Annotated in this window: 220 protein-coding genes, 4 tRNA genes, 5 pseudogenes and 1 riboswitch (2 of these 230 only partly in view); of the genes and pseudogenes, 86 read left to right on the top strand and 143 right to left on the bottom strand. The window is 61.1% G+C overall.

Annotation, left to right across the window (positions count from 1 at the left end):
- A protein-coding gene (locus RWK44_RS11650) for a putative quinol monooxygenase (RefSeq protein ID WP_316028815.1) crosses the window boundary here: on the top strand, positions 1 to 171 show its 3' portion. It extends 144 nt beyond the left edge of the window; the window shows 171 of its 315 coding nt (coding positions 145-315); the start codon falls outside the window, past its left edge; it ends in the stop codon at positions 169 to 171.
- The gene (locus RWK44_RS11645; protein ID WP_131664769.1) at positions 168 to 1049 is read left to right on the top strand and encodes a LysR family transcriptional regulator; all 882 of its coding nucleotides are present in this window, start codon (positions 168 to 170) and stop codon (positions 1047 to 1049) included. The genes RWK44_RS11650 and RWK44_RS11645 overlap by 4 nt, the downstream gene beginning before the upstream one ends.
- On the opposite strand, the gene RWK44_RS11640 is transcribed toward RWK44_RS11645, so the two are convergent.
- The 4 genes from RWK44_RS11640 to RWK44_RS11625 form a co-directional block, all read right to left on the bottom strand.
- Positions 1046 to 1213, bottom strand: a complete 168-nt coding sequence (locus tag RWK44_RS11640; protein WP_165504437.1) for a hypothetical protein — start codon at positions 1211 to 1213, stop codon at positions 1046 to 1048. The two genes, RWK44_RS11645 and RWK44_RS11640, sit on opposite strands and share 4 nt — an antisense overlap.
- A 43-nt stretch (positions 1214 to 1256) precedes the next feature.
- The gene (locus RWK44_RS11635; RefSeq protein WP_131664768.1) at positions 1257 to 1694 is read right to left on the bottom strand and encodes a DUF4174 domain-containing protein; all 438 of its coding nucleotides are present in this window, start codon (positions 1692 to 1694) and stop codon (positions 1257 to 1259) included.
- A 95-nt stretch (positions 1695 to 1789) separates the two neighbouring features.
- Positions 1790 to 1866, bottom strand: a tRNA-His gene (locus RWK44_RS11630).
- A 130-nt stretch (positions 1867 to 1996) separates the two neighbouring features.
- A complete protein-coding gene (locus tag RWK44_RS11625; protein WP_168283553.1) occupies positions 1997 to 2446 on the bottom strand; it encodes a phasin in 450 nt (149 codons plus the stop codon).
- A gap of 212 nt (positions 2447 to 2658) precedes the next feature.
- Here RWK44_RS11625 and RWK44_RS11620 point away from each other — a divergent pair, with 212 nt between their 5' ends.
- Positions 2659 to 6528, top strand: a complete 3870-nt coding sequence (locus RWK44_RS11620; protein WP_316028814.1) for an ATP-binding protein — start codon at positions 2659 to 2661, stop codon at positions 6526 to 6528.
- A 215-nt stretch (positions 6529 to 6743) separates the two neighbouring features.
- Here RWK44_RS11620 and RWK44_RS11615 read toward each other — a convergent pair whose 3' ends face one another.
- Entirely contained in the window at positions 6744 to 8696 is a 1953-nt protein-coding gene (locus tag RWK44_RS11615) for an acetoacetate--CoA ligase (RefSeq protein WP_131664766.1), read from the bottom strand.
- A 275-nt stretch (positions 8697 to 8971) separates the two neighbouring features.
- Here RWK44_RS11615 and RWK44_RS11610 point away from each other — a divergent pair, with 275 nt between their 5' ends.
- The gene (locus tag RWK44_RS11610; protein WP_316028813.1) at positions 8972 to 10861 is read left to right on the top strand and encodes an AsmA family protein; all 1890 of its coding nucleotides are present in this window, start codon (positions 8972 to 8974) and stop codon (positions 10859 to 10861) included.
- A gap of 30 nt (positions 10862 to 10891) precedes the next feature.
- Here the strand turns inward: RWK44_RS11610 and RWK44_RS11605 are convergent, their stop codons facing one another.
- The 5 genes from RWK44_RS11605 to RWK44_RS11585 form a co-directional block, all read right to left on the bottom strand.
- The gene (locus tag RWK44_RS11605) at positions 10892 to 11710 is read right to left on the bottom strand and encodes an ABC transporter permease (protein WP_131664764.1); all 819 of its coding nucleotides are present in this window, start codon (positions 11708 to 11710) and stop codon (positions 10892 to 10894) included.
- A 2-nt stretch (positions 11711 to 11712) separates the two neighbouring features.
- Positions 11713 to 12624: an ABC transporter permease subunit gene (locus RWK44_RS11600; protein ID WP_020665224.1), complete on the bottom strand. Its 912-nt coding sequence runs from the start codon at positions 12622 to 12624 to the stop codon at positions 11713 to 11715.
- 4 nt (positions 12625 to 12628) lie between these two features.
- A complete protein-coding gene (locus RWK44_RS11595; RefSeq protein WP_168283550.1) occupies positions 12629 to 13771 on the bottom strand; it encodes an ABC transporter ATP-binding protein in 1143 nt (380 codons plus the stop codon).
- 89 nt (positions 13772 to 13860) lie between these two features.
- Positions 13861 to 14958 (bottom strand): polyamine ABC transporter substrate-binding protein, encoded by a 1098-nt coding sequence (locus RWK44_RS11590; protein ID WP_168259380.1) that lies wholly within the window; start codon positions 14956 to 14958, stop codon positions 13861 to 13863.
- A gap of 126 nt (positions 14959 to 15084) precedes the next feature.
- Positions 15085 to 16494 carry a helix-turn-helix domain-containing protein gene (locus RWK44_RS11585; protein WP_168283549.1) on the bottom strand — a complete coding sequence of 470 codons (1410 nt, stop codon included), beginning with the start codon at positions 16492 to 16494 and terminating at the stop codon, positions 15085 to 15087.
- 190 nt (positions 16495 to 16684) lie between these two features.
- On the opposite strand from RWK44_RS11585, the gene aceA reads away from it, so the two are divergent.
- Positions 16685 to 17974 (top strand): isocitrate lyase, encoded by a 1290-nt coding sequence (gene aceA, locus RWK44_RS11580; RefSeq protein WP_168283548.1) that lies wholly within the window; start codon positions 16685 to 16687, stop codon positions 17972 to 17974.
- Positions 17975 to 17995: 21 nt separating this feature from the next.
- Positions 17996 to 18232, top strand: a complete 237-nt coding sequence (locus tag RWK44_RS11575; RefSeq protein ID WP_316028812.1) for an SMc00767 family acetate metabolism repressor — start codon at positions 17996 to 17998, stop codon at positions 18230 to 18232.
- A gap of 141 nt (positions 18233 to 18373) precedes the next feature.
- Here RWK44_RS11575 and RWK44_RS11570 read toward each other — a convergent pair whose 3' ends face one another.
- Entirely contained in the window at positions 18374 to 19243 is an 870-nt protein-coding gene (locus tag RWK44_RS11570) for a LysR family transcriptional regulator (RefSeq protein WP_020048519.1), read from the bottom strand.
- Between the two features lie 90 nt (positions 19244 to 19333).
- Between RWK44_RS11570 and RWK44_RS11565 the strand changes: the two genes are divergently transcribed.
- The gene (locus RWK44_RS11565) at positions 19334 to 19570 is read left to right on the top strand and encodes a hypothetical protein (RefSeq protein ID WP_168283547.1); all 237 of its coding nucleotides are present in this window, start codon (positions 19334 to 19336) and stop codon (positions 19568 to 19570) included.
- On the opposite strand, the gene RWK44_RS11560 is transcribed toward RWK44_RS11565, so the two are convergent.
- The 4 genes and pseudogenes from RWK44_RS11560 to RWK44_RS11545 form a co-directional block, all read right to left on the bottom strand.
- The gene (locus RWK44_RS11560; protein ID WP_316028811.1) at positions 19543 to 21390 is read right to left on the bottom strand and encodes a methyl-accepting chemotaxis protein; all 1848 of its coding nucleotides are present in this window, start codon (positions 21388 to 21390) and stop codon (positions 19543 to 19545) included. The two genes, RWK44_RS11565 and RWK44_RS11560, sit on opposite strands and share 28 nt — an antisense overlap.
- 173 nt (positions 21391 to 21563) lie before the next feature.
- The gene (locus tag RWK44_RS11555; RefSeq protein WP_168283545.1) at positions 21564 to 24095 is read right to left on the bottom strand and encodes a methyl-accepting chemotaxis protein; all 2532 of its coding nucleotides are present in this window, start codon (positions 24093 to 24095) and stop codon (positions 21564 to 21566) included.
- A gap of 312 nt (positions 24096 to 24407) precedes the next feature.
- Positions 24408 to 24551, bottom strand: coding sequence for a hypothetical protein (locus RWK44_RS11550; protein ID WP_165503813.1), 144 nt, complete (start codon positions 24549 to 24551; stop codon positions 24408 to 24410).
- A 157-nt stretch (positions 24552 to 24708) separates the two neighbouring features.
- Positions 24709 to 25930, bottom strand: a pseudogene (locus RWK44_RS11545) (NAD(P)/FAD-dependent oxidoreductase).
- 88 nt (positions 25931 to 26018) lie between these two features.
- Between RWK44_RS11545 and RWK44_RS11540 the strand changes: the two are divergent.
- From RWK44_RS11540 to edd, 5 genes are all read left to right on the top strand, one after another.
- Complete coding sequence (locus tag RWK44_RS11540) at positions 26019 to 27455, top strand: glutamine synthetase family protein (RefSeq protein ID WP_017967073.1); 1437 nt, start codon at positions 26019 to 26021, stop codon at positions 27453 to 27455.
- A 9-nt stretch (positions 27456 to 27464) separates the two neighbouring features.
- Positions 27465 to 28763 carry an NAD(P)/FAD-dependent oxidoreductase gene (locus tag RWK44_RS11535; protein ID WP_222062372.1) on the top strand — a complete coding sequence of 433 codons (1299 nt, stop codon included), beginning with the start codon at positions 27465 to 27467 and terminating at the stop codon, positions 28761 to 28763.
- Positions 28764 to 28898: 135 nt separating this feature from the next.
- Entirely contained in the window at positions 28899 to 30374 is a 1476-nt protein-coding gene (gene zwf / locus RWK44_RS11530; RefSeq protein WP_077977655.1) for a glucose-6-phosphate dehydrogenase, read from the top strand.
- Positions 30375 to 30384: 10 nt separating this feature from the next.
- Positions 30385 to 31083, top strand: a complete 699-nt coding sequence (pgl, locus tag RWK44_RS11525) for a 6-phosphogluconolactonase (protein ID WP_168340713.1) — start codon at positions 30385 to 30387, stop codon at positions 31081 to 31083.
- A gap of 79 nt (positions 31084 to 31162) precedes the next feature.
- The gene (edd, locus tag RWK44_RS11520) at positions 31163 to 32986 is read left to right on the top strand and encodes a phosphogluconate dehydratase (RefSeq protein WP_077977653.1); all 1824 of its coding nucleotides are present in this window, start codon (positions 31163 to 31165) and stop codon (positions 32984 to 32986) included.
- 80 nt (positions 32987 to 33066) lie between these two features.
- Here edd and RWK44_RS11515 read toward each other — a convergent pair whose 3' ends face one another.
- The 6 genes from RWK44_RS11515 to RWK44_RS11490 form a co-directional block, all read right to left on the bottom strand.
- Positions 33067 to 33420 (bottom strand): hypothetical protein, encoded by a 354-nt coding sequence (locus tag RWK44_RS11515; protein ID WP_077977652.1) that lies wholly within the window; start codon positions 33418 to 33420, stop codon positions 33067 to 33069.
- Between the two features lie 176 nt (positions 33421 to 33596).
- Positions 33597 to 34685: an ABC transporter ATP-binding protein gene (locus RWK44_RS11510; protein ID WP_131664741.1), complete on the bottom strand. Its 1089-nt coding sequence runs from the start codon at positions 34683 to 34685 to the stop codon at positions 33597 to 33599.
- Positions 34686 to 34705: 20 nt separating this feature from the next.
- Positions 34706 to 36358: a beta-galactosidase BglA gene (gene bglA, locus RWK44_RS11505; RefSeq protein ID WP_131664740.1), complete on the bottom strand. Its 1653-nt coding sequence runs from the start codon at positions 36356 to 36358 to the stop codon at positions 34706 to 34708.
- A gap of 34 nt (positions 36359 to 36392) precedes the next feature.
- Positions 36393 to 37556, bottom strand: a complete 1164-nt coding sequence (locus RWK44_RS11500; RefSeq protein ID WP_020048507.1) for a carbohydrate ABC transporter permease — start codon at positions 37554 to 37556, stop codon at positions 36393 to 36395.
- Between the two features lies 1 nt (position 37557).
- The gene (locus RWK44_RS11495) at positions 37558 to 38571 is read right to left on the bottom strand and encodes a carbohydrate ABC transporter permease (protein WP_020048506.1); all 1014 of its coding nucleotides are present in this window, start codon (positions 38569 to 38571) and stop codon (positions 37558 to 37560) included.
- Between the two features lie 186 nt (positions 38572 to 38757).
- Entirely contained in the window at positions 38758 to 40119 is a 1362-nt protein-coding gene (locus tag RWK44_RS11490) for an ABC transporter substrate-binding protein (protein ID WP_017959020.1), read from the bottom strand.
- Positions 40120 to 40428: 309 nt separating this feature from the next.
- Here RWK44_RS11490 and RWK44_RS11485 point away from each other — a divergent pair, with 309 nt between their 5' ends.
- Positions 40429 to 41454 carry a LacI family DNA-binding transcriptional regulator gene (locus RWK44_RS11485; RefSeq protein WP_168283539.1) on the top strand — a complete coding sequence of 342 codons (1026 nt, stop codon included), beginning with the start codon at positions 40429 to 40431 and terminating at the stop codon, positions 41452 to 41454.
- Here the strand turns inward: RWK44_RS11485 and RWK44_RS35125 are convergent.
- Positions 41451 to 41967: pseudogene (locus RWK44_RS35125) on the bottom strand (IS5 family transposase); the annotation flags it as partial. The gene RWK44_RS11485 and the pseudogene RWK44_RS35125 overlap by 4 nt on opposite strands.
- A 310-nt stretch (positions 41968 to 42277) precedes the next feature.
- Between RWK44_RS35125 and RWK44_RS11475 the strand changes: the two are divergent.
- From RWK44_RS11475 to RWK44_RS11455, 5 genes are all read left to right on the top strand, one after another.
- Entirely contained in the window at positions 42278 to 43096 is an 819-nt protein-coding gene (locus RWK44_RS11475; protein WP_168283538.1) for an oxidoreductase, read from the top strand.
- A 41-nt stretch (positions 43097 to 43137) separates the two neighbouring features.
- The gene (locus RWK44_RS11470) at positions 43138 to 43926 is read left to right on the top strand and encodes an SDR family NAD(P)-dependent oxidoreductase (protein WP_131664737.1); all 789 of its coding nucleotides are present in this window, start codon (positions 43138 to 43140) and stop codon (positions 43924 to 43926) included.
- A gap of 39 nt (positions 43927 to 43965) precedes the next feature.
- The gene (gene acuI, locus RWK44_RS11465) at positions 43966 to 44952 is read left to right on the top strand and encodes an acrylyl-CoA reductase (NADPH) (protein WP_131664736.1); all 987 of its coding nucleotides are present in this window, start codon (positions 43966 to 43968) and stop codon (positions 44950 to 44952) included.
- Between the two features lie 220 nt (positions 44953 to 45172).
- Entirely contained in the window at positions 45173 to 45754 is a 582-nt protein-coding gene (locus tag RWK44_RS11460) for a TetR/AcrR family transcriptional regulator (protein ID WP_131664735.1), read from the top strand.
- Positions 45755 to 45901: 147 nt separating this feature from the next.
- Positions 45902 to 46903: an NADP-dependent oxidoreductase gene (locus RWK44_RS11455; RefSeq protein WP_131664734.1), complete on the top strand. Its 1002-nt coding sequence runs from the start codon at positions 45902 to 45904 to the stop codon at positions 46901 to 46903.
- Between the two features lie 166 nt (positions 46904 to 47069).
- On the opposite strand, the gene RWK44_RS11450 is transcribed toward RWK44_RS11455, so the two are convergent.
- From RWK44_RS11450 to RWK44_RS11320, 27 genes are all read right to left on the bottom strand, one after another.
- Complete coding sequence (locus RWK44_RS11450; protein WP_316028810.1) at positions 47070 to 47222, bottom strand: hypothetical protein; 153 nt, start codon at positions 47220 to 47222, stop codon at positions 47070 to 47072.
- 527 nt (positions 47223 to 47749) lie between these two features.
- Positions 47750 to 48649 (bottom strand): bifunctional methylenetetrahydrofolate dehydrogenase/methenyltetrahydrofolate cyclohydrolase FolD, encoded by a 900-nt coding sequence (folD, locus tag RWK44_RS11445; protein ID WP_131664733.1) that lies wholly within the window; start codon positions 48647 to 48649, stop codon positions 47750 to 47752.
- A 119-nt stretch (positions 48650 to 48768) separates the two neighbouring features.
- A complete protein-coding gene (locus RWK44_RS11440) occupies positions 48769 to 50535 on the bottom strand; it encodes a succinoglycan biosynthesis protein exop (RefSeq protein ID WP_316028809.1) in 1767 nt (588 codons plus the stop codon).
- Positions 50536 to 50691: 156 nt separating this feature from the next.
- On the bottom strand, positions 50692 to 51531 hold the full coding sequence (locus RWK44_RS11435) for a WecB/TagA/CpsF family glycosyltransferase (RefSeq protein ID WP_077977644.1): 840 nt from the start codon (positions 51529 to 51531) through the stop codon (positions 50692 to 50694).
- A gap of 290 nt (positions 51532 to 51821) precedes the next feature.
- A complete protein-coding gene (locus RWK44_RS11430) occupies positions 51822 to 52361 on the bottom strand; it encodes a hypothetical protein (RefSeq protein ID WP_131642117.1) in 540 nt (179 codons plus the stop codon).
- The gene (locus RWK44_RS11425; RefSeq protein WP_017959015.1) at positions 52361 to 52726 is read right to left on the bottom strand and encodes a hypothetical protein; all 366 of its coding nucleotides are present in this window, start codon (positions 52724 to 52726) and stop codon (positions 52361 to 52363) included. Before RWK44_RS11425 ends, RWK44_RS11430 begins: the two co-directional genes overlap by 1 nt.
- Positions 52727 to 52847: 121 nt before the next feature.
- Entirely contained in the window at positions 52848 to 53411 is a 564-nt protein-coding gene (locus RWK44_RS11420) for a rod-binding protein (RefSeq protein ID WP_077977640.1), read from the bottom strand.
- A gap of 32 nt (positions 53412 to 53443) precedes the next feature.
- Complete coding sequence (locus RWK44_RS11415; protein ID WP_077977638.1) at positions 53444 to 53857, bottom strand: hypothetical protein; 414 nt, start codon at positions 53855 to 53857, stop codon at positions 53444 to 53446.
- Between the two features lie 7 nt (positions 53858 to 53864).
- On the bottom strand, positions 53865 to 54617 hold the full coding sequence (locus RWK44_RS11410; RefSeq protein WP_077977636.1) for a flagellar biosynthetic protein FliR: 753 nt from the start codon (positions 54615 to 54617) through the stop codon (positions 53865 to 53867).
- Positions 54614 to 56701, bottom strand: coding sequence for a flagellar biosynthesis protein FlhA (gene flhA / locus RWK44_RS11405; RefSeq protein WP_077977635.1), 2088 nt, complete (start codon positions 56699 to 56701; stop codon positions 54614 to 54616). The genes RWK44_RS11410 and flhA overlap by 4 nt, the downstream gene beginning before the upstream one ends.
- 215 nt (positions 56702 to 56916) lie before the next feature.
- Positions 56917 to 57183: a flagellar biosynthesis protein FliQ gene (gene fliQ / locus RWK44_RS11400; RefSeq protein WP_009992823.1), complete on the bottom strand. Its 267-nt coding sequence runs from the start codon at positions 57181 to 57183 to the stop codon at positions 56917 to 56919.
- 99 nt (positions 57184 to 57282) lie between these two features.
- Complete coding sequence (gene flgD, locus RWK44_RS11395) at positions 57283 to 57726, bottom strand: flagellar hook assembly protein FlgD (protein WP_017959010.1); 444 nt, start codon at positions 57724 to 57726, stop codon at positions 57283 to 57285.
- The gene (gene flbT / locus RWK44_RS11390) at positions 57717 to 58166 is read right to left on the bottom strand and encodes a flagellar biosynthesis repressor FlbT (RefSeq protein ID WP_017959009.1); all 450 of its coding nucleotides are present in this window, start codon (positions 58164 to 58166) and stop codon (positions 57717 to 57719) included. The genes flgD and flbT overlap by 10 nt, the downstream gene beginning before the upstream one ends.
- Positions 58163 to 58510, bottom strand: coding sequence for a flagellar biosynthesis regulator FlaF (gene flaF / locus RWK44_RS11385; protein WP_003556569.1), 348 nt, complete (start codon positions 58508 to 58510; stop codon positions 58163 to 58165). Before flaF ends, flbT begins: the two co-directional genes overlap by 4 nt.
- 34 nt (positions 58511 to 58544) lie before the next feature.
- Positions 58545 to 59597: a flagellar hook-associated family protein gene (locus RWK44_RS11380; RefSeq protein ID WP_017959008.1), complete on the bottom strand. Its 1053-nt coding sequence runs from the start codon at positions 59595 to 59597 to the stop codon at positions 58545 to 58547.
- Between the two features lie 3 nt (positions 59598 to 59600).
- Entirely contained in the window at positions 59601 to 61088 is a 1488-nt protein-coding gene (gene flgK / locus RWK44_RS11375; RefSeq protein ID WP_131642119.1) for a flagellar hook-associated protein FlgK, read from the bottom strand.
- A 19-nt stretch (positions 61089 to 61107) separates the two neighbouring features.
- Entirely contained in the window at positions 61108 to 62415 is a 1308-nt protein-coding gene (locus tag RWK44_RS11370) for a flagellar hook protein FlgE (RefSeq protein WP_025393171.1), read from the bottom strand.
- Between the two features lie 125 nt (positions 62416 to 62540).
- Entirely contained in the window at positions 62541 to 63212 is a 672-nt protein-coding gene (rem, locus tag RWK44_RS11365) for a transcriptional activator Rem (RefSeq protein WP_003545558.1), read from the bottom strand.
- 280 nt (positions 63213 to 63492) lie between these two features.
- Positions 63493 to 64050 carry a lytic transglycosylase domain-containing protein gene (locus RWK44_RS11360; RefSeq protein WP_316028808.1) on the bottom strand — a complete coding sequence of 186 codons (558 nt, stop codon included), beginning with the start codon at positions 64048 to 64050 and terminating at the stop codon, positions 63493 to 63495.
- Entirely contained in the window at positions 63998 to 65431 is a 1434-nt protein-coding gene (fliK, locus tag RWK44_RS11355) for a flagellar hook-length control protein FliK (RefSeq protein WP_316028807.1), read from the bottom strand. The genes RWK44_RS11360 and fliK overlap by 53 nt, the downstream gene beginning before the upstream one ends.
- Positions 65428 to 66720 carry a chemotaxis protein MotC gene (gene motC / locus RWK44_RS11350; RefSeq protein WP_316028806.1) on the bottom strand — a complete coding sequence of 431 codons (1293 nt, stop codon included), beginning with the start codon at positions 66718 to 66720 and terminating at the stop codon, positions 65428 to 65430. Before motC ends, fliK begins: the two co-directional genes overlap by 4 nt.
- 4 nt (positions 66721 to 66724) lie before the next feature.
- Positions 66725 to 68056: a MotB family protein gene (locus tag RWK44_RS11345; protein ID WP_316028805.1), complete on the bottom strand. Its 1332-nt coding sequence runs from the start codon at positions 68054 to 68056 to the stop codon at positions 66725 to 66727.
- The gene (locus RWK44_RS11340; protein WP_222010031.1) at positions 68053 to 68682 is read right to left on the bottom strand and encodes a hypothetical protein; all 630 of its coding nucleotides are present in this window, start codon (positions 68680 to 68682) and stop codon (positions 68053 to 68055) included. Before RWK44_RS11340 ends, RWK44_RS11345 begins: the two co-directional genes overlap by 4 nt.
- Positions 68683 to 68885: 203 nt before the next feature.
- Positions 68886 to 69848, bottom strand: coding sequence for a flagellin N-terminal helical domain-containing protein (locus tag RWK44_RS11335; protein WP_026264919.1), 963 nt, complete (start codon positions 69846 to 69848; stop codon positions 68886 to 68888).
- A 299-nt stretch (positions 69849 to 70147) separates the two neighbouring features.
- On the bottom strand, positions 70148 to 71059 hold the full coding sequence (locus tag RWK44_RS11330; RefSeq protein WP_020048484.1) for a flagellin N-terminal helical domain-containing protein: 912 nt from the start codon (positions 71057 to 71059) through the stop codon (positions 70148 to 70150).
- A 246-nt stretch (positions 71060 to 71305) separates the two neighbouring features.
- Positions 71306 to 72217, bottom strand: coding sequence for a flagellin N-terminal helical domain-containing protein (locus RWK44_RS11325; protein ID WP_131664722.1), 912 nt, complete (start codon positions 72215 to 72217; stop codon positions 71306 to 71308).
- Positions 72218 to 72496: 279 nt separating this feature from the next.
- A complete protein-coding gene (locus RWK44_RS11320) occupies positions 72497 to 73402 on the bottom strand; it encodes a flagellin N-terminal helical domain-containing protein (protein WP_131664721.1) in 906 nt (301 codons plus the stop codon).
- A gap of 457 nt (positions 73403 to 73859) precedes the next feature.
- Here RWK44_RS11320 and RWK44_RS11315 point away from each other — a divergent pair, with 457 nt between their 5' ends.
- Positions 73860 to 75776 (top strand): O-linked N-acetylglucosamine transferase, SPINDLY family protein, encoded by a 1917-nt coding sequence (locus RWK44_RS11315; protein ID WP_316028804.1) that lies wholly within the window; start codon positions 73860 to 73862, stop codon positions 75774 to 75776.
- Positions 75777 to 75918: 142 nt separating this feature from the next.
- Here RWK44_RS11315 and fliP read toward each other — a convergent pair whose 3' ends face one another.
- From fliP to flgF, 13 genes are all read right to left on the bottom strand, one after another.
- Positions 75919 to 76656, bottom strand: coding sequence for a flagellar type III secretion system pore protein FliP (gene fliP, locus RWK44_RS11310; protein ID WP_168283531.1), 738 nt, complete (start codon positions 76654 to 76656; stop codon positions 75919 to 75921).
- A complete protein-coding gene (locus RWK44_RS11305) occupies positions 76653 to 77159 on the bottom strand; it encodes a flagellar basal body-associated FliL family protein (RefSeq protein WP_168283530.1) in 507 nt (168 codons plus the stop codon). Before RWK44_RS11305 ends, fliP begins: the two co-directional genes overlap by 4 nt.
- Positions 77160 to 77171: 12 nt before the next feature.
- Positions 77172 to 77888, bottom strand: coding sequence for a flagellar basal body L-ring protein FlgH (flgH, locus tag RWK44_RS11300; RefSeq protein WP_011650477.1), 717 nt, complete (start codon positions 77886 to 77888; stop codon positions 77172 to 77174).
- The gene (locus tag RWK44_RS11295) at positions 77885 to 78427 is read right to left on the bottom strand and encodes a MotE family protein (protein ID WP_012756064.1); all 543 of its coding nucleotides are present in this window, start codon (positions 78425 to 78427) and stop codon (positions 77885 to 77887) included. The genes flgH and RWK44_RS11295 overlap by 4 nt, the downstream gene beginning before the upstream one ends.
- Complete coding sequence (locus tag RWK44_RS11290) at positions 78424 to 79545, bottom strand: flagellar basal body P-ring protein FlgI (protein WP_003545536.1); 1122 nt, start codon at positions 79543 to 79545, stop codon at positions 78424 to 78426. The genes RWK44_RS11295 and RWK44_RS11290 overlap by 4 nt, the downstream gene beginning before the upstream one ends.
- Positions 79542 to 80024 (bottom strand): flagellar basal body P-ring formation chaperone FlgA, encoded by a 483-nt coding sequence (flgA, locus tag RWK44_RS11285; RefSeq protein WP_131664717.1) that lies wholly within the window; start codon positions 80022 to 80024, stop codon positions 79542 to 79544. The genes RWK44_RS11290 and flgA overlap by 4 nt, the downstream gene beginning before the upstream one ends.
- A gap of 16 nt (positions 80025 to 80040) precedes the next feature.
- A complete protein-coding gene (flgG, locus tag RWK44_RS11280) occupies positions 80041 to 80829 on the bottom strand; it encodes a flagellar basal-body rod protein FlgG (RefSeq protein WP_003545534.1) in 789 nt (262 codons plus the stop codon).
- A gap of 19 nt (positions 80830 to 80848) precedes the next feature.
- A complete protein-coding gene (locus RWK44_RS11275; protein WP_020048480.1) occupies positions 80849 to 81190 on the bottom strand; it encodes a flagellar hook-basal body complex protein FliE in 342 nt (113 codons plus the stop codon).
- 2 nt (positions 81191 to 81192) lie between these two features.
- A complete protein-coding gene (flgC, locus tag RWK44_RS11270; protein ID WP_003545531.1) occupies positions 81193 to 81609 on the bottom strand; it encodes a flagellar basal body rod protein FlgC in 417 nt (138 codons plus the stop codon).
- Between the two features lie 4 nt (positions 81610 to 81613).
- Positions 81614 to 82006, bottom strand: a complete 393-nt coding sequence (gene flgB / locus RWK44_RS11265) for a flagellar basal body rod protein FlgB (protein WP_017958990.1) — start codon at positions 82004 to 82006, stop codon at positions 81614 to 81616.
- Positions 82007 to 82240: 234 nt separating this feature from the next.
- Positions 82241 to 82783, bottom strand: coding sequence for a hypothetical protein (locus tag RWK44_RS11260; RefSeq protein ID WP_020048479.1), 543 nt, complete (start codon positions 82781 to 82783; stop codon positions 82241 to 82243).
- Between the two features lie 2 nt (positions 82784 to 82785).
- Positions 82786 to 84186, bottom strand: coding sequence for a flagellar protein export ATPase FliI (fliI, locus tag RWK44_RS11255; protein WP_316028803.1), 1401 nt, complete (start codon positions 84184 to 84186; stop codon positions 82786 to 82788).
- A 14-nt stretch (positions 84187 to 84200) separates the two neighbouring features.
- A complete protein-coding gene (gene flgF / locus RWK44_RS11250) occupies positions 84201 to 84935 on the bottom strand; it encodes a flagellar basal-body rod protein FlgF (protein WP_131664716.1) in 735 nt (244 codons plus the stop codon).
- Between the two features lie 254 nt (positions 84936 to 85189).
- Between flgF and motA the strand changes: the two genes are divergently transcribed.
- The 6 genes from motA (at position 85190) to RWK44_RS11220 (ending at position 90599) form a co-directional block, all read left to right on the top strand.
- On the top strand, positions 85190 to 86062 hold the full coding sequence (motA, locus tag RWK44_RS11245; protein WP_011650470.1) for a flagellar motor stator protein MotA: 873 nt from the start codon (positions 85190 to 85192) through the stop codon (positions 86060 to 86062).
- Positions 86063 to 87013 carry a FliM/FliN family flagellar motor switch protein gene (locus RWK44_RS11240; protein WP_316028802.1) on the top strand — a complete coding sequence of 317 codons (951 nt, stop codon included), beginning with the start codon at positions 86063 to 86065 and terminating at the stop codon, positions 87011 to 87013. It begins immediately after the preceding gene.
- Between the two features lie 65 nt (positions 87014 to 87078).
- Positions 87079 to 87666: a flagellar motor switch protein FliN gene (gene fliN / locus RWK44_RS11235; RefSeq protein ID WP_020048476.1), complete on the top strand. Its 588-nt coding sequence runs from the start codon at positions 87079 to 87081 to the stop codon at positions 87664 to 87666.
- 28 nt (positions 87667 to 87694) lie between these two features.
- Positions 87695 to 88735, top strand: coding sequence for a flagellar motor switch protein FliG (fliG, locus tag RWK44_RS11230; protein WP_168263269.1), 1041 nt, complete (start codon positions 87695 to 87697; stop codon positions 88733 to 88735).
- Positions 88736 to 89070: 335 nt separating this feature from the next.
- Positions 89071 to 90150 carry a flagellar biosynthesis protein FlhB gene (gene flhB / locus RWK44_RS11225; RefSeq protein ID WP_131664712.1) on the top strand — a complete coding sequence of 360 codons (1080 nt, stop codon included), beginning with the start codon at positions 89071 to 89073 and terminating at the stop codon, positions 90148 to 90150.
- A 5-nt stretch (positions 90151 to 90155) separates the two neighbouring features.
- Positions 90156 to 90599: a hypothetical protein gene (locus RWK44_RS11220; protein ID WP_018072559.1), complete on the top strand. Its 444-nt coding sequence runs from the start codon at positions 90156 to 90158 to the stop codon at positions 90597 to 90599.
- Between the two features lie 202 nt (positions 90600 to 90801).
- On the opposite strand, the gene visR is transcribed toward RWK44_RS11220, so the two are convergent.
- The 13 genes from visR to RWK44_RS11155 form a co-directional block, all read right to left on the bottom strand.
- On the bottom strand, positions 90802 to 91548 hold the full coding sequence (gene visR, locus RWK44_RS11215) for a transcriptional regulator VisR (protein ID WP_131664711.1): 747 nt from the start codon (positions 91546 to 91548) through the stop codon (positions 90802 to 90804).
- An 8-nt stretch (positions 91549 to 91556) separates the two neighbouring features.
- On the bottom strand, positions 91557 to 92303 hold the full coding sequence (visN, locus tag RWK44_RS11210; protein WP_024320948.1) for a transcriptional regulator VisN: 747 nt from the start codon (positions 92301 to 92303) through the stop codon (positions 91557 to 91559).
- Positions 92304 to 92750: 447 nt separating this feature from the next.
- Positions 92751 to 94442, bottom strand: a complete 1692-nt coding sequence (gene fliF, locus RWK44_RS11205; RefSeq protein ID WP_316028801.1) for a flagellar basal-body MS-ring/collar protein FliF — start codon at positions 94440 to 94442, stop codon at positions 92751 to 92753.
- 208 nt (positions 94443 to 94650) lie between these two features.
- Positions 94651 to 95040, bottom strand: a complete 390-nt coding sequence (gene cheT, locus RWK44_RS11200) for a chemotaxis protein CheT (protein WP_017958978.1) — start codon at positions 95038 to 95040, stop codon at positions 94651 to 94653.
- A 16-nt stretch (positions 95041 to 95056) separates the two neighbouring features.
- Positions 95057 to 95611 (bottom strand): chemoreceptor glutamine deamidase CheD, encoded by a 555-nt coding sequence (cheD, locus tag RWK44_RS11195; protein WP_003545509.1) that lies wholly within the window; start codon positions 95609 to 95611, stop codon positions 95057 to 95059.
- Complete coding sequence (locus RWK44_RS11190; protein WP_003545503.1) at positions 95608 to 95997, bottom strand: response regulator; 390 nt, start codon at positions 95995 to 95997, stop codon at positions 95608 to 95610. The genes cheD and RWK44_RS11190 overlap by 4 nt, the downstream gene beginning before the upstream one ends.
- Positions 95998 to 97038: a protein-glutamate O-methylesterase CheB gene (gene cheB / locus RWK44_RS11185; RefSeq protein ID WP_064248882.1), complete on the bottom strand. Its 1041-nt coding sequence runs from the start codon at positions 97036 to 97038 to the stop codon at positions 95998 to 96000. It lies immediately after the preceding gene.
- Positions 97035 to 97943, bottom strand: a complete 909-nt coding sequence (gene cheR / locus RWK44_RS11180) for a protein-glutamate O-methyltransferase CheR (protein WP_168304739.1) — start codon at positions 97941 to 97943, stop codon at positions 97035 to 97037. The genes cheB and cheR overlap by 4 nt, the downstream gene beginning before the upstream one ends.
- Positions 97940 to 98407: a chemotaxis protein CheW gene (locus RWK44_RS11175; protein ID WP_003545496.1), complete on the bottom strand. Its 468-nt coding sequence runs from the start codon at positions 98405 to 98407 to the stop codon at positions 97940 to 97942. The genes cheR and RWK44_RS11175 overlap by 4 nt, the downstream gene beginning before the upstream one ends.
- Before the next feature lie 4 nt (positions 98408 to 98411).
- Complete coding sequence (locus tag RWK44_RS11170; protein WP_131664708.1) at positions 98412 to 100697, bottom strand: chemotaxis protein CheA; 2286 nt, start codon at positions 100695 to 100697, stop codon at positions 98412 to 98414.
- Positions 100698 to 100714: 17 nt separating this feature from the next.
- Positions 100715 to 101080: a chemotaxis response regulator CheY1 gene (gene cheY1 / locus RWK44_RS11165; protein ID WP_017958972.1), complete on the bottom strand. Its 366-nt coding sequence runs from the start codon at positions 101078 to 101080 to the stop codon at positions 100715 to 100717.
- A complete protein-coding gene (locus tag RWK44_RS11160; RefSeq protein WP_003545491.1) occupies positions 101077 to 101373 on the bottom strand; it encodes an STAS domain-containing protein in 297 nt (98 codons plus the stop codon). Before RWK44_RS11160 ends, cheY1 begins: the two co-directional genes overlap by 4 nt.
- Before the next feature lie 63 nt (positions 101374 to 101436).
- A complete protein-coding gene (locus RWK44_RS11155) occupies positions 101437 to 103071 on the bottom strand; it encodes a globin-coupled sensor protein (RefSeq protein WP_316028800.1) in 1635 nt (544 codons plus the stop codon).
- Positions 103072 to 103796: 725 nt separating this feature from the next.
- Between RWK44_RS11155 and RWK44_RS11150 the strand changes: the two genes are divergently transcribed.
- Complete coding sequence (locus tag RWK44_RS11150) at positions 103797 to 105218, top strand: ArnT family glycosyltransferase (protein WP_168283526.1); 1422 nt, start codon at positions 103797 to 103799, stop codon at positions 105216 to 105218.
- 81 nt (positions 105219 to 105299) lie between these two features.
- Here RWK44_RS11150 and RWK44_RS11145 read toward each other — a convergent pair whose 3' ends face one another.
- Positions 105300 to 105599 (bottom strand): helix-turn-helix transcriptional regulator, encoded by a 300-nt coding sequence (locus RWK44_RS11145; protein ID WP_017990271.1) that lies wholly within the window; start codon positions 105597 to 105599, stop codon positions 105300 to 105302.
- Between the two features lie 72 nt (positions 105600 to 105671).
- Here RWK44_RS11145 and RWK44_RS11140 point away from each other — a divergent pair.
- From RWK44_RS11140 to RWK44_RS11125, 4 genes and pseudogenes are all read left to right on the top strand, one after another.
- A pseudogene (locus RWK44_RS11140) lies at positions 105672 to 105917 on the top strand (NAD-binding protein); the annotation flags it as partial.
- Between the two features lie 54 nt (positions 105918 to 105971).
- Entirely contained in the window at positions 105972 to 106352 is a 381-nt protein-coding gene (locus RWK44_RS11135) for a hypothetical protein (RefSeq protein ID WP_168283525.1), read from the top strand.
- An 83-nt stretch (positions 106353 to 106435) separates the two neighbouring features.
- Positions 106436 to 108985 (top strand): protein translocase subunit SecD, encoded by a 2550-nt coding sequence (gene secD / locus RWK44_RS11130; protein WP_020048463.1) that lies wholly within the window; start codon positions 106436 to 106438, stop codon positions 108983 to 108985.
- Positions 108986 to 109144: 159 nt separating this feature from the next.
- The gene (locus tag RWK44_RS11125; RefSeq protein ID WP_316028799.1) at positions 109145 to 109861 is read left to right on the top strand and encodes a sensor histidine kinase; all 717 of its coding nucleotides are present in this window, start codon (positions 109145 to 109147) and stop codon (positions 109859 to 109861) included.
- Positions 109862 to 109863: 2 nt separating this feature from the next.
- Here RWK44_RS11125 and RWK44_RS11120 read toward each other — a convergent pair whose 3' ends face one another.
- The 3 genes from RWK44_RS11120 to RWK44_RS11110 form a co-directional block, all read right to left on the bottom strand.
- Positions 109864 to 110301 carry a response regulator gene (locus RWK44_RS11120; protein WP_003545475.1) on the bottom strand — a complete coding sequence of 146 codons (438 nt, stop codon included), beginning with the start codon at positions 110299 to 110301 and terminating at the stop codon, positions 109864 to 109866.
- 29 nt (positions 110302 to 110330) lie between these two features.
- On the bottom strand, positions 110331 to 111035 hold the full coding sequence (locus tag RWK44_RS11115; protein ID WP_168329795.1) for a response regulator transcription factor: 705 nt from the start codon (positions 111033 to 111035) through the stop codon (positions 110331 to 110333).
- A gap of 481 nt (positions 111036 to 111516) precedes the next feature.
- Complete coding sequence (locus RWK44_RS11110; RefSeq protein ID WP_025393133.1) at positions 111517 to 111894, bottom strand: response regulator; 378 nt, start codon at positions 111892 to 111894, stop codon at positions 111517 to 111519.
- Positions 111895 to 111922: 28 nt separating this feature from the next.
- Here RWK44_RS11110 and RWK44_RS11105 point away from each other — a divergent pair, with 28 nt between their 5' ends.
- From RWK44_RS11105 to RWK44_RS11090, 4 genes are read left to right on the top strand one after another with little or no spacing between them, the layout of a single operon-like run.
- A complete protein-coding gene (locus RWK44_RS11105; protein ID WP_206105899.1) occupies positions 111923 to 114226 on the top strand; it encodes a sensor histidine kinase in 2304 nt (767 codons plus the stop codon).
- Positions 114213 to 114638: a response regulator gene (locus tag RWK44_RS11100; protein WP_017958959.1), complete on the top strand. Its 426-nt coding sequence runs from the start codon at positions 114213 to 114215 to the stop codon at positions 114636 to 114638. Before RWK44_RS11105 ends, RWK44_RS11100 begins: the two co-directional genes overlap by 14 nt.
- 4 nt (positions 114639 to 114642) lie before the next feature.
- Positions 114643 to 116238, top strand: a complete 1596-nt coding sequence (locus tag RWK44_RS11095) for a response regulator (protein WP_316028798.1) — start codon at positions 114643 to 114645, stop codon at positions 116236 to 116238.
- Between the two features lie 21 nt (positions 116239 to 116259).
- On the top strand, positions 116260 to 117942 hold the full coding sequence (locus tag RWK44_RS11090; RefSeq protein WP_316028797.1) for a VOC family protein: 1683 nt from the start codon (positions 116260 to 116262) through the stop codon (positions 117940 to 117942).
- On the opposite strand, the gene RWK44_RS11085 is transcribed toward RWK44_RS11090, so the two are convergent.
- The 3 genes from RWK44_RS11085 to RWK44_RS11075 all read right to left on the bottom strand — a co-directional run bounded on the left by RWK44_RS11085 (position 117908) and on the right by RWK44_RS11075 (position 120989).
- Entirely contained in the window at positions 117908 to 118813 is a 906-nt protein-coding gene (locus RWK44_RS11085; protein WP_316028796.1) for a DMT family transporter, read from the bottom strand. The genes RWK44_RS11090 and RWK44_RS11085 overlap by 35 nt on opposite strands.
- A gap of 212 nt (positions 118814 to 119025) precedes the next feature.
- Positions 119026 to 120477, bottom strand: coding sequence for an FAD/NAD(P)-binding protein (locus RWK44_RS11080; protein ID WP_316028795.1), 1452 nt, complete (start codon positions 120475 to 120477; stop codon positions 119026 to 119028).
- Positions 120478 to 120560: 83 nt separating this feature from the next.
- Positions 120561 to 120989: an OsmC family protein gene (locus RWK44_RS11075; RefSeq protein WP_020048453.1), complete on the bottom strand. Its 429-nt coding sequence runs from the start codon at positions 120987 to 120989 to the stop codon at positions 120561 to 120563.
- Positions 120990 to 121132: 143 nt separating this feature from the next.
- On the opposite strand from RWK44_RS11075, the gene RWK44_RS11070 reads away from it, so the two are divergent.
- The 3 genes from RWK44_RS11070 to ku (RWK44_RS11060) are packed head-to-tail and all read left to right on the top strand — an operon-like array spanning position 121133 to position 122543.
- Positions 121133 to 121393, top strand: a complete 261-nt coding sequence (locus RWK44_RS11070; protein WP_025393127.1) for a hypothetical protein — start codon at positions 121133 to 121135, stop codon at positions 121391 to 121393.
- A gap of 46 nt (positions 121394 to 121439) precedes the next feature.
- A complete protein-coding gene (locus tag RWK44_RS11065) occupies positions 121440 to 121670 on the top strand; it encodes a DUF2188 domain-containing protein (RefSeq protein WP_077977567.1) in 231 nt (76 codons plus the stop codon).
- 18 nt (positions 121671 to 121688) lie between these two features.
- The gene (gene ku / locus RWK44_RS11060; protein ID WP_316028794.1) at positions 121689 to 122543 is read left to right on the top strand and encodes a non-homologous end joining protein Ku; all 855 of its coding nucleotides are present in this window, start codon (positions 121689 to 121691) and stop codon (positions 122541 to 122543) included.
- Between the two features lie 179 nt (positions 122544 to 122722).
- Here ku (RWK44_RS11060) and ku (RWK44_RS11055) read toward each other — a convergent pair whose 3' ends face one another.
- Positions 122723 to 123529 (bottom strand): non-homologous end joining protein Ku, encoded by an 807-nt coding sequence (ku, locus tag RWK44_RS11055; RefSeq protein WP_168259431.1) that lies wholly within the window; start codon positions 123527 to 123529, stop codon positions 122723 to 122725.
- A gap of 205 nt (positions 123530 to 123734) precedes the next feature.
- Here ku (RWK44_RS11055) and RWK44_RS11050 point away from each other — a divergent pair, with 205 nt between their 5' ends.
- From RWK44_RS11050 to RWK44_RS11040, 3 genes are read left to right on the top strand one after another with little or no spacing between them, the layout of a single operon-like run.
- The gene (locus RWK44_RS11050) at positions 123735 to 124469 is read left to right on the top strand and encodes a GDSL-type esterase/lipase family protein (protein WP_077977564.1); all 735 of its coding nucleotides are present in this window, start codon (positions 123735 to 123737) and stop codon (positions 124467 to 124469) included.
- A 43-nt stretch (positions 124470 to 124512) separates the two neighbouring features.
- Positions 124513 to 125868: an O-antigen ligase family protein gene (locus tag RWK44_RS11045; protein ID WP_025393123.1), complete on the top strand. Its 1356-nt coding sequence runs from the start codon at positions 124513 to 124515 to the stop codon at positions 125866 to 125868.
- Positions 125855 to 126961 carry an acyltransferase family protein gene (locus tag RWK44_RS11040; RefSeq protein WP_222010019.1) on the top strand — a complete coding sequence of 369 codons (1107 nt, stop codon included), beginning with the start codon at positions 125855 to 125857 and terminating at the stop codon, positions 126959 to 126961. Before RWK44_RS11045 ends, RWK44_RS11040 begins: the two co-directional genes overlap by 14 nt.
- 33 nt (positions 126962 to 126994) lie before the next feature.
- Here the strand turns inward: RWK44_RS11040 and RWK44_RS11035 are convergent, their stop codons facing one another.
- Both RWK44_RS11035 and RWK44_RS11030 read right to left on the bottom strand, forming a co-directional pair.
- Positions 126995 to 128140, bottom strand: coding sequence for a right-handed parallel beta-helix repeat-containing protein (locus tag RWK44_RS11035; protein ID WP_168329803.1), 1146 nt, complete (start codon positions 128138 to 128140; stop codon positions 126995 to 126997).
- A 74-nt stretch (positions 128141 to 128214) separates the two neighbouring features.
- Entirely contained in the window at positions 128215 to 128865 is a 651-nt protein-coding gene (locus RWK44_RS11030) for an esterase/lipase family protein (protein ID WP_168269056.1), read from the bottom strand.
- Here RWK44_RS11030 and RWK44_RS11025 point away from each other — a divergent pair.
- The 11 genes from RWK44_RS11025 (at position 128855) to RWK44_RS10975 (ending at position 138530) form a co-directional block, all read left to right on the top strand.
- Positions 128855 to 129154: a hypothetical protein gene (locus RWK44_RS11025; protein WP_316028793.1), complete on the top strand. Its 300-nt coding sequence runs from the start codon at positions 128855 to 128857 to the stop codon at positions 129152 to 129154. The two genes, RWK44_RS11030 and RWK44_RS11025, sit on opposite strands and share 11 nt — an antisense overlap.
- Positions 129155 to 129565: 411 nt before the next feature.
- Positions 129566 to 130048 carry an MSMEG_0572/Sll0783 family nitrogen starvation response protein gene (locus tag RWK44_RS11020; protein ID WP_222062355.1) on the top strand — a complete coding sequence of 161 codons (483 nt, stop codon included), beginning with the start codon at positions 129566 to 129568 and terminating at the stop codon, positions 130046 to 130048.
- Positions 130049 to 130123: 75 nt separating this feature from the next.
- Positions 130124 to 131170, top strand: a complete 1047-nt coding sequence (locus RWK44_RS11015; protein ID WP_316028792.1) for a Nit6803 family nitrilase — start codon at positions 130124 to 130126, stop codon at positions 131168 to 131170.
- Positions 131097 to 132215 carry an MSMEG_0568 family radical SAM protein gene (locus RWK44_RS11010; RefSeq protein WP_131664690.1) on the top strand — a complete coding sequence of 373 codons (1119 nt, stop codon included), beginning with the start codon at positions 131097 to 131099 and terminating at the stop codon, positions 132213 to 132215. The genes RWK44_RS11015 and RWK44_RS11010 overlap by 74 nt, the downstream gene beginning before the upstream one ends.
- Positions 132212 to 132754 (top strand): MSMEG_0567/Sll0786 family nitrogen starvation N-acetyltransferase, encoded by a 543-nt coding sequence (locus RWK44_RS11005; protein ID WP_168283513.1) that lies wholly within the window; start codon positions 132212 to 132214, stop codon positions 132752 to 132754. The genes RWK44_RS11010 and RWK44_RS11005 overlap by 4 nt, the downstream gene beginning before the upstream one ends.
- Positions 132755 to 132756: 2 nt before the next feature.
- Positions 132757 to 133737: a sll0787 family AIR synthase-like protein gene (locus RWK44_RS11000; RefSeq protein ID WP_131664688.1), complete on the top strand. Its 981-nt coding sequence runs from the start codon at positions 132757 to 132759 to the stop codon at positions 133735 to 133737.
- Positions 133734 to 134903, top strand: a complete 1170-nt coding sequence (locus tag RWK44_RS10995; protein WP_168256751.1) for an MSMEG_0565 family glycosyltransferase — start codon at positions 133734 to 133736, stop codon at positions 134901 to 134903. The genes RWK44_RS11000 and RWK44_RS10995 overlap by 4 nt, the downstream gene beginning before the upstream one ends.
- Positions 134896 to 135183 carry an MSMEG_0570 family nitrogen starvation response protein gene (locus tag RWK44_RS10990; protein ID WP_168256623.1) on the top strand — a complete coding sequence of 96 codons (288 nt, stop codon included), beginning with the start codon at positions 134896 to 134898 and terminating at the stop codon, positions 135181 to 135183. The genes RWK44_RS10995 and RWK44_RS10990 overlap by 8 nt, the downstream gene beginning before the upstream one ends.
- Positions 135184 to 135194: 11 nt before the next feature.
- Positions 135195 to 136469 carry an MSMEG_0569 family flavin-dependent oxidoreductase gene (locus RWK44_RS10985; RefSeq protein WP_131664686.1) on the top strand — a complete coding sequence of 425 codons (1275 nt, stop codon included), beginning with the start codon at positions 135195 to 135197 and terminating at the stop codon, positions 136467 to 136469.
- 2 nt (positions 136470 to 136471) lie between these two features.
- A complete protein-coding gene (locus RWK44_RS10980; RefSeq protein ID WP_131664685.1) occupies positions 136472 to 137332 on the top strand; it encodes a Pnap_2097 family protein in 861 nt (286 codons plus the stop codon).
- Positions 137333 to 137510: 178 nt separating this feature from the next.
- Positions 137511 to 138530 (top strand): LacI family DNA-binding transcriptional regulator, encoded by a 1020-nt coding sequence (locus RWK44_RS10975; RefSeq protein WP_168283512.1) that lies wholly within the window; start codon positions 137511 to 137513, stop codon positions 138528 to 138530.
- A 15-nt stretch (positions 138531 to 138545) separates the two neighbouring features.
- On the opposite strand, the gene RWK44_RS10970 is transcribed toward RWK44_RS10975, so the two are convergent.
- The 12 genes from RWK44_RS10970 to RWK44_RS10915 all read right to left on the bottom strand — a co-directional run bounded on the left by RWK44_RS10970 (position 138546) and on the right by RWK44_RS10915 (position 150392).
- On the bottom strand, positions 138546 to 139556 hold the full coding sequence (locus RWK44_RS10970; protein ID WP_316028791.1) for a zinc-dependent alcohol dehydrogenase family protein: 1011 nt from the start codon (positions 139554 to 139556) through the stop codon (positions 138546 to 138548).
- 56 nt (positions 139557 to 139612) lie between these two features.
- Positions 139613 to 140401 (bottom strand): L-iditol 2-dehydrogenase, encoded by a 789-nt coding sequence (locus RWK44_RS10965; protein WP_131642142.1) that lies wholly within the window; start codon positions 140399 to 140401, stop codon positions 139613 to 139615.
- 135 nt (positions 140402 to 140536) lie between these two features.
- The gene (locus RWK44_RS10960) at positions 140537 to 141595 is read right to left on the bottom strand and encodes a carbohydrate kinase family protein (RefSeq protein WP_316028790.1); all 1059 of its coding nucleotides are present in this window, start codon (positions 141593 to 141595) and stop codon (positions 140537 to 140539) included.
- Complete coding sequence (locus RWK44_RS10955; protein WP_316028789.1) at positions 141595 to 142266, bottom strand: D-lyxose/D-mannose family sugar isomerase; 672 nt, start codon at positions 142264 to 142266, stop codon at positions 141595 to 141597. Before RWK44_RS10955 ends, RWK44_RS10960 begins: the two co-directional genes overlap by 1 nt.
- Entirely contained in the window at positions 142266 to 143420 is a 1155-nt protein-coding gene (locus RWK44_RS10950; RefSeq protein ID WP_316028788.1) for a Gfo/Idh/MocA family protein, read from the bottom strand. Before RWK44_RS10950 ends, RWK44_RS10955 begins: the two co-directional genes overlap by 1 nt.
- 22 nt (positions 143421 to 143442) lie before the next feature.
- Positions 143443 to 144267 carry a class I fructose-bisphosphate aldolase gene (locus RWK44_RS10945; RefSeq protein ID WP_316028787.1) on the bottom strand — a complete coding sequence of 275 codons (825 nt, stop codon included), beginning with the start codon at positions 144265 to 144267 and terminating at the stop codon, positions 143443 to 143445.
- Positions 144268 to 144404: 137 nt separating this feature from the next.
- On the bottom strand, positions 144405 to 145178 hold the full coding sequence (locus RWK44_RS10940; protein ID WP_029873998.1) for an SDR family NAD(P)-dependent oxidoreductase: 774 nt from the start codon (positions 145176 to 145178) through the stop codon (positions 144405 to 144407).
- 11 nt (positions 145179 to 145189) lie between these two features.
- Positions 145190 to 145915, bottom strand: coding sequence for an SDR family oxidoreductase (locus RWK44_RS10935; protein ID WP_027689578.1), 726 nt, complete (start codon positions 145913 to 145915; stop codon positions 145190 to 145192).
- A 30-nt stretch (positions 145916 to 145945) separates the two neighbouring features.
- A complete protein-coding gene (locus RWK44_RS10930; RefSeq protein WP_164054153.1) occupies positions 145946 to 147223 on the bottom strand; it encodes a D-tagatose-bisphosphate aldolase, class II, non-catalytic subunit in 1278 nt (425 codons plus the stop codon).
- The gene (locus RWK44_RS10925; protein WP_164054024.1) at positions 147223 to 148200 is read right to left on the bottom strand and encodes a tagatose kinase; all 978 of its coding nucleotides are present in this window, start codon (positions 148198 to 148200) and stop codon (positions 147223 to 147225) included. The genes RWK44_RS10930 and RWK44_RS10925 overlap by 1 nt, the downstream gene beginning before the upstream one ends.
- 30 nt (positions 148201 to 148230) lie before the next feature.
- A complete protein-coding gene (locus tag RWK44_RS10920; protein ID WP_316028786.1) occupies positions 148231 to 149445 on the bottom strand; it encodes an ROK family transcriptional regulator in 1215 nt (404 codons plus the stop codon).
- Positions 149446 to 149507: 62 nt separating this feature from the next.
- Positions 149508 to 150392 carry a sugar phosphate isomerase/epimerase family protein gene (locus tag RWK44_RS10915; protein WP_017958932.1) on the bottom strand — a complete coding sequence of 295 codons (885 nt, stop codon included), beginning with the start codon at positions 150390 to 150392 and terminating at the stop codon, positions 149508 to 149510.
- 297 nt (positions 150393 to 150689) lie between these two features.
- Between RWK44_RS10915 and RWK44_RS10910 the strand changes: the two genes are divergently transcribed.
- The 6 genes from RWK44_RS10910 (at position 150690) to RWK44_RS10885 (ending at position 156005) form a co-directional block, all read left to right on the top strand.
- A complete protein-coding gene (locus RWK44_RS10910) occupies positions 150690 to 152123 on the top strand; it encodes an extracellular solute-binding protein (protein WP_043294391.1) in 1434 nt (477 codons plus the stop codon).
- A 95-nt stretch (positions 152124 to 152218) separates the two neighbouring features.
- Entirely contained in the window at positions 152219 to 153094 is an 876-nt protein-coding gene (locus RWK44_RS10905; protein WP_017958930.1) for a carbohydrate ABC transporter permease, read from the top strand.
- A gap of 4 nt (positions 153095 to 153098) precedes the next feature.
- Entirely contained in the window at positions 153099 to 153935 is an 837-nt protein-coding gene (locus tag RWK44_RS10900; RefSeq protein ID WP_017958929.1) for a carbohydrate ABC transporter permease, read from the top strand.
- 4 nt (positions 153936 to 153939) lie between these two features.
- Positions 153940 to 154146, top strand: a complete 207-nt coding sequence (locus RWK44_RS10895; RefSeq protein WP_003545406.1) for a DUF2160 family membrane protein — start codon at positions 153940 to 153942, stop codon at positions 154144 to 154146.
- Between the two features lie 60 nt (positions 154147 to 154206).
- Positions 154207 to 155268 carry an ABC transporter ATP-binding protein gene (locus tag RWK44_RS10890; protein WP_131642148.1) on the top strand — a complete coding sequence of 354 codons (1062 nt, stop codon included), beginning with the start codon at positions 154207 to 154209 and terminating at the stop codon, positions 155266 to 155268.
- Positions 155269 to 155279: 11 nt separating this feature from the next.
- The gene (locus RWK44_RS10885; RefSeq protein WP_132613080.1) at positions 155280 to 156005 is read left to right on the top strand and encodes an SDR family oxidoreductase; all 726 of its coding nucleotides are present in this window, start codon (positions 155280 to 155282) and stop codon (positions 156003 to 156005) included.
- Between the two features lie 9 nt (positions 156006 to 156014).
- On the opposite strand, the gene RWK44_RS10880 is transcribed toward RWK44_RS10885, so the two are convergent.
- From RWK44_RS10880 to RWK44_RS10860, 5 genes are all read right to left on the bottom strand, one after another.
- A complete protein-coding gene (locus tag RWK44_RS10880) occupies positions 156015 to 156284 on the bottom strand; it encodes a hypothetical protein (protein WP_025393102.1) in 270 nt (89 codons plus the stop codon).
- A gap of 373 nt (positions 156285 to 156657) precedes the next feature.
- On the bottom strand, positions 156658 to 158085 hold the full coding sequence (locus RWK44_RS10875; protein ID WP_168340685.1) for an L-arabinose isomerase family protein: 1428 nt from the start codon (positions 158083 to 158085) through the stop codon (positions 156658 to 156660).
- A 28-nt stretch (positions 158086 to 158113) separates the two neighbouring features.
- Complete coding sequence (locus RWK44_RS10870) at positions 158114 to 159118, bottom strand: ABC transporter permease (protein WP_025393100.1); 1005 nt, start codon at positions 159116 to 159118, stop codon at positions 158114 to 158116.
- Positions 159115 to 160674, bottom strand: coding sequence for a sugar ABC transporter ATP-binding protein (locus RWK44_RS10865; protein ID WP_168283505.1), 1560 nt, complete (start codon positions 160672 to 160674; stop codon positions 159115 to 159117). Before RWK44_RS10865 ends, RWK44_RS10870 begins: the two co-directional genes overlap by 4 nt.
- A 22-nt stretch (positions 160675 to 160696) precedes the next feature.
- Positions 160697 to 161866 carry a sugar ABC transporter substrate-binding protein gene (locus RWK44_RS10860; protein ID WP_025393098.1) on the bottom strand — a complete coding sequence of 390 codons (1170 nt, stop codon included), beginning with the start codon at positions 161864 to 161866 and terminating at the stop codon, positions 160697 to 160699.
- A gap of 189 nt (positions 161867 to 162055) precedes the next feature.
- On the opposite strand from RWK44_RS10860, the gene RWK44_RS10855 reads away from it, so the two are divergent.
- A complete protein-coding gene (locus tag RWK44_RS10855) occupies positions 162056 to 162925 on the top strand; it encodes a helix-turn-helix domain-containing protein (RefSeq protein WP_316028785.1) in 870 nt (289 codons plus the stop codon).
- 457 nt (positions 162926 to 163382) lie between these two features.
- Here RWK44_RS10855 and RWK44_RS35045 read toward each other — a convergent pair.
- The 11 genes and pseudogenes from RWK44_RS35045 to RWK44_RS10800 all read right to left on the bottom strand — a co-directional run.
- Positions 163383 to 163466: pseudogene (locus tag RWK44_RS35045) on the bottom strand (LysR family substrate-binding domain-containing protein); the annotation flags it as partial.
- A gap of 180 nt (positions 163467 to 163646) precedes the next feature.
- Positions 163647 to 163722, bottom strand: a tRNA-Phe gene (locus tag RWK44_RS10845).
- 179 nt (positions 163723 to 163901) lie between these two features.
- The gene (yacG, locus tag RWK44_RS10840) at positions 163902 to 164114 is read right to left on the bottom strand and encodes a DNA gyrase inhibitor YacG (protein WP_012755993.1); all 213 of its coding nucleotides are present in this window, start codon (positions 164112 to 164114) and stop codon (positions 163902 to 163904) included.
- A gap of 32 nt (positions 164115 to 164146) precedes the next feature.
- Entirely contained in the window at positions 164147 to 164767 is a 621-nt protein-coding gene (locus RWK44_RS10835; protein ID WP_020048403.1) for a Maf-like protein, read from the bottom strand.
- Between the two features lie 58 nt (positions 164768 to 164825).
- Positions 164826 to 165044 (bottom strand): translation initiation factor IF-1, encoded by a 219-nt coding sequence (infA, locus tag RWK44_RS10830; protein ID WP_003545338.1) that lies wholly within the window; start codon positions 165042 to 165044, stop codon positions 164826 to 164828.
- 123 nt (positions 165045 to 165167) lie between these two features.
- Complete coding sequence (locus RWK44_RS10825; protein WP_025393094.1) at positions 165168 to 165653, bottom strand: arsenate-mycothiol transferase ArsC; 486 nt, start codon at positions 165651 to 165653, stop codon at positions 165168 to 165170.
- Positions 165650 to 166123, bottom strand: coding sequence for a UPF0262 family protein (locus tag RWK44_RS10820; RefSeq protein WP_018493697.1), 474 nt, complete (start codon positions 166121 to 166123; stop codon positions 165650 to 165652). Before RWK44_RS10820 ends, RWK44_RS10825 begins: the two co-directional genes overlap by 4 nt.
- 4 nt (positions 166124 to 166127) lie before the next feature.
- On the bottom strand, positions 166128 to 167426 hold the full coding sequence (hisD, locus tag RWK44_RS10815; RefSeq protein ID WP_131663093.1) for a histidinol dehydrogenase: 1299 nt from the start codon (positions 167424 to 167426) through the stop codon (positions 166128 to 166130).
- A gap of 116 nt (positions 167427 to 167542) precedes the next feature.
- The gene (locus RWK44_RS10810) at positions 167543 to 167974 is read right to left on the bottom strand and encodes a DUF2948 family protein (RefSeq protein ID WP_020048400.1); all 432 of its coding nucleotides are present in this window, start codon (positions 167972 to 167974) and stop codon (positions 167543 to 167545) included.
- Positions 167975 to 168082: 108 nt separating this feature from the next.
- A complete protein-coding gene (gene murA, locus RWK44_RS10805) occupies positions 168083 to 169375 on the bottom strand; it encodes a UDP-N-acetylglucosamine 1-carboxyvinyltransferase (RefSeq protein ID WP_077977521.1) in 1293 nt (430 codons plus the stop codon).
- A gap of 107 nt (positions 169376 to 169482) precedes the next feature.
- Positions 169483 to 169677: a hypothetical protein gene (locus RWK44_RS10800; RefSeq protein ID WP_003545311.1), complete on the bottom strand. Its 195-nt coding sequence runs from the start codon at positions 169675 to 169677 to the stop codon at positions 169483 to 169485.
- 154 nt (positions 169678 to 169831) lie between these two features.
- Here RWK44_RS10800 and RWK44_RS10795 point away from each other — a divergent pair.
- Positions 169832 to 169906, top strand: a tRNA-Thr gene (locus tag RWK44_RS10795).
- A 1065-nt stretch (positions 169907 to 170971) separates the two neighbouring features.
- Here the strand turns inward: RWK44_RS10795 and RWK44_RS10790 are convergent.
- Positions 170972 to 171721, bottom strand: a pseudogene (locus RWK44_RS10790) (response regulator); the annotation flags it as partial.
- A gap of 369 nt (positions 171722 to 172090) precedes the next feature.
- Here RWK44_RS10790 and RWK44_RS10785 point away from each other — a divergent pair.
- Positions 172091 to 172333: a DUF982 domain-containing protein gene (locus RWK44_RS10785; RefSeq protein ID WP_011650393.1), complete on the top strand. Its 243-nt coding sequence runs from the start codon at positions 172091 to 172093 to the stop codon at positions 172331 to 172333.
- A gap of 237 nt (positions 172334 to 172570) precedes the next feature.
- On the opposite strand, the gene RWK44_RS10780 is transcribed toward RWK44_RS10785, so the two are convergent.
- Positions 172571 to 172834, bottom strand: coding sequence for a hypothetical protein (locus RWK44_RS10780; protein ID WP_316028784.1), 264 nt, complete (start codon positions 172832 to 172834; stop codon positions 172571 to 172573).
- 91 nt (positions 172835 to 172925) lie between these two features.
- Entirely contained in the window at positions 172926 to 173186 is a 261-nt protein-coding gene (locus tag RWK44_RS10775) for a BON domain-containing protein (protein ID WP_316028783.1), read from the bottom strand.
- A gap of 178 nt (positions 173187 to 173364) precedes the next feature.
- Between RWK44_RS10775 and RWK44_RS10770 the strand changes: the two genes are divergently transcribed.
- A complete protein-coding gene (locus tag RWK44_RS10770) occupies positions 173365 to 173646 on the top strand; it encodes a hypothetical protein (protein ID WP_316028782.1) in 282 nt (93 codons plus the stop codon).
- Positions 173647 to 173753: 107 nt separating this feature from the next.
- Entirely contained in the window at positions 173754 to 175814 is a 2061-nt protein-coding gene (locus RWK44_RS10765; protein WP_316028781.1) for an ATP-dependent helicase, read from the top strand.
- An 11-nt stretch (positions 175815 to 175825) separates the two neighbouring features.
- Here the strand turns inward: RWK44_RS10765 and RWK44_RS10760 are convergent, their stop codons facing one another.
- The 5 genes from RWK44_RS10760 to mscL form a co-directional block, all read right to left on the bottom strand.
- Positions 175826 to 176890 carry an enoyl-CoA hydratase/isomerase family protein gene (locus RWK44_RS10760; protein ID WP_316028780.1) on the bottom strand — a complete coding sequence of 355 codons (1065 nt, stop codon included), beginning with the start codon at positions 176888 to 176890 and terminating at the stop codon, positions 175826 to 175828.
- A gap of 82 nt (positions 176891 to 176972) precedes the next feature.
- Positions 176973 to 177371, bottom strand: coding sequence for an EAL domain-containing protein (locus RWK44_RS10755; RefSeq protein ID WP_206116851.1), 399 nt, complete (start codon positions 177369 to 177371; stop codon positions 176973 to 176975).
- A 94-nt stretch (positions 177372 to 177465) separates the two neighbouring features.
- Complete coding sequence (gene galE / locus RWK44_RS10750; RefSeq protein ID WP_316028779.1) at positions 177466 to 178500, bottom strand: UDP-glucose 4-epimerase GalE; 1035 nt, start codon at positions 178498 to 178500, stop codon at positions 177466 to 177468.
- A 197-nt stretch (positions 178501 to 178697) separates the two neighbouring features.
- Entirely contained in the window at positions 178698 to 179864 is a 1167-nt protein-coding gene (locus tag RWK44_RS10745) for a pyridoxal phosphate-dependent aminotransferase (RefSeq protein ID WP_221998391.1), read from the bottom strand.
- A 111-nt stretch (positions 179865 to 179975) separates the two neighbouring features.
- Complete coding sequence (gene mscL / locus RWK44_RS10740) at positions 179976 to 180413, bottom strand: large conductance mechanosensitive channel protein MscL (protein ID WP_168283833.1); 438 nt, start codon at positions 180411 to 180413, stop codon at positions 179976 to 179978.
- A gap of 205 nt (positions 180414 to 180618) precedes the next feature.
- On the opposite strand from mscL, the gene RWK44_RS10735 reads away from it, so the two are divergent.
- Positions 180619 to 184137, top strand: a complete 3519-nt coding sequence (locus tag RWK44_RS10735; RefSeq protein WP_168283832.1) for a PAS domain-containing hybrid sensor histidine kinase/response regulator — start codon at positions 180619 to 180621, stop codon at positions 184135 to 184137.
- Positions 184138 to 184145: 8 nt separating this feature from the next.
- Here the strand turns inward: RWK44_RS10735 and RWK44_RS10730 are convergent, their stop codons facing one another.
- A complete protein-coding gene (locus RWK44_RS10730; RefSeq protein WP_168283831.1) occupies positions 184146 to 184703 on the bottom strand; it encodes a TetR/AcrR family transcriptional regulator in 558 nt (185 codons plus the stop codon).
- 137 nt (positions 184704 to 184840) lie between these two features.
- Here RWK44_RS10730 and RWK44_RS10725 point away from each other — a divergent pair, with 137 nt between their 5' ends.
- Positions 184841 to 186043, top strand: coding sequence for an MFS transporter (locus RWK44_RS10725; protein ID WP_131663084.1), 1203 nt, complete (start codon positions 184841 to 184843; stop codon positions 186041 to 186043).
- Between the two features lie 6 nt (positions 186044 to 186049).
- Here RWK44_RS10725 and RWK44_RS10720 read toward each other — a convergent pair whose 3' ends face one another.
- Together RWK44_RS10720 and RWK44_RS10715 are read right to left on the bottom strand one after the other, a co-directional pair.
- A complete protein-coding gene (locus RWK44_RS10720) occupies positions 186050 to 186493 on the bottom strand; it encodes a YybH family protein (protein ID WP_316028778.1) in 444 nt (147 codons plus the stop codon).
- A 117-nt stretch (positions 186494 to 186610) separates the two neighbouring features.
- Positions 186611 to 187015 carry a GFA family protein gene (locus RWK44_RS10715; protein WP_131663082.1) on the bottom strand — a complete coding sequence of 135 codons (405 nt, stop codon included), beginning with the start codon at positions 187013 to 187015 and terminating at the stop codon, positions 186611 to 186613.
- 115 nt (positions 187016 to 187130) lie between these two features.
- Here RWK44_RS10715 and RWK44_RS10710 point away from each other — a divergent pair, with 115 nt between their 5' ends.
- Positions 187131 to 187574 (top strand): MarR family winged helix-turn-helix transcriptional regulator, encoded by a 444-nt coding sequence (locus RWK44_RS10710; RefSeq protein ID WP_316028777.1) that lies wholly within the window; start codon positions 187131 to 187133, stop codon positions 187572 to 187574.
- A 468-nt stretch (positions 187575 to 188042) separates the two neighbouring features.
- Here RWK44_RS10710 and RWK44_RS10705 read toward each other — a convergent pair whose 3' ends face one another.
- From RWK44_RS10705 to RWK44_RS10685, 5 genes are all read right to left on the bottom strand, one after another.
- Positions 188043 to 188252: a cold-shock protein gene (locus RWK44_RS10705; RefSeq protein ID WP_003545273.1), complete on the bottom strand. Its 210-nt coding sequence runs from the start codon at positions 188250 to 188252 to the stop codon at positions 188043 to 188045.
- A 443-nt stretch (positions 188253 to 188695) separates the two neighbouring features.
- Positions 188696 to 190909 carry a 3-hydroxyacyl-CoA dehydrogenase NAD-binding domain-containing protein gene (locus RWK44_RS10700; RefSeq protein WP_168283829.1) on the bottom strand — a complete coding sequence of 738 codons (2214 nt, stop codon included), beginning with the start codon at positions 190907 to 190909 and terminating at the stop codon, positions 188696 to 188698.
- A 16-nt stretch (positions 190910 to 190925) separates the two neighbouring features.
- The gene (locus RWK44_RS10695) at positions 190926 to 191309 is read right to left on the bottom strand and encodes a cupin domain-containing protein (protein WP_168283828.1); all 384 of its coding nucleotides are present in this window, start codon (positions 191307 to 191309) and stop codon (positions 190926 to 190928) included.
- A 2-nt stretch (positions 191310 to 191311) separates the two neighbouring features.
- A complete protein-coding gene (locus tag RWK44_RS10690) occupies positions 191312 to 192520 on the bottom strand; it encodes an acetyl-CoA C-acetyltransferase (RefSeq protein WP_131663079.1) in 1209 nt (402 codons plus the stop codon).
- Positions 192521 to 192620: 100 nt separating this feature from the next.
- Positions 192621 to 194417 (bottom strand): acyl-CoA dehydrogenase C-terminal domain-containing protein, encoded by a 1797-nt coding sequence (locus RWK44_RS10685; RefSeq protein WP_316028776.1) that lies wholly within the window; start codon positions 194415 to 194417, stop codon positions 192621 to 192623.
- Positions 194418 to 194687: 270 nt separating this feature from the next.
- On the opposite strand from RWK44_RS10685, the gene RWK44_RS10680 reads away from it, so the two are divergent.
- From RWK44_RS10680 to RWK44_RS10650, 7 genes are all read left to right on the top strand, one after another.
- Positions 194688 to 195389, top strand: a complete 702-nt coding sequence (locus tag RWK44_RS10680; protein ID WP_221944333.1) for an SDR family NAD(P)-dependent oxidoreductase — start codon at positions 194688 to 194690, stop codon at positions 195387 to 195389.
- A gap of 448 nt (positions 195390 to 195837) precedes the next feature.
- A complete protein-coding gene (locus RWK44_RS10675; RefSeq protein ID WP_316028775.1) occupies positions 195838 to 199641 on the top strand; it encodes a peptidoglycan-binding protein in 3804 nt (1267 codons plus the stop codon).
- A 51-nt stretch (positions 199642 to 199692) separates the two neighbouring features.
- Entirely contained in the window at positions 199693 to 199911 is a 219-nt protein-coding gene (locus tag RWK44_RS10670; RefSeq protein WP_316028774.1) for a hypothetical protein, read from the top strand.
- A gap of 43 nt (positions 199912 to 199954) precedes the next feature.
- Positions 199955 to 200878 carry a sulfite exporter TauE/SafE family protein gene (locus RWK44_RS10665; protein WP_316028773.1) on the top strand — a complete coding sequence of 308 codons (924 nt, stop codon included), beginning with the start codon at positions 199955 to 199957 and terminating at the stop codon, positions 200876 to 200878.
- Positions 200878 to 201678, top strand: coding sequence for a TIGR02186 family protein (locus RWK44_RS10660; RefSeq protein ID WP_168258735.1), 801 nt, complete (start codon positions 200878 to 200880; stop codon positions 201676 to 201678). The genes RWK44_RS10665 and RWK44_RS10660 overlap by 1 nt, the downstream gene beginning before the upstream one ends.
- Positions 201679 to 201880: 202 nt before the next feature.
- On the top strand, positions 201881 to 202438 hold the full coding sequence (locus RWK44_RS10655; RefSeq protein WP_221981581.1) for a dihydrofolate reductase family protein: 558 nt from the start codon (positions 201881 to 201883) through the stop codon (positions 202436 to 202438).
- A 126-nt stretch (positions 202439 to 202564) separates the two neighbouring features.
- Complete coding sequence (locus tag RWK44_RS10650) at positions 202565 to 203146, top strand: transglycosylase SLT domain-containing protein (protein WP_131663073.1); 582 nt, start codon at positions 202565 to 202567, stop codon at positions 203144 to 203146.
- Positions 203147 to 203379: 233 nt separating this feature from the next.
- On the opposite strand, the gene pdeM is transcribed toward RWK44_RS10650, so the two are convergent.
- The 3 genes from pdeM to RWK44_RS10635 are packed head-to-tail and all read right to left on the bottom strand — an operon-like array spanning position 203380 to position 207368.
- The gene (gene pdeM / locus RWK44_RS10645) at positions 203380 to 204117 is read right to left on the bottom strand and encodes a ligase-associated DNA damage response endonuclease PdeM (RefSeq protein WP_316028772.1); all 738 of its coding nucleotides are present in this window, start codon (positions 204115 to 204117) and stop codon (positions 203380 to 203382) included.
- A 60-nt stretch (positions 204118 to 204177) separates the two neighbouring features.
- Positions 204178 to 206688 (bottom strand): ligase-associated DNA damage response DEXH box helicase, encoded by a 2511-nt coding sequence (locus tag RWK44_RS10640; protein ID WP_316028771.1) that lies wholly within the window; start codon positions 206686 to 206688, stop codon positions 204178 to 204180.
- Between the two features lie 47 nt (positions 206689 to 206735).
- Positions 206736 to 207368 carry a YitT family protein gene (locus RWK44_RS10635; RefSeq protein WP_168258738.1) on the bottom strand — a complete coding sequence of 211 codons (633 nt, stop codon included), beginning with the start codon at positions 207366 to 207368 and terminating at the stop codon, positions 206736 to 206738.
- A 133-nt stretch (positions 207369 to 207501) separates the two neighbouring features.
- Between RWK44_RS10635 and RWK44_RS10630 the strand changes: the two genes are divergently transcribed.
- Both RWK44_RS10630 and RWK44_RS10625 read left to right on the top strand, forming a co-directional pair.
- Positions 207502 to 208002, top strand: a complete 501-nt coding sequence (locus tag RWK44_RS10630; RefSeq protein ID WP_017958879.1) for an RrF2 family transcriptional regulator — start codon at positions 207502 to 207504, stop codon at positions 208000 to 208002.
- A 22-nt stretch (positions 208003 to 208024) separates the two neighbouring features.
- The gene (locus RWK44_RS10625) at positions 208025 to 208486 is read left to right on the top strand and encodes a carboxymuconolactone decarboxylase family protein (RefSeq protein WP_020048363.1); all 462 of its coding nucleotides are present in this window, start codon (positions 208025 to 208027) and stop codon (positions 208484 to 208486) included.
- A 221-nt stretch (positions 208487 to 208707) separates the two neighbouring features.
- On the opposite strand, the gene RWK44_RS10620 is transcribed toward RWK44_RS10625, so the two are convergent.
- From RWK44_RS10620 to RWK44_RS10610, 3 genes are all read right to left on the bottom strand, one after another.
- Positions 208708 to 208854 carry a hypothetical protein gene (locus tag RWK44_RS10620; protein WP_168256934.1) on the bottom strand — a complete coding sequence of 49 codons (147 nt, stop codon included), beginning with the start codon at positions 208852 to 208854 and terminating at the stop codon, positions 208708 to 208710.
- Between the two features lie 118 nt (positions 208855 to 208972).
- A complete protein-coding gene (locus RWK44_RS10615; protein WP_065282120.1) occupies positions 208973 to 209608 on the bottom strand; it encodes a YitT family protein in 636 nt (211 codons plus the stop codon).
- A 211-nt stretch (positions 209609 to 209819) separates the two neighbouring features.
- On the bottom strand, positions 209820 to 210752 hold the full coding sequence (locus RWK44_RS10610; RefSeq protein ID WP_222062673.1) for a class I SAM-dependent DNA methyltransferase: 933 nt from the start codon (positions 210750 to 210752) through the stop codon (positions 209820 to 209822).
- Positions 210753 to 210896: 144 nt separating this feature from the next.
- On the opposite strand from RWK44_RS10610, the gene RWK44_RS10605 reads away from it, so the two are divergent.
- The 3 genes from RWK44_RS10605 (at position 210897) to RWK44_RS10595 (ending at position 213094) form a co-directional block, all read left to right on the top strand.
- On the top strand, positions 210897 to 211163 hold the full coding sequence (locus RWK44_RS10605) for a DUF6460 domain-containing protein (RefSeq protein ID WP_027666284.1): 267 nt from the start codon (positions 210897 to 210899) through the stop codon (positions 211161 to 211163).
- A gap of 1 nt (position 211164) precedes the next feature.
- Positions 211165 to 211662 carry a CAP domain-containing protein gene (locus RWK44_RS10600; protein ID WP_168258741.1) on the top strand — a complete coding sequence of 166 codons (498 nt, stop codon included), beginning with the start codon at positions 211165 to 211167 and terminating at the stop codon, positions 211660 to 211662.
- 85 nt (positions 211663 to 211747) lie between these two features.
- Positions 211748 to 213094, top strand: coding sequence for an MATE family efflux transporter (locus tag RWK44_RS10595; protein WP_168283820.1), 1347 nt, complete (start codon positions 211748 to 211750; stop codon positions 213092 to 213094).
- Here the strand turns inward: RWK44_RS10595 and RWK44_RS10590 are convergent.
- Together RWK44_RS10590 and RWK44_RS10585 are read right to left on the bottom strand one after the other, a co-directional pair.
- Positions 213070 to 214158: a quinone-dependent dihydroorotate dehydrogenase gene (locus RWK44_RS10590; protein WP_316028770.1), complete on the bottom strand. Its 1089-nt coding sequence runs from the start codon at positions 214156 to 214158 to the stop codon at positions 213070 to 213072. The two genes, RWK44_RS10595 and RWK44_RS10590, sit on opposite strands and share 25 nt — an antisense overlap.
- Positions 214155 to 214508 carry a DUF952 domain-containing protein gene (locus RWK44_RS10585; protein WP_168283818.1) on the bottom strand — a complete coding sequence of 118 codons (354 nt, stop codon included), beginning with the start codon at positions 214506 to 214508 and terminating at the stop codon, positions 214155 to 214157. Before RWK44_RS10585 ends, RWK44_RS10590 begins: the two co-directional genes overlap by 4 nt.
- 118 nt (positions 214509 to 214626) lie before the next feature.
- Here RWK44_RS10585 and RWK44_RS10580 point away from each other — a divergent pair, with 118 nt between their 5' ends.
- The 5 genes from RWK44_RS10580 (at position 214627) to RWK44_RS10560 (ending at position 217793) form a co-directional block, all read left to right on the top strand.
- The gene (locus tag RWK44_RS10580) at positions 214627 to 215025 is read left to right on the top strand and encodes a hypothetical protein (RefSeq protein ID WP_168283817.1); all 399 of its coding nucleotides are present in this window, start codon (positions 214627 to 214629) and stop codon (positions 215023 to 215025) included.
- Between the two features lie 91 nt (positions 215026 to 215116).
- Entirely contained in the window at positions 215117 to 215764 is a 648-nt protein-coding gene (locus RWK44_RS10575) for a response regulator (RefSeq protein WP_168283816.1), read from the top strand.
- A 125-nt stretch (positions 215765 to 215889) separates the two neighbouring features.
- The gene (locus RWK44_RS10570; protein ID WP_221945034.1) at positions 215890 to 216555 is read left to right on the top strand and encodes a S24 family peptidase; all 666 of its coding nucleotides are present in this window, start codon (positions 215890 to 215892) and stop codon (positions 216553 to 216555) included.
- A gap of 11 nt (positions 216556 to 216566) precedes the next feature.
- Positions 216567 to 217277, top strand: a complete 711-nt coding sequence (locus tag RWK44_RS10565; RefSeq protein WP_168283815.1) for a thermonuclease family protein — start codon at positions 216567 to 216569, stop codon at positions 217275 to 217277.
- A gap of 102 nt (positions 217278 to 217379) precedes the next feature.
- The gene (locus RWK44_RS10560) at positions 217380 to 217793 is read left to right on the top strand and encodes a tellurite resistance TerB family protein (RefSeq protein WP_168283814.1); all 414 of its coding nucleotides are present in this window, start codon (positions 217380 to 217382) and stop codon (positions 217791 to 217793) included.
- Between the two features lie 50 nt (positions 217794 to 217843).
- Here RWK44_RS10560 and RWK44_RS10555 read toward each other — a convergent pair whose 3' ends face one another.
- Positions 217844 to 218719, bottom strand: a complete 876-nt coding sequence (locus RWK44_RS10555) for a transporter substrate-binding domain-containing protein (RefSeq protein ID WP_222009998.1) — start codon at positions 218717 to 218719, stop codon at positions 217844 to 217846.
- A gap of 359 nt (positions 218720 to 219078) precedes the next feature.
- On the opposite strand from RWK44_RS10555, the gene RWK44_RS10550 reads away from it, so the two are divergent.
- The gene (locus RWK44_RS10550) at positions 219079 to 221073 is read left to right on the top strand and encodes a methyl-accepting chemotaxis protein (protein ID WP_316028769.1); all 1995 of its coding nucleotides are present in this window, start codon (positions 219079 to 219081) and stop codon (positions 221071 to 221073) included.
- A gap of 164 nt (positions 221074 to 221237) precedes the next feature.
- Here the strand turns inward: RWK44_RS10550 and RWK44_RS10545 are convergent, their stop codons facing one another.
- Positions 221238 to 221618, bottom strand: a complete 381-nt coding sequence (locus RWK44_RS10545) for a VOC family protein (protein ID WP_168283811.1) — start codon at positions 221616 to 221618, stop codon at positions 221238 to 221240.
- A 429-nt stretch (positions 221619 to 222047) separates the two neighbouring features.
- On the opposite strand from RWK44_RS10545, the gene RWK44_RS10540 reads away from it, so the two are divergent.
- The gene (locus RWK44_RS10540; protein ID WP_316028768.1) at positions 222048 to 222326 is read left to right on the top strand and encodes a hypothetical protein; all 279 of its coding nucleotides are present in this window, start codon (positions 222048 to 222050) and stop codon (positions 222324 to 222326) included.
- A 27-nt stretch (positions 222327 to 222353) separates the two neighbouring features.
- Here RWK44_RS10540 and RWK44_RS10535 read toward each other — a convergent pair.
- Both RWK44_RS10535 and RWK44_RS10530 read right to left on the bottom strand, forming a co-directional pair.
- A tRNA-Gly gene (locus tag RWK44_RS10535) sits at positions 222354 to 222427 on the bottom strand.
- A gap of 59 nt (positions 222428 to 222486) precedes the next feature.
- On the bottom strand, positions 222487 to 223581 hold the full coding sequence (locus RWK44_RS10530) for a 2'-deoxycytidine 5'-triphosphate deaminase (protein ID WP_165504401.1): 1095 nt from the start codon (positions 223579 to 223581) through the stop codon (positions 222487 to 222489).
- A 73-nt stretch (positions 223582 to 223654) separates the two neighbouring features.
- Positions 223655 to 223733: riboswitch (SAM riboswitch) on the top strand.
- Positions 223734 to 223775: 42 nt separating this feature from the next.
- Here RWK44_RS10530 and RWK44_RS10525 point away from each other — a divergent pair.
- Positions 223776 to 224960, top strand: coding sequence for an O-succinylhomoserine sulfhydrylase (locus RWK44_RS10525; RefSeq protein ID WP_316028767.1), 1185 nt, complete (start codon positions 223776 to 223778; stop codon positions 224958 to 224960).
- 241 nt (positions 224961 to 225201) lie between these two features.
- Positions 225202 to 225594, top strand: coding sequence for a Co2+/Mg2+ efflux protein ApaG (gene apaG, locus RWK44_RS10520; protein ID WP_168273194.1), 393 nt, complete (start codon positions 225202 to 225204; stop codon positions 225592 to 225594).
- Positions 225595 to 225674: 80 nt separating this feature from the next.
- Here the strand turns inward: apaG and RWK44_RS10515 are convergent, their stop codons facing one another.
- Positions 225675 to 226262: a hypothetical protein gene (locus RWK44_RS10515; protein WP_168283843.1), complete on the bottom strand. Its 588-nt coding sequence runs from the start codon at positions 226260 to 226262 to the stop codon at positions 225675 to 225677.
- A gap of 132 nt (positions 226263 to 226394) precedes the next feature.
- Positions 226395 to 226811 carry the final stretch of an Hsp33 family molecular chaperone gene (locus RWK44_RS10510; RefSeq protein WP_168283807.1) on the bottom strand. It continues 576 nt past the right edge of the window, so 417 of the gene's 993 nt are visible here — the last part of the coding sequence; its start codon lies off the right edge, out of view — the gene reads right to left on this strand; the stop codon is at positions 226395 to 226397.

Raw genomic sequence — 226811 nt, 5'->3', positions numbered from 1 at the left:
AGGGACAACCCAAACCGGATCCATATTCTTGAAGTCTACGCCGACCAGGAAGCATACGAGGCCCATCTGCGAACACCGCATTTCCTTAAGTACAAGAACCAGACGGCGCACATGGTGACATCGCTGACGCTTATCGAGGTCGATCCGATCGCAATGCGTGCCAAGCCATGAACTGGGACGATGTTCGTATTTTCCTCGCCGTCGCCCGCACCGGGCAGATCCTTGCCGCCTCGAAGCGGCTGGGGCTCAATCACGCCACGCTCTCGCGCCGACTGACTTCGCTGGAAGAGGCGTTGAAGACGCGGCTTTTCATCCGTCGCACGAATGGCTGCGAGCTGACGGCCGAAGGCGAAGTGTTCCTGGCATCCGCAGAGCGGATGGAAACGGAAATGCTGGCCGTGCAGGCCAGCCTCGGCCACACAGATACGGCAATTGCCGGGACTGTGCGCGTCGGCGCGCCCGACGGCTTCGGTGTTTCCTTTCTTGCGCCGCGCATGGGCAGGTTGATCGAGCGCCATCCGGAACTGAAGATCCAACTCGTGCCGGTTCCACGCTCTTTCTCGCTCTCGCTGCGCGAGGCCGATATCGCCATCACGCTCGAGCGACCCGACCAAGGGCGGCTCGTTTCCTCGAAGCTGACGGATTACACGCTCGGCCTTTATGCCTCGCGAAATTATCTGGCGTCCCAGGGAACACCTGCCGATATCGACGCGCTTAAGGCGCATCGCCGCATCGGCTATGTCGAAGACCTGATCTTCACCGCGTCCCTGAATTTTTCCGGCGCAGTCATGCGGAGCTGGGATGCAGGCTTTGAGATTTCGACGGCGATCGGACAGACGGAGGCGGTGCGAACAGGCGCCGGCATCGGCATCCTGCATGATTATATCGCCAGGCAATATCCGGAACTCCAGCGCATTCTGCCGGAAGTTTCGATCCGGCGCGCCTACTGGACGACCTATCACGAAACCGCGCGCGACCTGCTACGCGTCAGGAGTGTCGCCGATTTTCTTCAGGAACTCGTCAGCGCCGAACGGCACATCTTTCTTTAAGCCTTGAAAGTGTGTTTTGCCGGTTCGTCGTTCTCGTCGGGATTGGGAACCGGCGCTTCGTCGGGCAGCCGGTCAGGCTCCGGTTCCTTGATCGGAGGCTCCGGCTTCCAGCCGGGCCCGGGCATCGGCGGCTGGTCTGGAATGGGTTCGTTGGGCACGGACATGACCGCCTCCCTTTGATGATTTCAGTTTACGCGACGTTCGGGGTTATTTGTCCGGCTTCAGCGATTCCGCAGCACGCATCGGCATGCTGTCGATGATGGCGAAGAGCTCGCCATCGGTAATCGGCTCGCTGGCCTTAAGCTTCACGGTGCCGTCCTTGCCGAGAAGGAAAGCGGCGAATTCGCCGACCTCCGGCGCATCGAGATCGCGGCGGATCGCTTCGCCGTCGAGGCCGTCAGCCGCACCGAAGATCGGTCGAACGCCGGCACCGGAAATCTTCAGCACCACCAGGTCACGCTCATCGAGGGCCGAGCGGTTGGCCAGCAGCTGATTTTCTTGCCGAGCGGCGCGGGAATTATCCCTGTCGGCGAATAGGATAAAGACGCGGTTCTTCCACTGGAACTGGGCGAGGCTTTCGATCGGCGCATAAGCGCTGTTGGTCTCGTCGATCTTCGTCGCACCGTAGAGCAGGGTCTTCGACATGCATATTCTCCCGTTAACATGGAGAACGACCCGGTGCGACATGGGTTCCATCGAAACGACAGGAACCAAGTTTTCATTCTGGTGGTGGGGGGAAATGGTACGGTTGGGGGGTCTCGAACCTCCGACCTCAGGTGCCACAAACCTGCGCTCTAACCAACTGAGCTACAACCGCATAAATCGCGCTTGGCGCGACGGGGGTCACATACGAGGACTTGGCGAGGAATTCAAGTCCCATTCCTCGTCAATATACAAAAAGGCTGGACGCGAGGTCCAGCCTTTTATCTCCGATCGGTAAAGACCGATCAGGCAACCTTGAAGGAAGCCATGGCCTTTTCGGCGGCGTCCTTGGAGGGCTTTGCGAGCTTTTCGGCCACCTGCTTGGTGGTTTCCTGGATCGACTTCGCCTGTTCGACGGTGAGTTCGGCCTGCTTGCGGATGAACGAGGTCTGCAGCTCGAAGAATTCGGCCGGGGACTTGACGCCGAGCAGCGCTTCGAAGTGCGACAGCGAGTTCTCGGAATTGATGCGCAGGATGTCGATCGCCTTCAGGCCGATCTCGACCGAGCCGGCCTGAGCCGTCTGGACGGTGGCTTCGAGCGTCTTGCCGGCTTCCTCGCCAGCGGTCTTCAGCTTGGCATAGGCGTCCTTCGACTGCTGAGCGCCCTTTTCGGCGAATTCACGGAAGGATTCCGAGAACTTGGACGGGTCGAAAGAAGCGATTGAAAAAACGTCGTCGGTCTTTATGGTAGCCATGGGTCGCATCCTTTGGGCTGAGGCAGTCGCTGCCTGGTAGTTGGGATGATGCTTATATAAGACATTCCATTGTGCATTGCAACATTTATTGTGCAGTGCACAAGACGTTAACCTTTCCGGCCGAAAACACCCTCCTCTTCTGGACCGGCATGCGCCCCGCAGTTATTAATAAGCCGTTAATTTAATAAGGCCGACAGCGACAAGGTTCGATCATGCCCGCAGTCCAATATCCGTTCATCGATATCGCCGTGCATGCACGGGTGCGGGAACGCTTTTCACGCGGCGAGGCCATGGTGCTGTTTTCGGCCGATCTTGCTCGTCTGCTCTGGGCGAACGGTGCGGGTGCCGAGCTTTTCGGCCATTCGGCAGTCTATGACCTGCTCGATCAGGGGGTCGACCGCGCCGACATCACCTTCCGCCAGCTGGAAACGGCGGCGCGCCAGCTCACAGATATCGGAGACAGCCGCAGCCTGATGATCCGCGTTGCCAAGGGCTTCCAGCGTGCGCAGGTGCAGGCGGCAGCCGAACTAATCCGGCTTTCCCAGGGCGAAAAGGCCATCCTGTTTTCGGTGCCGGTCTCGGCAAAGCCACTCGCGGCCGGTGCATCGGCGGCCCAAATGCTGCAGGGACTTGATGATCCCGACACGCATATGGCGGTGATCGGCGCCAATGGCGAGGTCATCGCGGCTTCGCCGGGCTTTGCCTCGCTCGGAATCTCCGAGCAGACGGCAAAGACCTTGATCAACCTTGCCGGCGCGCATCCCGACCGATTGGTGAAGCGACCTGTCGCGACCGGCAGAGGCAATCTTCCGGCCGCGGTCGGCAAGCTCAGCGACGATCCGGCGCTCAATCTGCTCTTTGCGGTGGAGGACGCGATCGGTCATCTCGACCCGCTCGACGCGCCCACGCATCCAGCCGATGCGCCCGCGCTCGACCCGGTCGATGCGTCCACGCAGGAGGAAAATCCGCCGCCGGCCGAAGCGCTTCAGGACGAACCTGTCGCCGCCGCAGGCTTCATCGAAATCATCGACGCGGTCTCGGGGATCGAAGAGGTCGAGGAGACGCTCGAAGAGATCGCCGGCGAAAACGAACAGCTAGCCGAGACAGCCGCGGCATCCGCAGACGAGGCGATTGAAGAGACCCACCCTGCCGCGGATGCGGAGCCGGAGAGCGACGGGGCCATGATCGATCGCGGCGCGGATGAGGCCTACGAGCCCGCTGCAGTCATCGACGACGATGTGCCCCCCGCTGCGGAGACGGTGGAACCGGCGGCGACGGCGGAACCGCCTGCTGAAGCCAGCGAAACGCCTATCGAAGACGCGCCGGAAGTGGCCCGTGAAGAGCCAGCCATCGAAACGCCTGCTGTCCCCGATGCCACCCCTGCCCCTCAGCTTGCGGCTGAGCCCGGCTTCGTCTTCAGGCCAAACAGCCGCGCCACACGCTTCGTCTGGAAGATCGACGCCGAAGGCCGGTTCAACGAGGTCAGCCACGAATTTGCCGAGGCCGTCGGTCCGCATGCGTCCGACATCATCGGCTCTGCTTTCGGCGACGTCGCCGCCCTCTTCAATCTCGATCCTGACGGCAAGCTTGCCGAGGCGCTCGCCCGCCGCGACACATGGTCGGGCAAGACGATCCTCTGGCCGGTCGAAGGCACCAGCCTCGTCGTTCCGGTCGATCTGGCGGCGCTGCCGACCTATACCCGCAACCGCGACTTCGATGGTTTCCGCGGCTTCGGCGTCGTGCGGCTTTCCGATGCACAGGAAGATCCGCTGGCGCTCGGCCTGACACTCGGCCCTGATGGTATCGGCCATGATGCAGCGAGCCTCGGCCCGCCCGCCGAGACCAATGCCGAGGTGATACACGAAGCGGAGATAGTGCTTGAAGAGCCCCTGATCGATCCCGCCCCGGCGCAGGAGGTCGAGGATCAGGCGGCTACGACAAGCGAAACACAGACGGAGCCAACGCCGGATGAGATTGCCACCGAGCAGGCGGCCATCGAGACGCCTGCCCAGGAAAGTGCAGCCGAAAAAGCGGAAGGCAGCGCCGATGCCGGCGACGTTTCCGCCGCCGAACCGGTAGCGGAACTTTCGCAAGAGCCGCGGGCGCTTCGGATTTCGGAAACGCCCAATCGCCGTTTCTCCGACAAGATCGTTCAGCTCCACAACATCGGCGCTGGACTGACGGCTGCCGAACAGGCCAATTTCCGCGAGATCGCCAAGCGGCTCGAAGCCTTCGGCACCCGCAAGGAAGAGCCTGCCGCCCCGGCGCCGATGGAACCCAGCGCCGCGGAAACGGCCGGCTTCGAAGAGGCCTCCGGATCCGAAGCGTTCGAGGCCGAAACACCCGCCACTGAGCAGGCGGACATACCGTCGGTCGAGGAGATCGCGCCGCAGGAAGCAATCTTCGAGAATGCCGTCGAGGCTGAGCGCGAAGACGATGGCGCCACCGAAGAACCTTCGATCATCTCCGACGACGAGGCGACGGAAGGGCTGGAGGAGACCGCCAGCCAGATCGAGGTTCTCACCAGCTTCATCCCGCCGCGCATCAAGATGACGGACGGGCTTTCGGTGGGAACCGTCGATCAACTGCCTGTAGCCGTACTCATTCATATCGGCGATGCGCTGATCCATGCCAATCCGGAATTCATGCGGTTGACGGGCTACGGTTCGCTCGAGGCATTGCGCGAAGTGGGCGGTATCGAAGCGCTGCTGCAGCGCCGCGAACTCGAGGAGAAGGCCGCAGGCTCCGGCACCATGATGCTCGTCAAGGCCGACGATACGCTGGCGCCGGTGACCGCGCGGCTGCAATCGGTGCGCTGGGAAGACGCCAACGCCCTGATGCTGGCGCTGATGCCGGTGGAAGGCAAGGAAGATGGCCGCGGCGACGCAAGCCGGTCCGATGGCCGGTCCGAGGGCCGTTCCGAAGGCCGCCCCGAACGGATGCTCGAGAAGGTCGCTAAACTCCAGGTCGAAGTGGAAGAATTGCGCTCGATCCTGGAAACGGCGACCGACGGCGTCGTCGTCATCGGCACGGAGGGCGACATTCGCTCGATGAACCGGTCGGCCAGCGCACTTTTCAATTACGACGAACAGGAGACGCGCGGCAAACCCTTCGTCATGCTGTTTGCCCATGAGAGCCAGAAGGCAGTCATCGACTATTTGAACGGCCTCTCCGACCATGGCGTGGCAAGCGTATTGAACGACGGGCGCGAAGTGATCGGCCGCGAGGCCGCCGGCGGCTTCGTGCCGCTGTTCATGACGATGGGCCAGCTCACCTCCTCCAACGGTTATTGCGCGGTCATCCGCGATATCACCCAGTGGAAGCGCACCGAGGACGAGCTGCGCAACGCCAAGGGTGCAGCCGAAACCGCCAACGCCCACAAGACCGATTTCCTCGCCCGCGTCAGTCACGAGATCCGCACGCCGCTCAACGCCATCATCGGCTTTTCCGACATGATGGCCGGCGAACGCTTCGGGCCGATCGGCCATCCGCGTTATATCGAATATGCCAACGACATCGGCCGCTCCGGCCGGCATGTCCTCGATATCGTCAACGACCTGCTCGACATTTCGAAGATCGAGGCCGGCGAGATGGATCTCGATTTTGCCGCCGTCGGCCTCAATGAGGCGGTCTCCGAGGCCGTGGCTCTGGTACAGCCGCAGGCGAACGGCCAGCGCGTCATCATCCGCACGGCGCTGTCGCATGCGGTACCCGAGGTCGTGGCGGATCTGCGCTCGATCAAGCAGATCGCGCTCAACATCCTGTCGAACGCCATCCGCTTCACCCCGTCAGGCGGGCAGATCGTCGTTTCCACCTCCTATGAGGCGAATGGCAGCGTCGTCCTCAGGGTCCGCGATACCGGCATCGGCATGACGCGCAGCGAGCTCGACCAGGCGATGAAGCCGTTCCGGCAGGTCTCCTCGACCCAATCGCGTCATCGCGGCGACGGCACCGGGCTCGGCCTGCCGCTGACCAAGGCGATGGTGGATGCCAACCGGGCGACCTTCTCGATCAATTCGGCGCCGAACGAGGGCACGCTCGTCGAGATCACCTTCCCGTCGCAGCGGGTGCTGGCCGGTTGATAAAGAAAAGGCAGCCAAGAGGCCGCCTTTGAATTTGGTGCTGTTCAACAAGAGCTCAGTCGATCAACGTCATGTTTCGGAGGCCGGAAGGCCCCAGGCCGCCTCGTTCATGTGCGGCCCCCAAGTTAGCTTCACCTTTGACAAACCTTTCTTAACGAAAGGTTTCCATGACAGGAAATTGATAAAGGGTGAAAGCTTGTAATCTACGATCGCTGTCAATCCTTCAGCTCTCTTAGCCCGGCGAAGAGCCCCAGCGCCTCTGGATTGGCAAGCGCTTCCTGGTTCTTCACCGGCCGGCCGTGAACGACCTCGCGCACGGCAAGCTCGACGATCTTGCCGGACTTGGTGCGGGGAATATCGGCAACCGCGATGATCTTCGCCGGCACGTGCCGCGGCGAGGCGCCGGTGCGGATGCGGGTCTTGATCGCCTTGACGAGATCCTCGGTCAGCGTCACATCCGGGGCAAGGCGGACGAAGAGGATGACGCGCACGTCGTCGTCCCACTCCTGGCCGATGCAGAGCGCCTCGGCCACCTCCTCCATCTGCTCGACCTGATTGTAAATCTCGGCCGTGCCGATGCGCACGCCGCCGGGATTGAGCGTCGCATCCGAACGGCCGTGGATGACAAGGCCGCCATGCTCCGTCCATTCGGCGAAATCGCCGTGGCACCAGATATTGTCGAACCTGTCGAAATAGGCGGCGCGATATTTGGCGCCGTCGGGGTCGTTCCAGAACATCACCGGCATCGACGGAAAAGCCTTGGTGCAGACGAGCTCACCTTTCTCCCCACGCACCGGCTTGCCGTCATCGTTCCAGACGTCGACCGCAAGGCCGAGGCCGGCCCCCTGGATTTCGCCGCGCCAGACCGGCTGCAGCGGATTGCCGAGCACGAAGCAGGAGACGATATCGGTACCGCCTGAGATCGAGGCGAGCTGTACGTCTTCCTTGATGCCCTCGTAGACGAAGGTGAACCCTTCCGGCGATAGCGGCGAACCGGTGGAGGTCATCAGCCGCAGGCTGGAGAGATCGTGGCTGACGCGCGGCGTCAGCCCGCCCTTGCGCACCGCGTCGATATATTTCGCCGAGGTGCCGAAGATGGCGAATTTTTCGGCCTCGGCATAGTTAAACAGCACGTTGCCATCGGGGGCGAAGGGCGAACCGTCGAACAGGCAGAGCGTCGCACCGCTGGCAAGACCGCTGACCAGCCAGTTCCACATCATCCAGCCGCAGGTGGTGAAATAGAACAGCTTCTCACCCGCCTGCAGGCCGCAATGCAGCCGATGCTCCTTGAGGTGCTGCAGCAGCGTGCCACCGGCCGAATGCACGATGCATTTCGGCACGCCTGTCGTGCCCGACGAAAAGAGGATGTAGAGCGGGTGCGAAAAGCCAAGCCGCGTGAACTCGACCTCCCTTGCCTCATAGGGCGCGACAAAAGCGTCAAGCGTTAAAGCCCCCGGCGTCTTACGCGCCACGGCCTCCGCATCGCCGGCGTAATGGACGATGACGGTCGGGACACCCAGATTTTTTGCGACCGTGGCGACCTTGGCGCCGACATCCTGCAGCTTGCCGGAATACCAATAGGCATCGCAGGCGATGAACAGCCTTGGCTCAATCTGGCCGAAGCGGTCGAGCACACCCTGCTCGCCGAAATCAGGAGAACAGGACGACCAGATGGCGCCGATCGAGGCGGCGGCGAGCATGGCGGCGACGGTCTCCGGCATGTTCGGCATCATCGCGGCGATGCGGTCGCCCTTGCCGATGCCGAGTGCTGTAAAGGCCTGCTGCAGTTTCGAGACCAGCACACGCAGCCGGTCCCACGACCAGCGATCCTCGGCCTTGTCCTCGCCGCGGAAGATGATCGCATCGCCCTCGCCGCGGCCCGACAGCAGGTTTTCGGCGAAGTTCAGCGTCGCATCGGGAAAGAAGCGGGCTTCCAGCATGCGGTCGCCATTGGCAAGCACCTCTGCGCCACGCTCTCCCTTGACGCCGCAGAAATCCCAGACGGTCGACCAGAAATTCTCCCGCTCGGCCACCGACCATGCATGCAGATCCTCAAAGCCCGAAAGAGAAAGCCCGAAATCGGCATTGCAGCGCTCCATGAAGGCATGGATCGGGCTTTTTGCAACGGCATCCGCCGAGGGCACCCAGAGTGGTCTGTTATCCTGCATTCAATCCTCCTCCCCAATACCGTCCTTATATCATGCTGCATTGCATTATAAAGCGTGGAACCGACGCGATCCGACGCCTGGAGTATGATGCCGAAAAGTGTGAGCGGTTTTCGGACGATACCATGCTCCAACCATTTAATTGAAAGTGCTACAGCGTCCTTTGCGCGTCTGAAAAGACGCGCGGCGCTGTAGGGATTTGCATATGCCTGATATTTCCTATATCCGGCGAAATCAGCGCATAACGGGATGACCGGCTGAATTTGCCGGCGGAGATCATGAGCACGTCAAGACATCGCAGGTGGCGCAGGAAGATCGGACCCGTTTCGCGCTGGCTTCCGGCCTTCGCCCGTCTGTCGACGGTGTTCCTGCTGATCGCGCTGGCGCTTTTCGTGGCGCTCAGGGTAGCCGCACCCTATCTCATCTCGACCGGCTTCGTGCGCTCCGGCATCGAGGACGCGCTGTCGAAATGGACTGGCTACCATGCCGAGATCAAGGGTAGTCCGGTTCTCGAATTCTGGCCGACGCCGCGCATCACGTTGAACCAGATCACCATCCGCCAGCCGCGCGAAAGCGGCGACAAGCTGCTCGGCAGCATTGAAAGCCTGTCGGCCGATTTCAGCCTCATCGATGCGTTGAGAGGCCGGACGAGCTTCCACGAATTCCATCTGGTGCGCCCTAACCTGGCGCTGACGCGCGACGAGAAAGGGCTGATCGACTGGAGTTATGCCGGCCTGCTCGCACGCGCGATCGGCGGCGTGCGTTACGAAAACGGAGCTGAGGTGCTCGATCCCGATCTCGATGCCGAGATCGGCGCAGTGACCGTCGAGGACGGCACGCTTGTGGTCACCGACATCAAGTCCGCCAAGGCCCATCATTTCGACAGCGTCACCGCAGATATCGCCTGGCCGAGACTCTCCGGCGCGATCTCGGCGGTCATCATCGCCCGTATCAACGGCGAGGACCTGAAGGTCGATTTCGCCTCGCGCCAGCCGCTGCTCGCCTTTGCCGGCAGGAATGCCGAGACACGGACGTCGCTCACATCAAACCTTTTGACCGCGCACTTCCAGGGCATTGCCAGCATCGCCAGCCTTTCGGCCCTTTCCGGCAATATCACCGCCAGCATTCCCGATGTGCCCGCACTGCTGGCATGGTCGGGCAGATCGATCCCCGGCATCGCAACGCTGAAGAGCGCCTCGCTGGAATCCGATATCATGTCGTCGGGCAACGGTCTGCGTTTCAACAATCTCAGCCTCTCGCTGAACGAAGCGAGCGCCACCGGGGTGATGGACCTTTTCACCCAACCAGGCAAACGACCGAAGATCGGCGGCACGCTCGCCTTCGACCAGATGAACCTCAAGCCCTTCCTCGACGCCTTCGCGCTCAGGCTCGCGGCCGGCGAGGCGGAGGAAGTCTCCGGCATAAGCGGGCCGCTGCGGGTGCTCGATGTCGACGTCAGGGTTTCGGCGCGGCGCGCGCAGATGGGTCTCTTCGAGCTCTCCGATGTCGGCGCCAGCATGATCGTTGCCGGCGGCGAGGCGAAATTCGATATTGGCGACAGCCAGTTCGAAGGCGGTGAAATGACCGCGCATCTGGAAGCGACACAGCGCGACTTCGACGGCGGCGGCAAGCTGCAGCTGTCGATCCGCAATGCCGACTTCGCAGCCCTTGCCGAGCGCCTGCAGCTGAAGGGTCCGCTGCCGCTTGCAACCGGATCGCTCGATCTCGACCTGCAGTCGCCGAAGGCGATCTGGACGACCGGCCTTGCCGACGTCAGCGGCAGGCTGCACTTCTGGACGGGGGAAGGCACGATTCCCGGCATCGATGCCGCAGCCCTCCGGACGCAGGCGGCCGAAAAACCGTTCTTTCCGCTGAGCGCGGCGGCAGGCGGCGCCTTCGCCTTCAACCAGCTCAACCTTCAGGCCGACTTCGCCAACGGCTCCGCCGAAATGCACGACGCCCGCATCGCCGGCGCCACGCAGACGCTGACGCTTTCCGGCGTCATCACCTATCAGTCGAACGGGCTGGCGCTTTCCGGATCGCTTGATGCAACCGATCCGGCCAAGGCGGCGGAGCTGCCGCTTCTGCCGTTCTTCATCGGCGGCTCATGGCCGAACCCGGTGATCTCGCCGGTTCCACTTTTCGGCAATACGCCTCAGGCGCAATAAAGCGCGAGGAGCTCGCGCTTTAGTTAGACCTCACGTGCCGGCGGCTGCCGCACGCTCGTCCCGCTGGCGCTGGATTTCACGGCGCTTGGTGACGACCGAGGCGCAGATGACACCAACGGTCACGATCGCGATCAGGATCGTGCACACCGCATTGATCTCAGGCGTCACGCCGAGGCGCACCTGGCTGTAGATCCTCATCGGCAGCGTGGTGGCGCCCGGCCCCGACGTGAAACTGGCGATCACCAGGTCGTCGAGCGACAGGGTGAAGGCAAGGATCCAGCCGGAGAGCACAGCCGGCGCGATGATCGGCAGGGTGATCTCGAAGAAAGTACGCACCGGCGGCGCGCCGAGATCTTGTGCCGCTTCCTCGATCGATTGATCGAAGCTCAACAGGCGCGACTGCACGACGACGGCGACGAAGCACATGGTCAGCGTCGTATGCGCGAGCGTGATCGTCCAGAAGCCGCGGTCGAAACCGATCGCGACGAAGAGCAGCAACAGCGACAGGCCAGTGATGACGTCGGGCATGACGAGCGGCGCGTAGATCATGCCCGAAAACAGCATGCGGCCACGAAAGCGGGTGTAGCGCACCAGCGTCAGCGCCGCCATCGTGCCGAGGATGGTTGCGACCGTCGCCGACAGCAGGCCGACACGGATCGTCACCCAGGCGGCGTCGAGCAGGCCCTGGTTCGAGAGCAGCGAGACATACCACTTGGTGGAGAAGCCGCCCCAGACGGTGACGAGCTTCGATTCGTTGAAGGAGAAGATCACCAGGAGCACGATCGGCAGGTAGAGAAAGGCAAAGCCGAGCGTGACGGAGATGATGTTGAAACGGGTCCATTTCAGCATGACTATTTCCCCCGCTCTTCGGCCTTGGCTTGGGCGTTCTGGAAGAAGACGATCGGGATCACCAGGATCATCAGCAGGATCGTTGCGACCGCCGAGGAGACCGGCCAATCGCGGTTGGCGTTGAATTCGTTCCAGAGCGTCTTGCCGATCATCAGCGTCTGCGATCCGCCGAGCAGGTCGGGAATGACGAATTCACCGACGGCGGGAATGAAGACCAGCATGCAGCCGGCCACCACACCGGGGATCGATAGCGGAAAGGTGACGCGCCAGAAGGCCTTGATCGGCGTGCAACCAAGATCCTGCGCCGCCTCGATCAGCGTACCGTCCATCTTCTCCAGAGCCGAATAGAGCGGCAGCACCATGAAGGGCAGATAGGAATAGACGATGCCGATATAGACGGCGGTATTGGTGTTGAGGATGATCAGCGGGCTGTCGATGACATGCAGCGACAGGAGAAGCTGGTTGAGAAGCCCCTCCGGCTTCAGGATCGCGATCCAGGAATAAACGCGAATCAGGAAGCTCGTCCAGAACGGCAGGATGACCAGCATCACCAGCGTCGGACGGATGCTGCGCGGCGCCTGTGCCATGCCATAGGCAATCGGATAGGCGATCAGCAATGTGAGGAAAGTGGAGATCCCGGCAATCACCACGCTTGAGACATAGGCATTGAAATAGAGCGAGTCCTCGGTGAGGTAGCTGTAATTGTCGAAGGAGAGCTCTCCGATCTTGCTCCAGAGCCCGGCCCAACCGTCGGCAAGTGAGAAGACGGGCTCGTAAGGCGGCATGGCAATCGCCGTCGTCGACAGCGAAATGCGAAAGACAATGAAGAAGGGCGCCAGGAAGAAGAGCAGCAGCCAAGTATAGGGGATGGCGATGACGAGGCGATTGTAGAGGCCGGACGTGAGCTTGCCCATGATGTCAATCCTTCAGCAGAATGCCGGCGTTCTCATCGAAGGAGACCCAGACTTCCTGATCGTAGGTGAAGGGGTCGTCGACGGAGCGCTGCGCATTGAGGGACGAGGCCTTGACGATATTGCCGCTCTGCAATTTCACATGGAAGACGGTCATGTCGCCGAGATAGGCGATATCCCAGAGTTCGCCCCTGGCGGCGTTGACCGAAGCGTTGGCGGGAGGCGTGCGCCCGACCCGCATCTTTTCCGGCCGGATGGCGAAGCCGACCGCGCTGCCGGCCGATGGCGTCTCGGAGGCGGCGACGCGCACGCTGAAGCCGCCGTCGATGGCCATCTCGACGGTGCCATTGCCCGATGAGGCGACCTTGCCGTCGAAGATGTTCACGTCGCCGATGAAATCCGCGACGAAGCGGGAATTCGGCGCCTCATAGATCTCCGCAGGCGTCGCCACCTGCACGACTTTGCCATGGCTCATGACGGCGATGCGGTCGGCCATGGTCATTGCCTCTTCCTGGTCGTGGGTGACGACGACGAAGGTGAGGCCGAGGTTTTGCTGCAGGTCCATCAGCTCGAATTGGGTTTCCTCGCGCAGCTTCTTGTCGAGCGCGCCGAGCGGTTCGTCGAGCAGCAGCACCTTCGGGCGCTTGGCAAGCGAGCGGGCCAGCGCCACGCGCTGGCGCTGGCCGCCGGAAAGCTGGTTCGGCTTGCGGGAGGCGAACTGCTCCAGCTTGACCAGCTTCAGCATCTGCGAGACGCGGTCAGTCATCTCGTCCTTCGACATGCCGTCCTGCCTCAGACCGAAGGCGATATTTTTCTCGACCGTCATGTGCGGGAAAAGCGCATAGGACTGGAACATCATGTTGACCGGCCGCCTGTAGGGCGGCGTGCCGGCCATGTCGGTGCCGTCGAGCACGATTTCGCCCGAGGTCGGCTGCTCGAAACCGGCGAGCATGCGCAGGAGCGTCGACTTGCCGCAACCCGAAGCGCCGAGCAGCGCGAAGAACTCGCGGTGATAGATATCAAGCGACAGATCGTCGACGGCGGTAAAATCGCCAAAGCGCTTGGTGACATTCTTGAAAGCAATGAAGGGTTTTGCAGATGGATCGGTCCAAGGCGCAAAAGCGCGGCGGATATTGCCGAGAGACTTCATATTATTCCCCGAAACACAAGGTTCTGCCGGCCTCCACCCCGGCCGGTAATTGAAAGGCCCGGACGTTTCCGTCCGGGCCCAAGGCTGAATTACTGGCCGGTGACGACCTTCGTCCAGAGGCGCGTCCCCAGGCGCTGCGTTTTTGGATCCCACGGCTTGACCGTGAAGAGGTTCTTCATCACCTCCTCGGTCGGATAGATCGCCGGATCCTCCAGAATCTCCTTGCTGACGAACTGCTGCGAAGCCTTGTTGCCATTGGCATAGAAGGTGTGGTCGCTCGCCTTGGCGATGACCTCAGGTCTCATCATGTAGTTCAGGAACTCGTGGGCTTCCGCGACATGGGGCGCATCGGCGGGGATCGCCATCATGTCGAACCACATCTGGGCGCCCTGCGAGGGGATCGAATAATTGACTTCGACCCCGTTCTTGGCTTCGGCCGCACGGTCGCGAGCCTGCAGCATGTCGCCGGAATAGCCAAAGGCGATGCAGATGTCGCCGTTGGCAAGCGCATTGATGTATTCGGACGAGTGGAACTTGCGGATATTGGGGCGGACGGCCGTCAGCAGCTCTTCGGCCTTCTTGAAATCCTCAGCCTTGGTGGAGTTCGGGTCGAGGCCGAGATAACGGAACGCTGTGGAGATGACGTCCTTCGGTGTGTCGAGAACGTAGATACCGCAATCCTTGAACTTTTCGGCGACCTTCGGATCGAAAATCACTTCGAGGCCGGGCTTGACATCGGGACCGAGGATTTCGGCGACCTTCTTGACGTTGTAGCCGATGCCGTCCGTACCCCACATGTAATCGACCGCGTGTTCGTTACCCGCGTCATATTCGGCTGTGCGCTTCTGGATCACATCCCACATGTTGGAAAGGTTCGGCAGTTTCGACTTGTCGAGCTTCTGGAAGACGCCGGCCTGGATCTGACGCTGCAGGAAGTCGGCTGTGGGAACGACGACGTCATAACCCGTGCCGCCGGCAAGCAGCTTGGTTTCCACGGTCTCGTTGGAATCGAAGGTGTCGTAGACGACCTTGATGCCGGTTTCCTTGGTGAAGTCGGTCAGGATGGAGTCGTCGATATAATCCGACCAGTTGTAGACGTTGACCACGCGCTCCTGCGCATAGGCCGGCGCGGCAGCAAGGAGTGCGGTAACGGCGGCGGCCGTCACGCATAGAATGGTTGACCTCATGACTTCTCCTGTTTTGTTCAAAGATTCCGCACCCGGGGCATCTTTTCCCTCTGGTTTTCGACGCAGACTAAGAAGGAATTTCTAAGCCCACAAGCGCAAAATCCTGCGCGCTCAACGATTTCACAATCACTGGAAGTCGAAGGCGCTGAGGCCTGCCACCATCTCGTCGAGCCCGAGCGGTCTCGTCACCGGCGGCTCGGCGCGGGAAAGGCAGCCGCGCCGCTCGCAAAGGCGACAGGCGGGACCGATCGCGACCGGCTCGAGCGCCGTCGCCTGCCCGTAGACCACGCCTTCGCCAAGGGCAGCGTCGCAGCCGATCAGGATCGCGGTGCGCCTGACCCTTTCGCCGAATTCGACGCTTGGTCCCTCCAGGGTGCGGGCGACCGTCAGAAAGGATGCGCCGTCAGGCATGACGACCGTTTCGGCGAGGATCTGGCCCGGCTGCAGGAAGGCGGCATGGATATTGAGCTTCGGACAGCCGCCGCCGAAACGGGCCTGCGGGAAGCCCTGCGCGCCGGCCCTGCGCAGCCGGTGGCCGGCGGCATCGATCTCGATCAGAAAGAAGGGAATGGCTGCCGCCCCAGGCCGCTGCAGCATGGCAAGCCTCGCAGCCGCCTGGCCGAAAGAGACGCCGAAGCGCGCGCGCAGAATATCGATATCGTAGCGCGTCGCCTTCGCCGCCGATAGAAATGCCTCGTAGGGCATTGCGAGCGCTAAGGCCGCGATGCGGGCAAGCTCGAAGCGGGCGATGCGGCGCGCCTCGGCGGAGGAGAGCGAGAGATCGTCGAGCTCGGCATCGATTGCCGGCAGCAAAGCGAGAGTCGCAGCCTCGACGGCGATCTCGTGTGCACGGTCGGCCGGCGACAGACGCTCCGAGATGAAAAGCCGCATCGAATGGCGATCGAAGCGGCGGCGCAGATCCGGCATGACGTGGACGGGCAAGACACGCACCGCGATACCGCGCTCGGAACGCAACCAGTCCTTCAGCCCGGCAGCAAGATCGAGGCCGCCGGGGAGCGTTGCAGCAAAGGCTTCCGCCGCCGTCTCGATCTGTCCGAAATAGCCGGACCTACGCTCCAGCGTCTCGCGCACCTCGTCCAGCGGCAAGCGGCCGGCGGCGACCGGCGCATGCCCTTCGGCGGCCATCAGCGCCGTCAGATCGGACAGTCTTGCCGCCTGCTCGCGATAGGCGCGGTAGAGCTTGATCATGCCGCTTGCCGCATTGGGTGCGGCCTCGGCTACCTCGACCAATTCCTGATCACCCGGCAGTTCGCCCGACAGCAGCGGATCGGCAAAGACCTCCTTGAGCTGGTCGAGACTGCCGCCGGTCTGCCCCCGCAACTCCTCAAGATCGACCTTGTAGACGCTTGCAAGCTTGAGAAGGAGCTGCACCGTCAGCGGCCGCTGGTTGCGCTCGATCAGGTTCAGGTAGGACGGCGATATTTCAAGCGCCTCGGACATGGCGGTCTGCGTCAGCGCCAGCGCATTGCGGATGCGCCTGACTTTCGGGCCTGCGAAGATCTTTCGTTCCGCCATGTCATACCCTTTGACAGGGAAGGAGCGCTGTTTTTACAAAATTTTACAAATTCACAGCACCACTCTGTCAATCCTCGTCATCTTAACCTCTTTCCGAGCAGGAAATCAAAGGTTTTTCTGGTCATGTCGGCTCATATTGTCAATCTTGTCACGCAGCACCTTTGTCGGGCTTTTTAGTGAGGAGAGCAGCATGACTGATTTTTACAACCTTGTTCCAAATGCATCAGCAGGCCGCTTCGAGGGCATCGAGAGACCGTACTCGGCCGAGGACGTGCAGCGGCTCAGAGGCTCAGTGGCGCTTCGCCATACGCTGGCCGAAATGGGGGCAGACCGGCTGTGGCGGCTCATTCATCAGGAGGATTTCGTCAATGCGCTCGGCGCACTTTCCGGCAATCAGGCCATGCAGATGGTGCGCGCCGGGCTGAAGGCGATCTATCTCTCCGGCTGGCAGGTGGCGGCCGACGCCAATACGGCATCGGCGATGTATCCCGACCAGTCCCTCTATCCGGCCAATGCCGGTCCGGAACTGGCCAAACGCATCAACCGCACGCTGCAGCGGGCCGATCAGATCGAGATCGCGGAAGCGCAGGGGCTTTCCGTCGAGACCTGGTTCGCGCCGATCGTTGCCGATGCGGAAGCAGGCTTCGGCGGACCGCTCAACGCCTTCGAAATCATGAAGGCCTATATCGAGGCGGGTGCCGCGGGCGTTCACTTCGAGGACCAGCTCGCTTCGGAGAAGAAATGCGGCCATCTCGGCGGCAAAGTGCTGATCCCGACGGCCGCCCATATCCGCAATCTCGATGCCGCGCGGCTTGCCGCCGACGTCATGGGCGTTGCGACGCTCGTCATCGCCCGCACCGACGCGGAAGCGGCAAAACTCTTGACGTCAGACATCGACGAGCGCGACCAGCCCTTCGTCGACTATGATGCCGGCCGCACGGTAGAAGGTTTCTATCAGGTGCGAAACGGCATCGAGCCCTGCATCGCGCGTGCCGTCGCCTATGCACGGCACTGCGATCTCATCTGGTGCGAAACCTCGAAGCCGGACCTCGATCAGGCGCGGCGTTTTGCCGAAGGCGTGCACAAGGTCCATCCCGGCAAGCTGCTCGCCTATAATTGCTCGCCTTCCTTCAACTGGAAGAAGAACCTCGACGAGGCGACGATCGCAAGGTTCCAGCGCGAACTCGGGGCGATGGGCTACAAGTTCCAGTTCATCACGCTCGCCGGCTTCCACCAGCTGAACTACGGCATGTACGAACTGGCGCGCGGCTACCGGCAGCGGCAGATGTCGGCCTATTCCGAGCTGCAGCAGGCGGAATTCGCCGCTGAGGTCAATGGCTATACCGCCACCAAACATCAACGCGAGGTCGGCACCGGCTATTTCGACGCCGTGTCGCTCGCCATCACCGGTGGCCGGTCGTCGACCACGGCGATGCACGGCTCGACCGAACATGCGCAGTTCAAGCCGGCTGCGGAATAAATCGAAGAGGAGGAGAAGATCATGGCATCCATTACACGCGTCAGAGAACGGGCCGAAGAGCAGGCAAGCAGCATGAACGAGGATCAGCAGACGACGATCCGCATGCTCGCCAACGACCTGCACCGGCTGAACCAATCGGTCATGAAAGCCGTCGAGGCCGGCGTCTCGGTCGAACTGGTGCGCTCGGCCCGTCATCACGGCGGCGACGGCCACTGGGGCGACCTGCTGATCCCCGTCGTCGTCACCAAGCGGCATTGACGAAAAGCCGACCGTTGGCGGGCCGGTGACGTCGGCCCGCTTCTTCAATCGCCGCGCGACCTATCGGGCGTGCGGCGCTCGACGTCCCTCTTGGATGCAGCCGCGGTCCCAAAACTGCTGCACAGTTTTGGGCGACATGCATTAGCCGCGGCTCGGTCGTTTTCCGGCGAAGAGATCGGCATAACTTTTGATCAGCTTGGTCATGCGGTCGGCGACTGTTCGGATCTCCGGGCGGTGGCGGTCCTCGGCATTCATGACGATCCATTGCCGGTGGCGCAACTCCGGCAACTCGCCGCCCTGGCGCTGCAATTCGGGATGGAGATCGCCGACGAAACAGGGAAGTACGGTCTTGCCGGCGCCGGCGCGCACCAGATCCGGCAGCGAGCGCGGCCGATTGACGGTGGCAACGATCCCCGCTGCCGAATGGGCGTGCGGCCAGCGCAGATAGCCCGATATGGCCTCCTCCTCAGCGACTGCAATCCAACGCTCGTCGGTCTCGGCGGCATTGCGCCTGACATAGACGGCATAGGCCACCTCCCCGAGCTGACGTGCGGCGAGATTGGCCTCCTCAGGCTCGAAGGCGCGAATACCGATATCGCTTTCGCGGTAGGCAAGGCTCGCCCGCGCCTCGCCAATCGTGAGCGAAATGGCGAAGGCATCGCCCGGCATGCGGATTGCGGCGAAATTCTCGGTCAGCAGCCAGGCGAGCCAGGTGCCGGCGGTGACTCTGACGGTGGTGCCGCCCTCGCCGGATTGCCGCCACGCCGCCACCTTGCGGGCGGCGGCCTCCATTTCCTGCAGGTGATCGAGCAGCGCCTGGCCATCCTGGGTCAGACGGTATCCGGTCTGGCTGCGCGAAAACAATGCGCGGCCGATTTCCTGCTCGAGATCGAGCATGCGCCGGCCGACGGTCGCTGGACTGAGCCCGCTTGCAGTGCTTGCCCCCGTCAGCCCGCCGAGCCGGGCCACCTGCAGGAAAAGCTGATAGGAATCCCAACTCGCATTTTTCATGGATGAAAAACATAGCGGGATTTTTCCCGTTTATAAAGAGAAATTCGACGCCTAAATCAGGTGATGTCTTACACAGGAAAGGACATTGTCATGATCGACATGCTCACCATCGCAGGCACCATCGGCCGTCGGCATTATCCCCAGCGAAGCGGCGGCAAGGCGGAAGAGGACAGGTTCTATGCCGAGTTCGGAAACAATAGCCTTATTGGCTTTGCCGCCTGGCTGACGTCGCTCGACCTCAACCTCGGAAGGCGGCGCAAGGGCGCGGCGCAATCCCGCAGCGGCAGCGGCTGCGCAGTTCAGGCGACTCTTCTTGCTCCGAGATGAGCCGGTGCCGATTCTGCGACTATGCGGAACCGCTCGATCAGCGCCATCAGCGTATCGGCTTCGCCGGCAAGCAGGCGGCTTGCCTGCGTCGTCTCGGCAACCATCGCCGCGTTCTTCTGGGTCATCTGGTCCATGGCGTTGACGGAACCGTTGACTTCCTGCAGCGCGGCCGACTGATCGCGGCTGGCGGTGGCGATGGTCTCGACATGGCCGCTGATCGCGATGATCTCCTGGCTGATCGAGGCAAGGACGCTGCCGGTCTTCTGGACCAGTTCGGACCCTGCCGTCACTTCGCGGCTCGATGTCTCGATCAGCGACTTGATCTCGCGCGCCGCATCGGCCGAACGCTGGGCGAGTTCGCGGACTTCCTGGGCGACGACGGCAAAACCCTTGCCCGCCTCGCCGGCCCGCGCCGCCTCGATGCCGGCATTCAGCGCCAGAAGATTGGTCTGGAAGGCGATGTCGTCGATCACCTCGATGATCTGCTCGATACGCTGCGAGGCCTCTTCGATGCGATCCATGGCGGCGACGGCATCGCCGACGACGGCGCCCGAATTGTCGGCCGTCTTCTTGGTCGCAGCCACGACATTGTTGGCTTCACGGGCACGCTCGGCGGAAGAGCGAACCGTCACAGTGATCTCTTCCACCGCGGCCGCAGTCTCCTCGAGGTTCGCCGCCTGCGCCTCGGTGCGTTTGGAAAGCTCGCCGGCAGAGGCGGAGACGGCGCCGCTGTTGCGCTGGATCGTCGCGGCGCTGTCACGGATACCGGACAGCGTATCCTGGAGCCGCAAGAGGGAAGCGTTGAAATCGACGCGCAGCTGCTCCAGCCGGCCGACGAAGGGCGTGCCGATCGTCTGCGAGACATCGCCCTGCGACAGGCGCCCGAGGCCGGCGGCAAGCTGGTTGACGGCAAAGTCGATCTGGCCGTCGAGCGAGCGCTTGTCGGCATCGTTCCTGGCGCGTTCGGCATCGCTCAATTCGCGCTGTTCGCCAGCCTGGGTTTCCAGGTCGCGCCTTGCGCGGGCACTGTCGCGGAAAAGCGCCAAGGCCCGGCCGATGTCGCCGAACTCGTTCCTCTTTTCGACACAGGGGATCGTCTCTTCGAGATCGCCCGCAGAAATCGAGTGAACGCTCGCGGTCAGCGCCTGCAAAGGCTTCACCGACAGGCGGATCGCATAAAAAGCGAGAACGCCGACGATGAGCATGACGATGGCACCGACACCGAGAACCAGTATCTGCAGCTCATACATGCGCTGGTAATAGACTTCCATCGGAATGCCGATGAAGAGAATGCCGACATTGGCGTTCGCGGCATTCTTGATCGGGAAATAACCGGTCATGAACTTGCGGCCGAAAAGCTCCGCCGGACCGTAATAAGCCTCGCCCCTGGCGAGAACCGGCTGGGCGGGGTGCTCGGCGACCAGCTTGGTGCCGACGGCCCGGTCGCCGTTTTCCTTCTTGACGTTGGTGGATATGCGGACGTAGTCGCTGCCCTGCTTTTGAAAGATGGTTGCAACGCCGGCGATCGATTGCGCCGTGCGGTCGACGAGCGAATGGTCGGCAAGGGCGGGAATGGCGTCTTCCGTGACAGCGGAGAGCTGATTGTCCTTCAGCTCGATCTTTGCAGCCTGATCGGCCGCGCCGTAGAGGACGGCCATGGCGCGGGTGGCATCCCTGGCGTCGGAGACGGCGCCGTCCATGACATGATGGCTCAGATTGTAATAGGTCACACCGACGATGGCGGCCGTGCTGATGGCCAGCAGAAACAGTGTGATCGCAACGATCTGGCGTACGATCGATGTAGAGAAAAGGCGCAGCATCAAAACCCCCGACAGAACAATGAGGGCTAAATTAGACGAAAAGCGTTAAGGAAAATGTTCTGTAAATCTGGGCCGCTCGCGATATTCGTCGCCCCGTTTCCGGTCGCTCTCTATGCAATACACAAACGGCCCCGGAAAACCGAGGCCGTTTGAAAATTGCAATCGAGCCCTGATCAGGCGGCGCGGTAGACCGGCGCAACGGTGGCTTCGCCGTCGATCTTGAACTGCTGGATGAGCCTGCGCAGCGAATCGGCCTCGTCAGCCAGTTCGCGGCTGGCAGCAGTCGTCTCCTCCACCATGGCCGCGTTCTGCTGGGTCATCTGGTCCATCTGGTTGACCGTCGCGTTGACGCTCTGCAGCGCATTGGACTGGTCGTGGCTGGCGCGGGCGATCATCTCGACATGCTGGCTGATCGTGACGATCTGGGCGCTGATCTTGGCGAGCACCGTGCCGGTCTCCTGCACGAATTGCGAGCCGGAATTGACCTCGTTGGTCGACTTGTTGATCAGTCCCTTGATCTCCTGCGCCGCGGCTGCGGAGCGCTGGGCCAGTTCGCGGACTTCCATCGCGACCACCGCGAAGCCCTTGCCGGCTTCACCGGCGCGCGCTGCCTCGATGCCGGCGTTGAGCGCCAGGAGGTTGGTCTGGAAGGCGATCTCGTCGATGACGCCGATGATCTGCTCGATCTGGCGCGAGGCACCTTCGATGCGGCTCATCGCGTCGATCGCATTGCTGACGACGACGGCGGAATCGTCGGCGCTGCGCTTGGCCTGGCGGACGATCTGGTCGGCATCCTTGGCGCGTTCGGCCGACGAGCGGACCGTGACGGTGATCTCATCGACGGCGGCCGCGGTCTCTTCGAGCGAGGCAGCCTGCTGTTCAGTACGCTTGGACAGGTCCTCGGCCGACTGGGCCATCTGGTTGCCATTGCCCTGGATCAGTTCGACATTGTCGCGGATCTGGCTCATCGTCGCCTGCAGGCGCATCATCGAACCGTTGAAATCCTGGCGCAGCTGTTCGAGACGGCCGATGAAGGGCGTTTCGATCGTCGTCGAGATATCGCCCTGCGACATGCGTTCGAGGCCGGCGGCAAGCGCATTGACCGCAAATTCGATCTGACGATCCATCTCGCGCTTTTCGGCGTCGTTGCGCTGGCGCTCGTGTTCGGCGGCGGCGCGTTCCTCGTCGCTCTGCTCCTCGATGCGGATCTTCGAGATGGCGTTTTCCTTGAAGATGCCGAGCGCGCGGGCCATGTCGCCGATTTCATCGTGGCGCTGCTCGCCGGAGATGCTGGTATCCAGCGCCCCTTCGGCGATGCGGCGCATGGCGCCGGTGATATGGCTGATCGGGCGCTGCAGCGTCAGCACCAGGGCAATGCCGCCGAGGATCGACAGGAGGATGCCGAGACCGGTGGTCAGGACGGAGATGCTGTTTGCCTGGGTGCGCTCGGTGCCGGCCGTCTGCTTCTGCAGCTCGGCGAAATCGGTCAGCTTTTTCCAGATCTGATCGAGTTCCTGGCGGGCCGCGGCATAGGCCGTGACACGCTCGCCGATCGTATCGACGATCTTCGAGCCGCCGCCGGAGATGACGTCGAGCGCCGGCTGGATCGCGCCGGATATGCCTTCGGCAAAGCCCATGCCCTTGGCGCTGGTGACCAGCACCTGCATGTCCTTGCCGAGCGTGCCGGCCTGCTGCTGCAGGCGCACGAGATTTTCCTTGCTGGAGTCGGCTAGAAAGTCGGAAAGAACGATCTGAAGCGAATAGACCGAATTTTCGAGACGCCTCGTATCCTGCAGGACCGAGTTGGCCTGGGCAATCCGGCCGTCGAGCGCGGCGAATTCCTGGGTCGCGTCACGCATCTTCTGCGTTGCGGTCAGCTGCGTATAGGTCGAGGTCTGGCGGAAGCGCGAAATGAGACGGCCGAGTTCGGTGGCGGTCTCGTCGGTCGGATTGGGCGTCTGGACGATCGCCTTGATGCCGTCGATGGTCGCAGCCAGCGCGTCGATGACATTCTTCTGATTGCTCGGAACAGAGATGGCGATCAGACGCTGCGATTTGATGATCTCCGGCATCTGTTGGTTGATGAAGGCGATCTTGTCCTGCGGTGTCTGCGGCTTACTGAAGCCGCTGGCGACGGTGCCGAGGAAATCGCCGCCCTTCAGCAGGCGGTCGGCGGTGCGAAGGGTGCTGGTGGCGGCGCTCTCGTCGCTCTGGACGGTGCTCTGCAACTGCTCGGCTTGGTAGGACACGGTGAAACGGGTGCTGATTACGCTCTTCTGGGCAGCGTCGATCTGCTCATGCAATGCCTGTTCCTGCTCGTGCAGGGCCCACAGCTTGTCGACGACGCCCGAAATTTCCTTGGTGCGACGCGACGCTTCCGCAAGGCTGTCGCGACCGGCGGCCTCGTCACCAACCTGGCTCAGCGTCTGATCGAGCACGCCTTGCTGGGTCTTCAGATCCGCGATCAGTTTGTCGCGCGCCTCAGGGCTGGTGACGCGCAGGAAATCGTCCATCGAGCCATAGAGATCTTTGAAGCCGCTCAGCGACTGCAGCACGCTGTTGGATATTTCCATGCGGCCCTGCAGAAGTCCCGAAGCATAGAGGCCGGTCAGGCCTACCGCCGAAATGGTGACGACGAAAGGCAGAACGAAGATCAAAACCTTCGTCTTGATCCTGAAGCGGGAAAGAATCTTGTCAATCAACATGGCGTTCCGGGCCTTTCATACACCACTCCTCCCGCAGGCGGCCACATGGCGCCAGCCGGGTGCACATCGAGCTGTTCTTATTTTACATTGGGGAACCCGGAGGCCAGGCGGCAGTCATTGCCAGTTCATGTCCAAACAACTTGGAGATGCCCAAATATTCGCGAGCAATTGTGTCAGATTAGATATTAATTTTCGGATAAGCGGTTATGGCGGGTTAAGCCAAGGCAGTGAAATAGTTACAAATTATGGACCGCGATGCCGCGGTGCGACAACTAGCATGTCGCAACGTTGATTCCAGGTCTGCGGACAGGATCAGATGAAGTGCGAGAGCAGCAGCGCGAGGCAGGCGGCGGTGGCGCCGGCTGCAAGCATCAGATAGCGCAGAGCGACCATTCGAGCGTTTGGCTTTGCCTCGGCAATTGCGATGGCGCGGGCGCGTCGTGCGTTTCTGTTCATGGGCGAAACCTCACTTCTCTCTAACACAACAACAATCCAACAAATCGGCTTGCCGGTAAAGCTTAATTTAGGGACGACCTTACAAACCGCCAATTGAGACAGGATGGCGCACCTCTATTAAGAAGTCTTGAATCGGCTTTTCTAGGCGCATGCAGTTCTAGACGCATTCGCCGGCGGCAAAACCGGAAGCCCAGGCCCACTGAAAATTATAGCCGCCGAGCCAGCCGGTGACGTCGACGCATTCGCCGATGAAATAAAGGCCGGGCACGGCTTTGGCTTCCATGCTGCGGGAATCGAGCGCTGCCGTGTCGATGCCGCCGAGCGTCACTTCGGCGGTGCGGTAACCTTCCGAGCCGGACGGTTTCACCGCCCAGTTCTGGACGCCGGCGGCAAGACGCCGCAGCACCTTGTCGGGCAGGTCGGCCATGTTGCCGGAGATCTTTTCGCGCTCGACGAGAAATTGTGCCAGCCGCTTCGGCAGGATATCGCCGAGTGCCGTCTGCGGCGACTGACGGCCATTGATCTGTTTTGCCGTCGTCAGATGGGCCGCAATGTCGATATCCGGTTCGATCGAGACCACAACCTCGTCGCCTTCGCGCCAAAAGGAAGAGATCTGCAGGACAGCGGGGCCGCTCAGCCCGCGATGGGTGAAAAGCAGCGCTTCGCGGAAGGCGGTCCTGCCGTGGCGGATTTCGGCCAGGGCGGCAATGCCGGCAAGCGGCGCAATGGTCTCGAGCAGGCCGGGATCGAGCGTCAGCGGCACGAGGCCGGGTCGGGTTTCGAGCACGGCCAAGCCGAACTGCTCGGCGAGACGATAGGCAAAGCCGGTGGCGCCCATCTTCGGGATCGACTTGCCGCCGGTGGCGACGATCAGCGACGATGCTTCACAGTGACCTTCGCTCGTCGATACACGGAAGCCGGCTTCGGTCTTTTCGACGCCTGATATTTCTGTGCCGAGATGCAGCACTGCACCGGCCGTGCGCATCTCCGCCAGCAGCATGCGGATGATGTCTTTGGCGCTATCGTCGCAGAAAAGCTGGCCAAGCGTCTTTTCGTGCCAGGCAATACCGTGGCGATCGACCATGGCGATGAAATCGGCGGGCGTGAAACGGGCAAGCGCCGACTTGCAGAAATGCGGATTGGCGGAGAGGAAATTCTTCGGTCCGGCATGGATATTGGTGAAATTGCAACGGCCGCCGCCTGATATGCGGATCTTCTCGCCAGGCGCCCTGGCATGGTCGAGGATGACGACCGAGCGGCCGCGTTTTCCGGCACGGATGGCGGCCATCATGCCAGCCGCTCCGGCGCCGATGACGATAACGTCGCTTTTGCGCTGCAAACCCGTTTCCCCGATCAAAACCCGCGTCTTCTTTTTCCATCAAAGGGCGAAAGTCAACGTTCTCAACCCCTCGCCAATTGGCAAAGTCTGGTTATGATGGCGCCACGATCAACGCAAACCGGTGTGTCATGTCCCCAAAAAAGACGACGCTGAAGCCTGCCAGAAACGTACCCGCCTCGAAGAAAACTCCCCCGGAGCCCGGATCCCTGCGTGGCGTTGCGAACTGGAAGGAAGCAGCGCGGTGGCTGAGGGACAGGGGCATCGAAGACATCGAATGCATCACGCCGGACCTTGCCGGCGTTGCGCGCGGCAAGATGATGCCGAGTTCGAAATTCACCTCCAACACCTCGCTGGCGCTGCCTTCGGCAATCTACCGGCACACGATTTCGGGCGAATATCCCGACGAGACGGAGAGCTTCCGCTATGAGCCGCGCGACAGCGACCTGAAGCTGATGCCCGACCTTTCGACGCTTTCCGTCGTGCCCTGGGAGACCGACCCGACGGCGCAGGTGATCTGCGACATCGTCGATTCGGACGGTGGGGAAGTCCCCTATACGCCGCGCAACGTGCTGAAGCGGATCATGAGCCTCTATCATGAGCGCGGCTGGAAGCCGATCGTGGCGCCCGAGATCGAATTCTACCTGGTCGCCAAGAACGACGATCCCGACTATCCGCTCCACCCGCCGAAAGGCCGGTCCGGCCGCTCGATCCTCGGCGGCCAGGGTTATTCGATCGCCGGCATCAACGAGTTCGACGAGCTGATCGACGACGTCTATCATTTCTCGGAGAAGCAGGGGCTGGAGATCGATACGCTGATCCATGAAGAGGGACCGGCGCAGATGGAGATCAACCTGCGCCACGGCAATCCGATCGAACTTGCCGACCAGGTGTTCCTGTTCAAGCGAACGATCCGCGAGGCGGCGCTGAAACACGACATCTACGCGACCTTCATGGCCAAGCCGATGCAGGGCCAGCCGGGTTCGGCGATGCATATCCATCAGTCGGTGGTCGATATCGAGACGGGCAAGAACATCTTCTCCAATCCCGACGGATCGGCTTCGAAGGAATTTTTCCATTTCATCGGCGGCATGCAGAAATTCGTGCCGAGCGCGATGGCGATGCTTGCACCCTACGTCAATTCCTACCGGCGCCTGCAGCCCGATATGTCCTGCCCGGTCAACAATGCCTGGGGTTACGACAACCGGACGACCGCCTTCCGTGTCCCGGTCTCCGATCCGCAGGCGCGGCGCGTGGAAAACCGGCTGCCGAGCTCGGACGCCAACCCCTATCTCGCACTCGCCGCCTCGCTCGCCTCCGGCCTGCTCGGAATCATGAACGAGATCGAGCCGACGGCGCCGACGGAGGATTCGGCCAATGAGGGCTCGATCGACCTGCCGCGCGGCCTGCTGGAGGCCGTGGCGCTGCTCGAGGACGAACCCGCCTTCGAGGAGATGTTCGGCAAGCAGTTCATCGGCCTTTATGCCGGCGTCAAGCGCGGCGAGTTCGAAACCTTCATGCAGGTGATCAGCCCTTGGGAGCGGGAATTCCTTCTGCTCAACGTGTGAGGGACCATCATGGCATCGCAGGAGACATGGCAGAGCCCGATCGCGCCCGGGCTGTCCTGGTATCAGGCAACCGTCGGGGAGCGGCCCACCTACCCCGCTCTCGACGGATCGAGAACATGTGACGTCGCGATTGTCGGCGGCGGTTATACCGGCCTGCAGGCCGCCTATAATCTTGCCAAATCAGGTGTTTCGGTGGTCCTGATCGAGGCCTGCCGCTTCGGCGACGGGGCGTCCGGGCGCAATGGCGGCCAACTGGGCACCGGTCAGCGATGGTGGCCGGAAGAACTCGAGGAGAAGATCGGCTACGAACGCTCGAAGGCGCTGTTCGATCTTGCCGAAGCGGCCAAGCGCCATCTCATCGATTTCGCCCGCGAGCACCAGATCGAGATCGACTATGTGCCCGGCCAGCTCAACGTCGCCCACAAGGCGAGCTACAAACGCGACTACTACGAAAATGCCGAAATCGCCGCCTTACGCTACGGTTATCCGTATCTCAGCTTCATGGACGAGGAGGAAACGCAGGAAAGGCTCGGCTCGAAGCGTTTCCATTGCGGCGTGCGCGATGTCGGCACCGGCCATATCCATCCGCTGAAGCTGCTGGTCGGGCTGGCGCGGGTCGCTGCCAATGCCGGTGCTGAAATCTTCGAGATGACCAAGGCAACGGCGATCCGCCAAAGCGGCGGCAAGGTGACGATCGAAACCGAAAGGGGAACGATCACCGCTGAGCGCGCGCTGATCGCCTGCAACGGCCACATCGACGGCCTCGAACCGGTGACGGCGAGCCATGTCATGCCGATCCGCTCCTTCATCGGTGCCACGGCACCGCTCGACGGGCATCCCGAGGTGCTGCCCGGGGGCGAGGCCGTGGCCGATTCGCGCTTCGTCGTGCGCTACTTCCGCAAATTCGGCGACGGCCGTCTGCTGTTCGGCGGACGCGAGGCCTATACCTCGGACAATCCGCGGGACATTTCGCTGCACATCCGCCGGCAGATTACCGAGATCTACCCGGACCTCAAGGACATCGAGATCACCCATGCCTGGGGCGGCAACGTCGGTATCACCATGCCGCGCCAGCTCTTCGTGCGCGAGGTCATGCCCGGTGTCATCTCGATCGGCGGTTATTCCGGCCATGGCGTCATGCTGTCAAACTACTGTGGCAAGCTCTACGCGGAAACGGTGCTTGGAAAATCTCGCGATCTCGACCTCTTCACATCGCTTGATATTCCAGCCTTTCCCGGTGGTGCGCGCATGCGGGCGCCGTTGCTTTTCCTCGCCTTGTCGTGGTTTGCGCTTCGCGACAAGTTTTAGTCCGATTGCGGATTTCATCTTCCGGAAATTCGCTCTAAAACCGGTGCCTGAGAGATTCATTGCACTGCACACTGGCTTTTTTAAATCGATTAGATTAAAAGAGCCGTCAACCAAGCCTGATTGAGAGACAAGCTCATGAGCAGCCAAATCATTCCCGTTGAGCCTTTTGATTACGTCGTTTTCGGCGGCAGCGGCGACCTTGCCGAACGCAAATTGCTGCCCGCGCTTTATCATCGCCAGATCGAAGGCCAGTTCAGCGAACCGACCCGCGTGATCGGCGCCTCGCGCAGCCCGTTGACCCACGAGGAATACCGCAATTTTGCCCGCGATGCGCTGAAGGAACACCTGAAGAAGGGCGAATACGACGAGGCTGAGGTGGAGAAGTTCTGTGCCCGCCTCTACTACGTCTCGGTCGATGCACGCACGGATACCGGCTGGGATCAGCTGAAGAAGCTGCTCGACGAGGGCAAGGACCGTGTGCGCGCCTTCTATCTCGCGGTCGCGCCCGGCATCTTCGGCGATATTTCGCAGAAAATCGCAGACCATAAGCTGATCACCAAGTCGACCCGCATCGTCGTCGAAAAGCCGATCGGCCGCGATCTCGCTTCTGCGCTGCAGCTCAACGACACGATCGGCCGCGCCTTCAAGGAAGAGCAGATCTTCCGCATCGACCACTATCTCGGCAAGGAGACGGTGCAGAACCTGATGGCGCTGCGCTTCGCCAACGCGCTCTATGAGCCGCTCTGGAACGCCAACTATATCGACCACGTGCAGATCACCGTGGCTGAATCGGTCGGCCTCGAAGGCCGCGCCGGCTATTACGACACGGCGGGCGCACTGCGCGATATGGTGCAGAACCACATCCTGCAGCTGCTCTGCCTGACGGCGATGGAAGTGCCCTCGTCGATGGATTCGGAAGCCGTACGTGACGAGAAGTTGAAGGTGCTGCGCGCGCTGAAGCCGCTCAATGCCTCCAACGTGGAGCAGGCGACGGTCCGCGGCCAGTATCGCGCCGGCGCATCGGGTACCGGCCCGGTCAAGGGCTACCTCGAAGAGCTCGAAGGCGGTGTCTCGAACACCGAGACCTTCGTCGCCATCAAGGCCGAGATCAACAACTGGCGCTGGGCCGGCGTTCCCTTCTATATAAGAACCGGCAAACGCCTGACCGGGCGCATGTCCGAGATCGTCATCACCTTCAAGCCGATCCCGCACGCGATCTTCGACCAGGCGGCAGGGCGCATCGTCGCCAACCAGCTGATCATCCGCCTGCAGCCGGATGAGGGCGTCAAGCAGTCGCTGATGATCAAGGATCCGGGTCCGGGTGGCATGCGCCTGCGCAACGTCTCGCTCGACATGAGCTTCGCCCAGGCCTTCAACGTCCGCAATCCGGACGCCTACGAGCGCCTGCTGATGGACGTGATCCGTTCCAACCAGACATTGTTCATGCGCCGCGACGAAGTCGAAGCCGCGTGGAAATGGGTGGATCCGATCCTAAAGGGTTGGGAAACGACCGGCCAGCAGGTGCAGGGCTATACGGCCGGCACATGGGGACCGAGCCAGGCCATCGCGCTGATCGAGCGTGACGGCCGCACCTGGCATGACGAAATCTAGGACGAAATCGATGGCATCGACCCTGCATTCCTTCGCCAGCGCCGCAGACCTCGCCGGCAGCCTCGCCGAAAAGGTCGCGGATACGCTTTCGGCAGCGATCGCCGCCCGCGGAACGGCGTCCATCGCCGTTTCCGGCGGCTCCACACCGAAGGCCTTCTTCCAGGCGCTTTCGACACGCGACATCGCCTGGGAAAAAGTGACGATCACGCTTGTTGACGAACGCTTCGTGCCGGCCGACAATCCGCGCTCGAACCATCTGCTGGTCGACGCCAATCTGCTTCGAAACAAGGCAAAGGCGGCGCGCTTCGTGCCGCTTTACCAGCCGGCACCTTCCGTCGAGGAAGCTGCAAGACTTGCGACGGCAAAAAGCGCCGAGATCGGCATCCCCTTCGACATCGTCATCCTCGGCATGGGTGGCGACGGCCACACCGCCTCGTTCTTTCCCGGTGGCAGCAATCTTGCCAAGGCGCTCGACGCATCGACGCCGCGCGGCATCATCACCATGGAAGCGGAAGGGGCCGGCGAGCCGCGCCTGACCTTCACCTTCTCCAGTCTTGAGGATGCCGCACTCCTGGTTCTCCATATCGAGGGCGAAGGCAAAAAAGACGTTCTCGCCAAGGCGGAAGGCAGCGGTGAAGAGGCAGAAATGCCGATCCGCGCCATTCTGCGCCGGGCCACTTCCCCGGTCGAGATCTACTGGGCTCCCTGATCCGCCGCAGATTTGAAATTCAGATCTAGGCCGGAGCCGCCGAAACAGATAGAGACAACGAACAAGGCAGGGATTTTCCATGTCCGCTCATGCACGCATCTCTGCGATCACCGATCGCATCGTCGAACGCTCGAAGCCCACCCGCGAACGCTATCTCGAACGCCTGCGCGCGGCCGCCTCGCAGGGCGTGCAGCGCTCGGTACTTGGCTGCGCCAACCTTGCCCACGGCTTCGCGGTCTGTTCCCCCGCCGACAAGGATGCGCTTGCCGGCGACCGCATCGCCAATCTCGGCATCATCACCGCCTATAACGACATGCTCTCGGCCCACCAGCCGTTCGAGACCTATCCGGCGATCATCCGTGAGGCAGCCGCCGAAGCAGGCGGCGTGGCGCAGGTGGCCGGCGGCGTGCCGGCGATGTGCGACGGCGTCACCCAGGGACAGCCGGGCATGGAGCTCTCGCTCTTCTCGCGCGATCTGATCGCCATGTCTGCGGGCGTCGGCCTGTCGCACAATATGTTCGATGCCGCCCTCTTCCTCGGCGTCTGCGACAAGATCGTGCCAGGCCTGGTGATCGCAGCCCTGTCCTTCGGGCACCTGCCGTCGATCTTCGTTCCGGCCGGCCCGATGACCACAGGCCTGCCGAACGACGAGAAGTCGCGCGTGCGCCAGCTCTTCGCCGAGGGCAAAGTCGGACGCGCCGAACTGCTGGAAGCGGAATCGAAATCCTATCACGGCCCCGGCACCTGCACCTTCTACGGCACCGCCAATTCCAACCAGATGCTGATGGAGATCATGGGCTTCCACATGCCAGGCTCCTCCTTCATCAATCCCGGCACGCCGCTGCGCGAAGCGCTGACGCGCGAAGCTGCCAAGCGGGCGCTGGCGATCACCGCGCTCGGCAACGAATTCACGCCGGCGGGCGAGATGATCGACGAACGCTCGGTCGTCAACGGCGTCGTCGGCCTGCATGCGACCGGCGGCTCGACCAATCATACGCTGCACCTCGTCGCCATGGCGCGGGCAGCCGGCATCCAGCTCACCTGGCAGGACATTGCCGAGCTTTCGGAAATCGTCCCGCTGCTTGCCCGCGTCTATCCGAACGGACTGGCCGACGTGAACCATTTCCAGGCGGCCGGCGGCATGGGATTCCTCATCAAGGAACTGTTGAAACACGGCCTGGTGCATGACGACGTTCGCACCGTCTTCGGTCAAGGTCTCCAAGCCTATACGGTCGACGCCCGTCTCGGCGAAAAGGGCGCCGTCCTGCGCGAGCCGTCGCCGGAAAAAAGCGTCGATCCCAAAGTTCTCTCCAGCATCGAGACGCCGTTCCAGGCGAATGGCGGGTTGAAGATGCTGCGCGGCAATCTCGGCAAGGCGGTCATCAAGATATCGGCCGTCAAGCCGGAGCGTCACATCATCGAAGCGCCAGCGGTCATCTTCCACAGCCAGCAGGAGCTGCAGGATGCCTTCAAGGAAGGCAAGCTCAACCGCGATTTCATCGCCGTCGTGCGCTTCCAGGGCCCAAAGGCGAACGGCATGCCGGAACTGCACAAGCTGACGCCACCGCTCGGCGTGCTGCAGGACCGCGGCTTCCGCGTAGCGCTGCTCACCGACGGGCGCATGTCCGGCGCATCCGGCAAGGTGCCGGCCGCGATCCACGTCACGCCGGAAGCGGTCGACGGCGGTCCGATCGCCCGCATCCGCGAGGGCGACATCATTCGCCTCGACGCGATCAAGGGCACGCTCGAGCTGCTCGTCGATGCGGCCGACATGGCCGAGCGTGAACCTGTCGTCGTCGATCTTTCCGACAATGAATTCGGGATGGGCCGCGAGCTCTTCGCACCGTTCCGCCGCGCCGTCGGACCTTCGGACCAGGGTGCGAGCGTGCTCTTCCACCACTGAGCGTGGTCACTGGAGACAGACAAAAACCCACGGGGCGCGCGCAGCACCCCGTGGGTTTTTGATTTCAGTCGAATGGTCCCTCAGGCCCGGACGTCGAGAACGTAGTCGCGGTGTGCCGGATGGGTGCTGTAGACGAAGATCTTGTTCAGCTCCTTCTGCGTCAGCAGGCGCAGGAAGCGCACGTCGATCGTATTGTTGGCGTTGACCTTCATCAGCAGGCAGCCGACCTTGGTGATGCGGGCATCCGGAATATCCAGATAGAACTGCTTCGGTAGGCTGAACTGGGTCAGGATCGCGAGTGTCGCGCTGCTCATCGAGATCCGGACAATGTCGCAGCGGCGCGAAGCCGCGTGCATGACGCCCTTTTCCGTATATTCGATGCGCGCGGCATTCATCGTGTCCTCCATTTTGAACCGCGCCTCGCGGTCATACATGAAGGATTCTTCCTTGCTCAGGAAATGAGATTTTGGCTGTGACGGATTGGAAGCGGCCACGTGCTTATCCCCCTCATAAATTGACGAGGAAAAGGTAGCAGCCGATCTTTAACAGAAAGTGAGAATTCGGCCCGTCCTGCACAATTCCTGGGGTAATCACCCCAAAAATGGCCGCCTCATTTCCGGTAGGTATGACCGGTTGCGTCAAAGAGATGCAACTTCTGCCTGTCGGCGGCAAACCGCATCCTCTGGCCCTTCTTCACATCATAGATGCCGGGCAACTTGACGACGATCGGCTCGCCGGGAACCAGGCCCTCGATATAAAGCAGCGTCACTTCGCCGAGCGCTTCGACGATCGACACCTCACCTTCGAAAAGGTAGTCGGCGCCATCGGCAACCCGGAGATCTTCCGGACGAACGCCGAAGCTCGCCTGCTTGCCCATTTCGGACGCATCGGTCGTCACATCGAGCGTCACCGACATGCCGCCGGTCAGCGTCACCGTCGTCTGGCTTCCGGTTCCGGCGACCGTTGCCGGAATGATGTTCATCGCCGGCGAGCCGATGAATTTCGCGACGAAGAGGTTTGCCGGGCGCTCGTAGAGGTCCAGCGGCGCACCGACCTGCTCGATATTGCCGGCGGAGAGAACGACGATGCGGTCGGCGAGCGTCATCGCCTCGACCTGGTCATGGGTGACGTAGATCATCGTCGTATCAGCCATCTGTTCGTTCAGACGGGCGATCTCGATGCGGGTCGCGACGCGCAGCGCGGCATCGAGGTTGGACAGCGGCTCGTCGAACAGGAAGACCTTCGGATCGCGGCAGATGGCGCGGCCGATCGCCACGCGCTGGCGTTGGCCGCCGGAAAGCGCCTTCGGCAGGCGACCGAGATATTGGCTCAGCTGCAGGCTCTCGGCCGCCGCTTTGACGCGGCGATCGATTTCCTGCTTGCTTTCGCCGGCGATCTTCATGCCGAACGCCATGTTATCGAACACGGTCATGTGCGGATAGAGCGCATAGGACTGGAAGACCATGGCGATGCCGCGCTTGGAAGGTGGCACGTCATTGACGAGATGGCCGTCGATATACATCTCACCGCCGGTGATCGCCTCCAGACCGGCGATCATGCGCAGAAGCGTGGATTTGCCACAGCCGGACGGACCGACGAAGACGATGAATTCGCCCTGCTTGATATCGAGGTCGATACCGTGGAGAACGTCCACGGAACCGTAGGATTTGCGGATATCCTTCAGCGTCAGTCCAGTCATTTCTCTCTCCCCTGCGTTCTTTAGGCGAGACGGGCGAAATACGCCCCCCAGGCCGGAATATCGATCTTGTCGCCATAGTTGTTGCTGGTAAAGCCGTGGCCCGTCAATGCCTGCCATTCTCCCGCCGGCAGAATGACGCCTGCCTCGGCCGGGCTCATGTTGAAGATGCAGAGCAGCTTCTCATTGCCGTATTCACGGGTGAAGACCAGCGTATCGCCCTGTGTTTCCTCGAATTCGATCTCCCCCTTGGCAAAAGCCGGGTGCAGCTTTCGGAAGGCGATGAAGCGGCGATAGTGCTCCAGCACGGAGGTCTCATCGCCCAGCTGGACGCTGACGGCACGCAGGATATGCTCGACCGGCACCGGCAACCAGGGCTTGACCGTCGAGAAGCCGCCCTGGGCGACCTGGCTGTCCCAGACCATCGGCGTGCGGCAGCCGTCGCGGCCCTTGAATTCCGGCCAGAACTGGATGCCATAGGGGTCCTGGAGATCCTGATAGGCAAGATCGGCCTCCGTCAGCGCCAGTTCCTCACCCTGATAGAGGCAGACGGAGCCGCGCAGCGTCAACAGCAAAGAGGCATAGAGCTTGGCAAAGGCGTCGTGATCGGCGACCAGCCCGCCCCAGCGGCTGACATGGCGCATGACGTCATGATTGGAGAAGGCCCAGCAGGCCCAGCCATCGGGTGCGGCAGCTTCGAAATCCTGCATCACCTCCTCGACCCGCTCCGGCGTCAGCGGATCGGGCGCCAGGAACTCGAAGGCATAACACATATGCATCTTGTCGTTGCCGGAGGTGTATTCACCCACGATTTCGAGGCCGCGCTGGCTGTCGCCGACTTCGCCGACGGCGGCGATCGCCGGGAATTCCTCGAGAACGGCCCGGAAGCGCTTCAAGAACGCAAGATTCTCGGGCCGGTTCTTGTCGTAGAGATGTTCCTGGAAATTATAGGGATTGACCGCCGGCGCCGTCGAGGCGTTGCGGCGTTCGGGGGCAAGCGCCGGATTGTCGCGCAGCTGCGTGTCATGAAAATAAAAATTGATGGTGTCCAGGCGGAAGCCGTCGACGCCGCGATTGAGCCAGAAGCGCACGACATCGAGCAGACGGTCCTGCACCTCAGGGTTATGCAGGTTCATGTCCGGCTGCGAGGTCAGGAAATTGTGCATGTAATATTGCATGCGCGTCGGATCCCACGCCCATGCCGAGCCGCCGAAGATCGACAGCCAGTTGTTCGGCGGCGTGCCGTCCGGCTTGGCGTCCGCCCAGACATACCAGTCGGCCTTGGCGTTGGTCTTGCTGGAGCGGCTTTGCACGAACCAGGGGTGCTGATCCGAGCTGTGGGAGATGACGAGGTCGATCATCACGCGGATGCCGAGGCGATGGGCCTCTGATATCATCGTGTCGAAATCCACCAGCGTGCCGAAGATCGAATCGACATTCTCGTAGTCGGAAACGTCATAACCGAAATCACGCATCGGCGAGGTGAAGAAGGGCGAGATCCAGATCGCATCGACCCCAAGGCTTGCCACATGCGGCAGGCGGGCGGTGATGCCCTTCAGGTCGCCGATGCCGTCGCCGTTCGAATCCTGGTAGGAGCGCGGGTAGATCTGGTAGATCACCGCGCCGCGCCACCAGTCCTTGTCAGGGGTCGAGATCGATTGGGAAGCCACGTTCATGGAATATCCTGTTTGAAGTCACGTTCGGGAATGATCAGCCTCCCTTGACCGAACCCGCCAGCAGACCGCGCACCAGGTAACGCTGCAGCCCGAAGAAGACGAGCAGCGGCACGATGATGGTGACGAAGGCTGACGCCGTCAAAATCTCCCAATTGCCGCCGCGCGAGCCGAGCAGCGCGTTCAGGCTGCCGGTTAGCACGATGTGGTCCTTGTCGGTGCCGAGGAAGACCATGGCGACGAGCAGGTCGTTCCATACCCACAGGAACTGGAAAATGGCGAAGGAGGCGAGTGCCGGGAAGGATAGAGGCAAAACGATGCGGACGAAGATCTCGAAATCACTCGCGCCATCGACGCGGGCGGATTCGATGATCTCTTTCGGCAGGCCGGCGATATAGGCCCGCAAGAGATAGATGGCGAGCGGCATGCCGAAAGCGGTATGAGCCAGCCAGATGCCGGGATAGGTCTTCGACGGCTGGCCGAGCATGTTGCCGATCTCGTTGTAGAGACGCAGAAGCGGGATCAGGGACATCTGCAGCGGCACGACGATGAGGCCGACGACGAGTGCGATCAGCAGCGCGCGGCCAGGAAACTCCATCCAGCTCAGGGCATAAGCGGCGAAAGCGGCAATCAGGATCGGGATGATCGTCGCCGGGATCGTCACGGTCAGCGAGTTGATGAAGGATTGGCCGATGCCCTCGCCTCTTAGAACCGTGTTGTAGTTCTGCATGGTGAATTCCGGCGGCGCCGAGACGGATGCATAGATGCGCCGCGGGCGCTGGTCGGGCGAAAAGGCGGCGTTCTTCACATAGCGATAACTGCCGTCGCTGTTGATCTGCAGGGTTTCACCGTCGCCGAGATCGGCGGTCTCGCCGGCCTTGAAGGCGGCCGGCTGCTGCACGCGATTGCCGAAGGCCTTTACCGCGCGGCCGGTCTGGCCTTCCAGCACATTGCCCGCAATGACGTAGGCGGCACCTTCCTGCTGCTGCTGGTCCGGCGTGCCCAAGCGAACGGCAACGGTCTGCGTCGAGCCGACGAAGGCCGTCCACCAGCCGGAGACGACGATCTGGTCCTTGTCGCGCAGCGCGCTGACGAAGATGCCGAGCGTCGGGATGAGCCAGATGATGACAATCAGTAGAACGGCTGCGTGAACGAAGAGACGGGCGGGGCCGATCTTGAAGTAGCTTCCGATAGCGGTCATCTCAGTGCCCCTTCAATTCGCGATTGGCGCGGCGCACGTTCCAGACCATGATCGGCGTGACGGCGAGCATGATGATGATGGCGATGACGGCACTTCGGCCGGAATCGCCGCCACCGCGGAACATCCAGTCGAACATCAGGTTCGCCAGCACCATCGTCTGCCACTGGCCGTTGGTCATGGTCAGCACGATGTCGAAGACCTTGAGGACGAGGATGGTGATCGTCGTCCAGACGACGGCGATGGAGCCCCAGACCTGCGGCACCATGATGCGCCAGAAGATCTGCCAGCCATTGGCGCCGTCGATGACGGCAGCTTCGATCGTCTCTTCCGGAATGCCGCGAAGAGCCGCCGACAGGATGACCATGGCGAAACCGGTCTGGATCCAGATCAGAATGATCATCAGGAAGAGGTTGTTCCAGAAGGGAATGGAGATCCACACCTCCGGCGTGCCGCCGAAGGTCTGGACGATGGCGTTCAGCAGGCCGATCTGGACGTCGTTGCCGCCGCGATATTCATAGATGAATTTCCAAATGACCGAGGCGCCGACGAAGGAGATCGCCATCGGCATGAAGACGATGCTCTTGGCGATATTGCCCCACCAGATGCGATCGGTCATCACGGCGATGACGAGGCCGAAGAAGGTGCAGGCAGCCGGCACCACGGCGAGCCAGAGGATGTTGTTGAAGATCGACTGGCGGAATTCGCGGTCGCCGAGCGCCCATTTGTAGTTGGCGAGGCCGACGAACTGCAGACCGGCACGGTCGTAGAAGGAGAGGATGAAAGTCGCAACGACGGGATAGACGAGATAGACGATGAGCAGGAACAGCGCCGGGCCGATGAACAACCACGGCCGGATCAATGCGCGGCGGTTGAGGTTCCGCGATGCGGCGCGGATGTCGCCGTCCTTCACCGGCAGAGCCATATCCAGGATCTTGTTCGAAAAATAGAAATAGGCCGAGCACGCGATCACGGCGGCGACCACGACACCCAAAGCGGACACTATCTGCGACAGCATTTCGTCCCTCCCCTGCTTCCCCTGATCTTATTCCGACCGGTTTTTATTCTGACGGGTCAACGCCGGTCACCGTCAATCTCTTTGATTGCCTGATCACAGTATATCCTGCGATGGCCGGGCTCTTTGCGAGCCCGGCCAGTCATGCAAGCCATGCCGCCGGCAAGCCGGCGGCATAATTTTGAAAGATTACTTGATGCCGTCCCAGGCGCTCTGGATTTCGCCAGCGGCCTCTTCAGCGGACTTGCCGCCGACGAAATCGACCATGCCCGTCCAGAAAGCGCCGGCGCCGATCTTGCCCGGCATCAGGTCGGACCCGTCGAAGCGGAAGGTGGTGGCCGAGGTCAGGATATCGCCTTCCTTCTTCATTTGCGGGTTGGCATAGGCCTCGGTGCTGACGCCCTTATACGGCGTCAGGAAGCTCGACTGCGCCATCCAGACCTCATGGGCGATCGGGGTCTTCAGGAAGTCGATGAAAGCGCGAGCAGCCTTCGAGTCCTTGGCGATCGAGACGAGCGTGCCGGCGCCCAAAACCGGCTTGCCGAGTTCGGGATGCGAAGCAAAGGTCGGCATGTAGAAGAAGTCGGCATCCTGGCCGAGCTTCGTGCCCTCAGGGAAGAAGGACGGGATGAACGAAGCCTGATGGTGCATGTAGCACTTCGGCGGAACCGCGAAGAGGCCCTTCGGGCTGTCGCGGAAATCGGTCGAGGCCACGGCTGCGACGCCGCCATCGACGTATTTGGCGTTCTTGGCGAACTTGCCGAACTCGTCGATCGCGGCAACGACGGCCGGATCGGTGAACTTCAGCTCGTTGGTCGTCCACTTGTCATAGGCTTCCGGCGGCTGCATGCGCAGCATGATGTCCTCGACCCAGTCGGTCGCCGGCCAGCCGGTGGCGCCGCCGGAACCGAGACCGATGCACCAGGGAACGCCGCCGTCCTTGACGATCTGGTCGGTCAGGGCATGCAGCTCTTCCATGGTCGTGGGGATCTTGTAACCGGCTTCCTCGAAATTCTCCGGCACGTACCAGACCAGCGATTTTACGTCGGCCTTGTAGGGGAAGGCGTAGAAGGCTTCCTTGCCGTCCTTGCCCTTGTAGGTGCCGTAACCGACCCAGCTGTCGCCGGCGCCGTAATTGTCCTTGATCCACTTGGAGTTGTCATCGCCGAGCGGCGTCAGGAAGCCCTTGCTGGCAAGATCGGCCAGGAGGCCGGGCTGCGGCAGAACGGCAATGTTCGGCGGCGAACCCGCCTGCGTGTCAATGACAATCTGCTGTTCGTAGTTTTCGGAAGAGGAGTATTTGGCATCGATGCCGGTGGCTTCGGTGAAATAGGCAAGCACGCTCATGAAGAACGCCTCGTCCTCGCCGCGCCAGGGCCCGAAGATCGTCAGCGGCTGACCCTTCAGATCGGCATGAGCAGCCTTGAACTCGTCATAGCTCTTCCAGTTGAACTTGGAGTCCTGTCCCGGGGCAAATTTCAAATCGGCCGCGGACGCAGCACCGGCAAAAAGCGCTGCCACGGCAACGCCCATCAAAAATGACTTTTTCATGTGATCAACCTCCCATCACAATCCCAACCGCGCCGAATTCCCGCAAATAAAGAAATTTCAAAGCGCTTTGACAGCCGACTCATTCCACTTTCGGTGGAATGGAGTCAAGTTAATTCGCGAGCAGCCGCGGCAAACACGCCAGATATCGCGGCATATCGCGGCGCAACAGCGCCTATCGGGAAATATGGAGCGATTTTTCTTGAGTCAAGCGCGGCAGATGATACATAATTGAAAGCGCTTTGGATGCCGCTGGGAGGCAGCAGGCCTTTTCAAGACGGCTGACGGGCGGGCTGGGAGGAAGCATAGCAGGTGAATCTCAAACAGCTATCGGAATTGCTGGGGCTGTCTCAGACGACGGTGAGCCGGGCGCTCAACGGCTATCCCGAGGTCAATGAGGCGACCCGGGAGCGCGTGCTTCAGGCCGTCAAGGAAACCGGATACAGGCCGAACAAGGCGGCGCAGCGGCTTGCGACCGGCAAGGCAGGCTCCATCGGTCTCGTCATGCCGACGGCGCCCGGCCACCAGTCCGACGTGCATTTCGGTGAATTCCTGGCCGGGCTCGGCGAAGAGGCCGTGCGCCACGATTTCCACTTCGTCATCATGCCGGCCGACCCGAATGACGAGGTGGCGGCGCTGCGCCGCCTTGCGATCAGCGGCAATGTCGATGCCCTGTTCGTCGCCTATATGCGCGGCCACGATCCGCGGCTCGCCATGTTGAAATCGCTCTCTATGCCTTATGTCGTGCACGGCCGTTCCTTCGGTTCGGAGCCGGACTATCCCTATCTCGACATCGACAATGAAGGCGCCTTCTACGATGCGACGCGGCTCTTGCTTCAACTCGGCCATACGCGCTTTGCGCTGATGAACGGACCGATGCATCTCGATTTCGCCATCCGCAGGAAGAACGGCGTCATATCAGCCCTTGCCGAGCGCGGGCTCGCGCTCGAGGAGGGTTGCATGAGCCACGCGCTGATGACGGACGAGCAAGGCCTGCTGGCGATGGAACACTTCCTGCAATTGCCGGAGCGGCCGACGGCGATCCTCTGCTCCAGCACGGTGCTGGCGCTTGGCGCGATCCGCGCGGTCAACCAGGCCGGATTGCGGCTCGGTGAGGATATCTCGCTGATCGCCCATGACGACGTGCTGCCGCTGCTGAAACCGGAAAGCTTTTCCGTGCCGCTGACGACGACGCGCTCTTCACTGCGGGCGGCGGGCGTTCGCATCGCGCAGCGGTTGATCGGCACCGTGAAGCAGGCCGGCCCCTTCCCCGACCAGGAGCTCTGGAAGACCGAGCTGATCGTCAGGGCCTCGACCGGTCCTGCACCGCAGGCCTAGGTCCTGTTGACAAAGTGTGGCAGCCAAATCCTTGCCGCGGCTAAAGCTAGGAAGGCTTCGAAGGATTTTCGGGTCTTGTCGTAACGTGTAGCAATGCGTCGGAATTGTTTAAGTCTATTGAACATCCGCTCGATAAGATTGCGATCCTTGTAGGCTTTGAAATCGCACGATGGCGGGTTTTTGCGGTTCGCTTTGGGTGGAATGACTGGCTTTATGCCGTGAATTAAAAGCTCTTCGCGAATGGCGTCACCATTATAGCCTTTGGTTTGCCGACTGGCATTGCCAGCAAGTCAGGCACAGCGGCGTAATCTGAGGTTTCGCCGCCCGTCGGGACGAAGCCAAGAGGGCGTCCTTGACCGTCTGTGCGGGCATGGATTTTTGTCGTAAAGCCGCCGCGTGATCGACCAAAAACCTCCTTATAAGTCCCCCTTTAGCGCCCGCTGCCTGTGAATGGCCTCGAACCGTCGTGCTGTCGATCATATGCTGCCAGTCATCGGTCAGCCCCAATTCCAGGTTCGCGATCGTGTCGGCAGCTTCTGTTGAAGATCAGGGCCGCCTTCGACTTGAAGCGGAGATAGAAGCCCCATTATTCGGCCCCGCTTCGCTCACGATGCCGGCGAGCTCCGTGGCGGCAATGCCGTCGGCTCGGAACTTCTGCGCTCTAATCCCCACCATGCCGCATCTGAAGCTGTCGTTTCGGCCCTTTTCGTAACGCATCCCCACTCTTTGCAATTTTCATCATTGCATTACGACCGTAATATGGATAAGTGATCGCACTGCAATAGTACGCCAATGGTAAAAACTCAGCGGTTTGGAGACAGTAATGACCTTAAATTCCAAAAAGACCGCCCTTGTAACGGGAGCCTCATCCGGTATCGGTCGCGCGAGTGCCGAGGCCTTGGCACGAGCCGGCTTCACAGTCTTCGGCACGAGCCGCAAGCCTAGTAGCGGGAGCTCGGGCCAGATCTCGATGCTGGCTTGTGACGTGACCGATGAAGACTCTGTGGCGTCGCTCGTTTCGACGGTGCTCTCAAGCACCGGACGTATCGACGTTCTCGTCAACAACGCCGGCCTGGGGATGTTTGGCGGGGCCGAAGAGTCCTCCATTGCTCAGGTTCAGAGCCTGTTCGACGTCAACCTGTTCGGTGTCATGCGGATGACCAACGCCGTGCTGCCTTCAATGCGGCGTCGCGGAGAGGGGCGCATCGTCAACCTCAGTTCGGCGCTGGGGTTCGTACCGGCACCGTACTCGGCGCATTACGCCGCGAGCAAGTATGCGCTCGAAGGCTATTCGGAGTCGCTCGATCACGAAATCCGCGGTTTCAACGTCCGCGTCTCGCTGATTGAGCCGGGCACCGTCCAAGGCAGTTTCGACCACAGCTCGCTGGAGCCGGATGCCAAGATGGCGGAGTATGACGCAGGGCGTGCCTGGGTGCATGATTTTTACGAGAAGTCGAAGCTCACGGCTGATACGCCCGAGGACGTAGCGGGGGCAGTCCTTTTGGCGGCCACGGCCAAGCGCCATCGGCAGCGTTACACCGTCGGCAAGGTCGCATGGCAGGTCAGCCTGCTGCGGCGTCTCTTGCCTGCGACGTTGTTCGACAAGGCCTTGCGCCAGCAGTTCCGCATGCCGGGAAGATAATCATTATGTTTACAACCTTTGATCAAAGCGAGGTACTTATTGTGTCCGACCGTCCATCTGTTCTCATCACCGGCGCATCGACCGGCATTGGCGAAGTCTATGCGGAGCGGTTTGCTCGTCGCGGGCATGATCTCGTTCTCGTGGCCCGCAACAAGACCCGCCTCGATGCCGTTGCGGCGCGTCTGCACGAAGAAACCGGCGTCGCGATCGACATCATTCAGGCCGACCTCACCGAGATCGCCGACCTCGAGACGGTGGAGACCCGCCTGCGCGAGGATCACACTATTGGCGTTCTCATCAACAACGCCGGCGGCAATCTACGCGGCGGCTTCCTCGATCAGAAAACCGAAGACGTAGCCCGTCTCGTGGCGCTGAATACCACCGCTGTCGTTCGCCTCGCAAATGCGGTCGCACCGCGGTTTGCGGACGCAGGGACCGGCTCCATCGTCAACATCTCGTCGGTCGTCGGTATCGCGCCCGAGTTCGCCATGTCCGTTTATGGCGCGACCAAGGCCTTCGTCACCTTCCTGTCGCAGGGCCTCAGCCTCGAACTCGGTCCAAAGGGCGTCTACGTCCAGGCCGTTCTTCCCGCCGCGACGCGGACAGAAATCTGGGAGCACTCCGGCATCGACGTTAACACGATGACCGGCGTCATGGAGGTCGGCGATCTCGTGGATGCGGCCCTCGTCGGCTATGATCGCCGCGAGGCGGTGACGATCCCGCCGCTTCCCGACCCAACGCAGTGGGATGCGTATCAGGCGGCCCGGCAGGCCATGCTTCCCAACACCCGTCAGCAGCATGCCGCCGAACGCTATCGCGTCGCCGGATAATCTGCATCGCCACACCCTCAATTCGACAGGAAGAAGACAATGACGTTCAAAGCTTTGCTCGCCTCCAAGGATGGCGATACGCTCTCCGCGACGATCGTAGACCTGACCGAGGCCGATCTGATGGACGGCGACGTGACAGTCGCTGTGGATTACTCGACCGTGAACTACAAGGACGGGATGGCCGTAACCGGACGACTGCCGGTGATCCAGACGTTTCCGCTCGTTCCCGGCATAGACCTCGCCGGAACGGTGGAAGCGTCCTCCCATCCTGATTTCAAGGTTGGTGACCGGGTGGTTGCCAACGGCTGGGGGCTGAGTCAGACCCATCACGGCGGATATGCGCAGAAGGCCCGGTTGAGCGGCGACTGGCTCGTCAAGCTCCCCGAATCGCTCTCCACGGAGGATGCGATGGCCATCGGCACTGCTGGCTACACGGCCATGCTGTCCGTGCTGGCACTTGAGCATGGCGGGATCACGCCTGATAAAGGCGACATCCTCGTGACGGGAGCCAATGGCGGCGTCGGATCGATCGCCATTGCACTGCTCTCGGGGCTCGGATACCGCGTCATCGCCTCCACGGGCCGACTTGAGGAAACAGCCTATCTGCGGGAACTCGGAGCGGCTGAGATCATTGATCGGAACACATTGTCGGAATCAGGAGCCCCCGTTGCGGCCGAACGCTGGGCCGGTGCGATCGACAGCGTCGGCAGTCATACGCTGGCAAACGTCCTGGCACAGACGAAGTATCGTGGCGTCGTGACCAGTTGTGGGCTTGCCCAGGGTCGCGACCTTCCCGCCACGGTGCTCCCGTTCATTCTCCGCAACATCACCCTTGCCGGCATCGACTCGGTCAATGCCCCGCAGGCAGTGCGTCTGGAAGCATGGGCGCGTCTCGCCCGCGATCTCGATCTCGCGAAACTCGCGCGCACGACGACAGTCATCGGTCTGGCGCAGGTCCCCGGCGTCGCCGAGAGCATTCTGGGCGGGCACGTTCAGGGCCGCACGGTCGTCGACGTCAATCTTTAGGGTTGTCAGGAGAAGCGGAACTTGGTTTTCCCGTAATGACACGCGATCACTGAAGAAGCAGGAGTCAGCCCGGTCTAGCCCGAACTAGGCGGACTCCAAGCGGTTTTGCAGCCGCTCCGCGCACGACGTGTGCGGCCGCAGCGGTGCCAATTGGGCAGTTGTATTGCGCTCACCTCGTGATATTATGATCGTAATGTAATGGAGATTTGAAGGGCGCCTCATGCGATACGAAAAAGGCCGAAAAGACACGTCACGCCGAAGGATCATCGATGTCGCTATCGAGCGGTTTCGCACGGATGGAATTGCGGGCTCGGGTCTTGCGACGATCATGAAGGATGCCGGTCTGACCAATGGCGCCTTCTATCCCCACTTTCCCTCGAAAGCCGATCTCGTCCGGGAAACCTTGTCGGATGCCCTGAGCAAGCAAGCAGTATGGCTGCGCGAGGTGTTGGACGAAGGGGGCCTCGACGGCGTGATCGACTTCTACCTCTCGCCAGAACATCGGGACAATCCAGGACTGGGCTGCGCCTCCGCAGCTCTGCTGCCGGAGCTTGCGCGGCAGCCGGAGGAGACGCGCGGCATGTATGCCGAACAGTCCCGCATCCTTGTGCTCCTGCTTGCCGAAGCGCTTCCAGCAGATGTCGAAGCGAGGGAGGACGTGGCATACGCATTTTTTGCGACACTGATCGGGACACTCCAACTGGCACGGGCGGTCAATAATGAAGTGTCGGGCCGCATTCTGCAGGCTGGAAAGAACGCCTTACGCGCCTTGGCGGGTCTTACGCACTCACCGGCCTTTTGAGCCTGAAATCCATACAAGAGCACGCGCTCTATAAGTGTTCGGACGGGGTCACACTTGGCGTCATTGCCTCCGACAACACCTGAACTTTGCCGCTACGCGGCGAATCAAAACCTTGCCAGCAACGAACCAACAGACCGGAGATTTCCAGTGAAAGCCTATGTCGTCGACAAGTACAAGAAGAAGGGCGCGCTGCGCCTTGCCCAACTGCCGGATCCGCAGGTTCAAAACGGCGACGTCCTCGTTCGCGTCCATGCCACATCCGTCAACCCGCTCGATTCGAAGGTCAGGGACGGCGCTTTCAAGATCTTCCTGCCTTACCGTCCGCCCTTCGTGCTTGGCCATGATGTCGCCGGGACTGTCGTCAAGGTCGGCTCTGGTGTCAACCGCTTCAAGGTCGGCGACGAGATCTATGCACGGCCGAGGGATCACCACGTCGGCACGTTCGCGGAATTCATCGCCATCCACGAAGACGATGTCGCGCTGAAACCCCGAACGCTGACGATGGAAGATGCATCGTCCATCCCGCTGGTCGCGCTGACGGCATGGCAGGCGCTTGTCGATGTCGCCAAGGTGAAGCCGGGCCAGAAAGTCTTCATTCAGGCTGGTTCGGGCGGCGTCGGTACGATCGCGATCCAGCTTGCCAAGCATCTGGGCGCGACGGTCGCGACGACGACGAGTGCCAAGAACGCCGCTCTTGTCAAAAGCCTCGGCGCGGATGTGGTGATCGACTACAAGAGCCAGGACTTCGAAAAGATTCTCTCCGGCTATGATGTCGTGCTGAACAGCCAGGATCCGAAGACGCTTGCGAAATCCCTGAACGTCCTGAAGCGGGGCGGCCACCTCGTGTCGATTTCAGGCCCGCCGGACCCGGCGTTCGCCAAAGATCTTGGTCTGAACGCGCTCTTGAAGCTTGTCGTCCGGCTGTTGAGCCGCAGCGTGCGCAAGAAGGCGAAGAGCCGTAGTGTTCAGTATTCTTTCCTGTTCATGCGGGCCAATGGTCGGCAACTCGAACAGATCGCCGAGTTGATCGACAGTGGGGCCTTGCGCCCCGTCGTGGACAAGATTTTCCCCTTCAAGCAAACGCCCGAGGCTTTGGCCTATGTCGAGACGGGTCGTGTGAAGGGCAAGGTTGTGATCAAGGTCCTGTAGTGTCGCTTTGACGGTAGTGCAGAGGCAGCAATCCTGCCGCGGGTAGGCGGGTCGGGATTTCCTTCCACGCTCCGCAGGTAACAGCGTCTCAATTATGCGCCACTCTGAATCGGTCAGGTCTCCACGAGCCAAAGCATCCTCCTAAAAGGAAGTCTTGAATCATGCTTCAGGCGATTTTGAAATCGGGGCTGGTGACGACTGGTGCCATTTCCATCTCGAAGTCTTCGCAAACCTTGCCATCACGAACTGCGATGCAACCGGAATTAGGCTCGTCGGAACCACCAAATATGGTCCAAGCTGGCTGGCCCTCGGCGGTCATGAACGAAGCTACATAAAGCCCACCTGTCAACGCAATCGAGAACTCCGGGAGCCGCCCATAGATTAAAGCATCTTAAACCTTACGCCCAATCAGCGACTTGAAGACACGGTCCCAACCTGCTTCGTCGCTCCAGCTCCCGCACAGAATGGCGTCTTCACTTTCAATTCGCCAACTCCACTCGATCATGACTGTGCAGTCGCCCCGTGAATTTCCGACAGACCCGTCGCGCTTCACTCGGGGAGACAAGTGGCCAAACTCCAAGAAGATCGCCGAGCCGTGACCTCGCCAGACCGCTGACAACGGTTGCGATATGAGCGCGGATCGGTATTTCTCGAAAATTGCTGAAAACGGTGGCAACGCATCCCCCAAATGCTTGGTGGCTCAAAACTGGAAAACTTTGTCAACAGAGCCTAGAACAGGATGATTTTAGGCCGGGTCGGCCTAAGGTCTGAATCCTGTTCTGCATCATATAGTTAGAGCATGATTTCGTCCGAAAACCGCTCACACTTTTCGGCATCATGCTCTAATCAAAACTGCGGCGGTGTCTGCCCTGCCGTGCGATGGGCGGCAATGACCGTGTTGGCCATCAGCATGGCGATGGTCATCGGCCCGACGCCGCCGGGAACCGGAGTGATGGTGCTGGCGACCGCCGAAACCTCCTCGAAGGCGACGTCGCCGACGAGCCGGGTCTTGCCCTCGCCTCTTTCGGGGGCTGCCACCCGATTGATGCCGACGTCGATGACTGTCGCACCGGGCTTCACCCAATCGGCCCTGACCATCTCCGGCCGGCCGACGGCGGCCACCAGGATATCGGCGTTGCGGCAGACCTCGGCGAGATTCCTGGTCCTGGAATGAGCAATCGTCACCGTCGCATTGGCGTTGAGCAGCAATTGCGCCATCGGCTTGCCGAACAGGTTGGAGCGACCGATGACGACGGCGTTGAGGCCGGAGAGATCCTCGCCATGGGTGCGGCGGACGAAGACCATGGCGCCGGCCGGCGTGCAGGAGACAAGTCCGGTCTTCAGGTCGCCGGTGGCGAGCTTGCCGGCATTGACGACGCTCAGGCCGTCGACATCCTTTTCCGGCAGGATCGACTGGATGATCGCCTCGCTGTCGAGCGGCTTCGGCAAGGGCAGCTGCACCAAAATACCGTGGATCGACGGATCGGCGTTGAGGGTGGCGACGAGAGCTGCCAGCTCCTCCTGTTTCGTCTCGGCCGGCAGCGTGTGCTGAACGGACTTGAAGCCGCACTCCTTGGCCATGCGGCCCTTGGAGCCGACATAGGCGTGGCTTGCCGGGTCGTCGCCGACGATGACGACCGCAAGGCCGGTGGTGACGCCGCTGCTCTTTTCCAGCGCCGCCGTCGCACTCTTGACCGTCTGAATGACCGATGCAGCTACGTTCTTTCCGTCGATTACTGTCGTCACGCGTCTCTCCGCCCTGTTCGCGTCAATCTATGGATACTCGGCGAGCGTCAATTGCCCGCTAACGCCCTATCCTGTCGGAAAGCGGCAAGGCAATAGCAAGCTTGCAAGGAAATGTTCGTTCAGCGCAGCGGCTGCCGCGCTTCGAGCGCATGAACACGAAGCCGGTCGCGCAGGCCGGAGATTTCGGAGCGCAGCAGCTCCATTTCGTCGAGCGGCGCGGGGGCCGGCACAGGCATCGAGGGCAGCGGGGCCTGCGGCCGGGATACGGGCATTTTCTCGTGTGGGGAATCGGCGACGGGCCTACGCAGCCGGAGCAGGAAAGCCGCAGCAAGGCCTATCGCAAGGGCCGCCGCGGCACCGGTCAGCGCGCGGAGACCATCGCTTCCCGATACTGCGGTTGCCAACGCCGGCTTCAGGAGAACGATACGACCGTCGGCGGCCGTTTCCACCGCTGCGGACGTCGCCTCTTCGAGGCGCGAGCGGGCGGCATTCGCCTTTTCTCTGAGTTCGGTCAGGCGTGACAAATCGACGCCGGTGTCCCGGCTCTGGGCGATCAGCGTGTTGCGGCGATCGTTCAGGCCCTTGCGCGCATCGACGGCGGCCTTAGCAGTGAGGTTGGCAGTCTGGGCAAGACGGGTAAGCTCCTTGCCCATATTCTCCTTCAGACCGTCCGTTTCGGCCTGCTGCTGCAAGAGGCGCGGATGGCGCGGACCAAGCTCGGCCGAAAGCTGCGCAAGCGTCGTTTTGGCGACGGAATATTTGTCGCGCCAGTCCTGTAGCGCCGGCGAAAGCATATCAGAGGGGAGCGAGCCGTCGAGCACTTCGGCAAGTTTTGCGGCCTTGAGCCGGTCGGCCTGCGCCTTGGCGGCAAGGATATTCTGGTCTGCCTCTTTCAGATCGGCATCGAGCCGGTCGATCTGGCGGCGAAGATCGATCGCTACCTTGACATTGCCCTCGCCGCTCTTCGCGGTGAAGGCGGCAAGCTCCGCTTTCACTTCGTCATAGGTTTTACGCAAGGCGGCATCGGTCTCGACGTTGCCGCCGGCTCCGTCTGCTGCGGACACCGCTTCGGCAAGCCTTGCGGCGATGCGCATGGATTTGCCGCTGTCGCCGGTCGTCACCCTGACGAGGATGGTGCCGGCGGCGGCATCGGGCAGTATCTCGACCGCATGTTTCAGCGTCGCCTCGGCGCGCGAGGCCGGATCGGCAGCAGCACCGGTCGCCGAGAGCAGATCGAGCGCGACGCCGAGCGCATTGGCGCTGGCGCCGGCAAATTCGGGATCATGATCGAGTTTCAGGGCGGCCACCGTCGAAGCAACCACCCGCGCCGACAGCAGCCCTTTCGCCGCGGCCTGGGTGAAGGCAGCGCGGCTTGCTACATCGCTCTTCACCGCAAGTGTCGCCTCGGCACGATAGAGGGCGGGCGAAGCTGGCATCAGCGCCGGCAAGCCCGCGCCGATGATCGTCGCGGCGGCCACCATCATCGCAAGGCCGATCCCGCTCGCCCGACGCAGCGGCGCTACCGACCGGGGGTCGGCGGGCTCTTCACGGACAGCGGCCAGGGGTGCGGGTGAGATCATCGGCTGGTCGGCCGGAACGCCCAGCTCTTCATCGCCCGCCGGCTCCTGAGGAAGCGGATGGCCGACGTCGTTGGCGGCCCGGAGGCGGTTGCCGAGGATGGTTTCGATGCGGTCGACCAGCGGTGCGGTGCGCGCCGCACTGGCGCGCTGTTCTTCCAGCGCGCGGCCGATGGCGCGCAGTAATTCGGCCTCGGGCGGCGCGATATCAGGCCGGCTCGACTGGGGCGGAGCATAGGAATCGCCATGGGGGCGCGGCCCTGCGGCTGCGCGATCCTGGAAGCTGTTTCTGGCCCTGATATCGTACATTTGCGCCACATCTCATGCACATGATGGCCGAGTTCGCTCATCCGCACGAATGCAGATGATTAAACGACTCTAAATATTCATGGCAAAGAAATGGTTAACCGCAGCGGGCAAGAATTGCTAAGCCACGCATCCTGTTAGACACGCGGCGCTATAAGCTCAGCTCGCCTTCTTATGGTCCGACCGCGGCTGCAGCGCGCTGCCATGCTCTTCCGGATAGCTGAGGATCCTTTCGCGCCGGCGGAAGCGGTAGCGCAGAACATGGAAGAGGAAGACCGGGATGCCGACGATGTAACGGCGCCAGAGGCGCGTCGGCTCCTGCAGCAGGCGATAGGCCCATTCCAGACGCATCATCCGCACTGTTTTCGGCGCGCGGGGCACGGCGCCGGAGACGAAGTCGAAGAGAGCGCCCACCGTCAACACCAGCCGCGCATGATCGGCGCGGATATTGTTGTGAACCCATTTCTCCTGCAGCGGCGTTCCCATGCCGACAATCAGGATATCGACCTTCTGGCGCTCGAGCTCCTCGATGACATCAGTTGGATCGACCTTGTCGAAATAGCCGTCGGAGACGACGACGAATTCATGCCAAGGCGTGTGCCTGCGGAAATTTTCTGCCGCCGCCTCGACGACCGTGCGCGTGCCGCCGATGAGGCCGATGCGGCGCGGGGCCTCCATGAAGGTCAGGAAGGCCGGCACAAAATCGGTGCCGTTCAGATTGGCGGGAAACGGCGCACCATGGGCGATTTGCGATGCGATGTTGAGGCCGATACCGTCAGGCAGCACCAGATTGTGCGACATAATCCGGTAATATTCGTCGTCGCGTAGCGTCGTCAGCATGTTGTGGGCGTTGACGAAGCAAACCACGGTCTGGCCGACGGGAATGGAGGCCAGCTCGTTGATGAAAACGAGGGCGTCGTCCCAGCCGAGATCGCAGACCGGCAGATCGAAGATCGTCCGCCGCGATGCGAGCACCGCGAAGTTTGCAATCAGATTCATTCCTACCTCCTGCCGAGGGTGCTGCATGCGCCCGACATCCCGGAAAACAAGCCCATATTTCCGCACCGGAGGTCTCGAAAGGACCGGTCGCGTCCCGCCGGTGCGCGTCCCTCCGATCCCGGATAAGCGGCGCATGCCAAGCTGTGACACCTGATATAACAGGACGGTTTCAAACAACCCTTAGGAAAATTCCTTGAATTTCCATGCTCGCATAAGTGGTTTATTAACCACGCGCGCCAACGGCAAACGGCGCCCGAGGGCGCCGTTTGCCGTCAATGATATGATAGTCGTTAATGGGCCGCTGGCGCCGGTGCTTCGGCGGCCGGTGCGGTCTCGACGATCTTGACCGGTGCACCCACCTTCTTCAGCTGACCGGCGGAGCTTTCCTTGACCTCTTCCTTGGAAAGATAGTCGAGCTGCTCCAGCATCACGTCGGCGACGTATTCGCCACCGAGGCGTTCGTTCATGCCCTTCTTGATCTCTTCGCGAAAAGCGTTCGGATCGAAGGATTTGATGTGGGCGATATCGACCATCTTGTTGCCGACCAGCAGGCTGAAAAGCTCGTCCGTCGTCATCTCGCTCAGTGGCAGCGTCACGCCTTTCAGCATGTCCTTGTTCATCATGAACGAAACGCGGCCGAGGAAATAGCCGGTGATCGCACCGTTGCCGATGATCGGCACCGTGATCGTTTCGCCCTTCACCAGTTCAAGCGCGCTCTGCTTGGAATCCGTTGCTGCGGGCGCCGGCGCGGTCGCCAAGTACACCGAGAAATAGACCGAGGCCAAGGTGATGGCGCAAACCCAGACACCGGTGAGGACGAGCTTGACCATCAGTTTCCACGCGCGGCAAATTGTTCCTGGGAATAGGTGCCGTCGGCGTCGGCGTCCTGAACTGCATTCTTCAGCAGGTCGGCGACAGCGCGAACCGCTTCGAGATGCGCCTCAACGCGACGGGCATTGAGAACCAGCTTCTTCTTTAGGCCGTGCAGCTGATCGAGATGGGCAGCGGCAAGCTCGGCCGGATCGGTGTCGCGAAAAAGCGTCGACAGCTCGTAGAGGCAGCGGCTCTTATGGGCATTGGAGACCTTGAGATCGAACTGCGGGTCGTTGCCGATCCGGGTGTTCTCATTGTCGATGATCATTTCGAGGCGTCCGAGAACGGATTTGATCCTGTATTCGTTCGAAATTATTTCCATGATACCCTCGGTTATGCTTCGCTTAGAGCATGATGCGAAAAACGTACGGAGTTTTCGGACAACAGCATGCTCTAACTGTTAACTGGAACGGGATTCGGATTTTTGGCCAACCGGCCTAAGATCATCCTGTTCTATCGGTCTTGGCTTCGGCGGTCGGCGTGCCAAAGGTCTTACGCTGGAAGTCGTCGATCATGCTGAGCGCGGTGTTGCGGTCATCGTCGTCTGTGGAGGCATTGACGATCTTGCCTTCCTGCCGGCGCAGAAGTTCGCTGTACATCTGCTTGGCAATGCCGATGCCGTCACCCTTGGCCATGGTGTTGCCGAGCTGCTCGGCCATCATGCCTTTCCAGATATCGCCGGTCGCGCCCTTGCCGTAGACCTCTTCGCTTTCGCTCGGCAGCATGGACTTGACGAAATTTTGCAGGACCATGGCTTCGAACTTCCGGTAGCTTTCCGGAACTTCCTCGGTCTTGGTGCGGTTCTGGACGTTGGCGAGGCCGCTCTTCTGGCCGACATGATCGAGAACGTCGACCGTATTGGAGAAGCCTTTGCCATTTTCGGCGAGACTCGTTGCGGCAAAGGCCGCACGATTTGCCTTCAACTTTTCCTGGGCCGCCTGAACCTCCATGGGGTCGGCAGCTTTGACAACGTCCAGGACCAGATCACTGGGAGGCGAAATAGCCACGTTACAATCCTCTGAATTTAAGATCGTAACGACTATGGTTTTTGAAGCTTGCTGGAGGCTGGCGTTGCGAATTGCTGATCGATGACATCGTAGACGGCGTTGTCATCGGCCTCGCGGCGCTCGGCCTCGAGTGCTTCCTTCATGCCCTCTTCAAAGCGGTCACCCTTGGCGCGCTCGCGCGCCAGCCGCATCTCGTGGATCTGCTGCATGCCGGTCAGCTGCTGGTCCTTGATGCTGAGCCTGCCGAATCGGTCGGCGTAATTCTGCGAGAAGGCATGGTGGACGGGGTCCATCGAGCCGAGCGCGAGGATGACGTCGTCCATCGCCACATTCACCTCGACACGCTGGCGGCTGGTTTCGGCCAGATCGTTCTCGGCCATTCTTTCGATATGCCGCTGCACCGAGAGCAGCCGCTTGAGCTTCTGGGAGCGCTTCTTTTCAATCATATCGGCCTCATCGCCCGATATAGATCGAGGCGAAGGACTGGCCGAACTGGCTGACCATCGCCGCAATCGAGAAATAGATCAGGAAGAGCCCGCCCATCAGCAGATAGGGCGTGGAGATGAAGTAGACCGGGATCTGCGGCGCCAGCTTGTTGATGAAACCGATCGAGACGTTGAAGATCAAGCCGTAGATCAAGAAGGGGCTCGACAGCCGCAGCATGATGTAGGTGGTCTGCTCCAGCGTGTCGGTAAAGGATATCAGCGTCGCGCGCATCTGCATCATACCGCCGAATGGCATGGTCGTGTAGGAATCGATCAGCGCGCGGAAGACGATGTGATGGAAATCCATGATGAAGAGGATCATCATGCCGGCAAAGGTGATAAAGGCCGACAGGCTGGTCTCCGGCGTATCTTCGATGACGTCGGCGGAGCCCGGCTGGGTGTAACCGACCATCATGGCGGTGATCGAGGCGGCGAACTGCATGCCGAGCGTGTAGATCCTCGCCAGCATGCCATACATCACGCCGATCAGCGATTCGCTGAAGATCAGGCCGATATAGGTTCCGGCACCGGTGTGAACGGCCGGATAGACAGTATCCCAGAGCAACGGCATGACGGCGATCGAAAGCGCGCTGGCGATGAAGACGCGCAGCTGTGCGGGAACGCGCGCCGAGGAAAAACCCGGAAGAGCCAGCACACAGCCACCGATCCGGCAGAAAACCAGAAACAGCGCGAGAACGGTCCCTTGCGGGTCTGTTATCATGAAATAGAGCCCAAAATCTTTATCTCGATGCCCTTGGCCAGTTCGACATGCGACAGGACCGGGAGCGTAGCGAACAGCCTCTCGATGATCATGCGTACATAGGAGCGTGTTTCCGGCGACGTGACAAGTGCGAATGGCAGGCCGCGATCCATGAACTCACGGATAACTTTGGTGGCCTGCTCGCTGAACTCCTCCAGGCTGCGCGGATCGATGTCGAATTCGATCACCTCGCCCTTGGCGTCGCGCTTCAGCGCCTGGTGGAAAGCCAGATCCCATTTGCTGCCCAGCCGCAGCACGCGAAGCACGCCGTTGTCGGCGAGGTCGCCGCAGAGCTGCTGGGCCATGCGGATGCGGACATGCTCGACGATCTGCTCGGTCTTCCTGACATGCGGGGCGAGCTCGGCCACCGCCTCGAGGATAAGGTGCAGGTTGCGGATCGAGACACGTTCGGCAAGCAGCAGCTTGAGCACCGCCTGCAGGCCCGAATAGGACATGTGCGACGAGCAGATCTCGTCGGCAAGCTTCTTGTATTCGGGATCGAGCCGATCGATCAGCACCTTGACGTCCTTATAGGACAGAAGCTGCGGCAGGTTGTTGCGGATGACCTCGCTCATATGGGTCAGCACGACGGAGACATTGTCGATCGGCTGAAAGCCCTCGCGTTTCAGATCGTCGGCGAAGTTTTCGAGGATGGAGACGGCAGGCATACCGAAAGCAGGTTCGCGGATTTCGTCGCCGGGAATGCTCGGCCGGCGGCCAGCACCGGTAACGACGAGGACTTCGCCGACGCGCAGCAGGTTGGAAGCGACCGTCGTGCCGTGGATGCGGATCTGATAGGACTTTTCAGCGATGGCGATATCGTCGGTCACCTTGATCTCGGGCACGACGAAGCCGTATTGCGTGGCGAACTTCTTGCGCATCTTGCCAACGCGGAAGGCGAGCTCCTGGTGGGCGCCGAGCAGGCGCGTCGAGACCATCTTGCCGAGTGCGAGCTCGATTTCGGAGGTGCGCAGCACCGCCTTGACCGAATCCTTTTCCAGCTCCTTATTCTGGACGACCTTCTTTTCTTCCTGCTCGCGGCGAAGCATGTTCTCTGCCTCGACCTGACGCGGGATGAACCAGGCGCCGAAGGCGAGAAGACCGCCGAGGACCACGAAGGGGATAAACGGCAGACCCGGCATCAGAGCCAGGATGAACATCAGCACCGCCGAGACGGAAAGCGCACGGGGATAACCGCTCAACTGGTTGACGACCGCCTGGTCGGTGGAGCCGGTGGTGCCGCCGCGGGAGACGAGAAGGCCGGCGGCGAGCGAAACGATGAGGGCCGGCATCTGCGAGACGAGGCCGTCGCCGACGGAGAGCTTGACGAAGACGTCGGCCGCTTCGCCGATCGGCATACCGTGGCGGAAGTAGCCGATGATGATGCCACCGAAGATGTTGATGCAGGTGATGATGAGGCCGGCGACGGCATCGCCGCGCACGAATTTCGACGCACCGTCCATCGCACCGAAGAACGAGCTTTCCTCCTCGAGTTCCCGGCGCCGGCGCTGGGCTTCCCTCTCGTCGATGATGCCGGCCGAAAGATCGGCGTCGATCGACATCTGCTTACCGGGAATGGCGTCCAGGGTGAAACGCGCGCCGACTTCGGCGATACGCGTGGCGCCCTTGGTGATGACGATGAAGTTGATGGTGATGAGGATCAGGAAGACGATCAGACCGATGACGAAGTCGCCGGACATCACCAGGCTCGCGAAACCGGCGATGACGCCGCCCGCTGCGTCATGGCCTTCATTTCCGTGGGATAGGATGACGCGTGTTGTCGCGATGTTCAGCGCCAGCCGGGTCATCGTTGCGATCAGCAGAATGGTCGGGAAAGACGAGAAATCGAGCGGCTTCTGGATCCACAGCGCGACCATCAGGATCAGCACCGAGAAGGCGATCGAGAAGGCCAGTCCCATATCGATCAGGAACGGCGGGATCGGCAGGAAGAGAATGCAGATGATGCCGATGATGCCGAGGGCAAATCCAACATCGCGCAGGTTGGGGGCGACTTTTGGAAGGGGGAGTGCAGGTGGTTGCGCCATGACGATTCCGTCTCTTCATGAGAGGAGGCGGGCATGCGGCCCGCCCAATTCGGATCGAGAATTAAATGGCGAAGCTTGCGCGAAGGTGGCTCAGAGCGGTTCAGCTTCTCATGGAAGCGTAGACCCGCTCTAACCTTTGTTTTTACGCAATCCCCCGGCAAAAGCGCTTCGCGCTTTGCCTGCCAAAACCGCAGCGCAATTTTGCTGGAATTGCTCTAGAAACCTGACTGGATGCGCGAGAAGACCAGATTGGTAAAAATCGAAATCTGCGAGCCGACGAAGGGTGCTGTGACCCCGACGGTGATCAGCACCGCGACGATCTTCGGCACGAAGGTCAGTGTCGCTTCCTGCACCTGGGTCAGCGCCTGGATCAAGGCAATGACGAGACCCACCACCATCGCCGCGATGACGGCGGGACCGGCGGCAATCAGGACGGTCCAGATCGCCGCCTGAAACAGATCCAATGCATCAGCTTCATTCATCCGAAGGCAACCTCATATCGCCTTGAAGCGGCCCCGCCGTGGCCGGACCGCCATTGATTGGTATCACCCGACTTATGCGGCGCGCCGGCGCCGTGGGTATCAGGTATCGCTGGTGTCGGTCGACGTGGTCGGCGCCTTGTCGGCAATAGTGATTCCCGCCTGCACGAGTATATTCCCGCCAGCCGTGGTTGTCGCAATGATTCCGTCGGAATAAACCTTGACGGATTCGATGGTGCCCTTGACCTTACCGTCGGCGCTTTCCATGTATTTGCCGACGTAGCTGCTGGCCTGAGTAAGGCTCGAGCTTGCCAGAAGCGTGTCCAGCTTGGTGTTGGTCTGGATCGTCTGTTCGACCTGCGAGAAGCTCGCCAGCTGCGACATCTGCTCGCTGGCATCCATCGGATCGGTCGGATCCTGGTTCTTCATCTGCGCGATGAGCAGTTGAAGAAAATTGTCGTAGTTCAGCGTCGCCTTCGTCTGGGCCGTGTTCGTTGTGGTCGTCGAACTCGTTTTGGCCACGTTCGATGTTGCATCTACCGCCATGGTGCAATCTCCCTGCGAATCTGCTCGACCATCGTCGGCGGCATTTCGTGGTTGTTGAGGATATTGTCTTCGATGGCGTAAAGGCCGCGGATCGCCTTGAGTGCGTCGAAGGCACGGCCTGTCGAGACGAGCGCATCGATGCGCTTCAGTTCGGCGAGGATTTCCTCGTTCTTGAAGCAGGAGAGCAGCATGGTGATCGACTTGCGGAACAACGCCGTCGACTGGTCCTTGCCCTCAGGGTTGATGAGGATCATCTGCGCGATGAAATAGAGCTGACGCAGCGGCGTCGTGGCGCCCTCCGGCTGGAGGACGTGGTTTTCGAGAAGGAACGTCACATCATTCAGGAATTCCAGCGCGACCTTGCGGTCGACGCGCAGGACGGCGCCGTTGATGAAGATTCTTTCTCCGGCTTTCAGAGAGATGCGAAGTGTGCTTTTCATTTAAGTCCATCCCTGATGATGGTGGTAACGTCGATGATGCCCTGGTAGTTATTAGACTGACGTTTTCTGATCCTGTCGCATTCCTTCAATATCCAGATCGCGATCGAGATGAGGTTGGCCCTGAGCCCGATCTCCAGCTGGTTGTCGGGATGTTTGAGATCCTCGATGAAGCTGATCCAGACCCGGCGGGTATAAAACAGGGCTTCAATGGCTTCCCGGCCGTATTTTTCCTTTTCGCGCGCCGCCGCCAGCAGGTCTATGGACCGGTCAAGAACCTGCCATTCCCGCTCTTTCGCGTCGGCCACCGAGTCCTGCATGACTTCGGCATATGAGAACTGATACATTCATGCATCCTTCTTTATTGCGCGCCTTTGATCATCAAAGGTAGTTTACTAGACTCAACTGCTGGATCTTCGAGACGATCGTGTAAGCCGTTTCAAGCTGCGTTTCCAAAGTCTTGACGAGGGTGGACGCCTCGTAAGGGTCGACGCCCTGGAGATCGACGAGCTTGTTCTTGATGATGTTCGATTGAGCGTCGAGAGCGTCGTTCGACTTCTTGACGCGCTCTTGGGAAAGACCGAGCTGGCTTGCCTGGGTAACCAGGCCACTGGTCGCCTTCGCCGTGTAGCTGATCGCCTGCTTGGACACCGTGCTCATCGCATCGCTGCTGAGGCCTTGTCCCAACAGTGCCGAGGCCATCACCGAGGCGAGCGCGAAGTAACGCATGCCCTCGGAATTGGCATTGGTCGAGGATTCGATCACTTCGGAGTTGCTGATGCGGCTCGTCATGTTCTGGTTCGACGCCTGCGACCAACCGGTCGTCGGGTCGGTCCAGGCTGCCTGACTGAACATCGGCTCTACCGTCGTGGTGATGAAGGTGCTCATTTCGGCGCCGGTCAGATCCTTGACTGCCTTCGGGGGGACAAGAGCGGCGGCGTATGCATTCAACTGCGTGACGATGGCAGCACTTGTCGCGGCCGTCTTATCTGTCAGCGGCTGCACATCGGTGTTGATGCCCGAGAACAGATATTCGCCGTTTACCATGGTATTGGCCGTATCCATCATCGTAGACAGGGCGCTGGTCGCCGATTGGATGGCGACGGTGATGCTGCCTGGGTCGTGGCTGCCCTGGAGCGCCGTCAGCTTCGAAACGAGGCCGTCGCCGACATCCTTCATCTTGGAAAGGCCAAGCTGCGAGGATTCCATGCGCGCAGTGACAAGCGAGTTGCTTGATTTGATCGAGGCTATCCTGTCGACCTCGCGGCTGAAGTCGACGCTCCTGGCGGCGTTGCCGCCGAGCGAGACGCCTATATCGGCATAGACTCCCGTCGTCGCTTCCATCGTCGCCTTCGTCATCTGGTTCTGCGCCTGACGGATCGTCAACCGCATCGCATTCTGAATGGCCGAACTTGAAATAAATGAGCTCTTCATGGCTTAACTCGCAATATCCAGCAATGACTTCAACATTTCGTCAACGGCGTTCAGGATCTTGGTCGCCGCCTTGTAGGACTGCTCTATGTCGAGGAGCAGCGTCAGCTCCTCGTCCAGGTTGACGCCCGTCTCGTTGGAATAGGCTTCGTCGGAGCGTGACAGCGCCGCCGAGGTGTTTTCCGCCGCCGTCGTGGCATTGCTGCGGTACTGTTCGAGCCAGCCGAGGGAATTTGTGGCGAATTCCATGATGCTGACGTTTGAATCGATGCCGGTCGTGGCGTCGAACCCGACCGGCGTCCCCGCCGCTGGATCGAAATCGATGTCGGAGCCCAATGCGGTATAGAGACGATCGAGTTCAGTCGTATAACCGCTGGCGCCTGACGTGTTCAGGACGAGGCCGGTGGCGTTGACGCCACCGTCGCGCAGGCGCATCGGATCGCCGCCTTGCGAGGTAATGACTCGGCTGCTGACCGTGATGGTCGCCGCCATGCCGGCAACCGCGGTGGCGCCGGTATCGACCGTGCCGCCGCTCCAGGTGAAGAGGCCAGGCACATAGGCCGGGCCGACTGCCGTGTTCTGCTCCTTGAAGAGCGAGACCAGGCCACGGGCGACTTCGTCGAGCTGTTTCTGAAAGTTCGGAGCGATCTCGTCGCGCACCTGGAGGAGAGACTGAAGGCTTCCCTGCCCCGTCGTCGTCGATCCGCTGCCGCGCGGAAGTGCCACACCGTCGATATAGACCGAATTGCCGGCGATGGTCGCGGTATAGACATCCTGAGACTTGAACGTCACCTTGCGCGGGATCGTCTCGAAGAGGATCGTCCCGTCAGACGTGCTCAGCACCATGTCGTTATTGTCGCGCGTCGTTGCGTTGACGCCGACGATCTGCGAAATCTGCTTAAGAGCCTTCTCACGCTCGTCGAGAGCGCCGGATGCATCCGCACCCGAGGCCGTGGCGGTCTTCACCGCATTGTTGGCCTTCTCAAAGTCGCTGAGAAGCGTATTCAGCTTATCGACGTCGGTGGCGATCTGCTTGTCGGCGGTGGCGCGAACGTTCTGAACGGATTGCGAGGCATTGTTCAGCGAGTTGGCGACGTCCTGCGCGGCGGTGATGGCGCCCTGAGCGGCGACGGTGCTGCCCGGCGTCGTGCGGAAGGCCTGAAGCTTCTGCTGGAAAACACCGAGATAGGTGGATGGCGACGTTTCGTAGTCGTTGCCACCCACGATCGACTTGAGGTCCTCAAGACCGCCGAGCAATGCCTGCTGGGCACTGTCCTGAGAGGATGTCTTCAGGTATTGGCGCAGCAGCGCCTCTTCCTGCGCCCGATCGATCTTGACGACCTGCGCGCCATTCAAGGACGTGGTGAGCATCGCCTGCCGGCGCACGTAATCTTTGTTGCCGGCATTCGAGATATTGTTCGATACGACACTGCTCTGAGTGCCTGTATTGTTGAATATGTTCTGCGCGGTATTAAGTGCGGATGTGAGCGACATGGCTTACCCGGTACCTTGCTTATCTCTTGAGGTTGACGAGAACGTCCATAATGTCGGAACCCGTCTGGAACACCTTGGAATTGGCGGTATAGCTGCGCTGCGATTCGATCATCTCGGTCAGCTCGCCGGCGAGGTCGACGTTCGAACCCTCGAGAGCACCTGATTTGATGGTGCCCAGACCGTTGGTCTGCGGGAAGCCGGTGACGGTGACGCCCGACTGGCCGTTGGCGCTGTAGACGTTGCCGCTCATCAGCGTCAGCTTGTCGGGGCTTGCGACATTGGCCAACGGAATGCGATAGAGCGGCTTGGTGCTACCATCTTCGTATTTCGCGTAGACGATGCCGTCGCCATCAACCGTGACGTCCTTGACCGGGGTCGCTGCCTGACCGTTCGGCGTACCGGTGCCGGAGAAGTCGGCACCGAGCTGGGTGAAACCGGAGAAATCCATGGCGATCGTCTGGCCAGTCACCGTATCGGCGATGTTAACGGCGCCGCCCGTGAGCATCTTGCCATCGCGGTCGAAGGTGAGCGTTCCCGTGCCGACAGCTGCAGCGGCCCCACCGGGGGCGTATGGGAAGGAGGTCGTGCCGCCCACCGCCGCGTCAGCGTTGCGGTAGATCGAAACCTGCCAGGTGGCGGCCGTACCTGTCGCCGGCGGCGGTGTCACGACAGAAGTCTTCGTGAAGTAGAAGTCGTACATCACCTTGTTGCCGAGACGGTCATAGGCAACCATCGAGACCTTCTTGGTGTCGGTCGTCGTCGTGGCTAAGTTGTCGCTCGGCAGCGTCGCAGGAGCAACCGGAGCGACCTTGGCGTTGGAATCGAGGTTGCCCTTGAAGACGCCTGATGTCGATGCGATCGCGGTCAAACCATCCTGGTTGACGTTGACGGGAACGAGGCCATCGAAGCCGTTGACGACGACGGCTGGAGCGCCGGAGTCGTAGGAATAGCCCATCAGCATGAAGCCGGCGGCGTTGACGAGATTGCCTTCGTCGTCCTTGGTAAAGTCGCCGGCGCGGGTCAGAACCGGGGTGCCGTCAGGACCCTGGACGATGAAGAAGCCGTCGCCTGAGATTGCAAGGTCGGTGCTCGACGTGGTGTAGGAAATATCGCCCTGGTCGGAGACGGCCTGGCGAACGGAGGTCTGAACGCCGCCGGAATTGTAATTGCCGCCCGAGGAGGGCAGAACCAGCGACGAGAAGCTCGTCGACACAGCCTTGTAACCGGTGGTGTTAACGTTGGCGATGTTGTCGGCGACGGTGCTGAGGCGGTTGGCCTGCGCGTTCATCCCCGATACTGCCGTCTTCATGCTGCCGAAAATGCTCATCTGAAAACCTCGTTTTACCTGTTATGCACGAGAGTATTTGTCGGGCCTTGCGTGAAGCTGTCTGTCATGCGAGCTGGGAGGCCTGATATCGATGTTCAGCCGGGCGCCGCCGCCCGGCCGAGAAATCAGGCCCAATCGATGCAGTAACCAAGGAAGCGCTTGGAATCGACCGGATCGACGCCGAGCTTTTTGCGCAGCTTCTTGCGCAGCTTCGAGATGTGGCTTTCGACGACGTTCTCCTCGACCTCTTCGTCGAAGATGCCGTAGATGGCGTTGAAGATCTGGGTCTTGGTGACCCGGCGACCGCGATTGGCGATCAAATATTCGAGGATGCGGCGCTCGCGCCGGGGAAGTGCGAAGACTTCGCCGTTGATCTCGGGGTCACGACCATCCGAGAAGACGCGGATCCCGCCGATCTCGGTGTAATTGGTGATCGCCTTCAGCCGGCGCCGGATCGCAGCCGCCCTTGCGAGGATTTCGCGGGGATGCACCGGTTTGCGCACCACGTCGTCGACGCCGCAATCGAAAAGCGCAAGAGTGTTTTCGAGCGAGTGCTGGTCGCTGACCGCAATCACCGGCGCCATCGACCGATCCCGGATCGCCCGGGGCAGTTCGAAATTGCGCTGGCCCTGACCGATCAGAAAGGCCTCGACTGCAGCTATATCGGAATCGGCAGCGGTCTGCACCCACTCGCCAAATTCCGCTGGATCAAAGCCGGTGGAGGGAATGCCCTCACGACCGAACAGAGATGTGTATCCATCTTTCACGAGCTCACGCTCATCAACCACTACGATCATTCGTCCGCCTCCGAATCAGTGTGGCACTTCGATGATCTATGGGTACGAATCGCACGAATCGGCGACAACTCGTTAAAGTTAATGGCAGAAACTAATAATTGATTAAGATCTGGGTAGCGATTTGATCTATATCTAGTGGGTACGCCTGATTATGCACACCAAAATTTCGTGGAAAAGTTAACAGTCGGTTAAATATGACTTGCGTACGGGTTTTGTGCCGGATTCCCGCCACATTGTGACACAGTTTCGTCACAATGCGCCTCTTCCATCTTTGGTTGAATCAATTTCGGCAAAAGTTACTCGCATTGAGAGTCCACTTGCCATAGCCGGTGGCAACGAGATTGGAGATGACGCGGCAGACATATTGCTTCTGCGCCGGATTGTTGTTGGGTCCGGCATGGTATCTGGCTACCGCCATCGTCCATGTCTCGTGACGGTCATGCAGATTGCGGAGGAATTTTGCCGCATACTCGACGTTGCGATGCGGGTCGAACATCTCCTCGGTGGAGCGGAAATTCTCGCCGTGAAAGTAATGGTTGATCTGCATGCAGCCGATGTCGATGAGCTTGGCGCCGCTGCTGCGGGCGACATCGAACTGCCGCATCGCGTCCTGCTCCGAGGGCGGAAAGATCGCCTTGCCTTCGACGTTCATGGCGTAGGGATAGAGCGAGCCTTTGCGGCCGGTCTCCGTCAGCCCAACCGAATAGAGGATGCCTTCCGGGATACCGTATTTGGCCGCTGCCGACTGGATCTCGCGTTCGCAGGCGCCGGTGGAGGCGATCGCCTCAGAGGTAAACGCCGCCAGTGCTGCTGCCGCCGCCAGAACGAGCGTCTTCAATACTGGTATCGCCTGCGCCATTGAAGCCTCCGTCCGTCCGCTGTGCCGTCTGATTGTGGCGATCGCGCGCCTCGCCGCCCTGCCCCTGCTGAGAGAGCGACTGCTGCTGAGAGGCCTGACCCTGGTTGCCGGCGTCGGGACGCTCGACCGGCGCCATGCTGATGGTGACGTTTTCGACCGCGTAACCCTGGCTGCGCAGAGCTTCGAGAATCTTGCCGTGATCTTCCTTCATTTGACGATAGGCCGCCCCGGTTTCGACCTTGAGGTCGACGTTCAGAGCGTCGCCGGACAGGCGCATGGTCGCCGTCACCAGGCCGAGATCGAGTGGGTTCATCTGGATCTTCAACGTATTGACCACCTTGCCGGTGCTCGTCCATTCCGCCGCGTTGGAGAGCGCCGAGCTCGGCTCCATGGCGCGCGCCCATTCGGAATCGCCGGAGAGAGCGGCGGTGACGGCGGCGGAATTCGTATTCTGCATCAGGCCGATATAGCGGCGCGATTCGAGCACCGAAACGTTTTCGACATCGGCCTTCTTCGAACCATCTTTCGGTCCGGCCTGCTCCGTGCCGATGTGGACATCCATCGACACGCCGCGGCCATCGGCACGGCTCAACCTGAATTTCTTGCCATCGGCGGCTTCGGCAGTCTCCGATCCGGGGACCTTGATGTCATCCGCCTTGCCGCTCTCGACGTTGCCGCTGACGGCCGCAAGAGCGTCGGACGCATGGCCGCCCGCTTTGGCTTCGATACCATCGAGTTTCTTGTCGGCCGCTCCAGCCTCGTCGACCTTGGCGGAGACGTGATGCGCGGTGGTCGCCGGCAAAGTCACGGTCCCGTCGGCAGGCTCCTGCTTCAGCAGACCCAGAACATCGGAAATGCCGCCGTCATCATCGTCGCTGACCTTGTCCGTATCGGTTTCCAGCGCGTCGGCCTTGATGTGTTTGCCGCTCTTGGCTGCCGGAGCGACGTCGTCTGCGGGACTGTCCTTCGGATCGAGCTTGCCGAAGGCGAGATCGGCCGGCATTTTAACCTCAGCCTTTACGGGCTTTGTCGTGGCCTTTTCAATACCGGCAATCGTTTCCGGCTGCACCTCGGCCTGTGCCTTCAGCGCGGCGTCGCCGAGGTCGATCAACGGCTTTGCACTGCTGCGGCCGCGGATCGTCCGCGCCACTTTCTCGGCGCCGCCATCGGCAGCCACGCCCTGATCCGGCTGCGCATCGTCGGGCTCGTCATTGACCGCATCGCTGCCTGCCTTGGCAAGCGCGTCGAAGAAGCCATTCTTTTGGCCGTCAGCATCACCTTTTCCGGCCAGTCGCGCGGATTTCGCAACCGCAGCCGTCTCCGTACCGGAGGCTCCGCCCGAGACGCTTATATCCATCATTGTTCGTTGCCTTCTTGCGCCAGAAGACCATCGATCTCGTCGAGCTTGGATCGATTGGTCGTCACGAATGCGTTGAATGAGGGGTCGGTATCCTGGCTTTGGCCATTCGATGCCACACCTCCCGGAACAGGCTCGGGAAGCGCGCCTGGCGCTCCCGGTTGCGTGGCTATCGCCGCAGCCTTTTCAGAAGTGATTTCTTGATGATCAGTGTTAGGATTGGAGGCTTGCGTCAAGCTTGCCGGGTCGGGAGCGCGCAGGATCTGTTCGGCAACGGATCGCGCCGCCGCCTGCAGCGCCTGATCCCGCCGCGACAGCGCGTTGCCGTCGATGCCGCTGACATTCTTTGCTGCCTGATCGATATCTTCCGTGGGAAGGCCGGCCATGCCGCCATAGAAATCCGCGAGCGGACCGAAAGCATTGTCAGTGCCGCCAAGCGACTGCACGCGTCCGACCGCCATGCGCGCCAGCTCCGGCTTGCCTGATATCGCGGCGGCGCGGGCAATGCGCAGATAAACCTCGCGTTGGCGCGGTGCGTCCATGAAGGACAGGATGTCGATGACATCCTGTGGTTTCACGTCGTGATCGTGGCCGACGACGAGGGTGACAAAAAGATCGGCGAACTGGCTGGCATAGGGCGAATGCAGGAATCGTCTGACATAACGCTGCGAATAGGCCATTCCCCTGTCGAGCATCCCCTTGTCGACGCAAATGGCGAGTGAGCGGCGCAACGCCGCCTCCTCGACGATCGTGCCCGGGGCGGCAAGACGCGCCTGGTCGTAGAGATCCAGCGCGTCTGTCGGTTTCGTCGCGATCAGCACGTTGCCGCCGATCAGCGCAAGGTAGGGGCCGATCTTCTTGTCGCGATATTCCCTGGCGGTCTCCTGCAGCGTCTTGGCGACGAGGAGGCCCTTGCCGCTCAAATATTTGCGCAGCACGTCGGTGACACGGTTATCGAAATAGCCGTTGACGTCGTGGGCGATCAGATATTCGAGCGTCTGAGGGTTGCCGCCGCTCATCGTGTAGATCAGCGCTGCGTCGACATTGCGGTCGTCGTCGAAGATCGACGGTTCGACGGTGCGCAGCCGCGTGTCGATCGTGCCCAGCATGAAGCGCTGCATCTCACCGGCCGAATGATCACCGGTAACGACGGAATCCTGCACGAATTGCAGCGACCGCAGCATTTTGTAGGGCGCGAGATCGTCCGGATCCTGCGCATTGGCTGCGGCCGGCGAAAGCATCGCCAGGCCGAGAGCCACAAATCCGAAGTAGCGATGCTGCCGACGCGCCATTCGACTATCCTTGATCCGCCTGCACCAGAATCTCGATCCGGCGGTTGGTCGCGTTGAACGGGTCAGACGGCAGCTTCAGCCGACGGTCGGCAAAGCCGGAGACCTGGGAGATGCGTTTCTCGTCGAGCCCGCCGCGCACAAGCATGTAGTAGGCGCTCTGAGCGCGGTCCATCGAAAGCCGCCAGTTCTCGTTCTGGGTGCCCTTATACTGGCGACCGTCCGTGTGGCCACGGATGGCAACCGCACCACCCCTCTCCTTCAGGATCGCGCCGATCTTTTCCATGGCGAGCACCATTTCCTGGCGCGGAACCGCAGAACCAATATTGAACATTGAATCGTCGGCCTGGTCGGAGATGCTGACCAGCAATCCGCCTTCGGACGCCGTCACGGTCAGGCCTTCGGCGAGCTTGCCGGCAACGCCGCCGATCTGCTGGGTGATCTGCGCCTGCAACTGCTCGGCTTCCTTCTGCTGCTTCTGCTCGGTCTCGGCGGCACTCTTGTCCGCATCCTTCTGATGATCCGCGTCTTTCTGAGCTTCGGCCTTCTTGTCCTCGGTCGACTTCCCACCCGGCGTTTTGCCGTCCTTGGCCTCGACGGGGCCCTTGGTTTCTTTCGTTTCCTTGGTTTCCTGGGCGGCCTTCTGATCGGTGGTCAGCGGTATCGGCTTGGCGTCCTCGAGCTCGGCGATCTCGGTCGTCTCGCTCTCGACCGCCTGCTCGTCGCTCTTGCCGGGCGGCAACGGCTTGCCGGCCGTCGTGACCTCGACCTGCTTCGTCCAGAAATCCGGATCGAAGGGATCTCGATAGGCCTCGCCGCCATCGGCGCCGGTGGCCGGGCCGGAATCGGCGGCACCGCCATCGCCCTTTGCGCTGACATTGGCCTGCTGGCCGACTTCCTGCGCGATCTCGGCAAGAACCGAATAAGGGTTTTCGAAGAAATCGGCCTCGGAATAATTGGTTTGGTCACCGGAGGTCGATGTCTGGTCGTCTCCATCCGCCGCGGCCTTGCCGTCGTTCGGATCTTCTTCCTTCTGTTTCGACTTCTCCTGCTTCTCCTCGCCCTCGGCGTTGTCGACGGGCTTCTTCAGGCCCTTCTCGGTTGGCTTTTCGTCGGAGAGTTTGATCGGATTGAAATAGGTCGCGACCGAGGCCTTGGTCTCCTCGTTGGCGGCATTGACCAGCCACATAACCAAGAAGAACGCCATCATCGCCGTCATAAAGTCTGCATAGGCAATTTTCCACGCACCGCCATGGGCGCCATCGTGATCACCGCCGCCATGTCTCTTGACGATGATGATCTCGTTCTTGCCGTGGTGGTGGTTTTCGCCTTCACTCATTCCAGAACTTTCTTCAAGCTGGCCGCCCAGGCGGACATACGGGTGACGATAACGGAATCACCGATTTCGACGGTGAGATCGATATCGTCGGTCTCAAAATGGCGAACCGCGCCTGCATGTTCGCCGAGCTCGGCCTTCAATATGTCGAAAAGCCGGATCGGCCCCCTGACGACGATCGCTCCGGCCGCGCCTTCGAGGATCGCATCACGCAGCAGGGCGGCGAGGCTTTCGGTAGCCTTGGCCGCGAGCGCCTCCGTCATGACTGGCGCAATGGCCACGGCGGCGCCGGCGCTGACCAGCTGGGCGACCTCTTCGGCGATATCGCGGATGCGGGACGCAATGACCGCCGCCGCCTCGACCTCGTAGCGAAGCTTCAGTTCTTCGAGCTCCCGCGCATGGACCTCCGCCAACGTCCGCGCCTCGAGTTCGTATTTCTCGGTCAATTCCACGGTCGCTGCGGCATGACCTTCCGCATAGGCTTCGCGGCGCTCCGCCTCGACGTCGATCGCCGGCTCGCTCGGCATTTCGGGAAAATCGTCGCCGCCGAAATTGTTCATATCGAGGATCGGCGCCGACGATTCCGGTTCACCGAAATCCTTCAAATACCGGGAAAGCGTAATGCTCATAAAAAACCATCCAGCATTCGGGAGGCATGCGGCATGCCCGCCCCCGCTCAAAGTGACCTTGCGCGCCGGCATCCCCTTCGGAACGGGCAAGGGGCTGACCTTGCGCCGGCACGGATTCGGACGATGCCTTCATGCCGGAAATTATGCAGTCAAACTTGCGCGAGGATGAATGGCGCCGCCGCCACCCGTGATCGCACCCACCCCTATTCCAGCAGGATCAGGATCTTGCTTGCGGCCGTGTTGAGGATCGAGATCGCTTCGACCGCCATCTGCTTCTGGGTTTCGATCGCCTTCTGCCGGATAGAAGCCTCGTCCATGTCGGTATCGACGAGTGCGCCGACACTCTTGTCGATCGAATCGGACAGATCGGCGGTGTAGTCTATTTGATCGTCGATACGTGCCTTCATCACGCCGATGGAAGCCGCCGTCGTCGTCAGCGAGGCGAGCAGCGAATCGGTCACATCAAGCATGTCAGTAAGTTGCGCATCCGTCGTGTTCTTGCCGATCGCAATTTCCGTACCTGTCGCCGGCGTGGTCGAGTTGGCGTTCAAAAGGTAGTAGTTGCGTGACGTCACACCGCTGTTGTTGATCGCGTTGGCATCGACCGACTTGGTCAATAGGCCGCCACTTGCATTGTTCTTGTCGATGAGAATGGTCTGCGAGGATGGGAAATCGATGGTCTGGGCCTGATATTCGCCGGTCGGAGCGCGCACGAAGCCAGAGATGACCTGCCATGTCGGCGGCGGAGCTGTGTCACCGTTCAGCAACCAGTTTTCACCCGCAAACGATGTCGATTCGACGATCGTCTGCAGCTGCTCCTTGTATTCGCTGATCTCCGCGTTGATCTTTTCCTTGTCGGCGCCGGGCTCTCTTGCCGAAACCAGCTTGGCGCGAATCTGGCTTAAGAGATCGATCGAGGAGGTCATCGCCGTGTAAGTCGCATCGACCTTGGCAGCGCCGAGACCGAGCGCATCTCCGATTGTTCCGAGATTGGTGCTGTCCGAGCGCATGACGGTCGCGACCGACCAGTAGGACGCATCGTCGGCGGCCGTCTCGATGCGATATCCCGAGGACACTTGCTGTTGAGTCTGGCTGGCTTCTTTGTTGATGCTGCGCAGCACCGCAAGCGCATTCACCGCGGACGCGCTGGTAATCTTAACGGTCATCGACAGGGTCTCGGAATAAGGTGAAAGGGCAGGCCGGATTGCCGGCGGCGACGGAGGTGGCATCATGCCTCCGGCAGGGTTTCCGCCGGTGTGTCGCAAAAGCAAATCAACTCAAGGCGAAGGTAACTCGATATCAACCTGTTCGGCAAGAGCGCAGCACCGAGCGCGGCGCCCCGATTGCTATTTCGATCAAGCTATTGATCTAAAAGAAAGAACCGCGCCGTTTCGGGCGCGGTCCGGGAGGTTTTTGCTTGCTGCCAGACGGCGGCGCAAGATTCGGTCCAGCTTCAGCGCCCGACTTAGCTGCGGAACAGCGTGAGGATGTTCTGCGCGCTGGAGTTGGCAATCGACAGCGACTGGATGGCCAGCTGCTGCTGCGTTTGCAACGCCGTCAGCTTGCTCGATTCCTCTTCCATGTCGGCATCGATCAGGCGGCCGACGCCTGAATCGATCGAGTCGCTGAGCGCGCCGACGAAGTTTTCCTGCAGCTCGATGCGAGTGGAAATTGAGCCGAGCTGCGATGCAGCCTTGGTCATGGCTTCCAGGCCGGCCTCGATTGACGTCAGAGCCATGGAGATCTCAGCCGAGCCGAAAGTGCTGATGTCCATCGAGTAGATCGAGCCGATCGTACCGTATGACGTGCCGATGATGCCCGAGCTCGTCTCGATCACACCGGTCGAGGTCATGCCGAAGAGGACGTTGCCCGTCGAGCTCGTGTCCAAGACATAGTCCGTCGTCTTGACCGAGACATTGCCGTTGCCGTCGCGGACGAAGGTGGAAACGACGCTTTTGGTGCCGTCGACGCCGGCAACCCAGTTTTCACCGGAGAAGGAGGCCGACTGGGCGATGCTCAGGAGCTGCTGCTGCAGCTGGCTGATCTCCTCCTGGACCTTGGTCTTGTCGACACCGTTTTCGGTCGCGGCGACGATTTTCGCCTTGATTTCGCTGATAACATCGATGGCGCTGTCCATGGCGGAGTAAGCGGTGTCGACTTTGGCGGCGCCGAGACCGAGAGCGTCAGAAACAGCCCCGAGAGCCTTGTTATCCGAACGCATGGTCGTTGCAATCGACCAGTAGGCGGCGTTATCGGCTGCTTTTTCGACGCGGTAACCCGACGATACGTGGTTCTGCGTAGTCTCAAGGCTGTCGTTGATTCCGCGAAGTGTCTGAAGAGCGGCCATCGCCGCGACGTTCGTCAAAATGCTGGTCATAAAATGATTGCCCCTTGTTGGCAGATGGGAAAAAGGGACATTCCGGAAAGCTACCGGGAACGGAAAGCAGCCTCATGCCTGTTAACCGGTTCTTAAACTTGGTTAACTCTCCGTCTCGTTGACCGCAGAAGACAGCATTATAGTTAATCATTGGTTAATAGAAATTAAAAAGCCGCGCTCCATCGAAGCGCGGCTCTATTCCTGGATGCCCGCCGGGGACCGGCGGGCCGATGTTTCGGCGGGCTATTAGCCGCGGAACAGCGTGAGGATGTTCTGCGAAGAAGAGTTCGCAATCGACAGCGACTGGATCGCCAGCTGCTGCTGGGTCTGCAGGGCGCTGAGCTTGGAGGACTCTTCTTCCATGTTGGCGTCAACGAGGCGGCCGACACCGGAGTCGATCGAGTCGCTGAGCGCGTTGACAAAGTTTTCCTGCAACTCGATACGCTTGGAGATCGAGCCGAGAGCAGCGCCGGCGCTGGTCATAGCCTTCAGAGCCGATTCAACGTTGGTCAAAGCCGACTGGATCTGGCCGAGCGTGAAGCTGGTGATGCTCATTGCGAAAACCGAGCCGACCGCACCATTCGAGGTACCGAGAATACCCGTGGAGGTTTCAACAGCACCGGTAGTGGTCATGCCGAACAGGACGTTGCCCATGGAGCCGTTCGAGAGAGCATAGTCGGTTGTCTTGACCGAAACGGCGTTAGAGGCATCGCGGACGAAGGTGGAAACGACGCTCTTGGTGCCAGACGCGCCGGCGACCCAGTTTTCACCCGAGAACGACGCCGACTGTGCGATGCTCAGGAGCTGCTGCTGCAACTGGCTGATTTCTTCCTGGACCTTGGCCTTGTCGACGCCGTTTTCAGTGGCGGCAACGAGCTTTGCCTTGATGTCGCCGACGACGTCGATGGCGCTGTCCATGGCGGAATAAGCGGTGTCGACCTTGGCGGCACCGAGGCCGAGAGCGTCTGATACAGCCGAGAGAGCCTTGTTGTCCGACCGCATGGTCGTTGCGATCGACCAGTAAGCAGCGTTGTCGGAAGCCTTGCCGACGCGATAGCCGGACGAAACGTGAGCCTGGGTTTCCTGGAGACCCTGGTTGATGCCACGGAGAGTCTGGAGGGCTGCCATTGCAGCATTATTGGTGTTGATGCTCGTCATTGTTTACTTGCCCCTTGTTGGCAGATTTTAAGAAGGGACATTCCGGATTTTGGGCCGGCCCACAGCGATCAGCATCATGCCTGTTAACCATTCCTGTTAGGGTTAACTCGCCGTTTCGATGGGCCTAGATGACAGCAAGATGGTTAAGGAAAGCTAAATTCAAATTGGAAATAGCGTAAAAATATCTGATAGTTAGGAGGATTTTGATTAACCTTATATTAAAACATTTCGCGGCCGGGGATGACCCGGCCGCGAAACTTGCAAGTGTTGTGGGCTGTCCTAGCGGAACAGCGACAGAATGTTCTGCGAAGAAGAGTTCGCGATCGACAGCGACTGGATCGCCAGCTGCTGCTGGGTCTGCAGGGCGCTGAGCTTGGAGGATTCCTCTTCCATGTTGGCGTCAACGAGGCGGCCGACACCGGAGTCGATCGAGTCGCTGAGCGCGTTGACGAAGTCGTCCTGGCTGTCGATGCGCTTGGAGAGCGAGCCGAGAGCAGCGCCGGCGCTGGTCATAGCCTTCAGAGCCGCTTCAACGTTGGTCAAAGCCGTCTGGATCTGGCCGGCGGTGAAGGTGGTGATGCTCATCGAGTAGATCGAGCCGACCGTACCCGTCGAAGTACCGAGGATACCCGTGGAGGTTTCAACCGAACCGCCGCTCATGCCGAACAGGACGTTGCCGAGCGAGCCGCTCGAGAGAGCATAGTCGGTCGTCTTGATCGAAACAGCGTTGGAGCCGTCGCGGACGAAGGAGGAAACGACGCTCTTGGTGCCAGACGCGCCGGCAACCCAGTTTTCACCGTTGAAGGAAGCCGACTGAGCAATGCTCAGGAGCTGCTGCTGCAACTGGCCGATTTCTTCCTGGACCTTGGCCTTGTCGACGCCGCTTTCAGTAGCAGCAACCAGCTTGGCCTTGATATCGCCGACGACGTCGATGGCGCTGTCCATGGCAGTGTAAGCGGTATCGACCTTGGCAGCGCCTACGCCGAGAGCGTCGGAAACAGCCGAGAGAGCCTTGTTGTCCGAACGCATGGTCGTTGCGATCGACCAGTAAGCGGCGTTGTCAGAAGCCTTTTCGACGCGATAGCCCGACGAAACGTGGTTCTGCGTCTGGTTGAGGCCCTGGTTGACGGCACGCAGCGTCTGGAGAGCGGCCATTGCGGAAGAATTGGTGTTAATGCTTGTCATAAGTCTGTCCCCTGAAAAACAAGATACAAAAAGGAGGACATACCGGACTATAGTACCGGCGATGACGGACCAGCTTCATGCTACTCGGCGCCTTTTTTGTTTGGCCCAAACCCGTCATGTCCAGGGCAATTTCGCAGCCAATGCTTGCCAACTTCTTAAAAATGCAGACCCTGGGCCGGCTCCTTGCAGGGCATAGTTAATGCCTTCTCACAAGGCTTAGTTAATGCCGGCTGAAGATAATTTTTGGCATCCGAAAGGTGCGCTTTCCTGGGACAGTCGAAGGCTTTCCGGACAAAGCAGGCGCTCATCGCGCCACCGGTTTCAAGCAAGCTTCGAATGCCAGTGTGGCGGATGCCGGGATAGCATCATCGGACCGACCCCGTTTTTGGGAGGACGAGCCATGCGCGCTTCGGCGATCGACAGCCATGCCAGAACATTTCCTTCACGGAGTTGAGTTTTGAACAGCAAAGTTTCGTTCTCTGCGGCATCAAAGGATTACCAGATGGGCCGCTACACACAGTCCTTGGCGACGCTCAACCAGTTGATGGATATCCAGCAGGACGCCAAGACCTATGCGTTGCTGGCCAAAAACCTCGTGCAACTCGGCTTCAAGGCCGATGCCGCGAAAGCCTATGGCCTGGCCGGCAACTGCGAAGGACCGAACGCCTACGAATACCAGAAACAGGCTGCCAAGCTGCACTACGAGACCGGCAGCGAGGACGACGCCCTGCTGATCGCCATGCGAAACCTCAGCAAGGCCCAGGAAGACCCGGAACTCGCCTTCATCATCACCGCGATCTATCTGAAGCGCCAGCAGCGGGATATCATCCGGCCGTTCAAGACGGTGCTGTCGGAGAGCCAAAATCCCGATCATATGCGCCTGGCAGCCCTGCTGCTGAGCGACGATCTGCACGACGCAACCAACCAGGCCCTTGCGCGCAACCTCTTCAAGCGTTTTCCCGGCAATCTCGCATTCCGCTTCCTTCATCTTGTTTTCGCCCGCGAATTCAACGAGTTCGAAGAGGCAAGCAAGCATCAGGCAGTGATCGACGCCACCCTTGCAAAGGGCGATGTCGAGATCCTACGCAAGGACAACCCATTCTATCATCTGCACTGGTGCGGCAACGAGGATTTCAACCGGTATGCGACGATCGGCACCACGCCCCTCAACCCGGAACGGGTGGCCTTCCGCCGCAGCCAGCCGCACACATGGTCGGACAAGATCCGGATCGGCTACATGTCATCCGACTTCTGGGATCGTCACGCGACGATGAAGCTCTTGCAGCGTATCCTCGAGTTGCACGACAAGGACCGGTTCGAGGTAACCCTTTTCTGCCATACCGAACCGGAATTCCTGAAGCACAACGACACAGACCGCAGCCGTTGGGGCAGGATCGTCACCGTTCACGGCTTCTCCGACCAGATGATGCTGGAAGCGGTGCGCAAGCATAATATCGACATCATGGTCGATCTGAAGGGCCATACGTCAGGCAGCCGCGCCACGGCCTTCAACTTGCCGCTGGCGCCGGTGCATGTCGGTTGGCTCGGTTTTCCCGGCAGCACGGTCAATATCGATCTCGATTATGTCATCGGCGACCATTCGGTGCTGCCCGAGGTGGCCAAACCCTTCTACCACGAGAAGTTCTGCCGCCTGCCGGAGAGCTACCAGCCGAACGACCCGATGCATCGTCCGAAGCCACGTGCTGTTACACGCGAGCAGCTCGGCCTGCCTGATGACGCCTTCATCTTCGCGTCCTTCAACGGCAACCGCAAGATCACGCCGGAGACGATCGACAGCTGGTGCCGTATTCTCAAGCGCGCGCCGAACAGCGTGCTCTGGCTGATGGCGAATACGCCGCGCAACCAGGCAAACCTCTTGAAGCAGTTCCAGACGGCGGGCATTTCGCCCAAGCGGATCATCTTCTGCCCGCGCGCCCCTTACGAAGAACATATAGACCGTCAGCAGGCAGCCGACCTCGGCATCGACACCTTCCCGGTCAATGGCCACACGACCACCTCGGAGCAGCTCTGGGGCGGCCTGCCGGTCCTGACCGTCAAGGGCACCAACTTCGCGTCACGCGTCAGCGAGAGCCTGCTCAGTGCCATCGACCTGCCCGATCTCGTTGCGCCCGACCTGCAGGCCTATGAGGATATGGCTGTCGAATTGGCTGAGAACCCCGGGCGGATCGCCGAATACAAAGCGCATCTCAAGGAGAAGCGTTATATCGCGCCGCTCTTCGATGCCGAACGGTTCTGCGACCATCTGGAGCAAGCCTATGAAATCATGGCCGAGCGCGCCAAGCAGGATCTTGCACCCGATCATATGGACATTCCGGCGCTGCCACCGCGCACGGCGCCGTTCGCGGCCGAGTGAGGCTTTTCGACCACTGCAGCGCCACGCGTCTTTCAGAGTCGTAAACGACGCTTGGCACCTTGAATTGCTGCATAATGAAAGAACCCGCCGGAGCAATCCGACGGGTTTTCTCATTGGCGAATATCCAAACGGCGGCAGCCGTTCAGCTGAACGAGCGCACCAAGCTGCCGACGAGCAGGTTCCAGCCGTCGATCAGCACGAAGAAGAGAATCTTGAAAGGCAGCGAGATCGAGGTCGGCGGCAGCATCATCATACCCATCGCCATGGTGATGGTCGCGACGATGAGGTCGATGACGAGGAACGGCAGCACGACAAGGAAGCCGATCTCGAAGCCGCGGCGAATCTCGGAAATCATGAAGGCCGGGATCAGCACGCGGTAGTCGATCGGAGCGGTCGTCTGGATATTCTGTCCGCGTTCGCGCGCCAGATCGACGAAGAGCGCCAGATCCTTGTCGCGGGTATTGGCCGCCATGAAGGTGCGGAAGGGTTCGCCGATACGCTGGACTGCCTCGGTCTCGTTGATCTGATTGGCAAGCAGCGGCTGCACGCCGTTCTGCCAGGCCTGATCGAAGGTCGGCGACATGACGTAGAAGGTCATGAACAGCGACAGCGACAGGAGGATCATGTTGGAGGGCGTCGAGGAGAGGCCCATCCCTGAACGCAGGATCGAAAAAGCGATGATGAAGCGCGGAAAGCTCGTCACCATGATCAGGATACCGGGCGCGACCGAAAGAATGGTCAGCAGGCCGAATGTGCGGATGATCCAGGCGGCGACGGAGCCATCGACCGGTAGGTTCAACAAGTCAGTCGGCAGCTGCTGTGCCACCGCCAGTTCCGGTACCGCCATCATGGCGGCAAGGAAAACTATGAGACGAATCATTCGATGACAAATGTCCTGAACATGACCTTCGATACCCGCCCTTGCGAGCGAAGGTCAACACGTTCCTGAATGTCATCCTTGAGATATTGAAAGCCCCGCGGCCCTTCGATCTGCTGGAGGGAAACGGTCCTGATATAAGCGAGGATATCCTGGTGAATATCCTCGGAAACCTTGACATCCGGCGGCCCGTTGAAGAGCAGCGCGACCTCGAGTCGCACCCAGTTTTCCGACGGGTAGGCAAGGTTCGACGTGATCGGCTCGAGCTGGACGACGTTGTTGGCCTCAGTCGAAATTCGCGCCAGACCTTCCTCGGCCTTCTTCTTGGCCTCGGCTTCCTTGGCCTGTTCGGCCTCCTTGGCGCCCTTGACGTTGGGCGCGACGATCGTGCCGACCGCCCATCCGCCGCCGGCGCCGAGCAGGGTGAGCACGGCGATGCCGATGATCGTCATCAGCGCGCCGGATTTCTTCTTCGGTTGACCTGTGCTTGCGTCTGGCTCTGCCATCGTCGTTCAGCCTCAAAGCGGCGAGAAAAGATCGACGGCCTGCTGGCCGCGCGGAGGCTGCTGCACTTCCATCAGGCGGCCGCGGCCGCCGTAGGAGATGCGGGCTTCGGCGATCTTGTCGTAGGAGATCTGGTTGTCGGCATTGACGTCCTGCGGGCGAACGATACCGGCGACATTCAGGATGCGCAGCTCCTGGTTCAGGCGGACTTCCTGCGAGCCCGAGATGACGAGGTTGCCGTTTTCGAGAATGCCGGTGACGACGGCGGCGACCAGAAGGGTGAGCTTGTCGGTGCGCTCGATCTTGCCCTTGCCGTCGGTGCTGGTGTCGGAGCCATAAGTCAGGTCGGTCTTCGACTCGGGCGTCCAGCCGAAGATCTGGGCGTTGACGTCCCAGTTCATGCCGCTCGAATTCGTGCGGCTGCGGTTGGTCTCGTTGTCGAAGGAGGCCTTGTCGTTGATCTGGATGTCGACGGTCAGGATGTCGCCGACGTTGAGCGCGCGCGCATCCTTGAAGAGGGCGGCCTGAGAATCGCTCCACAGCGAATAGCCTTGCGCCACGGCGCGCGGCTGTTTCGGATAAAGCGCCATCTGTGGTGTCTGGCCGTAGGCGAGGCCGCTGCCGATCGGACTCATCGCAGGCGCACGGCCGATCTCGCTGACCGCCGTCGGAGACTGGCAACCTGCAAGGAGTGCGAGGGCGGCGATCGCGGCCGGGAAACGCATATTCATGAAGGATCCTTCGACGTATTGGGATCGGACGCACTGGCGATGACGCTGGCGATGACCGCGGCTTTCTCAGGGTCCATCTCGTTGAGGATGAGGCTCGACTGACGCGGGCCGAGCCGCATGATCACGGCGGAGGCCACCTCGATCTTCATGTCCTGCAACTGAAGTGCGGCCGCATCCGGCTTCATCTTCCTGTAGATTTCAGTGAGGCCGGCTTCCGCCTGCTTCAGGAAATCGTCACGCCGCTTCAGCCAATCCTGGTATTCGGCCTTGCGCTTGTCCATTTCCGCCATGCGGGCGTCGATGTCGGCGCGAAGCTTTTCCAGCTCCTGCTTCTGCAGCAGGTAACGCTGGTCGCGGGCAGGCTCTGCGATGTTGGTGCAGAACTGCTTGATCTCGTCCTGGGAGGTGATGTCGCCTGCCGGCGCATGTTCCTGCGCGAAGGCGCTGGGGATCGACAGAAGGACGAGGCCTGCGGCCGGCAGCGCCAGCCGGCGCAGCAATTGCAGAACCGTCATGTCAGGGTTGATGATATCAATCATTGCAGCACAAGCTCCGCCTGCAGGGCGCCTGCCGACTTGATGCCCTGGAGAATGGCGATGATGCCATCCGGTTTCACACCGATATTATTGAGGCCGGCGACAAGGGTCCTGAGATCTGGACCGTCGATGATGGCGACGCGCCCACCAGTCTGCTCGGCCGCGATATCGGTCTGCGGCTGGACGGCGGTCCGGCCGCGCGAGAAGGGCTCGGGCTGGATGATCTGTGGCGTCTCGGTGACCTGGACAGTCAAGGTGCCGTAGCTGACGGCGACCGGCGAGACGCGGACGTCGGAGCCGATAACGATCGTTCCGGTGCGCTCGTTGATGACCACCTTGGCCGGCGTATCGGTTTCGACGATGAGGTTTTCGACGTCGGCCATCAGCCGGGTGAGATCGGCCGCGCGCGGCTTCTGGATCACGACTTCCTGCGAATCCTTGGCTTCGGCGACCGGGCCGCCGAAGCGCGCCGAGGCATAACCGTTTACGATGTCGGCGATACGGATCGCCGTCGAGAAGTCTGGGTTGCGCAGCTGCAGGACGAGATTGACCGAGTCCTTGAAGCGGGACGGCAGTTCACGTTCGATGATCGCGCCGCCGGGCACGCGGCCTGCGGTGGTGACGCCTTCGGTCACGGTCGCCGCCTGGCCCTGCGCCTGGAAACCGGAGACGATGACAGCGCCCTGCGCGACGGCATAGATCTGCCCGTCGGCGCCGGAAAGCGAGGTCATGACGAGCGTGCCGCCGCGCAGCGACGTCGCGTCGCCGAGCGAGCTCACCGTCACGTCGATACGACTGCCGGGACTTGCGAAGGGCGGCAGGTTGGCGGTGACCATCACGGCCGCGGTATTCTTGGCGTTGGACTGGCCGCCCTGCGTCGAGATGCCGAGATTCTGCAGCATCGCTCGCATCGACTGCTCGGTGAAGGGGGAGGCACGGAAGCCGTCGCCGGTTCCCTGCAGGCCGACGATCAGGCCATAACCGATCAGCTGGTTGTCGCGCCCGGCCTGAAGGGAGGCGATGTCCTTGATGCGGGAGGTCAGCGCCCAGGCGGGCGCGACATCAGCCAAACTCATGGCGAGAACCGCGACAAGGGTGACGAAACGGAAGAACAATTTCATTTTGCCCTCACATGGACCGTGCCGTCCGCAAGCACAGTGCCGCTGACGATGACGCCGGAGTCCATATTGCGCGCGCGAACGACCTGCCCGATCGTGCCGTCTTCGAGCGGCGTGCCGGCGGCGGAGATCGTCATCGCGCCGAGCGATAAGACCAGGCGGATCGAAGAGCCGCGCGTCACCGTATAGGCCTCGCGCAGACCCGAAACCGAAATCGTGCGGCCCGGCAACAGCGTGCGCTTGGAGACCATGCCTTCGACCTGCGAAATGGATTTGGCATAATCGCCGGCGAGGTTGGGGTTGGTGACCTCGACCTCCTGAAGCTGGCTCGACGACAATGTGTCGCCGGGATAGATGATCGTCGTCGGGACGACGGCATAACCCATGCCGGCATCCACGTCCGCGGGCAGGAAAATGCCCGCGACTGCGATCGTGGCTGCCGCCACCCATCCTGCGATGTGTCCTGCCCGGCAAAACATCATGTTTCGGCCCTTCCCTTTACTTCAGGTTCTTGCTGACGATGGAGGCCATTTCATCAGCGGTGGTGATCACCTTGGAATTCATTTCGTAAGCGCGCTGGGCCGAGATCAGCTCGGTGATTTCCTTCACCGGGTCGACGTTGGAAGATTCCAGGTAACCCTGCTTCATGTAGGCGAAACCTTCCTCGTCAGGATTGCCGATGACGGCTTCGCCGGAGGCCGGCGTTTCCTGGAAGAGATTGTCGCCGAGCGGCTGGAGACCCGCCTCGTTGACGAAGTCGGCAAGGGTCAACTGGCCGAGCTCGGTCGCCTCCGTCGCTCCCGGCAGCTTGGCCGAGACCTGGCCGGAGCGGCTGATCGTCAGTTCGGTCGAGCCCGTCGGAATGGTGATGCCGGGAAGGACCTCGTAGCCGTCGATGGTGACGAGTTGGCCCTGGTCGTTCTTGTTGAAGGCGCCGGCGCGGCTGTAAAGCGTCGTACCGTCGGTCGACTGGATCTGGAAGAAGCCCTTGCCGATCAGCGCTACGTCGAGATCGTTGCCGGTCTGGGTCAGTTCGCCCTGGAGATGCAGGTTGCGAACCGCCGAGGTCTGGACGCCGAGGCCGATATTGGCACCTTCCGGAACGACGGCCTGGTTGGCGCGGTTGGCGACACCCTTGGCACGTTCGGTCTGGTAGAGAAGATCCGAGAATTCGGCGCGGGCGCGCTTGAAACCGGTCGTATTGATGTTCGCGATGTTGTTCGCGATGACTTCCAGATTGGTCTGCTGGGCATCCATGCCCGTTGCTGCGATGGCGAGCGCTCTCATGTGTTCGTCCTCAAATCAGTTACATCTGCATCTTGGTGACTTCGAGAAAGGCCGAGACGACCTTGTCGCGGATGGCAATCGCGGTCTGCAGCGTCTGCTCGGCCTGGAGCATGGAATCGACGACTTCACGCGTCGTCGCCGTGCCCTTGATACCGGCAAAGGACATGCTTTCCGCACCCTTCAGGCTGTTGACCGCCTCACTCGCCATGTTGCCCATGACAGAGGCGAAGCTCATGCCGTTGGCCGCTCCTGCGGCGCCCGACATGGTGGCGGCAGACGAGGAGGCGGAATTTTCGGTGTCGACGGCGCCGAGCGCACGGGTCATCGAAAGGTTGCTGACATTCTGGACGCTGCTGATCATTATTATTGGCTCTTCAGGAGGTCGATCGTGGAGGAGATGAGATCGCGGGTCTGTTTGATGGTCTGCAGATTGGCGTCATACGAGCGGTTGGCTTCGCGCATGTCGGCCATCTCGACCAGGATATTGACGTTCGGCAGTTTGACGACGCCCTTCTGGTCCGCAGCCGGATTGCTGGGGTCGAATTCAGTGCTGAAGTCGCCTTCGTCGACGCCGACCTTCTTGACGCCGACAGTCTCGACGCCGTTACTGCGATCCATCTGCTGGCCGAAGGTAATCGTCTTGCGGCGATAGGGATCGGCGCCGGGCGTGTCGCCGGTCGAGCGGGCATTGGCGATGTTTTCCGAAACGATGCGCAGGCGCGTCGACTGCGCCTCGAGCCCGGAACCGGCGATTTTCATTGCTGCTGAAAGCGGATCCATGACTTTACCTCCTGACCGTCATCAACATCATGCGGTTGAAGGAACTGACCAGCGAGGTGTTCAGATCGTACTGACGCTTGATATCGCCCGACTTGGAGAGCTCCTCGGCCAAACCGACCGTATTGCCGGATTCCTGGACACCGATTTCCTGATCGAGCGCGGCGTCCTTGACGTCGATATCGCCGCTGTCGCTGAAATCGTTGCCGCTGAGATGCGCCGGATTGGTGCGCGCCATGTTGATATCGGAATTGTCGAGCACCGCATCAAAGGGCGTAACGTCCTTGGCGCGGAACTTCGGGGTATTGGCATTCGCGATGTTGCCGGCAACAACCTGCTGACGGATCGTCAGCCATTCCGCCTGCCGCGAAGCCAAGTCGAAAAGTTGGATCGGTTGCATGAGAACTCTCCGTTTTTACTGTCCCGAACCTAGTGCGGTAATCTTGCGTGGGACTTACGGGGAATTCAGGCGTCGAGGCGGTTTTCGGGGGAACGCCGCCGCGACGCTGTAACTCTTTGAATAGCTGCGTCATTCCATAAATCGGAATCGATCCAAGAAATGACGGAATAAAAAACAGGGGCTCCGGCCGGTTCACGGCGGAGCTCCTGTTGCCTTCGGCGTTTACGGACAGGTTCAATTGTTCTGGTAGATCTCGCCTTTGGAGGTGACGATCACCCATTTGCCGTCGCGCTGCTCGAGTGTCGCAAGACGGCTTTCGTCGGGCAGGATCGAGCCGATGCGCACCACATACATGCCCGAGGGATCCTCGATCAGCGCCCGGCCGTTGGAAACATGCAGCAGGCGGAAGGAAGATTTGCCGGGGAAAGGCTGATCTTCCTGTATGGCGCGGCCATCGCGCTCCTTGCCGAGATCGGAGACCGTCGCCGTCGTCAGCGGATCGATCGGCGGGGCCTTCTTGTCCGCCTCGTTCTTGTTGACCATGGCAAGCGGCGAGACGCTGAAGACGTTGCGGGCCGGCCAATCCGGCAGTTCACGCGAATTCTCGCTGGCGGCGACATTGATGCCGAATTTGTCCGCATTGAAGAAGACGTACCAGGGAAAGAAGGCGGAGGCGCCGGCAAGCGCCAGGCCGGAGAAGGTCAGAAACCGATCCAGGATGGCGGCTTTCCTGCGCTGCTTCAGGGAAGCGATACGTTCGTCGTCGAAATCAGCCACGTCTAGCCTCTCCTCTGAATAGGGGCGCCCTGATTGCCCATGCCGGCTGCAGCCTTGAGCGCGCTGGCGAGATCGGCGAAAGCGTCGAGCGAGTCGCGATCGCCCGGAGACTGCTTCAGGACGTCGTAAATAATCGGCACCTGCTTGATCGCCATGTCGAGATCGGGATCAGCACCCTGGCGGTAACCGCCGATCATGCGCAGGTCGCGCGTCTCTTCGAAACGATGGATCAGCACCTTCAGCCGCGATACCAGCTTTTCCTGATCGGGCGTCCAGGCTTTGCGGGCGAGACGCGAGATCGAGGCGAGCGGATCGATCGGGGGATACCGCCCTTCTTCGGCGAGACTGCGCTGCAGGACGATATGTCCGTCGAGGATGCCGCGGGTCGAATCGGCGATCGGGTCATTGTGATTGTCGCCGTCGACGAGGATCGAGATGATCGCCGTGATGGTGCCGGCGCCTTCGGGACCGGGACCGGCGCGTTCCAGGAGGCGCGGCAGCTCGGTGAAAACGGAGGCGGGATAACCGCGCGCGATCGGCGGTTCGCCGGAGGCGGTCGCCACCTCGCGGATCGCATGGGCGAAACGCGTGACGCTATCGACGATGAAGAGGACGTTCTCGCCCTTGTCGCGGAAATGCTCGGCGATGGTGACCGCCGTCAGCGGCGCCATCTTGCGCAGCATCGGGCTCTCGTCGCTGGTGGCGACGACGGCGATCGCCTTCTTCATATTGCTGCCGAGCGTATCCTCGATGAATTCGCGCACTTCGCGGCCGCGTTCGCCGACGAGCGCAATGACAACCTTGTCGAAGGCATCGGCGCGGGCGAGCATGGACAGAAGCGTCGACTTGCCGACACCCGAACCGGCGAAGATGCCGAGGCGCTGGCCGAGGCAGAGCGGCGAGAAGATGTCGATCGCGCGCACGCCGGTCTTGAAGCCGGTCTCGACACGCTTGCGGGTCATCGAGGGCGGCGCGGTATTCGAGATCGAGCGGCGATCGAGGCCCTCGGTGATCGGGCCCAGCCCGTCGATCGGCTCGCAGAGCGAGTTGACGGTGCGCCCACACCAGCTGTCCGTCGGTGAAATGCGGAAGGCGCCCTTGCGGATGACGGTATCGTGGATGCCGATCGGTTCGCCGGGTTCGATCGGGCAGACATAGATCAGTTCCGGCTCGACGCGCACGACCTCGCCGAGATGGATGCCGGTGGCCGATTTATGGGCCACGAACTCGCCCAGACGAACATGGCGGGAGAGACCGTGAACCGTGTAGTGGCCGGCAGCGATGGTCTGCACGCGGCCGCCATGGGCAACCGCAAACTCCGGCGATGCGTATCGGTCGACGAGGCCCGCCAGATGCGCCAGCTTCGGGGAAAGGCCGTCCTCAGACAGTAATGTGGTGCTCATGCTTTAACTCTAGCCTAGCGGCTGCCCCCAAGCGTCTGGACGGCTTCCTTGAAAGAATCCTCGCTGTCGCGCATCAGCGACGAGACGCTTTCGAAGGCGCGGTTGACTTCGATCAGCTGGGTGATCTCGCGCATGGCATTGACGTTGGAGTTTTCGAGATAACCCTGCTCGACACCGACATTGAAGCGGTCGACGACAGCGCGCGGCTGGTCGGTGGTCATGATGCCGCTGTTTTCGTAGCGCAGGTAACCCTTGCTGACATCGGCCTCGAACAGGCCGAGCGAGCCGATCTGCCGGCCGCCCTGATAGATGATGCCGTCGGTGCCGACGGCCGGCTCGCCGCCTGTCGTGTTGAGCTGGATCGGTGCGCCGCCGGCGTCAAGAACCGGGTATCCGCGGATCGAGACGAGTTCGCCGGTATCCTTGATCGTAAAGCGGCCATCCCTCGTCAGAACCTGGCCGGCCGGCGTGTCGAGCGCAAACCAGGCATCACCCTTGACGGCGAAATCGAGCATGTTGCCGGTGTGCTGCAACTCGCCATTTCCCTCGTTCAGGTAGTCGTTGCCCTGGGAAACGAAGGCGACCTTGGTGTTCAGCTTGTTCTTGGTGGCTGCCACCATCTCGTCGAACTTCACCTCGGTGGCGCGAAAACCGGTCGTGTTCACGTTCGCCATGTTGTCTGCGATGGTGGTCAGGCGCTTTTCGAGGGCCATCTGCGACGACAGAGAAACATAAAGACCGGATTGCATGTCGGTAAGCTCCAAGCATTGGCGATGAACGGAACGAAAAGCCGGGCGTCGTCTTATGTGGTTCGGCCGGGATTTCGCTGAGGCGGCATCTCAGAAACGGGCGCGGACACCCATTCGTCCCCTTTAGACTGACGGCAGATGCTTGCGCGAAGCTGGCACGCGGAAATGCCCCGCGAGCGGGCCTTTCATCAGCCTCACGCAAGGCAGAAACCCTATCGGTCTCAATGAAAAGCAACGTTCAGATTGGGCTGACGATGAACATCATTATCGGATTTATAGTGACTTGCGGCTGTGTCATCGGCAGCTTCATGGCGATGGGCGGCGACGTGAACGCTCTGTTCCAGCCCTTCGAATTCGTCATCATCGGTGGCGCCGGTCTCGGCAGCTTCATCATGGCGAACCCGATGAAGGTGGTGAAGGATTCCGGCAAGGCACTCGGCGAAGCCTTCAAGCATGCCGTGCCGAAGGAACGTAACTATCTCGATACGCTCGGCGTGCTTTATTCGCTGATGCGCGATCTGCGCACCAAGTCGCGAAACGAAATCGAAGCCCATATCGACAATCCGGCCGAATCGACGATCTTTCAATCGGCTCCGACCGTTCTGAAGAACAAGGAACTGACGGCGTTCATCTGCGACTACGTGCGCCTGATCATCATCGGCAACGCCCGCAGCCACGAGATCGAGGCGCTGATGGATGAAGAGCTCAACACCATCATGCACGACAAGATGAAACCCTACCACGCGATCCAGATCATGGGCGATTCGTTCCCGGCGATCGGTATCGTCGCGGCCGTTCTCGGCGTCATCAAGGCGATGGCCCACATCAACGATTCGCCCGAAGTGCTCGGTCACCTGATCGGCTCGGCGCTCGTCGGCACCTTCCTCGGCATTCTCTTGTCCTACTGCGTCTGCTCGCCGCTGGTCTCCCAGATCAAGGTCGTGCGCAACAAGCAGCACCGCCTCTACGTCATCGTCAAGCAGACGCTGCTTGCCTATATGAACGGCTCGGTACCGCAGGTCGCTCTCGAATACGGTCGCAAGACGATCTCGGCTTACGAGCGTCCGTCCATCGATGCGGTCGAGCAGGAAATGATGAACCCAGGTGGCGAAAACAAGGCGGCTTAAATGACTATGAGCAATGCTTCGCACGACAAACCGGCAATGGATCCTACCCTCCTCGCCAAGCTGACAGGCGGGCTTGGCGACAGAGGCAGGGTCGCTAAGATCTGCAGCACCTTCGGGGAAATCTACAGCGAATTCTTTCTCGACGTCATCAAAAGCGAGACTGGCCTCGACGTGACGGTCAACTATCTCGGCTGCGATATCGGCTACAAGAACCACCTCATCGAAGACCTGAGCGCGAACGTCACACTCGTCGACGCGACGCTGCGCAACTGGTCGCAGAACATTACGCTTGCCTGCGGCAACGGCTTCGTCATCACGCTGATGGAGCATCTGCTCGGCGCCACAGCCGATACGATCGAGGAACCGGCCGACCGGCTGCTGTCGATCATCGAGCTGGATCTGGCGGTCATGGTCTTCGACAAGATCGCCAAGGTGCTGCGCTCGGCCGTCAACGCGCCGGGCGGTTTCGAACCGAGCCTTTCGGCTCCGTACGCCCATGACATGCGCGCCCGGCCGCAGGAGGATCGTCCGGACGAATTCGCCGCCGCCATCAACATGTCGATCACGCTTGCCGGCATCGTTTCGGAATTTACGTTGATCGTTCCGCAGACGGCACTGCTCAAGACCAAGGTAACGCCGCCGAAGCCGAAACGCCAGGCCAGCAGCAACTCAGCGGAATGGACCGAACAGCTTGGCGACCAGGTCCGCCGCTCACATGTCACGCTCGAGGCCAAGATCAGGCTGCAGGACCTGACGTTGCGCACCATATCGAAGCTGATGGTCGGCGACGTCATTCCGTTCCGCGACCACGGCGAGGTGCGCGTCGAGGTCAGCGCCAACAGCAAGGAATTGTATGTGTGCGAGTTCGGGCGTTCAGGTGAAAACTACATGGTCCGCGTCAAGGATACGATGAACTCGGATGACGAACTCATCCGTCATTTAATGAATTAATCGGTTCTCTGGCTTTTGGGCTGCAAAGGCAGTTTGAGGCAAGTTTCAACTGGAATAGTGATTTCATGGCTACGAAGAAAACACAGCAGAACAGCGACCTCTCCCTGGATCTTCCGGGCAGCGAAGCCGATCTCGACCAGGCGATCGACGATCTGCGCGGCGTGCTGAAGCAGGATGCCGATGGCGACCTGTCGCAGTTTGGCGACGACCTGCAGAGCGACCCCTTCGCAGCAGGAACGGACCTAGCCGCCTTTGGCGGCGAGGCTTCGGAAACCCCGTTTGGCAGCGACGATTTCGGCGGTGATTTTGGCGCTGGCAATGCCAGCCCGGCGGCCGGCATGGATTTCGGCGAAGGCCCCTCCTTCGAGGCGTCGCCGGCCCCGCTCGGCAGCGCCTTGAATTCCAACTTCGACCTGATCATGGACATCCCGATCGACGTCCAGATCATGCTCGGCACCAGCCGCATGCAGGTCTCCGGCCTGATGAACCTCAATGAAGGGGCGACGATCGCTCTCGACAAGAAGATCGGTGAACCGGTCGAGATCATGGTGAATGGCCGCAGGATTGCCCGCGGCGAAATTACGGTGCTTGATAACGACGACACGCGATTCGGTGTGAAACTGATTGAAGTTTTGAGTACGAAAAAAGCCTGATCCCTGTGTGGGACGGAGAGGTTAGACCATGATGGACTTTGACGATTTCGGCGGCGCACTAGCCGGGAAACCGTTGACCCAGGCTGAAAAGGCGGCGGCTGTTCTTCTCGCTATGGGAAAGGGCGTCGCCGGCCGGCTGTTGAAATATTTCACCCAGGCCGAACTGCAGACCATTATCTCATCCGCCCAGTCGCTGCGCGCTATCCCGCCGGACGAGCTCCTGTTGCTCGTCTCCGAGTTCGAAGACCTCTTCACCGAGGGCGCCGGACTGATGGACAACGCCAAGGCGATCGAGGCCATTCTTGAAGAAGGCCTGACGCCCGACGAGGTCGACAGCCTGCTCGGCCGCCGCACCGCATTCCAGGCCTACGAAACCTCGATCTGGGATCGCCTCAGTGAGGCGGAGCCGACGTTCGTCGCACAGTTCCTGCTGCGCGAGCATCCGCAGACCGTCGCCTATATTCTTTCGATGATGCCCTCCGCCTTCGGCGCCAAGGTGCTGCTGCAGCTTCCCGACAACCGCCGCGCCGACATCATGAACAGAACAGTCAACATGAAGGCGGTCAGCCCGAAGGCTGCGCAGATCATCGAAAACCAGGTCATGACGCTGCTTGCCGAGGTCGAGGCAGAGCGCAATGCAGCCGGCTCGACGAAGGTCGCCGATCTCATGAACGAACTCGACAAGCCGCAGGTCGACACGCTGCTCAGCTCGCTCGAATCGATCAGCCGCGAGTCGGTCAACAAGGTTCGCCCGAAGATCTTCCTGTTCGAGGACCTCATGTACATGCCGCAGCGCAGCCGCGTCATGCTGCTCAACGACATCTCGGCGGACGTGCTCACTGTCGCGCTGCGCGGGTCGCCGCCCGAGATCCGCGAATCGGTTCTCTCCGCCATCAGCCCACGCCAGCGCCGCATGATCGAATCGGATCTGCAGAGCGGCATGGGCGGCGTCAATCCGCGTGAGATCGCGATTGCCCGCCGCGCCGTGGCGCAGGAAGCGATTCGGCTGGCCAATTCCGGCCAGATCGAGCTCAAGGAAAAGGAAGGCGACGCTTCGGCGGCCGCCTAAAGCGCGTCGCGATCTTTCAGATTCGCTCTTCGCGCTTTAGCTCTTTGTTTTTATCCATGTCGTTATCGCAAAACCGCTGCACACTTTTGCGCGACATGATTGGCGCTCGAGACTGTTGACAAATCCGGCATGCCGAAAGGCGGCTGTTGATCGCCGTGCCACAGACGACTACCCTTCCGACAATAGACCGTGCTCTAGAGCGCGTCGCATAGAACCCGGTTCTTGCGACGCGCTTTAGGTCTTTGTTCTGATGCATGTCGTCACCCCAAAAGCGCTGCACGTTTTTGGGCGACATGCATTACGCGCGGCCTATTTCTTTGACGGAGGGCCGCGACTTGGCAGACGATGACAAGGACAGCAAAACAGAAGCCCCAACCGCGAAAAAGCAAAGCGATGCCGCGGAAAAGGGCAACGTGCCGTCTTCGCGCGAACTTTCTATCTTTGCGACCATCCTTGCGACCTTCATTTACCTCGTATTCTTCCTTCCCGACAGCGTCGGGCGCATGAGTGAAATGCTGCGCGACATCTTCGAACAGCCCGACCAGTGGAAGATCGAGACGGGACCGGATGTCCTGGCGCTGTTCGTCCGGATCGGCTGGGCAAGTGCCGCGCTGCTGGCGCCCGCCTTCATCCTGTTCATGGTGTTCGGCGTCGCCTCCTCCGTCTTCCAGAATCTGCCGACACTGGTGCTCGAACGCATCCGCCCGCAGGCCTCGCGTATCTCGCCGATCAAAGGCTGGTCACGGCTCTTCAGCGTGCCCGGCCTGGTCGAATTCGGAAAGTCGCTGTTCAAGGTGGTCGTCGTCGGGGTGATCCTGTTCTTCGTGCTCAGGAGCGAATATTTCGGCTCAATCGACGCGATGTTCTCCGATCCGCAAACGATCCTCGTGCGCGTGACGGCGGCGATGCGCAAGATCATCATCGTCATGCTGATCGCCACGGCTATCGTGGCGATCGCCGATCTTTTCTGGACGCGCCATCACTGGTTCACCGAACTGAAGATGACGCGGCACGAGGTGAAGGAAGAAAACAAGCAGGCGCAGGGCGATCCCTTCGTCAAGAGCCGGCAGCGCTCGCTGATGCGCGACCGGGCGCGCCGGCGCATGATCGCCAACGTGGACCGCGCGACGCTGGTGATTGCAAACCCGACGCACTATGCGGTGGCGCTGCGTTATGCGCGTGAAGAGAACGACGCGCCGGTGGTGCTGGCCAAGGGCCAGGACCTGATTGCGCTCAAAATCAGGGAGATCGCCGAGAAGAACGGCATACCGGTGTTCGAAGATCCGCCACTTGCGCGCTCCATGTTTGCGCAAGTCTCGATCGATAGTGTCATCCCGTCAGTCTTCTATAAGGCGGTAGCGGAGCTCATCCACCGGGTCTACGCTGCGGACGCCAAGAACAAACGGGTAAGATAAGCCGAATGAAAAAATGCCCCCACTCTACCCAGCGTGAAAAGATCCTCGCAGACGCGATCAGCCCGGTCGCTACTGAACTGCGCCTTCTGGATGCTTCTGACCTTATTTCACTGCTGCGCTTCGAGTATTACGGCAACCTTTCCGATCTCGTCGCTTCGGCGGCGGAGCTTTTCTTTCATCCGGGCACGGTGAATTTCGGCTTGGGCGGCAACTATACTCTGGAGTGGGGCGGCAAGCCCGAAGTCGTTCTCGATCTGGAAATCAAGCCGCGCGGTGTCACCGTCTACGCGCAGCTCACCCTTGCCGAAGATCACGCCGGCATCGAGATCAATCATATCGCTTTCCAGGATCCCTCGGCCGATCCCGACGAGAACACCATCTTCCTCAAAAAGAGCCTTCGGGAAGCGCGTTACAGCGTCAACCAGCCGCCTCAGGCGCTGGCCGGCTAACCTCTTTCAAGACAACCAAGCTTTCATTCGCCTTGCAATTCAAAGCGTTACAGCGTCCTAAAGCGCATCGCGATCTTTCAGATTCGCTTGTCGCGCTTTAGGTCTTTGTTTTACGCCTGTCGATATCGCAAAGCCGCTGCACACTTTTGCGCGATATGCTCTCGCTGAAAGGACGCGCGACGCTGTAAGGGACTGCGCGGGTTCAGCTGATATAACCGAGCCGGATTGCCTTGGCGATCGCCTGAATGCGATTGACGGAATCGAGCTTGATGGTTGCCGAGCCGAGATAGGCGTTCACGGTGTGCACCGACAGTCCAAGCTTGTCAGCAATCTCTTCGCTGATGCGGCCGTCGCCGGCAAGCTGCAGACAGGCGATCTCGCGTTCGCTGAGCGCCTCAGCGGCAGCCGTGCGGCGTTCGTCGAGCGAGAGCAGATCCATCATGATATGGCAGCAGCGACCGTGCAGCTCGACGATGGTATCGCTCGAAGGATCGATCTCATCGCCGGTGAAAAGGATGAAACCATTGCCGACGGCGCCGAGCCGCACCGGTAAGGCAAGTCCGGAGAAGGGCAGAATACCGTCCTGCAGTCGCGTCATGAACGGCGAGAAGTCTGCCGGACCGGGTGCCGCGCGGTCGTAACCGCCGGCCCATGAGAGCGGCAGCAGCGACTTGTCGATATGATCGAGAAGAATATCGCCGTAGGCATCCGTGAAGGCCTTGCCGAAACCGGCATTGGAAGAACCCCAGTTCTCAAGCTCGCAGACAAGCCTCTGCTTTGCCGGAAGGCCCGAGCCGCTGACGCGGAAGATCGCGAAGCCTTGCGCATCGGCGAGCTTCTGCATCGCGATCAGCCGCGGAAAAAGGTCGGACCGGCTGGAAATCCTGTTCACACGCACCGTGCGCAGCTGCTCGGCGCTGCTCATCGTCCTGCCTGCTGGATAGCCCATAGATCCCCCTATACGAGATTATTGCGGACGGCGAAGGCAATGGCCTCGGACCGGGTCTTGGTCGCCGTCTTGCGCATCACGCTGGTGATGTAGTTGTTGATGGTGTTGCGGGAGATTCCGAGGATCATGGCGATCTCGTCGCTGGTCTTGCCCTCGGCGATCCAGAACAGGCATTCCAGCTCGCGGTCGGTCAATTCGAAATCACGATCGACCTTCGTACCGCCGCAGCGCAGGAAGCTCGCGACATAACCTGCAAGCAGGCCTACGTCCCGCAGGCGCTCCGGCGAAAGGATGAACCCCTCGCCGAACAGGAACATCAAGGCCAGTCGCGACCGGCCGACATTGAAGGTCACCGAACAATATTGGCGGCTGGCGCCGTCCGGAACTTCGGCACTGTCAGGCAGAAGAGCAAAATTCGGCTGGAAGACCTGCATGCATTTTTCCAGCTCCGTCGAGCGGGCATAGCCGCGGACCAGATCATTGGCGATGTCCCTGACCAGATCGAAAGGCCAGTCCGACGAAACGATGAAATCGAGGCCACTTTCCTGAAGGAGATCACAGCGCGCCAGAAGGTAGTGCGAAGCACCCACGTAGTCCGTCAGAGCGCGCAGACCAGACTGCAACCTGCCGGTGCTGGCGACGCCGTGGAGGCGCTGGAGCAGCTCATCGCGCGGCAACAGATCCGGCACCACCGCACTCGCGAAATTCGCCATATGCCTCTCGCCTTTGCTCGCCTGAATTACATTCATATCCATTGGCAATGTCCTGCGGCTGAGAAACGATCGAACTCGGTGCAACAGCAATTTTTCTGTAAAGGATTCAGGTCAAGTCCCGCTCGAATCCCATTTCGAATCACCTAAGGGTAAGCCAGCCGATGCAAATCACCATCTCCGACTTCTAGGGATTTACTTTCGCTGTCGCCAATGCACTGATTCGACCAATCGTTCCAGCCTTCAAGATCTAAGGAGGCTAAGGTGATTCTGGCGGTATCGCAACCAGCTTCGCGTTTTACGCGAACCCCTCTCATCATGTCGCGTTACAGCCGCATTTAATGAGTCGGGTCTATAGTGTTGTTCGAATTCCCAACCCTGATTGTCATGCCCCAAGTCTCTCACATAGCCGGTCATGGTTTTCAGCAACAGCGGTCAGGAAATCCAGCTTTTGTACCGATATGAAAAAAGGCCGGTTGCCCGGCCTTTCCTTTACGCTGCTTCGTCGATCGCCCATTTCCTGAGGATTTTCGCGGCGCGTTCCTCGTTGATCTCGACCATACGGGAAAGCTTGCGTTCCGGGCCTTCCTTGACGCGACGATTGAAGTTTCCATCGTCGTCGCCGAGGCTGAGCAGGTCCTCGGTACTGTCGAAGCCGAAGTCGGACCCGAAGCCGTCCATGAGAGCGCCGCCGGGTGCTCCCGATGCAGGCGCGAAGTCCGGAAGCTCGAGGCCAGCCGCTTCCGGCGACGCGTCGCCGAAAGCCGCGGAGCTGCCGTTGCCGTTGATGCTGCGCACCAGAGGCCGCAGGCCCATCCAGACCACTACGAAAGCGACCGCGACAAAGGCCAGCGAGTTGATGATGCCGGCAAGGTTGCGGCTCAGCATGTCCATGACGCGGACACCGCCGGTGGCGTCTTCGAGCAACTGGTTCTCGAGGAAGTCCATGGCCGTCACGGTGACGACGTCGCCGCGCTTGGCGTCGATGCCGGCCGCTGAAGCGACGATCTTCTGCATTTCGGCAAGATAGGCGTCGACCTTGGTCTGATCGGCGGGTTCACCGACCATCTTGGCGATGCGGCCCTTGTTGACCACCACGGCGATCGAAAGCTTTTCGACCTTATAGCTGCTGCGGGTCGTCGCCGTCGTCTTGCTGTTGATTTCGTAGTTGGTCTGCTCTTCGCGCTTGTCGGACTTGTCCTGCGATTCAGGCCCGGCGGAGCCGCCGGCCTCGGGAGCCGCCTGCGGAATGTTCTGTTCGACCGTCGTCGCGCTATCGGACTGCTTCTGCTGCGACTGCTGGGCTTCCTTCGTCGAGCGGACCGAGCGTTCGACCTTGGATTCAGGATCGAAAACCGTTTCCTGGATCTGCTGGGCGTCAGTGTTGAGATCGGCGGTGACGCTGGAGCGGAAGTTGTCCATGCCGAGGAAGGGTGCCAGCGCCTTGTCTATGTTGGATTCGACTTCCTGCTGAACGTTCTGCACGATGTTGAGCGAGCGGTTCAGCGAGCTGTTGCTCGCCTCGTCGCCGGAAGCGAGCAGTTGGCCGGCGGAATCCAGGATCGTCACGTCATCGACATCAAGCCCCGGCACGGCCGAGGCGACGAGGTGGCGGATCGAGGTCGCCGCGCTCCGCCCGGTGGTGGCGCTCGCGCGAATCATGACGGATGCGGTCGGTTTTTGCTCCGCCTTCCGGAAGTTTCCGACCTCCGGCATGACGATATGGACGCGCGCGGCGGTGATACCAGAGATCGACTGGATGGTGCGGGCGATTTCGCCCTCCAGCGCTCGAACCCGCGTTACCTCCTGCATGAAGGAGGTCAGGCCGAGGGAGCCGACATTGTCGAAGAGTTCGTAACCGGCATTGGCGCTGTTCGGCAGGCCGCGCTCGGCAAGCATCAGGCGGGCCTTGCCCGTCATCCCCGCGGGAACACTGATGCTGGAGCCGTCCGTGCCAACCTGGAAATCGACGTTGGCTTCGGCAAGCGCCATGCTGATCTGGTTGAGATCCGGCGAGTCCAGACCGACATAGAGCGTTTCCTGCGCCGGTTTGTTGACGAAAAGGGCGGCCGCAAGGACGATTGCGATGGAGACGGCACCGACGCCTCCGAGAATCATCAGGCGTGTTCGGCCCAGGGAACCGAAGTTCTTAAAGATCTGAACTAATTGATTTAACAGATTCATTCTGTTCTCGCACGATCCGTCAAAGACAAAGCAGGCTTATTGCCTCATCAGACGAATAGTCGGCGAAACTTGTGCGAGCGTTTCGTGAGAGTATGCGGGAGCGAAAAGGCCTAAGGTAATTCCAGCAAAAATGCGCGGCGGTTTGCGTCCGGAATTGCGCTAGAACAAAGAGAGAGCGTTTCCGTGACTCGGAAAAAACGGGGTCGTTCTAGAAGAAATCGAAGTCGCCGGCTGCCTTGCTCAATGGCTGGGAGTGGCCGTGGCGTGTGGCGCCGCCCAATGCCTTTTGCATCTCCGCCAGCTTGACGAGGCTGAGCGCGGTTGCGACGTCGACTGCCCAGCCGTGCGGGATTTCGCCGGTGATGGTGTCGATGAATTCTGCAAGGCCGCGTGATTTCTGCACAGCCAGATCGATGCCCTGCATGACCTTCATGGCATCCGGCGAATTCAGGATTTCGGCGCCGCCGAGGTCGAGAAGCTGCGGCTCGATACGCTCGATGAGATAGGCGACATCGTGCAGTTCGGAAACGATGCGCATCAGGATGTCGCTCAGCGCTTCGACAGGCGCAGGCGGCTCCATCATCTGGGTAAATGTCATATGAAAATCCTCGCCATCAAAAAAATTCGATACTGGTTTCGACGGGCTTCTGCGGAGCGGCGGGACGCTGCTCGAGAGCGACGGTTCTCTGCGTTTCGGCGCCGGTCAAGGGGTATTGCCGGGCACGACCGGAGACCGGCCAATATTCAAGCTTGCGTCCATGCTCTCCGCCGGTCGAGGAACCGACCACTGGAATGCCTTCATCCCTCAGGAACTGCACGGCGAAGGCCGCGTTCTGCTCACCGACATTGGAGAATGTCGAGATCGTCTTCGCGCCGCCGAAGATCTTTGCCTCCAGCCGGTCGCGCCGGGCGCCCTGCTTCAGGAGACCGTTGATCAGCAGTTCCATCAGATGCACGCCGTACCGCGTGGCATCGCCGCCTGATGTCGGCGACGTCGCCGAACCGGGCAGCAGAAAGTGGTTCATGCCGCCGACACCGGCGACAGGATCTCTGAGGCATGCAGCCACGCACGAACCGAGAATGGTCGAGAGGACCGCATTCGGATCGTTCAGAACCTTATACTCGCCCTGAATGATGTGCACGCGGCGGGCTGCCCCCTCAGTGATCATTTCAGGGCTCCAAACACGGCTTCGATGGCCGCTTTCATCTTCTCGATCGTGAACGGCTTGGCGAGCACGTTGTTTGCGCCGAGCTGGGCCGCCTTCTGCACCAGTGCGCGATCGCCCTGGGCGGTCAGGATGATGAAGGCCGCCTTCTTGGTGTTGGGGTTGGTGCGCACCGCCTGAAGGAAGCCGATGCCATCCATCTTCGGCATGTTGAAGTCCGAGATCACCAGGTGGTGCGGCTGCTCGGCCATGATCTTCATGCCCTGCTCACCGTCGCCGGCCGACGTGATCTGCTTGAAACCGAGCTGGGTCAGCGCGTCGCTGAGCAGCAACCGGCTCGTTACCTGATCATCAACGATCAGTACTTTGATTTTCTCCGCGAGCGACATTTATTCGGTCCCTTCCTTTCGGGCGGCTGTCATTTTCAATATTTCTTCACCGATGGCAGACAGCGGCAGCTGCTGCTCAACGGCGCCAAGTTCGTGAGCAACCCTTGGCATTCCGTAAACGACACAGGTTTTTTCGTTCTGGCCGAGCGTTCTGGCGCCGGCGTGGCGCATTTTCAACAATCCGGCAGCGCCATCGCGGCCCATTCCGGTCAAAATCACGCCGACAGCGTTGCGGCCCGCCAGTTCCGCGACCGAATCGAACAGCACGTCCACGGAAGGGCGGTGACCGTTGACCGGCGCGCGGTCAATGAGACGGCAGCACGGCGCCGAGGCGCCGCTGACCTGCAGGTGCCGCTCGCCGCCGGGCGCCAGATAGATCTTGCCGATTTCGAGCCGGGCGCCGTCGGTCGCTTCCTGCACCACCGGCGCACAGAGGCGGTTCAGCCTTTCGGCGAAGCTCTTGGTGAAGGTCGGCGGCATATGCTGGGTGATGACGGTTGGCGGGCAATTCGCCGGAAATTTCTGCAGCACGGCAATGAGTGCCTCGACGCCGCCGGTCGACGAGCCGATCGCGACGATCTTGCGGCCGACGCGGAAATCGGCGACCGAGGGTGGTGGCACGGCGGCAACAGGCTGGGAATACTGGCGTTGCGTGCGCGCGGCGGCCTTGACCTTCTCGGCGAGGTCGCCGAAAGGCCGGAGTTCGCCCGGCGCCGGCTTGCCGACGCAGTCGAACGCGCCGATCTCCAGCGCCGCAAGCGTCGCCTCGGCGCCGCGATGAGTCATCGTGGATACCATGATCACCGGCATCGGACGCAGCGTCATGATCTTTTCGAGGAAATCGAGGCCGTTCATGTTCGGCATCTCGATGTCGAGCGTCAGGACGTCGGGGTTCAGCCGCTTGATCGCCTCGCGCGCTTCCAGCGCGTCGCCGGCCTGGCCGATGACGTTGACCTCGGGATCGGAACTCAAGACGGCGGTGATCAGCCCCCGCATCGTCGGCGAGTCGTCAACAACGAGAACCCTTGCCGGAGCGCTCATGCCTTCCTCCCGAGACCTTTGGCCGTATAGCGATAGGTCGTGATCCCGATATTGTCGAAGACGTGTTTTGCCTCGCCCGAAACACGCTCGGAATGGCCGATATAGAGATGCCCGCCCTCCGGCAGCAGGCCGGCGAAACGCTGCCAGATCTTCATCTGCGTCGGCTCGTCGAAATAGATGACGACGTTGCGGCAGAAGATGACGTCGAACTTGCCCTTGAACGGCCATTGCGCCATCAGGTTCAGCTCGTTGTAGGTGATCAGCCGCTTCACGCGGTCGTCGACCTGGAACTTCCTGCGGCCCTGCACCTCGACTTCGCTGAACCATTGCTTGCGCATGGCGGGCGATACGGTTTCTAGCGCGCTCTCGTCATAGGCGCCGGCCCGGGCGATCGCGAGGATCTTCGGATCGATGTCGGTTGCCAGGATCTTGAAGTCGTAATCCGCGACATTCGGCATCAGCGACAGCACCGTCAGCGCGATCGAATAGGGTTCCTGCCCGTCGGAGGAGGCGGCCGACCAGATGCGCACCCTGCCGCCCGATCTCGCCCGCTGCAGAAGCTCCGGCAGGACATGGTCGCGCAGATGGTCGAAATGGTGGTTTTCGCGGAAGAAACGGGTAAAATTGGTCGTCAGATGCGAAAGCATCTCGCGGCGCGGCGCAGCACCCGCCGGCGAAGCGACGAGGTCGCAATATTCCCGGAAGCCGGACAGGCCGAGATTGCGGATATGCTTCGACAGGCGCGAATAGACGAGCGACGCCTTCGTCTCGTTGAGGAAGATGCCGGCATCCGAATAGATCATCGCGGCGATCTCGGTGAGGTCGCGGCGCGTCAGCGGATATTCTCCGCTCGCCAGGACCTCGTCGGATCCCTGCCTTTGATCTCTTGCGCCCATTACACTCATGCGGCTTCGCTTTCGGTCTCTGGAAAGAGGGATTCGAGTTCGATCAGGCAGATCATGCGCTTCTCGATGGCGAGAACGCCGCGGGCAAATTGACGCTCGAGTTCGGAGGAGATCTCGGGCGTCGGCTGGATGGTTTCGTCGGTCACCGTCAGGATATCGGAAACGGCATCGACCAGCAGGCCGACGACCTTGCGCCGGACCTGGGCGACGATGATGACATGACGGGCAGTCGGATCGGCCGGCTTCATGCCGAGCCGGGCCGCAAGATCGATGATCGGCAACACCGCGCCGCGCAGGTTGATGACACCCAGCATATAGCCAGGCGAGTGCGGCATGGCGGTCGCCGGGGTCCAGCCGCGGATTTCGCGAACCGACATGATGTTCACGCAAAATTCCTGATCCCCGATGCGGAACGCGATCAGCTCGCGATCCCCCTCGTTCAGATTTTTTACAGTGTACGACATTCCCTTATCCCACCGCTGCTAACGACATTTCCGCTTTGAGCGACTGGCCGCGCGAGGCGCCGACGACCGCGTCGACATCGAGGATGAGAGCGACGCGCCCGTCACCGAGGATGGTGGCGGCGGCAATGCCCGGCACATGGGTGTAGTTCGCTTCCAGGCTCTTGATGACCACCTGGCGCTGCCCCTGGATGGCATCGACCATCAGGGCGCGCTGGCCGCCGCCTTCGGATTCCACCAGAAGCGCCACGCCCTCGACCGGATTGGCCTGGGTGGCGCGGAAGTTCAGGATGCGGCCGACATCGACCAGCGGGCAGAAGCTGTTGCGGATCGAGATCAGCCGGTGGTTCGCACCGAAGGAGTGGATCGCGGCCGCTTCCGGCTGCAGGGTTTCGACGATCGCCGTCAGCGGCACGACCAGCGTCTGGCCGGCGACGGTGACCACCATGCCGTCGAGGACGGCGAGCGTCAGCGGCAGGCTCATGGTGAAGACCGAGCCGTGACCCGGCTTCGAGGTGATGTTGATACGGCCGCCGAGCGCCTGGATCGAACGCTTGACGACGTCCATGCCGACGCCGCGGCCGGAGATGTCGGAGATCTTGTCGGCCGTCGAGAAGCCCGGCAGGAAGATCAGATTGTCGATTTCTTCGTCCGACAGGTTGGAATCGGCCGGGATAAGGTCGTTGTCGATCGCCTTCTGGCGGACCTTCTCGCGGTTGATGCCGGCGCCGTCGTCGGCAAGCTCGATCAGGATGCGTCCCGAACGATGCTTGGCGGTCAAGCGGACCGTACCCTCGGTGTTCTTGCCGGCGGCTGCACGCTTTTCGGGCGTTTCGATGCCGTGGTCGACGGCATTGCGGATCATGTGGGTCAGCGGTTCGGCGAGCTTGTCGATGACCGTCTTGTCGACTTCGGTGTTTTCACCCTCGGTGATCAGGCGGATCGACTTGCCGGTCATGTCGGCGATTTCGCGAACGATACGCGACATGCGCTGGAAGACCGGCTTCACCGGCTGCGCGCGGATGGCCATGACCGAGTCCTGGATCTCGCGGGTGAGCTGCTGCAGCTCCTCGAGGCCCATATTGATCGAGGAGGTGCCGGTCGTGTCATTCTCGATGACGCTCTGCGACAGCATCGCCTGGTTGATGACCAATTCGCCGACGAGGTTGATGAGGCGGTCGACACGGTCGAGATCGACGCGGATCGTCTGGCCGGCGCCGGCGGCATTGTTCTGGGCGGCGGCACTTGCTGCTGCCGCTGCGGCGGCTGCCGATTCCTTCTTCTCGACGCGGGCGGCGACAATCTGCGTGACGTTGGAGGCAGTCTCGGCGGCGGCAACGGCTGCGGCCGTCTCCTCGGCCCGCGCGTCTGAGGCGGAAACCTCTTCCATTGCGCCCGTTTCGTCCAGGATCGACAGATCGAAGGGAACCGGCACCATCGGCAGTTCGTCATTGCTGGTCGCGTCGGCCCTTGCTTCTTCGACCGGCTTGACCGTCAGTTCGCAATCCCACTCGGCGAATTCGAAGACAGTGCGAATGGCGTCCTCGCCCTTGTCCGTCTTGATCGTGACGTTCCAGAAGAAATAAGCGCCTTCCGGATCGAGTTCATCGAGGCCCGGCAGATCATCCGTATTGCAATAGATCGTCATTTCACCCAGGCGCGAGAGATCACGCAGCAGCAGGGTGGCGTCATTGCCCTTGGAATAGAGTTCGTAGCGCGGCTTGAAGATGACTTCATAGGTCGGCATGCCGCCCGCATCGTCTTCGCCGCCAAAGTCGTCGAAGGAAAAGGGGACCGGCTGGAAGCCGCTGTCGTCAGTCGGCGTGGGGGTCGGCGCCGGAGCGGCCGGAGCAGCCTTTGCGGCGGCCTTCGGCGCAGGCGCCTCGGCTGACGCAGAGGGAGACGGCAATTCGCCGTTGGCCAGCGCCTCGAGCTCCTTGACGAGGCCGCGGCTGCGGCTTTCATCGACGCTGCCGCCGTCGCGCGCAGCATTCGTCAGGTCGGCGAGCACGTCGGCCGACTTCAGCATCACCTTCAGGACGTCCTGGTTCGGCTCAAGCTTGTTGGATCGAACGCAATCGAGAGTGGTCTCGAAGACATGGGCGAAGGCAACCAGATCGTCAAGGCCGAAGGCGCCGGCGCCACCCTTGATCGAATGCACCGCACGGAACACCGCATTGACGGTTTCCGGATCGCGATCGCCATCATTCAATTTCAGAAGACCGGATTCCAACTCGGCGAGCTGTTCCTCGCACTCCTGGAAAAAGATCTCTTTGATTTCGTTCATATCCATAGGAGCAAATCCTGGGTTTAAGCGGTTACACGCTCAATGGCATCGATCAGCTTGGCCGGGTCGAAAGGCTTGACGATCCAGCCCGTGGCACCGGCCTGGCGGGCGCGGTTCTTCTTTTCCGCGTCGCTTTCGGTGGTCAGGACCAGGATCGGGATCGCCCGATATTTCTCGTTGCGGCGGACACCTTCGATGAAGCCGAAACCGTCGAGGCGCGGCATGTTGATGTCGGTCACGATGACGTCAGGATTGGACTCTTCGAGGATCTCGAGGCCCTCGATGCCGTCTTCCGCCTGGATCGTCTCGAAGCCGGCATTGTTCAGCGTCACGAGAAGCATGTTTCGGATAGTGCGGGAATCATCCACGGTCAGCACTTTTTTCTTCATTGCCGAATCTCCTTGGCAAGCAGGTGGTCAATATTGACGCCAACCAGCTGCATGGTTTTCTGAAATGCGTCGGACACCTTGGAGAAGGTGAACGGCTGCTTGTCCTGCTCCCAGGTCTTCTCGGCGGACATCAGAACCTGGGCGCAAAGAGCACCGATCCGTTCGACGCCGGAAGCGTCTATCGAAAGACCGCTACCCCTGAGAGAGAGGAGTTTATCGCGCAAGGCGGAAGCCTCGTTGAGGTCGAGCACCGCTGTCAAATCCAACGTCTTGCCACTCTTCTTTGCTGCCATCAGCTTTTCCTTGTCCCCTTGTCCCCGGCCCGAAAAGACGAGCTGAGGCAATCATCCGATAGGTTAGTAAACATTCCGCCCACCTCCGACGCTTGCGAAGGCTTGCGGAAGGCCAAAATCGTCATTTTCGTATTCGTCCACGACAGGTGCCGGGCGGGTAGCGCCCTCAAGGGCGCGCGGCGACGTCACGCGCACCGGCGCCGGGCGCCGGGCAATGTCGTTTTCCCGGGCAATGCGGAATTCGCGAATGGTCTGGCCGAGCTCGAGAATGACGGTGTGGAGGTGGTCGGCGCCCTCGGCCGAGCGCTCCGCAAGGCCGGCGCTATCGGCCACCTCGCCACCCAGGCCCTTGACGTCTGATGTCACGCTGTCGAGGCTTGCGGCATGTTCGCCGGTTCGGGTGGCGATGCCTGATATGGCGGCGTTGATGTCGGTGACCTGACGCACGATGCTGCCGATCGAATCCTGTGTGCGGCCGACCATCTGCACGCCGGCGTCGACCTGCGCCTTGGTCGTCGTCACCAGGGTCTTGATCTCGCGGGCGGCTTCGGCCGAACGCTGGGCAAGGGCGCGGACTTCCTGGGCGACGACGGCAAAGCCGCGGCCGGAATCGCCGGCGCGAGCGGCCTCGATGCCGGCATTCAGCGCCAGAAGATTGGTCTGGAAGGCGATCTCGTCGATCGCGCCGATGATCTGGCCGATCTTTTCGGCCGAATGCTCGATATCGGCCATGGCGCTAATCGCGCGGCCGACGACCTCGCCGCTTTCCTCGATGGCGGCGCGCGTCGAGGCGGCCGCCTGTTCAGCAGCGCGGCTGTCGGCAGCACCGTTGCGGACACTGCCGGCGATGCCGGCAAGGGCAGCGGCAGAAAGCTGCAACCGGTCGGCCTGGGCGGAAGCCGTGCCGGCGAACTGCCGCGACAGGCCGGCAAGCGAGCCTGTCGCCGCTTCGGCCTTGGCCGTGCGCTCGGTAATAGTGGTGAACTCGGCCTGGAGGCCGTCCAACGCGCCGTTCAGCGCGACGGCGATGCCGCCATAGGCGCCGTCGCCGTCGACCGGCGCGCGGCGCGTCAGGTCGCGTGCGGAGAGGCTTTCGATGACATCGCCGAAGATCCTGATGATCTCTGCCTCGTTGTCGGCGCGCTGGTCGGCGAGCGCGCGGCTCTGGGCGGCGCGCAGCGCATTGAAGCGGAGCGAGACAGCAATTTCCACATCGACCATGACGATGCGGATGATCGCCGTCATCAGATCGGAGATTTCGCGGGTGCGGCGCTTGGCCGACGGCAGCAGCGGACGACCGGCAATCTGCTCGGCGAGGCCGGAAACGACATGCTCCAGCATGACGCCATGGCCGGCCACGTGCCAGCGCGGGTCGAGGCCTATCTTGCTTTCGGTATCGGAGAGAACCTTGACGCGCTCAGCATAGAGACTGTCGAACCGTGCATCGGTCAGCACGTCCCAATGCGAGGACTGCAGATCGTGCAGGCGCTCGACCTGGCGCTCGCTCTCGAAATTGCGCGAGGCGTCGGGGAATGACTGGAACCTGTGGAAGAGATCCCGGAGACCTGCCTTCAGATGCGCTTCGAGCGCCGGCCGGTTACGGCGCACCAGCTCGCACTGCTCGGCATCGAGACCGGCAAAGCGCAGGCGGTCGCGCAAGCTGCCTGCCTGCGCTCCACGAGCCTGATCTGATGGCATATCCTGCCTCAACACCTGTCCCCAACCACTTTCCGGACGAAGGCCCGGCCAAAAACTTGCGCAGCATCCGTTGAACGCGAAGCGTTAAGACGGTCCTCGCCACCGGTTACAACCGGCGGATCGAACCCCCCTGATCAGCCATGTTTCGGAGCTGCCTGAAGAGATGGATACCGGATCAACCCGGTACGGCGGGACGGCGTCATGCCTGGTGGGAACGAGTGCATCTTCCCATTCCGACGTGTACATCAATGTTTATGGTTAATTCCTTGCTTGAAGGTTAATAACCCTTTTGGAGGACAGGCTTTTGAAGCAATTCAAGGCCGTTCACAGCAAATACTGTTGCGGAGTTGCATGGCTGCTACAAGGCACACGCAAGCTCCGTGTTATATGCCGGTCGATAACCAAGACATGACGTCGACAAGGACAGAGCAATGATTGTTCTCGGATTGGGTGCCTGCTTGATTGCAATGACGCTGCTTGCAGCCGTCGCCCGCCTCGATTCCCTCGCCGCAAACCGCGATATCCGCGCCCTTCGAGTGTTCTAAAGCGCGTCGCGATCTTTCAGATACGCTCCGCGCTTTAGCTCTTTGTTTTGCGCAAGTCGTTATCACAAAACCGCTGCACACTTTTGCGCGACATGCTTTAGACCCACCCTTCCCCGTTGGCAGTCCGGCACCTTTGGTGTATCGCACTCGCGCCTTTCATGTCAGCGGAACTATCGGTTCATGTCCCCCAGATCTGGTCTCCTCATCGTTCTTGGCTTCACGCTCTGGCGCGTCGTCACGCTCAATTTCGATGCGACGGACCTTTTCGTCGATGAGGCGCAGTACTGGTTCTGGTCGCAGAATCTCGATCTCGGCTATTATTCCAAGCCGCCAATGATTGCCTGGGTGATCCGGGCGATGACCGAGCTTTCCGGCTCCAACGCCATCTATTGGATCAGGCTGCTCGGACCGCTGATCCACATGGCAGCAGCACTGGTGCTGATGAAGACGGCAAAACGTTTCGTCGGGCCGGAGATCGAAGGCTGGACGGGCGCCACCTACATCACGCTCCCGGGTGTGGCGCTTTCTTCGGTGTTCTTCTCGACCGACGTGATCCTGCTGTTCTTCATCGCGATCGCCTTGCTTGCCTATTTCGGCTTGACGCAGCGGCGCTCGGTCGGGCTGGCGCTGGTCATGGGCCTTGGCGTCGGCCTCGCCTTTCTGACAAAATATGCCGTGCTGTTCGTCGTTCCGGGCGGCGCGATTGCCCTCCTCCTCATTCCGGCGGCGCGCATCGCCATTCGCGATTTCATCATCGCGGTCGCGGTCGCGGCGGTCGTCGCTCTGCCGAATCTCTGGTGGAACCTGCAGCACGACAACACCACGGTGCGGCATACCCAGGATATCGCCCACTGGAGCGAGCTCGGCATCAATCTCCGTCCCGGGCTTGAATTCTTCGCCGCCCAGTTCGGCGTCGTCGGACCGATCATCTTCTTCGCAATGCTCTGGGCGGTCTACCGAATGGCCAAGGGCAGGAGCGATGACCGGGAAAAGATGCTGGTCTGGCTGTCGATGCCGGTGGTGCTGCTCATCACGCTGCAGGCAACGGTCGCCAAGGCTTACGCGAACTGGGCGGTGACCGCCTATGTCGCAGGCACCATCCTTGCCGTCTGGCTGCTTTATCGGATGTGGCCGAAGGGGCTCAGGCTGTCGCTGACCATCAACGGCATTGCCAGCCTGCTCTTTCCGCTGGCGACGATCTTTCCGCATCAGTTGCTGCTGCCGAACGGCGACGCGCTGATGAAGCGCTATCTCGGCCGCGCCGAGGTCAGCCGCGAGGCCGCCGCACTCGCAGCTCAAGCCGGCACCGATATCATCGTCACCGACAATCGCGATATGGTCGCCGATCTTTTCTATACGCTCCGCGATGCATCCTACAGGATCTATGCGCGGGCGCCCGCCGGCCTGCCGGAAAGCTATTACGAGCAGGAATTCGCTCTGCCCGCCGGCATCACCGGCAAGGTGCTGTTCCTGACGGACGGGGGCCTCACCTGCGCCACCGAGACGCCGGAAGTGCTGAAGAACTGGCAGCCGACGGAGGGCAATTACAAGGGCAAGACGCTTTCCATCTACAAGGTCTCTGCCGCCTGCCTGGCACCCTGAGCGTGTTCAGCCTGCCCGACAACAGCGCCAAACCTCTTTTCAGAGGTGCGACGCAGTAACACTTTGAATGGCTGCATGATTTTATGCAGTGGGCAGGCAGAGGCCGGTGCCCGCCCCTTCGATCTCCACGAATTTGACGCCGCCTTCCTCGAAGGCGAGGCGCAGTTGCGCCTCCGTCGCGCGATGGATGTCGTGGTGCCGGCCCTCGTAATCACGGATGGTGCTGCGCGAAACGGCGGCCCTTTCGGCAAGGTCGGTCTGGGTCCAGTCGAGCAGGCCGCGCGCCGCGCGGCAGAGAGCGGGAGTGAGAATTGTTTCCCTTGCGCCTTGACCCATGATTTCAAGTTGCCCATATTGGTCGATATAGACCATATATGTCATATTGCGAACGGGATTTCCAGATCGGGAGACACGGATGCCACACGATACGCCCTTGATTTCGACAATCGTGGCCGCATCGCCGAGCAGGCACGCAGCGTCAATCCATCGATCCTCATCGTCGCCCGCGCCCATTCCGACGCGGAGGTCGATGAGCTGAAGCAATATGGCGCCGACGCAGTCATCACGGGCGAGCGTGAAATCGCGCTTGGCATGGTTGACCGGCTCGCCCAAGTGCATCATGAGAGTGTGCCCTATGAAGACGGGCATGGGCCTGATACAATTATGCCGACGGATGACCCTCCGCCGGAAAGAGAATGAGAGATTGGCGCGCTTTTGAGCCGATACGGGAGTGACATCGCCGGGACGGAGAAGATGGAGCTGGACCAGCGCCGTCTGACGGGCCGTATCGCGGCTTCCCTCCTCGTCGCCGTCCTTGCCTATCTCGGCCTGCTTTTCGGCGGCAATCTGGTGATCTCGCCGGTCGCCGCCGCCAATACGCTTTCCTCTTCCGATCGGGATTCGCAGCCGCCGCAGCTGACTGCGCGCGATGCCGTGCGCGGGTTGCTTGCCACTGAACGCAAGCTTGCGCCGAAGCAGGCGGCGCATGACGCCGGACCGCTTGCCCTGGCCGCCGCCCCGGCTGCCGATTTTTCCGGCTGGACCATGGCCGCGCCTTTTCCGGCACTCGAAGCTTTGCTTCATGCCGCAGTCTCCAGGACCCATCAGCCGCGCGCACCGCCGGTTGCTGCCTGACGCTTGCGCCGATCGGCGCTTCCGACCATTGACGACATGCCGCCAGCGCCCGAGCGCCGGCCCTCGATATCAAGGAATACAACATGCGTACTTCACCATGGCTGGTGCTCACCTATACGGTGATCATCCTACTCGGCCTATTGATCGCCCTGCCGAACGTCCTGCCGCAATCCGTCCTCCAGCGCGTGCCGGCATGGCTGCCGCATGAGCAAGTGTCGCTCGGCCTCGACCTTCGCGGCGGTTCGCACCTCGTTCTGGAAGTCGACGAAGCCGACCTTACCAAGGAGCGGCTGCAATCGCTGCTTCAGGACGCGCGCCGCGTGCTGCGCGAGAAGGGCATCCAGCCGAAAGCCGTGGTCCGCAGCCAGAACCAGATCGTCGTGACGCTTGCCGATGCCGCGCAGAGCGATGCTGCCGTCACCGAACTCAAGACGCTTGCCAACCCAATCAGCACCGGCCTCAGCGCCGGCCAGGCGGATCTTGATGTCACGGCGAACGGAGCGACCATTACCGTCGGCTTCTCGCGGGCCGGCATCTCCGCCAATGTCGACAACGCCGTCCAGCAGAGCCTTGAAGTCATCCGCCAGCGTGTCGACCAGGTCGGCGTTTCCGAGCCGACCATTCAGCGCATCGGCGCCAACCGCGTGCTCGTCCAGCTTCCGGGCGCGCAGGATCCGTCGCGCCTGCGCGAACTTCTCGGCTCCACCGCCAAGATGTCGTTCCACATGCTGTCGCCGAACAATGCGCCCGGACCCGGTGTGACCATGCTGAACGATGATGAGGGCAGGTCCTATCCGGTTCTCGACCGCGTCGAAATCTCCGGCGACCGCCTTTCGGATGCCCGCGTCAGCTTCGATCCGAATACGCGTGAGCCGATTGTCAGCTTCCGCTTCGACAGCGCCGGCGCCACCCGCTTTGCCGAGATCACCCGCCAGAACGTCGGCAATCCCTTCGCCATCGTCCTCGACAACAAGGTGCTGAGCGCGCCCGTCATCCGCGAGCCGATCACCGGCGGCTCGGGCCAGATCTCCGGTAGTTTCTCGGCCGACAGCGCCACGACGCTGGCCGCCATGCTGCGCGCCGGCGCCCTGCCCGCCAAGCTGACAGTCATCGAAGAGCGCACCGTCGGAGCCGATCTTGGCGCCGACGCCATCAAGATGGGCATTTATTCCGGCATCGTCGGCTTTGCTCTCGTCGCGCTCTTCATCTTCGTGCTCTACGGAACCTGGGGTTTCCTGGCGAATATCGCGCTGTTGATCCACACGATCCTGACCTTCTCGGCGCTGACGCTGGTTGGTGCGACACTGACGCTGCCGGGCATTGCCGGTGTCGTTCTTGGCATCGGCCTTGCGGTTGACGCCAACGTTCTCATCAACGAGCGCATCCGCGAGGAAACGCGCAAGGGCAAGAGCGCCTTCGCCGCCATCGATACCGGCTTCCGCCGCGCCTATTCGACCATCATCGACGGCAACATGACGGCGCTGATCGCCGCGGCCATCCTGTTCTGGTTCGGCTCCGGGCCGGTTCGCGGCTTTGCCGTGACCATGGCGCTCGGCCTGATCATCTCGATGTTCACCTCGGTCGCCTTCGTGCGTGTCGCGATGATCGAGATCACCCGCCGCCAGAAACTCAAAGTGCTGAATATCCGGCCGCTAATCCCGTTCAGCCCCTATGACAAGCACATCGAGTTCATGAAGGCCCGCTTCTTCGGCGTCACCGTCTCGGCGCTGCTGTCGATTGCCTCCGTCGTGCTCTTCATTCATCCCGGTCTCAACTACGGCGTCGATTTCCGCGGCGGCATCCAGATGGCCGTCAAGACCCAGGGCACGGCCGATCTTGCGAAGTTCCGCGAAGGTCTTGATAGTCTCGGCCTCGGCGAAATCACGCTGCAGTCCTTCGGCGACAACAATAGCATTCTCGTTCGCGCCCAGCGGCAGGAAGGCGGCGAAGAAGCGCAGACCGCGGCGGTGACCAAGCTGAAGGCCGAAGTCGCCAAGATCGATCCAACCGCCACCGTCGAAGGCACCGACGTCATCGGCCCGAAGGTCAGCGGCGAGCTTGCCTGGGCCGGCATCCTGTCGGTGGTGATCGCAAGCTTTGCAATGCTCATCTATATCTGGGTGCGGTTCGAATGGCCGTTCGCCGTCGGCGCCATCGTCACGCTGGTGCTCGACGTCACCAAGGCGATCGGCTTCTTCGCGATCACCGGCCTCGACTTCAACCTAACAGCGATCGCCGCCATCCTGACGCTTGTCGGCTACTCGGTGAACGACAAGGTCGTCGTCTATGACCGCATGCGCGAAAACATGCGGCTCTACAAGTCGATGCCGCTGCGCGAGATCATCGACAAGTCGATCAACGAGACGCTGGCGCGAAGCCTTTACACCAATGCGACGGCCTTCCTCGCGCTGGTGCCGATGGCGATCTGGGGCGGCAGCGCGGTCTCGAGCTTCGCGATTCCGATGGTCTTCGGCATTCTCGTGGCCGGCGCCTCGTCGATCTTCATCGCGGCACCCATCCTGCTCTTCCTCGGCGACTGGCGCCGCCGCCATGCCAAGGCGGCACCGGCAACCGATGAGGCAGTCGAGATCATTCCGCCGGAACAGGGTCGCCCGCGCAAATCCGCGAGCTAAAATCCCGTTAACGCATCCTTGATAGGGCGCCGGTTGCAGAGCCGGCGCCCTCTTTCTATTGTCGGCTACTGCATTATGTGCCAATTCAAGGTGTTACAGCATCTTTCGCGCGTCTCAAAAGACGCGCGGCGCTGTCATTGAGATCGGGGAAGCCGCCAGATGTCATCCGACCCGACAAGACCGCAGGAAACCACCGTTGCCGGAGACAGCGAGGAGCGCATCAAGCGTTTTCTCGCGACCGCTTCGCACGACCTGCAATCGCCGCTCCGCCATATCGCCATGTATGCCGAGCTACTGCTCGACGATCTCGAGGAAACGCTCGACGGCGAACAGCTTCAGAGCCTGCGGATGATCATGGAAAAGGCGCAGACGGCGCAGCGCCTCACCAAGGCGTTGATGAGCCTTGCCGGTGGCACACCCCAGGTGACGCCTGAAGAGGTCGATCTGCAGGCGCTCGCCGAAAATGTCTGGGGCGAACTGACCGACGAGACGGCGGTCGGCGAGGCGACGCTCGAAAGCAACGGCCTGCCCTCCATCCGGACCGACCCTGCCCTCTTCGATCTGGTGCTGCGGCACTTGCTGACCAATGCCCTCATGTATCGCAGCGAAGCGGCGCCGCGTGTGGCCATTGCCGCGGAGCGCGCGGGAACGGACTGGTTCATCCGGATTTCCGACAATGGGACGGGCATCGATCCCGCCTATCGGGAGCGGATATTCGAGCCTTTCTGGAAATTGCCGAAGCCGGGAACAGTCCAGGGCGCCGGTCTCGGATTGACCACGGCGCGGGAGTTTCTGACGGCGCTCGGCGGCGATATCAGCCTCGAACATTCGGATGAAAGCGGCAGTCGCTTCATCATCCGCCTTCCCATCGCTTGAGATCAGATGCTGTAATCGTCCTTCCAGAAATCCGGGACGTCATAGGTCACATATTCGCGGATGATGTGCTGCAGCGTCTGGGCATCGATTTCGTCCTTGCCGATGCGGAAATCGACGCCGTAATCCGGGAATTCCTGGAAATAGCCGCCCGATATATCGGTCGAGACGACGCCGATGGGACCAGTATAACCGATGCCGCGCAGCTCCGGCACCGTGTCGCGGAAATCGGCATTGGGCAAAAGGCGATTGTCGAGCAGGATGAGATCGAAGCGCGCCGCGCGGATCTTTTCCAGCGCGTCACCGATCGATTGCGAATATTCAACCTCGACGGCCGGCTCGGAGAGATCGGCGATCTTCTTCTTGAGCGCGCGGAATTCGATGAATTCGTCGTCGACAAAGAGAACCTTTACGGCATTCCTTCGGCTCGTTTCGGTGATCATCGTCTCATTTCCCCAATCCGAAACCAACTTCACGAAACTAAACCATTCCTCAAGGCGATCGCCACCATATGAACGCGGTTCACAGCGTCAAGTTTGCGCGCGGCCGCGGTGATGTGCGAATTGACCGTATGTTCGGAAAGACCGAGAATGATCGCGATTTCCGCCGATGTCTTGCCTTCGCTCGTCCATTTGACGATTTCCGATTCGCGCTGGGTCAGCCGTCCGGACATTTCCGGCGTCAGGATTTCCTCGTAGAGCTTGTCGAAAATACGCATGGCGTCGAGAAGCATGTCGGCGATCTCACTCTGATCCGGCTCCTGGCGCTCGCCGCTGAGGACGAGGCAATATCGCCGCCCTTCCGGCGTGAACAGCGGGATGAAGAGAAAGACGCCGCTCAGGAACTCGTTGAAAACAAGATCGGACGGATAATCTGCCGGCTGTGCGTTCCGGCCATGGACCGGCGTTGCCAGGAACTGGGCGGTCTTCGCCCGGACGGTGCCCAGCGCTTCCTTCAACGTGGTTATGAAAAGGCCGACACGCCGCTCGGCAACATTGGTGATGACGATATCACGTTCACCGAAAGGGGCCGAAGCCTCGGAAATGCGGGCCAGCGCGAAATTGTCGAAGTTGTAATGCTGCGCCGCCGATTTCAGCAGACGGAAAAAATCGGTGCGGTTGATCGCCCGGCTCAGTTCCGGTCCGGCATGAAAGGGAATTGCCGGGGCATTGTTCATTCCCACTCTTCCTCTCCTCCCGCCAATGCCTCTAATCCCGAAATCTTGGGATATACGTCTTAAACGCGAAGAGCTACAAAAATTGCGAGACGGTTGATGAGAGATATCGAAAACGGGGACTTTCGATATGTAAGGCGGAAATCATCAATTATCTCAAACGACAGGTGATGCACGGGCAGATTTTACTGAGGGGCAGTAGCTCTTACCTGGGTATCGTATTCTTCCTGCATTCAACATCCATGAATGCGAGAAGGCAGTGCCAGACGTAAGCGCGAGAGAGCCGATAGACCCATTCAGCTAAGGGGTTGGCTGATGTTCGTGGCGGCGAACGCGGGTTGATCGGTTCTCTCAGCGCTTATTTTGCGTTTTATATTCTTCGCTTCGGTTGCATCTTGTGATGCGTCCTCGCCCTTGTCAATTGCGGTTTGTCAAATGGTTGGGACGAGTGAGGAGGAATAGGGCATGCGGCTTTCGCCGTTTTCTACATCTCAAGATTGAGAATGACCGTGGCAAGGTCAAGTGGCTTTTCCAGATAGACATCGGCGCCGGCATCGAGTGAGCGCGCGCGGTCCTCGGCAGCATCCGATCCGCTGCAGATAGCAAGCCGCATCGCCTTGAAACGATCATCCAGGCGCAACCGAGTGATCAGGCCGATGCCGCTATCGAGCGGCATGTAGAGATCGGCGACCAGCAGATCAGGCGAGGTCTTGCCTTCCGCCGCGCGCGTCTCCAGTGCCTCCAGTGCCATTTCGGCGGTCGAAAAACAGAATAGATCGACGTCTATCTGCTGCTTTTTGCTCATATAGTCGACATAGAAGAGGTCATCCTTGCTGTCGTCGACATAAAATAGGGTGGTCATCCAGCACCGTGATTTGGATATTGTTCGAATGAACCTCGCTGTCCTTCGACATCACGATACCGCGGTTCCACTATTCGATATACCTCATCGCAGATCACTTCGCAAAAAGCACGGCGCCGCCCTGCCTTGCCTATTGAGTATTCCTCGATTTCGGAAAAGATGGCCGCGCAAACCGAAGGAGGACACACGGGTGCAGGATCAGGGCAACGTGGACCTGCAGGACCAGCCAAGGCGGCACTACCGAGCCTTTGCGATTGCCGTCGGCTGCCTGATGTTTCTTCTCGGCGTGACGGCGCTTACCGGCTGGCTGCTGCAGGTCGAGATTGTCATTTCGCTGGTTCCCGGCTTTCCGTCGATGGCCTTCAATACCGCGCTCTGCTTCGTGCTTTCCGGCGTGGGGCTTGCCGCTTCGACACTCGCCGCGCGCCGTTTTCGAGCAACGGCGGCGATCACGGCAGGGCTTGCGGCGGCGATCGCCGCCGCCCGGCTCGTGGAAATCGTCATGATCGGGCGGACTTTTCATAATGTCGACGTGTTGATCTCGCGCTTCCTGGTTTCGCCGGATTTCATCGCCGAGATCGGCGGCGGCATGGGGCCGAACACGGCGCTGGTCTTCCTGATCGCCAATCTCTCGCTGCTGCTCTCGCTCCAGGTGGAGAGGTCGAGAAGCCAGGTGGTGCAGGAATTGACGAGCTATGTCGTTATCACGCTCGGCATGATCGCACTGGCCGGCTATGTCACCGATGCCGAACAGGGCTACCGCTGGGGGCCCTATGCGGCGATGGCGCTGCATACGGCGGTCGGCATGGTGATCTTCGGCTCCGGGCTTCTCGCCCGCTCCTGGTGGATGCAGCCGGCAAACCGGGCGCAGATCCCACTCTGGATCCCGGCTGCGGTCTGCTTCACCGGCCTTCTCGTCGATCTCTATACACCGCTGGGTGTCGCCAACGGCATTCTCTATGTACCGCTGGTGCTGACGGCGCTCTGGTTCGGCAACAGAAATGCGCCGCTTTTCTTCGCCTTTGCCTGTACCGTGCTCCTGATGCTCGGCTTCTTCGCCGTCAAGCACGACGAGGCCGGTTTCTGGCAGGAGATCGCCAACCGCACCATTACGGCTGCGACGCTTTGGCTGATCGCGCTCCTCGTCTTCTATTTCATGCGCAACAACTATAACCTCGAGACCGAGCGCGTCCGCTTCGGCGCGCTGGTGCGCGGCACGCCTGATGCCGTCGTCGTCATCGACGAGCGTGGAACGATCAAGAATTTCAATCCGGCGGCTGAAAGCATGTTCGGCTACGCCCCGCAGGAAACGATCGGCCGGAACATCAAGATGCTGATGCCCGAACCCTACCATTCCGAGCACGACGGCTATCTCGCCCATTACCGGCAGACCGGCGAGGAGCGCATCATCGGCACGACGCGCACGGTCTCCGGACGACGCAAGAACGGCATCGTCTTTCCGATCGATGTTTCCATCAGCGCCGTCGTCACCGGCCATACGAAAACCTTCGTCGGTATCGTGCGCGACATCAGCGAGCGCGTCCGGCAGGAAGAACGGATGAAAACGACGCTTTCCCAGCTGGAGGCCTATACGGCCGAGCTCGAGCGCAGCAACCACGACCTCGATGAATTCGCCTATATCGCCTCGCATGATCTCAAGGAACCGCTGCGCGGCCTGCACAACCACTCCCGCTTCCTGTTGGAGGATTATGAAGACAAGCTCGATGCGGACGGCGTGCGCCGGCTGAACCGGCTCGTGCGTCTCAGCCAGCGCATGGAAAAGCTCGTCAACGAGCTTCTCTATTTCTCCCGGCTCGGACGCCAGCAGCTGGCGGTCAAACGCACCGATATCGGCCTGATCGTCAAGGATGTCGTCGCGACGATGGAGTTGCTGCTGGAGGAACGGCACGCCAAGGTCATCATCGACGGCCGGCTGCCGGAGGTGGTTTGCGACGCGCCACGGCTGACCGAAGTGTTCCGCAATCTCATCACCAATGCGATCAAATACAACGACAAACCGGCGCCACTCGTCTCGATCGGCTATCTTGACCGGTTCGTCGGCAAGGACGGCACGGTTGCCCGCAACGTGTTTTTCGTTAAGGATAACGGCAAGGGCATTCCGCAGGAATTCCACGAGGATATTTTCCGCATTTTCAAACGGCTGGAAAAGTCCCAGGATTCCGACGACGGGACCGGAGCAGGCCTCACCTTCGTTCGCAAGATCATCGGGCGGCACAATGGCGATATCTGGCTGGAATCCGAGGTCGGCACCGGCACGACATTCTACTTCACTCTGGGAAAAAAGCGCGAGGGGCAGAATGCAGCAGCGTGATACGCAACCGATCCTGATCGTCGAGGACAGCGAAGACGATTTCGAAGCGACGATGCGCGCCTTCAAGCGCACCAACCTGCGCAACTCGATCCGCTGGGCAGCCTCCGGTCAGGAAGCGCTCGACATGCTCGCCGAGATGGTGCCGAAACCGGGGCTGATCCTGCTCGACCTCAACATGCCGGGCCTTGACGGCCGCAAGACGCTGGAGGCGATCAAGTCGAACGCCGGCTTGCGCAAGATCCCGGTGGTGATCCTCACGACCTCCGACGACGAACGTGACATCGAAGGCTGCTATGCACTCGGCGCCAATACCTATGTGCAGAAGCCGGTGGATCTCGACGGGCTCTTCGCCGCGATCCAGCGGCTGAAGGAATACTGGTTCGAAATCGCGATCCTGCCACTCGAGGACTGACAGATTGGCGGAACACTGCTCCATTCTCATCATCGACGACAACATCGACGATCTCGAGGTCTATCGCCGCATATTGGGCCGCGTTTCCAGCACTGCCTATACCGTCGTGGAGGCGGAAACGGGCGAAGAGGGTCGTGCGTTGAACGGCCGGAAACGGCCGGACTGCATCCTGCTCGACTATTCGCTGCCGGGGCGCGACGGGCTCGGCGTTCTTGCCGATATCCTGGAGGATGATCCCGCCGCCAACGTCATCATGCTGACCGGCCAGGGCAACGAAACCGTGGCCGTCGAGGTGATGAAGAGCGGGGCACGCGACTATCTGACGAAGGATGCGCTTTCGCCCGAGACACTGCATCGCTGCATTCAGAACGCCATCATGCACGGCATGCTGGAAGCGAAGCTGGAGCAGAAGCGGCAATCGCTTGAGATCTTCACCCGCGCCATGGCTCATGATTTGAAGGAGCCGCTCCGGACGATCAAATCCTTCAGCCGCATCCTGCACGGTTCTGCAGCGCTTCCGGCCGAAGACCGGGAATTGCTCGATTACGTGCTCAGCGCCGCCGACCATATGGAAGATCTGATCGTCAAAGTCTCGGGCTTCACCAAGCTCGAGGCCTCCGGCGGGCTGGAGCTCAAGCCGGTCTCGCTCTCTAATGTGCTCGACCAGGTGGAGGACAATCTGCGCCAGCAGACCGAAAGCCGCGGCGCCGTCATCATCCGCGGGGCGCTGCCGGAGGTCATGGGCGATGCGACGCTGTTGACCCAGCTCCTGCAGAACCTGGTGTCGAATGCCATCCGCTATTGCGAGCAGAAGGTTCCGGAGATCAGCATCACAGGCGAAGCGCAGGGCGATACCTGTCGCCTCACCGTGCGTGACAACGGGCCCGGCATCGACCCCGAGCACCGCGAACTGATCTTCCAGCCGTTCAAGCGTCTCGTCGGGCGTGGCATCGAAGGCACCGGGCTCGGCCTTGCCATCTGCCGCCGCATCGCGCAGATGCATGGCGGCTCGATCTGGTGCGAGGCGGAAAATGGACCCGGCGCCACCTTCATTCTCGAAGTGCCGCTCGCCGAGGCGAGGCCCGTGCCATCAGCCGCATCGGCCGTGCCGCACAGCACAAGGCCCGCGGAGCAGCCAGGCGAGTGTTCGGGCAGGATCGCCGAAGTGCTGCTGGTCGAAGACAGCCCGGCCGACATCCAGCTTCTGAAGATCAAGCTGATGCGGCGGGACAAGGTCAATTTCAACCTGCATGTCGCCACCAACGGACGCGAGGCGATGCGGCTGCTCGAAGAACGCGCCGGCATCGCCGATGTGCCACAGATCGACCTGATGCTGCTCGACATCAACATGCCGATCATGGACGGCTTCGAGGTGCTGCATGCGCTTTCCGTCGATGCCCGCCTCAAGCGAATTCCCGTCTGCATCCTCAGCACATCGAGCGACGAGACCGACATGCGCCGGGCCAAAAATCTCGGCGCGCGCGCCTATATGGTCAAGCCGCCGACCCTACAGCAATTGGAAGAGGCGCTCGAAGATGTCGAACATTTGGAATTGTTGCAGCGCGGCGATTCGCTTGCGCTTTGTGCGGAACAAAATTAAGCGATGGTCATTGGCAACGGTATGACCTTCGCAGCTCTCATACTCGCGCTCCTGACGACGCCGCTTCAATCAGGACTGCTCTCGATGGTATCAGGCATACATCACGTTACGGCCATCACCCGAAAGGTGCAGGCCAATGTGGATTTTTACACTGGGTTTCTCGGCATGCGGCTCGTCAAGCAGACGGCCGGTTACGAGGACGCGACGCAACTTCATCTGTTCTACGGCGATGCGGCAGGAACGCCGGGTTCCCTTCTCACCTTCCTCGCCTGGGAAGACGGCGCGCCCGGCCGGGCCGGTTACGGCCAGATCAGCGAAATATCGCTGTCGATCGATCCCACCAGCATCGGCTATTGGCTGACGCGCGCCATGAGCTTCGGTCTGAGGTCAGAGGGACCGGCCGACGAATTCGGCGAGCCTGTCCTGCGGCTGAAGGATCCTGACAACATCATCCTCAAGCTCGCGGGCGCAAAGAACCTGACATCGCCGTCCGCCTGGGACGGCGCCTCGATCCCGGTCGAGCATGCCGTTCAGCGCGTGCGCGGCGCGACCATGCTGACGGAGAAGCCCGCCGAAAGCCGCAGCTTCCTCGAGACGCATTTCGGCTACCGCTTCCAGACCAACCGCGGCACGATCGACAGGCTGGTTTCGGAATCGGGCGACGTCATCGACGTGCGCGATGCACGCGGCTTCTGGTCCGGTGCGCCAGGCACCGGCACGGTCGATCACGTCGCCTTCCGGGCCCCTGATGAAGACGCGCTACGTTCGGTATCCAAGGCTCTGGAGACGACCGAGGCATCGCCGACCAACATGCATGACCGCAAATATTTCCGCTCGCTCTATGCCCGCGAGCCTGGCGGCACGTTGGTGGAGCTTGCAACCGACAAGCCCGGCATGACTGTTGACGAAGAGCATGCATCCCTCGGCACCAAGCTCTTCGCGCCGCCGGAAACAATCACCAATCTCGACGACCTGAAGGTGATTCTGCCGCAGTTTTCGATGCCCGGCCAGCCCCGCATCAACTACCGCGAACTGCCGTTCGTCCATCGCTTCTATACGCCGCCGAATCCCGACGGCAGTGTCTTCGTGCTCCTCCACGGCTCGGGCGGCAATGAGACGACGCTAATGCCGCTCCTGAACAAGGCGGCGCCTCGAGCAACCCTGATGGGCGTGCGAGGGCGCGCGACGGAAGAGGGTTTTCCGCGCTGGTACAAGCGCATTACACCCTTCTCCTTCGATCAGAACGACATCAAGACTGAGGCCGAAGCCTTCGCGGCCTTCATCGAAGGCGCTGTCAAATCCTACGGCCTCGATCCCAAGAAGGTGGTCTATGTCGGCTATTCCAACGGCGCCAACCTCTTGAACTCTCTGCTCTACCTGCACCCGAACCTTGTTCACAAGGCGGTACTGCTACGCTCCATGCCGGTTCTCAGCGACTATCCGCATGCCGATCTCAAGGGCACCGACCTGCTCGTCATCAGCGGCAAGACGGATGCCTACGGCAAATATGCGAGCGACTTGGAAGAGAGGCTGAAAAGTTCGGGTGCCACCGTCGATTCCGACGTCATCCCCGGTGGTCATGACCTCGGCGATGCCGATGTACCGATCATCCAGAAGTGGCTGCTGCAGAGGATGGGTGATGATCCACAGCCGCTGGAGCAGCAAGCGGTTAAGCCGGCGCGCGAGACGTCCGGGCAACCATGATGCCGGCAAGAACGACGGCGCCGCCGAGCGCCTGCATTGTTCCGATCGCCTCGTTGAGCAGCGCCCAGGCAAGGATTGCCGCAACGACCGGCTGCAGCAGCAGCGTCAGCGATGAAAAGGCCGCCGGCAGATAGGCGAGCGCATAGGTGATCGCCACCTGTCCGCCGGCATGGCTGATAAAGGCGAGGCCGAAGACAATCGACCAGCCATAGACGCTCGCGGGCAGCATATGCCCCTCGTAGATCAGGCCGATCGGAAAGATGCAGACGGCAGCGCAGGCCGTGCTCCACAGCATGATGCGGATCGTATCGAAGCGGCTGCGCAACCTGCCGATCGCCAGGATGTAGCAGGCATAGAAGAAGGCGGCGATCATCGCGATGCCGTCACCGCGAAGGTCGCCATTGCCGATGGCTGCCGGTCCGCACTTCAGAATGACGACGCCTGACAGTGCCAGGACAAGCCCGAGCGCGAAGACGCGGCTGATCCTCGCGCTGAAAAAGACGAAGGCGATCAGCGTGACGAAAACCGGTGCGAGGTTGGCAAGCAGCGTCGCATTGGCGACCGACGTCATGGTGAGCGAAAGGTGCCAGGCGGCGAGGTCGAGCGCCAACATCACGCCTGGGAGAACCAGCATGCCATAGTCGGAAAGGCTTTGCGGCTTCGGCCCCCTTTCCTTCTTCAAGAGCGAGACGATGACGATCGGGATCAGCGCCAGCGCTACGCGCCAGAAGGCCGTCGCCATCGGACCGACTTCGGACAGCCTGACGAAGATCGGCGAGCCGCCGATCGCCGCCCCGCCGAGAAGGAGCGCCGCAAGGGCGAAACGATTGGAAGGCGAGGCTTCGGAAAGGGTGGGAGCGGCCTGCGACATGATCTCGATATTTCTGGTCGCCCGAATGCCGGGCCGACGGGATACAGCGCCGCGCGTCTTTTCAGACGCGCAAAGGACGCTGTAACACTTTAAATTGCTGAATAATTTTATCCTTAAATCGATTTCGATTTAAGGAATTATGCAGTGATGGCCAAGGGACTATCAGAAGTCGATCACCGGGGACAGCCGAAGAGCGACATATCGGTGGAAAATCAGGCAGGATGCCTATTCGTCGCGCTGATCCGCAGCTTTTCGGCGATCTCGCCGGCGATGAAGAACGCATGCTCGGTCACCTGCGGCAGTCCCATCAGCTCACCAAAGGTGCCGCGCGCCAGCGGACCGGAGATCAGCAGCGAGGGATCTGCTTTTCCTGACGGGCCGATCGCCTCCGAACGTTCGGTGCAGGCAAGGCCGAGGCCGGTCGGGTCGAGCGACAGGTGGCCGCTTGCCGCGAGTGCGGCGAGCCAGGGCTGGGTTTCGAGAATGCCGCCATGCGCCGGCCCGGTGGTGACAACGGCGGCGTCATAGCTTCGCTCTAACGGCTGGCGCTGATGACGCGGCTGCAGAGTGCAAAGAATGAGCTCGCCCTCGATGCGCGCATCGGCGACGGAGCCGGCCAGTATATCGAGACGGCCCGCAGCAACAGCTGCGTCGAGCGCGGCCTCGACCTGCGGGGCGATCCGGAAACGATGCACATCCCAATAGGGACGCAGATGGCGAACGAGACGGCGTCGTTCGGCAACCGGTAGCGCCTGCCAGAGATCGTATCCCTGCGCCCTCACCTGATCGATCACCCCATGCCAGCTTATGCCCTCTTCCTTCGCCGCACCTATGGCGGCGCGGATCCCTCTCAGCAGCGACACGGCGGAATGGGCTGCACTGGAGACGAAATCGCCGAAGAGCTCCTGCGGTACCGACGGATGGCCGCGAGACCGCAGACCGCGGCGCGAGATCGCGGTCACCGGACCATCATGCCCGCGCTCAGCAAGCGAGGCAATGACATCGGCGGCCGTCAGGCCATTGCCGATGACCAGCACCCGGTCCTGCGGGCGGATCACCTCGAGCGCGCCCGGCTTGGTGGTGTCGGCGACGAAACGGGGATGGGCGGCAAGCCGGATCGCAAGCCGGCCGGGGGCTGCCGGCGGCGGATGGCTGGTGGCGATCGCGACGATATCGGCCTCCGTCACGCCGCCTCTGTCGTCGAGGATCGACCAGCGGCCGGCACGGCGTTCGACAGCCGTCACCGCAGCGCGGCAATGACACACGCTACCGTCTTCCAGCAGCGGCTTCAGCAGCGAGGCGACATAATCGCCGAACAGCCGGCGCCGGGGGAAGAGCGTGCCATCGGGCTGCGAGGCCTCAGGGTCGCCGGCGACGGCGTCGCGAGCTTCGATCCAGGCCAGGAATTCGCCCGGGTCGTCGGGCTGCAGGCTCATCTTGGGGGCTGGAACATTGATGCGGTGGGCCGGATCGGCCGTGTCATAGGCAAGGCCGCGGCCAAGCTCGGCGCGCGGCTCGAAGACCACGATGGCAGGGCGCTCGCCGCAGTCGGCTCTGGCGAGATGATAGGCGACGCCAGCGCCGGAGACACCGCCGCCGATGATGGCAACGACGGGCTGTTCAGACGTCGGGAGAGGCTTGGGCTGCATGGTGGCCGGGATCATTGCTTTCGATGCCCGAGCATAGAAGCGGGGCAGTACTCACGCAATCCTCCGCTCTCGATTGTCTATAATTTGTAGATTTAGCCTCACCCCGATATCGTCGTCGAGAACTCGGGATTGCCGCGGATGGTGTTGCTGACCGTGCAGATCTCGTCTTCGGCGGCATGGGCGATTTTCTGTCGGGTTTCTTCGTCGATATCGCCCTTGATCGAAAAAGCGACGTTGAACTTGGCAACGCGCGAAAGGCCTTCCGTCGCCTTCTCGCCGGTGACCTCTGCAGTGATCTCGCTGATCTTGTCGAGAACGCCCATCTGGCTGGCGGCGATGCGGGCGCTGAGCACCAGACAGGCCGAGAGCGAGGAATAGAGCAGATCGAGCGGATTGAAACCCGGCTGCGACGGCGCGGTGACGATATCGATCTCGCCCTTGGTGGCGGAGGTGACGTGCGGAAAACCGGTACGGCCGAGAACGGCGGTGGCACCAGTCGGGCGGGGACGAGCCTTGAGATCGGCCATGTTGAAATCCTCTTGCGAACCTCTTGCAGATGGTGATTTCACCCGGCGCGGCAATGGCAAACGCCGCCCATGGGTTTCGGAACCTTTCCATCCGTCATCAGTTGAATACACCTGAACGAAATCAGTGACAAAGGTGGATTGCGATGCCTGACATCCGCAGCACGGATAACCAAGGCCGGCGGATGGATGCTCGCGATCGGCTGATCGTTGCGCTCTATGCGCAGCTGAAGGCCGAGCGGGAAACCCGCGAAACGCTGGAATGGGCGATCCGCAACGGCGCCGTCTCACAGGAGGTGCTGGAAGCCATCGCTGCCGATCCGGTTCCGGTCGTCACCAGCGAGGATATCGCGTCGCTGGAGAAGATCATTGCGCTCGATGAACGGCGCAAACCAAATCGGAACTAGCCGACGACATCATGCACCCTATTTGAGTGAGAAGAGGAGATCCGAAATGGCCGATATCACCTATCAGGTCGTGCCGCATGACAATGGCTGGGCCTATAAGCTCGGCGACACACTTTCGGAAACCTATGCGACAGCGGACGAGGCAATTGTCCATGCCAAGGACGCCGCATCGCGCCAGAAGATCGGCGATGGCGATGCGCTCCTCGCCTATCCCGCGCCTGATGGCGGCTGGGAATTCCAAGAACTCGAAACCGACAAGAGCGGCAGCCGGCTCTGATTTGCTGCGGAGGATGGAATGGCCGCTCGGGCAAGCTGGAAGGGTCATCTGAAGGTGGGCGACCTTGCCTGCGCCGTTGGGCTCTACACCGCCGTTTCCTCCTCCGAACGCGTCTCCTTCAACATCATCAACCGCAGGACCGGCCACCGGGTGGAACGGCAATTCGTCGACAGCGAGACCGGCAAACCGGTCGAGCGGGGCGACCAGGTCAAGGGCTACCAGATGGAGAATGGCGACTACATCGTCATCGAGGGTGACGAGATTGCCGAAATCATGCCGGAAAGCGACAAGATCCTCAATATCAAGGCTTTCATCGCCTATGACGATATCGACAAGCTTTATTTCGACCGCCCTTACTATCTCGCGCCCGTCGACGAACATGACGAGGAGGCGCTGTCGCTGATCGCCAGGGGCATGCGCGACGGCAAGGTCGCGGCTCTGGCCCAAACCGTGCTTTTCCGGCGCAACCGGACGCTGCTGATCCGTCCGCATGACGACTACATCGTCGCGACCATGCTGAATTTCGACTACGAGGTGCGCTCGGCCGATACGGTTTTCAAGGACATTCCCGACATCAAGTTCGACAAGGAGATGATCGCGCTTGCGGGCCATATTATCGGCACCAAGCAAGGCAGCTTCGAACCGAGCGAATACGAAGATCGCTACGAGGCTGCCCTCGTCGAGCTGGTGAAGGCGAAGATCGAGGGCCGGGCGCCACCGAAGAAGAAACCGGCCCAGGAACGCAAGGTCGTCGACCTGATGGAAGCCCTGCGCCAGAGCGCCAAGATGAGCGGCAACGCCCCAGCAAGGAAGGCCCTGGCGAAGAAGAAGGCACCGGCGCGCAGCGACAGCCGCAGCAAGAAGGCAAGCTGAGATGGCCTCGCCCCCGGCGGGCGATGGGCAATCTCAGACGCACCCGACCTCGCGCGAATGCGTCGGTTAATCGCGCCGGCGAAGCCGGCTGGACCTGAAGCGCGTCAAAGTGGATTCCCGCGATGCGCTTTAAGTCTTTGATTTATGTATGTCGTTTCCCAAAATCGCTGGCCACTTTTTCATTGGCGCGGCTTCTCGCCGCCTTCGGCCGCCAAGCTCTTTTTCAGCGCATCCATGATATTGATGACGTTGCCGGTCGATTTCACCGGTGCAGGTTTTTGCGCGGGCGCCGCCTTCTTCAGGCTCTTCTGCTTGCCGCGGATCATCGACTTCAGGCGTTTCTGGATCGGATCCTGCACCATGGCCGGGCTCCAATTCTTCGTCTCTTCCTTCACCAGTTGCGTCATCAGCGTCAGCAGCTTGCTGTCGATTTCAGTTTTGATGTCGAGTTCGGCCACGGGATCACGCACCTCGTCCCCATAGCGCAGAGTCCAGAGAACGATGCCTTTGCCCAGCGGTTCCAGCAGCACCGCACGCTCGCGACGATAAAGGACAAGGCGGGCGATGCCGACGACGTCATTTGCCTTCATCGCCTCGCGGATGACGCAGAAGGCTTCCACCCCCACCTTGTCCTCGGGCGCCAGAAAATGCGGTTTGTCGTACCAGATCCAATCGATCGAGCCGCGCGGCACGAAACTGTCGATCTCGATGGTGCGGGTGCTTTCGAGCCCGACCTGCTCGATCTCCTCGTCCTCGAGAAGCACATAGTCGTCCTCGCCGCGCGGATAGCCCTTTACCTGGTCCCGCTCGGGCACCGGCTTGTGGGTGATGCTGTCGACATAGTGGCTTTCGACGCGGTTCTTGGTCTGGCGATTGAGGACGTGGAAACGGACCTTGTTGCTTTCGGTCGTCGCCGGCGTCAGCGAGACGGCGGCGGTGACGAGCGATAGCTTGAGATAACCTTTCCAGAATGTCTGACGTGCCATGTCTGTCCTGTCTCCCGGACACGGTTGGGCATGGCAATCAACGGCGGGTTCGGCCTTTGGTTCCGGCAGGTGCATTCCATTCATGTATCGGTTGCCGTGGGACCGCGCATTGCAGGCGGAGGGACCAGAGCCACTCTTTCCTTGCCACCGCCATTTTCCTCTTCAATAATGAAAGCCCCAAGACGTCAGGATATCGGTAATCTGAATGTTGCGACTTTTCGCCAACCTCCTCATCGTCCTCGCATGCAATTTCTTTCTCATCGTCGGCAATGCTGGCCCGTCCTTCGCACAGGAATGCCCTGACCCGACAAAAGCTACGAATGCCTCGGCCCAGCAAAAGCAGGCAAGCAAGCGACTTAATCGCGCTCTTCCCAGCTATCGCGCCAGATCGGCCCGATACAATCTGGCTCTTGTCGGCGATTCGCTCGTCGAACTCTGGCAGCCCTGGATCAAGGACAGCTTTCCCACCCGCCCGGTGATGAACCTCGCGGTCGCCGGCGACACCACGCAAAATGCATTGTACCGTCTCGAGGGTTTAGACCTTCCGGATTTCCATCCCGCGGACGTCGTCGTACTTATCGGCACGAACAACCTGGGTGCGAAAACCGCGCCATGCGCAGTGGCAGCTGGTGTCGTGGCTGTTGTCAGCAAGGTTCGCGCTCTTTGGCCGGGCGCCCATATTTACGCGTTATCCATACCGCCTCGGGGCAAGCGCTATGCCTTCTACGAGGATGTCAGAATTCCGGCCAACCAACTTGTCGCATCGTCATTGGCTGAAATGCCGGGTGTCACCTTCGTTCAAATGAACGATGATATGTTGCGGTGCGGTAAGCCAAGCGATAAGGATTGTTCCAACTACAAGCCTGACCATCTTCATTTCAATGAAGGGGCATACAAGCTGATCACGAGCTTCCTCGCCGCAGCGGGTCTACAGCTTTGATTTTTGCCGCTCAGGTGGTTACCAAAACGTAAGGCGGAATGTCATGAGCACCTCATTTGACAGCTACCAACCGATTGGCCTGCAAAGACATAGACCCAGAGCTCGCGCGCAATATCGTATTCGGCGTGAAACCCTCGTTCGGATCCTCCTCTCGGCAATATTTTATATTTCCCTCTGGAGAGCGACCGGCATGTGGTACGGGCTGCCCGCCGACTTCCAGGAGGGTGTCGGCAAAGATCCCATGCCAATGCGACTGTTGCTGATGTCGCTCGTTCCACTCATTGGCCTCTACTGTTTGCTGGAGCCCAGGCGAGTCGTTGAATTGCTCCGCAGCGCCTCGCCGCTGCTCGGCATAGTCTGCTTATGCGTCTTTCTCTCGATCGCTTTTTCCGTCAGCGTTACAGCCTCGATCCGAGCTCTCGTGGCCGTCGCATTGCTGACAGCTGGACCCCTTCTTTACAGAGCCCGTTATGGAGCCGTTGACACATTTGAAAGCCTGGCGAAATTTGCCATCGCGACGGCTTTCATCAATATTCTTTACACGGCAGCCTTTCCCCGGTTTGCGGTGATGAGAGGCAGCTATGCCGGGATGGTGAAAGGGGCGTTCTACCACAAAAACATGCTCGGCCAGTTTTCGGCAATAAACTTCATCTTGCTGCTTCCAGCCCTGCCGATGTGGCGTCTGCGCTATTATGATCTCCTGCGATGGGCGGCAATGCTGCTCTACCTCGTGCTCATCGTGCTGGCGAAATCATCAACGGCGATCATCCTGCTTTCAATTGGAATAGCTGTATACTACGGAATGAGCTGGATTCAGCGCTTTCCAGGCCGCATATTCAGATCCTTCGTCGTTCTTCTTGCATTCGCTCTGCTGGGCTTCGTGGTCTCCGTCGCGTTGATGGGTGTGGCACAGGCGATTGCCGAGTCATTCGGGAAAGACCTTACGCTCAGCGGACGTACGAATGTCTGGGAACAGCTGCTGCCGCTGATCTACGAGCGGCCGCTTACAGGCTGGGGATTTGCCTTGTTCCGACAGCCAGATATCATGGAGCAATATGTTCGCCTTACGTGGGACGCTCAATCCACCCACAACACCTATATCGAACTTGCGCTGAACATGGGCATACCCGCGACCATAATCTGGACGTCGTTCGTCGTGGTGCGGCTCGTGGCGAAGATGACCTCGTCGCCTCTCAATCGAGCGCTCGCCATCACCAAGAGAAAGGAGGTTGTCATTATCCTCCTGATCCTGATCGGCGCATTTACCGAAGCCGGAATGATGCTCGCCCCCTTCATCTTATGGCCCCATACCGTGATCGCACTTTCGAGCCTTGGCCCGGAGTTCCTGTCCCGCTTCCGCAAGCCGAACCAGGCAGGCGCGCAACATGCATCAGGCTAAAAAGATGACTTCAAATAATCGTAGACTGGTTGGCCTCGATGGGATTCGTGGCTTGGCGGCTATTTGTGTGGCCGTGCATCACACCGAAGGTTTTGTCGGATTTGATGCAGCACCTGCTGCCTATCTCGCCGTCGACCTGTTTTTTTGTCTCAGCGGCTTCGTGATCGGCCACGCCTATGAGAGGAAACTCATTCAAGAGTCTTCGCTCTCTGCCAATGATTTCGCCATCAAGCGTCTCATCCGCCTGTATCCCCTCTATCTGCTCGGTTTGCTGCTCGGCGTACTCGCCTATGCAGGCATGTCGCTCAGCAGAAATCAGCAAATGGACCCGACGCTGTTTGCCACCTCGTTGATTGCCTCGATGTTCTTCCTGCCGGCGATCGGTGGGACATCGCTGAAGGCGCCGAATCTGTTCCCCTTCAACGGTCCGTCATGGTCTCTATTCCTAGAGATCGTGATCAACCTCGCCTACGGCTATACGGCGAGATTGCTGTCCAACGGTGTGCTCGCTGTTATCCTGCTTGCGTCATGGGTTTGGCTGGCGGCGCAAACGCTAGCCCATGGAAGCGCCGACCTGATCCCGCTCGACGGTGCCTTGCTCTCCGGATTTCCCCGCGTTCTCTTTTCTTTCAGCCTCGGCATCTTGATGTACCGCTACCGTCAGCGGCTTTCCCCTTCAGGCATCGGAAAAGCAGCCGCAGTGACAACAATCGTCGTCGCGACTGCTCTTCTCGTCTTCCAGGCGCCAGCCGCCCTGGTTGGCATAAAGGACCTGATTGTCATCACTGCTTTATTTCCTCTCGCCGTGCTTGTCCTTTACACAGCCAACTTCGATGGCGTGCTACGGCAGCCCCTTCTCATTGCGGGAGAGGCGTCCTACGCGCTGTATGCAATTCATGTTCCGCTGCTGGGATTGCTGTTGGGAGCCTGGAAAGCCGCTGGCCTCGGACAACCGCCGGCCTGGGCGATCTTTGCCATCGTTCTTCCGCTGATCGTCGTATTGGCCATTGTCGTCACCCGCCTCTATGATGAACCGGTTCGCAAAGCGCTCAGCGCGGGAAAGGCCATGAGGCTTCGCTGGCGTCGATCCTGATTTTGGCGCGATCCTGGTCCCCCGTCGCACCGTTTAAATCGAGAGATAACGCTTGCGCCAAGGCAGCATGTGTTCCTGCCATGCGCGCGGCGTGAAATCGTCATAGGCAGTCTCGGCGATCGCCAGCATCCAATTCTGCGCCTTGCGGGCCAGCAGGACGCATGACAATTCCATGCCAGGCTCGACCGCGATCGAGGGCCGGTTGGCGCCTGGGATATCGATGCCCTTGTTACGCCACTGGATGCGGATTTCGTCGGGCTCGGATGTCCATTCGCCGGAGGCAACGGAAGCGTTGCCATCGGGCTTGAAGCGAAGCGGCGGCGGGGTGACATTCAGAAAGCTGCCATCGTTGCGGTAGTTGCCATCGATATCACCCGCAGTCGCTTTGCCGTTTCTCTCGAGAACGATGTCCTGTTCGCACCGCAAGAATATGTTGCGCCGAAGGCTGCCGGACCACCGACGGTTGGCGAAGAACGCGATGTCGCATTGGCTAATGACGTTATCGTGGATATCGATGTCTTTGCGAAATGCCAGCTCCTTATCCGAAAAGCCGCTCAGGCTGACGCCACGATTGGTGTTCTCGATCCAGTTATCATAAATGTGATGGCCGGCGTGGTCGGCCTTGTCGCCGACGCCGTAGCCGAAGGAATAATCATTCATCCTGCCATCGCGCATGATGTTGCTGCGCACCACGGCGTCATCCCCAATCGACGAAAAGGAGAAATTCTTGCCGCCGATAAAATTGTACTCGACCAGGTATTTTCGCGTTTTGTCGCAGACCAGCGCGCCCTTGTTCGATGCGCTCGCCGGCGACTGCAGGAAGAGGTTGCCGCGGATCACGATATCGGAGCTGATATTGTCGTCGCTGTTTTGATAGGCGAACTGGCAGCAGTCTGCTCCCTCGCCTGGCGCCGCGCCGATGCGATTATTCTCCAGCAACACGTGCGTCGTCTTCGTCAGGTAGATGCCGTCGCCGTTCACATTCTCCGTTTCACAGCGCCTGACGGTGAGATTCCTGCCATTGTGAAATTTGAAGCCTCGGGGAGAATTCTTGACGATAACGTCTTCGATCACCGTATCGGAAAACACCTGATAGGCGACGCCGACATCGGGCGCACCATCGATGACCTGTCCGCGTGTAGACGCGCCGTGAACTTTCTTTCGCAGGATGGCGGTCATTACATTTCCTTCGATACCGGTGCCGCGGGGAATTAAGCAGAGGGCATGTGGCGGATGTTTGAATATTTGGAAATTCAGCTTGTAAACCGCCCATCTTTCAGAAACGACAGGGTCTGGCTCCACATCGTCTTGTTGACGGGCAAGAAAGTGTGGTTTGCCGGAATGACGACATGCGCCGACGCGCCGTCGAGACGGGTGCTCTCCACCGAAACCTTCCCATCGTTCGGAACCCTGAGGCCGATGATAAGCGAAGAGACCGGGTCGATGGTCCGATTCCCGGCGATGATGCCAAGTTCATAATCCACCGTGCCGAACAGCTCGGTCATGGCGGTTTGATCGGTAATCAGCTGCTGCCCCGCCGGTCCATAGAACTTCCTGTATAGTGGCCAGCTCTTGAGTAAATCGGCAATCTGGCTGCCGTTGTTCGGCGTTCCGACCATGACCACCCTTCCCAGGTTGGCTGGGCGATAACGCGTCAGAAAAGCACGGATGATCAGCCCACCCATCGAATAACCGACGAAATGGACCCGACCATCGCCTGCCTCCTTCGCAGCGTCGTCGATCTCAGGTCGGATGGTGTCGACGAGGTCGCTGATCGAAAACTTGGTGGAGGGGTAACCGACATTCACAACCCGATAACCGTGGCCGGACAGGAAGCCGGCGAGCTTTGCCATGCTTTTCTTCGTCCGGGCAATGCCGTGAAAAAGGAGGACTGTGTCGTTCATCATGTGTCCGCTTGACGGGGCTGCTATCGATCAGGCCTATCCTCTAGCTCTCAAGGTGAAGCGTGTCGATTCAATGCCGAACAGCCAGACATCCGAACAGTTTCGCTGCGGCGCGCACGTGCTCGAAGCTAAGGACGACACGGCCGTGATCGGTGAGAACGAAATCCAAGCATTCCCTTTCGACGCAGGATGGGCGCAGGCCAGCCTCCGCTCTTCCGCCGACGGAATTGGCGTCTTACTCCGTTGGCGCCCGAACAGCCCTCACAATACATCCAAATACATTGATTGATTGCATTCAATATTAGTTAGAATTTTCCGATTTGATGCGACCGGGCATCTTGACGCAGTGCCCTCCCTCGCATCCATGGGCATGTGGCCAGCACCAGAAGAGACAGCAAACTCGAAGAGATTCTCTGGGACCCCAGCCGCGAAAGCGGCTCATTCTGCACAAAATATTATGTCTCCTTGCACTGATTGACGATCAATTGAATGCATCTGTTTTGAACTTTCATGCATTCGTTTTTTGCATTCGATCGCCCAGAAAATCATCTTTAAAACTTTAACCCTCGTACTTGATCGCATAATTGAATGCATTATTGGTAGATTTGACTGCTATTTATGCATAATCAATGTGGCATGACGCTTGCAATTGGATGGATGCTCCCCGGATGGGGATCGGATTTCAATCAAGGAGCCATCCATGCCCGCAGTGACCAAGCCAGCCAATCAAAAAGGCGACTTTCTTGTCGATTACGAGGACAAGGTTTTCGAGGACGTACAGGCCGGCGAGGGCGAAAAAGCCCTCGTCACCTTCCATACCGTGGCCTTCGAAGGATCGATCGGATTCGTCAACCTGCTGCAGGCGACACGCCTGAAGCGGAAGGGGTTCCAAACCTCGATCCTTCTCTACGGCCCGGGCGTGACGCTCGGCGTCCAGCGCGGTTTTCCGACGCTCGGCGCGGAGGCTTTTCCCGGCCATCTGAATTTCAACAACCAGATCGTCAAGTTCATGGACGAAGGCGGCAAGGTCTATGCCTGCCGTTTTGCCCTTCAGGCGCTTTATGGCCATGGCGAAGGCGCGCTGATCCCCGGCATCACGCCGATCAGTCCGCTCGACGTTCTCGACCTGATCCTGATCCATCGCCGCGACGGCGCCTTCATCCTTGATACCTGGACGCTCTAAGCACCGGGCGCGCCCCGAAGAATAATGGGCGGAGCCTTGCGCTCCGCCTCCCCACCGCCAATCGAGGATTTCGTCATGGAGAAAAAACCGAGCGTCCGGGTTGCCGCCGCGCAGATCGCGCCGGATCTGACCTCGCGCGAGAAAACACTGGCCCGCCTACTGGATGCAATTCGTGAAGCGGCAGCCAAAGGCGCCGAGCTGATCGTCTTTCCCGAAACCTTCGTCCCCTGGTACCCCTATTTTTCTTTCGTGCTGCCGCCTGTTCTCTCCGGCAAGGAGCACGTGCGACTTTACGAGGAAGCCGTCACGGTGCCGAGCGCTGCCACCGATGCCGTCTCGGCGGCCGCCCGCGAGCATGGCATCGTCGTGGCGCTTGGTGTCAACGAGCGTGACCACGGATCGCTCTACAATGCCCAGCTGCTGTTTGATGCCGATGGCGCGCTCATCCTCAAGCGTCGCAAGATCACCCCGACCTTTCACGAGCGGATGATCTGGGGCCAGGGCGACGCCTCCGGCCTGAAGGTGGTCGACAGCGCCGTCGGACGTCTTGGAGCGCTGGCCTGCTGGGAGCATTACAATCCTCTGGCCCGCTACGCCCTGATGGCGCAGCACGAAGACATCCATATCGCCCAGTTTCCAGGCTCCATGGTCGGGCCGATTTTTGCCGACCAGATGGAAGTCACCATCCGCCACCATGCGCTGGAAAGCGGTTGCTTCGTGGTCAATGCCACAGGCTGGCTGGCCGACGAGCAGATCGCCTCCATCACGCCGGACGCTGGCCTGCAGAAGGCCCTGCGCGGCGGCTGCATGACCGCGATCATTTCACCCGAAGGCAAACATGTCGTGCCGCCGCTGACGGAAGGCGAAGGCATCCTGATCGCCGATCTCGACATGAGCCTGATCGTGAAACGCAAGCGGATGATGGATTCGGTCGGCCATTATGCCCGACCCGAACTGCTGCATCTTGTCATGGATGGCCGCGCCACGGCGCCGATGGTCACCACCACCCAGCCATCCCTCTCCACAGCCGAAGCAAGGACCCTTTCCGATGGAGAATACGACACGTCTGCCGACCGAGATTCTGATCAACGAATTGCAGTCCTACGGAGCCCGGCTCGTTGACCCCAAGGCCGGACATGAAAGCCGCCGCGGTGGTGCAGGACCTTCCGACCACAAGGCACTGACCATTGACGGTATGACGGTGATGGTGCCGGTTCACACCGCACCGGCGTTCGAGAGCCCCTATCTGGTGGAAAAGCCGGACGATATGGGCCGCAGCCGTATCAGCCGGGATGGCACGGTGCTGGGCGAGGTCTCCTTTCCCCTGCGCCCACGCTTCTACGAGCGCTCGACCGCCGACGGCATTCCTTATTCGCAGATCGCCGTTCTGCACGGCAAGGACGTGCTGGCCACGACCGTGCTGCAGACCTGCATCCGCTATCAGAGCCGCACCAAGACCTGTCAGTTCTGCGCCATCGGCCAATCGCTGGCCGCCGGCCGCACCATCGCCCACAAGACGCCAAAGCAGCTCGCGGAGGTCGCCAAGGCCGCCGTCGAACTGGACGGCGTCAAGCATATGGTGATGACCACCGGCACGCCGAAGGGCGACGACCGCGGCGCTGCGATCCTCGCCGACAGCGCCCGCGCCATCAAGGCGGCCGTCAACATTCCCATCCAGGCGCAATGCGAGCCGCCGGAAGACGATATATGGTTCACCCGCATGAAGGAGGCCGGCGTCGATGCCCTCGGCATGCATCTGGAGGCCGTGACACCGGAGGTGCGTGCCCGCATCATGCCGGGCAAGGCGCAGGTCTCGATCGCCAAATACATGGCCTCATTCAAGGCCGCAGTGGAGGTCTTCGGGCGCGGCCAGGTCTCGACCTATATCCTGGCGGGGCTCGGCGACAGCCGTGAAGCCATTCTGGACATCTGCGAAAAGCTGGTTGCGCTCGGCGTCTATCCCTTCGTCGTGCCCTTCGTGCCAATCTCCGGCACGCCGCTCGAAAGCCATCCGGCGCCGAGGCCCGACCTCATGCACTCGATCCTCGGACCCTTGTCCAGGATGCTGGTCGCCAGCGGCTTGAAGGCCGTCGACATCAAGGCCGGCTGCGGCAAATGCGGCGCCTGCTCCGCCCTTTCCACCTATGAAAGGATGCTCACCAAATGATGCTCGAAACCTTTGCTCCCTATCGCTCGAGCGAGTTCCAGGTGAAGTTCGCGACCTCCGCCTGGGAGCGCAGCCAAGCGCATGCGCTGCGCCGTGCCGTCTTCTGCGAGGAACAGCAGATCTTCGAGGGCGATGATCGCGACGCGATCGACGATCACGCCATCCCGATCGTTGCTCTCTCCATGCTCGGCATTGCCGCCGACCAGCTGGTCGGAACGGTGCGCATCCATCAGGCCGAACCCGGCCTCTGGTGGGGCTCGCGGCTGGCGGTCCACCAGGATTTCCGCAAGATCGGCGCCCTGGGGGCGACTCTGATCAAGCTTGCCGTGTCCTCCGCCAATGCGATCGGATGCCACACGTTCCTCGCCAATGTGCAGGTGCAGAACGGTCTGCTGTTCCGCAGGCTGCACTGGGATGTGATCGAGGAGTTCGAGGTCTATGGCAAGCCGCATCTCAGGATGAAGGCTGACCTTGCCTACTATCCGCCCTGCGCCACACCCGAGGCAGGCTTCACCGCCCTTTCCAGAAAGGCGGCGTGAGAATGGCCGCGATCAACATCAAGACCCTGGCGGCAAAACTCTCGACCAGCAGCGGCATCGCCGCCAAGCAGGATATCGGCACGATCGCGGCAAGGCTCGGTCTGCAGGGGCAGCAGATTGCCGTCGGCGACGATTGCGCTGCGCTGCCCGACGGCGACGGTTATCTGCTCTTTGCCATCGAAGGCTTCATGAACGAGTTCGTCGCCGCCGACCCCTGGTTCGCCGGCTGGTGCGGCGTCATGGTCAATATCTCCGACGTCGTTGCCATGGGCGGCCGGCCGATCGCCGTGGTCGATGCCGTCTGGGCTAGTGGCGAGGCCGGCGCGACACCCGTTCTGGAAGGTATGCGGGCGGCATCCAGCGCGTTTGGCGTGCCGATCGTCGGCGGCCATACCAATATCCGCAGCGAACGCGGCCAGTTATCGGTCGCCATTCTCGGTCGCGCCAGGAAGTTGCTGACCAGCTTCGATGCAAAGCCCGGCGATGTGCTGGTTGCAGCCATCGACCATCGCGGCCGTTACCGCGAACCCTTCAACAACTGGGAAGCCGCCACCGATGCCGCGCCGGCGCGCCTGCGCGGCGACCTCGAATTGCTGCCCGAGATCGCCGAGGCCGGGCTGGCTCTGTCTGCGAAGGATATCAGCCAGGGCGGCATTGTCGGCACGGCCATCATGCTGGCCGAATGTTCGCATGTCGGCATCGATATCGACGTCACCGCCATTCCCCTGCCCGCCGGTGTCAGCCTCGACCGCTGGCTCGTCACCTTTCCGAGCTTCGGCTACCTGCTCTCGGTCGCGCCGGAAGATGTGGCCGATGTCGTCACCCGCTTCAGCGCGCGCGGCATCAGCGCTGCGGTCGTCGGCGCGGTCGTTGCCGGCGCCCAAGTAGCGCTGGTCGACGGCGAGAGCCGTGCAGTGGTGCGCAATCATGCCGAAACACCCCTGCTGCAGCTCGGCCGACAGGATCTCGCCGCATGCGCATGAGCCTCCCGCCGCACCGAACGCTCCGCATTGCCATGCTGACCCATTCCACCAATCCGCGTGGCGGCGTGGTTCATGCCATGCAACTTTCGGAAACGCTGACCTCGCTTGGCCATGAAGTGGTCCTGCATGCGCCGGATGCCAAGGGGGCCGGCTTCTTTCGTCAACCCTCCTGCGGCGTGGCCTGCATTGCCGTGCCGCCGGCACCCGCCGACATGACGCAAATGGTCGAGCAGCGGATTGCCGACTATGTCGACTACTTCCGGAGAGCCGGAACCGATGGCTTCGACCTCTTTCACGCCCATGACGGCATTTCCGGCAATGCGCTGGCGACGCTCAAGCTGGAACGCCTGATCCCGAATTTTGCCCGCACTGTCCACCACATCGACCAATTCGCCGATCCGCACCTGATGGCTTTGCAGGATCGCGCGATCGATGCGGCCGATATCTTCTTCGCCGTCAGCCGCCTCTGGCAGGACAGGCTGAGAGACGAGCGCGGCATCGAGGCGACAGTGGTCGGCAATGGCGTCGACACCAATCGCTTCTCGCCGGCCTGGAGCGGGGAGCAGGTCGCTCTGCGCGACAGGCTGCAGCTCGGAAGCGGGCCGATCTTCCTCAGTGTTGGTGGCATCGAGGCGCGAAAGAACACCCTTGGTATTCTCGAAGCCTTTCGTCAGGTCCGCGCCATCCGGCCGGATGCCCAGCTTGTCATTGCCGGCGGCGCCTCTCTCCTGGACCATGGCGACTATCAGGAGGAGTTCCGTTCTTGCCTCGCCTGCCTCGGTCGGGACGCCGCGGCGGTGCATGTCACCGGTGCGATCGCGGATGCCGACATGCCGAGCCTCTACCGACTGGCGGATGCGCTGGTGTTCCCTTCGATCAAGGAAGGCTTCGGCCTCGTCGTTCTGGAAGCCATGGCCAGCGGCATTCCGGTCGTGACATCCTCGATTGCGCCCTTCACCGAATATCTGGGTCCGGGCGATGCGATCTGGTGCGATCCGCATCATCCGGTCTCGATTGCCGAAGGCATGGCGCTGGCGCTGGTCGCACCGATCCGCGAGCAGATCATCCCCCGTGGTCTCGCGGTTGCCGCCCGCCATGGCTGGAAGCAAACCGCGACTGCCCATCTTGCCCGCTATCACACGCTGCTGGAGCCCGACCATGCCTGAAATGCGCTTTGTCATAACCTGGCCCGATGGCCAGGAAGAGAGCTGTTATTCCCCCTCCCTGATCATCCGTGATTTTTTCACCGAGGGTGAAAGTTATTCGGTTGCCGATTTCGTCGATCGCAGCCGCAGGGCGCTTACCATCGCCAGCGATCGCGTGGAGGCGAAGTTTGGTTTTGCGTGTTCATCCGCAAATGACCAACTCGCCCGAATTGAAAGCGCCGCTGTCGCCTTCCTGAATGACGCAGATGCCCGCGTCCACTGCAAAACCTTCATCCTTTGAAAGGACCCATCATGACCACGCCATCCCTCAAGAGCCATTACAGTGCGGTTGTCATCGGCGGTGGCCAGGCCGGGCTGTCGGCCTCTCACTATCTGAAGAGGCACGGCATCGATCACGTGGTCTTCGAGAAGAAGACCGTTGCGCATAAGTGGAAGAACGAACGCTGGGACGCCTTCTGCCTGGTGACGCCGAACTGGCAATGCCAGCTTCCCGACCATCCTTATGACGGCGCGGATCCGCACGGTTTTATGGTCAAGGACGAGATCCTCGCCTATGTCGATCGCTTCGTGAAGAAAGTCGATGCTCCGATCTTCGAGCAAACCGGCGTGACGTCGCTCGAAGAGCATGGCGGCCTCTTCCGGCTCGAGACCTCGGTTGGCGCGGTGACCGCCGATGCCGTGGTGATCGCCACCAGCCTCTATGCGGAGCCGGCCATTCCGCGTGCCGGCGAGCGCCTGCCCGAGGACATCATGCAGATCCACACCGCCGCCTACCGCAATGCCGATCAACTGCCGGACGGCGGCGTCATCGTGGTCGGCTCCGGCCAGTCCGGCTGCCAGATTGCAGAGGATCTGCATCTCGCCGGCCGCAAGGTCCATCTCGTCACCGGCAATGCGCCACGTTGCGCCCGGTTCTATCGCGGCCGCGATGTGGTCGACTGGCTTTCCGATATCGGCCAGTACGACATCACCGTCGAACATGATGGCATGACGAAGAAGAAACACGACACCAACCATTACCTGACGGGACGCGACGGCGGACGCGATATCGATCTGCGCAAGTTCGCGCTGGAGGGCATGGCGCTGTATGGCCGCATGTCCGGCATCGCCGCCGGCCGGATGCTGTTCGAGCCGAACCTGAAGGCCAATCTTGACGGCGCCGACCGCGTCTATAACGGCATCAATGCCCTGATTGACCGGCATATTGCCGAAAAGGGCATCGATGCTCTAGCCGGATCCCCCTATGTCCCTGCCTGGGAGCCTGAGGCGGAGATTGCCGAACTCGACCTGAAGGCGGAGGGGATCACCTCGGTCATCTGGGCGACGGGATTCAGCCCGGATTGGTCCTTCGTCGGCCTGCCGATCTTCGACGGCAACGCCTATCCTGTTCATCGCCGCGGCGTCACTGCCGTCGATGGCGTCTACGTGCTGGGACTTCCCTGGCTCTGGACCTGGGGCTCGGGCCGGTTCCTCAGCGTCGGCAGGGATGCCGAACATGTGGTGGGGCATCTCGCGGCTCGACGTTCGGCACAGACATCGCCTCTCAAGCAATCGGTCAGCGCCTGATCATGAGTGCGGCCCTTCTCGATTTTCCGCCCGCAGGACCTTCGGCACGCGACCTGATGGAACGTGCCCTTGATCCGCATATACTGCTGGGCATGCCGCATTTGAATGGAAACGGGCTGTCGGAGACATGGCTGATGAAGGAACTCGGCCATCGTCACTGGCTGATGCTTGCGTGTCATCTCGGGCTCGACAATGCGGATTTCAGAACGGCCGATGGAAAGGAGGCCTATGCCGCGATCTGTGCAACGTCACTGACGGATGCCCGTTTCGACATGGTGCAGGCGAACGACATTTTGACCATCCACTCGAGACTGTCCGCAGTCTCGCGAACCCGGACGTCGACCCGGCACGAGTTGTCCGTCCACGGAAGAGGCGTCGGCGCGGTCGAACTCATCTCAACCTTCGTTCACAGAACGATCAAAGACAACAATCACTCGATAGCCCGTGTGACGTTGCCTGAGCCGCAGGGACAGCGGTTCCAGTCAAGTCTTCTGGCCCAGAATGCTGCAGACATCCGGAATGGGCGGTTGGGAACGCATTTCGGGTTTCCTGTCCTCGCCACCAAAGCGCTCAGAACCTTTCAGTTTGATCCCAGCGCCTCGCAGGAATTCAACGGCGCAGGCCTGTTTTACTTTGCCGAGTATCAGGCATTGGCCGATCGCGCCTTGGAAAACTGGTTTCCTCGCAAGGGGCCGGTCGTCCAAAAGGACGTTTTCTTCCTTGGAAATATCGAACAAAATGAAAGCGTTTTCTTCGACCTCATTGATTGTTCTGACGAACAAAAAACTGTCCATGGGCAGCTACGACGCGAAAATGGGAAGGTGATCGCCAAAATATTCGGCACCTGGAAATGTCTTCGTTGAGCCTGCACAGGGCCGCACCAGCTGCGCGCTTGATGCGGCATCCCGCTAGTGATCTAGTGGATAATGAAATCAAGGTGAACTTCAGCAGCTCGTCTCATGATGTTCGACCGCTCCTATGCTAGCGTTCTTTGCGCGTCCGAAAAGACGCACGGCGTTGTAGAGAAAGAAATGCGTGCACGTGACGACCAGCATCCGACATATCGCTAAACTTGCGGGAACGTCAGTCTCCTCGGTCTCGCGCGTACTCAACAACAGCGGTTATGCCTCACCTGAGCTCAGGGATCGCGTCGAGGCGGCTATCCGAACGCTGAACTACACACCCAGCAAGGGTGCCCGTATGCTGCGCGGTGCACCAAGCCGGATGATCGGACTGATGCTGCCGTCGATTGAAGTACCCTTCTTCGGCATCCTGGCCCATGCGATCGAACAGGAATTGTTCCAGCACGGCTATCAGACGCTGATCTGCAGCACGGCGGAAAATATGGACCATGAGGTGCGCTACATCTCCATGCTGCTCGCCCAGCGCGTCGATGGCGTGATCGTGGCAAGCGCCTTCGGCAGCACCGAGCATTTCGGAGTGCTGCGGGACGCTGGCATTCCGATCATCGCCATTGACCGCGAGCTGAGCGGCATCGCTGACGACGCTGTCATGGCCGATCACGAGGAAGGCGGACGGCTGATGGCGCGCCATCTGATTGATCTCGGCCACCGGGCAATCGCCATCGTCGGCGCGCCGGCTCACAGCCAGCCTATCCAGCTTCGCCTTCAGGGCATCACGGCGGAAATGGCGAAAGACAGCATCGCGCCCGCCATCGTGGCGATGGCGGAAGAGCACAGTTTTGCAGAGGCCTACCGGCTGACGCGAGAGCTGCTGGCGTCTCGACCCGAGGTCACCGCGATCATCGGCACGACCGACGTTTCGGCGATTGCCGCAATCCATGCCATCCAGGATCGCGGATTTTCCGTTCCGAACGACTATTCGGTCGTAGGCTTCGACGACCTGCCGGAGGCAGCCTACGTCTTTCCACGGCTGACAACGGTCGCGCAGCCAATCCGCGACGTCGGGCGGCAGGCAGCACGGCTGCTGGAAGCGCTGATCGAGGAGCACCAAACAGAAGACGAATCTCGGCAAGGCGCGATCGTAAAAGTGCCGGTCACGCTGATCGAGCGCGATTCCACCGGCGCCGTCCGCAGCTGAGCAGGTGGTGCAAAGCTAGGGCCGGACGATAACCTTGATCTCGCCTGGCAATGGCGCGTTGCCCACCACGTCAGCGACCTCCTCGATACCTATGTTTTTGGTGACCAATGCGTCCAGTTCCAACGCCCCGCTCGCGACCATTGCCGCAGCCCGTGAATGCGTGAAGGGGTTGAGGTAGGCCGGCCTGATATCGACTTCGTTTACCAGCAGATCGAAAGGCAGAACCGGCACCTCGACACCCGCCGGCGTCACCCCGAAAAGCACGAAGGTGCCACCGCGCCGCGCCATTTTCAGACCGGTTTGAAGCGTGTCGCTGACGCCGGCGCACTCGATGACCACGTCAGCGCCGCCTTTGGTGACCTCCCGAACGGAAGCGATTGTGTCTGAAGAGGCCGGGTCGAAGGCATGCGTCGCCCCCAGGCGCAGAGCGGTTTGGCGTCTGGATTGCTGGCGCGTGATCAAAATGATCTCGCCTGCCCCAGCCAGGCGGGCCAGTTGCACCATGAGCAGGCCGATCACACCTCCGCCGAGGATCGCGACGCTGTCGCCCGGACGGATCTTTGCCTTGTCGATGGCGTGGATACAGCAGGCCAGCGGTTCACTGAAGGCGCCGTGAACGGGATCGAGGCCGGCCGGCAGGACGAAGGCCTGGGCCTGTGGCACCGCCACATACTCGGCAAAGCCGCCATCCCGCGTCACGCCGATGGCGGTCAAGCTCTCGCACAAGTTCGGCCGCGCCTGCCTGCAAGCCCGACAGGTGCCGCAGGAGATATTCGGGTCGACCGTAACAAGCTCACCGCCGGTAAAGCGGGTAACGGTATCGCCGATCTCTTCGACTATGCCGCAGAATTCGTGGCCAAGCGTCACGGGGATCGCTGTCGGATATTCGCCCCTATACATGTGGCGATCGGAACCGCAGATGCCGGCCACTGCAACCCGGACAAGCAGCTCGCCCGGCCCGGCAACCGGTTTCTCGACGCTGCGCATGGTCAAAGACCCGATCGACTCCAAGCGTACAGCCCTCATTTCACTCCTCCAGACATCAAGTTCGATTGCCTATTCCGGCTGATGAAGCCAAGCGCTCAGCTCATGACATTGCCGCCATCGACATTGTAGCACTGCGCCACGATGTATGCTGCATCGGGTCCGGCCAGGAAGGCCGCCATGGCAGCTTGTTCGTGGGCGGCGCCGAATCGTCCGGCGGGCACGGCGGCGGCCACACGGCGCTTGACGTCACCGGGTTTCAAACCTTCCCGGCTGCCGAGTTTTGCATCAACGACGTCCCACATCGGCGTATCGACGACGCCGGGAGCGATGGCGTTGACGTTGATCCCGTAACGGATCAGCTCCAGGGCGCAGCTTTGCGTGATGCTGATGACGGCCGCCTTGGAAGCGCAGTAAGCAACAGCCGGTCCTTCGCCCCGACGGCCAGCCTGGGATGAGAAGTTGATGATGCGTCCACCTTCCCCTCTTTCCACCATGTGCCGGGCAACGGCCTGCGTCATGAAGATCACGCCTTCGATATTGACCTGAAATACCCTCGCGGTGCGCTCCCGGGATATTTCCAGAATGGACTCGACCTCGTAAATGCCTGCGGCATTGACCAGGATGTCGATCTTGCCGGCGGTGGCGATGGTGAAGCGCGTAGCTTCTTCGATGCTGTCCTGGCTCGTCACGTCAAGCGCCACACTCCAGGCATGCGGGCCGATCGCTTCCGCCACCCGTGCGCATCGTTCACCGTCGAGGTCCGCCACGACAACCCTCGCGCCTTCGGCGGCGAAGCGTTCGCAGACCGCCTTGCCGATGCCGCTCGCTCCCCCCGTGACCAATGCCACCTTGCCGGAGAGCCGCGCCGTTTCCGCATATGTCATCGCACTGCCTCCCCGGTCGCGCCTAAATCGGCAAAGGTGCCGCGCGCGGCTGCCATAATGGATAGCTTCATGGTTGCTCCTCCCCTTTTGACTGAACGATAATCGGAACCGCCCTCCGGAGGCGACGCCAATGGGCTAAGTGGATTCCGGCTTCGTCTGCTTCGCCTCGCGAAGAAGGACAGACATGTCGGGGATGCCATCGGTGGCCGTCGCCCCCTTGAGGCAACACGCAGCCGCTGCATGGGCGACGGCGCAGATATGCTCGACCGGCCAGTCCTCATGCAGCCCGTAGAGCACGGCGGCACAGAAGGCGTCTCCTGCGCCGACCGTGCTGACGATATCATTGGGATCGACCGGTCGCGACCGCGTCGCGATCGGGGAAGCGCCTGATGCAAACCAGAAGCAGATTTCCGGCGCATGGATGATGGCGCCTTTGGTGACGCCTGCGGCAAGCAGGCGCTCGCCCGCTTCCAAAAGCCCTGCTTCGATTAATTCTCCCTTCGCATCGCGAATGATAACGCCGGTTGCCCGACCCGCCTCCATCTCGTTGATGATCAGGAAATCGCAGAAGGGCAGAGCGACGCCGACCTTGGCCGCAAATTCCGGGTCTTCGCTCGATACGAAATCCACGCAGGTCGTGAGCCCCGCGCGACGCGCCGCTTCCAGCAGGCGCGATGCTCCCGAACGGCCGTCGGGGCCAATGCTGTCGAGACCCGGCAACAGCATGAGGTAACCGAGATAGAACAGCCGATAGCCGGCCTTGGCGAAGGCGGAGGGTGAGACAAGCTCATCCGTGACGGCATCGTTGGCGCCGCCATGATAGAAGAAGGTCCGGTTCTGGCCGGGCACATTCATGACATGCGTATGCGCCGTCACCCGGTCGGCAAGCGCGGTGAGCCCCCCGACATCGACGCCGGCAACCGCAAGACGGGCCTTGACGATCTCTCCGTCCTGATCGGCGCCGATGCATCCTGCTGCCGCCAGCTTTCCCGGAAATCCGAGCGAGGCCAGATCGGTGACGACGTTGGCCGCCCCGCCCCCCACGCCCAGATCCTGGTGCAGGATATGCGCGAGATTGCCCTGTTCGGGCCAATAGGACAGGGTGTGGACGCGATCGACGATGAAGTTTCCCGCGCAAACGATGCCGCCCTGCTTTTGGCTGTCGCGATCGTGAACCTCCTCCCCGGCTCGCATCAGCTGACTCCTTCGTTCCACAGAGGTCTCAGCGGCGGCTCGTCTTCCTTGATCGCGGCAAAGCGCGTGATCGGCTCCAGAAAGAAATTGTCGCTATTGTCGTCGTTGACCTGGCTGACCTCGCCGACAAGGACAGGTCCGCCACCTTTCCTGCCGTAGAAGCGGTGGTAAAGCCCGGTGCGGATCGTCACGCTCTGGCCCGGCCGGAGAACCAGCGGCTCCCATGCCGCGAGCCGGTGCGGTAGCCCGTCTACCGGCACCGTCACATCCTCCGTCAGCACATTGCCATCGGCATCGGTTGCGGCGAATTCGATGACGAGATCGCCGCCGGCGCGATTGATGATGTCTTCCATCTTCGCCGCATGACGGTGCGTCGGCGTGAGCTGCCTTTCCTCGACGAAGAGCAGCTTTTCGGCATAGGTCCGCTCACCCCAGATATCAACGATGCCATTGCGCAGGCAAAACAGCACGAGGCCGCATTCGGCGAAGCGGTTCGAGCCGAAATCGGTGACATCCCAACCCAGCTGATGGGCGCGCAAATAGGCTGAGGCCTCGGGATGAGCGGCAAAATCGGCCGCCGTCCAAGAGCCCCATGCCGGCAGGGACCAGTGCCAACGCTCGAGAGTCTCGGTCGCCTGCAGCAACGCGGCGTTGATCTCGGAGCGCTTCATCAGGCGGATGCCCCGTCATACTCGACCGGTACCACGATGTCCTCGCGGCCGGATTTGAGGGCTGCCGTCAGGACTGCGTGATGCGCCTGCGCCTCGGCCGGCGTCGCGCAGCCGAAACCGTTGGCATTTCCTCCGGCAAGCTCATCGACGAAGGCCGCCCACATCTGCTGTATGGCGTCGGCAAAACCGAATTCGAAGATCTTGCCTGTAATGGCCGGAAACAGCGAGCCATAGCCGAGATCCTCGGTGCTCCAGGCCTGGGCACCGCCATTATAGTCCATCCACTGCCACTGGCGCGGCGACTTCGTGCTGAAGAACGCGCTTTTCTTCATGCCGAGAACTCTTACGTACCAGGTGTTGGATTCGCCGGGCGCGATGCGCCAGGTTTTCAGCACCATCGGGAAATCCTGATCCCCGGTGCGCACGCGGCTGCTGATCGTGGCATTGTCCCAGGTGGTGCAGGGCAACATGCCGCCCTTGCCGTCAGGACGTTCGGTGACCTTTTTGACCAATTGCGCATGCAGGGTCGTCGGGCGCCAGCCGAGACGCAGCGGCACGTGCAGCACATGCATGCCGAGATCACCCATGCAGCCATAGTCGCCATTGATATCGGCCATGCGCTTCCAGTTGATCGGCTTCTGCCGGTCGATATCCGAAGAGTGCAGGAAACCCGCCTCGACTTCGATTATATCCCCCATCTCGCCGCTTTTTGCGAGCGCGATGACCTTCTGCGCGCCGGGGAAGAAAGGCATTTCCGACGAGCAGCGGACCAGACGTTCGGGATGCTCGGCGAGAACAGCCATGATTTCCCGGTTCTGCGCGGCGTCCATGCCGAACGGCTTTTCGCCGAGAAGATGCTTTCCGGCCTTCAGGATGTCGATGTAGAATTGCTGGTGCAACACATGCGGGACAGCGCAATAGACCGCATCGACTTCGGGATTGGCCAGAAGCTCCTTATAGTCGGCGGTGAACTGCCGAACGGTCGGCACATGATCCCTGAACCAGTCGAGCAGCGTCGCGTTGGTATCACAGACGGCGACGATTTCCGGTCGCGCCTTCACATCGGCCAGATGCAGCCAGCGCGCCGCCGCACTCGCAAACTCGCGCCCCATCAGACCGCAACCGATGACGCCGAAGCGAAATATTTTCGTCATGACATGTCCTCCCAGACGCGCGTCAGCCAATATGCAGCAAGGCTTGGTCGACGGAAGCCTTGTCATGGACGATCGCCATCAAGGCCCGCGTCATGCCGGCGGGATTTTGATGTTGGATGACGTTGCGGCCATAGACGATGCCACGGGCGCCCTGCTCCATCAACTGCTTGGTGCGGATCAGGATTTCCTGATCCGAAACGCGGCCACCGCCGCGCACAAGCACCGGCAGGCCCTGGGCGATTTCGACCACGCGGTGATATTCCTCGACATTGTCGCAGGGGTCGGCCTTGATGATATCGGCGCCGAGTTCGGCCGCCTGGCGCACAAGCGGCAGGATCTTGTCGATCGCGCCATCGACCATGTAAGCGCCCTTGGAATTGTCCTGCATGACGAGCGGCTCGACCATCAGCGGCATGCCGTAGATCTCGCATTCGCGTTTCAGGCTGTTCACATTGCGCACGCAGGCGCGGTAGACTTCCGGCTGGTCCGGCAGCATCAAGAGATTGACGACGACACAGGCGGCATCCAACGCAACGCCCTGTTCCACCGCCCTGTCGATCATTTCGGAAAACAGCTGAGACGGCAGGGGATTGCCATAGATGTTGGCGATGTCGGTGCGCAGCACCAGTGCCGGGCGATGCTTGCCGGGAATAGCCTGCAGAAGGGGTGCCGTCCCCGGCGGAAGCTGAATGGCATCCGGCGCCGCGTCAGCGATCACCTCGATCGCTGTCTTCATGTTCTCGATACCGGCGAGGAAGGTCCGTTCATTGAACATGCCGTGATCGATGGCAACGTCAAAACAATTTCCAGACACGCCGAAAAGTCGGTTCAACCGCGCGGATTTCATCAAACTTCCTCCCAATATGGTAACGTTTCCACATTTGGATAAACACAGCAGGAATGCGAGTCAAGACAATGTGGTAACGTTTCCATACGGGCCCCCAGGTGTGAACGAGGCGCCGCCCACACCTCGTCCGGGAAGGACTACCAGCAGGTAAAACCTGCATCGACGTTGACGATCGCCCCGGTCATCAGGCTGGCGGCGCCCGATGCGAGGAAGAGGACGGCGCTTGCAACCTCTTCCGGCGTTCCCATCCTGCCCATCGGCGTGTCGGCGAGCCACAGCGGAATACGCTCGCGATTGGCTTCGACGGCAACCACCATCGGTGTCTCGATATAGGTGGGCGCGACGGCATTTACCCTGATGCCGTGGTGCGCCCACTCGGCGGCCAAAGAGCGCGTGAGGTGATGGACTGCCGCCTTGGAGACGTTATAGGCCGTTTGAGGCTGAGGCCGGTTGCAGATCGTCCCCGACATCGAGCCGAGATTGACGATGGCGCCGCGCTTCATCGAAATCATCGGACGACCAAAGGCGCGCGAGCACCAGAAGACGCCGTTGAGATTGACGTCCATCATGCGCAGCCAATCGGCGTCGGTGAGATCCTGCGCCGGGATGCCGCTCTGGCCAATTCCGGCATTGTTGACGAGGATCGTCGCCGCCCGGCCGCCATCGGCGAGCTCAGCCGCGATCGCGTCCATTCGGGCCGCGTCGGTGACGTCGCCCACCCGGACTTCGACGTCGTAGCCTCTGTCGCGCAGCGCAAGCGCTTGCTCAGCGTCGGCCTCGCTGCGTTCGATGACGACGACAGCGGCGCCCGCCTCCGCCAACGCCTCGGTGCAGCAGAGACCGATCGCACGCCCTCCGCCTGTGACCACCGCACGTTCGCCGTCGAGGCGAAATTTCTGCTGGTAGCTCATCTCACGTCTCCTCAAATGTCAAAGGCGCTTGGAAGCACGACGATATCGCGGATGGTGACGTTACGCGGCCGGGTCAGCATGAAGATGATGGCGTCGGCGACTTCCTTGGGCTCGATCAAGGCTCCGGCCTCCTTGGCCTTGCGAAGGTTTTCCTCCGGCCAATCCGCAAGCAAAGCGCTGATCACCGGTCCTGGAGAAACCGACCCCACACGAATGCCACTTTTCAGAAGCTGGCGTCGCATCGTCTGGACGAAGCAGGTCATCGCCCATTTCGATGACGAATAGACAGGTTCCCATGGAATCGCCGAATGTCCAGCAACGGAACTCGTGACGACAATGTCGCCGGTGCCACGTTCGATCATGTGCGGAATGACGTTTCGAACATTCTTGATGACGACATTGACGTTGAGATTGAGCATCCGATCGATGGTGTCGAGGTCGGTTTCCATCAGGTCGCCGCCGATATAGGTGCCTGCATTGGCATGCAGGATGTCGAGCTTGCCCGTCTTCGACAGGATGCCCTCGAGCAGCCCCGCACACTGCTGCGGATCCAGCAAGTTGAGCACAAGCGGAATAGCGCGCTCGCCAAGCCGGGCACAAACTGTCTCAAGGGCCTTCTCATCGCGATCGACCAGCACGACCGTCGCGCCAGCGGCGAGCATTGCCTCCGTCGAAGCCAGCCCTATTCCGGATGCAGCACCCGTGACCGCCGCGATCTTCCCATTCAATTCCGTCATCGATTTTTCCTCCTGTCTTGATTCTGATTGTCAATTCTTCCCGACGCCGCAACCAGCGTGATAGTCCGAGAGGCTCTTCGTCACTCTCCAGATCAAAACCTGTTCCGGATCGAGCGGCGCATCTGCGAAATCCTGCGCGGCCGGCATGTGCTGCCAAAGCAATGGCAGCGGTACGATTTGCCCCCGAAGGGCCTCGCACAGCTGTCGGACGGCATCTTGTGCTTCAGCCGACGCCCAATAATAGCGGATGCGGTCAGACAGCGAGTAGTGCCGCAGCCAGCGCATCTCGGCGTTTGTGCCGTGGTAGTGGCGGCTCCAGTTGCCCTGATGATCGAGCATCAGCGCTTCCATCGCCGCATAGAGCGGACGCTGGCCGTAATCGGGCAAGAGGTCCGAAGCGATCGCATCCAGCGCGTAGAGCGCCTCGCGCAGGACGAAGGTCAGCTCGGGACCGACTTTCAGAATGGGAAAGCCGTCCTCCACCAGCGCGGTCAACGGCCGGGTTCCCTGATAGTCCGTCGAATGCGCCTCGAAGACGAACTGCGGCTCCTTGATGAGCACCGATTTCAGCGCGTCTATCTTGCTCCGGTCGTAAAGGATGACATTCTGATTGCCGAACTCGACGCCCGGCTGAACGACCAGACCGATGGCCCGTCCAAATGCTTGGCCGAGTCCGGCCTCCGCAAAGATCCGGCGGTGGACTTCGATTGTCTTTAGCGCCGCCGCGGCAGCCGTCGGTTCGATCGTTGTCAGGGCGTGGTCGGCCCCGCCTGGCGGCGGCACTTCGGTGCCGATGACGTAAACCGGCATTGCGCCGCCGCTCTTCTTCGCCGAGGCCTCGGCGACCGCCGCAAGCCGGGCGGCGCGATGGGCGGTGGTTTCGTCGTCGAGCGCCACCGGCTCGCCCTTGCAGCCCATCGAGGCGTCGAGGTGAATCTTGCGAAATCCCGCATCGACATAGGCGGCAACCATCTTCTCCGCCTCGGCCATGGCCTCTTCGGCCGGGCGGTCGCGCCAAGGATTGGGGCCGAGATGATCGCCGCCGAGAAGGATGAGTTTTTCGGCGCACCCTTCCTCCGCCGCGATCTTCATCACGAGAGACGCGAAGTCGCTTGGCGTCATTCCGGTGTAGCCGCCGAGGTGATTGACCTGGTTGCAGGTGGCTTCGATCAGGACGGTGCTCTCGTGTTGCCGCCCGTGTCGGAGCGCGGCCCGAAGCACGATCGGATGGGCCGAGCATACGGAGGTCACGCCTCTCGGGTGGCCTTCGATCCTCAGCCTGGCCAGTTCGTTGAGATGCACCTGCATCACGGACGCCTTTCCGTTGAAGCGATAAACGCATCGAGTTCCTGACGGGTGCCGGCGCCTTCCATCGGACCCAGGACCATCACGTTGCGGGCGCCGGCGGCCGAGGCATAGGTCAGAGCTTGCTGCGGAGACATTCCGAGCCGCCGGCAGGTGAGATAGGCACCGCCGAAGCAGTCGCCGGCACCGGTGGGGTCGACCTCTTGAACGACAAATGCCGGAGCGTCGATGCGGTCTCCGTCCCTGCCGAAATAGGTCGCGCCTTCGGCTCCGCGCTTCAGCACGATCTCCTTGACGCCCACCTCGAACAAGCGGCGGATCGCTTCTGCCTCGCCTTCGATACCGGCGGCACGCTCAAGCTCCTCTCCGGACGGCAGAAGCAGATCGGCGGCAGCGACAAGCTTGGAAAAGCGGCGCTCGGTATCCTCGTCCAGCTTCAATTCCTTGCGAATGTTCGGATCCACCGAGAGCGTCCCCCCGCGTGCCTTGACGATGTCGACCGCCTTGTCGATCACCGCGCGCGCGCTGGGGACCGACAGAGCGGAACCCATCACGTGAAGATGCCCGCTCCGATTGATGAGATCGCCGACCGTTTGAGACCAACCGAAGCGCGCGGCTGCTGATGTGGCGATGTTGTAGACGAAATCCCGGGAGCCATCCTTGCGGTAGCGAACGAAAGCGCTTCCCGTGGGATAGTCCGGATCGATCGAGATCGTCGAAACATCGACGCCGTCGCGTTTGAGGCGATCGGTATTGACACGACCGAAATCGTCATCGCCGACGGCGCCGACCATGGCGGCCTTGCCGCCGAGGCGCCCGCACTGCGAGATGAAGATCGCCGGCGCTCCGCTCGCGAACGGACCGACGAGGGGCTGGGCTTCAAGAAAACCGTCTCCGACCGTCGTGGCGACGATCTCGACGAGGATCTCCCCTACGCAAACCGTGGGACCGAGCGGGTCCGGAGCCAGTACTGAAGTCATTTGCAATCCTGCTTTCGATAGTTCTCGTCATCAACTCGTCGCCGACTGGACCGGCGCACCGTCCTCGCCGCCGAACTCCTCGCTCTCCAATGACAGAAAGCGCTGGTGCAACATGCACGCCGCCCCGAAGGCGGAACCGAACTCCGCATCATCGTCCACGACGATGTCAGGCATGGGGAAAGGTATATTCTGTCCCTCCGACATGTGGACCGCCACCCGGGCCGCCACCATCGGGTAGAGGGTTGCCACGGAGCCACCCAGCACGATCCTGTCGGGGTCGAGCAGCCGACAGGCCTGCAGCAATGCGTATGCGAGATGGCGCGACCAGGTTTCGGCGATATTGACCGCGGCCGGGACACGGTCATGAACGTCGCCAAGGAACTCCTGCAGATCGACGTGCTTACGTCCAATAGCCTCGCGATACTGCCTGATCAGCACTTCGCGACCGATCAGTTGCTCAAACTTCTGACCGCCGCTTCCCGGCACCAGGGTGTGGCCGATTTCTCCCGCCAGGCCGTGGCCGCCCCGGAACAGCTTGCCATCGATCATGATGCCGCCGCCGACGCCGGTTTCCATCAACAGGAACAGGGTCACGCCTGAGACGCCGTGACGATAGCTGTCGCCGATCGCAAACGCGTTGGCGTCGTTTTCAACCGCGATCGGGACGGCGGCCGGGAAGGCGGATCGGCCAATCTCCTTCAACGACACCTCCCGCCAGCCGATGATGGGTGCGAGGGTGACAATTCCGTCCGGCCGGATGTGGGCCGGCGCCGATATGCCGAGACCCTTGCAGCGTCCGATCATCCCCTTCGCCATCGCGCCGACGATCAGCTCGACACCCCGCGCCACGGCCTCCTCCACGGTCGACGACATGGTGTCGAACGCGATTTTCCGACATGCCCGGACTTCGGCGGAAAGATCGACAACTGCAGCCGATATATGCTCGACGCCAATTTCGATCCCGACGAAGAATGCCGCATCGGGGACCAGTTCGAGCATGATACCAGGACGCCCGGCACGGGAATGCTCCAGGCGCTGCTTGCCGCTCTCGTCCGACTCCTGAACGAAGCCACCTTCCGTCAGTTCGGCGACGATCTCACCCGAGGATGAGCGATTCATCCCGAGCTTCCGGGCGAGATCCGCCCGGCTGAGGCTACGGTGGGCATAGATCGTCTGCAAGGCGGCGACGATATTGTTCTGCCGGATCCTGCGCGGCGAACTTCCGATGGAGACGGTGTCGTTCATATTTCAATTCCCTTCAGTCGGCCCAACCCTTACACGACTGGAACAGGCTGTCAGAGGGATAATCAGGGCCGCGCGTTTGTAGCGCGGCGGCGCTTGGCCTCGTCATATTTCAGCTCGATATAGCGCTTCGCGTGCGCCGCAAGCGGATCATTATCCTCCCAGGTGTCGCGCCAGATCGCGCAGGCGAGCGACAGGCCTTCGTCCACGACCGTCGTCGAGAAGCTTTCGAACACGATGTCGCGCTTGTAGTCGATGTCGAGCAGAGCGTCGAAGATCAGATCGAAGTTGATGACGCCGTCGCCGAGATAGCCGCGGTTGCTCTCGCCGATGTGGAAGTAACCGATCTTGTCGCCGGCCAGGCGGATCGCCGCGGCCGGATTGGCTTCCTCGATATTCATATGGAACGTGTCGAGGTGGAGACGGACATGCTCCGATCCGGTCTCGGCGATGAACTTCAGCCCCTGCGCCGCCGTATTCAGCAGGTTCGTCTCGAACCGGTTGACAATTTCCAGGACGAGGTCGACGTTCGCTTGTCTCGCGACTTCGGCTGTCGCGGCGATCGCGGCGACGCTGTTGTCCCAGCCCCTCTTCGTCGGCTGGCGATTGTACTTGGTGTGCGCGGAATAGAGAATTCCACCCAGCTTGTTGCCGCCGATATCACGGACCGCACGAACGGCGTCGGCCAGCGTCTGCTTGCCGGCAGACACGGCAGAAGCGTCCTCGCTCGATACGTCCCTGTCGAGCGGCAGACCCATCGTCACGCCAATCTCGACGTCAAGCGACTGCGCAAGCTTTGCAAGTCGATCGAGATTGAATTTCTCGGGGCGCAGATAGGCAAATTCGATGGTGCGATATCCGTGTTCGGCCGTCTTGTTCAGGGCCATCTCCAGCCCTTCCTGCGTTTGGCCGCCTGTCCATACAAATGAATGGATACCCAATCGACGCATAGCCTTTTCCTCCAAAAAATGCCTTTGGCTGTGGACAGTGCTATGCCATTTAGTTTGGCAAGACAACAAATAATTTTAACGGCAATTTTTGTGCTGCTTTGCGAAATTACCTTGCAATGCAATATATTACACTTCTTGCGATTTGCATCGCACCCTCCGCTGAAATTAGTTTCTGCAAAAATCAATGGGATAGATCAACGATTTGCATGTTTAGACAACAAATGTTGCGTCGCCAGTTTTTTTGGCCTACACAAAGGACCGGCGAAATGATCTCGCTGCACTTTGGGAGGATTGAAAATGAATTATGCTTTGAAGGCTAGCGCGCTTGCGCTGACGCTCGGCCTCGCCACGACTGCTTCGCCGGCCTGGGCTGACTTCTGGTCCGACGCCGGCGCCAAATTCAAGGGCGTGACACTGCACGGCGTCACCGAGAGCACCCCGCCATCGAACTACATCAGGAACGTGCTCGCTCCGGAATTCGAAAAAAAGACCGGCATCAAGGTCGACATCGAGACGACGTCCTGGGATCAGATGTACGACAAGGCCATCAAGGACATGGAAGCCAAGACCGGCATCTATGACATGGTCTATATCGAGCAGGACATCATCTACTCCTATCTGGCCAGGAATTTCCTCGTCGACATCACGAAGACGCTGAAAGACCAGCCGGATCTGAAGGCGCCGACCTACGACGACGCCAATTTCACCAGCTTTGCCGACTACTTCAAGGACTCGAGCGGCGATCTCTTCGGCGTTCCGATGGAAGCCTTCCTGAAGGCGTATCTCTATCGCAAGGACCTCTTCGACGATCCGAAGATCAAGGAAGCCTTCAAGAAGGAAACAGGCAAGGACCTGAAGCCGGCGACCACACACGCGGAATATACTGAGATCGCCGAATTCTTCACGAAGTACGGCAAGGACAACGGCATGGAGCTCTGGGGCACGACCGCTCAGGCACATACAGGCCATCCGGCGTCCTGGTATGAATTCTTCGAGTCCATCGTGCCGACCTTCGGTGTCTACAATTGGGGCATCGACGCCAAGAATAACTATGCGGCGACGGTCGAACATGGCGGCGCGATGAACAGCGACAAGGCGAAGGCCGCCTTGAAGTACTGGCTGCACCTGCGCGACATCGCTCCTCCGGAATCGACGCAGTCAACCTGGACGGAAACTGCAACGACCTTCGCCGCGGGCCGTGTCGCCCAGGGGCTGATCTATGGTGAGAACGCCGCCTGGATCGCAAGCGATCCGGCGCAGTCGAAAGTGGTCGGCCAGGTCGGTTTCGCTCTGCCGCCGCTCGAGCCGGGCGTGCTGGACGACGCGAAAGCCGGAAAGGGCTATATCGGCTACTACGATGGCGGTGCCTTCGGCGTGCCGGTCACGTCCAAGAACAAGGAAGCGTCACTGCTGTTCCTCGAATTCATCGGCCAGAACGAAGTGCAGCCCGATTGGGCGATCGCCGCACCGCGCATCACCAATACGGCGACGTTCGACGATCCGAAGGTGAAGGAGATGGACGTCAAGCTCGGCGGCTTCTATACAATGCTGAAGGACGACGGCAAGCTCTTCGCCGGCGCTCCCCCCTACCCCTTCCATGCGCAGGTGCGTGAAGCGACCGCGCCTATCTTCTACGACATCCTGACCGGCAACATCGGGCCTGATGAAGGCCTCGACCAGATGGCGGCCAAAGCCGAAGAAGAGCTCACCTCGCTCGGTTATCGCAAATAAAGCATCCTCCCCAACTGACGGGTCGTTCCGACGACCCGTCACCTTTCGCTCCTGATGGAGCGGACGTCCACATAGTGTTCAATGGGGGATAGGCGATGCATTCGCAGAAGCTCGGGTGGCTGTTGCTGTCACCGACCATAGTGATCCTCGGACTGTTCGGGATATTTCCGTTCATTTACGTCCTCTGGGTCTCTTTCCATTCATGGAACCCGTTCGCTGCCAATCCGGGCATGATCTTCAACTGGGCTGAGAACTATCGGCGGCTCGTCTTCGACCCGCAGTTCCTGGCATCGCTCGGCATAACCCTGGCATTCGTCTTCTTCGCGGTCGTGTCGGAGCTGGTCCTCGGCTACATCCTCGCCCAGGCGCTGCTCAAGGACTTTCCCGGAAAAGCGGTGTTTCGCACGATCCATACTCTGCCGCTGATCATGGCGCCGATCATCGTCGGCTCCGTCTGGAAGCTGATGACCACGCCGTCGATCGGCATCATTCCCTATCTTCTCAGGAGCTGGTTCGGCTACGATCTGAATATCGGCCAGAGCGCCGTTGCGGCCTTCACCGTCACTGTCATCATGGATATCTGGCACTGGACGCCGCTCGTCACCCTCTCGCTGATCGCCGCACTTGTCTCGCTTCCATCAGACCCGTTCGAGCAGGCGCAGATCGACGGCGCCGGCAAGAGCCAGATCTTCTGGCACATAACGCTGCCCCTGATCCGCCCGGCCCTGCTCGCCACGGTGTTCATCAGGCTGATGGACGCACTGCGCACCGTCGACGAAGTCCTGATGCTGACCGGCGGCGGCCCGGGCTCATCGACGCGCTACATCGGCGTCCATATCTTCAGGGAAGTCTTTCCCAAGACGAATTACGGCTACGGTTCGGCGATCTCCGTCATCGTCCTCTATCTCACCATCGTCGTCTGCTGGCTGCTCTATGTCGGCCTGATTGCACCCCGCGTGAAGAGAGGTTGAAGCGATGAAGACCCGTTTTCCCTGGCTTCCGGTCGTCCTCTGGACCTTGATAAGCTTCGTCACCCTTTTCCCGATCTACTGGCTCTTCGTCATATCGGTGAAACAGCCGTTCGACCTGTTTTCGACGCCCGATGTCATTCTCCGGAGCTTCTTCTGGAAGAATTACCAGGACGTGCTGACCAATCCGACCTTGCGCGGATACATGCTCAACTCGCTGATCATTTCGTCGGGCAACGCGCTGCTCGTTACGACGCTCGGCTTCCTTGCCTGCTACGCCCTGACGCGCTTCGACCTCGCCGGCAAGGAAAGCATCTTCTTCTGGACGATCACCAACCGCATGGCGCCGCCGGCGGTTTTCCTCCTGCCGCTTTTCCTGCTTTTGACGCAGGTCTACAGGATCGGCGACTTCTCGCTCGCCGATTCCAAGCTGGGCATGATCCTGGTCTATTGCTCCTTCAACCTTCCCTTCGCGATCTGGACGCTGCGCCCGACCGTGGAAGGCATTCCGAAGGAATTGGACGAGGCGGCCTATATGGACGGCGCGAGCCCATGGACCGTGCTCTATGATATCATCTTTCCTTTGGCACGGCCCGGACTTGCGGTGACGCTGATCCTAACCTGGGTGTTTGCGTGGAACGAATATCTGCTGGCGGCGACGCTTACCAACTTCCATGCGCGGACACTCACCACCGGCCTGTCGGAATATGTGACGACGACGGGGACGGCCTGGGGCATCATGGCCGCGATCTCCATGCTGACCTTGGTTCCGGCGCTCATCGTCTTTTCGGTGGTCCAGCGTCACATCGTCGCCGGCCTGACCTTCGGTGCCGTGAAAGGATGAAACGATGACGTCTCAATCAGAAAATAACGAACCCAAGCCAGGCTTCCTGCCAATCGAAACGAACTGGTTCGACCGGCTCTTCATCTCGATCGTGATCTGGGTCGCGCTCTCGCTGTTTTGGATGCGGTTCATCGAGCCGTTCGGGCTTTCCGTATGGTTCGCGGCGGCAATCTCGGCAGTCCTTGGCGCCTATATCGTCTGGAAGGGATGAGGCGATGAATTCCGTCAACGACATCAAGTCACAAATCGTGCTGCTTTAGGGGGAACGACATTGGCAAACGTACAGGTTAGCGACGTCACCAAGAAATATGGCTCTCTTCAAGTCATGCACGGCGTCAGCGTCGACATCGAGGACGGCGAATTCGTCGTGCTGGTCGGTCCATCCGGCTGCGGCAAATCCACCCTGCTCCGGATGATCGCCGGGCTGGAGACGGTCAGCAGCGGAGATATCCGGATCGGCAGCCGTGTCGTCACCAATGCTCCCCCGAAGGAGCGTGACATCGCGATGGTGTTTCAGAGCTACGCGCTCTATCCCCACAAGACGGTCGCCGAGAATATGGGCTTTCCGCTAAAGATGGCCAAGCGACCGAAGGCGGAGATCGCCGAGAAGGTCGGCAGGGCAGCCGAGATCCTCGACCTGACACGTTATCTCGACCGCTATCCGAAGCAACTGTCGGGCGGACAGCGTCAACGCGTGGCGATGGGCCGCGCCATCGTCCGCGATCCACAGGTCTTCCTGTTCGACGAGCCGCTGTCGAACCTCGACGCCAAACTCCGCGTCACCATGCGCGTCGAGATAAAGGAGCTTCACCAGCGGCTGAAGACCACCACCGTCTACGTCACGCACGATCAGATCGAGGCGATGACGATGGCCAACAAGATCGTGGTGATGCGCGACGGCAGGGTCGAGCAGATCGGCAAGCCTCTTGATCTCTACGACTTCCCGGTCAACCTCTTCGTCGCCGGCTTCATCGGCAGCCCATCGATGAACTTCCTTCAGGGCCGCATAGCCACAAGCGACGGCAGGAAGATCGTCGTCACCGACCAGGGCATCACCCTTCCGCTGGCGGACACAAATGCGGATGAAGGACGAGCCGTGACCTACGGTATCCGACCGGAGCACATCACGATCGGCGAAGAAGGCGTTCCGGTCGAAGTCTCGGTGTTCGAGCCGACGGGTTCAGAGACATTGATCTTCGGTCGCACGGGAGGCGTGCCGATCGACGCCCTGATCCGCGAGCGCATCGAGGTCGATCCCGGACGGACGATGTACTTCCACATAGATCCCCGACGTGCGCATATCTTCGATCGGGAAACAGGCCAGAGACTGTAGGAGGACGACGCATGGAGTTCAAAGGAAAGACGGTGATCGTGACCGGCGCCGGCAAAGGCATCGGACGTGAAATTGTAAGGATGCTCGTCGAACGGGGTGCGCAGGTCGTCGCCCTGACCCGCAGCGGCGCCGACGTCGAAGCGCTGCGAGGGGAATTCGGCTGCCGGGCAATCCAGGTCGATCTCGCGGATGCCGATGCGACCAAAGAGGCGGCGATCGCTGCCCTTCCCGCAGATTTCCTTATCAACTGCGCCGGCACGACCGAGCTTCAGCCGTTCCTGGAGACAACCGTCGAAGCATTCGACCGTCTTGTCGCGGTCAATACGCGCGCTCCGATGATCGTCGCCCAGGAATATGCCCGTTCGCTGATCAAGGAAGGCCGTCCAGGCGCCATCGTCAATGTCTCGTCGGTCGCATCCTTCGTCGGCATCCCCGATCACGCCGCTTATTGCGCGTCCAAGGGTGGATTGGATGGCTTGACGCGGGTCATGGCAAAAGAGCTCGCGCCTCACGGCATCCGCGCGAACGGCGTCCACCCGACGGTGACGTTGACACCAATGGCGGTGAAGGCATGGAGCGATCCCGAAAAGGCCGCGGGGATGATGAAGCGAATTCCGGTCGGACGCTTCGCGGAGCCGGCAGACATTGCCGAGGTTGTTCTTTTCCTGCTGTCCGACCAGGCTGCCATGGTGAACGGCATATCGATGCCGGTGGACGGCGGTTACATGATTGCCTGAAGTTCAGGACTAACGTGCAGTCCGGCCCTGCCGAGTAGTACGATCCTGCGATTGCAATACGGGAACCGGCGAGGTTGACCGCCGCACCAACCGGCGCAGCTCATCTTGATCAACGAAGTGATCCGTCACTCCTGCCTCCTTATCCGGATGACTGAAGACAAGACCGTCGGAATCCTCAAGCTTCAAAGCTTGCTCCGTATTCATGATCCCCAGTGCCTGGCGCTCGTACTCGGACTCGAGCGCCGCCTCGACGATGGCTTTTTTCTTGCGCATGTCCATTTCCTCCGTTGCTCAATGGTAACGGACGGGCGGAGTCGCGGTTCCCATCAGGCGATCACGATATGAGACCCGTTGACACGACCGCCCCGTCGAGACCCGGCCATGCATCGCGCCGGCCAAGCTGATTTTTGCCCTCGCTGCGGGGTTAGGCGCTGCCACCAGCATGCCACTACGGCCGCCAAACACGAAAGCGGCCACATTTATCGCGACCGGCGCGATAAGTGTTCATGCCCGGGGAGCCTTCAACGCGCTGGCTCAGGCGCACCCCTTGAGGCTCCAGAGCAACGCCGGCAAGATGGGTAGAGGAGCTGCGATCGTTTCGACTGGCTTTTTATTCGTCAAGCAGTTCCCGCATCGAGAAATATTTTGACAATTAGCAAATTCTCACGAATTCGACCTCCAACAGCTTTCCTAATTTTTCGATGCTGCTCCCAATGTGTCCGACGCCGACTGCGCAATGATGCGCCGGTCCTTCGGCGTTCCAATTCTCGACGAACGCGCGCGCCCCGATTGGAAATTGATAGCGGCTGTTGGTGTTTCCAATTTCCAGGATCGGCCCGGGCACCGATTGTCCTTCGGCGCACAACAGCTTCACTTTTCCGGCGCACTCCACCACGGAGAGCAGTGTGACCGGGCCATTCTTAACCGACATTTCGACGCTAACGCCGGCGCCGACCTTACCGTGATAGACCTCCAGAGGACGGATCTTGGTTCGACCCTCTGCAATTTTGGTATGGCCTGGGCCATCATGGCCCATCAGGACCACATCTGCTTCGAAATCCATTGCATAATATTCGGTGAAGGAACCTCCGGCGCCAAAGCTGTCCATGATCTTCATGGCCTGCGCGTTCTTGATCTCATATTCGCCAGCAACGGGTATGCCTTCGGCGGTGAGCATCGAACAACCAACGATTACCGACGTGATGACGTCCTCGTATTCATGCCCGGACACCGATTCATAATAATAGGCGAGCGAGCCGAGACGCTTCGCGTCGACGAGTTTGCGCAGCGCGACAGCAGTTCTTGCCGCCCGCGCCAGTTCGTCCGGATCGCAATCCGGCTGCACGTCGAATTCCGTTCGGATTCTGTCCAAGCAGGCCGCCACTTCCGCCTCGCCAACATCGCGTCTGAGGCGTGCTAGTTCGTCAATCTCCACCACTTCGATGTGTGTCCCGAATGCCGTGCTTTGGGCTGTGAGATCGGAATAGATATCGAGCATGCCGTTGTAATAGCGCCCCATGACGCCAAGGCGATTATGCGACATGACGTGGGCTACCCGTGCGGCCTCGATCCACTCCTCGATCTCGTTGTCGACAAACGGGTCATCGTTGAGAACGCCTGTTACTTGGTGGAACCGAATGCCCGCTCGAGTGAACACATTGGCAATCTCGGGCACCGGGCATGCAGCGCAGTGCGCCAGCCACTCGCCGGTCATGGCAGTCCTATTGCCGAGTGCGTTGAAGGACGCGTAATCGATCGCACCAGCCGGCTGCAGATTCAAAATAATGACCGGCACCTTTGCACGCCGAACAACCGGCAAGACGGTCGACGAGAGAGCGTAGGTGGTGATGTAAAGGAAAATGATATCGACATCGGCCTGGCGAAACAAATGGCCGGCATCGACGGCCTTCTCCGGCGTATCGACGAGGCCAAGATTGACGACTTCGACCCCAGGCCGTTCCAGCTTGGACGCGACGACATGTACATATCCGCGCAGCCTTGCTTCGAGGCCGTCAAACTGCGGCCAATAGGCCTCCAGACCGATCCCGAACAGGCCGGCCTTCAAAGGGCGATCAGACATTCCATTTTCTCCTGGAATTATAGCGGGGTCAGCCCTGCAGGCGGACACGAAGCTGGTCGAGGCCCACGGCCAGAAGCAACACGACACCGCGCGTGACATCCTGCCAGAAACTGGACACGTTCATGAGGGTCAGGCCGTTGTTCAGAGTTCCGAGGATCAGCACCGCAATCAGCGTACCCCAGACGCTTCCCCGCCCGCCGAACAGGCTCGTGCCTCCAAGAATGATCGCGGCGATGATCGTCAGCAGATGCTGACTTGCTGCATTCGGGGCTGCGGCGCCGAGCATTGCTGCAAGAATGATACCAGCGGCAGCGCCTGAAATGCCTGAGATCACGTAGAGGATCATCTGGGTGCGCTCGACAGGCACGCCGAGAAGGCTGCTGGCCTCGGGATTGCCGCCGGTTGCGTAGACAAACCGTCCGAACGGCGTCTTGGCAAGCACGAGCCAGAGGACGGCAAAGACGATCAGCATGACGATGACGGGAAACGGCACGGAAAAGATGCGGCCTGAACCAAGCCAATTGAAGGCCGGCACGAAGAGCGGCTTGCTCAAGCCACCCGTCATGACCATCGACAGGCCCGAGAATATGCTCATCGTCCCGAGTGTCACGATCAGGGGATTGAGGCGCAGCTTGGTGACGATCACGCCATTCAAAATTCCGACCCCGGCGCCGATGACCAAGGCTGTCAGGCATCCAACCCAGATATTGATCCCGTTGGAATGCATCAATGCGACGATGACGCCGGCCAGTCCGGCAACGGCAGCCACCGACAGGTCGAGTCCACCGCCAATGATCAGCGGCGTTCCGGCTGCGGCCATGAGCCCGATAAAGGCCATGTTCGTGCCGATATTGGCAAGATTGCTCACCGACAGAAAGAACGGCGACAGCATAGCGAAAGCCGCGAGAAGGATGACATAGAAGCCCAGCAGAACCACGATCCCGGCGACCGGTCTGGCAAGGATCTCCGTCATCGACTGGCGTTGGCTGGTCGGCTTGGGTTCGCCCGCAACGATCGAGTTTGACTTGTTCATGCTTTCTCCAATTCGTTCGCAGCAGACACGGAGTGCGACTCCGCCGCCTGCATCAGCTCGGCGGCCGATGCATTGGCTCCCAGTGTGGCCACGGCCCGGCCTTCTTCGAAGACGATCGCTCGGTCGGCAAGACCGGCGACCTCCTCAGCGTCCGATGAGACGAGGAGTATGCCCAATCCGTTCGCTGCGAGCCGGCGGATCTCCTCATAAATCTCTCGTCGAGCGCCGAGGTCGACCCCGCGGGTCGGTTCCTCGAGAATGAGCAGCTTGGGGTCGCCGAGCAGCCATCGCGCCAGGCACACTTTCTGCTGGTTGCCGCCGGACAGGAGTCTTATCTCCTGCTCCGGACCCGTCGTCTTGACGCGCAGGGTGCGGATCCAGTGTTGCGACATTACCCGCTCCCGATTGTCATCAACGAGCCCGAAGCGCGTAAACCGCGTGAGGTAAGGAAGGGTCGTGTTGGTACGGACGGTGAGGTTGGCAATCAGGCCTTGCCGCTTGCGCTCGGCTGCAACGAAACCGATACCGCTTCGAATGCTTGCCCGCGGGTTCGACAACGCCGTTTCGGCTGTCCCCATCCGGATTGAACGGACCTTCGCCCTGGGCTCCGCCCCATAAATGGCTCTGCCGACCTTCTCAATCCCGGAGCCGATCAGGCCGAACGCACCCAGGACCTCGCCGCGGCGCACCGAAAAGGACACGTCGCTGAGCCAGCCTGGCAGCGACAGTCCTTCGACAGTCAGGATCGTCTCGTCCGGCAGGAATTGCGACTTTGCCGGAAAAAGATCGCCGAGATCGCTTCCGAGCATCGCCCGCAGCACCTCTTCGTGACTGGTGGCGCTCGTCTGGAACTGGCCGCTCACCTCGCCGTCCCGCAACACGACGATCCGGTCGGAGAGGCGAAACACCTCGTCGAGGTAGTGGGAGATATAGATGATCGTGACGCCGTCGGCGCGAAGCGCATCGATCACCCCGAACAGGGTTTCGGCATCTGCTTCTCCGAGTGCAGCAGTCGGTTCATCCATGATCAGAATACGAGCCTGGCCGGCCAATGCCCGGGCGATCTCGACGATCCGCTGCTCCGGAAGCGATAGCGATCCCATTCTCCGGCTCGCAGAGACATGACCGAGCTTCAGTCGGCCGAGCAGCGTCGTCGCCTGCCTCTGCATGGCGGCACGGTCGACGAAACTTATGCCGGCGATCTTGCGCTGGGGCATCGATCCCAACGCGATGTTCTCCGCGACCGACAAGTCCGGATGCACGGACAGTTCCTGCGGCATCAGGCGAATGCCCGATGCTATGGCCGCACGTGCCGACGTGATGTCGACTGCGGCCCCATCGATCTGTATCTGTCCGGCGTCGCAGGAATAGACGCCGGACAGGATCTTCATCAGCGTGGATTTGCCTGCACCGTTAGCCCCGAGCAGCGCCACGACCTCGCCAGCATCGGCCGAACAGGTGACGTTTTTCAGGACCTGCACGCCGGAGAAGGACTTCGTGACGTTGGTGATTTGGAGCCGCGCCACGCGGTTCTCCGTGCTCGATACAGTCTGCATCAGAATCGCCTCCGACCCCAGATCATTGCTTGGGGAGAATTGCCTCGTACCCCTTCAACCAATCCTCTTTTTTCAGACCAGAGAGGTAGCTTGCGAACTCTGCCTCGGGAAACGTGTAACCGTCGGCTTCGCCGGCGCACGCGAATTCCTTGTAGAATTTGCAGATGTTTGCCTTGGTTACCATCTGATGGGTGACGAAGGTTGCCTCCGGCACGGCCTTTCCGGCGAGCGCAGACAGCGCAATCGGAATGAGATAATTTCCGTAGCTGCCTGGAAACGAACCCGTCGCCGCCACGAGTTTCGGGTCCGTGGCAAGCGCCTCGGCTTCATCCGCGCCGTTGCCGACGGCGATGGCCTGATCAACACGTCCGGCTGCTCGGACGGCCTGCAGCATGCCCATGGTCGCCTGGTCGTTGATCGCGATGATCAGGATCGGCGCTCCTGGCGGAATGCGGCCGAGTACGTTGTTCATCTGGGTATAGGATTCCTGCAGCGTATTCTTCGTATCGATCTCGATGATGTGGTCGGCCGGGAAATCCTTGGTCAGGGCCAGGAAGCCGGCGCGCTGACCTTCCGTGCGCATGCGCGGGATGACGCCCGACTGGGGCAGTGCGCCGATGACGAGATAGCCGCTTTTTACCGTGTCCGCGCCAAATTGTTTTGCCGCAGCCGTTGCAAGGTAGGACCCGCCCATGAAACCGGACTTCGGATTGTTCACGCCGAAGAAACTTGCACCGGGCATGGGGATATCGATTGCCGTGACCTTGGTGCCGTCTTGCTTGAACACGTCCATCACGGTCTGACCGAAGTTTGCGTCGGTCTGAAACTCGATGACGTAGTCAACCTTGCGTTCGGCGAAAGATTTGGCATTGGCAAGCGCGGTCGGCCCATCGAGCCGGTTGTCGGCGACAACGAGTTCCACGCCGGCAGCATCGGCGTTTGCCTGAATGCCTTTCTCCACGAGCACGCCGAAAGCGATGTCACGCTGAAGATTGGCGAAGCCGATGCTGTACTTGCTGCCGTTTTTCGGAGGCGTCACTTTCGACGCGTCGGCGGCCATGGCCTTGAGAGCCTCGGCCGAAAGCATATTGCCGTCGAACTTCGCGGGATCGAACCCGTGGAAATCATCGGCATGGGCAGCAGATGCGGCGAGGCAAGCGGCTGCGACCAGCAGTCTGGCGTGAGTTTTCATATCTATTCTCCTCCCAGCCCCTACCCTCCCCGGCAGCGGCGATAGCTGATGCAATCAGCGTTTCGGCAAATTCGATCGACTTGCCCTGACCTGATGACGGTACCATCGGCCCCACCTGTTGACACGACGCCAAAATCCACAAAAGTGATCATTTGCATACAAAAAATGATCCTAAAAAGGCGACGTCAAATGACGGAAAACTACTTCGTCTACATGCCTGACAACAGAATTTCTGCAGCATGGGGCTGCACCGCTGTCTCGACGGGCTATTCGGTCATTGCGCCGCACTCCAGTTACCCTCCGAGCCGTCATCCGGACGACCATCATTTCAGCTGGTCTCGAGGCCGCATCCTTCAGGCCTATCAGGTCGTGCTGATCAGCGCCGGCAGCGGGAAGCTCGAATTCGGCAACCTGCGCCGACAGGTGCGCGTCACGGAAGGATCGATTTTTCTCCTGTTCCCAGACGTGTGGCACAGGTTCGCGCCCGATCGGCGAACCGGCTGGACCGAGCACTGGATAGAGTGCCGGGGAACCGCTTTCGATTTTGCAGTGGATGCTGGCCTCCTGCATGTCGAACGCCCGCTCAACCCGGCGAGGGATGAGATCAATCATGTGTTCGCCGCCATCCATGACCTGGCGCGGCAGGATCCTGTGCTTCATCAGCTGGTGATATCCACGCTCGGGTTGCAGCTCCTTGCGCTGCTCTGCCGGCCGGACGATCTGGCAAGCGGCGCCGGCGCGCGCCTCGTCGATCGGGCGCGCATGATCCTGATGGAGCGCTGCGGAACTTCACAATCGGTCGAGGATCTCGCAGCAGAGATGGGGGTGAGCTACCCCTATTTTCGCCGGCTGTTTCGTGAGCAAACCGGGATGTCGGCGAAACAGTATCAAATGAACGTCCGCGTTCAGCGAGCACGCGACTTCCTGGTAAACACCGACAAATCCGTAAAAGAAATCGCCGGCCTTCTCGGCTTTCATTCCGCCTTCCATTTTTCCAGCCAATTCAAAAATGCGGTTGGCTGCGCACCGACGGAATATCGTAGGACCTCTGAGAATTGAGAGGTCTGCCGATCCGTGGCACCGCGCGACCCCAGACGTCGCTCAGTCCGTCTTCGACGTCAGGAACCAGCGGCAGCGTGCTTGATATGGTCCGACAAGGCTGCACGCCGTTTCGCGGCGTAGAAACGAGAGCGGCGGCGCGTCGGGCAATGGGAACCGCAGTTTTTGGAAGACCTCTTATTTCATTGAAAGCTAATTTGAACTTCGTTAGCTTCCTTTGCGGGAGGACTACAATGCAACACATTGATTCGATTACTGCCGAGCCTATCGCAGCGGCGAAGGTCTGGTGCATCGCGGACTTCTGCTCGCAGCACCGATTGGATGGCAAGGAGCAAGCCAAGCTTACTGCTTTATTCGGTGAGTTCGCGACCATCAGCGAACTCGTCCACAATGTAACGCGTAGATCAAGGTTAAGGTGAAGAGGCCGACCCGGCGAAACGGCTGACGTTCCATGCGCTCACCTGGCCGGCGGCACCAGCGAGCGTGCGATATCGATGATGTCGTCACGCGAGGTGGTCGGGTCTTCCCTGTTCCAGGCCATCACGATATGAGGCCCGTTGAAACGAACGCCCCGTCGATACACGGCCCGCCATCGCGCCGGCCACGCTGTTTTTGGCCCTCTCCACCCCGTTTGGCGCGGCTACCAATGTGCTACCACGGCCGCCAAGCAGACGCCTTTTTCCAAGGCCAAAAGTTCGCTAATTATGCAAGGAAATCAAAGTGGTGCCCAGGACCGGAATCGAACCAGTGACACGCGGATTTTCAATCCGCTGCTCTACCAACTGAGCTACCTGGGCTAACCTGCTTCCAATGGCTCCTTTCAAGAAAGGAACCATGGGGCCTTGGTTCACCCCGGAAGCGAGCGGGGTTATAGCATCTTGTTCGCCCATGGCAAGCGTCAAATGACTCTTTTTTGACGGTCTTGCCGGCTTTGCGGATTCATGAGGAAAAATAAGAGCTTCGCGGGTGGATTTCTCTAGTTTTCCTCATCCGGATAATCGGCCTTCGTCTCGTCGTCGGCAACCGGAATGGCATAGGCGCCGGTCAGCCAGCGGGAGAGATCGGCCTCTCGGCAGCGGTTGGAACAGAAGGGATAATGTTCGCGGTGGGAAGGTTTGCCGCATTCGGGGCAAGGGCGCGTCTTGCGCAGCGGTTCGACCTTGGCGGCCGCTTTCTTGTCTTCAGGCATATCGGTTCATCCTATGGGATTAGCCGTCGGGCTCAGCCCTCGGGCCACCGGCTATGCACATCGAAGCCCTCGCCGGTCAAAAGCAAAATGGTTTCATAAAGCGGCAGGCCGACGACATTGGTGTAGGAGCCCACCATCTTCTGTACGAAGGTGCCGGCGAGGCCCTGGATGCCGTAGGCGCCTGCCTTGCCGCGCCACTGGCCGGAGGCCAGGTAGTTCTCGATCTCGAAGCCGGAGAGACGCTTGAAGCGCACTTTGGTCTCGACGATCTTCTGACGGACCTTACGATCCGGGGTCACCAGGCAAACGCCGGTGTAGACCATATGGTTGCGTCCCGACAAGAGATGCAGCGAGTTCAACGCCTCGTCGGCGAACTCTGCCTTGCCGAGAATGCGCCGGCCGACAGCGACCACCGTATCGGCAGAGAGGATATAGCTGCCCTTCCAGGTGATATCGCTCTTGATGGCGGCAAGGGCTGCTTCCGCCTTCTCCGCCGAAAGCCTGCGGGCGAGCGAACGCGGGTGCTCCGACTTCTTCGGCGCCTCGTCGATATCCATCGGCATAAGGCGCGACGGCTCGATGCCGGCCTGGTTGAGCAGGTCGACGCGACGGGGCGAGCCCGAGGCCAGAATGAGCTTGTATTTCAGCGCCATGGAACCTCGACCATCGTCAGACGGGAGCAAAAACCCTTGCGGGGACCTTCGGGCAAACTTACTTGAAACGGTAGGTGATGCGGCCCTTGGTCAGATCGTAGGGCGTCATTTCCACAAGTACCTTGTCGCCGGCGAGAACGCGGATGCGGTTCTTGCGCATGCGGCCCGCGGTGTGGGCAATGATCTCGTGTTCGTTTTCGAGCTTCACGCGGAACGTCGCATTCGGCAGAAGTTCGGTGACGATTCCCGGGAATTCGAGGACTTCTTCTTTAGGCATATAAGTGTTTTCTTCCTGTGCGTTGAATAGGCAGCGCAGCGCGCGCCTTTAAAATTTGGGCGGAAACTACACAATCAACGCAGGTTTGTGAACCTCGTTGATCAGGCTTTCCTTTATTTGTTTTCACGCCGATTGCGCGGCAATGCCATTTCGTTTGAGTAGCCGGCTTTCGATGAGGCCGGCCAGGTGATCGCGGACCTCGCGGTAGCTCTCCAGAATCTGCTCGCGCGTTCCGATTGCAACCGTCGGATCCATGGTCGGCCAATAGACAACGTCGATCGCATTCGACCGCGTCAGCTCGAGTGCTGCATGGTGGGCCTGGGGCGACAACGTGATGATCAGATCGAAGTAATCATCCTCGAGCTCTTCCAGCGTCTGCGGCTGGCGGCGCCCAAGGGAAAGCCCGATCTCCTCGAGCACGGCATCTACGAAGGGATCGCGCTCGCCGGCGCGAACGCCGGCAGACCTGATATAGGTATTGGCCGGCAGAATGCTACGGGCGATCGCTTCGGCTATCGGCGAGCGGATGGCATTCATCCCGCACATGAAGAGGATGGCACCCGGCCGCTTTCCCTCCTCGACATCGGCGGCGCGCTCCATTGCCGTCATCCGCGCCAGTAGAGCACGCAGACCAGCGTGAAAAGGCGCCGGGCGGTATCGAAATCGACCTCTATCTTGCCGGCCAGCCTATCCTTCAGCGTCTGCGAGCCTTCATTGTGGATGCCGCGCCGGCCCATGTCGATCGCCTCGATGCGGCTCGGCGTCGACGAACGGATCGCTTCGTAATAGCTCTCGCAGATCATGAAGTAATCCTTGACGATCCGCCGGAAGGGCGTGAGCGACAGGATATGAGTGGCGACGCCGCCGCCCTCTTCAGTGGTGATGGCAAAAACCAGTTTCGAATCGACCAGCGAGATGTTCAGCCGGTAAGGTCCGCCGACATGGCCGAGCGGCTCGAACCTGTTCTCCTCGATCAAATCGAAGATGGCGACGGCGCGTTCATGCTCGACATCCGGCGTCGAACGGCCGATCGTATCGTCAAGAACGACGTCGCAAAGCCGGAATTCGCCCTTCGCCATGCCCTCACCTTTCGAGGTTGAGGCGGATCGCGACCGACCGCGCATGGGCATCGAGGCCTTCGGAGACAGCAAGGGCGATCGCCGCCGGGCCAAGGGTGCGGAGCTGCTGAGGCCCAAGGCGCAGGATCGAGGTGCGCTTGACGAAATCGAGCACCGAAAGGCCGGACGAGAAGCGCGCCGAACGCGCCGTCGGCAGCACATGGTTCGAACCGCCGACATAATCGCCGATCACCTCAGGCGTATGGGCGCCGATGAAGATCGCGCCGGCATTGCGGATGCCGTCGAGCAGCCGGTCCGGATCGGCGACGGCGAGCTCCAGATGCTCGGCAGCGATACGGTTTGCCAGCGGAATGGCCTGTTTCAGGTCGGAAACGAGGATGACTGCGCCGAAATCGCGCCAGCTTGCCGCCGCCGTCTCGGCGCGGTTCAGCGTCTTCAGCTGGCGTTCGACGGCCTGCTCCACCGCCTTGCCGAATGCGGCATCGTCGGTGATCAGGATCGCCTGGGAACTGACATCGTGCTCGGCCTGGGCCAAGAGGTCGGCTGCGATCCAATCCGGATTGTTGTCCTTGTCTGCAATGACAAGCACCTCGGAGGGGCCGGCGATCATGTCGATGCCGACGGTACCGAAGACATGGCGCTTGGCGGCGGCGACATAGGCATTGCCGGGGCCGGTGATCTTGGCGACCGGAGCGATCGTCTCGGTGCCATAGGCAAGAGCCGCGATCGCCTGGGCGCCGCCGACACGATAAATCTCCGTGACACCGACAAGCTTGGCGGCGGCAAGCACCGCCGGATTGACGGCGCCGCCGGTGGCAGGAACGGCGATGACGATGCGATCGACGCCGGCGACCTTGGCCGGCACCGCATTCATCAATACCGAGCTAGGATAGCTCGCGGTGCCGCCCGGAACATAGAGCCCGACCGCTTCGATCGCCGTCCAGCGCGAGCCGAGACCGACACCCATATCGTCCTCGTAGATATCGTCCTTCGGCAGCTGCCGGCGATGATGGGACTCGATGCGCAGTGCGGCGAGCTTCAGCGCCCCCAGCACTTCCGAAGGCACCGCATCGACGGCGGCGTCGATCTCTTCAGCTGTGACGCGCATCGGGACGGTGGCGTAATCGATGCCGTCGAATTTCAGCGAATATTCGGCCAGCGCCACATCGCCGCGGGCGCGCACGTCATCGATGATGGCGCGAACGACCACGTTCACATCCTCGGAGACTTCACGTTTCGTCGTCAGAAAGGCGGCAAAATGCTGCTCGAAACCTTCCGATGCCTGATCCAGCCAGATTGCCAAGGCCGATATTCCTTCTTAACTCGAAACTGCGATGTTCAAACTTTAGGGCGTCAAACACTCATTGTTTTATGCATGTCGTTATCCCGGAACCGCTGTACACTTCCGGGCGACATGCATTAGCGGTGGCGAGGCTTGGAGGAAGCCTCCCAGGCGCCGCCGATATCGGCCAGTTGGACCTCGATGCATTCGACATCGAGCGCAATCGAGGCGGTTCCCGACAGCGACAGCTCGACCGTGCCCTCCGGCCCCTCGCCCTTCTGCTCGAAGCGCAGCGCCAGCAGCGACAGCACCTCATCGCGTTTTCCACGATCGATGCCGAGCGAACGGACGGCAAGCACGCGCTTGAAGACCAAGGCAGCACGACGGCGCTCGAAACCCTTGCGCTTGCGCTCGGCACCTTCCCAGACGAAACGATTGGCGGCAAGCGCGAACTGCGCGCCGCGCGGCGACCAGTCGATGTCGCCGACCTTGAAGACGCTGTCCTGCATATGCGCGGACATGATCGCAAGATCCTCGTTATCGAGCGCAACAAGTTTCAGGTCTGTCATTCAGCCTCATCCCATAACCGGCCAAGGCCGGGCACCGCCGGAATGGCGATGCGTCAGACAAGGGAAATAAGGCGCGGCGACCAATTACGCAACCGGGATGAACGGTGCTTACTCGCTGATGCGCTCGACGATGGCGCCGCAGCGGGTCAGCTTCTCCTCGAGCCGCTCGAAACCGCGGTCGAGGTGATAGACGCGGGAGACCGTGGTTTCGCCCTCGGCGGCAAGGCCGGCGATGACGAGCGAGACGGAGGCGCGCAGATCGGTCGCCATGACAGGCGCGCCGCGCAGGCGTTGGACACCCTCGATCTTCGCCGTCTGGCCGGAGAGCGAGATCCTGGCGCCGAGGCGGGCAAGCTCCTGCACATGCATGAAACGGTTTTCGAAGATGGTCTCGGTGACATGCGAGACGCCGGAAGAACGGGTCATCAGCGCCATGAACTGCGCCTGCAGATCGGTCGGGAAGCCCGGGAAGGGATCGGTGACGATATCGACCGGCCTGATGCCGGCGCCGTTGCGCTTGACGCGCATGCCATTGTTGGTCGACGAGATTTCCGCACCGGCCCGGCGCAGCGTTTCCAGCGCGGTTTCGAGCAGCGCCACATCGGTATTTTCGAGCACGACGTCGCCGCCGGCCATGGCGACGGCCATCGCATAGGTGCCGGTCTCGATGCGATCCGGCAGGACGCGGTGGCGGGCGCCGGAGAGCGAGGTGACGCCTTCGATGGTGATCGTCGCGGTACCCGCGCCCGATATCTTGGCGCCCATGGCGTTCAGGCAGTTGGCGAGATCGACGACCTCAGGCTCGCGGGCGGCATTGCCGATGACCGTCGTGCCGCGGGCAAGCGTTGCCGCCATCATCACCACATGGGTGGCGCCGACGGAAACCTTCGGGAAGGTGTAGCGTGCGCCGATCAGGCCGCCGGCAGGCGCCTTGGCGTTGATATAACCGGCATCGATCTCCATGGTCGCGCCGAGCGCCGTCAGGCCTTCGATGAAGAGATCGACGGGGCGCGTGCCGATGGCACAGCCGCCCGGAAGCGAAACGCGGCAATGTCCTTCGCGCGCCAGCAGCGGGCCGATGACCCAGAAGGAAGCGCGCATCTTCGAGACCAGCTCATAGGATGCTGTGGTATCGACGATGGTGCGGCAGGTGAAATGGATCGTGCGCGAGTAGGAATCTTCCTGGCGCTCGCGGCGGCCGTTGACGGCGACATCGACGCCGTGATTGCCGAGGATGCGCATCAGCAGCTCGACATCGGCCAGATGCGGCACGTTTTCGAGCGTCAGCGTATCGCTGGTCAGAAGCGAGGCGATCATCAGCGGCAGTGCGGCATTCTTGGCGCCGGAAATCGGAATGATGCCATTCAGCTCATTACCGCCGACGATTCTGATACGATCCATGTGCGCTTACGGGCAGCGCCCGCCTTTCCTGAAAGTTCTGCCTTGGAATAAGGAGTGAGGTGTTTAGGGGATTTATCGACACGCTTCAATTCGCGACGGACGGAACATTACGATTCGTCCAATTTTGCGGCGGGCAGCCCATTTGTTTCATCGGCTTGGCCCGAACGGCGGGCGCGGACCTGCTGTTTGCGTCGCCCCAGATTTTCTCGGAGCTTTTCGGCGGCGCGCTCGCGGCGCAGTTTCGCCTGTGCCTCGATCGCCTGTTTGCGGCTCTGCTGGCCGGTTTCGGTCTTTTCATTCATGCGACAGGATTAGCCGAATTCGCGCCGATCCAAAAGGCCCTTGCATCTCAATCCACGCGAAGTTGGAATTTGCGGCTTGCGCTGGCCGCCAAGCTGTGGCAATAGCCCCCCGTTCTCGCGATTGAGCCACATGGCTCGCACGGGTACTGGTCCTGCTGCCGTAGCTCAGTGGTAGAGCACACCCTTGGTAAGGGTGAGGTCGGTGGTTCAATCCCACTCGGCAGCACCAGTTTTCCTCCACGCAAAGACACCCACTGCTCGAATTTTCGCGAGCTGCAAAATGTTCTGAAACTTATAGTGATTTGTGGATCAATAGTCCCGTCGCACACTGATCCAGACGCAGCTCAGAAAGCTCAGCGTTGAAAGCGTATGGATGACATTGCAATCGCTGTGCCCCCGCACCTAGCTAGCGGAATGCTTCGATATACTTTTTGATTATCTCGATCGCAGGCGAGAGCCACGGCGTCGAGCCTACCTTCACGGCTATGTCAAAATACGAGATGGCTGCCTTTAAAACGATCGCCGCTGCTGCCACTCCGAAAGCTTTTTTAATGTGGCCGGCAGCAGATTTCGCGGAGCCTTCCAATATATCGCTACAATAACGGGCAACGGAAAGCGCCATTCCTTCGATCACCGATATCAAAGCGTAAACTGCCTTTTTGGAGGTTCGTCGAGGCTCATGAACGAGTCCGAGCAAAAACTCGAGCGACTTAGGTACGTTGGTGTCAACATCATTGGTCTGCCGGGACAGTTCGGCAGCGAGATTGTCAACTGTGTCGCTAAGGCTAGGAATGTCACTGTCATCGACGGAGGTTTCAGTGGCATTCGCTGAGAATCTATTCCATTCCTCGAATTGGGAAACATACATGTGCATCTTCAAGTATTGGGCACGAAAAGCGCCGACAAGATGGGCGGACAATTCGCCGGCTCTGTCGAACGATTCTGCCATCTGCAGGCACTCGATGTTCACCAATCCGAGTTTGATTACGTTCTCGCCGGAAGATGTTAGCGTTGAAAGGGTTCGAAAAATCTCTATCAGCCGATAATCCGCATTAGATTGAACCAACGCCTCGTCAAGACGGCGTGCATCGTTGATCAAAACCTCAAGTGCCGCTGCTGCATTGGCGCGATCAGGAGCAGAAACCGTTCCGGAACTGGGAACAGTAGTAAGCCGCCCATCGATAAAATCGAACATGACGGGACCCAGAGGAGGTTTCGTATGGCTATGCGGTCTGGCGTCACCTTCTGACGGCGTGTGCAACCTTCGATTTCTTTTGTTAAGGAGGTTATCGCAACGGGCCACGAGCTCGCTCGGATCAACCGGGCGGACGATATAGTCATTGATACCGAGATCGAGCGCACGGATCACCATGTTGTCGTCGCCTTGCTCGACAATGAGCAGGATCGGTAGGAAGCGTGTGCGCTCCAGCGAACGGAACTGCGAGCAGAGGCGGAGTGGATCGTAGTCGTTGAAATTGGCATTGACTACAACCAAATCGAACAGGTTCTCGGCCGCTTCGAAAAGTGCCGCCTGCGGATCGGAAATCGCCGTCACATCGGCTATGGGCTTTAGTGTCTCAATGATGCGTTCCTGCGAGTTGGCCCGTGCATCCACCACAAGAACGTTCGCTGAACTCGTTGCGTTACGCACAACTTGAGATCTGGTTTGACTTCCGGCTAACCGCAGCAGGCTTTTCACGCGGGAGATCAGTTGGAGATCGTTGACCGGCTTTGTCAGAAAGTCATCCGCACCGGCTTTCAGGCCACGGACGCGGTCTGCGGACTGATCGAGAGCAGTCACCATGATGACCGGAATGTGTGCCGTCTTTTGGTTGGCCTTCAACCGTTCGCACACCTCGAAGCCATCGAGCCCGGGCATCATGATATCGAGCAGAATGAGATCGACCTGATTTCGCTCGCAGATCGCTAGCGCCTCATAGCCGCTGGCGGCAGTCAGCACTTCGAAATATTCGGCGAGAAATCGCGCTTCGAGCAGCTTCAAATTTGCCGGTATATCGTCAACCACCAATATGCGTGCGGTCATTTCCCGGCCCCTCGACGTGTTGTCAATACAACTTATGGGTCCCGTCGGGTGCATTGACAAGAAGGCTATTGCCCTCATTCAAACTTATGGCGAGTATACTTTCGAGCCCGTGCTCTCAAGCGATCCGCAACAACGCATCGCCATCGGTCTCTACCTCTTCCGAAACACGTCATCATCGGGTGTTTCTCATCAAAGCCGTCCATCGTATCGCGTCACAGTCGAGGCGAAACTGCTCGCCGCGCCCTCGGCGACGATCCGCCCATTGCTGCTGGTGAAAATCACGCTAAAGTATTAACTATCGCAAAGTCTCCCCGGAGGAACTGGGAGATGCTACGCTTCGTTTCTGTCGACAATCGTGGAGGAGCGTCAATGGCAACTGAAAGATGGAACAGCCCGGTCAAGGTTGGTTTCGAAGGTGCGGATGCGCGAACGGTCAATGGTCCGTTCGATGCGCTGAAGTGCCTGGCGGATCTCTGGCCGAGTATGCGCGGGCTTCGTTATATCAAGGCCCGCAGCGCCTGCCGGGCAGCGCTCGATGGGCGCAAGAGCGTGGAAGAGGCAAGAGCCGAGTTTCTGGCCGCCGCCGAAGAGGCGAAGCTGAAGCTGCATTAGCAGTTCGAAGAATTTCGACCGATTATCGCCTTCTGGGCGCGGAAGCGTGCCGGAACGGGATAATCCTTTAATTTCGGTTTAACCCTGCAACAAGTGCGTGCCGGGTTTTGGTGCAGAGGGCGTTGCGCCTGATACAGGTGCATCACTAGAAGATGACCAGCCATCATGATGATGGTTAGAGGCTCGTCACCTCTGCGGAAACGCAGGCGAGCCTCGTCCGAGCAGGACCGCCTTTTTTCAGCAATCCGCGCCGCTCTCATTCTCGATCTCGACATAACCGACGCCGATGATCGTGCCGTCCGCCGCGCGGATGAAGGACGGGAGATAGTGCGGTTCTATCGGCTCGCAGGCGACGGTCCCGGTATATTCGCTGAGGGCGATCTGGTCCTTCGGCAAAGCGGAATAATTCGTGCCGGTTTCCAGCGAGGCATGGGCGGAGCCGGCAACGATACCGCAACCCACTATCAAGGTCGTTGCCCAGAGGCGAGGAAGCAACTGCATGAGAGTCTCCAGCGTTTAGGTCCGGCCTTTCAACACGCGAAAGAGCATTTTGGTTCCCTTCATGCATCGCAAAGAGATGAGCGCGAGCCGGCTAGCGTCGCAGCAAGCGAGCACGCACATAGCCCCGGCCGACGACGCCCTCGGCGATCTCGATCGCCCGCTCGACATCGCCCCGCCGGCGCACGAAACCTTCCAGGATGACATAGGAGCCCGATATGCTGACGGTGATTTCGCCGGCTTCGATATCGCCAGACGCATGAAGGGCGCCTTCCACCGAGGCCCGCGTCGCCGCATCGCTGTGGCCCTGCCGGCCGGGCTCGTCATGCCTCGTGAATGCTGGAAAGCCGAGCACCGTGAACGTTTCCTGATGTTGGTTGATGTCTGTTAACGCGACAGCGACGCATTTCGTTGCGCCCCCCGGAAAAGAAGAGCCTGCTCGACAGCGATACCTGCGCGGTGGCATGGCCTACCCTTGGCGAAAGACGCCGCGCTTTCCATATCTGGCGGCAGTCGAAAGAGGGATGACGACGATGAAAGTGCTTCTGCCCGCCTTGTTTGCCGGGGCCTTGTTTGCCGGGGCATTGCTTGCCGGCTGCTCCTCGGCCGATACGCCGGCGCTGGAACCCATTCCCGGCAGCATTACCTATGGCGGCCAGCCGCGAACGAAGCTCACCAAATCGCCGGTCGGCAGCGCCGTCTACAACCAGTTCTACAACGGGACGGGCCAGCGCGTGAAGGAAACCTCTATTCTTCAGCCGGACCGCAGCTTGAAGCTGGTGCGGCGCGAGATCGGTCCGGATTTCCCCGACTGAGATATTGCCAGCGCACCAGATCGCTTGACAGGGACGGCAATCGCGAACATTCAAGGAACATCTAATCCTTCCCCAGTGATTCTGCGGGAGCCCGACCGGACGGCTGGATGTATCTCGAAAAGCTCAATCCGCAGCAGCGCATGGCCGTCGAGCATGGCACGCTCATCGACGGCAGCCATATTGCCGGGCCGCTGCTGGTCATTGCCGGCGCCGGCTCCGGCAAGACGAATACTTTGGCGCATCGCGTCGCCCATCTCATCGTCAAAGGCGCCGATCCCCGCCGCATCCTTTTGATGACCTTCTCGCGCCGGGCAGCCGCCGAGATGGCGCGGCGCGTCGAGCGCATCTGCCGCGATGTGCTTGGTTCGAATGCCGGCGTCATGGCGGACGCGCTTTCCTGGTCCGGCACCTTCCACGGCATCGGCGCGCGGCTGCTGCGCGATTATGCCCAGCAGATCGGCCTCGACCCCGATTTCACCATTCACGACCGCGAAGACAGTGCCGATCTGATGAACCTGATCCGGCACGACCTCGGCTTCTCGAAGACGGAAAGCCGCTTTCCCACAAAGGGCACCTGCCTTGCCATCTATTCCAGGGCGGTGAATTCGGAAACCGCGCTGGACCTCGTGCTGCGCGACGTCTTTCCCTGGTGCGCGACGTGGGAGAAACAGCTGCGCGAACTTTTCGCCTGTTATGTCGAGGCCAAGCAGAGCCAGAACGTGCTCGATTACGACGATCTGCTGCTCTACTGGGCGCAGATGGTCGGCGAAGCGATGATTGCCGAGGATATCGGCAGCCGCTTCGACCATGTGCTGGTCGACGAATATCAGGACACCAACCGGCTGCAGGCCTCGATCCTGCTGGCGCTGAAGCCTCAAGGCCAGGGGCTGACGGTCGTCGGCGACGATGCGCAGTCGATCTATTCCTTCCGTGCCGCGACGGTGCGCAACATCCTCGATTTTCCCGCCGCCTTCAGCCCGGCCGCCAATATCGTCACGCTCGACCGCAACTACCGCTCGACGCAGCCGATCCTCGCGGCCGCCAACGCCGTCATCGATCTCGCCTCGGAGCGCTTCACCAAGAACCTCTGGACCGAGCGGCAATCGTCCGAGCGGCCGCGCCTCGTCACGGTGCGCGACGAGGCCGAGCAGGCGCGGTATATCACCGACATGGTTCTCGACAATCGCGAGGAAGGCCTCACGCTCAAGCAGCAGGCCGTGCTCTTCCGCGCCTCGCATCACAGCGGTTCGCTGGAGGTCGAGCTGACCCGGCGCAACATTCCCTTCGTCAAGTTCGGCGGGCTGAAGTTTCTCGACAGCGCGCATGTGAAGGACATACTGGCCGCCCTTCGCTTCGCGCAGAACCCGCGCGACCGGGTGGCGGGCTTCCGGCTGATGCAGATCCTGCCGGGCGTCGGGCCGTCGACCGCGCAGAAGACGCTCGATCTGATGGCCGAGGATGCAAGCCCGATTTCTGCTCTCGCTGCCATGCCGGCACCGCCGCGCTCCGGCGAGGACTGGACAATGTTCGTTTCGATGCTGCAGGAGCTGAAGACCGGCAAGGCCGGCTGGCCGGCAGAGATCGGCCTGGCACGGCAATGGTATGCGCCGCATCTGGAACGGCTGCACGAGGACGCAGCGACGCGGCAGGCAGACCTGCTGCAGCTCGAGCAGATCGCTAGCGGTTATGCCTCGCGCGAGCGCTTTCTGACCGAGCTCACCCTCGATCCGCCGGACGCGACCAGCGACCAGGCGGGCGTGCCGCTTCTCGATGAAGACTATCTCATCCTGTCGACGATCCATTCCGCCAAGGGCCAGGAATGGACGAGGGTGTTCATGCTGAACGTCGTCGACGGATGCATACCGAGCGATCTCGCCGTCGGCACCACCGCGGAAATCGAGGAGGAACGCCGGCTGCTCTACGTGGCGATGACGCGCGCCCGGGATGGTCTCGACCTCGTCGTGCCGCAACGCTTCTTCACTTACGGGCAGAATTCGCAGGGCGACCGGCATGTCTATGCCTCGCGCAGCCGCTTCATTCCCGCGACCCTGCTGCAGTTCTTCGAAGCGTGCAGCTGGCCGCAGGTGAAATCCGGCAGCGTCGCCCAGCAGCACGCGCGGCAGGTGCGCATCGATGTCGGCGCCCGCATGCGCGGCATGTGGCGATAACCGGATAGTGTTCAGAGTGAAAGCGGCGGCTCGGCCGGTTTCAGGAATTGCTCGACCCTAGCCACCTCCACAGCCTCGACTGATGCCGGCGACCATTGCGGATTGCGATCCTTATCGATGACGGCAGCGCGGATGCCCTCGAAGAAATCGGGATTATCAAGCATCTGCAGACAGGCGCCGAGTTCGCGGCCGAGGCATTCGGCAAGCGAGGCGCTGCGGCGGCCGGCTCTCAGTAGCCGCAAAGCGAGCTTCAGGCTGGTCGGCGAACGCGTCAGCAGCACCCGGCGCGTCTCGGCGGCGAATTCGCCTTCCTCCTCGGCAAGCGCTGCCAGGATCTCCTCGACGCTGTCGAACCGAAATGCGCGATCGATCATCGCCGCGTTCTGCCTGAGCCGGCTTTCTCCCTGAGGCTCGGAAAGCGCCTGCAGCACGGCATCGACATCGTCGGATGAGCTGGCGCGCGGCAGGCCGGAGAGAGCATCGATCACCTCGCCGAGCCGCGACGAGGCGATCTGAAGGTCGGCAAGGCGAGCGTGGATCGCATCGGCAGCACCGATATCAAGCCCTGTCAGACCGAGCCATGTCCCGGCTTCGCCTGGGCAACGCGGCAGCAGCCAGGTGGCACCGACATCCGGGACATAGCCGATGCCGGTTTCGGGCATGGCAAGCCGCGTGCGCTCGGTGACGATGCGGTGGCGGCCATGCGACGACAGGCCGACGCCGCCGCCCATGGTGATGCCGTCCATCAGCGCGACATAGGGTTTGGGATAGGCGGCAATCATATGGTTGAGGCGGAACTCCTCACGCCAGAAGCTTGCCGCCAGGCCATCCCCGGCGCGGGCGCTCTCATGCAGGGCGCGGATATCGCCGCCGGCACAGAAGCCGCGTTCGCCCTCTCCCATCGCCACGACGCTCGCCAACTCGGGATCACCGGCAAAGTCGTGAAGGGCCGCAGTGATCGCCCGGATCATCGGCAGGGTCAGGCTGTTCAGCGCCCGCGGCCGGTTGAGGCGGATGATAGCAGCAGTCCCTCGCCGCTCAATGATGACTTCGTCTGGCCGTTCGCCGTCCTGCATGGTTCACCTCAATTGTTACGACCATGAATAAACGACGACGTAGCTTCGCTCCAGTCGATTTAAGACCGGTGGGGAGATTGGCTCAGGCAGACAGCGAATTGCGGGCGGAGGCTGCGGCCTCGCACCTGAGAGCGTAATCGATGGCAAGTTCGAGCGGCAGCGGTCGCGAGAAATGATAGCCCTGCGCCAGACGAACGCCCATCGCCTTCAATCCCTCGGCAATCTCCTCGCTTTCGACGCCTTCGGCGACGGAGGCAATGCCGAGATTCTGGCAGAGATTGGCGACCGAGCGGGTGATGTTCATGCAGCGGGCGTCACGATCGAAATTCATCACGAAGGATTTGTCGATCTTCAGCTTATCGAAGCCGAGACGATGAATATGGCTGAGGCTCGAATAGCCGGCGCCGAAATCGTCGAGCGCGATCGAGATACCGGCGGCAGCATTGTGATCACCTGGTCGGCGGTGTCGAAATCGGAGCAGTGCGGTCTCGGTGATTTCGAATTCGATGCGCTTCGGATCAACGCCGGGAGCAGGTGATCATGGCAAGCAGCGCGATGATAAACGGGCTCCTGGATCAGAAGGACGCGGCGGCGAGTGCCCGGTGGATGCTGTGCAGGTCGTCGACATTCTTGTTCGACAGGAACAGTTCCCAATCGAGCGAGCTCTGGACGATGGTTTCCAGAGAATCGTATCTGGGCTTCCAGTCGAGTACCTGCCGGGCGAGCGAAGCGTCTGCGACGACGCTTGCCGAATCGCCGGCGCGCCGCGGCGCCATGTGGATCTTGAAGGAATGTCCGTGCAGGCGGGTGACCATGTTCAGCACGTCGAGCACGGAATAGCCGCTGCCATAACCGCAATTGGCAACGAGCGAGCCCTTGCCTCTGCGCAGGTGCTGCAGCGCTTTCAGATGTGCATCGACGAGATCGCCGACATGGATGTAGTCGCGCACGCCGGTGCCGTCATGGGTGGGATAGTCGATGCCGTAGACATTGACGCTGTCGCGCCTGCCGAGCGCTGCCTCGCAGGCGACCTTGATGAGGTGCGTGGCGCCTGAGGTCGACTGGCCGGCACGGTGGTGCGGGTCGGCGCCGGCGACGTTGAAATAGCGAAGCGCGACATAGTTGAAATCATAGGCGGCGGCGGCATCGCGCAGCATGAACTCGGTCATCAACTTCGACTGGCCGTAAGGATTTTCCGGATTGAGGGGGGCCGTCTCCTTCACCGGCAGGTCGGTCTTTTGCTGGCCGTAGACGGCCGCCGTCGAGGAGAAGACGAAGTTGCGGATACCGGCCTTGATCGACGCGCTCAGCAGCGCCCGGGTCTTGCCGGAATTGTTGTCGTAATAGGAGAGCGGATCGGCGACCGAGACCGGGACGACGGCGGAGCCGGCGAAATGGATGATCGCCTCGATGTCGTTTTCGATGAAGACCTTTTTCAATATATCGCGGTCGGCAACGTCGCCGAGATAGAAACGCGCCGCCGGCGCCACGGCCCAGCGAAAGCCTGTGGAGAGACGGTCGAGCACGACCACATCCTCGCCTGCATCCAGCAGCGCCCAAACCATGTGACTGCCGATATAACCGGCCCCGCCCGTCACCAAAACCGCCATGTCCCGCATCCCTGCTTTCGTTTTTTAGAAGCAGGGGCATCAGGCGCCGGTTTTTCTTTCCAATTTTCTTATCGCACGGCCTTTGGAAGGCCTTTGAACGGGTATGTTTGGAGTCGTGGTTAGAGGCCGATTTCGGGCTTTGCTAGAGTTTTATCAATCCGGCGATTTCGGCACAAAATCGGCTTGGCCGACGCTTCTCAGAGCTTGAGGATATAGTTGCAGAGGCGCTCGGCCGCGACCGCAACCTGCGTGGGGTCACGTAGGAAGCAGGCGCGCAGGAAGAGTTCGCCGCCCGGTCCGAAGGCTGTTCCGGGTGCAAGCCCGACGCCTGTCTTGTCGACGATGTCGAGCGCTGCCTTGCGGCTGTCGGCGACGCCGTCGATCTTCAGGAAAGCATAGATCGCGCCATCCGGTTTCAGCGTCTCGACGCGGTTCGTGGCAATTAGCGCATCGCAGAGGATATCGCGGGAGCGGGCCGCCTTGGCAATATTGGCAGCGACGAAATCGTCGCCTTGATCAAGGGCTGCGACGGCGCCCTTCTGCATGAACTGCGCCACCCCCGATGTCGAATACTGAATGAGGTTTTCGAGCACCTGGCCCATTTCAGGGGGCGCGACGATCCAGCCGACGCGCCAGCCGGTCATCGACCAGTTCTTCGAGAAGGAATTGACGAAGATGATCTTGTCGCCCTCGTCCATCACATCGAGGAAAGAGGGCGCGCGGCCGCCGGCAAAATAATAGCGGGCGTAGATTTCATCTGCCAGGATCCAGAGGTCATGCTTGCGGGCAAGCGCCAGGATATCGCCAAGATCCTGCTTCGTGGCCGTCCAGCCCGTCGGGTTCGACGGCGTGTTGATGAAGATGCCCTTGGTCTTCGGGGTGATCGCGGTTTCGATGCGGTTCAGATCGACCGCCCATTTGCCGCCTTCGAACTGCAGCTCGACACTCAGCGAGCACGCACCTGCTATCTCCAGGGCGGCAGCGATATTCGGCCAGGAAGGAGAGAGGTAAACCAGTTCGTCGCCCGGCGAGGTCAACGCCTGCACGGCGATCTGGATCGCCTGCATGCCGGAACCGGTGACGTAGAAATGCTCGACCGGAAGCCGGATTCCGAAATGTCTGTTGTAATAATCGGAAAGCGCCTGACGAAGCTCGGGAATGCCGCGCTGCCAGGTGTAGAAGGTCTCGCCGGCGGCAAGCGCCTCCATCGCCGCCCTGCTGATGAAATCGGGCGTCGGCAGATCACCCTCACCCACCCAGAGCGGCAGCAGGCCTTCGCGGCCACGGGCATAGTTGACGAGTTCGACGATCCCACTTTCGGGCGCCGCCAGGGCGCGCGGGCTGAGGCTGCTGACGATCGACATGCATATCTCCGGTTTCCGCCTTCATAGCGGACTTGCGCCGGCAAATCTCATGATATCCAGTGATGGCATATCGATTTTGGTGATGATTGAGCCCGGCCGGAGCGGACGGGATCAAGCCGTCGGGCGCGTGGCGAGAAGATCGCGGATTTCCGTCAGCAGTTGAACGTCTGCCGGCGGCGGTGGCAGCTCTTCCGGTGCAGCCTTTTCCTGGCGCTCGACCTGGGCACGCAGGGTGTTCACGCCCTTGACCATTAGAAAAATGATCCAGGCGAGAATGAGGAAGTTGATGAGCACGGTGAGGAAACTGCCATAGGCAAACACTGCTCCCTGGGCGCGGGCGGCGGCAAGCGTCGGCGCGTTGACGGCCGTCGAGAGTGGGAGAAAGTAATTCGAAAAATCGAAGCCGCCGAAAATGGCCCCGACGATCGGCATAATGAGGTCATCCACCAAAGATTTGACGATGCCGCCGAAGGCGCCGCCGATGATGACGCCGACGGCAAGATCCATGACATTGCCGCGGGCGATAAAGGCCTTGAACTCGTTGAGCATCGGATCCGTCTCCCTTCGATACAATCGTTTTTATTAGCTACATCTTCATTGCAATTAATCAATCGGCAATCGCAATTATCGGCAATACCTCCCCCGCGGTCTTTGACTTAAGGCCTATATGCCAGCAATTTTCAAAGCGCCTGAAATGACTTAAGCTGCCCACGTTGCGGGAGGTCCCGGCGTGTTTTCCGCCGGCGGAGGGTCAATGCTTCCAGGCTGGGTTATATTTGCGTCTGCCTTCGGCTATCTGCTCCTGCTTTTCGCCGTGGCAAGCTATGGCGACCGCAAGAACCGCAGCCAGGGCACGCTCGGCCTGGGCACGCTGGAAGGCGGATGGCCGGTGGTCTATGCGCTGAGCCTTGCCATCTACTGTACCTCCTGGACCTATTTCGGCAGCGTCGGGCTTGCGGCGCAGCGCGGCCTTGAATTTGCCGGCATCTATATCGGCCCGATCCTGGTCTTCACGCTCGGCATGCCGCTGCTTCGCCGCATCATCGAGCTCGCCAAGGCGGAGAAGCTCACCTCGGTCGCCGATTTCGTCGCGGCGCGCTACGGCAAGAACCCGACGGTCGCCACGATCGTCGCACTGATCTCGCTGATCGGCGCCATTCCTTATATCGCGCTGCAGCTCAAGGCGATCTCGAGCACCGTCAGCGCCATGGTCAATCCGTCCGATTACGGCATAGGCAGCGGCAATCTCTATTTCCTCGACCTGCCGCTCGCCGCGACGCTGGTGCTTGCCTGTTTCGCCATCATGTTCGGCACGCGGCATACGGATGCGACGGAGCATCAGGATGGCCTGATCCTCGCCGTCTCTATGGAATCAGTGGTCAAGCTCGTCGCCTTCCTGACAGCCGGCGTCTGCGTCGTCTGGTTTCTGTTCGACGGTCCGACTGATCTCTGGCGCAAGACCGTCGACAACGAGCTGGTCATGTCGGCGCTCAGCTACCATACGCCGATCAGCCGCTGGATCACCCTGATCATCTTGTCGGCCTTTGCGATTATCCTGCTGCCGCGGCAATTCCATGTGACGGTTGTCGAAAACCGAACTCCGAAACAGCTGAAACTCGCAGGTTTCCTGTTTCCCACCTATCTCATCGCCATCAATCTCTTCGTGCTGCCGGTGGCAATCGGCGGGCTCTTGACCTTCGGCGGCACCGGCAATGCCGATTTCTACATGCTGTCGCTGCCGCTTGCCGGCCAGATGCCCGTCATTTCGCTGATCATCTTCATCGGCGGTTTCTCCGCCGCAACGGCGATGGTCATCGTCGATTCCGTCGCACTGTCGATCATGGTGTCGAACGACATCATCATGCCGATCTTCCTCAGGCGCAAACTCGCCGGCCGCGCCGGCCAGCGCGACAATTTTGCCAAGACGCTGCTCAACATCCGCCGCAGCGCCATTTTCGCCGTGCTGCTGTTCGGTTATGCCTATTACCGCTCGACCGACAGCACCGCCGGCCTTGCCTCGATCGGCCTTCTTTCCTTTGCCGCGATCGCGCAAATCGCCCCAGCGCTTTTCGGCGGGCTGATCTGGCGGCGGGCGAATGCGCGCGGCGCGATCCTCGGGCTGACCTCCGGCTTCGTCATCTGGATCTACCTGCTGTTCCTGCCCTCGCTCGGCGGCCCCGATTATTCCTATGTGGCGAGCGCCGTGCTCGGCTTCATCTTTCCCGGGACCACGCTGTTCACCGCGCCCGACGCCGATCCGCTGGTCAATGCGACGGCGATGAGCCTGATGGTCAACAGCGCCTTTTTCGTCGTCGGCTCGCTCACCCGCAACGCCAAGCCGCTGGAGCGCATTCAGGCCGGCATCTTCGTCAAGCGGCATTCGCGTTCGCAATTTGCCACGCGCGGCTGGAAGACCCGCATCAGCGTCGGCGATCTCAAGGCAGCGATCTCGCGCTATCTCGGCGAAGAGCGCATGCAGCGCTCGCTCACGACCTACGAACAAAGCTCCGGCCGCAAGCTGGAAGACGAGCAGCCGGCCGATATGGCGCTCATCCACTTCAGCGAACAGCTGCTCGGCAGCGCCATCGGCTCGTCCTCGGCCCGGCTGGTGCTGTCATTGATCCTGCAGAAGATCGAGGATGCCTCTTCCGACACTGCCTGGCTGCTCGACCAGGCGAGCGAGGCGCTGCAATATAACCAGGACATGTTGCAGACGGCGCTTTCGCAGATGGACCAGGGCATTGCCGTCTTCGACAGTTCCAACCGGCTGACGATCTGGAACCGGCGTTTCCGGCAATTGCTGGATCTGCCGGAAAGTGCCGGCCAGGTCGGTTTTCCCTTGTCCGAAATCGTCACCACGCTCAGCCAGCGCGGCGACATCGCGCCCGGCGATCTCAGCCAGACGGTGCGGCATTTCCTGACGCTCGACAAACCTTTTTCGCTGGTGCTCGGCGGCGGCGAGCGGATCATCGAGGTGCGCTCCAATGCCATGCCCGACAAGGGCATCGTCGCCACCTTCACCGACATCACCCAGCGTGTCAGTGCCGACAGAGCACTGAAACAGGCGAATGAGACGCTGGAGCAGCGCGTTGCCGAACGTACGGCCGAGCTTACCCGCGTCAACCGTGAACTCGGCGAGGCGCGCGCCGCCGCCGACGAGGCGAATATCGGCAAGACACGCTTTTTCGCCGCCGCCGGCCACGATATTCTGCAGCCGCTCAACGCCGCCCGGCTCTATTCCTCGGCATTGGTCGAGCGCATGGCGCAATCCGACAACAGCCCGATCGTGCGCAACATCGATTCCGCGCTGGAATCGGTCGAAACCATTCTCGGCGCGGTGCTCGATATCTCCAGGCTCGATACCGGCGCCATGCGGCCGCGGCTCGCCTCCGTCGCGCTCTCCGACCTCTTGGAGCGTATCCAGACCGACTTTGCGCCGATCGCCCGCGAAAAGCAGCTGAAGCTGATGATCATGCCGACGTCGCTGCGCGTCCGCTCCGATCCCAACCTGCTTCGCCGGCTGGTGCAGAACCTGGTTTCCAACGCCATCAAATACACGATCACCGGCAAGGTGCTGGTCGGGGCGCGGCGGCGCGGCAACCAGGTGATCATCCAGGTGATCGATTCCGGCATCGGCATCCCGCCGTCGAAATTCCGCACCGTGTTCAAGGAGTTCGCGCGGCTGGACGAAGGCGCGAAGACCGCCTCCGGCCTCGGGCTCGGCCTGTCGATCGTCGATCGCATCGCCCGGGTGCTCAACCATCCGGTCGAGCTGCAGTCGACGCATGGCAAGGGCACGGAATTCCGGATCGCCATGCCGCTCGACGTCTCGCGTCCGGCCGCGGCCGCAGCAGCGGTTACGCCTGCCGACCGTCCCGGCCAGCCGCTCAGCGGGCTGAAGATCCTCTGCATCGACAACGAGCCGAAGATCCTCGAAGGCATGCGGCTCTTGATCAACGGCTGGGGCTGCGAGGTGGAGGCGCTCAATTGCCTCGCCGAGGTCACCACCGTCGATGGCCAGGAGGGACCGCCTGACATCGTCATCGCCGATTATCACCTCGGCGACGGCACCGGCATTGCCGCGATCCTGCATCTGCGCCGGCAATTCGGCGCCGATATCCCCGCTTTGCTGATCACAGCCGACCGCACGCCGGAGGTGCGCAGCGAGGCCGAGCGATACGGTATCGCCGTTCAGCACAAGCCGGTGCGGCCTGCGGCGCTGCGCGCCTATATCACCCAGATTTCCGGCCTCAAGCGCGCCGCCGCGGAGTAATACAAAACTCAGTCCGTCGCGTTCATGACACGCGCAACCAGATCACGCACGCGCCTTGTCGCCGGCACATCGCCAAACAGGATGCGGTATATGATCGGCGCCACGACCTGGTCCATGACGCGCTCGACATCCGGAAAGACCTCGCCGCGGACCTTTGCCCTCTCGGCGATGACGCCGATCTGTTGGCGGGTAAATTCAGCGCATTTGCAGGCGTTCGCGCCCGCCTGCGCCGCCAGCACGTCGCGGATCATCTCTCGGCCCGGCCCGGAGGACATTTCCTCGGCATATTGCTCGGCCCAGGCTTGAAGATCGGCCTTGCCGCTACCGGCATCGATCGGCTCCATATCCGGCCGCAGCCGATCGACGGCGACATCGGCAAGAAGCTCCTGCAGGTCGCCCCAGCGGCGATAGATGGTCGACGGCGTTACCCCCGCCTTGCCGGCAATCAGCGGGATCGTCACCTCGGCGCGGCTCATCTCGGCCATCAGCTCACGGACCGCCTTGTGCACCGATGCCTGAACCCGGGCGCTTCTGCCGCCCGGACGAAGATTCTCTTTCACTGTCATGCGTGCAACCCGACTTTCACTCCTTGACACCGATGGTTCAAAATCTTTGACTGACCTATTAATGCAAATAATTTGCTTTTATGAAATGTCCCCTCTACATAAGCTAACGCAACGGCTTAGCTTTAAGGGGCTTATATATGTTCGCCGCAGCCAAATCCACCGAGAATTCGCCGCGCCCCTCGATCGGCTTTCATGCGCTGACGCTCGCGACCTTTTTCGGCGCCTCCGCGGCGCCAACGCCGCTCTACCGGATCTATCAGGAAAACTTCTCCGTCTCGCCGGTGCTGATCACGGTGATCTTCGCGGTCTACGCCTTCGCGCTGCTGGCGGCGCTGCTGATCGCCGGTTCGATCTCCGACCATCTCGGCCGCAAGCCGGTGATCTTTTTCGCCCTCGTTCTCGAAATCGTCGCCATGGCGCTCTTCGTTGTCGCGAGCGGTCCCGGCTGGCTGATCGCGGCGCGGATCGTGCAGGGGCTGGCAACGGGGATCGCCGGCGCCTCGATCGGAGCGGCGCTCGTCGATGTCGACCGGGCAAAGGGACAGATCGTCAACTCGATCGCACCGCTTTGCGGCATGGCGGTGGGGGCAGTGGGCACCAGCGCCCTGATCCAATTTGGCCCCTTCCCGATGCATCTGGTCTATGCGCTGCTGCTTGCCGCCTTCACGCTGCAGGCGGCGGCCATCTGGCTGACAGGCGAGACCGGCGGCAGGCGGCCGGGCGCTCTCGGCTCACTGATACCGCGGGTCACCGTTCCCAAGCAGGTGAAGCGGCCGCTCTCGCTGGTGACGCCGATCAACATCGCCAACTGGACGCTTGCCGGCTTTTATCTCTCGCTGGTCCCGTCCTTGGTCGCCAGCACAACCGGCAGCCGCGCGCCGCTGACCGGCGGGGCCGTCGTCACCGCGCTGATGGTGAGCGGAGCAATCGCCGTCTATCTCCGGCGCAGCAAGACGGCCTCGGCCAATCTGGTTTTCGGCGTGTCGGCCAAAACGCTCGGCATCCTGACGGTCGTTGCCGGCGTGCATCTTGCCAATGTGCCGCTGCTGCTCGTCGGCACGATTTTTACCGGCGTCGGTTTCGGCACCAATTTCCTCGGGTCGATCGGCACTATCATGCCGCTTGCCAAGGCGGACGAGCGGGCCGGGCTGCTGTCGGCCTTCTACGTCCAGAGCTACCTCGCCTTCAGCCTGCCGGCGATCCTGGCCGGGTTCCTGGCGAAGTCAGCCGGTTACGCGCTGACGACGGATATCTATGCGACGGCGATCCTGCTTTTGATGGGCGTCGGAGTGATGAGCATTCGCGCCGACCGGCGGAAGGTCGCGGGGAGTGCTGCCTGACATTCCTCACGGTTTGAGATCGAGCAGCGCCCGGCCGCTGCCGTCCATGGCGAAGGGCACCGAGGCGTGCTGGTGGGCAACCAGCCATCGGCCATCCTGCTTGACGAGGCCGAGCGTCTGGCGGAACCACAGATCGACGGCGGCGCCGTTGGTCTTGGTCCCGGTCATGCGCGTGAGGCCGCTCCAGAAAGCGACATCCTCGCCAACCGTCAGTCTGGCATCGCGCACATCGCCGCCGATCGGGCCTTCCCAGGTATCGAACCAGGCCTGCAGGCCCGCCTCGTCCTTGCCGTAATAGACCAGCGGCGGCGCCAGCGAAAATTCGATCTCATCCTCGGTCTCGTAGGAAAGCGCATCCTTGGCATTTTTTTCGCCCAGCGCCTTGGCCCGCATCATCAGCATGGCGATGATCGCCTCTTCGTCGATCCTGGCATTCGCTTCGTCTTTCACAATCGTTCTCCTTCTGCGTTATGGACAGAGGACGAAGGGGAGGACGACGATCCGACATCGACTTCGAGCTGAGCATGATGTCGTCCGAAAACCGCTCACACTTTTCGGCATCATGCTCTAGAGATAACTCGTCACCGCCGGTTCGTTCCACCAGGCATCGTGCCTGCCGTCGGCATAACGGACCGGCAGTGCTGCCAGTTCCTCAGGGGTGATATCGTCGAGGCAGGCGATGTTGATCGAGACATAGGCGCCGCCGATCGCTTCGACATAACCGTCGCCATAGGCCGGCACACCGCAGGTGCGGCAGAAGCGGTGATGACCGCTCATGGTGTTGAACTGATAGTCGGAGGTTTCCGCCTGGTCGCACATCAGCCGGAAGTCCTCCGGCTTGACGTTGGCGCCCCAATAACGCCGCTTGGCGCAGATCGAGCAATTGCAGCGGCCGGTGCCCTCCTCGAGGTCCATGTCCACCTCGTAACGCACTTTGCCGCAATGGCAGCTTCCCTTGTAGGTTTTCTTCACGGCGCTTTCCTCCTTCGGCGTTGCCTTCAGTCTACTGATATGACAATATGTTGTCATTATGGATGAGATACAAAATCGACAACATGTTGTCAAACAAGATCGACCGGAGCGGACGATGGAGGGGGATGCCTTTTCCGCTTTCGCAATCACCGCCCTTCGCCTCGCCGGTCATCTGACGGCGGCGGGCGACCAGTTGGCAAAGCCGGCGGGACAGACGAGCGCGCGCTGGCAGGTGTTGGCCGCGGCACGACGCGGCGGCATGTCGGTGGCGCAGATCGCCCGCGCGCTCGGCCTCGCCCGCCAGGGCGTGCAGCGGCTTGCCGACGTGCTGGAAAGCGAAGGTCTGATCGCCTATGCCGACAACCCGCAGCACCAGCGCGCCAAGCTGGTGCGGCTGACGGCAGAAGGGGCGGCGCGGCTCGGTGTCATCGAGATCGCGCAAGCTGATTGGGCGGACGGGCTTGGCGCTGCGTTTACGTCAGCAGAACTCGATGCGGCGCGGGCGGTGATGGCGCGGGTCATGGAAATGCTGGAGGGTAGCGAGGCGGCAGGCGGTTGAGCGCGTTACCTGTCTTGCGAGGCTTGTTGTCGCCAGCGTCGAATTCAGTTTGGCGAAACGAAAGATTCTTTAAAGTCGTGCCGTGGCCGCCCCCCCTCTGCCCTGCCGGGCATCTCCCCCACAGGTGGGGAGATCGGCAAGAAGCCATGCCTCGCCCTCAATTTACGATTCATGTGACGGCCAGTTGGTTGGGGAAACCATCGCGCCCATCCAATCTCCCTCCTTGTGGGGGAGATGCCCGGCAGGGCAGAGGGGGGTGGCGCGGACGCATTTCTTGGGCACAACATCAGCCAAACACAAAAAAAGGCCGGGGTAACCCGACCTTCCCTGCTATCTCGACGAACCGTGCCGGTACATCCGTGGTCACGATCCGGAGATGATATTTAGAGCCCTGCTGCATATTTGCAGCAAGTCAAAGTGTTACAGCGTCCTTTGCGCGTCTAGAAGACGCGCGGCGCTGTAAAAGGCTCAGGCCGCCTGGAGGCGGTCTGCCGACATCTTGCCGGACTTGTTGTCGCGGACGAGCTCGTAAGACAGCTTCTGGCCATCCTTGAGATCGCGCATGCCAGCGCGTTCAACGGCAGAGATGTGGACGAAAACGTCGGCTGCGCCGTCATCCGGCTGAATGAAGCCGAAGCCCTTGGTTGCGTTGAACCACTTTACGGTACCTGTGCTCATGACGATATCCTTTTCGAATCGTTCATAGAAGAATGCAGCTCGGATAAATGCCAAGCGGCGATGAAAACCGATTTTGGAGGAAGTTCGCCAGGAACGACGCAAGGCCGTTTCAAAGTTCATCTAGCAAGATCGATGCGCGAATATGTAATCGGAAATTGTGTCCGTGACAAGGCCGCAGCAAGGGAAAGTCAAATTCAACCGGCGAGGGTGAAGTTGAATAATTCTTGAACGACGTACCGTGGGCCGCCCCCCTCTGGCCTGCCGGCCATCTCCTCCCCCACAGGTGGGGAGATTGGCCAGTAGCCTGCTCACCGGACCTCTTTAGCGTCTTGTCGTAACGGATAAGATGGGGGAAGCCGCAGCGCCCAGCCAATCTCCCTCCTTGTGGGGGAGATGCCCGGCAGGGCAGAGGGGGGTGGCCACGGCAGGGTGGTAAAGGCGGCCTAAGCCGCCTTCCCCACCTTCGCATAGGGGTCGAACCGACCGTAGAACGTCTCGCCCTTGGCGGCCATGTCCTTCAGCAGCGGCGTCGGCTTGAAGTGACTTCCGTAAGCATCAGCTAACTTTTCCGCCAATTCCACGAAAGCCTTCGCACCCATCCCGTCGATATAGCTCAGCGCCCCGCCGGTATAGGGCGCGAAGCCGAATCCGAGGATCGAGCCGACATCCGCCTCGCGCGGATCGGTGACGATACCTTCCTCGACCGTGCGGGCGGCTTCCAGCGCGATGGTGACGAGGAAACGTTGTTTGAGGACGTTGACGTCAACCTCATCCGCCGGCTTCTGCGGATAGAAGGTCTTGAGGTCTGGCCAGAGGGACTTCTTCGCCGGTTTCGGCGGGTAGTCGTAGAAGCCCTTGGAATTCTTGCGGCCGAAACGGCCCTCCTTTTCCACCATGCGGGAGATGAGTTCCATATGCCTGGGGTCGATGGCTTTTTCGCCGAGATCGGCGACCGTGGCCTTGAGGATCTTCAGCGAGAGGTCGATAGCGACCTCGTCGTTGAGCGCCAAGGGACCGACCGGCATGCCGGCCATCTTGGCGGCATTCTCGATCATGGCAGGCGGCACACCCTCGATCAGCATGTCGTAGCTTTCCGACATGTAGCGCAGCACGCAACGATTGACGAAGAAGCCGCGGGTGTCGTTGACGACGATCGGCGTCTTCTTGATGGCTGCAACATAGTCGAGAGCGACAGCCAGCGCTTTGTCGCCGGTGTCGCTTCCGAGGATGACCTCGGTCAGCATCATCTTCTCGACAGGCGAGAAGAAGTGGATGCCGATGAAATCCGCCGGGCGTTTCGAATTCTTGGCGAGACCTGAGATCGGCAGCGTCGAGGTGTTGGAGGCGAAGATCGCGCCTTCCGGCAGCACGGCTTCGACCGCCTCGATGACCGCTTTCTTCACCTCGCGATCCTCGAACACCGCCTCGATGACGAGATCGGCATTGGCGAGGTCGGCATAGTCTGCCGAGGGCGTGATGCGGGAGAGCAGTGCAGCCGCCTCGTCCTGCGTAAGACGCCCCTTACCGACAGAATCCTTGACCAGACCTTCGGAGACGATCTTGCCCTTGGTCGCTGCTTCGATGTCGCGATCAATCAGCGTCACGGGAATGCCGGCGGCGGCGGTGACATAAGCGATCGAGGCCCCCATGAAGCCGGCGCCGACGACGCCGACATGTTTCAGCTCGGTCTTCGCATGACCAGCCGGGCGGCGGGCGCCCTTGCCGAGCTCCTGCATGGAGATGAACAGCGAACGGATCATCGAGAAGGCTTCGCGGGTCTGCAGCACCTCGGTGAAATAACGCTGCTCGACCTTCAGACCCGTGTCGAACGGCACCTGCAGGCCTTCATAGACGCATTGCAGGATGGCAAGCGCTGCCGGATAATTGCCCGATGTTTCCCGGCGCAGGATCGCCGGAGCTGCCGGCCAGAGCTGGGCAGATGCCGGCGTCCAGATGCCGCCGCCGGGCGCCTTGAAGCCCTTCTCGTCCCAGGGGGCGACCGGCTTCAGGCCATCCTTGATCATCTGCTTGGCGGCGGGGATGAGCTGATCCGGCTCGACCACCTGGTGCACGAGGTTCATCGCCTTGGCGCGGGAGCCGGTCAGCGACTGGCCCGTCGTCATCATCTGCAGCGCATCCTGGGCATTCGCCAGCCGCGGCACACGCTGGGTGCCGCCGGCGCCGGGGAAGATACCGACCTTCACCTCGGGCAGTGCGATCTTGACGCTCTTGGCATTGGAGGCGACGCGGCCGTGGCAGGCGAGCGACAGTTCGAAAGCGCCGCCCATGCAGGTGCCATTGATGGCGGACACCCAGGGCTTGCCCGATGTTTCGAGCTTGCGGAACAGGCCACTCATGCGGCCGACCAGACCGAAGAGGTTCTGCACCGCCGTCTCTGGGCTCTTTGCCTTCTCCTCCTGGTAGGAACTGAACATCGACTTGATCATCGACAGATCAGCGCCGCCGGAGAAGGAGGACTTACCCGAGGTGAAGACGACGCCCTTGACGGCCGCATCGGCGGTCGTGGCGTCGATGATCGCGTCGAGTTCGACCATCACCTCCGCGGTGAAGACGTTCATCGATTTGCCGGGCATGTCCCAGGTGACGAGAGCGATGCCGTCGGCGTCGGTTTCGAGCGTGAAATTGGTGTAGGTCATTGGGTTTCCTCCCCGATCAGGCCGGCAAATGGCTGCGCTGCGCGTCTAAGGTCTTCGTCTTTTCGGTGACGACATCGCCGGTATGCTTGGTCTCAGACGGCTCGAAAAGCACGATCCAGCATTCCTCCTCGGCAACCGGATTATGCTCGACACCCCTCGGCACGACATGAAAATCGCCGGCGTTCAGATGCACATGCGGGCGGTCGCGATATTCGATGGTCAGCGCTCCCTTCCAGATGAGGAAGAGCTCGTCCTCGTCGCGGTGCGAATGCCAGGCGAGCTGACCCTTAACCTTGGCAAGCTTGACGCTCTGGCCGTTGAGATCGGCGATGACGCGGGGCGACCAGTGCTCACTGACCTCGGCATATTCGGTTTCGATCGTGCCGGTGTTGAAGCCCACCGTCAAACCCTCTCGATAACCGTTGCCGTGCCCATGCCGGCGCCGATGCAAAGCGTCACCAGCGCAGTGTTGAGGTCGCGGCGTTCAAGTTCATCCAGCACCGTGCCGAGGATCATAGCGCCGGTGGCGCCGAGCGGATGGCCCATGGCGATGGCGCCGCCATTGACGTTGATCCTGTCGTGATCGATGTCGAAGGCCTGCATGTAGCGCAGCACCACGGCAGCGAAGGCCTCGTTCAACTCGAAGAGGTCGATGTCGGCAAGGCTCATGCCTGATCGTATCAACAGTTTCTCGGTGACGTCGACAGGCCCGGTCAGCATCAGGGCCGGATCGGAGCCGATATTGGCGAAAGCCCTGATGCGGGCGCGCGGCTTTTTGCCCATGCTCTCACCGCCGGCTTTGGAGCCGAGCAGGACGACGCTGGCGCCATCGACGATGCCGGAGGAATTGCCGGCATGATGAACATAGTTGATGCGCTCGATCTCAGGATGGGCCTGGATGCCGACGGCCTCGAAGCCGCCCATCTCGCCGGGCATCTGGAAGGACGGATTGAGGGAGCCGAGCGCCTGCATGTCGGTGCCGGGGCGCATGTGTTCATCCTTTGCCAGGATCGTCAGGCCATTCTGATCCTTGACCGGGATGACCGACTTGTCGAACCAGCCCTTTTCCCAGGCATGGGCGGCACGCTTCTGGCTCTCGACCGCGTAAGCGTCGACATCGGTTCTGCTGAAGCCGTATTTGGTGGCGATCAGATCGGCCGAGACGCCCTGCGGCATGAAATAGGCCGGGAAATTTACCGACGGGTCCATGAACCAGGCGCCGCCGGACATGCCGAGGCCAACGCGCGACATGCTTTCGACGCCGCCGGCGATGACGATATCGTCGGCCCCTTGGGCGATCTTGCCGGCACCGAAATTGACGGCATCGAGGCCGGAGGCGCAGAAGCGGGAAATCTGCATGCCAGGCGCCTTCGTGGAGTAACCGGCTTCGAAGGCGGCGGCCTTGGGGATGACGGCGCCGGCATCCATGACCGGATCGACGCAGCCCATGATGATGTCGTCGACCGTTCCCGTATCGAGCCCATTGCGGTCGCGGATCGCCTCCAGCGTCTTTGCCGCAAGGCGGACGGAGGGCACCTCATGCAGGGCGCCGTCCTTCTTGCCGCGGCCGCGCGGCGTACGCACGTGGTCGTAAATGAAAACCTCGGTCATCGTCTCATCTCCCTGACGGCAATCTATCTTGCCTCAACTCTTGGAAGGAGGAGATAAGACCCCTCCCCAGCCCTCCCCACAAGGGGGAGGGAGAACCGGCTCAAAACGCTTCGGCGGCCAGTTCCATCATCGTGTCGGCGCCAGCCTCGATGCGGGCCTTGCGAAGCGCGGTTTCCGGCATGAGGCGTTCCATGAAGAAGCGGGCGGTGACCAGCTTGTTCTTCAGGTAATCCTCGCGAGCCGCATCGCCGGATGCAAGGCCATCCTCGGCGGCTTTGGCCATCTTCGCCCACATATAGCCGAGAATGACGAGGCCGAAGAGGTGCATGTAGTCGGTCGAGCCGGCGCCGGCATTATCGGGTTTGGCCATGGCGTTCTGCATGAACCACATGGTCGCGCCCTGGACGTCGTTCAAGCCCTTCTTGAGATGCTTGGTGAAGAAGGAGAGTTTTTCGTTGCTGCGGTTCTCCTCGCAGAAATCACCGATCTCCTTGAAGAGGGCCATGGCGGCGCGGCCGCCGTTCAAGGCGAGCTTGCGGCCAACGAGATCGAGCGCCTGGATGCCGTTGGCGCCTTCATAGATCATGGCGATGCGGGCATCGCGCACATACTGGCTCATGCCGTGCTCTTCGACATAGCCGTGGCCGCCGAAGACCTGCTGAGCCATGACGGCATGATCGAAGCCCTTATCTGTCATCACGCCCTTGAGGATCGGGGTGACGAGGCCGAGAATATCGTCGGCCGTCTGCCGCTCCTTCTCGTCGCTAGCGCGGTGGGCGATATCAGACCTGAGCGCGGTCCAGAGCAGGAAGGCGCGGCCGGCCTCGTTGAAAGCGCGGATGGTCATCAGCGTGCGGCGAATATCCGGATGGACGATGATCGGATCGGCCTTCTTGTCCGGCGCCTTGGGGCCGGACAGCGAACGGCCCTGGATGCGGTCGCGGGCATAGCTGGCGGCGTTCTGATAGGCGATCTCGGAAATGGCGATGCCCTGCAGGCCGACCATCAGGCGGGCCTCGTTCATCATCACGAACATGGCGTTGAGGCCGCGGTTTTCGGCGCCGATCAGAAAGCCGGTCGCCTCGTCGTAATTCATCACGCAGGTGGCGTTGGCGTGGATGCCCATCTTGTGCTCGATGGCGCCGCAGGAGACAGTGTTGCGGGCGCCGAGCACGCCGTCCTTGCCGACGAGGAATTTCGGAACGATGAAGAGCGAGATGCCCTTGGTGCCTTCGGGCGCACCCTCGATACGGGCCAGCACCAGATGGACGATATTGTCGGTCAGGTCGTGCTCGCCGGCGGAGATGAAGATTTTCTGGCCAGAGATCTTGTAGCTGCCGTCAGCCTGCGGCACCGCCTTGGTGCGCAGCATGCCGAGATCGGTGCCGCAATGCGGCTCGGTGAGGTTCATGGTGCCAGACCACGTGCCGTCCACCATCTTCGGCAGATAGGTGGCCTTCTGCTCGTCGGAACCGTGGACGAGGAGTGCCGCGATCGCGCCCTGCGTCAGGCCCGGATACATCATCAGCGACATGTTCGCGGCCGAAGTATATTCGCCGACGGCGGTATGCAGCGTATAGGGAAGCCCCTGCCCGCCGAATTCCTCCGGCACCGCAAGACCGATCCAGCCGCCGTCGCGATAGGCTTTATAGGCTTCCTTGAAGCCCTTCGGCGTCGAGACGCTGGCATCGTCGTGACGCGTGCAGCCTTCCTGGTCGCCGGAATAGTTCAACGGAAAGAGAGCTTCCTCGGCAACCCTTCCGGCCTCGCCGAGGATCGCTTCGATCATATCGGGGGTCGCGTCGGCAAAACCCGGCAGATTGTTGTAGCGCTCGAGACCCAGTACGTCGTTCAGGACGAAAAGCGTATCGTTCACCGGGGCCTTGTAGACTGGCATCTCTCAAATTCCTCCCATTCGACTGACCGGATCGCGCCGGCCTTGGGCACTGTCTTACAAAATATTGACGTTTGCGTAAACGTCAAATTCTGCGCTTGTGCCGTCTTTTCCTGAAAAAATTCGAGAGCACGAATCCGCGGCGATGAAGCACTGGCGGAGCAGACGCCATCTCATCTTCCTTGTCCATCGCAGAACGAAGTGTCGGCCGGGCAGTAGCGCAGGTCGTTCCGACGTCCTAAGTCTGTGGGACGATCCATCGAGGAAGACATCATGACCGACTTTCCCTATGAGAGCGCGCTGATTGTCGGCGCGGGCTACGGCATCAGCGCATCGCTTGCCCGGCAATTGTCGGCGCAGGGCGTCAAGGTCGGGCTCGCCGCCCGCAATGTCGAAAAACTCGAGGCGCTGGTCGATGAAACGGGCGCCAGCGCCTTTACCGCCGACGTCTCGCAGCCGGCGAGCGTCGCAGCACTGTTCGAAGAAGCCGCCGCCGCAATCGGCGGGCCTGACGTGGTGATCTTCAACGCCAGCGCGCGTCAGCGCGGCCCACTGGCCGAACTCGATCCCGCCGCGGTCGAGAAGGCGATTGCGACCACTGCTTTCGGCGGTTTCCTGGTGGTGCAGCAGGCGGCGCGACGGATGATCCCGCGCGGCCGCGGCGCCATCCTCATCACCGGCGCGTCGGCAAGCGTGAAGGGCTTTGCGCAATCGGCCCCCTTCGCGATGGGCAAGTTCGCGCTGCGCGGCCTTGCCCAGAGTGCCGCCCGCGAACTCGGGCCGATGGGCATCCATGTCGCGCATTTTGTCATCGACGGCGCGGTGCGCTCGCAGATCCGGCCGGACCGGGTGGAGAAGCCGGATGGCACGCTGCTGCCGGATGCGATCGCCCAGACCTATATCGATGTGCTTCGCCAGCACCGCAGCGCGTGGTCGCTGGAGGTGGAAGTTCGGCCCTGGACGGAGAGCTTCTGAGCCCTGCTGGCGGGCGGCTATCGCTACGAATACTACGATATTCCCGACACCGATCTCGGCCAGGTCTTCGTCTATGGCCCTAAAGGCGTGAAGATCGAGCTGCAATATCCAGGCCGGCCTGAGCGCGCGAGCGGCCATTCGATATGACGCGTTCGGGGGCAATTGCCGCCAAAAACGGCGTTTGGAACACAAACGTTAAAAAATTCCCATCGGCATTAACGGCTTGTTTACCACGTTTCGTGAAAGGTGCGGATTGAGCAGTAGTGATCCGCATCCTTTCCCCCGTCTCGCGTTCCCTTAGGATGCCGCTACATCGTTCAGCTTGAGGAAAGTCTAATTGACTATCGTCTTATGAATGGTGCGCTCAGGCCCGCGTAAAGCGGGCAGCAGACGAAAAGCCAACGATCGAGCTCTGACGAGGGGTCGAGCAGTCGAAGCGAGCAAGAAGATGAACGGATCGCGATCAAATCCTTCCCGACAGTCCGACAGGACCTCGCTCGATGCGCTGAACCGCACGATCGAAGGGCTGGAGGCGCGCATCGAAGGGCTGATGGGCAGCGGGCGCGAACAGCGGCCGCGCGCGGCAACGGCCGAGCGCGATCCTTATGCCGCTTCCCATGCTCCCCGGCCAGCAAAAGCCCTGCCCGAGCCACGGCCGGATCCGCTCGCCGAAATTCGTCAACGCCAGCGCGCGCTTGAAGCCGGCCGCGAACGGCCCTACGCACGCGAGCAGGCCCCGCAGCTTCGTGAACCCACGCCACGCGCCGCCGCCCCAGTGCCGGCACCGGCCTTGCGCGCCGGCGACGACACGATGACGGAGATCGCCCAGGCGCTCGTCAACCTGCGGCAGGACCTGAAGCGCGACATTTCCGAGGGCGTCACCCGCGAGATGAATGCGCTGCGCGCCGAGCTGCGCGAGATCAAGACAAATGCCGGAGACGGCCGTTTCGCCGACGACATGCGCGCCGATATGGGCCGCCTTGCCCAGAGCATCACTCAGCTGACCGGTCGCTCCGCCGCACCGGAGGCCACGGGCCTTCGTGAAGATTTCGAAGAGCTGCGCTCGCTGATGGACGGCCTGGCGCGCGAAGATTCGCTGCGCCATATGGAAAACCGCTGGGACGGCTTCGAAAACCGGCTTGCGGCGCTCGATACCGAGGGGCTGCAGGAAGAGCTCGTTTCGCTCGCCTATCGGCTCGATGATATCAAGCGCCATATCGGCGGCATGGGCGAGAGCCCGGCCGTTCGGGCGCTGGAAGACAAGCTGATCTCGATCGCCACGGCGATGGAGCATTTCGGCAACATGATCCAGCCGCACGACCGGGTCATGTCCGAGCAGTTCGCCGCCATGGACATCCGGCTCGACGAGATCAGCCGGGCGATTGCGGCAAGCGGGCGCACGGCCACTGCGAATGATCCGGGCCTGATGCAGCGGCTGGAAAGCCGGCTTGCGGCGCTCGCCGACCAGATCGACCTGATGAGCCATGATGCGGCCAGCCGCGTGAACCCGGCCGACGAGCTGGCGATGCGGCTGGAGGCGCTGACGGGACGCGTCGAGGAGCTGACGAAGGCGGAAGCGACGTCGCGGCTCGACGAACGGCTGGAACATCTATCCTATCTGCTGGAGCGCAAGCAGGAGACGGCGCCGCAGGCCGACCTCACCGGCACGCTTTCCGACATTTCCCGCAAGATCGACGCGCTTGAGAATGGCGCCGTCAACGACGTGCTGGCGCAGCGGCTCGACCATCTCGCCCGGCGCATCGACGAGATGGCCTATCAGCAGCAGGCGCCGGCCGCTGTGGCCGACGACAGCGCCTTCCTGCGTCTCGAAGGACGGCTGAGCGACATTGCCGCCCGGCTCGAAGAGAGCACATCGGCAGCGCCGACCGATCCGCGCGCACTGAAGAACCTCGAAGACCAGATCGCCAATCTCTCGGCGCTGATGAGCGCGCCGCGCGAAAGCGCCGTAATACCCCCCGAACTCGACCAGCGCATGGGCGCGATCGAAGACTATATGGCGACGAGCGATGAATATATCATCGAGGCGGCACGCCAGGCGGCAGAGGCCGTCGTCGAAGCCTATTCGCGCCATGGCGGTCCACAGGGTGTCATGCCCGCCGCCGACATGTCGGCGCTGACGGCGCTGGCCGAGGATCTGCGCCACCTCGAGGATCTCAGCCGCGACAGCGAGGAGCGTACGCACAAGACTTTCCAGGCGCTGCACGAGACGCTGGTGCATATCGCCGACCGCCTCGACGGCATGGGAGATCGCGGCCGGCCGGCCGCCCAGATGCCGATCGCCGACGTCGATTTCGATGTCGATCCCTATGCGCTGATGGTGGCCGAAGCCGACATGAACACGACGCCGGCCGCTGCCCCGACAGCGAAGGCTTCTCCTGTTATCCGTACGGCCGAGGTCGCAGCCGAAGCTGCCGCCCCGGCACAAGCCACCGCCCCGGCACAAACCAACGCCATGAGCGGAACGAGCGCGATCGCCATCGAAGCCGCGACCAGGACGACGGAGACAGCAGCGACATCGGCAGGGACACAGGCACCGGCAAAGGCCAGCCTGCTCGCCAACCTCGGCAAGCGGCTGCTGCCCGGCAAGAAGGCCGAGAGCCGGACGACCGAACGGCCGATGATCGACCCCGCGCCGTCGATCGATCCCACCGACGTGGTGCCGACGGATGCGGCAAACGAACTGCTCGAGCCGGGCTCGGGCGCGCCAGACGTGAAGAAGATCCTTGAACGGGTTCGCGCCAGCCAGAGTGCGGCGCGCGGCAAACCTGCCGGCGAAACCGATCGCGCCGATTATATCGCTGCTGCGCGCCGTGCGGCGCAGGCGGCCGCGATGGAGGTGGATGCCAATCCGAAGCAGGCAGCCGGCAAGGCCGAGAAGAAGGGCGCGAATGCCGACAAGGCCGGCAAGGCGTCTGACAAGACGGGCAAGACCAGCGCCTTTTCGCGCTACCGGCGGCCGATCCTGCTGGCGGTCGGCGCCGTGCTGCTCGCCATCATGGCCTTTCCGCTTGCCCGAACGCTGACAAGCGGCGAGCGCGCGCCGCAGCCGCCAGCAGAAGTCTCGGCGCTGACCGGCGCCGAAAATCCGTCGCCGGCCTTGCCTGACGCGACACCTGCCCAGCCGGATGCCGCCTCTCTCGGAACGACCGCTCCGGCAGCGGATGCCACGCCGCCAGCCGCCGAACAGGCGCGGCCGGAAGCAACCCCACCGATCGGCGGCGACCATCTGACCGACGAGACACCGCTTGACGGTGAAGGGGCAGCGACCTTTGCCGCTCCCGGTCCGTCCGGCGCGGCACAGGAAACATCGGGCTTCGTTCCGAACGCCCCGGCTGCGGCAGCACCCGCACCGGCCATCACCATTCCCGACACCGTCCAGCCGAAATCGCTTGCCGATGCGGCGAGCAGCGGCGATGTGCTGGCGCTGTTCGAGATCGGCGCGCGTTATTCCGACGGCCGCAACGGCATGACGGTCGATCAGAAGCAGGCGGCGAACTGGTACCAGCTTGCGGCCGATAAGGGCTTTGCGCCTGCGCAATACCGGCTCGGCAGCATGTACGAAAAGGGTAACGGCGTCGAACGCGACATCGCCAAGGCGAAGGGTTTTTACGAGCAGGCGGCCAACCAGGGCAATGCCAGCGCCATGCACAATCTTGCCGTCCTCTACGCCTCCGGCGCCCTCGGCCAGCAGGATTATGCGACGGCCGCCTCGTGGTTCACCAAGGCCGCGAACCTCGGCATCACCGACAGCCAGTTCAACCTGGCGATCCTCTGCGCGCGCGGCAACGGGGTTCCGGCGGATCTCGAAGAATCCTACAAATGGTTTGCGATCGCCGCCAAGGGCGGCGACAAGGATGCGGCGCAGAAGCGTGACGAAGTGGCCAAAGCCATGAAACCCGACCAACTCGAACGGGCGCGCGCCAAGGCCGATCTCTGGAAGGCGGAGCCAGTCGACCACCGCACGAACGCCATCGACATCCCCGACGAATGGGCCGGCACCGGCTTGAAGACGGCGAGCGTCGACATGAAGAAGGCGATCCGCAACATCCAGGCGATCCTCAACAATAACGGCTTCGACGCCGGCGTGCCGGATGGCGAAATGGGCGCGAAGACCGTGACCGCGATCAAGAACTTCCAGAAGTCCGTCGGCCAAGAGCCGGACGGCAAGGTGACCGACGCGACCGTGAAGGCGCTGCTCGAGCGCAACAAGCAGGGCAGCAAGGCAATCTGACGCCCGCGTCGCATCGACGCAGGATAGCCTCTTTATTCCGGGCGATGAAAAGTGCCTGGCGGCACTATGCCGCAAGGCTTTTTTCAATTTTGCCGTCGCCTGTCACAAAACCTGAAAAAAGCCGGATTATGCCCGGACATATCGATCCGCGCATCCGGCGAATCCTCTGCCACCGATCTCTCCGTCAATCTCTATGGCTTAATCACGGGGCCGATCGAAAGCCTCTGGCAACGATTTCACAGTATGGTGCGCATTCGAACGGGGACGTGACAAGAAACCGCCCGGCAGGGGCGGTCATCATTCGGGGTCGGCTGTGACAATCTATCTGCCCATCGCAGAATTGTCGGTGAACATCTTCATCATTCTCGGCATGGGGGCGGCCGTCGGATTCCTGTCTGGAATGTTCGGCGTCGGCGGCGGCTTTCTCATCACGCCGCTGTTGATCTTCTACAACATTCCCCCCGTCGTCGCCGTCGCGACCGGCGCCAACCAGGTCGTGGCGTCGTCGATATCGGGCGCGATCACGCATTTCCGGCGCGGCTCGCTCGACGTCAAGCTCGGCACGGTGCTGTTGGTCGGTGGCCTTGCGGGTGCGACGGTCGGCATCTGGATCTTCTCTTTACTGCGCGCCATCGGCCAGCTCGATCTCATCATCTCGCTGATGTATGTCATCTTCCTCGGCACCGTCGGCGGACTGATGCTGCTCGAAAGCGTCAATGCCATGCGGCGGGCAGCGCGCAACGAGCCGCCCGCACCGCGCAAGCCCGGTCACCAGCACTGGGTGCATAAGCTGCCGCTGAAGGTGCGCTTCAAGAAATCGAAGATCTTTCTCAGCGTCATTCCGATCGTCGCGCTCGGCTTTGCGATCGGCATCCTCACCTCGATCATGGGTGTCGGCGGCGGCTTCATCATGGTGCCGGCAATGATCTACCTGCTGCGTATCCCGACCAACGTCGTCGTCGGCACCTCGCTGTTCCAGATCATCTTTGTGACCGCCTATACGACGATCGTGCAGGCGGCGACGAACTTTTCCGTCGACATCGTGCTCGCCTTCATTCTGATGGTGGCGGGTGTCATCGGGGCACAATACGGCGTGCGCGTCGGCCAAAAACTGCGCGGCGAACAGCTGCGCGCCCTGCTCGGCCTGCTGGTGCTCGCCGTCGGCGTGCGTCTTGCGATCGCTCTGGTGGTGACGCCGACCGACGTCTATTCGGTGGTGATGGGAGTGGGCAATTGATGCGCCTGGCTGCCGCTGTCATCGCATTGCTTTGCCTGCTGCCGACCTCTGCCGGAGCGCAGTGGTTGCCGGGGCAAGCAACGGAAGCGGTGCGTGAAGGGTTGGAAATCGGCACCTCGACCAGCGAAATCGCCATCACCTCGGATTTCCACGGCGCGGATCTGACGATCTTCGGGGCGCTCTCGAATACCGACCAACTGCTGCTCGCCATAGGCCAATATGACGTGGTCGTGGTGCTGGAAGGCCCGCGCGAGGATGCGACGGTGCGCAGGAAGGAACGCGTCTTCGGCATTTGGGTGAACACCCGGTCGATGACCTTCGAAGCGGTGCCGCATTCCTATTCGATGTCGAGCTCGCGCATGATCGACGATCTGACGACACCGCTCGAGCTGACCGATCAGGGGATCGGCATCGACCACATTCCGCTGACGCCGGTCGGCTTCGTCGGCGACGGCAGCAATCTCGGCGAGTTCCGCGACGCCTTCCGGCGGCTGCAGCAGGGTGGCGGGCTCTACGACCGCAACCCGAGCGGCGTGCGGTTCGTTTCCTCCAACCTGTTCAAGGCGAGCCTGCGCTTGCCGGCAAATATTCCGAACGGCGTGCACACCGTGCGCGCCTACCTGTTCAAGAGCGGCCTTTTCGTCACCGAAAAATCGTTGCCGCTGCGGGTCATCAAGACCGGCATCGAGCAGACGATCACCGATGCGGCGCATGAGCAGCCGATCCTTTACGGCTTTGCGGCCGTACTGCTCGCCGTCATCACCGGCTGGGGTGCCAGCCTGATCTTCCGCAAGGACTGATCCACAGCCAAGGCGCTCAGGATTTCCTCCCGAAAATAGGCTCAGCAAGGCGCTGAGGACGAAGGCCTGCAGGAGCAGCTGCTTGCCCGAATGCTTTACTCCAAAAAAAACCGCTTGCATTTCGCTACCAGTCGGCCTAACTTTCAACCAGTTGTTAAACGCAACCAGTTTTGATGGATGGCAATTCTGAAGGAGGATGGAAATGAGAAAGCTTGTTGTCTGGAACCTGATGACGCTCGATGGTTACTTCGAAGGCACGAAGCCTTGGGATATCGACTTCCACAATTTCGCTTGGGGGCCCGAGCTGCAGCGCTATGCCGAACAGTTCGGGAACGAAAGCGATCTGCTGGTGTTTGGCCGAAAGACCTATGAGGGCATGGCCTCCTACTGGCCGACAGCCGAGGGCGAAGGCGAGATCAAAGCCTATATGAACGGCATCGCCAAGATCGCCGTGTCGCGGACGATGAGCGAGCCGGGCTGGAACAATGCCCGCGTCGTCAGCGATCCGATCCCCGAATTGACGCGGCTGAAGCAGGAGAACGGCAAGACGATCTTCATCTTCGGCAGCGCCGAGCTTGCCGACACTCTGCTGAAGGCGGGCCTTATCGACGAGATCAGGGTTTGCCTGGTGCCGGTGATCCTCGGCGGAGGCAATCCGCTTTTCAAACCGGCAGAGGGCCAGGTGCCGCTGAAGCTCATCGAATCCTCGACGACGGAAGGCGGCGCGATGATCCTGCGCTACGAGCCCGTCAAAGCGTAGTGGGATGCCGTCACGATGGTGAGATCCCTGGCCGCACAAGTAAGCGGCCGGGAAGTTCGCATTCGACTAAAAACCGGTTTTTAACATTTACGAGTTAGTAATCTCTCGGAAACGAGAGGTTTTGTCATGCGTACTCGTATCGTTCTGACGGCAGTGGGTCTCGCGCTGCTTGCCGGCTGCGCGACGGCTCCGAAGCAGACGAGGAACATCTGTGCCGTCTTCGACGAGCGCGACGGGCTTTTCTCCAGCTGGCAGAGTGCCGCCGAGCGGACGGAGAAGAAATACGGCGTGCCCGTGCCGATCCTGATGGCGACGATGTATACCGAATCCGGCTTCCAGCCCTATGCGCGACCGCCGCGCACCAAGCTGTTCGGCTTCATTCCCTGGTCCCGTCCTTCGACCGCCTACGGCTATTCGCAGGCGCTCGACGGGACCTGGGATCACTATCAGTCGCAGACGGGGAACTGGACGGCGCGACGGGCGAACTTCGCCGACGCGATCGATTTCATTGGTTGGTATCACTACCAGAACAGCGTGGAGACCGGCATTCCGCTGAACGATGCCTATAATCTTTATCTTGCCTATTATTCCGGTCCGACAGGGTACAAACGCGGCGACTGGCGCTCGAACGGGCAATTGCAGCAGACAGCGCAGAAGTTTGCGCGGATGGCAGGGACATATCAGCGGCAGTTGCAGGAGTGCGATTGAGGGTATTCAAGGGCGTGCCGTGTGGTACCCCCCTCTGCCCTGCCGGGCATCCCCCCCCACAGGTGGGGAGATTGGCTGGGCTCACTGGCTTCCCCAAACAACCAGCGTCACAGCCCGGTGAAACCTTGGAGGGACGCGAAGGTTTGGCCACTTGTGATCTCCCCACCTGTGGGGGAGATGCCCGGCAGGGCAGAGGGGGCGGACACGGCACGCCGTCCAAATATGAAGGGGCACTACCCCCACAAATTCCCGTACCTGACAGAATAAATCCGGTCCTTGCCGAGCAGATGCGCCACCAGCAAAGCCTTGTCGAACAGGCCCTTCATCGCCTGATGGCCGAGATCCAGACCGCCACTCATAACACCGAAGGCCGGCATCAGCAGGCGGGCGCCGTCGGTGGCAAAGCAGGGGCGGCGGACGGATTTCTCGCGGCGGCGCACGGTCGCCGACGGATGCAGGTGGCCGGCGATTTCGCCGCTCTGCAAACCGTTCTTCGGCTCGTGCCGGAAGGTCAGGCCGGCATAATGCATCTCGTCGGCAGATGTGCCCGGCAGATCGACGATGCCATCCGGATCATGGTTGCCATTGATCCAGATCCATTCGCGGCCGCGCGCCATCTCGACGATCAGGGCGCGAAAATTCTCCGGCAGGTGCTTGGAACCGATGCGGTCGTGGAAATTGTCGCCGAGCGAGATAACGAGCTTCGGGTTATAGCGGGAAATGACGGCGGCAAGGACGGTCAGCGTTGCCAGCGTATCGTAAGGCGGCAGCATCATGCCGCGGCGCGCAAAGGCTGCGCCCTTTTCCAGATGCAGGTCGGAGACGACGAGCAGGCCGGCATCCGGCAGATAGAGGGCGCCGAGCGGATCGCAGACGGCGGCAATGCCATGGACCGATGTCTCGATGCCCGGCATCGCGGCCAGTCCTGATATGTCGCGCGCCAGCGCCAGGCGGTTCATCACGGTCGTCATTCCCAAATCGTCGTCAGGCCTAAATCGTCGGGCCCTAATTCTCATCAGGCCCGATTTTCGTCAAGCGAGCGCTTCGGCGATCAGATCGTCCGCCGCTTCGGCCAGGAGTGCGTCATGGGCCTCGCCCGGCACCGCCTCGCGTCCGATTTCCAGCATCACCGGCACGGCGAGCGGAGAAATATGGTCGAGAGCGCGGTGGGTGATGTGGCCCCTGATTCGCCTCAGCATATCGCCAAGACGGCCAATGTCCAAAAGCCCCGTCGCCGCATCCTGCCGCGTCGCCTGCAAGAGGATGTGATCCGGCTCGTGGCTGCGCAGCACGTCGTAGATCAGATCGGCGGAGACGGTGATCTGGCGGCCGCTCTTTTCCTTGCCCGGATGGCGGCGTTCGATCAAGCCTGCAATCACGGCGCAATTGCGGAAGGTACGCTTCAACAGGAAGGATTCGTCCAGCCAGGCTTCGAGATCGTCGCCGAGCATGTCCTCGTCGAAGAGGTCGGAGAGATTGAGCCGGCCATTGCGGATCATCAGTCCCATATCCTCGAGGCCCCAGATGGCCAGCGAATAATCGGTGGCGACGAAACCGAGGGGCTTGGCGCCTATCCGCTCCAGCCGGCGGGTGAGCAGCATGCCGAGCGTCTGGTGGGCAAGACGGCCTTCGAAGGGATAAGCGACCATATAGGCGCGGCTGCCGCGCGGGAAGGTTTCGATCAGGAACTCGTCGCGCTTCGGCAGCATCGACTTGTCGTCCTGCAGCGACAGCCAGTCGCGCACCTGATCCGGCAGGTGGCGCCAGCGATCGGGATCGGCGATCATCGCCCGCACCTGCTCGGCGAGATAGGTCGACAGCGGAAACTTGCCGCCATTGTAGGAGGGGATCTTCGGATCGAGCGAAAAGGCCTGCGACGCCAGGCACTCATTTTCGCGGATGCCCTCGAAGCGCAGCACCTTGCCGGAGAAGACGAAGGTATCGCCCGGCGACAACTGCTCGAGGAAATATTCCTCGACCTTCCCCAGCGTGGCGCCGCCGCGGCCGATTCTACCGCCCTCGCCGCGCTTGACCATGCGGATATTCAGCATCGGGCTCTCGACGATCGTGCCGAGGTTGAGACGGTATTGCTGGGCGACTGCAGGGTTGGAGACGCGCCAGCGGCCCTCCGCTGTCTTGCGGATACGGGCGTAGCGGTCATAGGTGCGGAGCGCATAACCGCCGGTCGCGACGAAATCGACGACGCGCTCGAAGGTCTCCCAACTCAGATCGGCATAGGGCGAGGCGCTGATGACCTCATCGTAGAGTTCCAGCACGTCGAAAGGTTCGGCGCAGGCCATGCCGAGCACATGCTGGGCGAGCACATCGAGCGCGCCGCGGCCAACCGGCGGGGTGTCCTGCGCGCCAATATAATTGGCATCGAGGGCGGCCTGACACTCCATGACCTCGAAACGGTTGGCGGGCACGAGGATCGCCTTCGAGGGCTCGTCCATGCGGTGGTTGGCGCGGCCGATGCGCTGGGCAAGACGCGAGGCGCCCTTCGGCGCGCCGACATGAATGACGAGATCGACATCGCCCCAGTCGATTCCGAGATCGAGGGTGGAGGTGGCGACGACGGCGCGCAGCCGGTTTTCGGCCATCGCCGCCTCGACCTTGCGGCGCTGGGCGACGTCGAGGGAGCCGTGGTGGAGGGCGATCGGCAGGTTGTCGTCATTGATCGTCCAGAGCGCCTGGAAAAGCATTTCCGCCTGGCTGCGGGTGTTGACGAAGAGCAGCGTCGTGCGATGTTCGACGAGCTGGCGGTACACGTCGGGAATGGCATATCGGGCGGAATGGCCGGACCAGGGAATACGCTCCTCGGTCGACAGGATCGAGATATCGGGCTTGGCGCCGCCTTCGACGACGACGAGGCCGGCATGATGTTCGCTACCCTCTTCCTGGCCGACCAGCCACTTCTGCAGATCCATGGGCTCGGCGACGGTGGCGGACAGGCCGATCGTCTGGAGACCGGGGGCAAGGCGGCGCAGGCGGGCAAGGCCGAGCGATAGCATATGGCCGCGCTTGGACGTGACGAGCGAATGCAGCTCGTCGAGGACGATATATTTCAGATCCTTGAAGAAGCGCTCGGCCTCCCGGTTGGCCAGCAGCAGGGCGACCTGTTCGGGTGTCGTCAGCAGAATATCCGGAGGGTTGAGCTTCTGGCGCTGGCGCTTGGCGTTCGGCGTATCGCCGGTGCGGTTTTCGACGGTGACCGGCAGGCCCATCTCCTCGACCGGCTTCATCAGGTTGCGCTCGATATCGATGGCAAGCGCCTTCAGCGGCGAGACATAGAGCGTGTGGATGCCGGTGAAGGCGGAGCCGGGCGGGATCTTGCCGCGGCGGGTGAGATCGGTGAGCGAGGGCAGGAAACCGGCGAGCGTCTTGCCGGCGCCGGTCGGCGCAATCAGCAGCGTACTTTCGCCGGCCTCGGCGCGAGCAAGCAGCTCCAGCTGATGGACGCGCGCTCGCCAGCCCTTTTCCGCAAACCAGCGGGTAAAGGCGGCAGGCAGCAGGGCACGGGCTTCGGAATCGATCTGGTCCACGCCTGGAAGGTAGTGAAATGCAGGGGAAAAAGAAGAGCCGCGAGCCTTTACATGGCGATATAGCGGTCCTTGCGGTGGTTGATGGCGATCGTGAGGTTGAGAACGATCGCACCGAGCACCGAGCAGGCGATGATGAAGGGGCTTGCGACGAAGAAGGAGAGCGCCAGGATGATGCCGTCGAAGCCGAGTTGGACGAAGCCGGCGCGCCAGCCGAAGCGATCCTGGATATAGAGGGCGAGAATGCCGATGCCGCCGAGGCTGGCGCGGTGGCGGAAGAGCGCCAGCATGCCGGCGCCGATAACGAGGCCGCCGAAGAGCGCGCCGGCGATAGGATCGACATGCGCCATGCTGATGAATCCCGAGACGAATTCCGACAGGACCGAGGTGAGCGCGATGGCGGCGAAGGTCTTGATGGTAAAGGCGGCGCCCAAGCGGCGGAAGGCGAGATAATAGAACGGCAGGTTCACGGCAAAGAAGCAGAGGCCGAAGCTGAAGCCCGTCGCATAATGGGCGAGGAAGGCAAGGCCCGCCGTGCCGCCGGCAAGCAGCCCCGCGCCGGAGAGAAGCGTTACGCCGAGCACGGCGAGCATGCTGCCGGCGACGATGCCCTGGGCGTCGTCGAAGAGCGAGTGACGATCGGCGCTGGAATTCAGAAAGCCTGCGAAAGCGTTGGATGCCATGATGTTCCCCTGTCGGCGTTTCCGTCTTCTATCCGGGGTCAGGATAAAGGCAAGTGGCAAGCAGCGAGGGCACCTCTTGACATCAGGCATAATCGTGGATATTTTTTATCCATGAATTGAGGAGGCCGGGTGCATGAAGATGGGCGACGGGGTCGAGCAGGCCATTCACAGCGTTGCGATGCTTTCCGGCCTCTCCGAAGGCAGCGTGCTTTCGGCCGCCGCGCTGGCAGAATTCCACGGCGTCTCGACAAGCTATCTGCTGAAGCATCTGCAGGCGCTGTCGGGCGCCGGCATCCTCGATACCGTACCGGGGCCGAAGGGCGGATATCGGCTGGCAAAAGCGCCGAAGGAGATTTCGCTGCTCGACATCGTGCTCGCGGTCGAGGGGTCTGCACCGGCGTTCCGCTGCGCTGAAATCCGCCAGCGCGGACCGAACCCGGTCTCCGATCGCTTGTTCGCCCAGCCCTGCACCATCAACGCAGCGATGCTGAAAGCCGAACGGGTCTATCGCGCCGAACTCGCCAAGACGAGCCTGGCCGATATCGGCATCGAACTTGCCGCCGTCGACGACGGATCGATCGCAGCTAGAGGCTGCGCCTTCCTTGAAATCCATGAACGCAAGACGGCTCGTTGAGCCACAACAAAGGAGAAAGAGCATGCAACCACGCTTCAATTTCGCCAAAGCCGCTCCCGACGCCTACAAGGCAGTCGCCGCGCTCGAGCAATATGTCCAGTCCTCCGGGCTGGAGCGCCGCTTCATCCACCTGATCAAGCTGCGCGCTTCGCAGATCAACGGCTGCGCCTATTGTGTCGACATGCATGTGAAGGAAGCCCGCCACGATGGGCTCTCCGAACAATGGATCAACCTGATGTGCGTCTGGCGGGAATCGCCGGTCTATGATGCCCGCGAACGGGCGCTGCTCGGCTGGGTCGACGCAGTGACCAATATCGCCAAAACAGGCGCGCCGGATGCCGACTACGAGACGCTGAAGGCGCATTTTTCCGAGGAAGAAATGACGAAGATTACCGTGGCAATCGGCGCCATCAATGTCTGGAACCGGCTGGCCGTCGGCTTCCGCTCGCAACATCCGCTCGATGCGGTAGCGAAGGCAGCCTGAGGCCAATGCCATACCAGAGGTGAGCGGGAAACGGAGAGGTCGCTGCATGTCCTCTTCTCCCCTCGGGGAGAAGAGGGGATCGAGACGCTGCAGCATGTTCCTTCGCCCCGGTTGCGGGCGTCCGAAGGACGGGACGATACCCGCGGCTCGGCACGGTGACTGATGGCGAGGAATTCATCCTGGCAACCGACCCGAAAATCTCGGGTCGGTCGAATATCGGGTCACTCGTGATCCCTGGTGGCCCGTACGGCAACGGCGTCAAACCGATTGCCCGAGAGGTCGATGCTGTTGAACAGGTCGCGGACGACTTTCGCAATGTCTTCTGCGGAAGCGCCCTTGGCGTATTCTTCCTGCATACGGCGTCTCACAAGTTTTTCCAAATCTGACATAGTTCACCTCATCAAATCCGGCGCGAGATGAATTTGGCGCCGAGACCGATCACAGGCAAGTTACGTTTTGTTTAGAATGGCTTACCGTTTTGTAACGTTACAGCGCGATGTAGCGATCAGCACGGTGATTGATGGCGACGAAGAGGTTGAGGACGACGGCGCCGAGCACTGAATAGAAGACGACAGGCGGCGTGGTGACGAAGAAGGCGGCGGCGAGCACGCACATGTCGATGGCGAGCTGGACGAGGCCGGCGCGGATGCCGAAACGCTCCTGCAGGTAGATGCCGAGAATGCCCACGCCGCCGAGGCTGGCGCGGTGACGATAAAGCGCCAGCAGCCCGAAGCCGAGCAGCAGGCCGCCGAGAAGTGCCGCCCAGGCCGGATGAATGCTCGAAATGGACAAGAAGCGCGACTGCACATCAGCAAGCACCGACGTCAGGCCGATGGCGATGAAGGTCTTGATGGTGAAGGCCATGCCGAGTCGCTTCCAGGAGAGATAGAAGAACGGCAGGTTGAGCAGGAAGAAGGCGAGACCGAAATTGGCGCCGAAGGCATAATGCAGGAGGAAGGCCACGCCGGCCGTGCTGCCGGTCAGAAGGCCGGCGCTGGCGAGCACATAAAGGCCGAGCGCCGCAACGAGGCTGCCGGAGAATATGCCCTGCACGTCTTCGATCGGAGTGTGGCGCGTCGCAGTCGTATTCCAAAAACCAAGGGCATTGATGAGCTGTGTCATGTCGCCAGTCTCCACGGCAGACGAGTTTAAGAACGCGCTTGAGAAGGCCCGGGCGCGACGGAATTTTGGATCATGAAAGGAGCCCGAGCGCCTCGGCGTAATATTGCCGGGCGCTCTGCCGATGCGATGCAGTATCAGGTTTTTCGGCCTTCCGATCAAGCGAAATAGGTAAGCAATGCTGACCTATAAAAACATCGCAAGAAATGTTCGCTTACGCGGGTTTTTGCGTAAGGAATAGAATGCCGGAAACAGGTTTTCCGCCATCTTTGCGAATGACCGATTTGACGATCTTGAGAATTTGGAAGCCATGACGGGCGAGAAGCGTCCTGACATAGGCTTCCGAATGGGCATAACGCAGCGACGGAGCGAGATGGAAGCCTTCGCCATCACCCGCATCCTCGACGGAAAAGGCGATATCGGCGCCTGATGCAGCGAGTTCTCCGACGATGGCAAAGACGCTTTCGAGATTGCCGAGATACATCAGCACATCGGCTGCCGTCACCAGGTCGGCGCGATGGCGCGCGGCACCGGCAAAGAAGCCGGAGAGATCGGGCGTGAGCGAGAGATCGGCCTGGGCGAGACTGTCATAGACTTGTTTATCGGCGGCCTTGGCCAGCATGTTCTGCGAGAGGTCGAAGCCTTCGAGGCGACCGACATTGGCGCGGATCTCCGAGCCGAGCAGGCCAGTGCCGCAGCCGAGATCGACGGCGTGTTCGTAGCGCCTGCCGGTGGAGGCGATGAGCGCTGCAAGCTTCTGCGGGACGCTGTAGTCGAGCTTTTCGACAAGCGCTGATTCGAAACGGTCGGCATAGTCGTCGAAGAGGCGCTCGACATAGCGGCTCGGCGGCAGGTCAGGCGTGGCTGCGTCGCCGAGAAGGGCGAGCTTGAGGGCGGCGCCGTAAATGTCATCGGGACCGAGAGCAAGCGTCCTGCGATAGGCCTCGATCGCGGCCTCACCCCTGCCCGCCTTTTCCAGGTAGGTGGCGAGGCGATACCAGCCGGCGGCCCAGGCAGGCACGAGCTCGAGGGCCTGTTCCATCAGCTCGGCAGCCGCTTCCGGCTCGCCACCTTCTTCGAGCATCCTGGCATAATCGGCGCGGCGGTCGGCGATGACGTCGCCTGAGGAAAGCTGGTGAGGCTGCATCAATGGACCTTATTGGTTGGCCCGCATTTGGCGGCGGCCACAAAAAAACTCAAGTCCTATTTCAGAGGCGGAGCGGCCAATTCGGGAAAGGGCTTGCGGGCGCCGCGCCGCGACCTTATTCCAAGGGCAAACAGGAGATGGCTTATGTCCGATCAGGCGAACAGGTTCCTCGGCGATTCAATCGGCCGCACATTGATCAAGCTTATCGTGGTGTCGCTGATCGTCGGTTTCGTCATGACCATCTTCGGCCTGACGCCGTGGGCCATCATCGACGGCATACGCGATTTCATCCTGGAGATCTGGTACCGCGGCTTCTCGGCGCTTGGGCGCGTCGGCGACTATCTGATCCTCGGCGCGACGATCGTCATCCCGCTCTTCATCATCCTTCGTCTTTTCAGCTACCGCCGGTAACATGACATCCATCGATCTTTCCAGGCGCGGCCTGCTGCGCCTTTCCGGACTTGCGCTCGCTGCCGGCATCGCCGGCTGCACCACAACCCCGCGGATGGCCGGCACGCCGTCAAACGGCGAGGACGAGACGGCGAGCGTGCTGCCGCTCGTCAACCAGCTCAGGGCCAAAAACGGGCTGCCTCCGCTTGCCGTCGATCCGGCGGCGAGCACTGCCGCCTTGTTTCAGGCAAAACGCATGGCGAGCGCCGGCAAGATGACGCATCTCATGGGCATGACCGACAGTTTCGGCGCGCGCGTCAAGGCGAGCGGCGTGAGGTTGCCGGCAGCGGAAAACATCGCCTCCGGCCAGCAGAGCGTCGATGCCGTGGTGACGGCCTGGATCAACTCGCCGCATCACCTGGAAAACATGCTCGGACGTTATGGCGGCCTTGGCGTTGCTGTCGCCCATAACACATCTTCCAGGAACCTGCCCTATTGGGCCATGGTGCTTTCCAGCTAAGGTGATTCCGCCTGCAGCAGTTCAAAGTGTGCGGCGTGCTTTGCGCGTCTGAGAAAACGCGCGGCGCCGAAGCGGCGAGGCAGGCATGGATAGCAGAACCGACGACAATGCGCTGGCATTCGACGTGACGCACCTGATGGTGCTGTCGATTGCCATTCCGATGATGCTCGGCTTTCTGACGACGCCGCTGCTCGGGCTGACGAACACCGCCGTCGTCGGCCATATGGGCGACCCAGAAGCGCTTGCGGGACTGGCGATCGGCGCCATGCTCTTCGATCTCATCATGGGCAGTTTCAACTTCCTGCGCGCCTCGACGACAGGGCTGACGGCGCAGGCCTATGGCCGGCGAGACCAACACGAGCAGCAGGCGGTCTTTTCCCGGGCGATGATTTCGGCGCTCGGCTGCGGTCTGGCGCTGCTCTGCCTTTCGCCCCTGCTGATCACCGCCGGGCTGAGGCTGATGGGCGCGCATGGTCCGGTTGCCGAGGCGACCAGCACCTATTTTTCGATCCGCATCCTGGCAGCACCAGCGGCGCTGGCGAATTACGCCATCCTCGGTTTCGTGCTCGGGCGCGGCCAGGGCAGTATCGGGCTGCTGCTGCAGGCAATCATCAACGGCATCAACATTGTGCTTTCCATCTATCTCGGCCTGACGCTCGGCTGGGGTGTAGCCGGGGTCGCCTGGGGCACCATGGCTGGTGAAACAGCCGGCGCTCTCGCCGGGCTTTTCATCGTACTCAGCGGCTTTAACAAGGCCGAGCGGCCGGCATGGGCGGAGGTCTTTTCCCGGCACCGGCTGGCCGAGCTTTTCGCTCTCAACCGCGACATCCTGATCCGTACCTTCGTGCTGCTCGGCGCCTATACCGTCATGACGCGGATCGGCGCCAGCTTCGGCGCGGTGACGCTTGCCGCTAATGCCGTGCTGATGAATTTCTTTCTGCTGTCCGGCTATTATCTCGACGGGCTTGCCAATGCCGCCGAACAGATCGCCGGCAGGGCGATCGGCGCGCGCTACCGGCCGGCCTTCGACCGCGGGCTGAAGCTGACGATCTTGTGGTCCTTCGGGCTGGCGGCGATCGGCTCCGCCTTCTTCTTTCTCGCCGGCCCCTGGCTGATCTCGGTGCTGACGACCTCACCCGAGGTGAGGCAGGCAGCCGAAACCTATCTGCCCTGGGCGGCGGTGACGGGAGTGACGGGCGCACTCGCCTTCCTGATGGACGGGGTCTTCATCGGCGCCACATGGTCGGCCGACATGCGCAACCGGATGCTGATATCTTTTGCCGGCTATCTCCTGATGCTCGCGGTCTTCGTGCCGCTCTTCGGCAATCACGGCCTGTGGCTGGCGATGAACGCCTTCCTGCTCTTCCGCGGCTTCTTCCTGGCAATGCTGGTGAAGCCGCGGGCCGATCAGACCTTTCGCGCCGCCCAATAATCCAGACTGGTATCGCGCAGGTCGCGGATCGAGGCGGCCTTTTCGCGGTCCAGGAGTTTCGAGAGGCCGCGGATGATATCGCCGGCCAGGCCGGGGCCCTCATAGACCATGCAGGAATAGAGCTGGACGAGATCGGCGCCCGCCCGGACCTTCTCCAGCGCGGTTTCGGCCGAGGAAACGCCGCCGACGCCGATGATCGGCAGGGCCGGACCGACCCGCTTGCGCATCCTAGCGAGTACCGCCGTCGACCTTTCGAAAAGCGGCACGCCGGAGAGGCCACCCGCCTCCTTCGCCTGGCGCTGATCCTTAAGTCCGTCGCGCGACAGCGTGGTGTTGGAGACGATCAGGCCATCAAGCGCATGCGAAAGCACTTCCGCGGCGATATCGTCCATGCCTTCCTCGGTCAGATCAGGCGCGATCTTCAGAAAGACCGGGATCTTCCGCACGGATGTTCCCGCCATTTCGTCGCGCGCCGCAAGCACTGATGACAGCAGCACAGCAAGGCTTTCGCGCCCCTGCAGGTCGCGCAGGCCCGGCGTGTTCGGCGAGGAGATGTTGGCGGTGAAATAGCGCGCGACGGAATAAAAGCGCCGGATGCCGGCGACGTAATCGGCGATGCGGTCTTCGCTGTCCTTGTTGGCGCCGATATTGACGCCGATCATGCCACCGCCCCTCAGCGCGGCGAGGCGCCCGAAGGCGACATCATGGCCTTCATTGTTGAAACCGAGACGATTGATGACGCCTTCATCCTCGACCAGGCGGAAGATGCGCGGGCGCGGATTGCCGGATTGCGGCTTCGGCGTCACCGTGCCGATCTCGGTAAAGCCGAAGCCGAGCTTCAACAGCGCCTCCGGCACCTCGGCATTCTTGTCGTAGCCGGCGGCCATGCCGAGCGGATTTTCAAAGGCAAGGCCGGCAACAGTCAGGCGCAGGCGCGGATCGGGCGTCAGCTGGCAGGCGGGCACGAGGCCGGATTTCAAGGCGGCGATCGACATGCCGTGCGCAGTTTCCGGATCGAACAGGAAGAGACCCTTGCGGGCGAGACGCTTGAAGGGATCGATCATGGCTGCAGCTCCGGGAAGACATGGGCGCCGGCCTCGTCGAGCGGCAGCGGCGCCTCCCAGAGCACGGCGGCAAGCGGCAGATCGGCGTAGAGGTGCGGGAAAAGGTCGCCGCCGCGCGAGGGCTCGAAGACCAGCTTGTCGGCGAAGCGGCTGCCATCGACGGCAATCAGCAGCAGGCCGGACTGTCCGGCAAAATGCAGGGCGGCAGTCTGCTTCACCTGCTCCGCCGTCGAAAAATGGATGAAGCCGTCCTTGAGATCGATACCGGCGCCATGAAAAGTGCCGGTTTGTCTGGCTTGCTGCCAGAGCGTTTCCGTCACGATCTTGTAAAGGGTGGGTGTCAGGGTCATCATGGCCTCACGATAGGCTGTTCCTCGGTCACGAGGGCTTTGCCGGAAAGAGGCGGCGATGTCCACGCCCCGGTGCCGAAAACGGAACCGCTAAAAGCAAATTCCGGAGGATGAGACGATGAAGGCATTCGTTATCACGCTTGGCATATTTCTGACGCCGCTGGCGGCCGCGGCGGTCGAACCCGATGCGGGCCGGTTCCAGCTTGAGAAGAGCGGCGACCATTTCGTCCGGCTCGACCGGCAGACCGGGGCAATGTCGATCTGCCAGGACAAGGACGGCGCCCTCGTCTGCCGCATGGCGGCCGACGAGCGGGCAGCCTATGAGGACGAACTCGACCGGCTGGCGAAGCGGGTGACGGCGCTCGAACAAGGTGGCGTCATCCAGCGCGCGCTGCCGAGCGATGCCGAGGTCGACCGTTCCATCAGCATCATGGAGCGGATGATGAAGAGTTTCATGGGGATGGTGAAGGAGTTCCAGGCCGAGGAAAACACCAATCCCCTTCCGCGGAAGACCTGATCTGATATAGTCACTATGAGCAAGCTGGCGTGCAACGCGGAGGGGCGGAGGCACATGCCGGCATGATCGGGCTCTTGGGAGGGAGTTTTCGATGCAGGAACAGACCATCATCATTGCGGACGATCATCCGCTTTTCCGTGACGCGCTGCGCCAGGCGGTGATCGGCATGGAAGGCCGGCAGTCGATCGTCGAGGCCGGCGATTTCGCCGCCGCGCGCCGGGCCGCCGGCGCCCATGCGGATGCCGACCTGATGCTGCTCGATCTCGCCATGCCCGGGGTCAGCGGCTTTTCCGGCCTGATGGCGCTGCGCTCCGAATTCGCCAGCCTGCCGATCGTCATCGTCTCGGCAACCGACGATGCGACGACCATCCGCCGGGCGCTGGAACTCGGTGCCTCCGGCTTCATTTCCAAATCCTCCGGCATCGAGGATATTCGCCGCAGCATCCAGACGGTGCTTGCCGGCGATATCGCCACGCCGGAAAGCTATCGCGAAGGGCAGGAGCAGGATCCCGATGTCGCCGACCTGATCCGCCGCCTGCATACGCTGACGCCGCAGCAGAGCCGGGTGCTGACCATGCTCGGCGAAGGGCTGCTGAACAAGCAGATCGCCTACGAACTCGGCGTCTCCGAGGCGACGATCAAGGCCCATGTCTCGGCGATCCTGTTGAAACTTGACGTCGACAGCCGGACGCAGGCCGTCATCCAGCTCGGCAAGATCAATATGGCGATGGTTGCCTGAGCGATACATTTCCCTTTGGAAACAGGATTTTATTCCTCTTTCATCTTTACTCAGACGGCACGGTCGATTAATATTGCGCCGGGTTGAAGCGCGGCGTTGAAATGAGCCGCGACGGAATCGCGCGCATGCTGTCACACGACCAGATCTGGGAAGCGCTCGACAGGCTTGCCGAACGGCACGACCTGACGCCATCGGGACTTGCGCGCCGCGCCGGCCTCGACCCGACCTCCTTCAACAAATCGAAACGGCTTTCTGCCGACGGTCGGCTGCGCTGGCCCTCGACGGAATCGATCGCCAAGGTGCTCGACGCCACGGGGGCGAGCATGGAACAGTTTATGGCCTTCATGCGGCCGGACGCCGGCTCTTCCGGACAGCGGGAAGGCGCATTTCCCCAGCAAGGCGGCTCTATTCCGCTACTCGGCTTCGCGCAGGCGGGCGCCGGCGGCTTCTTCGACGATGGCGGCTTTCCGGCCGGCCAGGGCTGGGACGTGGTGGAATTTCCGGCCGCCCCGGCACGGAAGGCAGGCGTCTATGCGCTGGAGGTGCAGGGCGAAAGCATGATGCCGCTCTACCGCGACGGCGACGTGCTGATCGTCGAGCCGGGGGCACAGGTGCGCCGCAACGACCGCGTCGTCGTGCGCACAAACGAGGGCGAGGTGATGGCCAAGGTGCTGCTGCGCCAGAGCCCGCGGTCGATCGAGCTGCTGTCTCTCAATCCCGAACATCCCAACCGCACCCTCGAGCTTTCCGACGTCGCCTGGATCGCCCGGATCATCTGGGCCAGCCAATAGGAAGATATTCCATGCGCCCTGCCGCCTTCATCACAGGTATCACGGGGATGGCGGTGGTAGCCGGCCTGCTGCTGGCAGGCGAAGCAAGGCTTGGCGGCGGCACGGCCGGCGAAGAGACGGCGTCCGCAGAAGAGGCGGCAACGGCAGCGGCAGATGCTGCTCCCGAACCCGGCGAACCCGCGGCGATGTCGGACGAGCGTGCCGAAATGATTGCTCGCTCAGTGGAACCGGCGACTCCGCCCTCCCCGAGGACAGGTGACGACGGGACACCCAAACCGGCCGATGCGCCGCAACGAGCGGAGACGGCGGCCGAGGAAACGTCAAGCCCGGCTACGGCAAAGGCGATGGAGCTGGCGCGGCCGATGGTCGACAATGCCGGCATTCTTTCCTTCGGCGAGCGCCGGCTTCAACTTGCCGGCATCGTGCCGACGCCGGTCGACAGGATATGCGGGCCGGCGGGCCGGCAGTGGCCCTGCGGCATGATGGCGAAGACGGCGCTGCGCCTATTGTTGCGCAACCGAAGCGTCAGCTGCGATCTCGAGGCAGCGGAATGGAAGGAAACAGTAACGGCTGCCTGCCGGCTCGGCACAGAGGATCTCGGCTCATGGCTCGCCGAAAACGGCTGGGCGGAAGCAGCAGTGGGTTCGCCGCTTGCGGAGATCGCCGAGACGGCCAGGCAGGCGGGAAAAGGCCTCTACGGCGATGATCCGCGCCGCAATTAAACCGGCAGCCACGACAGGGGTCGGACACCCCCGGATCGGGCCGATCCCTTGTAATGGCTGTCGCCAATTCCTAATCTGGGCTGACCGAAAAAGGAATCAGAGATGAACAAGCCGCTTTCCGCCCATGACGCGCTGATCTACGTGATGGTGATGGCATCCGCCGTCGACAGCACGATGAACGACAGGGAGATGACAAGGATCGGCCAACTGATCGGATTCCTGCCGGTTTTCCGGGATTTCGACGACGACAAGTTGATTGCGGTGGCGCGCGACTGCGCGGCGCTGCTGGCCGGGCCGGAAGGCCTCGACGTCGTTCTCGAAACCGTGCGCGATACCCTGCCCGCAAAGCTCTACGACACGGCCTATGCGCTGGCCGTCGAGGTGGCATCCGCCGATCTCTCGGTCAAGGCGGAGGAGTTGCGGCTGCTCAGCTTGCTGCGTGACCGGCTCGGCCTCGACAAGCTCACCTGCGCGGCGATCGAGCGCAGCGCAATTGCCCGGTTCCGCAAGGCCTGAAAGGCAAAGCATGTCGCGCAAAACTGTGAGGCAGTTTTGCGATAGCGGCTTCAATAGAGCCCGTAGGGGAAATAACGCAGATAAATTTCCTGGAGACGGCCGTTGCGCGACAGCGTGGCGAGCGCGTGGTCGATGGCTGATGTCAGCACGCTGTCCTTCTGCCGCAGCATGATCGTCATGCCCTCGCCGAGGAAATGCTCGGAGAGATAGGGGCCGTCGAACAGCGCGCAGCATTTGGCGGATGCCGGCGAAGAGACCCAGAAGGAAAGCTGCAGCGCATCGGCAAAGACGGCATCGACCTTGCGGTCCTTGAGCGCCGCCAGCAGGGCGTCCTTCGTGTCGAACGGCTCGGCCTTGAGCGTGGGGAAAAAGGCTGCCAGCATCGACTCATGCACCGTTCCCCTGACGACACCGACCGGGTGGCTGGAAAGCGCGGCAGCGGTCTTTCCGTCGAGCGGCACGGCGAGATTGCGCACGAAGCGCGCCGGCAGCATCAGATAGGGTCTGGAGAAGACGAATTGCCGGCGCAGCTCCGGGGTCACGGCAAGACCGGCGATGACGGCATCGCCCTGTGAGGCGGCGAGCGCATCCCTGAGGTCGGCAAAGGGGAGCGCCTGGATCTGGCACTTGTCTGAAATCTCCAACTCGCTGCAGATCTCGCGGGCGAGGTCGACATTGAAACCGGAAAGCTTGCTGTTCTGATCGGTGAAATTGAAGGGCGGGAAATCGACCGACGTCAGGAAGCGCAGGCGCACCAGCGAGGAGAGATCGGGCCTCGCAAGGCGCTCGCGCGCGTCGAAGAGCAGCGGCAGCGAAGGTGCCGCCTGCTGGGCGGACGCGGCGCAACTTGAAAAAAGCGCGCCCAGCAACAGCCCGAACGCGAAAAAGCCCTTCAGAGTCACGGATGCGAGCTTGAATTGCATCATCTTGATCTTGGTCTCAGGTTAAGCGCGAAGCGTGCGGCGTCGGCAAGATGTATCAGAGTCATGCGTGGCAGGGAATATGTGTGGGAGTGAGGGAGCCGACGACGCGCGCGAACTCATAAGAGGACAAGTCAGCCCCTAAAAATCACTGTCATCCGCCACCCTCTGTTAGCGCGGAATTAAAGAATATCGCCTCTTATTTGTTGCGACGACATCGGACCCCGCCAGCCGATCGCATGATGCAAGCGTCAGCCCAAACGTAATCCCCAAACCGCGATATTGAAGCAGCGCTTTTTCTGCAACAATTGATTTCCAAAAGCACCGGGCGCGCGAGCACGCCCCGTCAACCGGATGACATTTCCATGCTGAAATATCTAAAAATCCGCACAAAAATCATATCGGTGGTGGCGCTCCTGGGGCTGATCACGATGGCGGGGCTGATCTATGTCATTTCCGAGTTCCGCCGAGCGGATGCCGCCTACAGCGCCTTCATCGATCATGAAGCGCAGGCCTCGATGCTGAGCGCGCGCGCCAGCGCATCGGCGGTGGCCTCGGTGCTGCAGGTAAGCCTGCTTGCCGACATGAAGCCCGATACGCCCGAATTCCAGACGGCGCTCGCCACACCGAGCAAGCTGCCGCAGGCGCGTGACCGCATGAAGCAGGTGCTGGCGCTGATGCCCAGCCGCAAGCCGGCGATCGATGAAATCCAGGCGGGCATCGATGAGATCGAAACGCTGGCGAACAAGATCATCGAACAGAGCAAAGCCAAAGACGGCGCCGGCGCCCAGGCGAATGTTGCCCTGATCAATGCAAAGCTTGATGCGCTGACGCCGAAGATGATTGCCAACAATGATGCGATGATGGCGATGCTCAACGATGGCGGCGACGCGCTCTCGGCCTCCGTCAACGAACGGATCATCTTCTGCCTCGTCCTGATCGGCATCGCCGTTCTCGCTGCCGTCGGCTTCAGCGTGGTCGTGGCCCAGATAGGCATCGCCGGTCCGATGATGCAGCTGCGCCAGCGCATGACGCGGCTTGCCGAGGGCGATACGACAAGCGATGTCAGCGGCCTCGACCGCGGCGACGAAGTCGGCCAGATGGCAAAGGCCGTTTCGGTCTTCCGCGACAATGCGATCGAGCGTGCCCGGATCGAAGCGCGCGCCGAAGCGGACCGCGACGTCAGCGACAGCGAACGCCGCGACCGCGAGGCGCAGAAGGCCCGCGAAGCATCGGAACTCGACCGCGCCGTCACCGCACTCGGCGACGGCCTGCGCCGCCTTGCCGCCGGCGATCTCGCCTCGCATATCGCCGAGCCCTTCGTCGCCCATCTCGATGCGCTGCGCGAGGATTTCAACAACTCGGTCGAAAAACTCAACGAAACCATGCATACGGTCGGCGCCAATGCCCGGGCGATCGGTGCCGGCGCCAACGAGATTCGTTCCTCTGCGGACCAGCTTTCCCAACGGACGGAACAACAATCGGCCTCCGTCGAACAAACGGCAGCGGCGCTCGAGGAGATCACCACGACGGTGCGCGACGCCGCCAAGCGGGCCGAGGAGGCAAGCCAGCTCGTCGCCCGCACCCGCCTCGGTGCCGAAAAATCCGGCGAAGTCGTCCGCAAGGCCGTCTCCGCCATGCAGCAGATCGAGAAGTCGTCGGGCGAGATCTCCAACATCATCGGCGTCATCGACGACATCGCCTTCCAGACCAATCTTTTGGCCTTGAATGCAGGCGTCGAAGCCGCCCGCGCCGGCGATGCCGGCAAGGGCTTTGCGGTCGTCGCCCAGGAAGTGCGCGAACTCGCCCAGCGCTCGGCCAAGGCCGCCAAGGAGATCAAGGCGCTGATCAGCACCTCCGGCTCGCATGTGCAGACCGGCGTCTCGCTGGTCGGCGAAACCGGCAAGGCGCTCGACGCGATCGTCCAGGAGGTGCAGGAGATCAACCAGCACGTCCACGCAATCGCCGAAGCCTCGCGCGAACAGTCGATCGGCCTGCAGGAGATCAACACCGCCGTCAACACCATGGACCAGGGCACGCAGCAGAATGCGGCGATGGTCGAAGAATCCACCGCCGCCAGCCACAACCTGGCGACGGAAGCTGCAGCGCTCAACAACCTGCTCGGCAAATTCAGGCTGACCGGCACCGGCGGCTTCACTGCCAGCGCGCCAATCGCCACAGCAGCACCACGCGCTGCCGTCCGCCCGGCAGCCAGGGCAGCCCCGATCCGCGTCGCCCGCGAAGGCACCGCCCGCCCAGCCGCCTCGCCGGCCCGCGCGCTCGGCCAGAAGATCGCCAACGCCTTCGGCGCCGGCAGCAGCAAGCCGTCAAGCCAGGATCCCGACTGGACGGAATTCTGAGCCGATCCTCGGCACGAGGCACGGCTGTCCGGTTCGCGCGGATTTCCTGCCCTCGCCCTGGCCTGCGAGGGGTCGGCGAAAAATGGAGAGGTCGCGGCATATCCCCTTCTCCCCTCGGGGAGAAGAGGGAACCGAGAGGGCGGCACTTTCCTTTTGGGGTGTCGCTAGCTCGGCCGCCAACCGATCTCGACGAGGATATTTCCGGGCGCCGTACAATAAAACAGCCAGCCGCCGCGCATGGCGGCCGGCGGACCGGACAAATCAGCACCGGCAGCAGCAAGCCCGGCATGGACCGCATCGACATCCGCCCTGGCAGGCAGGATGAAGCCGATGTGATAGGTCTGGCGCCCCATCTCCACCTGATCGGCGGTGCCGAATTTTGCGATTGCGTGGCTGAGGACGATTTCGAGGCCGGCATCGTCTTCCAGGATCGCCAGGCCGTTCTGGCCGCGCATATCCTTCAGCGTCAGGCAGAAATGGCGGATGAAGAAATCCGCCGTGGCAGCGATATCGGGTACGTGGAAATCGAGATGGTTCAGGCGCATGACAGTCTCCGTTCGAAAAAATCCCGGGACTGCCTTTTTGCCGTCTCCGCACGCCGCCGGGATCCCGCATCTTCATGCGGATCACGTCGCGGGTTCTCGTGCCAGGACACGGAGCAGAGCTTCCGTGAGAGCGCGCTTGACGCTCGAACGGAAGGGATCGGGCTTACCTCAACCGATCCTGCCTTTTTCGACGATGCCGATCTAGCAGACGGCACCGGTTTCGGCAATGGATGCGTCGGTGCACGACTGGAGGAATGGGATTCTCACCCTAATATCCATAGGTGGATGTCGCCCCGCCGGCCGCTCGATCACGTCGTCCCCCCGGCGACGCTTTCCCGAAGAATTGACGCGCGGCATGGGCATTCGTGTCGTGCGCCCTATCCGGCAAGGCATAGAGTGATATTATTCGCGGCATTGGGAGGGATGGATATGAAACCTGCAATCATCGGCCTCGTCGGCACGCTCGTTCTGACGGGATGCAGCACCGTCAGCTATAGCGGACCGGGCCTCGAACCCATCCCCGGCAGCATCACCTATAGTGGCCAGCCGCGCACCAAGCTCACCAAATCACCGCCCGGCTCCGCCTTCCCGCATGATTTCATCGACCAATACGGCCGGCAAGTGGAGGAAACCTACATCATCCAGCCCGACCGAAGCCTGATCATCGCGCATCGGCAATATAAGCCGATCCGGTTTTTTGGGGATTAAGGGTTGCTCGGCATGGCTTGCGGGAGCTGGAGCGGGTGAAGGGAATCGAACCCTCGTATTCAGCTTGGGAAGCTGCTGCTCTACCATTGAGCTACACCCGCGATGAAGCGAGATTTCCAACAGATGGGGGCCGCTGTCAAGTCGCGGCCGCCGGGAAGCCTCAGATGCGGAAGTGCTTCGAGAGTTTCAGGCCCTGGGCCTGGTAGTTCGAGCCGAGGCCGGAGCCGTAGAGGCTTGCGGGCCTTTCCTGCATGTGTTCGTAGACGAGGCGGCCGACGATCTGGCCGTCTTCGAGGATGAAGGGCACTTCGTGGCTGCGCACTTCGAGCACGGCGCGGCTGCCGCGTCCGCCGGCAGGCGCATGGCCGAAGCCCGGATCGAAGAAGCCGGCATAATGGACGCGGAATTCGCCGACCAGCGGATCGAAGGGGGTCATCTCGGCGGCATAATCCGGCGGCACGTGCACGGCCTCACGCGAGACGAGGATATAGAACTCGTCGGGATCGAGGATCAGCTCGTTGCGGCCGCGGCTGTGGAGCGGTTCCCAGAAATCGAAGAGGTCGTGCTCGGCCTTCTTGTCGACATCGACGACGGCGGTGTGATGTTTGCCGCGATAGCCGATCAGGCCGTCCTTGTCTCCGGCAAGGTCGATCGACAGCGCGATGCCGCCGCCCGAAACATTCGGCAGCTTGCTGGCGACCAGCGTTTCGCTTTCATGCAGCTTCAACAGTTCCGGCTCGCCGAGCAGGGCCTGGCCAACGCGGAAACGGATCTGCGACAGGCGCGAGCCGCGGCGCACGACGATCGGGAAGGTGCGCGGGCTGATTTCGAGATAGAGCGGGCCGGAATAGCCTGATGGGATCTTGTCGAATTCCTGGGCGTAATCGGTGATGACGCGGGTGAAGATATCCAGGCGCCCGGTCGAGCTTTTCGGGTTGGCCGAGGCCGACATGTCGGCCGGCAGCGCCAGGCTCTCCATCAGCGGCACGATGTAGACGCAGCCGGTTTCGAGCACCGCCCCCTCGGAGAGGTCGATCACGTGCAGGCTCAGCCGGTCGAGCTTGTCTGACACCAGATGCGAGGGGCCTGGCATGAAGCTGGCACGCACGCGAAACGCCTTGCCGCCCAAGCGCAGGTCAAGGCTTGCCGGCTGGATCTGGTCGCGGTCCAGCTCCCGTTCGGAGATCAGACGCCCCGTTTCGAACAGCGCGGAGATCGCGCGATCCGCCAGAATTCCCGTTTCGCGAGCCATCATGCCTCATCCATCATTTGCCGCCGACAAAACCAAACTCGGGGAATTGACGCAAGCAGCTAACAGCAGTATTGCAGAATTATCCCGTGGTGATTTGGCCGGTCGGCTTGCAGCCACGTTAAACAAGTGGCTAAAAAGACCGGGTTGAAACCGGTCTGCTTTTGCGACCGGTTTTTTTGTTATGTGAAGGTGATGGCATGAGCAAGACCTGGCGCCCGGCAACCCAACTCGTCCACGGTGGCACGCTGCGTTCGCAATATGGCGAGACGTCCGAGGCAATCTATCTCACCCAAGGCTTCGTCTACGAGACGTCGGAGGCGGCCGAAGCCCGCTTCAAGGGCGAGACGGAGGGCTTCATCTACGCCCGCTACGGCAGCCCCACCAACGACATGTTCGAAAAGCGCATGTGCATGCTCGAAGGCGCCGAAGACGCCCGCGCCACCGCTTCCGGCATGGCCGCCGTCACCGCGGCGATCCTCTGCCAGCTCAAGGCCGGCGACCATATCGTCGCTGCGCGTGCTCTGTTCGGTTCCTGCCGCTGGGTCGTCGAGACGCTGGCGCCGAAATACGGCATCGACTGCACGCTGATCGACGGCCGGGATCTGGCGAGCTGGGAAAAGGCGATCACGCCGAAGACCAAGGTGTTCTTCCTGGAAAGCCCGACCAATCCGACGCTCGAAGTGATCGATATTGCAGGCGTCGCCAAGCTCGCCAACCAGATCGGCGCCAAGGTCGTCGTCGACAACGTCTTCGCCACCCCGCTCTTCCAGAAACCTTTGGAACTCGGCGCCCATATCGTCGTCTATTCCGCCACCAAGCATATTGACGGCCAGGGCCGCTGCCTCGGCGGCGTCGTGCTTTCCGACAAGGAATGGATCGACGAGAACCTGCACGACTATTTCCGCCATACCGGCCCGGCGATGTCGCCGTTCAACGCCTGGACTTTGCTGAAGGGCATTGAGACGCTGCCGCTGCGCGTGCGCCAGCAGACCGAAAATGCCGCAAAGATCGCCGACTTCCTGGCCGAGCAGGGCAAGGTCGCCAAGGTGATCTATCCCGGCCGCAAGGACCACCCGCAGGCCGATATCATCGCCAAGCAGATGACCGGCGGCTCGACGCTGGTCGCCTTCGAGATGAAGGGCGGCAAGGATGCGGCCTTCGCGCTGCAGAACGCGCTCGAGATCATCAAGATCTCCAATAATCTCGGCGACAGCAAGAGCCTGATCACCCATCCGGCAACGACGACGCACAAGAACCTGACGGAAGAGGCCCGCGTCGAACTCGGCATTTCTCCGGGCACGGTCCGCCTTTCGGCCGGCATCGAGGATACCGACGACCTGATCGAGGATTTCGCGAAGGCGCTTGCCAAGGTCTCGGCCTGATCCAGATCCAGAGATAAGGCGGCCGGACCTGGAGTTCGGCCGTGCCGGATCTCACCAAGGTGAGACGGGGAACAAGTTCGTCCTCCGCGGCGTTCCGAAACGGAATTAACACTGACAATTAGGCTTAACGATCGAAAACCCTTCGGATCACAGCCATTTCAGCGATGATAATTGTTCCGTTTCTTGACGGACAGGGCCTCTTATAAGATACGGGTAACATATCTTGACTAAGGTGCAAGGCATGTATCGCGCCCTCACAAGAGAGATCGAAGTAGTCGTCGAGCCGTTCTATCTGGAGGAGCAATCCGATCCGGAAGACGATCGCTATGTCTGGGGTTACCGGATTGTCATCAGCAACAATTCGAGCATAGCCGTTCGGCTGGTCAATCGTTACTGGAACATCACCGACCAGAACGGTCAGGTGGACGAGGTGACCGGTCCCGGCGTCGTCGGCGAGCAACCGCGCCTTAGCCCCGGCGACACCTACGAATATTCCTCCGGCTGCCCGCTCGACACGCCCTCAGGGTTGATGTTCGGCCATTACCAGATGGAAACGGACGAAGGCGAGATGTTCGATGTCGACATCCCCGCTTTCTCGCTGGATTCGCCTGGGCTGCTGCGCGTGCTCAATTGAGCGCGTAGCGCCGACGTTGATATGCTTGCCGCAAGACTACGCGCGGCCGTGGATCTTCGGGTTGCCCAGTCATCAATCTACTAAAGCTCAAAAGGATCCGACGCCTGGGTGCCTGACTTTGCTTCAAACGGATCTTTTGATTGTGGCGGGGCCGGATGTTTTGCGACCGCATCGTTTACCGCCTTTTGGCAGGCGAGCAACTCATCCGCTGCCCTGGCGGAATCTTTCAAACCGAGGGCAACAATCTGCTTTCCTCTAAAGCTGGCGCGGAAACTCAGTTTACCAGCGAATTCCTCAATCAAGTCGGGATCCTTGAAATCAATCCATAATGATTTGAAGCCAGGGAGATCCAGACCTCTCGCATCAGCCGTCCGTTTAGACTGGTCGAACGAGAGTTCGATGGGATAATGCTTACCTTTCTCCAAGGATTTCCAATTTGGATTTCCGAGCAGAATGTAAAGAGGGTTGTCCTTTTTGCGGAAATTGAAGCCAAGACGAAAAATGGTGTCGTCATCAAAGGAAGTCAGAACAAAACAGCCATTGTCTAAAGTCGGGTCGACAGCCACGCTCCAGCCCCCGACCTCTTTCCAGGGGACTGTCCCGTCATCAGCCAAACTCATTCGTGGCATCGCAGCTATGAGCGCGAGTACAAAAAACAAAAGCCGCATCAATGCCCCATCCGCTTTCTTAGGCCACAACCAATGAAACAGAATAGGTGCACAGTGACTACGCAAAGTCGAGTCACCGTGCTGCATCATCGCTAATCTTTTATTGTTCGCGGTGCGTGTCCTTAACCAAGCCTATTCGGCCGGCTGAAGCTCGGTCGGCTCGAAGCGATAGGTGGTGGAGCAGAATTCGCAGGTGACTGCGATTTCGCCATTTTCCTGGCTGGCCTCGATCTCCTCGGCCGAAAAGCCCTTCAGCACGCCCTTGATCTTGTCCCGCGAGCAGCTGCAGCGGTCGAACACCGCGCGCGGTTCGTAGACGCGCACGCCGCGCTCGTGGAACAGGCGGAACAGCAGCCGCTCGGTGCCGACCAGCGGATCGGTGAGTTCATCGGCGTCGATGGTCTCGACCAGCGAACGGGCTTCGAGCCAGGCATCGTCCTCGCCATGCGGGCGGCTGCCGGTGTCGCCGTCGCCGCCGTGCAGATCCGGCTGGCGCATGCGCTCCGGCGCTTCCGGCAGGAACTGGGCGACGAGGCCGCCAGCCCGCCA

It is taken from the genome of Rhizobium sp. 25PS6 (genome assembly GCF_032464655.1).
Classification (GTDB): Bacteria; Pseudomonadota; Alphaproteobacteria; order Rhizobiales; family Rhizobiaceae; genus Rhizobium; species Rhizobium laguerreae.
This window is presented reverse-complemented; position numbering and strand designations above follow the sequence as displayed.

Excerpts from the sequence above, each read along its gene's own strand:
- RWK44_RS11645 (WP_131664769.1), top strand. The coding sequence starts at position 168 with ATGAACTGGGACGATGTTCGTATTTTCCTCGCCGTCGCCCGCACCGGG.
- RWK44_RS11640 (WP_165504437.1), bottom strand. The coding sequence starts at position 1,213 with ATGTCCGTGCCCAACGAACCCATTCCAGACCAGCCGCCGATGCCCGGG.
- RWK44_RS11635 (WP_131664768.1), bottom strand. The coding sequence starts at position 1,694 with ATGTCGAAGACCCTGCTCTACGGTGCGACGAAGATCGACGAGACCAAC.
- RWK44_RS11625 (WP_168283553.1), bottom strand. The coding sequence starts at position 2,446 with ATGGCTACCATAAAGACCGACGACGTTTTTTCAATCGCTTCTTTCGAC.
- RWK44_RS11620 (WP_316028814.1), top strand. The coding sequence starts at position 2,659 with ATGCCCGCAGTCCAATATCCGTTCATCGATATCGCCGTGCATGCACGG.
- RWK44_RS11615 (WP_131664766.1), bottom strand. The coding sequence starts at position 8,696 with ATGCAGGATAACAGACCACTCTGGGTGCCCTCGGCGGATGCCGTTGCA.
- RWK44_RS11610 (WP_316028813.1), top strand. The coding sequence starts at position 8,972 with ATGAGCACGTCAAGACATCGCAGGTGGCGCAGGAAGATCGGACCCGTT.
- RWK44_RS11605 (WP_131664764.1), bottom strand. The coding sequence starts at position 11,710 with ATGCTGAAATGGACCCGTTTCAACATCATCTCCGTCACGCTCGGCTTT.
- RWK44_RS11600 (WP_020665224.1), bottom strand. The coding sequence starts at position 12,624 with ATGGGCAAGCTCACGTCCGGCCTCTACAATCGCCTCGTCATCGCCATC.
- RWK44_RS11595 (WP_168283550.1), bottom strand. The coding sequence starts at position 13,771 with ATGAAGTCTCTCGGCAATATCCGCCGCGCTTTTGCGCCTTGGACCGAT.
- RWK44_RS11590 (WP_168259380.1), bottom strand. The coding sequence starts at position 14,958 with ATGAGGTCAACCATTCTATGCGTGACGGCCGCCGCCGTTACCGCACTC.
- RWK44_RS11585 (WP_168283549.1), bottom strand. The coding sequence starts at position 16,494 with ATGGCGGAACGAAAGATCTTCGCAGGCCCGAAAGTCAGGCGCATCCGC.
- aceA (WP_168283548.1), top strand. The coding sequence starts at position 16,685 with ATGACTGATTTTTACAACCTTGTTCCAAATGCATCAGCAGGCCGCTTC.
- RWK44_RS11575 (WP_316028812.1), top strand. The coding sequence starts at position 17,996 with ATGGCATCCATTACACGCGTCAGAGAACGGGCCGAAGAGCAGGCAAGC.
- RWK44_RS11570 (WP_020048519.1), bottom strand. The coding sequence starts at position 19,243 with ATGAAAAATGCGAGTTGGGATTCCTATCAGCTTTTCCTGCAGGTGGCC.
- RWK44_RS11565 (WP_168283547.1), top strand. The coding sequence starts at position 19,334 with ATGATCGACATGCTCACCATCGCAGGCACCATCGGCCGTCGGCATTAT.
- RWK44_RS11560 (WP_316028811.1), bottom strand. The coding sequence starts at position 21,390 with ATGCTGCGCCTTTTCTCTACATCGATCGTACGCCAGATCGTTGCGATC.
- RWK44_RS11555 (WP_168283545.1), bottom strand. The coding sequence starts at position 24,095 with ATGTTGATTGACAAGATTCTTTCCCGCTTCAGGATCAAGACGAAGGTT.
- RWK44_RS11550 (WP_165503813.1), bottom strand. The coding sequence starts at position 24,551 with ATGAACAGAAACGCACGACGCGCCCGCGCCATCGCAATTGCCGAGGCA.
- RWK44_RS11540 (WP_017967073.1), top strand. The coding sequence starts at position 26,019 with ATGTCCCCAAAAAAGACGACGCTGAAGCCTGCCAGAAACGTACCCGCC.
- RWK44_RS11535 (WP_222062372.1), top strand. The coding sequence starts at position 27,465 with ATGGCATCGCAGGAGACATGGCAGAGCCCGATCGCGCCCGGGCTGTCC.
- zwf (WP_077977655.1), top strand. The coding sequence starts at position 28,899 with ATGAGCAGCCAAATCATTCCCGTTGAGCCTTTTGATTACGTCGTTTTC.
- pgl (WP_168340713.1), top strand. The coding sequence starts at position 30,385 with ATGGCATCGACCCTGCATTCCTTCGCCAGCGCCGCAGACCTCGCCGGC.
- edd (WP_077977653.1), top strand. The coding sequence starts at position 31,163 with ATGTCCGCTCATGCACGCATCTCTGCGATCACCGATCGCATCGTCGAA.
- RWK44_RS11515 (WP_077977652.1), bottom strand. The coding sequence starts at position 33,420 with ATGTATGACCGCGAGGCGCGGTTCAAAATGGAGGACACGATGAATGCC.
- RWK44_RS11510 (WP_131664741.1), bottom strand. The coding sequence starts at position 34,685 with ATGACTGGACTGACGCTGAAGGATATCCGCAAATCCTACGGTTCCGTG.
- bglA (WP_131664740.1), bottom strand. The coding sequence starts at position 36,358 with ATGAACGTGGCTTCCCAATCGATCTCGACCCCTGACAAGGACTGGTGG.
- RWK44_RS11500 (WP_020048507.1), bottom strand. The coding sequence starts at position 37,556 with ATGACCGCTATCGGAAGCTACTTCAAGATCGGCCCCGCCCGTCTCTTC.
- RWK44_RS11495 (WP_020048506.1), bottom strand. The coding sequence starts at position 38,571 with ATGCTGTCGCAGATAGTGTCCGCTTTGGGTGTCGTGGTCGCCGCCGTG.
- RWK44_RS11490 (WP_017959020.1), bottom strand. The coding sequence starts at position 40,119 with ATGAAAAAGTCATTTTTGATGGGCGTTGCCGTGGCAGCGCTTTTTGCC.
- RWK44_RS11475 (WP_168283538.1), top strand. The coding sequence starts at position 42,278 with ATGACCTTAAATTCCAAAAAGACCGCCCTTGTAACGGGAGCCTCATCC.
- acuI (WP_131664736.1), top strand. The coding sequence starts at position 43,966 with ATGACGTTCAAAGCTTTGCTCGCCTCCAAGGATGGCGATACGCTCTCC.
- RWK44_RS11460 (WP_131664735.1), top strand. The coding sequence starts at position 45,173 with ATGCGATACGAAAAAGGCCGAAAAGACACGTCACGCCGAAGGATCATC.
- RWK44_RS11450 (WP_316028810.1), bottom strand. The coding sequence starts at position 47,222 with ATGACCGCCGAGGGCCAGCCAGCTTGGACCATATTTGGTGGTTCCGAC.
- RWK44_RS11440 (WP_316028809.1), bottom strand. The coding sequence starts at position 50,535 with ATGTACGATATCAGGGCCAGAAACAGCTTCCAGGATCGCGCAGCCGCA.
- RWK44_RS11435 (WP_077977644.1), bottom strand. The coding sequence starts at position 51,531 with ATGAATCTGATTGCAAACTTCGCGGTGCTCGCATCGCGGCGGACGATC.
- RWK44_RS11430 (WP_131642117.1), bottom strand. The coding sequence starts at position 52,361 with ATGGTCAAGCTCGTCCTCACCGGTGTCTGGGTTTGCGCCATCACCTTG.
- RWK44_RS11425 (WP_017959015.1), bottom strand. The coding sequence starts at position 52,726 with ATGGAAATAATTTCGAACGAATACAGGATCAAATCCGTTCTCGGACGC.
- RWK44_RS11415 (WP_077977638.1), bottom strand. The coding sequence starts at position 53,857 with ATGATTGAAAAGAAGCGCTCCCAGAAGCTCAAGCGGCTGCTCTCGGTG.
- RWK44_RS11410 (WP_077977636.1), bottom strand. The coding sequence starts at position 54,617 with ATGATAACAGACCCGCAAGGGACCGTTCTCGCGCTGTTTCTGGTTTTC.
- flhA (WP_077977635.1), bottom strand. The coding sequence starts at position 56,701 with ATGGCGCAACCACCTGCACTCCCCCTTCCAAAAGTCGCCCCCAACCTG.
- fliQ (WP_009992823.1), bottom strand. The coding sequence starts at position 57,183 with ATGAATGAAGCTGATGCATTGGATCTGTTTCAGGCGGCGATCTGGACC.
- flgD (WP_017959010.1), bottom strand. The coding sequence starts at position 57,726 with ATGGCGGTAGATGCAACATCGAACGTGGCCAAAACGAGTTCGACGACC.
- flbT (WP_017959009.1), bottom strand. The coding sequence starts at position 58,166 with ATGAAAAGCACACTTCGCATCTCTCTGAAAGCCGGAGAAAGAATCTTC.
- flaF (WP_003556569.1), bottom strand. The coding sequence starts at position 58,510 with ATGTATCAGTTCTCATATGCCGAAGTCATGCAGGACTCGGTGGCCGAC.
- RWK44_RS11380 (WP_017959008.1), bottom strand. The coding sequence starts at position 59,597 with ATGAAGAGCTCATTTATTTCAAGTTCGGCCATTCAGAATGCGATGCGG.
- flgK (WP_131642119.1), bottom strand. The coding sequence starts at position 61,088 with ATGTCGCTCACATCCGCACTTAATACCGCGCAGAACATATTCAACAAT.
- RWK44_RS11370 (WP_025393171.1), bottom strand. The coding sequence starts at position 62,415 with ATGAGCATTTTCGGCAGCATGAAGACGGCAGTATCGGGGATGAACGCG.
- rem (WP_003545558.1), bottom strand. The coding sequence starts at position 63,212 with ATGATCGTAGTGGTTGATGAGCGTGAGCTCGTGAAAGATGGATACACA.
- fliK (WP_316028807.1), bottom strand. The coding sequence starts at position 65,431 with ATGATGGATATAAGCGTCTCGGGCGGAGCCTCCGGTACGGAGACGGCT.
- motC (WP_316028806.1), bottom strand. The coding sequence starts at position 66,720 with ATGGCGCGTCGGCAGCATCGCTACTTCGGATTTGTGGCTCTCGGCCTG.
- RWK44_RS11345 (WP_316028805.1), bottom strand. The coding sequence starts at position 68,056 with ATGAGTGAAGGCGAAAACCACCACCACGGCAAGAACGAGATCATCATC.
- RWK44_RS11340 (WP_222010031.1), bottom strand. The coding sequence starts at position 68,682 with ATGAGCATTACGCTTTCCCGGTATTTGAAGGATTTCGGTGAACCGGAA.
- RWK44_RS11335 (WP_026264919.1), bottom strand. The coding sequence starts at position 69,848 with ATGACCGTTAAGATTACCAGCGCGTCCGCGGTGAATGCGCTTGCGGTG.
- RWK44_RS11330 (WP_020048484.1), bottom strand. The coding sequence starts at position 71,059 with ATGACCAGCATTTTGACGAACGTCGCGGCGATGGCCGCTCTTCAGACA.
- RWK44_RS11325 (WP_131664722.1), bottom strand. The coding sequence starts at position 72,217 with ATGACGAGCATCAACACCAATAATGCTGCAATGGCAGCCCTCCAGACT.
- RWK44_RS11320 (WP_131664721.1), bottom strand. The coding sequence starts at position 73,402 with ATGACAAGCATTAACACCAATTCTTCCGCAATGGCCGCTCTCCAGACG.
- fliP (WP_168283531.1), bottom strand. The coding sequence starts at position 76,656 with ATGATTCGTCTCATAGTTTTCCTTGCCGCCATGATGGCGGTACCGGAA.
- RWK44_RS11305 (WP_168283530.1), bottom strand. The coding sequence starts at position 77,159 with ATGGCAGAGCCAGACGCAAGCACAGGTCAACCGAAGAAGAAATCCGGC.
- flgH (WP_011650477.1), bottom strand. The coding sequence starts at position 77,888 with ATGAATATGCGTTTCCCGGCCGCGATCGCCGCCCTCGCACTCCTTGCA.
- RWK44_RS11295 (WP_012756064.1), bottom strand. The coding sequence starts at position 78,427 with ATGATTGATATCATCAACCCTGACATGACGGTTCTGCAATTGCTGCGC.
- RWK44_RS11290 (WP_003545536.1), bottom strand. The coding sequence starts at position 79,545 with ATGAAATTGTTCTTCCGTTTCGTCACCCTTGTCGCGGTTCTCGCCATG.
- flgA (WP_131664717.1), bottom strand. The coding sequence starts at position 80,024 with ATGATGTTTTGCCGGGCAGGACACATCGCAGGATGGGTGGCGGCAGCC.
- flgG (WP_003545534.1), bottom strand. The coding sequence starts at position 80,829 with ATGAGAGCGCTCGCCATCGCAGCAACGGGCATGGATGCCCAGCAGACC.
- RWK44_RS11275 (WP_020048480.1), bottom strand. The coding sequence starts at position 81,190 with ATGATCAGCAGCGTCCAGAATGTCAGCAACCTTTCGATGACCCGTGCG.
- flgC (WP_003545531.1), bottom strand. The coding sequence starts at position 81,609 with ATGGATCCGCTTTCAGCAGCAATGAAAATCGCCGGTTCCGGGCTCGAG.
- flgB (WP_017958990.1), bottom strand. The coding sequence starts at position 82,006 with ATGCAACCGATCCAACTTTTCGACTTGGCTTCGCGGCAGGCGGAATGG.
- fliI (WP_316028803.1), bottom strand. The coding sequence starts at position 84,186 with ATGAGCACCACATTACTGTCTGAGGACGGCCTTTCCCCGAAGCTGGCG.
- flgF (WP_131664716.1), bottom strand. The coding sequence starts at position 84,935 with ATGCAATCCGGTCTTTATGTTTCTCTGTCGTCGCAGATGGCCCTCGAA.
- motA (WP_011650470.1), top strand. The coding sequence starts at position 85,190 with ATGAACATCATTATCGGATTTATAGTGACTTGCGGCTGTGTCATCGGC.
- RWK44_RS11240 (WP_316028802.1), top strand. The coding sequence starts at position 86,063 with ATGACTATGAGCAATGCTTCGCACGACAAACCGGCAATGGATCCTACC.
- fliN (WP_020048476.1), top strand. The coding sequence starts at position 87,079 with ATGGCTACGAAGAAAACACAGCAGAACAGCGACCTCTCCCTGGATCTT.
- fliG (WP_168263269.1), top strand. The coding sequence starts at position 87,695 with ATGATGGACTTTGACGATTTCGGCGGCGCACTAGCCGGGAAACCGTTG.
- RWK44_RS11220 (WP_018072559.1), top strand. The coding sequence starts at position 90,156 with ATGAAAAAATGCCCCCACTCTACCCAGCGTGAAAAGATCCTCGCAGAC.
- visR (WP_131664711.1), bottom strand. The coding sequence starts at position 91,548 with ATGGGCTATCCAGCAGGCAGGACGATGAGCAGCGCCGAGCAGCTGCGC.
- visN (WP_024320948.1), bottom strand. The coding sequence starts at position 92,303 with ATGGATATGAATGTAATTCAGGCGAGCAAAGGCGAGAGGCATATGGCG.
- fliF (WP_316028801.1), bottom strand. The coding sequence starts at position 94,442 with ATGAATCTGTTAAATCAATTAGTTCAGATCTTTAAGAACTTCGGTTCC.
- cheT (WP_017958978.1), bottom strand. The coding sequence starts at position 95,040 with ATGACATTTACCCAGATGATGGAGCCGCCTGCGCCTGTCGAAGCGCTG.
- cheD (WP_003545509.1), bottom strand. The coding sequence starts at position 95,611 with ATGATCACTGAGGGGGCAGCCCGCCGCGTGCACATCATTCAGGGCGAG.
- RWK44_RS11190 (WP_003545503.1), bottom strand. The coding sequence starts at position 95,997 with ATGTCGCTCGCGGAGAAAATCAAAGTACTGATCGTTGATGATCAGGTA.
- cheB (WP_064248882.1), bottom strand. The coding sequence starts at position 97,038 with ATGAGCGCTCCGGCAAGGGTTCTCGTTGTTGACGACTCGCCGACGATG.
- cheR (WP_168304739.1), bottom strand. The coding sequence starts at position 97,943 with ATGAGTGTAATGGGCGCAAGAGATCAAAGGCAGGGATCCGACGAGGTC.
- RWK44_RS11175 (WP_003545496.1), bottom strand. The coding sequence starts at position 98,407 with ATGTCGTACACTGTAAAAAATCTGAACGAGGGGGATCGCGAGCTGATC.
- RWK44_RS11170 (WP_131664708.1), bottom strand. The coding sequence starts at position 100,697 with ATGGATATGAACGAAATCAAAGAGATCTTTTTCCAGGAGTGCGAGGAA.
- cheY1 (WP_017958972.1), bottom strand. The coding sequence starts at position 101,080 with ATGAAGAAAAAAGTGCTGACCGTGGATGATTCCCGCACTATCCGAAAC.
- RWK44_RS11160 (WP_003545491.1), bottom strand. The coding sequence starts at position 101,373 with ATGGCAGCAAAGAAGAGTGGCAAGACGTTGGATTTGACAGCGGTGCTC.
- RWK44_RS11155 (WP_316028800.1), bottom strand. The coding sequence starts at position 103,071 with ATGCCATCAGATCAGGCTCGTGGAGCGCAGGCAGGCAGCTTGCGCGAC.
- RWK44_RS11150 (WP_168283526.1), top strand. The coding sequence starts at position 103,797 with ATGTCCCCCAGATCTGGTCTCCTCATCGTTCTTGGCTTCACGCTCTGG.
- RWK44_RS11145 (WP_017990271.1), bottom strand. The coding sequence starts at position 105,599 with ATGACATATATGGTCTATATCGACCAATATGGGCAACTTGAAATCATG.
- RWK44_RS11135 (WP_168283525.1), top strand. The coding sequence starts at position 105,972 with ATGGAGCTGGACCAGCGCCGTCTGACGGGCCGTATCGCGGCTTCCCTC.
- secD (WP_020048463.1), top strand. The coding sequence starts at position 106,436 with ATGCGTACTTCACCATGGCTGGTGCTCACCTATACGGTGATCATCCTA.
- RWK44_RS11125 (WP_316028799.1), top strand. The coding sequence starts at position 109,145 with ATGTCATCCGACCCGACAAGACCGCAGGAAACCACCGTTGCCGGAGAC.
- RWK44_RS11120 (WP_003545475.1), bottom strand. The coding sequence starts at position 110,301 with ATGATCACCGAAACGAGCCGAAGGAATGCCGTAAAGGTTCTCTTTGTC.
- RWK44_RS11115 (WP_168329795.1), bottom strand. The coding sequence starts at position 111,035 with ATGAACAATGCCCCGGCAATTCCCTTTCATGCCGGACCGGAACTGAGC.
- RWK44_RS11110 (WP_025393133.1), bottom strand. The coding sequence starts at position 111,894 with ATGACCACCCTATTTTATGTCGACGACAGCAAGGATGACCTCTTCTAT.
- RWK44_RS11105 (WP_206105899.1), top strand. The coding sequence starts at position 111,923 with ATGAACCTCGCTGTCCTTCGACATCACGATACCGCGGTTCCACTATTC.
- RWK44_RS11100 (WP_017958959.1), top strand. The coding sequence starts at position 114,213 with ATGCAGCAGCGTGATACGCAACCGATCCTGATCGTCGAGGACAGCGAA.
- RWK44_RS11090 (WP_316028797.1), top strand. The coding sequence starts at position 116,260 with ATGACCTTCGCAGCTCTCATACTCGCGCTCCTGACGACGCCGCTTCAA.
- RWK44_RS11085 (WP_316028796.1), bottom strand. The coding sequence starts at position 118,813 with ATGTCGCAGGCCGCTCCCACCCTTTCCGAAGCCTCGCCTTCCAATCGT.
- RWK44_RS11080 (WP_316028795.1), bottom strand. The coding sequence starts at position 120,477 with ATGATCCCGGCCACCATGCAGCCCAAGCCTCTCCCGACGTCTGAACAG.
- RWK44_RS11075 (WP_020048453.1), bottom strand. The coding sequence starts at position 120,989 with ATGGCCGATCTCAAGGCTCGTCCCCGCCCGACTGGTGCCACCGCCGTT.
- RWK44_RS11070 (WP_025393127.1), top strand. The coding sequence starts at position 121,133 with ATGCCTGACATCCGCAGCACGGATAACCAAGGCCGGCGGATGGATGCT.
- RWK44_RS11065 (WP_077977567.1), top strand. The coding sequence starts at position 121,440 with ATGGCCGATATCACCTATCAGGTCGTGCCGCATGACAATGGCTGGGCC.
- ku (WP_316028794.1), top strand. The coding sequence starts at position 121,689 with ATGGCCGCTCGGGCAAGCTGGAAGGGTCATCTGAAGGTGGGCGACCTT.
- ku (WP_168259431.1), bottom strand. The coding sequence starts at position 123,529 with ATGGCACGTCAGACATTCTGGAAAGGTTATCTCAAGCTATCGCTCGTC.
- RWK44_RS11050 (WP_077977564.1), top strand. The coding sequence starts at position 123,735 with ATGTTGCGACTTTTCGCCAACCTCCTCATCGTCCTCGCATGCAATTTC.
- RWK44_RS11045 (WP_025393123.1), top strand. The coding sequence starts at position 124,513 with ATGAGCACCTCATTTGACAGCTACCAACCGATTGGCCTGCAAAGACAT.
- RWK44_RS11040 (WP_222010019.1), top strand. The coding sequence starts at position 125,855 with ATGCATCAGGCTAAAAAGATGACTTCAAATAATCGTAGACTGGTTGGC.
- RWK44_RS11035 (WP_168329803.1), bottom strand. The coding sequence starts at position 128,140 with ATGACCGCCATCCTGCGAAAGAAAGTTCACGGCGCGTCTACACGCGGA.
- RWK44_RS11030 (WP_168269056.1), bottom strand. The coding sequence starts at position 128,865 with ATGAACGACACAGTCCTCCTTTTTCACGGCATTGCCCGGACGAAGAAA.
- RWK44_RS11020 (WP_222062355.1), top strand. The coding sequence starts at position 129,566 with ATGCCCGCAGTGACCAAGCCAGCCAATCAAAAAGGCGACTTTCTTGTC.
- RWK44_RS11015 (WP_316028792.1), top strand. The coding sequence starts at position 130,124 with ATGGAGAAAAAACCGAGCGTCCGGGTTGCCGCCGCGCAGATCGCGCCG.
- RWK44_RS11010 (WP_131664690.1), top strand. The coding sequence starts at position 131,097 with ATGGAGAATACGACACGTCTGCCGACCGAGATTCTGATCAACGAATTG.
- RWK44_RS11005 (WP_168283513.1), top strand. The coding sequence starts at position 132,212 with ATGATGCTCGAAACCTTTGCTCCCTATCGCTCGAGCGAGTTCCAGGTG.
- RWK44_RS11000 (WP_131664688.1), top strand. The coding sequence starts at position 132,757 with ATGGCCGCGATCAACATCAAGACCCTGGCGGCAAAACTCTCGACCAGC.
- RWK44_RS10995 (WP_168256751.1), top strand. The coding sequence starts at position 133,734 with ATGAGCCTCCCGCCGCACCGAACGCTCCGCATTGCCATGCTGACCCAT.
- RWK44_RS10990 (WP_168256623.1), top strand. The coding sequence starts at position 134,896 with ATGCCTGAAATGCGCTTTGTCATAACCTGGCCCGATGGCCAGGAAGAG.
- RWK44_RS10985 (WP_131664686.1), top strand. The coding sequence starts at position 135,195 with ATGACCACGCCATCCCTCAAGAGCCATTACAGTGCGGTTGTCATCGGC.
- RWK44_RS10980 (WP_131664685.1), top strand. The coding sequence starts at position 136,472 with ATGAGTGCGGCCCTTCTCGATTTTCCGCCCGCAGGACCTTCGGCACGC.
- RWK44_RS10970 (WP_316028791.1), bottom strand. The coding sequence starts at position 139,556 with ATGAGGGCTGTACGCTTGGAGTCGATCGGGTCTTTGACCATGCGCAGC.
- RWK44_RS10965 (WP_131642142.1), bottom strand. The coding sequence starts at position 140,401 with ATGACATATGCGGAAACGGCGCGGCTCTCCGGCAAGGTGGCATTGGTC.
- RWK44_RS10960 (WP_316028790.1), bottom strand. The coding sequence starts at position 141,595 with ATGCGAGCCGGGGAGGAGGTTCACGATCGCGACAGCCAAAAGCAGGGC.
- RWK44_RS10955 (WP_316028789.1), bottom strand. The coding sequence starts at position 142,266 with ATGAAGCGCTCCGAGATCAACGCCGCGTTGCTGCAGGCGACCGAGACT.
- RWK44_RS10950 (WP_316028788.1), bottom strand. The coding sequence starts at position 143,420 with ATGACGAAAATATTTCGCTTCGGCGTCATCGGTTGCGGTCTGATGGGG.
- RWK44_RS10945 (WP_316028787.1), bottom strand. The coding sequence starts at position 144,267 with ATGAAATCCGCGCGGTTGAACCGACTTTTCGGCGTGTCTGGAAATTGT.
- RWK44_RS10940 (WP_029873998.1), bottom strand. The coding sequence starts at position 145,178 with ATGAGCTACCAGCAGAAATTTCGCCTCGACGGCGAACGTGCGGTGGTC.
- RWK44_RS10935 (WP_027689578.1), bottom strand. The coding sequence starts at position 145,915 with ATGACGGAATTGAATGGGAAGATCGCGGCGGTCACGGGTGCTGCATCC.
- RWK44_RS10930 (WP_164054153.1), bottom strand. The coding sequence starts at position 147,223 with ATGCAGGTGCATCTCAACGAACTGGCCAGGCTGAGGATCGAAGGCCAC.
- RWK44_RS10925 (WP_164054024.1), bottom strand. The coding sequence starts at position 148,200 with ATGACTTCAGTACTGGCTCCGGACCCGCTCGGTCCCACGGTTTGCGTA.
- RWK44_RS10920 (WP_316028786.1), bottom strand. The coding sequence starts at position 149,445 with ATGAACGACACCGTCTCCATCGGAAGTTCGCCGCGCAGGATCCGGCAG.
- RWK44_RS10915 (WP_017958932.1), bottom strand. The coding sequence starts at position 150,392 with ATGCGTCGATTGGGTATCCATTCATTTGTATGGACAGGCGGCCAAACG.
- RWK44_RS10910 (WP_043294391.1), top strand. The coding sequence starts at position 150,690 with ATGAATTATGCTTTGAAGGCTAGCGCGCTTGCGCTGACGCTCGGCCTC.
- RWK44_RS10905 (WP_017958930.1), top strand. The coding sequence starts at position 152,219 with ATGCATTCGCAGAAGCTCGGGTGGCTGTTGCTGTCACCGACCATAGTG.
- RWK44_RS10900 (WP_017958929.1), top strand. The coding sequence starts at position 153,099 with ATGAAGACCCGTTTTCCCTGGCTTCCGGTCGTCCTCTGGACCTTGATA.
- RWK44_RS10895 (WP_003545406.1), top strand. The coding sequence starts at position 153,940 with ATGACGTCTCAATCAGAAAATAACGAACCCAAGCCAGGCTTCCTGCCA.
- RWK44_RS10885 (WP_132613080.1), top strand. The coding sequence starts at position 155,280 with ATGGAGTTCAAAGGAAAGACGGTGATCGTGACCGGCGCCGGCAAAGGC.
- RWK44_RS10880 (WP_025393102.1), bottom strand. The coding sequence starts at position 156,284 with ATGGACATGCGCAAGAAAAAAGCCATCGTCGAGGCGGCGCTCGAGTCC.
- RWK44_RS10875 (WP_168340685.1), bottom strand. The coding sequence starts at position 158,085 with ATGTCTGATCGCCCTTTGAAGGCCGGCCTGTTCGGGATCGGTCTGGAG.
- RWK44_RS10870 (WP_025393100.1), bottom strand. The coding sequence starts at position 159,118 with ATGAACAAGTCAAACTCGATCGTTGCGGGCGAACCCAAGCCGACCAGC.
- RWK44_RS10865 (WP_168283505.1), bottom strand. The coding sequence starts at position 160,674 with ATGCAGACTGTATCGAGCACGGAGAACCGCGTGGCGCGGCTCCAAATC.
- RWK44_RS10860 (WP_025393098.1), bottom strand. The coding sequence starts at position 161,866 with ATGAAAACTCACGCCAGACTGCTGGTCGCAGCCGCTTGCCTCGCCGCA.
- RWK44_RS10855 (WP_316028785.1), top strand. The coding sequence starts at position 162,056 with ATGACGGAAAACTACTTCGTCTACATGCCTGACAACAGAATTTCTGCA.
- yacG (WP_012755993.1), bottom strand. The coding sequence starts at position 164,114 with ATGCCTGAAGACAAGAAAGCGGCCGCCAAGGTCGAACCGCTGCGCAAG.
- RWK44_RS10835 (WP_020048403.1), bottom strand. The coding sequence starts at position 164,767 with ATGGCGCTGAAATACAAGCTCATTCTGGCCTCGGGCTCGCCCCGTCGC.
- infA (WP_003545338.1), bottom strand. The coding sequence starts at position 165,044 with ATGCCTAAAGAAGAAGTCCTCGAATTCCCGGGAATCGTCACCGAACTT.
- RWK44_RS10825 (WP_025393094.1), bottom strand. The coding sequence starts at position 165,653 with ATGACGGCAATGGAGCGCGCCGCCGATGTCGAGGAGGGAAAGCGGCCG.
- RWK44_RS10820 (WP_018493697.1), bottom strand. The coding sequence starts at position 166,123 with ATGGCGAAGGGCGAATTCCGGCTTTGCGACGTCGTTCTTGACGATACG.
- RWK44_RS10810 (WP_020048400.1), bottom strand. The coding sequence starts at position 167,974 with ATGACAGACCTGAAACTTGTTGCGCTCGATAACGAGGATCTTGCGATC.
- murA (WP_077977521.1), bottom strand. The coding sequence starts at position 169,375 with ATGGATCGTATCAGAATCGTCGGCGGTAATGAGCTGAATGGCATCATT.
- RWK44_RS10800 (WP_003545311.1), bottom strand. The coding sequence starts at position 169,677 with ATGAATGAAAAGACCGAAACCGGCCAGCAGAGCCGCAAACAGGCGATC.
- RWK44_RS10785 (WP_011650393.1), top strand. The coding sequence starts at position 172,091 with ATGGCAACTGAAAGATGGAACAGCCCGGTCAAGGTTGGTTTCGAAGGT.
- RWK44_RS10780 (WP_316028784.1), bottom strand. The coding sequence starts at position 172,834 with ATGCAGTTGCTTCCTCGCCTCTGGGCAACGACCTTGATAGTGGGTTGC.
- RWK44_RS10770 (WP_316028782.1), top strand. The coding sequence starts at position 173,365 with ATGAAAGTGCTTCTGCCCGCCTTGTTTGCCGGGGCCTTGTTTGCCGGG.
- RWK44_RS10765 (WP_316028781.1), top strand. The coding sequence starts at position 173,754 with ATGTATCTCGAAAAGCTCAATCCGCAGCAGCGCATGGCCGTCGAGCAT.
- RWK44_RS10760 (WP_316028780.1), bottom strand. The coding sequence starts at position 176,890 with ATGCAGGACGGCGAACGGCCAGACGAAGTCATCATTGAGCGGCGAGGG.
- galE (WP_316028779.1), bottom strand. The coding sequence starts at position 178,500 with ATGGCGGTTTTGGTGACGGGCGGGGCCGGTTATATCGGCAGTCACATG.
- RWK44_RS10745 (WP_221998391.1), bottom strand. The coding sequence starts at position 179,864 with ATGTCGATCGTCAGCAGCCTCAGCCCGCGCGCCCTGGCGGCGCCCGAA.
- mscL (WP_168283833.1), bottom strand. The coding sequence starts at position 180,413 with ATGCTCAACGAGTTCAAGGCCTTTATCGCCCGCGGCAATGTCATGGAT.
- RWK44_RS10735 (WP_168283832.1), top strand. The coding sequence starts at position 180,619 with ATGCTTCCAGGCTGGGTTATATTTGCGTCTGCCTTCGGCTATCTGCTC.
- RWK44_RS10730 (WP_168283831.1), bottom strand. The coding sequence starts at position 184,703 with ATGACAGTGAAAGAGAATCTTCGTCCGGGCGGCAGAAGCGCCCGGGTT.
- RWK44_RS10725 (WP_131663084.1), top strand. The coding sequence starts at position 184,841 with ATGTTCGCCGCAGCCAAATCCACCGAGAATTCGCCGCGCCCCTCGATC.
- RWK44_RS10710 (WP_316028777.1), top strand. The coding sequence starts at position 187,131 with ATGGAGGGGGATGCCTTTTCCGCTTTCGCAATCACCGCCCTTCGCCTC.
- RWK44_RS10705 (WP_003545273.1), bottom strand. The coding sequence starts at position 188,252 with ATGAGCACAGGTACCGTAAAGTGGTTCAACGCAACCAAGGGCTTCGGC.
- RWK44_RS10700 (WP_168283829.1), bottom strand. The coding sequence starts at position 190,909 with ATGACCTACACCAATTTCACGCTCGAAACCGACGCCGACGGCATCGCT.
- RWK44_RS10690 (WP_131663079.1), bottom strand. The coding sequence starts at position 192,520 with ATGACCGAGGTTTTCATTTACGACCACGTGCGTACGCCGCGCGGCCGC.
- RWK44_RS10685 (WP_316028776.1), bottom strand. The coding sequence starts at position 194,417 with ATGCCAGTCTACAAGGCCCCGGTGAACGATACGCTTTTCGTCCTGAAC.
- RWK44_RS10680 (WP_221944333.1), top strand. The coding sequence starts at position 194,688 with ATGACCGACTTTCCCTATGAGAGCGCGCTGATTGTCGGCGCGGGCTAC.
- RWK44_RS10675 (WP_316028775.1), top strand. The coding sequence starts at position 195,838 with ATGAACGGATCGCGATCAAATCCTTCCCGACAGTCCGACAGGACCTCG.
- RWK44_RS10660 (WP_168258735.1), top strand. The coding sequence starts at position 200,878 with ATGCGCCTGGCTGCCGCTGTCATCGCATTGCTTTGCCTGCTGCCGACC.
- RWK44_RS10655 (WP_221981581.1), top strand. The coding sequence starts at position 201,881 with ATGAGAAAGCTTGTTGTCTGGAACCTGATGACGCTCGATGGTTACTTC.
- RWK44_RS10650 (WP_131663073.1), top strand. The coding sequence starts at position 202,565 with ATGCGTACTCGTATCGTTCTGACGGCAGTGGGTCTCGCGCTGCTTGCC.
- pdeM (WP_316028772.1), bottom strand. The coding sequence starts at position 204,117 with ATGACGACCGTGATGAACCGCCTGGCGCTGGCGCGCGACATATCAGGA.
- RWK44_RS10635 (WP_168258738.1), bottom strand. The coding sequence starts at position 207,368 with ATGGCATCCAACGCTTTCGCAGGCTTTCTGAATTCCAGCGCCGATCGT.
- RWK44_RS10630 (WP_017958879.1), top strand. The coding sequence starts at position 207,502 with ATGAAGATGGGCGACGGGGTCGAGCAGGCCATTCACAGCGTTGCGATG.
- RWK44_RS10625 (WP_020048363.1), top strand. The coding sequence starts at position 208,025 with ATGCAACCACGCTTCAATTTCGCCAAAGCCGCTCCCGACGCCTACAAG.
- RWK44_RS10615 (WP_065282120.1), bottom strand. The coding sequence starts at position 209,608 with ATGACACAGCTCATCAATGCCCTTGGTTTTTGGAATACGACTGCGACG.
- RWK44_RS10610 (WP_222062673.1), bottom strand. The coding sequence starts at position 210,752 with ATGCAGCCTCACCAGCTTTCCTCAGGCGACGTCATCGCCGACCGCCGC.
- RWK44_RS10605 (WP_027666284.1), top strand. The coding sequence starts at position 210,897 with ATGTCCGATCAGGCGAACAGGTTCCTCGGCGATTCAATCGGCCGCACA.
- RWK44_RS10600 (WP_168258741.1), top strand. The coding sequence starts at position 211,165 with ATGACATCCATCGATCTTTCCAGGCGCGGCCTGCTGCGCCTTTCCGGA.
- RWK44_RS10595 (WP_168283820.1), top strand. The coding sequence starts at position 211,748 with ATGGATAGCAGAACCGACGACAATGCGCTGGCATTCGACGTGACGCAC.
- RWK44_RS10590 (WP_316028770.1), bottom strand. The coding sequence starts at position 214,158 with ATGATCGATCCCTTCAAGCGTCTCGCCCGCAAGGGTCTCTTCCTGTTC.
- RWK44_RS10585 (WP_168283818.1), bottom strand. The coding sequence starts at position 214,508 with ATGACCCTGACACCCACCCTTTACAAGATCGTGACGGAAACGCTCTGG.
- RWK44_RS10580 (WP_168283817.1), top strand. The coding sequence starts at position 214,627 with ATGAAGGCATTCGTTATCACGCTTGGCATATTTCTGACGCCGCTGGCG.
- RWK44_RS10575 (WP_168283816.1), top strand. The coding sequence starts at position 215,117 with ATGCAGGAACAGACCATCATCATTGCGGACGATCATCCGCTTTTCCGT.
- RWK44_RS10570 (WP_221945034.1), top strand. The coding sequence starts at position 215,890 with ATGCTGTCACACGACCAGATCTGGGAAGCGCTCGACAGGCTTGCCGAA.
- RWK44_RS10565 (WP_168283815.1), top strand. The coding sequence starts at position 216,567 with ATGCGCCCTGCCGCCTTCATCACAGGTATCACGGGGATGGCGGTGGTA.
- RWK44_RS10560 (WP_168283814.1), top strand. The coding sequence starts at position 217,380 with ATGAACAAGCCGCTTTCCGCCCATGACGCGCTGATCTACGTGATGGTG.
- RWK44_RS10555 (WP_222009998.1), bottom strand. The coding sequence starts at position 218,719 with ATGATGCAATTCAAGCTCGCATCCGTGACTCTGAAGGGCTTTTTCGCG.
- RWK44_RS10550 (WP_316028769.1), top strand. The coding sequence starts at position 219,079 with ATGCTGAAATATCTAAAAATCCGCACAAAAATCATATCGGTGGTGGCG.
- RWK44_RS10545 (WP_168283811.1), bottom strand. The coding sequence starts at position 221,618 with ATGCGCCTGAACCATCTCGATTTCCACGTACCCGATATCGCTGCCACG.
- RWK44_RS10540 (WP_316028768.1), top strand. The coding sequence starts at position 222,048 with ATGAAACCTGCAATCATCGGCCTCGTCGGCACGCTCGTTCTGACGGGA.
- RWK44_RS10530 (WP_165504401.1), bottom strand. The coding sequence starts at position 223,581 with ATGATGGCTCGCGAAACGGGAATTCTGGCGGATCGCGCGATCTCCGCG.
- RWK44_RS10525 (WP_316028767.1), top strand. The coding sequence starts at position 223,776 with ATGAGCAAGACCTGGCGCCCGGCAACCCAACTCGTCCACGGTGGCACG.
- apaG (WP_168273194.1), top strand. The coding sequence starts at position 225,202 with ATGTATCGCGCCCTCACAAGAGAGATCGAAGTAGTCGTCGAGCCGTTC.
- RWK44_RS10515 (WP_168283843.1), bottom strand. The coding sequence starts at position 226,262 with ATGCGGCTTTTGTTTTTTGTACTCGCGCTCATAGCTGCGATGCCACGA.